Annotated in this window: 198 protein-coding genes and 4 pseudogenes (2 of these 202 running past the window's edge); 103 read left to right on the top strand and 99 right to left on the bottom strand. The window is 68.2% G+C overall.

Translation table 11 applies throughout. The features are described 5' to 3' along the window. The 5 genes in view from QFZ47_RS15010 to QFZ47_RS14990 are tightly spaced (at most 60 nt apart) and all read right to left on the bottom strand, a layout consistent with a single transcriptional unit that may run on beyond the window. Positions 1-1,426: the 5' portion of a spermidine synthase gene (locus tag QFZ47_RS15010; protein WP_307656385.1), read on the bottom strand. 620 nt of this gene lie to the left of the window's left edge; 1,426 of the gene's 2,046 nt are visible here — the first part of the coding sequence; the start codon lies at positions 1,424-1,426; the stop codon falls past the left edge of the window. Positions 1,427-1,430: 4 nt separating this feature from the next. Continuing rightward, the gene (locus QFZ47_RS15005) at positions 1,431-1,883 is read right to left on the bottom strand and encodes a DUF2214 family protein (protein WP_307656384.1); all 453 of its coding nucleotides are present in this window, start codon (positions 1,881-1,883) and stop codon (positions 1,431-1,433) included. A 60-nt stretch (positions 1,884-1,943) separates the two neighbouring features. Then, entirely contained in the window at positions 1,944-2,915 is a 972-nt protein-coding gene (locus QFZ47_RS15000; RefSeq protein ID WP_307656383.1) for a LysR family transcriptional regulator, read from the bottom strand. Positions 2,916-2,951: 36 nt separating this feature from the next. Next, on the bottom strand, positions 2,952-4,142 hold the full coding sequence (locus tag QFZ47_RS14995; protein ID WP_307656382.1) for a CaiB/BaiF CoA transferase family protein: 1,191 nt from the start codon (positions 4,140-4,142) through the stop codon (positions 2,952-2,954). Continuing rightward, positions 4,135-5,073, bottom strand: a complete 939-nt coding sequence (locus QFZ47_RS14990; protein WP_307656381.1) for a hydroxymethylglutaryl-CoA lyase — start codon at positions 5,071-5,073, stop codon at positions 4,135-4,137. Before QFZ47_RS14990 ends, QFZ47_RS14995 begins: the two co-directional genes overlap by 8 nt. A 117-nt stretch (positions 5,074-5,190) precedes the next feature. Here QFZ47_RS14990 and QFZ47_RS14985 point away from each other — a divergent pair, with 117 nt between their 5' ends. The 4 genes and pseudogenes from QFZ47_RS14985 (at position 5,191) to QFZ47_RS14970 (ending at position 10,321) form a co-directional block, all read left to right on the top strand. Then, complete coding sequence (locus tag QFZ47_RS14985; RefSeq protein WP_307656380.1) at positions 5,191-5,931, top strand: IclR family transcriptional regulator; 741 nt, start codon at positions 5,191-5,193, stop codon at positions 5,929-5,931. Positions 5,932-6,042: 111 nt separating this feature from the next. Continuing rightward, positions 6,043-6,720 (top strand): haloacid dehalogenase type II, encoded by a 678-nt coding sequence (locus QFZ47_RS14980; RefSeq protein WP_307656379.1) that lies wholly within the window; start codon positions 6,043-6,045, stop codon positions 6,718-6,720. A 55-nt stretch (positions 6,721-6,775) separates the two neighbouring features. Continuing rightward, positions 6,776-8,974, top strand: a complete 2,199-nt coding sequence (locus QFZ47_RS14975; RefSeq protein ID WP_307656378.1) for a malate synthase G — start codon at positions 6,776-6,778, stop codon at positions 8,972-8,974. Between the two features lie 106 nt (positions 8,975-9,080). After that, positions 9,081-10,321: pseudogene (locus QFZ47_RS14970) on the top strand (MFS transporter). A 157-nt stretch (positions 10,322-10,478) separates the two neighbouring features. Here the strand turns inward: QFZ47_RS14970 and QFZ47_RS14965 are convergent. Further along, the gene (locus QFZ47_RS14965; RefSeq protein WP_307656377.1) at positions 10,479-11,405 is read right to left on the bottom strand and encodes a LysR substrate-binding domain-containing protein; all 927 of its coding nucleotides are present in this window, start codon (positions 11,403-11,405) and stop codon (positions 10,479-10,481) included. A gap of 82 nt (positions 11,406-11,487) precedes the next feature. Here QFZ47_RS14965 and QFZ47_RS14960 point away from each other — a divergent pair, with 82 nt between their 5' ends. The 6 genes from QFZ47_RS14960 to QFZ47_RS14935 all read left to right on the top strand — a co-directional run bounded on the left by QFZ47_RS14960 (position 11,488) and on the right by QFZ47_RS14935 (position 16,632). Further along, positions 11,488-11,808 carry a DUF2917 domain-containing protein gene (locus tag QFZ47_RS14960; protein WP_307656376.1) on the top strand — a complete coding sequence of 107 codons (321 nt, stop codon included), beginning with the start codon at positions 11,488-11,490 and terminating at the stop codon, positions 11,806-11,808. A gap of 129 nt (positions 11,809-11,937) precedes the next feature. Further along, positions 11,938-13,116 (top strand): acetyl-CoA C-acetyltransferase, encoded by a 1,179-nt coding sequence (locus QFZ47_RS14955; protein ID WP_307656375.1) that lies wholly within the window; start codon positions 11,938-11,940, stop codon positions 13,114-13,116. Further along, entirely contained in the window at positions 13,116-13,922 is an 807-nt protein-coding gene (locus tag QFZ47_RS14950) for an enoyl-CoA hydratase-related protein (RefSeq protein ID WP_307656374.1), read from the top strand. The genes QFZ47_RS14955 and QFZ47_RS14950 overlap by 1 nt, the downstream gene beginning before the upstream one ends. A 4-nt stretch (positions 13,923-13,926) precedes the next feature. Continuing rightward, entirely contained in the window at positions 13,927-15,090 is a 1,164-nt protein-coding gene (locus QFZ47_RS14945; protein WP_307656373.1) for an acyl-CoA dehydrogenase family protein, read from the top strand. A 46-nt stretch (positions 15,091-15,136) separates the two neighbouring features. Continuing rightward, positions 15,137-16,393: a 6-phosphofructokinase gene (locus QFZ47_RS14940; protein WP_307656372.1), complete on the top strand. Its 1,257-nt coding sequence runs from the start codon at positions 15,137-15,139 to the stop codon at positions 16,391-16,393. Beyond that, positions 16,393-16,632 (top strand): cysteine-rich CWC family protein, encoded by a 240-nt coding sequence (locus tag QFZ47_RS14935; RefSeq protein WP_307656371.1) that lies wholly within the window; start codon positions 16,393-16,395, stop codon positions 16,630-16,632. Before QFZ47_RS14940 ends, QFZ47_RS14935 begins: the two co-directional genes overlap by 1 nt. Here QFZ47_RS14935 and QFZ47_RS14930 read toward each other — a convergent pair. Further along, a complete protein-coding gene (locus QFZ47_RS14930; RefSeq protein ID WP_307656370.1) occupies positions 16,623-18,020 on the bottom strand; it encodes a zinc-binding metallopeptidase family protein in 1,398 nt (465 codons plus the stop codon). The two genes, QFZ47_RS14935 and QFZ47_RS14930, sit on opposite strands and share 10 nt — an antisense overlap. Positions 18,021-18,152: 132 nt before the next feature. Between QFZ47_RS14930 and QFZ47_RS14925 the strand changes: the two genes are divergently transcribed. The 3 genes from QFZ47_RS14925 to QFZ47_RS14915 all read left to right on the top strand — a co-directional run bounded on the left by QFZ47_RS14925 (position 18,153) and on the right by QFZ47_RS14915 (position 21,667). Continuing rightward, positions 18,153-19,631 (top strand): DHA2 family efflux MFS transporter permease subunit, encoded by a 1,479-nt coding sequence (locus QFZ47_RS14925; protein WP_307656369.1) that lies wholly within the window; start codon positions 18,153-18,155, stop codon positions 19,629-19,631. Between the two features lie 78 nt (positions 19,632-19,709). Beyond that, complete coding sequence (locus QFZ47_RS14920) at positions 19,710-20,849, top strand: ABC transporter substrate-binding protein (RefSeq protein ID WP_307656368.1); 1,140 nt, start codon at positions 19,710-19,712, stop codon at positions 20,847-20,849. A 50-nt stretch (positions 20,850-20,899) separates the two neighbouring features. Continuing rightward, positions 20,900-21,667: a class II glutamine amidotransferase gene (locus QFZ47_RS14915; RefSeq protein WP_307656367.1), complete on the top strand. Its 768-nt coding sequence runs from the start codon at positions 20,900-20,902 to the stop codon at positions 21,665-21,667. 13 nt (positions 21,668-21,680) lie between these two features. On the opposite strand, the gene gshB is transcribed toward QFZ47_RS14915, so the two are convergent. Together gshB and QFZ47_RS14905 are read right to left on the bottom strand one after the other, a co-directional pair. Continuing rightward, entirely contained in the window at positions 21,681-22,634 is a 954-nt protein-coding gene (gshB, locus tag QFZ47_RS14910; protein ID WP_307656366.1) for a glutathione synthase, read from the bottom strand. After that, positions 22,631-22,822: a hypothetical protein gene (locus QFZ47_RS14905; protein ID WP_307656365.1), complete on the bottom strand. Its 192-nt coding sequence runs from the start codon at positions 22,820-22,822 to the stop codon at positions 22,631-22,633. The genes gshB and QFZ47_RS14905 overlap by 4 nt, the downstream gene beginning before the upstream one ends. Positions 22,823-22,951: 129 nt before the next feature. Here QFZ47_RS14905 and QFZ47_RS14900 point away from each other — a divergent pair, with 129 nt between their 5' ends. Together QFZ47_RS14900 and QFZ47_RS14895 are read left to right on the top strand one after the other, a co-directional pair. Next, positions 22,952-23,392, top strand: a complete 441-nt coding sequence (locus QFZ47_RS14900; protein ID WP_307656364.1) for a nuclear transport factor 2 family protein — start codon at positions 22,952-22,954, stop codon at positions 23,390-23,392. Positions 23,393-23,402: 10 nt separating this feature from the next. Continuing rightward, positions 23,403-24,326, top strand: coding sequence for a polysaccharide deacetylase family protein (locus QFZ47_RS14895; RefSeq protein WP_307656363.1), 924 nt, complete (start codon positions 23,403-23,405; stop codon positions 24,324-24,326). A 77-nt stretch (positions 24,327-24,403) separates the two neighbouring features. Here QFZ47_RS14895 and QFZ47_RS14890 read toward each other — a convergent pair whose 3' ends face one another. The 6 genes from QFZ47_RS14890 to leuS all read right to left on the bottom strand — a co-directional run bounded on the left by QFZ47_RS14890 (position 24,404) and on the right by leuS (position 33,508). After that, entirely contained in the window at positions 24,404-26,275 is a 1,872-nt protein-coding gene (locus QFZ47_RS14890) for a potassium transporter Kup (protein ID WP_307656362.1), read from the bottom strand. Between the two features lie 175 nt (positions 26,276-26,450). After that, positions 26,451-27,764, bottom strand: coding sequence for a glutamate--cysteine ligase (gene gshA, locus QFZ47_RS14885; RefSeq protein WP_307656361.1), 1,314 nt, complete (start codon positions 27,762-27,764; stop codon positions 26,451-26,453). Positions 27,765-27,884: 120 nt separating this feature from the next. Further along, positions 27,885-29,177, bottom strand: coding sequence for a glutamate-5-semialdehyde dehydrogenase (locus QFZ47_RS14880; RefSeq protein ID WP_307656360.1), 1,293 nt, complete (start codon positions 29,175-29,177; stop codon positions 27,885-27,887). Between the two features lie 50 nt (positions 29,178-29,227). Next, positions 29,228-30,310: a DNA polymerase III subunit delta gene (gene holA, locus QFZ47_RS14875; protein WP_307656359.1), complete on the bottom strand. Its 1,083-nt coding sequence runs from the start codon at positions 30,308-30,310 to the stop codon at positions 29,228-29,230. Between the two features lie 30 nt (positions 30,311-30,340). Further along, entirely contained in the window at positions 30,341-30,862 is a 522-nt protein-coding gene (locus QFZ47_RS14870; protein WP_307656358.1) for an LPS-assembly lipoprotein LptE, read from the bottom strand. 15 nt (positions 30,863-30,877) lie between these two features. After that, positions 30,878-33,508 (bottom strand): leucine--tRNA ligase, encoded by a 2,631-nt coding sequence (gene leuS, locus QFZ47_RS14865; RefSeq protein ID WP_307656357.1) that lies wholly within the window; start codon positions 33,506-33,508, stop codon positions 30,878-30,880. A gap of 159 nt (positions 33,509-33,667) precedes the next feature. On the opposite strand from leuS, the gene QFZ47_RS14860 reads away from it, so the two are divergent. Together QFZ47_RS14860 and QFZ47_RS14855 are read left to right on the top strand one after the other, a co-directional pair. Beyond that, the gene (locus tag QFZ47_RS14860; RefSeq protein WP_307656356.1) at positions 33,668-34,645 is read left to right on the top strand and encodes a Bug family tripartite tricarboxylate transporter substrate binding protein; all 978 of its coding nucleotides are present in this window, start codon (positions 33,668-33,670) and stop codon (positions 34,643-34,645) included. Continuing rightward, the gene (locus QFZ47_RS14855) at positions 34,638-35,717 is read left to right on the top strand and encodes an NAD/NADP octopine/nopaline dehydrogenase family protein (protein ID WP_307656354.1); all 1,080 of its coding nucleotides are present in this window, start codon (positions 34,638-34,640) and stop codon (positions 35,715-35,717) included. The genes QFZ47_RS14860 and QFZ47_RS14855 overlap by 8 nt, the downstream gene beginning before the upstream one ends. On the opposite strand, the gene QFZ47_RS14850 is transcribed toward QFZ47_RS14855, so the two are convergent. Together QFZ47_RS14850 and QFZ47_RS14845 are read right to left on the bottom strand one after the other, a co-directional pair. After that, the gene (locus QFZ47_RS14850; RefSeq protein ID WP_307656353.1) at positions 35,712-36,899 is read right to left on the bottom strand and encodes a CMD domain-containing protein; all 1,188 of its coding nucleotides are present in this window, start codon (positions 36,897-36,899) and stop codon (positions 35,712-35,714) included. The genes QFZ47_RS14855 and QFZ47_RS14850 overlap by 6 nt on opposite strands. 25 nt (positions 36,900-36,924) lie before the next feature. Then, a complete protein-coding gene (locus QFZ47_RS14845; RefSeq protein WP_307658945.1) occupies positions 36,925-38,400 on the bottom strand; it encodes a flavin-containing monooxygenase in 1,476 nt (491 codons plus the stop codon). Between the two features lie 141 nt (positions 38,401-38,541). On the opposite strand from QFZ47_RS14845, the gene QFZ47_RS14840 reads away from it, so the two are divergent. The 6 genes from QFZ47_RS14840 (at position 38,542) to QFZ47_RS14815 (ending at position 50,564) form a co-directional block, all read left to right on the top strand. Continuing rightward, entirely contained in the window at positions 38,542-40,212 is a 1,671-nt protein-coding gene (locus QFZ47_RS14840) for an alpha-amylase family glycosyl hydrolase (RefSeq protein WP_307656352.1), read from the top strand. Positions 40,213-40,217: 5 nt separating this feature from the next. After that, positions 40,218-42,389 (top strand): 1,4-alpha-glucan branching protein GlgB, encoded by a 2,172-nt coding sequence (glgB, locus tag QFZ47_RS14835; protein WP_307658944.1) that lies wholly within the window; start codon positions 40,218-40,220, stop codon positions 42,387-42,389. A 640-nt stretch (positions 42,390-43,029) separates the two neighbouring features. Continuing rightward, entirely contained in the window at positions 43,030-45,114 is a 2,085-nt protein-coding gene (glgX, locus tag QFZ47_RS14830) for a glycogen debranching protein GlgX (RefSeq protein WP_307656351.1), read from the top strand. 105 nt (positions 45,115-45,219) lie between these two features. After that, positions 45,220-46,536 (top strand): glucose-1-phosphate adenylyltransferase, encoded by a 1,317-nt coding sequence (gene glgC / locus QFZ47_RS14825; RefSeq protein ID WP_307656350.1) that lies wholly within the window; start codon positions 45,220-45,222, stop codon positions 46,534-46,536. A 16-nt stretch (positions 46,537-46,552) separates the two neighbouring features. Then, the gene (gene glgA, locus QFZ47_RS14820; protein ID WP_307656349.1) at positions 46,553-48,037 is read left to right on the top strand and encodes a glycogen synthase GlgA; all 1,485 of its coding nucleotides are present in this window, start codon (positions 46,553-46,555) and stop codon (positions 48,035-48,037) included. 43 nt (positions 48,038-48,080) lie between these two features. Continuing rightward, complete coding sequence (locus QFZ47_RS14815; protein WP_307656348.1) at positions 48,081-50,564, top strand: glycogen/starch/alpha-glucan phosphorylase; 2,484 nt, start codon at positions 48,081-48,083, stop codon at positions 50,562-50,564. 18 nt (positions 50,565-50,582) lie between these two features. Here the strand turns inward: QFZ47_RS14815 and QFZ47_RS14810 are convergent, their stop codons facing one another. Beyond that, entirely contained in the window at positions 50,583-51,026 is a 444-nt protein-coding gene (locus tag QFZ47_RS14810; protein WP_307656347.1) for an Lrp/AsnC family transcriptional regulator, read from the bottom strand. A gap of 131 nt (positions 51,027-51,157) precedes the next feature. Here QFZ47_RS14810 and QFZ47_RS14805 point away from each other — a divergent pair, with 131 nt between their 5' ends. Further along, positions 51,158-52,060 carry a DMT family transporter gene (locus QFZ47_RS14805; RefSeq protein WP_307656346.1) on the top strand — a complete coding sequence of 301 codons (903 nt, stop codon included), beginning with the start codon at positions 51,158-51,160 and terminating at the stop codon, positions 52,058-52,060. Positions 52,061-52,091: 31 nt separating this feature from the next. On the opposite strand, the gene QFZ47_RS14800 is transcribed toward QFZ47_RS14805, so the two are convergent. From QFZ47_RS14800 to QFZ47_RS14785, 4 genes are all read right to left on the bottom strand, one after another. Next, positions 52,092-52,571, bottom strand: coding sequence for an ExbD/TolR family protein (locus QFZ47_RS14800; RefSeq protein WP_307656345.1), 480 nt, complete (start codon positions 52,569-52,571; stop codon positions 52,092-52,094). A gap of 20 nt (positions 52,572-52,591) precedes the next feature. Then, on the bottom strand, positions 52,592-53,299 hold the full coding sequence (locus QFZ47_RS14795) for a MotA/TolQ/ExbB proton channel family protein (RefSeq protein ID WP_307656344.1): 708 nt from the start codon (positions 53,297-53,299) through the stop codon (positions 52,592-52,594). A 7-nt stretch (positions 53,300-53,306) separates the two neighbouring features. Next, complete coding sequence (dapB, locus tag QFZ47_RS14790) at positions 53,307-54,107, bottom strand: 4-hydroxy-tetrahydrodipicolinate reductase (protein WP_370880636.1); 801 nt, start codon at positions 54,105-54,107, stop codon at positions 53,307-53,309. Between the two features lie 151 nt (positions 54,108-54,258). Continuing rightward, the gene (locus QFZ47_RS14785) at positions 54,259-54,822 is read right to left on the bottom strand and encodes an outer membrane protein assembly factor BamE (RefSeq protein WP_307656343.1); all 564 of its coding nucleotides are present in this window, start codon (positions 54,820-54,822) and stop codon (positions 54,259-54,261) included. Between the two features lie 88 nt (positions 54,823-54,910). Between QFZ47_RS14785 and fur the strand changes: the two genes are divergently transcribed. Continuing rightward, positions 54,911-55,330: a ferric iron uptake transcriptional regulator gene (gene fur / locus QFZ47_RS14780; RefSeq protein WP_028259096.1), complete on the top strand. Its 420-nt coding sequence runs from the start codon at positions 54,911-54,913 to the stop codon at positions 55,328-55,330. Positions 55,331-55,449: 119 nt separating this feature from the next. On the opposite strand, the gene hprK is transcribed toward fur, so the two are convergent. The 4 genes from hprK to QFZ47_RS14760 form a co-directional block, all read right to left on the bottom strand. Further along, complete coding sequence (hprK, locus tag QFZ47_RS14775) at positions 55,450-56,409, bottom strand: HPr(Ser) kinase/phosphatase (protein WP_307656342.1); 960 nt, start codon at positions 56,407-56,409, stop codon at positions 55,450-55,452. A 94-nt stretch (positions 56,410-56,503) separates the two neighbouring features. Beyond that, on the bottom strand, positions 56,504-56,971 hold the full coding sequence (locus QFZ47_RS14770) for a PTS sugar transporter subunit IIA (RefSeq protein WP_012745567.1): 468 nt from the start codon (positions 56,969-56,971) through the stop codon (positions 56,504-56,506). A 183-nt stretch (positions 56,972-57,154) separates the two neighbouring features. After that, positions 57,155-57,484: a ribosome hibernation-promoting factor, HPF/YfiA family gene (gene hpf, locus QFZ47_RS14765; protein ID WP_012745566.1), complete on the bottom strand. Its 330-nt coding sequence runs from the start codon at positions 57,482-57,484 to the stop codon at positions 57,155-57,157. Positions 57,485-57,798: 314 nt separating this feature from the next. Further along, complete coding sequence (locus QFZ47_RS14760; protein ID WP_307656341.1) at positions 57,799-59,934, bottom strand: ATP-dependent helicase; 2,136 nt, start codon at positions 59,932-59,934, stop codon at positions 57,799-57,801. A gap of 212 nt (positions 59,935-60,146) precedes the next feature. On the opposite strand from QFZ47_RS14760, the gene corA reads away from it, so the two are divergent. Continuing rightward, positions 60,147-61,133, top strand: a complete 987-nt coding sequence (gene corA / locus QFZ47_RS14755; RefSeq protein ID WP_012745564.1) for a magnesium/cobalt transporter CorA — start codon at positions 60,147-60,149, stop codon at positions 61,131-61,133. Here corA and QFZ47_RS14750 read toward each other — a convergent pair. The 10 genes from QFZ47_RS14750 to QFZ47_RS14705 all read right to left on the bottom strand — a co-directional run bounded on the left by QFZ47_RS14750 (position 61,126) and on the right by QFZ47_RS14705 (position 72,337). Continuing rightward, entirely contained in the window at positions 61,126-61,911 is a 786-nt protein-coding gene (locus QFZ47_RS14750; protein ID WP_307656340.1) for a 5'-methylthioadenosine/adenosylhomocysteine nucleosidase, read from the bottom strand. The two genes, corA and QFZ47_RS14750, sit on opposite strands and share 8 nt — an antisense overlap. A gap of 3 nt (positions 61,912-61,914) precedes the next feature. Beyond that, entirely contained in the window at positions 61,915-63,552 is a 1,638-nt protein-coding gene (locus QFZ47_RS14745) for an ABC transporter substrate-binding protein (RefSeq protein ID WP_307656339.1), read from the bottom strand. Between the two features lie 30 nt (positions 63,553-63,582). Then, positions 63,583-64,641, bottom strand: coding sequence for a peptide ABC transporter ATP-binding protein (locus QFZ47_RS14740; RefSeq protein ID WP_307656338.1), 1,059 nt, complete (start codon positions 64,639-64,641; stop codon positions 63,583-63,585). Beyond that, positions 64,638-65,675 (bottom strand): ABC transporter ATP-binding protein, encoded by a 1,038-nt coding sequence (locus QFZ47_RS14735; protein ID WP_307656337.1) that lies wholly within the window; start codon positions 65,673-65,675, stop codon positions 64,638-64,640. The genes QFZ47_RS14740 and QFZ47_RS14735 overlap by 4 nt, the downstream gene beginning before the upstream one ends. Beyond that, entirely contained in the window at positions 65,672-66,577 is a 906-nt protein-coding gene (locus tag QFZ47_RS14730) for an ABC transporter permease subunit (RefSeq protein ID WP_307656336.1), read from the bottom strand. The genes QFZ47_RS14735 and QFZ47_RS14730 overlap by 4 nt, the downstream gene beginning before the upstream one ends. Positions 66,578-66,579: 2 nt before the next feature. Then, the gene (locus QFZ47_RS14725) at positions 66,580-67,584 is read right to left on the bottom strand and encodes an ABC transporter permease subunit (RefSeq protein WP_307656335.1); all 1,005 of its coding nucleotides are present in this window, start codon (positions 67,582-67,584) and stop codon (positions 66,580-66,582) included. A 50-nt stretch (positions 67,585-67,634) separates the two neighbouring features. Further along, the gene (locus QFZ47_RS14720; protein ID WP_307656334.1) at positions 67,635-69,314 is read right to left on the bottom strand and encodes a long-chain-fatty-acid--CoA ligase; all 1,680 of its coding nucleotides are present in this window, start codon (positions 69,312-69,314) and stop codon (positions 67,635-67,637) included. Positions 69,315-69,411: 97 nt separating this feature from the next. Then, positions 69,412-70,839, bottom strand: coding sequence for an NAD(P)(+) transhydrogenase (Re/Si-specific) subunit beta (locus tag QFZ47_RS14715; protein ID WP_307656333.1), 1,428 nt, complete (start codon positions 70,837-70,839; stop codon positions 69,412-69,414). Then, complete coding sequence (locus QFZ47_RS14710) at positions 70,836-71,168, bottom strand: NAD(P) transhydrogenase subunit alpha part 2 (RefSeq protein ID WP_307656332.1); 333 nt, start codon at positions 71,166-71,168, stop codon at positions 70,836-70,838. Before QFZ47_RS14710 ends, QFZ47_RS14715 begins: the two co-directional genes overlap by 4 nt. A 38-nt stretch (positions 71,169-71,206) precedes the next feature. Then, a complete protein-coding gene (locus QFZ47_RS14705; protein ID WP_307656331.1) occupies positions 71,207-72,337 on the bottom strand; it encodes a Re/Si-specific NAD(P)(+) transhydrogenase subunit alpha in 1,131 nt (376 codons plus the stop codon). Between the two features lie 415 nt (positions 72,338-72,752). On the opposite strand from QFZ47_RS14705, the gene QFZ47_RS14700 reads away from it, so the two are divergent. The 3 genes from QFZ47_RS14700 to QFZ47_RS14690 all read left to right on the top strand — a co-directional run bounded on the left by QFZ47_RS14700 (position 72,753) and on the right by QFZ47_RS14690 (position 74,482). Then, positions 72,753-73,466: a response regulator transcription factor gene (locus QFZ47_RS14700; RefSeq protein WP_307658942.1), complete on the top strand. Its 714-nt coding sequence runs from the start codon at positions 72,753-72,755 to the stop codon at positions 73,464-73,466. 88 nt (positions 73,467-73,554) lie between these two features. Beyond that, positions 73,555-73,989, top strand: a complete 435-nt coding sequence (locus QFZ47_RS14695) for a DUF4019 domain-containing protein (protein ID WP_307656330.1) — start codon at positions 73,555-73,557, stop codon at positions 73,987-73,989. Between the two features lie 13 nt (positions 73,990-74,002). Continuing rightward, complete coding sequence (locus tag QFZ47_RS14690) at positions 74,003-74,482, top strand: NUDIX hydrolase (protein WP_307656329.1); 480 nt, start codon at positions 74,003-74,005, stop codon at positions 74,480-74,482. 31 nt (positions 74,483-74,513) lie between these two features. Here the strand turns inward: QFZ47_RS14690 and mnmA are convergent, their stop codons facing one another. From mnmA to QFZ47_RS14665, 5 genes are all read right to left on the bottom strand, one after another. Beyond that, positions 74,514-75,617, bottom strand: a complete 1,104-nt coding sequence (mnmA, locus tag QFZ47_RS14685; RefSeq protein ID WP_307656328.1) for a tRNA 2-thiouridine(34) synthase MnmA — start codon at positions 75,615-75,617, stop codon at positions 74,514-74,516. A 49-nt stretch (positions 75,618-75,666) separates the two neighbouring features. Continuing rightward, the gene (locus QFZ47_RS14680) at positions 75,667-76,653 is read right to left on the bottom strand and encodes an LLM class flavin-dependent oxidoreductase (protein ID WP_307656327.1); all 987 of its coding nucleotides are present in this window, start codon (positions 76,651-76,653) and stop codon (positions 75,667-75,669) included. Between the two features lie 81 nt (positions 76,654-76,734). Further along, positions 76,735-77,334, bottom strand: a complete 600-nt coding sequence (locus tag QFZ47_RS14675) for a DUF6891 domain-containing protein (RefSeq protein ID WP_307656326.1) — start codon at positions 77,332-77,334, stop codon at positions 76,735-76,737. A 360-nt stretch (positions 77,335-77,694) separates the two neighbouring features. Continuing rightward, positions 77,695-78,075 (bottom strand): helicase SNF2, encoded by a 381-nt coding sequence (locus tag QFZ47_RS14670; RefSeq protein ID WP_307656325.1) that lies wholly within the window; start codon positions 78,073-78,075, stop codon positions 77,695-77,697. 62 nt (positions 78,076-78,137) lie between these two features. Beyond that, positions 78,138-78,425, bottom strand: coding sequence for a hypothetical protein (locus QFZ47_RS14665; protein ID WP_307656324.1), 288 nt, complete (start codon positions 78,423-78,425; stop codon positions 78,138-78,140). Between QFZ47_RS14665 and QFZ47_RS14660 the strand changes: the two genes are divergently transcribed. Beyond that, the gene (locus tag QFZ47_RS14660; protein WP_307656323.1) at positions 78,424-79,137 is read left to right on the top strand and encodes a YebC/PmpR family DNA-binding transcriptional regulator; all 714 of its coding nucleotides are present in this window, start codon (positions 78,424-78,426) and stop codon (positions 79,135-79,137) included. The genes QFZ47_RS14665 and QFZ47_RS14660 overlap by 2 nt on opposite strands. Positions 79,138-79,177: 40 nt before the next feature. Next, on the top strand, positions 79,178-79,606 hold the full coding sequence (locus QFZ47_RS14655; RefSeq protein WP_370880578.1) for a GFA family protein: 429 nt from the start codon (positions 79,178-79,180) through the stop codon (positions 79,604-79,606). 12 nt (positions 79,607-79,618) lie between these two features. Here QFZ47_RS14655 and QFZ47_RS14650 read toward each other — a convergent pair whose 3' ends face one another. Both QFZ47_RS14650 and ssb read right to left on the bottom strand, forming a co-directional pair. Next, positions 79,619-81,505, bottom strand: coding sequence for a sensor histidine kinase (locus QFZ47_RS14650; protein WP_307658941.1), 1,887 nt, complete (start codon positions 81,503-81,505; stop codon positions 79,619-79,621). A 232-nt stretch (positions 81,506-81,737) separates the two neighbouring features. Beyond that, positions 81,738-82,313 (bottom strand): single-stranded DNA-binding protein, encoded by a 576-nt coding sequence (gene ssb, locus QFZ47_RS14645; protein WP_307656321.1) that lies wholly within the window; start codon positions 82,311-82,313, stop codon positions 81,738-81,740. 159 nt (positions 82,314-82,472) lie between these two features. On the opposite strand from ssb, the gene uvrA reads away from it, so the two are divergent. Next, a complete protein-coding gene (uvrA, locus tag QFZ47_RS14640; RefSeq protein WP_307656320.1) occupies positions 82,473-85,616 on the top strand; it encodes an excinuclease ABC subunit UvrA in 3,144 nt (1,047 codons plus the stop codon). A 50-nt stretch (positions 85,617-85,666) separates the two neighbouring features. Next, a complete protein-coding gene (locus QFZ47_RS14635) occupies positions 85,667-86,557 on the top strand; it encodes a DMT family transporter (RefSeq protein ID WP_307656319.1) in 891 nt (296 codons plus the stop codon). Positions 86,558-86,564: 7 nt separating this feature from the next. Here QFZ47_RS14635 and QFZ47_RS14630 read toward each other — a convergent pair whose 3' ends face one another. The 3 genes from QFZ47_RS14630 to QFZ47_RS14620 are packed head-to-tail and all read right to left on the bottom strand — an operon-like array spanning position 86,565 to position 90,573. Next, entirely contained in the window at positions 86,565-87,302 is a 738-nt protein-coding gene (locus QFZ47_RS14630; protein ID WP_307656318.1) for a GntR family transcriptional regulator, read from the bottom strand. Positions 87,303-87,325: 23 nt separating this feature from the next. After that, positions 87,326-89,089 (bottom strand): glycerol-3-phosphate dehydrogenase/oxidase, encoded by a 1,764-nt coding sequence (locus QFZ47_RS14625; protein ID WP_307656317.1) that lies wholly within the window; start codon positions 89,087-89,089, stop codon positions 87,326-87,328. Beyond that, positions 89,086-90,573, bottom strand: a complete 1,488-nt coding sequence (locus tag QFZ47_RS14620) for an FGGY family carbohydrate kinase (protein WP_307656316.1) — start codon at positions 90,571-90,573, stop codon at positions 89,086-89,088. Before QFZ47_RS14620 ends, QFZ47_RS14625 begins: the two co-directional genes overlap by 4 nt. Before the next feature lie 177 nt (positions 90,574-90,750). Here QFZ47_RS14620 and QFZ47_RS14615 point away from each other — a divergent pair, with 177 nt between their 5' ends. The 12 genes from QFZ47_RS14615 to QFZ47_RS14560 all read left to right on the top strand — a co-directional run bounded on the left by QFZ47_RS14615 (position 90,751) and on the right by QFZ47_RS14560 (position 106,520). Continuing rightward, positions 90,751-91,791 (top strand): substrate-binding domain-containing protein, encoded by a 1,041-nt coding sequence (locus tag QFZ47_RS14615; protein WP_307656315.1) that lies wholly within the window; start codon positions 90,751-90,753, stop codon positions 91,789-91,791. After that, on the top strand, positions 91,788-93,317 hold the full coding sequence (locus tag QFZ47_RS14610) for a sugar ABC transporter ATP-binding protein (protein ID WP_307656314.1): 1,530 nt from the start codon (positions 91,788-91,790) through the stop codon (positions 93,315-93,317). The genes QFZ47_RS14615 and QFZ47_RS14610 overlap by 4 nt, the downstream gene beginning before the upstream one ends. Then, positions 93,314-94,330, top strand: coding sequence for an ABC transporter permease (locus QFZ47_RS14605; RefSeq protein ID WP_307656313.1), 1,017 nt, complete (start codon positions 93,314-93,316; stop codon positions 94,328-94,330). Before QFZ47_RS14610 ends, QFZ47_RS14605 begins: the two co-directional genes overlap by 4 nt. Beyond that, positions 94,327-95,319: an aldo/keto reductase gene (locus tag QFZ47_RS14600; protein WP_307656312.1), complete on the top strand. Its 993-nt coding sequence runs from the start codon at positions 94,327-94,329 to the stop codon at positions 95,317-95,319. Before QFZ47_RS14605 ends, QFZ47_RS14600 begins: the two co-directional genes overlap by 4 nt. 43 nt (positions 95,320-95,362) lie before the next feature. Next, entirely contained in the window at positions 95,363-96,214 is an 852-nt protein-coding gene (locus QFZ47_RS14595; protein WP_307656311.1) for a class I fructose-bisphosphate aldolase, read from the top strand. A 153-nt stretch (positions 96,215-96,367) separates the two neighbouring features. Continuing rightward, positions 96,368-101,077, top strand: coding sequence for an RICIN domain-containing protein (locus QFZ47_RS14590; protein WP_307656310.1), 4,710 nt, complete (start codon positions 96,368-96,370; stop codon positions 101,075-101,077). Between the two features lie 435 nt (positions 101,078-101,512). Further along, positions 101,513-101,752, top strand: coding sequence for a F0F1 ATP synthase subunit C (gene atpE, locus QFZ47_RS14585; protein WP_012745530.1), 240 nt, complete (start codon positions 101,513-101,515; stop codon positions 101,750-101,752). A 194-nt stretch (positions 101,753-101,946) separates the two neighbouring features. Then, positions 101,947-103,152 carry an ABC transporter substrate-binding protein gene (locus QFZ47_RS14580; RefSeq protein ID WP_021005138.1) on the top strand — a complete coding sequence of 402 codons (1,206 nt, stop codon included), beginning with the start codon at positions 101,947-101,949 and terminating at the stop codon, positions 103,150-103,152. Beyond that, complete coding sequence (locus QFZ47_RS14575; protein ID WP_307658940.1) at positions 103,149-104,069, top strand: branched-chain amino acid ABC transporter permease; 921 nt, start codon at positions 103,149-103,151, stop codon at positions 104,067-104,069. The genes QFZ47_RS14580 and QFZ47_RS14575 overlap by 4 nt, the downstream gene beginning before the upstream one ends. Next, positions 104,066-105,046, top strand: a complete 981-nt coding sequence (locus QFZ47_RS14570) for a branched-chain amino acid ABC transporter permease (protein WP_307656309.1) — start codon at positions 104,066-104,068, stop codon at positions 105,044-105,046. The genes QFZ47_RS14575 and QFZ47_RS14570 overlap by 4 nt, the downstream gene beginning before the upstream one ends. Further along, entirely contained in the window at positions 105,043-105,798 is a 756-nt protein-coding gene (locus tag QFZ47_RS14565; protein WP_307656308.1) for an ABC transporter ATP-binding protein, read from the top strand. Before QFZ47_RS14570 ends, QFZ47_RS14565 begins: the two co-directional genes overlap by 4 nt. Continuing rightward, positions 105,795-106,520, top strand: coding sequence for an ABC transporter ATP-binding protein (locus QFZ47_RS14560; RefSeq protein WP_307656307.1), 726 nt, complete (start codon positions 105,795-105,797; stop codon positions 106,518-106,520). Before QFZ47_RS14565 ends, QFZ47_RS14560 begins: the two co-directional genes overlap by 4 nt. Positions 106,521-106,534: 14 nt before the next feature. Here QFZ47_RS14560 and QFZ47_RS14555 read toward each other — a convergent pair whose 3' ends face one another. Together QFZ47_RS14555 and QFZ47_RS14550 are read right to left on the bottom strand one after the other, a co-directional pair. Next, positions 106,535-107,146, bottom strand: coding sequence for a class I SAM-dependent methyltransferase (locus QFZ47_RS14555; protein WP_307656306.1), 612 nt, complete (start codon positions 107,144-107,146; stop codon positions 106,535-106,537). 88 nt (positions 107,147-107,234) lie between these two features. Continuing rightward, positions 107,235-108,449, bottom strand: coding sequence for a multidrug effflux MFS transporter (locus QFZ47_RS14550; RefSeq protein ID WP_370880635.1), 1,215 nt, complete (start codon positions 108,447-108,449; stop codon positions 107,235-107,237). A 76-nt stretch (positions 108,450-108,525) separates the two neighbouring features. On the opposite strand from QFZ47_RS14550, the gene QFZ47_RS14545 reads away from it, so the two are divergent. Beyond that, a complete protein-coding gene (locus tag QFZ47_RS14545) occupies positions 108,526-109,476 on the top strand; it encodes an AraC family transcriptional regulator (protein ID WP_307656304.1) in 951 nt (316 codons plus the stop codon). Here QFZ47_RS14545 and QFZ47_RS14540 read toward each other — a convergent pair. The 12 genes from QFZ47_RS14540 to gtdA form a co-directional block, all read right to left on the bottom strand. Further along, a complete protein-coding gene (locus QFZ47_RS14540; protein ID WP_307656303.1) occupies positions 109,473-109,868 on the bottom strand; it encodes a hypothetical protein in 396 nt (131 codons plus the stop codon). The two genes, QFZ47_RS14545 and QFZ47_RS14540, sit on opposite strands and share 4 nt — an antisense overlap. Continuing rightward, a complete protein-coding gene (locus QFZ47_RS14535) occupies positions 109,865-110,326 on the bottom strand; it encodes a FecR family protein (protein ID WP_307656302.1) in 462 nt (153 codons plus the stop codon). The genes QFZ47_RS14540 and QFZ47_RS14535 overlap by 4 nt, the downstream gene beginning before the upstream one ends. A 10-nt stretch (positions 110,327-110,336) precedes the next feature. Beyond that, entirely contained in the window at positions 110,337-113,897 is a 3,561-nt protein-coding gene (locus QFZ47_RS14530; RefSeq protein ID WP_307656301.1) for a two-partner secretion domain-containing protein, read from the bottom strand. Positions 113,898-113,920: 23 nt separating this feature from the next. Next, positions 113,921-115,579, bottom strand: coding sequence for a ShlB/FhaC/HecB family hemolysin secretion/activation protein (locus tag QFZ47_RS14525; protein ID WP_307656300.1), 1,659 nt, complete (start codon positions 115,577-115,579; stop codon positions 113,921-113,923). A gap of 170 nt (positions 115,580-115,749) precedes the next feature. Beyond that, the gene (locus QFZ47_RS14520) at positions 115,750-116,409 is read right to left on the bottom strand and encodes an SDR family oxidoreductase (RefSeq protein WP_370880577.1); all 660 of its coding nucleotides are present in this window, start codon (positions 116,407-116,409) and stop codon (positions 115,750-115,752) included. Positions 116,410-116,812: 403 nt separating this feature from the next. After that, a complete protein-coding gene (locus tag QFZ47_RS14515) occupies positions 116,813-117,691 on the bottom strand; it encodes an acyl-CoA thioesterase (RefSeq protein ID WP_307656299.1) in 879 nt (292 codons plus the stop codon). 91 nt (positions 117,692-117,782) lie between these two features. After that, positions 117,783-119,144 (bottom strand): FAD-dependent oxidoreductase, encoded by a 1,362-nt coding sequence (locus QFZ47_RS14510; protein WP_307656298.1) that lies wholly within the window; start codon positions 119,142-119,144, stop codon positions 117,783-117,785. Further along, a complete protein-coding gene (locus tag QFZ47_RS14505; RefSeq protein ID WP_307656297.1) occupies positions 119,144-120,121 on the bottom strand; it encodes a Bug family tripartite tricarboxylate transporter substrate binding protein in 978 nt (325 codons plus the stop codon). The genes QFZ47_RS14510 and QFZ47_RS14505 overlap by 1 nt, the downstream gene beginning before the upstream one ends. A gap of 41 nt (positions 120,122-120,162) precedes the next feature. Next, positions 120,163-121,152 (bottom strand): Bug family tripartite tricarboxylate transporter substrate binding protein, encoded by a 990-nt coding sequence (locus tag QFZ47_RS14500; protein WP_307656296.1) that lies wholly within the window; start codon positions 121,150-121,152, stop codon positions 120,163-120,165. A gap of 58 nt (positions 121,153-121,210) precedes the next feature. Next, entirely contained in the window at positions 121,211-122,440 is a 1,230-nt protein-coding gene (locus tag QFZ47_RS14495; protein ID WP_307656295.1) for a 3-hydroxybenzoate 6-monooxygenase, read from the bottom strand. Positions 122,441-122,465: 25 nt separating this feature from the next. Further along, positions 122,466-123,170 carry a fumarylacetoacetate hydrolase family protein gene (locus tag QFZ47_RS14490; RefSeq protein WP_307656294.1) on the bottom strand — a complete coding sequence of 235 codons (705 nt, stop codon included), beginning with the start codon at positions 123,168-123,170 and terminating at the stop codon, positions 122,466-122,468. A 74-nt stretch (positions 123,171-123,244) separates the two neighbouring features. Next, complete coding sequence (gene gtdA / locus QFZ47_RS14485) at positions 123,245-124,330, bottom strand: gentisate 1,2-dioxygenase (RefSeq protein WP_307656293.1); 1,086 nt, start codon at positions 124,328-124,330, stop codon at positions 123,245-123,247. 143 nt (positions 124,331-124,473) lie between these two features. Between gtdA and QFZ47_RS14480 the strand changes: the two genes are divergently transcribed. The 6 genes from QFZ47_RS14480 (at position 124,474) to QFZ47_RS14455 (ending at position 128,696) form a co-directional block, all read left to right on the top strand. Next, positions 124,474-125,373: a LysR family transcriptional regulator gene (locus QFZ47_RS14480; RefSeq protein ID WP_307656292.1), complete on the top strand. Its 900-nt coding sequence runs from the start codon at positions 124,474-124,476 to the stop codon at positions 125,371-125,373. A 93-nt stretch (positions 125,374-125,466) separates the two neighbouring features. Beyond that, positions 125,467-125,910 (top strand): acyl-CoA thioesterase, encoded by a 444-nt coding sequence (locus QFZ47_RS14475; RefSeq protein ID WP_307656291.1) that lies wholly within the window; start codon positions 125,467-125,469, stop codon positions 125,908-125,910. Positions 125,911-126,194: 284 nt separating this feature from the next. Beyond that, on the top strand, positions 126,195-126,698 hold the full coding sequence (locus QFZ47_RS14470; protein ID WP_307656290.1) for a phasin family protein: 504 nt from the start codon (positions 126,195-126,197) through the stop codon (positions 126,696-126,698). A 128-nt stretch (positions 126,699-126,826) separates the two neighbouring features. Continuing rightward, positions 126,827-127,537 (top strand): TetR/AcrR family transcriptional regulator, encoded by a 711-nt coding sequence (locus QFZ47_RS14465; RefSeq protein ID WP_307656289.1) that lies wholly within the window; start codon positions 126,827-126,829, stop codon positions 127,535-127,537. A 3-nt stretch (positions 127,538-127,540) separates the two neighbouring features. Continuing rightward, on the top strand, positions 127,541-128,377 hold the full coding sequence (locus tag QFZ47_RS14460; RefSeq protein WP_307656288.1) for a tetratricopeptide repeat protein: 837 nt from the start codon (positions 127,541-127,543) through the stop codon (positions 128,375-128,377). Positions 128,378-128,438: 61 nt separating this feature from the next. Next, positions 128,439-128,696, top strand: a complete 258-nt coding sequence (locus tag QFZ47_RS14455; protein ID WP_307656287.1) for an acyl-CoA-binding protein — start codon at positions 128,439-128,441, stop codon at positions 128,694-128,696. A 9-nt stretch (positions 128,697-128,705) separates the two neighbouring features. On the opposite strand, the gene QFZ47_RS14450 is transcribed toward QFZ47_RS14455, so the two are convergent. Then, positions 128,706-129,944 (bottom strand): CaiB/BaiF CoA transferase family protein, encoded by a 1,239-nt coding sequence (locus QFZ47_RS14450; RefSeq protein ID WP_307656286.1) that lies wholly within the window; start codon positions 129,942-129,944, stop codon positions 128,706-128,708. 275 nt (positions 129,945-130,219) lie between these two features. On the opposite strand from QFZ47_RS14450, the gene QFZ47_RS14445 reads away from it, so the two are divergent. The 7 genes and pseudogenes from QFZ47_RS14445 (at position 130,220) to QFZ47_RS14415 (ending at position 138,841) form a co-directional block, all read left to right on the top strand. Beyond that, the gene (locus tag QFZ47_RS14445) at positions 130,220-131,113 is read left to right on the top strand and encodes a helix-turn-helix domain-containing protein (RefSeq protein WP_307656285.1); all 894 of its coding nucleotides are present in this window, start codon (positions 130,220-130,222) and stop codon (positions 131,111-131,113) included. Positions 131,114-131,226: 113 nt separating this feature from the next. Next, positions 131,227-132,148, top strand: a pseudogene (locus QFZ47_RS14440) (ABC transporter substrate-binding protein). Between the two features lie 12 nt (positions 132,149-132,160). Continuing rightward, positions 132,161-133,678: a sugar ABC transporter ATP-binding protein gene (locus QFZ47_RS14435; protein WP_307656284.1), complete on the top strand. Its 1,518-nt coding sequence runs from the start codon at positions 132,161-132,163 to the stop codon at positions 133,676-133,678. A gap of 323 nt (positions 133,679-134,001) precedes the next feature. After that, on the top strand, positions 134,002-134,982 hold the full coding sequence (locus QFZ47_RS14430) for an ABC transporter permease (protein ID WP_307656283.1): 981 nt from the start codon (positions 134,002-134,004) through the stop codon (positions 134,980-134,982). 151 nt (positions 134,983-135,133) lie between these two features. Continuing rightward, a complete protein-coding gene (locus QFZ47_RS14425; RefSeq protein ID WP_307656282.1) occupies positions 135,134-136,270 on the top strand; it encodes an alcohol dehydrogenase catalytic domain-containing protein in 1,137 nt (378 codons plus the stop codon). Then, the gene (locus QFZ47_RS14420) at positions 136,267-137,793 is read left to right on the top strand and encodes an FGGY-family carbohydrate kinase (protein WP_307656281.1); all 1,527 of its coding nucleotides are present in this window, start codon (positions 136,267-136,269) and stop codon (positions 137,791-137,793) included. The genes QFZ47_RS14425 and QFZ47_RS14420 overlap by 4 nt, the downstream gene beginning before the upstream one ends. A 310-nt stretch (positions 137,794-138,103) precedes the next feature. Next, positions 138,104-138,841, top strand: a complete 738-nt coding sequence (locus tag QFZ47_RS14415; protein ID WP_307656280.1) for an SDR family oxidoreductase — start codon at positions 138,104-138,106, stop codon at positions 138,839-138,841. A gap of 15 nt (positions 138,842-138,856) precedes the next feature. Here QFZ47_RS14415 and QFZ47_RS14410 read toward each other — a convergent pair whose 3' ends face one another. Genes QFZ47_RS14410 through QFZ47_RS14400 form a run of 3 tightly spaced genes read right to left on the bottom strand, consistent with a single transcriptional unit; the run spans position 138,857 to position 142,381 of the window. Next, the gene (locus QFZ47_RS14410; protein ID WP_307656279.1) at positions 138,857-139,174 is read right to left on the bottom strand and encodes a polyhydroxyalkanoic acid system family protein; all 318 of its coding nucleotides are present in this window, start codon (positions 139,172-139,174) and stop codon (positions 138,857-138,859) included. Next, positions 139,167-140,297 carry an aminopeptidase gene (locus QFZ47_RS14405; RefSeq protein WP_307656278.1) on the bottom strand — a complete coding sequence of 377 codons (1,131 nt, stop codon included), beginning with the start codon at positions 140,295-140,297 and terminating at the stop codon, positions 139,167-139,169. Before QFZ47_RS14405 ends, QFZ47_RS14410 begins: the two co-directional genes overlap by 8 nt. Further along, positions 140,294-142,381 carry a molybdopterin-containing oxidoreductase family protein gene (locus QFZ47_RS14400; protein ID WP_307656277.1) on the bottom strand — a complete coding sequence of 696 codons (2,088 nt, stop codon included), beginning with the start codon at positions 142,379-142,381 and terminating at the stop codon, positions 140,294-140,296. Before QFZ47_RS14400 ends, QFZ47_RS14405 begins: the two co-directional genes overlap by 4 nt. Before the next feature lie 56 nt (positions 142,382-142,437). On the opposite strand from QFZ47_RS14400, the gene QFZ47_RS14395 reads away from it, so the two are divergent. Next, positions 142,438-143,562, top strand: a complete 1,125-nt coding sequence (locus QFZ47_RS14395) for an ABC transporter substrate-binding protein (RefSeq protein WP_307656276.1) — start codon at positions 142,438-142,440, stop codon at positions 143,560-143,562. Between the two features lie 28 nt (positions 143,563-143,590). Here the strand turns inward: QFZ47_RS14395 and QFZ47_RS14390 are convergent, their stop codons facing one another. From QFZ47_RS14390 to QFZ47_RS14380, 3 genes are read right to left on the bottom strand one after another with little or no spacing between them, the layout of a single operon-like run. After that, the gene (locus QFZ47_RS14390; RefSeq protein WP_307656275.1) at positions 143,591-144,685 is read right to left on the bottom strand and encodes a M14 family metallopeptidase; all 1,095 of its coding nucleotides are present in this window, start codon (positions 144,683-144,685) and stop codon (positions 143,591-143,593) included. Further along, positions 144,682-145,884, bottom strand: coding sequence for a M20 aminoacylase family protein (locus QFZ47_RS14385; protein ID WP_307656274.1), 1,203 nt, complete (start codon positions 145,882-145,884; stop codon positions 144,682-144,684). The genes QFZ47_RS14390 and QFZ47_RS14385 overlap by 4 nt, the downstream gene beginning before the upstream one ends. A gap of 55 nt (positions 145,885-145,939) precedes the next feature. Next, positions 145,940-147,136: a glycerophosphodiester phosphodiesterase gene (locus QFZ47_RS14380; protein WP_307656273.1), complete on the bottom strand. Its 1,197-nt coding sequence runs from the start codon at positions 147,134-147,136 to the stop codon at positions 145,940-145,942. Positions 147,137-147,236: 100 nt separating this feature from the next. Between QFZ47_RS14380 and argE the strand changes: the two genes are divergently transcribed. From argE to QFZ47_RS14345, 7 genes are all read left to right on the top strand, one after another. Next, complete coding sequence (gene argE, locus QFZ47_RS14375) at positions 147,237-148,403, top strand: acetylornithine deacetylase (protein ID WP_307656272.1); 1,167 nt, start codon at positions 147,237-147,239, stop codon at positions 148,401-148,403. A 163-nt stretch (positions 148,404-148,566) separates the two neighbouring features. Then, positions 148,567-149,820, top strand: a complete 1,254-nt coding sequence (locus tag QFZ47_RS14370) for a DUF445 domain-containing protein (RefSeq protein ID WP_307656271.1) — start codon at positions 148,567-148,569, stop codon at positions 149,818-149,820. A 100-nt stretch (positions 149,821-149,920) separates the two neighbouring features. Next, entirely contained in the window at positions 149,921-151,579 is a 1,659-nt protein-coding gene (locus QFZ47_RS14365) for a Vgb family protein (RefSeq protein ID WP_307656270.1), read from the top strand. 130 nt (positions 151,580-151,709) lie between these two features. Then, positions 151,710-152,486: an MHYT domain-containing protein gene (locus QFZ47_RS14360; RefSeq protein ID WP_307656269.1), complete on the top strand. Its 777-nt coding sequence runs from the start codon at positions 151,710-151,712 to the stop codon at positions 152,484-152,486. 138 nt (positions 152,487-152,624) lie between these two features. Beyond that, positions 152,625-153,539 (top strand): SDR family oxidoreductase, encoded by a 915-nt coding sequence (locus QFZ47_RS14355; RefSeq protein ID WP_307656268.1) that lies wholly within the window; start codon positions 152,625-152,627, stop codon positions 153,537-153,539. Between the two features lie 14 nt (positions 153,540-153,553). Continuing rightward, positions 153,554-154,732, top strand: a complete 1,179-nt coding sequence (locus tag QFZ47_RS14350) for an acyl-CoA dehydrogenase family protein (RefSeq protein ID WP_307656267.1) — start codon at positions 153,554-153,556, stop codon at positions 154,730-154,732. A 120-nt stretch (positions 154,733-154,852) separates the two neighbouring features. Next, on the top strand, positions 154,853-155,605 hold the full coding sequence (locus QFZ47_RS14345) for a slipin family protein (RefSeq protein ID WP_307656266.1): 753 nt from the start codon (positions 154,853-154,855) through the stop codon (positions 155,603-155,605). A 23-nt stretch (positions 155,606-155,628) separates the two neighbouring features. On the opposite strand, the gene QFZ47_RS14340 is transcribed toward QFZ47_RS14345, so the two are convergent. Next, positions 155,629-156,900, bottom strand: a complete 1,272-nt coding sequence (locus tag QFZ47_RS14340; protein WP_307656265.1) for a DEAD/DEAH box helicase — start codon at positions 156,898-156,900, stop codon at positions 155,629-155,631. Between the two features lie 59 nt (positions 156,901-156,959). Here QFZ47_RS14340 and QFZ47_RS14335 point away from each other — a divergent pair, with 59 nt between their 5' ends. From QFZ47_RS14335 to QFZ47_RS14315, 5 genes are all read left to right on the top strand, one after another. Then, a complete protein-coding gene (locus tag QFZ47_RS14335; protein WP_307656264.1) occupies positions 156,960-157,334 on the top strand; it encodes a translation initiation factor Sui1 in 375 nt (124 codons plus the stop codon). A 6-nt stretch (positions 157,335-157,340) separates the two neighbouring features. Further along, positions 157,341-157,574: a DUF3820 family protein gene (locus QFZ47_RS14330; protein WP_021005079.1), complete on the top strand. Its 234-nt coding sequence runs from the start codon at positions 157,341-157,343 to the stop codon at positions 157,572-157,574. 180 nt (positions 157,575-157,754) lie between these two features. Next, positions 157,755-158,186 (top strand): RNA-binding regulator, encoded by a 432-nt coding sequence (gene rbp / locus QFZ47_RS14325; RefSeq protein ID WP_307656263.1) that lies wholly within the window; start codon positions 157,755-157,757, stop codon positions 158,184-158,186. Positions 158,187-158,383: 197 nt separating this feature from the next. After that, positions 158,384-158,872 carry a tripartite tricarboxylate transporter TctB family protein gene (locus tag QFZ47_RS14320; protein ID WP_307656262.1) on the top strand — a complete coding sequence of 163 codons (489 nt, stop codon included), beginning with the start codon at positions 158,384-158,386 and terminating at the stop codon, positions 158,870-158,872. Positions 158,873-158,884: 12 nt separating this feature from the next. Further along, the gene (locus QFZ47_RS14315) at positions 158,885-160,396 is read left to right on the top strand and encodes a tripartite tricarboxylate transporter permease (RefSeq protein ID WP_215245878.1); all 1,512 of its coding nucleotides are present in this window, start codon (positions 158,885-158,887) and stop codon (positions 160,394-160,396) included. Between the two features lie 219 nt (positions 160,397-160,615). Here the strand turns inward: QFZ47_RS14315 and chrA are convergent, their stop codons facing one another. Together chrA and QFZ47_RS14305 are read right to left on the bottom strand one after the other, a co-directional pair. Continuing rightward, positions 160,616-161,959: a chromate efflux transporter gene (chrA, locus tag QFZ47_RS14310; protein ID WP_307656261.1), complete on the bottom strand. Its 1,344-nt coding sequence runs from the start codon at positions 161,957-161,959 to the stop codon at positions 160,616-160,618. Between the two features lie 25 nt (positions 161,960-161,984). Then, positions 161,985-162,742: pseudogene (locus QFZ47_RS14305) on the bottom strand (TSUP family transporter). 407 nt (positions 162,743-163,149) lie between these two features. Here QFZ47_RS14305 and QFZ47_RS14300 point away from each other — a divergent pair. Beyond that, positions 163,150-163,452, top strand: coding sequence for a hypothetical protein (locus tag QFZ47_RS14300; RefSeq protein WP_307656260.1), 303 nt, complete (start codon positions 163,150-163,152; stop codon positions 163,450-163,452). A gap of 9 nt (positions 163,453-163,461) precedes the next feature. Here QFZ47_RS14300 and QFZ47_RS14295 read toward each other — a convergent pair whose 3' ends face one another. The 5 genes from QFZ47_RS14295 to QFZ47_RS14275 form a co-directional block, all read right to left on the bottom strand. After that, a complete protein-coding gene (locus tag QFZ47_RS14295) occupies positions 163,462-165,135 on the bottom strand; it encodes a thiamine pyrophosphate-binding protein (RefSeq protein ID WP_307656259.1) in 1,674 nt (557 codons plus the stop codon). 157 nt (positions 165,136-165,292) lie between these two features. Then, a complete protein-coding gene (locus tag QFZ47_RS14290; protein ID WP_307656258.1) occupies positions 165,293-166,534 on the bottom strand; it encodes a pyridoxal phosphate-dependent aminotransferase in 1,242 nt (413 codons plus the stop codon). Beyond that, entirely contained in the window at positions 166,531-167,433 is a 903-nt protein-coding gene (locus QFZ47_RS14285) for an amino acid ABC transporter substrate-binding protein (RefSeq protein ID WP_307656257.1), read from the bottom strand. The genes QFZ47_RS14290 and QFZ47_RS14285 overlap by 4 nt, the downstream gene beginning before the upstream one ends. Before the next feature lie 98 nt (positions 167,434-167,531). Next, on the bottom strand, positions 167,532-169,070 hold the full coding sequence (gene amaB, locus QFZ47_RS14280) for an L-piperidine-6-carboxylate dehydrogenase (RefSeq protein ID WP_307656256.1): 1,539 nt from the start codon (positions 169,068-169,070) through the stop codon (positions 167,532-167,534). A gap of 169 nt (positions 169,071-169,239) precedes the next feature. Continuing rightward, on the bottom strand, positions 169,240-170,100 hold the full coding sequence (locus QFZ47_RS14275) for an IclR family transcriptional regulator (RefSeq protein ID WP_307656255.1): 861 nt from the start codon (positions 170,098-170,100) through the stop codon (positions 169,240-169,242). Positions 170,101-170,306: 206 nt separating this feature from the next. On the opposite strand from QFZ47_RS14275, the gene QFZ47_RS14270 reads away from it, so the two are divergent. The 7 genes from QFZ47_RS14270 to QFZ47_RS14240 are packed head-to-tail and all read left to right on the top strand — an operon-like array spanning position 170,307 to position 176,980. Next, positions 170,307-171,377 carry an ABC transporter ATP-binding protein gene (locus QFZ47_RS14270; RefSeq protein ID WP_307656254.1) on the top strand — a complete coding sequence of 357 codons (1,071 nt, stop codon included), beginning with the start codon at positions 170,307-170,309 and terminating at the stop codon, positions 171,375-171,377. Continuing rightward, complete coding sequence (locus QFZ47_RS14265; RefSeq protein ID WP_307656253.1) at positions 171,374-172,234, top strand: ABC transporter permease; 861 nt, start codon at positions 171,374-171,376, stop codon at positions 172,232-172,234. The genes QFZ47_RS14270 and QFZ47_RS14265 overlap by 4 nt, the downstream gene beginning before the upstream one ends. A gap of 4 nt (positions 172,235-172,238) precedes the next feature. Next, positions 172,239-173,033 carry an ABC transporter permease gene (locus QFZ47_RS14260; RefSeq protein WP_307656252.1) on the top strand — a complete coding sequence of 265 codons (795 nt, stop codon included), beginning with the start codon at positions 172,239-172,241 and terminating at the stop codon, positions 173,031-173,033. A gap of 7 nt (positions 173,034-173,040) precedes the next feature. After that, the gene (locus tag QFZ47_RS14255) at positions 173,041-173,355 is read left to right on the top strand and encodes a (2Fe-2S)-binding protein (protein WP_307656251.1); all 315 of its coding nucleotides are present in this window, start codon (positions 173,041-173,043) and stop codon (positions 173,353-173,355) included. Further along, positions 173,352-174,767, top strand: coding sequence for an FAD/NAD(P)-dependent oxidoreductase (locus QFZ47_RS14250; protein WP_307656250.1), 1,416 nt, complete (start codon positions 173,352-173,354; stop codon positions 174,765-174,767). The genes QFZ47_RS14255 and QFZ47_RS14250 overlap by 4 nt, the downstream gene beginning before the upstream one ends. Next, positions 174,764-175,894 (top strand): NAD(P)/FAD-dependent oxidoreductase, encoded by a 1,131-nt coding sequence (locus QFZ47_RS14245; RefSeq protein ID WP_307656249.1) that lies wholly within the window; start codon positions 174,764-174,766, stop codon positions 175,892-175,894. Before QFZ47_RS14250 ends, QFZ47_RS14245 begins: the two co-directional genes overlap by 4 nt. A gap of 12 nt (positions 175,895-175,906) precedes the next feature. After that, a complete protein-coding gene (locus QFZ47_RS14240) occupies positions 175,907-176,980 on the top strand; it encodes an ABC transporter substrate-binding protein (RefSeq protein ID WP_307656248.1) in 1,074 nt (357 codons plus the stop codon). A 321-nt stretch (positions 176,981-177,301) separates the two neighbouring features. Here QFZ47_RS14240 and QFZ47_RS14235 read toward each other — a convergent pair whose 3' ends face one another. Further along, entirely contained in the window at positions 177,302-178,930 is a 1,629-nt protein-coding gene (locus QFZ47_RS14235) for a GMC family oxidoreductase (protein WP_307656247.1), read from the bottom strand. A 141-nt stretch (positions 178,931-179,071) separates the two neighbouring features. Between QFZ47_RS14235 and QFZ47_RS14230 the strand changes: the two genes are divergently transcribed. The 7 genes from QFZ47_RS14230 to QFZ47_RS14200 all read left to right on the top strand — a co-directional run bounded on the left by QFZ47_RS14230 (position 179,072) and on the right by QFZ47_RS14200 (position 184,610). Further along, a complete protein-coding gene (locus tag QFZ47_RS14230) occupies positions 179,072-179,977 on the top strand; it encodes a LysR family transcriptional regulator (protein ID WP_307656246.1) in 906 nt (301 codons plus the stop codon). Positions 179,978-180,125: 148 nt separating this feature from the next. Then, entirely contained in the window at positions 180,126-181,292 is a 1,167-nt protein-coding gene (locus QFZ47_RS14225; protein ID WP_307656245.1) for an MlaE family ABC transporter permease, read from the top strand. A 22-nt stretch (positions 181,293-181,314) separates the two neighbouring features. Further along, positions 181,315-182,130, top strand: coding sequence for an ABC transporter ATP-binding protein (locus QFZ47_RS14220; protein ID WP_307656244.1), 816 nt, complete (start codon positions 181,315-181,317; stop codon positions 182,128-182,130). 14 nt (positions 182,131-182,144) lie between these two features. Continuing rightward, positions 182,145-183,116 carry an MlaD family protein gene (locus tag QFZ47_RS14215; protein WP_307656243.1) on the top strand — a complete coding sequence of 324 codons (972 nt, stop codon included), beginning with the start codon at positions 182,145-182,147 and terminating at the stop codon, positions 183,114-183,116. Positions 183,117-183,130: 14 nt separating this feature from the next. Further along, positions 183,131-183,799, top strand: a complete 669-nt coding sequence (locus QFZ47_RS14210; RefSeq protein WP_307656242.1) for an ABC-type transport auxiliary lipoprotein family protein — start codon at positions 183,131-183,133, stop codon at positions 183,797-183,799. A gap of 54 nt (positions 183,800-183,853) precedes the next feature. After that, a complete protein-coding gene (locus tag QFZ47_RS14205) occupies positions 183,854-184,075 on the top strand; it encodes a hypothetical protein (protein WP_021005054.1) in 222 nt (73 codons plus the stop codon). Between the two features lie 22 nt (positions 184,076-184,097). Then, on the top strand, positions 184,098-184,610 hold the full coding sequence (locus QFZ47_RS14200; RefSeq protein ID WP_307656241.1) for a GFA family protein: 513 nt from the start codon (positions 184,098-184,100) through the stop codon (positions 184,608-184,610). On the opposite strand, the gene QFZ47_RS14195 is transcribed toward QFZ47_RS14200, so the two are convergent. Together QFZ47_RS14195 and QFZ47_RS14190 are read right to left on the bottom strand one after the other, a co-directional pair. Then, entirely contained in the window at positions 184,607-185,353 is a 747-nt protein-coding gene (locus tag QFZ47_RS14195; RefSeq protein ID WP_307656240.1) for an SIR2 family NAD-dependent protein deacylase, read from the bottom strand. The two genes, QFZ47_RS14200 and QFZ47_RS14195, sit on opposite strands and share 4 nt — an antisense overlap. Then, positions 185,350-186,213, bottom strand: a complete 864-nt coding sequence (locus QFZ47_RS14190) for an IclR family transcriptional regulator (RefSeq protein WP_307656239.1) — start codon at positions 186,211-186,213, stop codon at positions 185,350-185,352. Before QFZ47_RS14190 ends, QFZ47_RS14195 begins: the two co-directional genes overlap by 4 nt. A gap of 145 nt (positions 186,214-186,358) precedes the next feature. Here QFZ47_RS14190 and QFZ47_RS14185 point away from each other — a divergent pair, with 145 nt between their 5' ends. The 5 genes from QFZ47_RS14185 to fahA all read left to right on the top strand — a co-directional run bounded on the left by QFZ47_RS14185 (position 186,359) and on the right by fahA (position 191,970). Next, complete coding sequence (locus QFZ47_RS14185; RefSeq protein ID WP_307656238.1) at positions 186,359-187,318, top strand: MBL fold metallo-hydrolase; 960 nt, start codon at positions 186,359-186,361, stop codon at positions 187,316-187,318. 136 nt (positions 187,319-187,454) lie between these two features. Next, complete coding sequence (locus QFZ47_RS14180) at positions 187,455-189,092, top strand: FAD-dependent oxidoreductase (RefSeq protein WP_307656237.1); 1,638 nt, start codon at positions 187,455-187,457, stop codon at positions 189,090-189,092. Positions 189,093-189,100: 8 nt separating this feature from the next. Next, positions 189,101-189,295 (top strand): DUF2783 domain-containing protein, encoded by a 195-nt coding sequence (locus QFZ47_RS14175; protein ID WP_307656236.1) that lies wholly within the window; start codon positions 189,101-189,103, stop codon positions 189,293-189,295. Between the two features lie 43 nt (positions 189,296-189,338). Continuing rightward, positions 189,339-190,664 (top strand): homogentisate 1,2-dioxygenase, encoded by a 1,326-nt coding sequence (gene hmgA, locus QFZ47_RS14170; protein ID WP_307656235.1) that lies wholly within the window; start codon positions 189,339-189,341, stop codon positions 190,662-190,664. 28 nt (positions 190,665-190,692) lie between these two features. Further along, on the top strand, positions 190,693-191,970 hold the full coding sequence (fahA, locus tag QFZ47_RS14165) for a fumarylacetoacetase (RefSeq protein WP_307656234.1): 1,278 nt from the start codon (positions 190,693-190,695) through the stop codon (positions 191,968-191,970). 127 nt (positions 191,971-192,097) lie between these two features. Here fahA and mrdA read toward each other — a convergent pair whose 3' ends face one another. The 4 genes from mrdA to QFZ47_RS14145 all read right to left on the bottom strand — a co-directional run bounded on the left by mrdA (position 192,098) and on the right by QFZ47_RS14145 (position 196,763). Then, on the bottom strand, positions 192,098-194,065 hold the full coding sequence (gene mrdA / locus QFZ47_RS14160) for a penicillin-binding protein 2 (RefSeq protein ID WP_307656233.1): 1,968 nt from the start codon (positions 194,063-194,065) through the stop codon (positions 192,098-192,100). A gap of 70 nt (positions 194,066-194,135) precedes the next feature. Further along, complete coding sequence (gene mreD, locus QFZ47_RS14155) at positions 194,136-194,657, bottom strand: rod shape-determining protein MreD (RefSeq protein WP_307656232.1); 522 nt, start codon at positions 194,655-194,657, stop codon at positions 194,136-194,138. After that, positions 194,654-195,634, bottom strand: coding sequence for a rod shape-determining protein MreC (gene mreC, locus QFZ47_RS14150; protein ID WP_307656231.1), 981 nt, complete (start codon positions 195,632-195,634; stop codon positions 194,654-194,656). Before mreC ends, mreD begins: the two co-directional genes overlap by 4 nt. Before the next feature lie 85 nt (positions 195,635-195,719). Next, positions 195,720-196,763, bottom strand: coding sequence for a rod shape-determining protein (locus QFZ47_RS14145; RefSeq protein ID WP_007833435.1), 1,044 nt, complete (start codon positions 196,761-196,763; stop codon positions 195,720-195,722). Between the two features lie 214 nt (positions 196,764-196,977). On the opposite strand from QFZ47_RS14145, the gene gatC reads away from it, so the two are divergent. From gatC to gatB, 3 genes are read left to right on the top strand one after another with little or no spacing between them, the layout of a single operon-like run. Further along, positions 196,978-197,277 (top strand): Asp-tRNA(Asn)/Glu-tRNA(Gln) amidotransferase subunit GatC, encoded by a 300-nt coding sequence (gene gatC, locus QFZ47_RS14140; RefSeq protein WP_307656230.1) that lies wholly within the window; start codon positions 196,978-196,980, stop codon positions 197,275-197,277. Continuing rightward, a complete protein-coding gene (gene gatA / locus QFZ47_RS14135; RefSeq protein ID WP_307658939.1) occupies positions 197,277-198,767 on the top strand; it encodes an Asp-tRNA(Asn)/Glu-tRNA(Gln) amidotransferase subunit GatA in 1,491 nt (496 codons plus the stop codon). The genes gatC and gatA overlap by 1 nt, the downstream gene beginning before the upstream one ends. A 1-nt stretch (position 198,768) precedes the next feature. After that, the gene (gatB, locus tag QFZ47_RS14130) at positions 198,769-200,259 is read left to right on the top strand and encodes an Asp-tRNA(Asn)/Glu-tRNA(Gln) amidotransferase subunit GatB (RefSeq protein ID WP_307656229.1); all 1,491 of its coding nucleotides are present in this window, start codon (positions 198,769-198,771) and stop codon (positions 200,257-200,259) included. 64 nt (positions 200,260-200,323) lie between these two features. Here the strand turns inward: gatB and QFZ47_RS14125 are convergent, their stop codons facing one another. Next, entirely contained in the window at positions 200,324-201,034 is a 711-nt protein-coding gene (locus tag QFZ47_RS14125) for a DUF4124 domain-containing protein (RefSeq protein WP_307656228.1), read from the bottom strand. Between the two features lie 9 nt (positions 201,035-201,043). Next, a complete protein-coding gene (gene pyrE / locus QFZ47_RS14120) occupies positions 201,044-201,727 on the bottom strand; it encodes an orotate phosphoribosyltransferase (protein ID WP_307656227.1) in 684 nt (227 codons plus the stop codon). 13 nt (positions 201,728-201,740) lie between these two features. Between pyrE and QFZ47_RS14115 the strand changes: the two genes are divergently transcribed. Continuing rightward, on the top strand, positions 201,741-202,544 hold the full coding sequence (locus QFZ47_RS14115; protein WP_307656226.1) for an exodeoxyribonuclease III: 804 nt from the start codon (positions 201,741-201,743) through the stop codon (positions 202,542-202,544). A gap of 13 nt (positions 202,545-202,557) precedes the next feature. On the opposite strand, the gene QFZ47_RS14110 is transcribed toward QFZ47_RS14115, so the two are convergent. From QFZ47_RS14110 to QFZ47_RS14045, 14 genes are all read right to left on the bottom strand, one after another. Next, a complete protein-coding gene (locus QFZ47_RS14110) occupies positions 202,558-203,328 on the bottom strand; it encodes a GntR family transcriptional regulator (protein ID WP_307656225.1) in 771 nt (256 codons plus the stop codon). After that, positions 203,325-203,996 (bottom strand): cysteine hydrolase family protein, encoded by a 672-nt coding sequence (locus tag QFZ47_RS14105; protein ID WP_307656224.1) that lies wholly within the window; start codon positions 203,994-203,996, stop codon positions 203,325-203,327. The genes QFZ47_RS14110 and QFZ47_RS14105 overlap by 4 nt, the downstream gene beginning before the upstream one ends. Before the next feature lie 331 nt (positions 203,997-204,327). Continuing rightward, positions 204,328-205,935 carry an ABC transporter ATP-binding protein gene (locus QFZ47_RS14100; protein WP_307656223.1) on the bottom strand — a complete coding sequence of 536 codons (1,608 nt, stop codon included), beginning with the start codon at positions 205,933-205,935 and terminating at the stop codon, positions 204,328-204,330. 312 nt (positions 205,936-206,247) lie between these two features. Then, complete coding sequence (biuH, locus tag QFZ47_RS14095; RefSeq protein ID WP_307656222.1) at positions 206,248-206,949, bottom strand: biuret amidohydrolase; 702 nt, start codon at positions 206,947-206,949, stop codon at positions 206,248-206,250. Continuing rightward, positions 206,946-207,947: a formamidase gene (locus tag QFZ47_RS14090; protein WP_307656221.1), complete on the bottom strand. Its 1,002-nt coding sequence runs from the start codon at positions 207,945-207,947 to the stop codon at positions 206,946-206,948. The genes biuH and QFZ47_RS14090 overlap by 4 nt, the downstream gene beginning before the upstream one ends. 5 nt (positions 207,948-207,952) lie before the next feature. Then, on the bottom strand, positions 207,953-208,876 hold the full coding sequence (locus tag QFZ47_RS14085; RefSeq protein WP_307656220.1) for an ABC transporter permease: 924 nt from the start codon (positions 208,874-208,876) through the stop codon (positions 207,953-207,955). After that, positions 208,873-209,934 (bottom strand): ABC transporter permease, encoded by a 1,062-nt coding sequence (locus tag QFZ47_RS14080; protein ID WP_307656219.1) that lies wholly within the window; start codon positions 209,932-209,934, stop codon positions 208,873-208,875. The genes QFZ47_RS14085 and QFZ47_RS14080 overlap by 4 nt, the downstream gene beginning before the upstream one ends. An 11-nt stretch (positions 209,935-209,945) precedes the next feature. Continuing rightward, positions 209,946-211,064 carry a BMP family ABC transporter substrate-binding protein gene (locus tag QFZ47_RS14075; protein WP_307656218.1) on the bottom strand — a complete coding sequence of 373 codons (1,119 nt, stop codon included), beginning with the start codon at positions 211,062-211,064 and terminating at the stop codon, positions 209,946-209,948. A gap of 48 nt (positions 211,065-211,112) precedes the next feature. Continuing rightward, the gene (gene hpxZ / locus QFZ47_RS14070; RefSeq protein ID WP_307656217.1) at positions 211,113-211,493 is read right to left on the bottom strand and encodes an oxalurate catabolism protein HpxZ; all 381 of its coding nucleotides are present in this window, start codon (positions 211,491-211,493) and stop codon (positions 211,113-211,115) included. Further along, positions 211,490-212,323, bottom strand: coding sequence for an ABC transporter ATP-binding protein (locus QFZ47_RS14065; protein WP_307656216.1), 834 nt, complete (start codon positions 212,321-212,323; stop codon positions 211,490-211,492). The genes hpxZ and QFZ47_RS14065 overlap by 4 nt, the downstream gene beginning before the upstream one ends. Beyond that, a complete protein-coding gene (locus tag QFZ47_RS14060) occupies positions 212,320-213,150 on the bottom strand; it encodes an ABC transporter permease (RefSeq protein ID WP_307656215.1) in 831 nt (276 codons plus the stop codon). The genes QFZ47_RS14065 and QFZ47_RS14060 overlap by 4 nt, the downstream gene beginning before the upstream one ends. Positions 213,151-213,152: 2 nt before the next feature. Next, the gene (locus QFZ47_RS14055) at positions 213,153-214,163 is read right to left on the bottom strand and encodes an ABC transporter substrate-binding protein (protein ID WP_307656214.1); all 1,011 of its coding nucleotides are present in this window, start codon (positions 214,161-214,163) and stop codon (positions 213,153-213,155) included. 17 nt (positions 214,164-214,180) lie between these two features. Continuing rightward, entirely contained in the window at positions 214,181-215,887 is a 1,707-nt protein-coding gene (gene atzF, locus QFZ47_RS14050; RefSeq protein ID WP_307656213.1) for an allophanate hydrolase, read from the bottom strand. Positions 215,888-216,097: 210 nt separating this feature from the next. Next, entirely contained in the window at positions 216,098-216,964 is an 867-nt protein-coding gene (locus tag QFZ47_RS14045) for a M48 family metallopeptidase (protein WP_307656212.1), read from the bottom strand. 77 nt (positions 216,965-217,041) lie between these two features. On the opposite strand from QFZ47_RS14045, the gene QFZ47_RS14040 reads away from it, so the two are divergent. From QFZ47_RS14040 to QFZ47_RS14010, 7 genes and pseudogenes are all read left to right on the top strand, one after another. Then, positions 217,042-218,409, top strand: coding sequence for an AmpG family muropeptide MFS transporter (locus QFZ47_RS14040; protein WP_307656211.1), 1,368 nt, complete (start codon positions 217,042-217,044; stop codon positions 218,407-218,409). Positions 218,410-218,537: 128 nt separating this feature from the next. After that, a complete protein-coding gene (locus QFZ47_RS14035) occupies positions 218,538-219,731 on the top strand; it encodes a beta-ketoacyl-[acyl-carrier-protein] synthase family protein (protein ID WP_307656210.1) in 1,194 nt (397 codons plus the stop codon). A gap of 112 nt (positions 219,732-219,843) precedes the next feature. Then, positions 219,844-220,689, top strand: coding sequence for a beta-ketoacyl synthase chain length factor (locus QFZ47_RS14030; protein ID WP_307656209.1), 846 nt, complete (start codon positions 219,844-219,846; stop codon positions 220,687-220,689). Between the two features lie 6 nt (positions 220,690-220,695). Further along, positions 220,696-222,402, top strand: coding sequence for an NAD(P)/FAD-dependent oxidoreductase (locus tag QFZ47_RS14025; RefSeq protein WP_307656208.1), 1,707 nt, complete (start codon positions 220,696-220,698; stop codon positions 222,400-222,402). Then, positions 222,399-223,121, top strand: coding sequence for a response regulator (locus tag QFZ47_RS14020; protein WP_124958357.1), 723 nt, complete (start codon positions 222,399-222,401; stop codon positions 223,119-223,121). The genes QFZ47_RS14025 and QFZ47_RS14020 overlap by 4 nt, the downstream gene beginning before the upstream one ends. Before the next feature lie 3 nt (positions 223,122-223,124). Further along, entirely contained in the window at positions 223,125-224,321 is a 1,197-nt protein-coding gene (locus QFZ47_RS14015; protein WP_307656207.1) for an ATP-binding protein, read from the top strand. 54 nt (positions 224,322-224,375) lie between these two features. After that, a pseudogene (locus tag QFZ47_RS14010) lies at positions 224,376-225,320 on the top strand (O-antigen ligase family protein); the annotation flags it as partial. Between the two features lie 328 nt (positions 225,321-225,648). Here QFZ47_RS14010 and QFZ47_RS14005 read toward each other — a convergent pair. Further along, positions 225,649-225,666: the end of an ABZJ_00895 family protein gene (locus QFZ47_RS14005; protein WP_307656206.1), read on the bottom strand. 459 nt of this gene lie beyond the right edge of the window; only the last 18 of its 477 coding nucleotides appear in the window; its start codon lies off the right edge, out of view — the gene reads right to left on this strand; the stop codon is at positions 225,649-225,651.

Here is a 225,666-nt window from a genome sequence, read left to right as displayed (position 1 = left end):
AGGTGGCGCCGTAGTAGGTGGTGGGCTCGCGCCGGCGGGAAGGGTCCAGGAACTGCTCGCCGTGCTTGATGGAGCCGTGCGACAGCACCCGCACGCTGTCTGAGAGATGGAGGCGCCGCACGTCGAAGGTGATCAGCGCGCCGTGGAAATTGCGCACCAGGTGGCGCGCGTCCGACCTGTCGCTGGCGATCTGCGCCATCAGGAAGTACGCGCAGCCGGCCGCCAGGGCCGCGCCGGAGGCCCGCAGCCAGTTCCGCTGGCGCAGAACGGCGGCCGCCGCGAGCGCCGTCAGCACCAGGCCGATGCCCAGCTCGTAGTACGCCGGCAGCACATGCGGCGCCACCAGCCCGACCATGGCGCCGCCCGTGGCGCCACCGAGCGAGAGCATCAGGTAGAAGCGCGTGAGATAGCGCGGCGCCGGCCGCAGCCTGGCGGTTTCTCCGTGCAGGAACATGCACAGCACGAACAGCCCGCCGACGTAGATCGGCAGCCCCGTGCGCACATCCGAGCCGATGTGGTGCTGCAGGCCGAAGGCGCACAGCAGCAGCATGCCCGCCGCCAGCGGCAGGAAAACGCCGCGCCGGTACCAGCGGTCGCTCTCGAAGCACAGCACAAAAGTGAACAGGTACAGCGACAGCGGCACGATCCAGAGAAACGGAACCGCGGCGACGTTCTGGGTGATGTGGTTGGTCACGGCCAGCAACAGCCACGACGCCAGCGCCGGCAGCACGAGCCAGAGCAGGCCGTCAGTCCAGCGCGGTGGCTTCTCGCTGCCGGCGGCCACGCCCTGCTGGCTCGGCGCGGCCGGCAACGGCACGGCCTCGGCCCAGCGGTACGCCACCAGCAGCGTCGTGCCGGCGCACAGCGCCACGAACATGCCGTAGCCCCACGACCATCCCTGCGCCTGCTGCTGCAGCGAACTGCGCGGCTCGATCAGCACGGGATAGCTCAGCAGCGACAGCAGCGATGCGAGGTTGGAGAGCGAGAAGTACCGGTAGACCTTGGCGCTCCACGGCGTGCGCGCCACCCACGATTGCACCAGCGGGCCGGTGGTCGAAAGAAGAAAGTACGGGAGACCGATGGTCCCGAGCAGCAGCCCCAAAATCAGCCATGCCGGGTCTTCGCTGCCGGAAGGCTTCCAGCGCGCGGCCACCACGAGCGGAAGGAACGCCAAGCTTGCGAGCAGCAGCCCCACGTGCAGCGCGGCCTGCGCCCGCGCGCGAAGGCGGCGCGTCACCCAGTCGGAATACGCATAGCCCGCCAGCAGCACGGCCTGGAAGAACACCATGCAGGTCGACCACACGGCGGCCGAGCCGCCGAACCAGGGCAGGATCTGCTTGGCGATCAGCGGCTGGACCAGGAACAGCAGGAACGCGCTGCTGAAGATGGTGCCGGCAAACAGAAGCTGGATGCCGGTGCGTCCCATGCGCCTACTTGCCGAAGCCGCGCGCGAGGAACACGGCGACCAGCGGAATCAATGCGATCAGGTGGGCCTGCACCATCACCAGCTTGCGTGTCTTGCGGACGTCGGTTTCGGCCGGCAGCGTGCCGTTGGCGCGCAGCGCCTTGCGCCAGCGGAAGTAAGTGAGCGTGGGAAAGATCGAGAGCACGCCGACGATGATGAACAAGCCGAGCTTCACATGCAACAGCGGGTTGGTCCAATACCACGCCGTGCCCTTCACGCCCCACACCGTGCGCGCGATGCCGGTGGCCAGCACCGCGACGGCCGCCATGCCGTAGACCATGTCGACCTTGGCGAGCCGCTCCACCACGGCGGCATTGAGCCACTGCACACGGCACAGCGCGGCTTCGCTCGAGATGAAGACGACCATCGTGAGGATGGCCAGCAGATGCAGGTAGGCGAGGATGGCTTCGAGGGTCATCGGGGGCTTTCTTCTCAATGGTTTGCAAATGCTTGCAGATTGTGCCGCCGCTCGGGCGCTTTACCCCTTCCCGCCCCAGAATTCGGGCCGCCCGTACTGCGCCTTGAGGAAATCGAGCCACAGCCGCACCCGCAGCGGCAGGTGCTTGGTGCCCGCGAAGACCGCGTAGATGCCGTTGGGCGGCGCGGCGAATTCGTCGAGCAGCGGCACCAGCAGGCCGGCATCGATCTCGGCCTCCACTTCCCAGGTGCTGCGCCACGCGATGCCATGGCCGGCCAGGCACCAGTCGTGCAGCACCTGGCCGTCGGAACAATCGAGCGGGCCCTCGGGGCGCAGGTAGATCAGCTCCTCGCCGCCGTCCTCGCCGGCAGCCGTCAAGGTGCGCTCCTGGCCCTGCCCCTGGGCGGTGCGCGGAACACGGAACGCCCAGCCGCGCGTCTGCGAGGCATCGCTCGACAGCGTGAGGCAGGCAAAGCGCGACAGCTCGACCGGATGGCGCGGCATGCCATGGCGGCGCACGAACTCCGGCGTGGCGACGCAGCGTCGGCGGTTGTCGGCCAGCCGCACGCTCACCAAAGACGAGTCGGGCATGTCGCCCACGCGCACCGCGCAATCGAAGCTCTCGCCGCGCACATCGACCACCCGGTCGCTCAGGTTCAGCGAGATCGTGACCTCGGGATGCAGCGCATGGAAGCGCGGCACCAGCGGCGCCACGTGGCGGCGGCCGAAGCCGGCCGGCGCGGTGACGCGCAGGTGGCCGCTGGCCTTGACGCCGCCCGCGCTCACGCTCGCTTCGGCATTGGCGAATTCGGTCAGCAGGCGCTGGCAGTCCTCGAGAAAGGCGCTGCCTTCGTGCGTGAGCGTGATGCGCCGCGTGGTGCGCACCAGCAGCTTGACGCCCAGCCTCGCTTCGAGCGCATCGAGCCGCCGCCCCATGATGGCGGGTGCGACACCCTCGGCCTTGGCCGCGGCTGTGAGACCGCCGCGGGTCGCCACCGAGACGAAGGATTCGAGTTGCTTCAGGCGGTCCATGGCGCCCGAACTATATATCCCGGGTTTCGCCCGGGTTCAGCGGCCGACGCCGGCCTGGCGCGACTCGAAGGCGGCGATCTCTTCTTCGCTGTAGCCCACTTCCCTCAGCAGCTCGCCGGTGTGCTCGCCGATGCGTGGCGGCTGCAGCCGGATGCCGGGCCTTGCGCCGTCGAGCGTGAAGGGCATCAGCGGCACCTTGGCCATGTGGCCGTCGTTCATGCGAACCGGCGCAAGGCCGCCGGTGGCGTTGAGGTGCGGATCGTCGAACAGCGCCTGCGGCTTGGTGATGGGCGCGAAGGGCAGCTCGTTCTGCTCGAACACCGCGCTGAGTTCGGCAGCGCTGTAGCCGGCCAGGTGCGAGCGCAGGATCGGCATCATCCAGTCGCGCGCGAGCACGCGGTCGTTGTTGGTCGCGAGACGCGGATCGGCCAGCATTTCTTCCAGGCCGAAGGCCTTGCAGAAGATGGCCCACTGCTTGTCGCTCACGGCGGCAAGGAAGATCTGCTCGCCGTCCTTCACGGTGAACACGTCGTACACGGCCCAGGCCGAGATGCGGCTGGGCATCGGGTCGGCCGCCTTGCCGGTGGCGGCGAACTGCATCATGTGCTGCGCGACCAGGAACACGTTGTTCTCGAACAGCGCGGACTGCACCTCGCAGCCCTTGCCGGTGAGCTCGCGCTGGCGCAGCGCGGCCATTGCGCCGATGGCGCCGAACATGCCGCCCATGATGTCGTTCACGCTGGTGCCCGCGCGCAGCGGGTCGCCGGCGCGGCCGGTCATGTAGGCCAGGCCGCCCATCATCTGCACCACTTCGTCGAGCGCGGTGCGATGGTCGTAGGGGCCGGGCAGAAAGCCCTTGTGGCTCACGTAGATGAGGCGCGGGTTGAGCGGCTTCAGGCTGTCGTAGTCGAGCCCCAGCTTCTTCATGGTGCCGGGCTTGAAGTTCTCGCTCACGATGTCGGCCGTGGCGACCAGGCGCAGCGCGGCTTCCACGCCTTCGGGCGTCTTGAGGTCGAGCGCGATGCTCTTCTTGTTGCGGTTGAAGGTCGGAAAGAACCCCGAGCCCGAGCCGAGCAGGCGGCGCGTGCTGTCGCCCTCGATGGGCTCGACCTTGATGACCTCGGCGCCGAGGTCGGCCAGCAGCAGGCCGCAGGTCGGGCCCATCACCATGTGGGTGAATTCGACGACGCGGACGCCCGCGTACGGCAGGGGTTGGGATTCAGGCATGTGCGGTGGTTTCCTGTTGGACGAAGCCCTTGGGCAGGCCGGCCTCGGGCGTCATGCCGTAGACCGGTTCGCCGGGCAGGCCGGCCATGAGCGGCGCGCGCGCCGCGATGAGTTTTTGAATGTCGATGCCGGTGCGAACGCCCATGGCCTCGAACATGAAGACGAGGTCTTCGGTGACCGCATTGCCCGAGGCACCGGGCGCATAGGGGCAGCCGCCAAGGCCGCCGAGCGAGGCGTCGAAGGTGCGCACGCCCTCGTCCCAGGCGGCCAGGCAGTTCGCAATGCCGAGGCCGCGCGTGTTGTGCATGTGGGCGGCGCCGGCATGCTCGCCAAGTTCGGCGCGCAGGCGCCGAAAGAGCCGGCGCACCTGCGCGGGATTGGCGTAGCCGACGGTGTCCGACAGGCCCGCTTCTTCGGCGCCGGCCTCGATGCACTGCGCCGCGAGGCGGATCACGTCGTCTTCCGGCACCAGGCCCTGCAGCGTGCAGCCGAAGGCGGTGGAGATGCCGGCCTCGAGCCTCACGTGCGGCGCGATCGCGCGACGCAGCTCGGAGATGGCGCGCACCTCCTCGACCATTTCGGTCGGCGTCTTGCGCACATTGGCGAGCGAGTGCGCCACGCTGGCCGAAACCGGCATCGTGAGCTTGTGCACGCCCGCTTCGAGTGCCGCCTGTGCGCCCTTGCGGTTGGGCACCAGCGCCATCACGACGAGGCCCGGCAGCGTGATGGCATGGCGCACCACCTCGGCGGCATCGGCCATCTGCGGCAGCAGCCTGGCGGGCACGAAGGACGCGACCTCGATCTCGCGCACGCCGGCCGCGTGGAGCGCGTCGATCCAGCGCAGCTTGTAGTCCGTGGGCATGGTGGCCTTGACCGATTGCAGGCCGTCGCGCGGGCCGACCTCGCTGATGAGGACGTCGGGGGGTGTCATCGGTTTCGTCTCCTTGAAGCGGTCGTGGCATCGATCGCTTGACAATTCTATCTTGCAGAACTAAATTCCGTTAAACAGAATTAAACCGCCGAACGACTTTCACTGTCAAGTCCGCCCATGCCCCGCAAAGCCCAGACCGAATCGGTTTCAGACCTCAATGCCGCGCCCGGCGGCGCCGCCGCGGTCGACCGCGCGCTGAGCCTGCTCTCGGCCTTCCGGCCCGGCGACGAGGCACTGTCGCTCGCGCAGTTTGCCGAGCGCACGCAGCTGTACAAGAGCACCGTGCTGCGGCTTCTGGCCTCGCTCGAACATGCGCGGCTGATCCGCCGGCAAGACGACGGGCGCTATGCACTGGGCGCGGAGATCGCGCGGCTGCACGGCCTCTATGCGGCGTCGCTGTCGCTCGACCGCATCGTGCTGCCGGTGCTGCGCGCGCTCGCCGCAACGACGGGCGAGAGTGCGGCGTATCACGTGCGGCAGGACCAAGGCGACAGCTGGGTGCGGCTGTGCCAGTTCCGCGTCGATTCGTCGCATGTGGTGCGCGACCACGTGCGCGCGGGCGACCTGCTGCCCAACGACCGCGGTGCGGGCGCGCGCGTGCTGATCGCCTTCGGCCCCGAAGCCGGGCGCCCGCGCGGCGCCAAGGAGCGCAAGCTGTACGACACCATCCGCGCCCAGGGCTACTGCGCACTGGTGGGCGACCGCACGGCCGAGCTGGCCGGCATTTCGGCGCCGGTGTTCCATGCCGACGGCAGCCTGGCCGCGGCGGTCACGCTGACGATGCCGGCGCACCGCTACGACGCGCGCCACATCGAGCCGGTGCGCGCGGCGGCCCGGGAGCTCAGCGGAACTCGCTGACAAAAAGGAGAAGAAAACGCAAGCCCTCCCGCGATTACCTTCATTTTTGTCACTGATAAATCCCGATCCTGGTTATTACTGATCAGCAAAGTATCGAATAAAGTCCAAGCCATGGATCAACCCGGCGCAGTGCTCTTCGATGCCTACGGCACGCTGTTCGACGTCTACAGCGTCGGGCAGACGGCCGAGCGGCTGTTCGCGGGCCACGGGCAGGCGCTGGCCGCGGGCTGGCGCGACAAGCAGATCGAATACACGCGCCTCGTCACCACCAGCAACCACGGCGCGCACTACCGCCCCTTCGGCGAACTCACGCGCGCCGCACTGCGCTACACCTGCAAGCGGCTGGGCCTCGGCCTCACGGAAGCCGCCGAGCAGCAGCTGATGGACCAGTACCGCACGCTCACGGCCTTTCCCGAATGCCGCGAAGTGCTGCAGGCACTCAAGGCACGCGGCGTGGCCACCGGCATCCTCTCGAACGGCGACCCCGGCATGCTCGACGCCGCCGTGCGCAGCGCCGGGCTCGACGGCCTGCTCGACCATGTGCTGAGCGTCGACGGCATCCGCAAGTACAAGACGCATCCCGATGCGTACCAGCTCGGCGTGACCGCCACCGGCCTGCCGCCCGAGCGCATCGCCTTCGTCAGCTGCAATGCCTGGGACGCGCTCGGCGCCACCTGGTTCGGCTTTCGCACGCTCTGGGTCAACCGCTACCAGCTCCCGTTCGAAGAACTCGGCACGCAGCCCGAACGCATCGGCAGCAGCCTGCGCGACGTGCTCGGGTTCTTCTGACAGACACCGCTCCTCATTTCATTCAGCATTGCACCGTTCTCAAGGAGAGAAAAACATGACCGCCCGCACCACCACCCACGGCCTCCAGGTTGCGACCGAGCTTCACCGTTTCATCGAAGACAAGGTCCTGCCTGCCAGCGGCGTGGCCAGCGAGGTTTTCTGGAAGGGCTTCGACGCCATCGTCCACGACCTCGCGCCGAAGAACATCGCGCTGCTGGCCGAACGCGACCGCCTGCAGATTGAGCTCGACGCCTGGCACAAGAAGAACCCCGGCCCCATCACCGCAGGTGATCCGTCGAATCCTTCCGATATGACCGCCTACCGCGCCTTCCTCGAGAAGATCGGCTACCTGCTGCCGCAGCCCAAGGGCGTGAAGGCCACCACCGCGAACGTCGATGCCGAGCTCGCGCTGCAGGCCGGGCCGCAGCTGGTGGTGCCCATCCTCAACGCCCGCTATGCGCTCAACGCGGCCAATGCGCGCTGGGGTTCGCTGTACGACGCGCTCTACGGCACCGACGCCATTCCCGAAACCGATGGCGCTGAAAAGGGCAAGGGCTACAACCCCGTGCGCGGCGCCAAGGTGATCGAATACGCGCGCAGCGTGCTCGACCAGGCCGTGCCACTCGACAACGGTTCGCACAAGATGGCGACCGGCTACAGCGTGAAGGACGGGCAGCTGCACATCGCACTGCAAAGCAGCAGCACCACCTTGCGGGATCCCGCCGCCTTCGTCGGCTACCAGGGCGATGCGGCCGCGCCGTCGTCGGTGCTGCTCAAGCACAACGGCATCCACCTCGACATCCGCATCGACCGCAGCACGCCCATCGGCAAGGGCGACGCGGCCGGCGTGAGCGACCTGGTGCTCGAAGCCGCGCTCTCGACCATCCTCGACCTCGAAGACTCGGTGGCCGTGGTCGATGCGGCCGACAAGGTCATCGCGTACTCGAACTGGCTCGGCATCGTGCAGGGCACGCTCACCGAGGAAGTCGCCAAGGGCGGCAAGACCTTCACGCGCGGCCTGAACCCCGACCGCGAGTACAGCGGCGCCAACGGCCAGCCCCTGAAGCTGCACGGCCGCTCGCTGATGTTCCTGCGCAACGTGGGCCACCTGATGACCAACCCGGCCGTGCTGTACGCGGGCGGCAAGGAAATCCCCGAGGGCATCCTCGACGCCGTGGTCACTACCACCATCGCGATGATCGACTTGAAGCGCAAGGGCAACTCGCGCACCGGCAGCATCTACATCGTCAAGCCCAAGATGCACGGCCCGGCCGAAGTGGCCTTTGCCAGCGAGCTGTTCGGCCGCGTCGAGCAGCTGCTCGGCCTCCCGGCCAACACCGTGAAGCTCGGCATCATGGACGAGGAGCGCCGCACCAGCGTGAACCTCAAGGCCTGCATCGCCGAGGCCGCCGCTCGCGTGGCCTTCATCAACACCGGTTTTCTCGACCGCACCGGCGACGAGATGCACTCCGCCATGCGGGGCGGCCCGATGATCCGCAAGGGCGACATGAAGTCGAGCGCGTGGATCGGCGCCTACGAGAAGAACAACGTGCTGGTCGGCCTCTCGTGCGGCCTGCGCGGCAAGGCACAGATCGGCAAGGGCATGTGGGCCATGCCCGACCTGATGGCCGCGATGCTCGAGCAGAAGATCGCGCACCCCAAGGCCGGCGCCAACACCGCCTGGGTGCCCTCGCCCACCGCCGCCACGCTGCACGCGCTGCACTACCACCAGGTGAGCGTCACGGCCGTGCAGCAGGAGCTCGAGAAGATCGACGCGGACGCGGAACGCGACAACATCCTGAACGCGCTGCTGCAGGTGCCCATCGCGCCTGCCGCCAACTGGACCGAGGCAGAGAAGCAGCAGGAGATCGACAACAACGTGCAGGGCATCCTCGGCTACGTGGTGCGCTGGATCGACCAGGGCGTGGGCTGCTCCAAGGTGCCCGACATCCACAACGTGGGCCTGATGGAAGACCGCGCCACGCTGCGCATCTCGAGCCAGCACATCGCCAACTGGCTGCTGCACGGCGTGGTGAGCAAGGCGCAGGTTGACGAGACCTTCGAGCGCATGGCCAAGGTGGTCGACGAGCAGAACGCCGGCGACCCGGTGTACCAGCCGATGGCCGGCCACTTCGACACCTCGGCCGCGTACAAGGCGGCGCAGGACCTGGTGTTCAAGGGCATCGAGCAGCCGAGCGGCTACACCGAGCCGCTACTGCATGCATGGCGGTTGAAGGTGAAGGGCGAAGCCTGATCGCGCCTGCGCATCGGCTTGAGAACGACGGCGCCCGAGGCGCCGTTTTTCTTTTGCATGCCGTTAGGATCCGTGCTGCCTCCGTCTCCAGCGCTGCGCCTCTTCCATGACCCTCTCCCCTGCTTCGACACGTTCGGCCACATCGATGCTGATCGTGCTGGCCTCCGCTTTCGCGCTGAGCCAGGCCTTTCGCACGGTCGGCGCAATGATGGCCACGCCCCTCGCACAACATTTCGGCCTCACGGCCCAGGCGCTGGGTCTGTGGGCCGGCACCTTCCATTTCATGTTCGGCGCGACGCAGCTCGCGATGGGTGTGTCGATCGACATCTACGGCGTGCGGCGCACGGTGCTCACGGCCTTTCCGCTTGCCATTGCGGGCGCGGTGCTGTGCGCAGCGGCGCCCAGCTTCCATGCGCTGCTGCTCGGGCAGGCCATGATCGGCGTCGGCTGCGCGCCGGCCTTTCTCGCCTGCACCGTGTTCATTGCACGGCACTTCGAGGCCGCGCGCTTCACTGCCATGTCGGGCCTCGTGATGAGCATGGCGGGACTCGGCATCCTGTTTACCGGCACGCCGCTCGCGCTGCTGATCGAAGCCGCGAGCTGGCGCGCGGGCTACGCCTGCCTCGCGGGCTTCGCGGTGCTGTCGTGGGGCTTCGTGTTCTGGCGCGTGCACGAACCGCCGCGCGCCGCGTCGCACGAACGCCAGACGCTCGCCAAGGCCGTGCGCGAACTGCTGCCGCTCTTTGCCATGCGGCACACGCTGGGCCTGCTGTGCTTTGCCTGCGTGTCGTATGCCGCGTTCATCACCCTGCGCGGCCTTTGGCTCGGCCCCGTGCTGCACGACCGGCATGGGCTGTCGCTGGTGAGCAGCGGCAATGTGGCGCTGGTGATGACCATCGCCGGCATGATCAGCCCCGCCATGTTCGGCCGCCTCGACCCGGGCGCGGCGCGCGGCGCGGCCGCTGGCTCATGGGCTGCGCGTTCGCGGCCGCGGTGATGTTCGCGTTCATGGCGCTCACGCATTCGCTCGCCCTCGACATCGGCCTGCCGATCCTCTACGGCCTGCTCTCGGGCTACTCGGTGCTGCAGTATTCGTACACGCGCGCCGCCTATCCGGCGGCCATGACGGGGCGCGCGCTGTCGCTGCTCAACATGGCGATGTTCCTCGGCGTGTCGCTGATGCAGTGGACCACGGGTGTGGCCGCCTCGTGGGCCACGTCGAACGGCGTGGAGCCGTTCCGCGCGGTGTTCCTCACGATCACGGGCATGCTGGCGGTGGGCACCCTGGCGTTCCTGTTGCTGCCGCGTGCACACGAAGGCACGAGCCTCGCATCCGCGCGGCCCTGACCATGTCCTCGCGCATCGTCAGCCCTCCCGTCCCAGACTACGCGCGGCCTTCTGCCATGCGAACTTCTGCGCACGCCGCTCCGCGCGGTGCGTGCGCAGATGGCGCCCCGCCTTCTGGTTCGTTCCTTGCCGCTCACCGGCGTGCGCGGCGGGCCTGTCAGGTCCGCTGCGCCGCCTCGGCTTCGTCGCGCAGCCATTGCGCGAATTCCAGCGCGTCGCGGTTACCCGCGGCGCGCCGCGAGGTCTCGATGAAGTAGCCGCGATGCGATGCCGCGCCCTCGCCGAGCGGCGCGACCAGCCGGCCGTCCCGCACCAGCTCGCGCAGCAGCGGCAGCCGGCCGATCACCACGCCCTGCCCCGCCACCGCGGCGGCCACCGCATCGGCGTACTGGGTGAAGCGCAGCGTGCTCTTCATGCGCAGGTCGTCGAGCCCCATCACCTTGAGCCAGGGTTCCCAGTCGGCGGTGGGAGCTTCGCTGTGGTCCGGGTATTCCACTGTCAGCAGCGTGAGGTTCGCGAAGTCCGAGGGCGCGCGCAGCGAGGCGGCAAGCTGCGGCGAACACAGCGGGATCACCGACTCTTCGAACAGCGCCGGGCCAACGCCGCGGCCGATCGGCGCAAAGCGCACCGCCAGGTCGAGGCGGCTGCTCTCCAGGTCGAGCACGTCGAGGGTGGCCGACACGCGCACGTCGACCTGCGGATGGGTGACGGTGAAGCGCGCCAGTTTCGGAATGAGCCACAGCGACGCGAAGCCCGGCGTGGTGGTGATCGCCACCTGGCGCGGCGCGGAACTTGCGCGCACCCGCGCGGTGGCGTCGCGCAGGCGCTCGAGGCTGTCGGTCACGGCCCGCTGCATCACCCCGCCCGCCTCGGTGAGCGCCAGTGCGCGGTGGCGGCGCTCGAACAGCAGCACGCCCAGGCCGGCTTCGAGTTGCTGGATCTGCCGGCTCACGGCCGACTGGGTCAGGTGCAGTTCGGCGGCCGCCAGCGTGAAGCTCAGCCGGCGCGCCGCCGCCTCGAAGCTGCGCAGCAGCTCGAGCGGGGGAAGCGGGTCCGTGGGGGCCTTCGCATTCTCTGGATGCATGCAACGAGTTCCAAATGACCGCGTGTAAGGGGGAGATCAACTCACTATATTCATTCGTATCACGAATGCAATGGAGCTTGCCATGAGCACCCCGAACCCTTCTTCCTGCTTTCACGTCAGCCTGCCGGTCCGTTCCATCTTTGCCGTGCCCGATGGCGCGGGCGTGGGCATCGAATGCCGCAGCGGCTCGGTCTGGGTGACGCTCGACCGCGACCCGCGCGACATCGTGCTCGCGCCGGGCGAGCGTTTCGAAGGCAGCGAGCACCGGCGCGTGCTGGTCTCGGCGCTGGAAGCGTCGTGCATCACGGTGTCGGATGCGCAGCCCGCGGCCATGCCGCTGCCCGCGCCGGCGCGCCGCCGGTCGCCTTGGCGACTGCTGCCGCCCGGGTTGTCCCCGGCTTGACCTGAGCGCGCCGGGCATCGAACCTCGATGCATGGACCTCCCAAGCAACGAACGCCGCCGCCGTGACGGGCGGCTTTTTTGCGTCGGGTGCCCGGTTCACGCTGTTTTCTTTTCAAGAGGGACATGACCATGGCAGAGGCATACATCGTGGCCGCCGCACGCACGGCCGGCGGACGGCGCGGCGGCAAGCTCGCAGGCTGGCATCCGGCCGACCTGGCGGCGCAGGTGATCGACGCATTGGTGGCAAGGAGCGGCATCGACCCAGCCGCGGTGGAGGACGTGATCCTCGGCTGCGTGAGCCAGGTGGGCGAGCAGGCCACCAACGTCGCGCGCAATGCCGTGCTGGCGTCGAAGCTGCCCGAGTCGGTGCCGGGCACTTCGGTCGACCGGCAGTGCGGCTCGTCGCAGCAGGCGCTGCATTTCGCAGCGCAGGCCGTGATGTCGGGCGCCATGGACGCGGTGATTGCGGGCGGCGTCGAAAGCATGACGCGCGTGCCGATGTTCACGCCCAATGCGCTGCCGGCCAAGGCAGGCCTGGGCGGCTACATGAGCCCGGCCATGAAGAGGCGCTACCCGGGCGTGGAGTTCAGCCAGTTCGCGGGCGCCGAGATGATCGCGAAGAACTACGGCATCGACAAGGACGCGCTGGACCGCTATGCGCTCGAAAGCCACCGGCGCGCCATGGCCGCGAGCCGCACGGGCGCGTTCGACGACGAGATCGTGCCCATCGAGATCCTGCAGGCCGACGGCAGCGGCACGGGCGAGCTGCACACGGTGGACGAAGGCATCCGCTTCGATGCCACGCTCGAAGGCATCGCGGGCGTCAAGCTGATTGCCGAGGGCGGACGCTGCACCGCGGCCACCGCGAGCCAGATCTGCGATGGCGCGAGCGGCGTGCTGGTGGTGAACGAACGCGGCCTCAAGGCCCTGGGCGTGAAGCCGCTCGCGCGCATCCACCACATGAGCGTGATGGGGCACGACCCGGTCATCATGCTGGAGGCGCCGCTGCCCGCCACGCTGCGTGCGTTGAAGAAAGCCGGCATGCGCATCCAGGACATCGACCTCTATGAAGTGAACGAAGCCTTCGCACCCGTGCCCATCGCGTGGCTGGAGGCGCTGGACGCCGACCCCGCGCGGCTCAACGTGAACGGCGGCGCGATTGCGCTCGGCCATCCGCTGGGCGCCTCGGGCACCAAGCTCATGGCCACGCTGGTCCACGCACTCGGCCGGCGCGGCAAGCGCTACGGCCTGCAGACGATGTGCGAAGGCGGAGGCATGGCCAACGTCACCATCGTGGAAAGGCTCTGATGGCTTCGCAGCAGCCTTGCGTGCTCTACGAGCTGGCCGACGGCATCGCCACGCTCACGCTGAACCTGCCGGCCAAGCTCAACCCGATTGCGCGCGAACTGCAGATCGAACTGCGCGACATGCTGGAGCGCATCCGGGACGACCGCGCGGTGCGCGCCGTGATCCTGACCGGCGCCGGCAAGGCCTTTTGCGTGGGCGCGGACCTCAGCGCCATGGCACCCGGCGAAGAAGGCAAGTCGCTCGGCGACCAGACGGCCGAATGGATGCAGTCGCTCAGCAACCCGCTGATCGAGACGCTGCGTACGCTGCCCGTGCCGGTGGTTGCCGCGGTCAACGGGGCCGCGGCCGGAGCCGGCGTGGGCCTGGCGCTGGCGGCCGACGTGACGATTGCGGCGCGCAGCGCGTATTTCTACCTGCCCTTTCTGCCCAAGCTCGGCATCGTGCCGGATCTGGGCTGCACCTGGGCCATTCCGCGCCGCGCCGGCAAGGCGCGCGCCATGGGCATGGCGCTGCTCGACGAGCGCCTGAGTGCCGCTCGCGCGGTGCAGTGGGGCCTGATCTGGGCCTGCGCCGATGACGAGCAGCTGCTCGACGAAGCACGCGCGATTGCGCAGCGGCTCGCCCGCCTGCCGGCGCATGCGGTGGTCGAGGCACGCGAAGCCTTCGAGGCCGCCGAGCGCCACACGCTGGCCGAACAGCTGCACTACGAAAGCGAGCGCCAGCGCGAACTGATCGACCGCCCCACGTTCCGCGAAGGCGTGAGCGCCTTCCTGCAGAAACGCCCTCCAACCTTCCCCGGGCGCTGAGGCCATGATCGAACGCACGCTTTTCAGCGCCGACCACGAGGCCTTCCGCGACAGCTTCCGCCGCTTCATGGACAAGGAGATCGCGCCCTTCCACGAGGCCTGGGAAGACCAGGGCTACGTGGACCGCGCCGTGTGGACCAAGGCCGGCGAAAACAGCTTTCTCTGCATGGCGCTGCCCGAGGCCTACGGCGGCGCGGGCGCCGACCTGCTCTATTCGGTGATCCAGTTCGAGGAGCTCTGGGCACGCGGTTTCACGGGCATCGGCTTCGGTCTGCACAGCGAGATCGTCGCGCCCTACATCCTGCGCTACGGCACCGAGGCGCAGAAGCAGCGCTACCTGCCCAAGCTCGCGAGCGGCGAGATGGTCGGCGCCATCGCGATGAGCGAGCCCGGCGCGGGCAGCGACCTGCAGGCGGTCAAGACCAGTGCGCTGCAGCAGACCGACGGCAGCTACCTGCTCAACGGCAGCAAGACCTTCATCACCAACGGCTGGCATGCCGACCTGGTGATCGTGGTGACCAAGACCGATCCGGCCGCGGGCGCCAAAGGCACCAGCCTGTTCCTGATCGAACGGGGCATGCCGGGCTTCGAGAAGGGCAAGCGGCTCAAGAAGCTGGGGCTGAAGGCGCAGGACACCTCCGAACTGTTCTTCAACGACGTGCGGCTGCCGGCCGATGCATTGCTCGGCGATGCCGCGCAGCTGAACCGCGGCTTCGCCTGCCTGATGGAGCAGCTGCCGTGGGAGCGGCTGCAGATCGCGATCAGCGCGGTGGCCGCATCGCAGGCCGCCATCGACCAGACCGTGGCCTACGTGAAGGAACGCAAGGTGTTCGGCCAGCCCGTTTCCCCCTACCAGAACACGCGCTACCAGCTCGCCGAGCTGCAGACCGAGGTTCAGGTGGCGCAGGTGTTCGTCGACAAGTGCATCGAGCTGCTGATGGCCGAAAAGCTCGATACCGCCACGGCCAGCATGGCCAAGTACTGGACCACCGACCTGCAGTGCAAGGTGATGGATGCCTGCGTGCAGCTGCACGGCGGCTACGGCTACATGTGGGAATACCCCATCACGCGCGCGTATGCCGACGCGCGGGTGCAGCGCATCTATGGCGGCACGAACGAGATCATGAAGGAAGTGATCACGCGCGCGATGGGCCTCGGCGGGCGCTGAAACAGGGCCACTGGCGCCCGACTTGAGCCTGCGGGAGAATGGCCGCATGCCCATCCTCAACGCCTTCTACGCCCAGTCGGGCGGCGTCACCTCGGTCATCAATGCGTCGGCCTGCGGCGTGATCGAGACGGCACGAAAACACCCGGACCGCATCGGCAAGCTCTACGCCGGGCGCAACGGCATCATCGGCGCGCTGACCGAGGAACTCATCGACACCGGCGCCGAGCCGGCCGAGGCCATTGCGGCGCTGCGCAGCACGCCCTCGGGCGCCTTCGGCTCGTGCCGCTACAAGCTCAAGTCGCTCGAGAAGAACCGGCGCGAGTATGAGCGCCTCATCGAGGTGTTCAAGGCGCACGGCATCGGCTATTTCTTCTACAACGGCGGCGGCGATTCGGCCGACACCTGCTTCAAGGTGAGCCAGCTGTCGCAGTCGCTCGGCTATCCGCTGCAGGCGATCCACGTGCCCAAGACCATCGACAACGACCTGCCGCTGACCGACTGCTGCCCCGGCTTCGGCTCGGTGGCCAAGTACGTGGCGGTGTCCACATTGGAGGCTTCGTTCGACGTGCGCTCGATGGCGGCCACCTCCACCAAGGTGTTCGTGCTCGAGGTGATGGGGCGCCATGCGGGCTGGATCGCGGCGGCCGGCGGGCTGGTGGCCGACCACGGCATTCCGGTGGTGGTGCTGTTCCCCGAGATCGAGTTCGACAAGGCGCGTTTTCTCGCGCGCGTCGACGAGCTGGTGAAGCAGCACGGCTACTGCTCGGTGGTAGTGTCCGAGGGCTGCCACTATCCCGACGGCAGCTTCCTGGCCGAGCAGGGCACGCGCGACGCGTTCGGCCATGCGCAGCTCGGCGGCGCGGCGCCCGTGGTGGCGCAGATGGTCAAGGATGCGCTGGGCCACAAGTTCCACTGGGCCGTGGCCGACTACCTGCAGCGCGCGGCCCGGCACATTGCCTCGGCCACCGATGTGAAGCAGGCCTACGAGCTGGGGCAGCGCGCGGTCGAGCTTGCGCTCGAAGGCCGCAACGCGGTGATGCCGACCATCGAGCGCAGCTCCGATGCGCCCTACATCTACACCATCGGCAGTGCGCCGCTCGATGCGGTGGCAAACGTCGAAAAGCCCATGCCGCGCGACTTCATCTCGGACGACGGCTGGGGCATCACCGACAAGTGCAGGCGCTACCTGCTGCCGCTGATCGAGGGCGAGGACTATCCGGCCTATCGCAACGGCCTGCCGGTGTACGCCACGTTGCGGAACGTGGCCGTGCCGAAGAAGCTGCCGGCCTTCGAGCTCGCCTGATGACCACGGCAGCCATCCTCGACGCGATCGACGCCACACGCTGCCCGCTGTGCGGCGAAGGGAACCGCTGCGCGATGGAAACCGCGCGCGAAACCGGCCAGCCGCAGCCGCCCTGCTGGTGCATGGCGGCCGACTTCGGCAAGGCGCCGTTCGCGGCCCTGCCCCAGGCATCGCGCGGCAAGGCCTGCATGTGCGCCCGCTGCGCCGCGGGAACGCCTGCCGCGCCTCGTCAGGACTGAATCGCGCTCTGCTGCTGGCTTTGGGCCTGCTGCATCTGCGTTGGCGCCGTGACGGAAGCCGGCGCAGGTGCGCAAGCCCTGGAAACCGGCGGCAGCGGCACGCCGGGCGACGCCGCCGCCGATACCGTGCTGTCGCGCTGCTGCGTGATCACGCAATGGATGAACTGCAGCTTGCCGACGGCCACGCGCGGCAGCACGAAGGGGTAGTAGTCGGGCTGCCCCATGCTGCGCGACAGCTCGTTGAGCACGTTGGTGAGCAGCACCCAGCCGTTGAGAAAGTCCAGGAACTTGGCGGCGCCGGGGTGCCCGGGCTGCCACAGGTCTTCCGTGGTGAACAGGTCGCTCGCGAGCTCGACGTTGGTGGCGTCCACCCCAAAGCTCATGGCCGTGTCGGCGGTGTCGGCCATGTGCAGGTAGTGGGCCCAGGTTTCGGCCCAGTCTTCCCAGGGATGCATGCTTGCGTAGCTGCTCACGAAGCGGTTGGCCCAGTCGGGCGGCGGGCCCTGTTCGTAGTGCCGCTGCAGCGCCGCGGCGTAGTCGGCGCGCTCGTCGCCGAAGAGCGCACGGAACTCGTCGATCCACGGCGTGGGCTGCACCAGCAGGTCCCAGTAATAGTGGCCGACCTCGTGGCGGAAATGCCCGAGCAGCGTTCGGTAGGGCTCGCGCATTTCGGCCCGGATGCGCTCGCGCACTGCATCCTCGGCCTCTTCGGCGTTGAGGGTGATCACGCCCTGTTCATGCCCGGTCATCACATGCGGGCCGCCCGGCATGTTGCCGAGAAAGTCGAAAGCCAGCCCGTGCACCGGATCGGCATGGCGGCTGACCACCGGCAGCCCGAGCGCGAGCAGCTGCGAGATGAGCCGGCGCTTCGCATGCTCGAGCTTGCGCCAGAGTTCGCCATTGCTCTCCACCGACAGATCAGGAATGGTGCGGGTGACGCTGCAGGCCAGGCAATAGCCGGGCGCGAGGCCGTCGGTGTTGAACGACGGGTCGTCGCCCTCGCGCGGGGCCGGCACCATCCAGTTGCAGCTGGCGGCAGTCATGAGGTTGGCGCAGCGGCGGTAGGTCCGGCCGTCGGGGTTGCCGAACACGGTGAAGAGCTGTTCGGGCTCGGCGCCGCCTTCGGCCTCTTCCAGCGCCTGTGGGGCCTTGTCTTCCGTCTTTTCGGCCTTGTCGGGCTCGACGGGTGCCAGCGGCACGACGCCCAGGCGCTCGATCACATAGCCCAGCGGCGTGCGGCAGGCCAGGCACTGGCTGTTGCGCAGGAACACCGGCCGGCCGCACTGGCAGCGGTAGGCGCGGCTGACCGTCGGCGCCGCGAGTTCGGAGGCAAGGTGGGAGGGCGCGCCCGGCTCGGGAGCGCCGGCTGGGTCGGGTGGCGTATTCATTTCGTTGTTCTGGAAAGGCAGCGCGGCACAGCGGTGCATTGTGGGACGCGCAGGCGCCGGCCCCGCCGAGCAAAGCCCGATATGCTTGTAGGACGACGGGCCCGCATCGAAAAAAAGCCGGGGCCACCGCCCATGACCACCACTCCCACGCCAGAAACCGCCTCGCCGGCCCCGCCCTCCATCGGCACCCTGCGCGAACGCTACGGCCCGCGCTACCGCTGGTACCTGCTGCTTTCGGTGATGGTGGGCGTGATGGCATCGATCATGTCCTCGACCATCGTCAACGTCGCGATCCCGGGCATGAGCCACCATTTCTCGCTGGGCCAGGAGCGCGCACAGTGGGTGAGCTCGGGCTTCATGGTGGCCATGACGGTCTCGATGCTGACCACGCCGTGGTTGCTGTCGCGCTACGGCTACCGGCGCACCTACGTGGGCACCATGGTGCTGCTGCTCGCGGGCGGCATTGCGGGCGGGCTGGCCAACAACTTCTCGCTGGTGCTGCTGGCGCGCGTGGCCGAAGGGCTGGCGGCGGGGGTGGTGCAGCCGATTCCGGCCATCATCATCCTGCGCGCCTTCGAGCCGCACGAGCAGGGGCGGGCCAGCGGCATCTTCGGCATGGGCGTGGTGCTGGCGCCGGCCATCGGCCCGAGCATCGGCGGCGTGCTGGTCGACCTGTTCGGCTGGCGCTCGATCTTCTTCATGGTGGTGCCGTTCTGCCTGGCCTCGCTCTGGCTGGCCTACAGGTTCGTGCCCACCACGGCGCCCGGCGGCGTGGCGGCCACGCGCGGCAGCGGGCTCGACTGGCGCGGCCTCGCACTGGGCACCGTGGGCACGCTCAGCCTGCTGAACGGGCTGGTCGAGCTGCGCGGCGATTCGCCGGTGCAGGCCGGCCTGCTGCTGGCGGCCGCGCTGCTGGCCTTTGCCGCCTTCGTGTGGTGGCAGCGCCGCTATGCGGCGGGCGGCGGCGAACCGCTGATGAACCTGGGATTGTTCCAGTACCGCCAGTTCGCCATGGGCAGCGTGGTCGCCTTCATCTACGGCACGGCGCTGTTCGGCTCCACTTACCTGCTGCCGGTGTACATGCAGGTCGGGCTGCAGTTGTCTGCATCGCACGTGGGCACCATCCTGCTGCCCGCCGGCATCGTGCTGGCCCTGACCATTGCGGGCGTGGGCCGGCTGGCCGACCGGCAGCCGACGTGGATGCTGGTGAGCATCGGGCTGGTGCTGCTGGCGGCTTCCTTTGCGCTGATGGTGGTGCTCCGGCTCGACAGCGCGCTCTGGCTGCTGGTGGCGTTCGCGATCATCGGGCGCATCGGACTCGGCTTCATCCTGCCCTCGCTCAACCTCGGATCGATGCGGCCGCTGGCCAAGCCGCTGATTCCGCAGGGCGCCAGCGCCATCAACTTCCTGCGCATGCTGGGCGGCGCGGCCGGCGTGAGCCTGTGCGCCATCATGCTCGAGTGGCGCCTGGCGGCGCACGGCGATTCGCTGGCCAATGCCGCGAGCAGCCCGGCGCGGCTGGCGGCCTTCGACGAAGTGTTCCTGATGCTGGCCGGGCTGTGCGCGCTGGCCATCTGCGCGGCCTGGCAGCTTCGGCAGCCAGCAAAATAAGGGTAAGCACTTAGTAATACTTTAGCACCCATCGTTTCTAATTGTTAGCATTTGTTAGCTAATGATGGGATGGGTTTCATGCAACGCAGAAGTTTTGTCGCCGGAACGGCGGTTTTCGCAGCGGGCCTGGCCCATCTCTCCTCCGCGCAAGCCGCCGAGGCCGGGGTGAGCGACAGCGAGATCGTGCTCGGCAGCTCGGCCGTGCTGAGCGGCCCGCTCGGCTCGCAGATCAAGGTCGTGCACAACGGCGCCGGCCTGGCCTTCGATGCCATCAATGAACAGGGCGGCGTGGGCGGCCGCAAGATCAAGCTGGTGGCGCTGGACGACGAGCTCAAGCCCGAGAAGGCGCTCGAGAACTACGGCAAGCTGCTGAGCGACCACCGCGTGTTCGCATTCTTCGGCTGCGTGGGCTCGGGCACCACGTCCGCTGCGGCCAAGCTGCTGCAGCAAAGCGGCGCGCCCAGCGTCGGCGGCTACGGCGTGGGCGACAGCGCGCGCGAACGCGTGGCGGGCTCGGCCTACTTCGTGCGCGCCAGCAATGCGCGCGAGGCGCAGGCGCTGGTCGAGCACCTGGCCACCATCGGCGTGAACAAGATCGCGATCGCCCACCTGGACAACCCCGGCGGCGTCGAGGCGGTGAAGCTGATCGAGGCGGCCATGGCCACCCGCAAGCTGGCGCCGAGCGCGGTGGTCGCGGTGAAGGGGGACGGCTCGACCTCCGCCGCCGCCGGCAAGACACTCGCCGACAGCCAGCCCCAGGCCGTTCTGATGTACCTGGCCGGCACCGTGACCGGCGAGGTGATCAAGGCCATGTACGCCGCCGGCAGCAAGCCGATGTTCTATGGCATGTCGGTGGTCTCGGGCGAAGTCACGGCCAGGGTGGTTCCGCTGCAGGCGGGCGGGCTGGCCATCTCGCAGGTCACGCCCTACCCCTGGGGCGAGGTGGAAGTCGTCACGCGCGACTATCGCCGGCTGGCCGATCGCGCGCAGGTGCCGGTGGGCTACGGCAGCTTCGAGGGCTACCTGAACGCGCTGGTGATGATCGAGGCGATCAAGCGCACCGGGCGCGACCTGACGCGCGCGCGCCTGCACGCGACGCTGCGCGCACTCAAGCTGCGCCTGGCCGGCATGGACATCGATTTCTCGACCGGCAGCACCACCGGCTCGCAGTTCATCGAAATGGTGCGCGTGACGCCCGAAGGCCGCTTCGTGCGCTGAACGGGCGGCCAGGTTCGCCGGGCGGTTGGCGCACGCGCTCTAATAGCGCCATGTGCCAACTGCTTGGAATGAACTGCAACACGCCCACGGACGTGGCCTTCAGCTTTACCGGCTTCGCGCAGCGCGGCGGCCGCACCGACCATCATGCCGACGGCTGGGGCATTGCGTTCTTCGAGGACCGCGGGCTGCGCCACTTCGTGGACCACATGCCCGCGAGCGAATCGCCGGTGGCCGAGCTGATCCGGCGCTACCCGATCCAGAGCCGCAACGTCATTGCCCACATCCGCAAGGCGACCCAGGGCGCCGTCAACCTGCAGAACTGCCACCCCTTCGTGCGCGAGCTCTGGGGCCGCTACTGGGTGTTCGCCCACAACGGCGACCTGAAAGACTTTCGGCCGCGCCTGCACGGCAACTTCCACCCGGTGGGCAGCACCGACAGCGAGCACGCCTTCTGCTGGATCATGCAGGAGCTGGCCAAGTCGCATGCGGGCGTGCCGAGCATCGAGGAGCTCACGCTCACGCTGCGCGAACTGGCGCCGCAGCTCGCGGGCCACGGCACCTTCAACTTCATGCTGTCGAACGGGCAGGCGCTCTGGGCCCATGCCTCGACCCACCTCTGGTACGTGGAGCGGCGCCATCCCTTCGTGACCGCGCAGCTGTCGGACGAAGACCTGGAGATCGACTTCGCTCAGCACACCACGCCGAACGACCGCGTGGCGGTGGTCGTGACCGCGCCGCTCACCACCAACGAAAGCTGGACGGCTTTCGCGCCTGGCGAATTGCGCGTGTTCGTGGACGGCGAGCTGGCGGCGTTCTGAAGCTGGCCCCGCCTCAGGCGCCGGCCAGGTGCGCTTCCAGCGCGTCGATGAACATCGCCGGCACGTCGAAGCCGGTCTGTTCGGTGATCTCCTGGAAGCAGGTCGGGCTGGTCACGTTGATCTCGGTCACGGAGTCGCCGATCACGTCGAGCCCGATCAGGAGCAGGCCGCGCGGCGCGAGGGCGCGGCCAATGGCCTCGGCGATCTCGCGGTTGCGCGCGGTGAGCGGCTGCGCCACGCCCTTGCCGCCGGCCGCAAGGTTGCCGCGCACTTCGGAGCCCTGCGGAATGCGCGCCAGCACGAACGGCGCCGGCTCGCCCGCGATGATCAGAATGCGCTTGTCGCCCTGCACGATGTCAGGCACGAAGCGCTGCACCATGATGGTCTCGGCGCCGTTCTTGTTGAGCGTCTCGACGATGGAGCCGAGGTTCAGCGCATCCTGCCTCACGCGGAAGATGCCCATGCCGCCCATGCCGTCGAGCGGCTTGAGGATGATGTCGCCGTGCTCGGCATGGAAGTCGCGCACGGCCTGCGCGCTGCGCGTGACCAGCGTGGGCGTGGTGAACTGCGGAAACTCCATGATCGCGAGCTTCTCGGGATGGTCGCGCAGCGCGCGCGGCTTGTTCACCACGCGCGCGCCTTCGCGCTCGGCCTGCTCGAGCAGGTGGGTGGCGTAGATGTACTCGGCGTCGAAGGGCGGGTCCTTGCGCATGAGCACCGCGTCGAATTCCTTCAGCGCCTTCGATTCGCGGATGTCCTCGCGGTACCAGGCCTTGCTGTCTCCGGTGAGCGTGATCTGCTGCACGTTGGCCGTGACCAGGCCGCCCGACACCCACTGCAGGTCTTCCGGCAGGCAGGCCGCGATGCGGTGGCCGCGGCGCTGGGCCTCGCGCATCATCGAGAAGGTGGTGTCCTTGTAGATCTTGAAGTGATCGAGCGGGTCGGCGACGAAGAGGATGTTTTTCATCTGGGAGTCTTTCCGGCGCCGGGTGTGGCCGCCATGTTGCTGCTGTCTGGCGCGATGTTGCCGGAAGCGGCGATGTCCTTGCCGGCGGAGGCCTTTGTGCGCCCGGCCTGCTGCACCGCAGGTGCGAGCGCACCCGCCGCCACGCCCCCGAAGGCAGAGCGGCTCAGAAGATCCTTGAAGAAGCGCATCCCGGCAATTGTGCCGGGGACGCGCGGCTGCGAAGGTCATCGCGTTGGCGATCGGCACGAGAATTGCGGCAGCACCGTCGTGCTTCCCGCCACGCACCGCATGGCCTGCATGCTGGAGAGAGAGAACCCATGAATACGCTTGCTTCGTCCGACGCGCCCGCATTGCCGAACCCTTCCACGCCCGCCGAAGTGGTCGACGAATTCCTTCGCCTGGTGATGATCCCCGACCCGCAATCGGCGTCGCGCTTCACCGCGCCCGACATCCGCATCCGCTTCACCGGCAACCGCGCAATGCAGGCGCCCGGCGACACCTCGGCCTTCAATGCGAAGCGCTATGCCTGGGTGAAGAAGAAGATCGAGCGCACCGAGGTCGTTGCCGGCGGCACGCCCGATGAAACCGTGGTCTACAGCCTTGGCACGCTGTACGGCGCATGGCCCGACGGCACGGCCTTCGAGGGCAACCGCTATGTCGACCGCTACGTGGTGCGCCGCGGGCTCATCGCGCAGATGGACGTGTGGAACGACAGCGCCGAATGGCTGCTGGTGCGCGCCGGGCTCGCGGTGCTGTGAGGCAGGGCCCATGACGCAACGCTGGCCCGGACGGCTTCCCACCCACGGCCGCTTCGACTACAGCCCCATCACGCGGCGGCCCGACTACGCGTGGCCGAACGGCGCACGGCTGGCCGTGTACCTCGGCTTCAACATCGAGCATTTCGCATTCGGCGACGGCCTGGGCGCAGGCATCGCCCCGGCCTCGCCGCAGCCCGACGTGCTGAACCACGGCTGGCGCGAATACGGCAACCGGGTGGGTGCCTGGCGCTGCCTCGAACTGTTCGATGCGCTGGCGCTGCCGGCCGGCGCGCTCATCAATACAGCGCTCTACGACCATTGCCCGGAACTGGTGCAAGCCTGCGTGGCGCGCGGCGACGAGCTGATCGGCCACGGCCACAGCAATGCGGAGCGCCAGGGCGCATGGGACGAAGCGCAGGAGCGCGAATTGCTGTCGCGCTGCCGCGAGCGCATGCAGCGGGAAAGCGGCCGGGCGCCCGCCGGATGGTTGTCGCCGTGGATCTCGGAAAGCGCGGTCACGCCCGACCTGCTGGCCGAGACCGGCTATGGCTACACGCTCAACTGGTGCCACGACGACCAGCCGGTGCGCATGCGCACGCGCGGCGGCGGCTCGATCTGGTCGGTGCCGTATCCGCAGGAGCTCAACGACATTCCGATGATCGTGGGCCGCCTGATGGACGCCAGGGACTTCAGCGCGATGGTGGTCGACAACTTCGACGAGATGCTCGACCAGTCGCGCGCGCAGCCGCTGGTGATGGGCCTCGCGCTGCATCCCTACATTGTTGGGCAGCCTTATCGGCTGCGCCACCTGCGCACCGCGCTGGCGCACCTGGCGCGGGCCCGCGACCGTGGCGAGATCTGGTTCACCACGCCAGGCGCGATCGCCTCGCACATGCAGCGACTCGCCGCCGATCGCCCTGCGGACTTCGCATGAGCAGCGCCGCGGGAACCCTCAGAAGGCGTGAAGGAACCGTCGAGATCGGAGCGCGCAGCAGGTTCATTCACGTCTTCTCAGATCTCGATCTTGGAGCCCAGCTCCACCACCGCGTTGTTCGGCAGCCCCAGGAACGCCGCAGCCCCGCTCGCGTTGTGGTGCATCTGCGCGAACAGCTTCTCGCGCCATGGCGCCATGCCGCTGCCCAGCGTGGGAATGACGACGTCGCGCGAGAGGAAGTAGCTCGTCGTCATGGGCTCGAGCTGGCAGCCGCGCAGGCGCGCGTTGTCGAGCGCGCGCGGCAGATCGATGTCGTTCTTGAAGCCGTAGTGCACGATGACCTGCCAGCAATGGTGGCCGAGCGCCTCGATCTCGATGCGCTTGTCCATCGGTATCCAGGGCACTTCGTGGTTGCGCACCGTCACGAACAGGTTCTGCTCGTGCAGCACCTTGTTGTGCTTCAGGTTGTGCAGCAGCGCGTTGGGCACCACGCCGGGTTCGGCGGTGAGGAACACCGCAGTGCCGTCCACGCGCGCGGGCGGGCTTTCGAACACCGAATCGAGAAAGGCCTTGAGCTCGATCGCGTCGGCGCGCTGCACCTCGCCCATCAGGCGGCGGCCTTCCTTCCAGGTGATCATCAGGGTGAACACGGCGCCGCCGATCACCAGCGGGAACCAGCCGCCCTCGAAAAGCTTGAGCAGGTTCGAAGCGAAGAACAGGAAGTCGACCACGAAGAAGACCGCGGTCGACGCAATGCACAGCACCAGCGGCAACTTCCAGGCGTAGCGGATCACGAAGAAGGTCAGCACCGTGGTGATGAGCATGTCGGTGGTCACCGCGATGCCGTAGGCCGCGGCCAGGCTGCTCGACGAACGGAACATGACCACCGCCAGCACGATGGCCACGAACAGCCCCCAGTTGACCAGCGGAATGTAGATCTGCCCCGCCGCACGCACGCTCGTGTGCTCGATGTTCAGGCGCGGCAGGTAGCCCAGCTGGATGACCTGGCGCGTGACGCTGAAGGCGCCGGTGATGAGCGCCTGCGATGCGATGACCGTGGCCGCCGTGGCCAGCAGCACCAGCGGAACCAGCGCCCATTCGGGCGCCATCATGAAGAAGGGGTTCTTCACGGCCTCGGGGTTCTCGAGCAGCAGCGCGCCCTGGCCGAAATAGTTGAGCGTGAGCGCCGGCATGACAACCGTGAACCAGGCCACGCGGATCGGCCGCTTGCCGAAGTGGCCCAGGTCGGCGTAGAGCGCCTCGGCGCCCGTCACGCACAGCACCGTGGCACCCAGCAGGATGAAGCTGGTGCCCGGGTTCTCCCACATGAACTTCAGCGCGAACCAGGGGTTCAGCGACTTGAGGATTTCGGGGTGGTGAACGATCTGCGACACGCCGAGCACCGCAATCGCCAGGAACCACGCCAGCGTGATGGGTCCGAAGAACTTGCCGATGCCCGCCGTGCCGCGCTTTTGCACCACGAAGAGGCCGAACAGCACCACCAGCGTGACCGGCAGCACATAGTGCTTGAAGTGGGGCGACACCACTTCGAGGCCTTCGACCGCGGACAGCACCGAAATGGCCGGCGTGATGACGCCGTCGCCATAGAAGAGCGAAGTGCCGAAGATGCCCACCAGCAGCAGCACATGGCGCAACCTGGGCTTGTCGGCCACCGCACGCGAAGCCAGCGCCAGCATGGCGACCAGGCCGCCCTCGCCTTCGTTGTCGGCCCGCAGCACCAGCACCACGTACTTGATCGACACGATGACGGTGAGCGTCCAGAAGAACATCGAAAGGATGCCGTAGACGTTGTCGACAGTGAACGGCAGGTGGCCGTGGCCGAACACTTCCTTGACTGCATACAGCACGCTGGTGCCGATGTCGCCATAGACGACACCGATGGTGCCGATGATCAAAGCGGCGGCGGAAGAGGATTTGGGAGGTGACACGAAGTCGATGGGAAAAAGGGAGGATTGCCAGCGCGTAACCAGACGTCACGCGCACCAGAATGCAGCCGCGTTGGAATTTCCAGACGCCGCGCGCATCCCTCCGCCCTTTTGTTTCCTTTGCTGTGGGGCCGCTATTTTGCCGCCGACCGCCGCGTCTGCAAGCCGCCCCGGAAAATCATTCGTAGATTTCGGCGTCCGGATCGGTGGCTTCCATTTCGTAGCTCGCGGCCACCATGGCCAGGCGTCCCACCACGCCATACATGTAGAAGCGGTTGGGGGCGCTCGCGCCGGGCTTGGCGCCGGGCTGCGGCAAATGCGCGCTTTCAGAGAAGGCCAGCGGCACAAAGCTCGCACCCGGAAGCTTGAGGTTCTCGTCGGGGTTGCGCTCGGCATGCACGCGGTAGAAGCCGCCCACCACGTAGCGGTCCATCATGTAGACCACCGGCTCGGCCACGCCGTTGTGCACGCGCTCGTTGGTCAGCACGCCTTCCTGCACGATCACCTCGCCGGGCTCGCGCAGTTGTTCCCTGGCGGCCGCGCCCGCCTTGCCTGCCGGGGCACTGCGCGGCTTGCCGACCAGGCCCTCGACTTCCTTCGCATCGCGCACGGTGATCACGCCGGGGCCGTCGCCGCCGACATGGCCCTTGACGACGACGAAGGGCTTTTCGTTGATGCCGTATTCCTTGTACTTGCGGCGCACCTTGGTCAGCACCGCGTCCACATGGCTGGTCAGCACGTCGATGCCGCGGCCTTCGGCAAAGTCGACGCCGTCGGCGCGCGCATAGATCGGATTGATGAGCCACGGGTCGATGCCCAGCAGCTTGCCAAAGCGCTTGGAGAGTTCTTCGTAGCTGTGCAGGTGATTGCTCTTGCGCCGCACCGACCAGCCCGCGTGCAGCGGCGGCAGCAGGTATTGCTCGTGCAGGTCTTCCAGGATGCCCGGCGTGCCGGCCGACAGCTCGTTGTTGAGCAGGATGGTGCAGGGATCGAAGTTCTTGAGCCCGAGGCGGCGCTTGCTGCGCACCACCGGCTCCAGGCACACGGTTTCGCCGTTGGGCAGCTCGATCTTCTTGGGCGACTTGATGGCCGGGTCGATCGACCCCACGCGCACGTTGAGTCCCGCCATGTGGAAGATGCGCACCAGCTGGGCGACGTTGGCAAGATAGAAGGTGTTCTTCGAGTGGTTCTCGGGAATGACGAGCAGGTTGCGCGCTTCCGGACAGATCTTCTCGATGGCGGCCTGCGCGGCCTGCACCGCCAGCGGCAGCATCTCCTTGGTGAGATTGTTCCAGCCGCCGGGAAAGAGATTGGTGTCGACCGGCGCCAGCTTGAAGCCCGCATTGCGGATGTCGACCGCGCTGTAGAACGGCGGCGTGTGCTCCATCCATTCGAGCCGGAACCAGCGCTCGATGGCGGGCGTGGAGTCGAGTACGCGCTGTTCCAGTTCGTTGATCGGGCCGGTCAGGGCGGTGACGAGATGCGGAACCATGCGGCGGCCTTATTGGATTTGTACTTGAAGGTAGAGCGGAATTGTAGGATTTGGGGGTGGCCGCCCCAATGACAAGACTACGTAGAGCGGACTTGGTTCAGTCCGCCCCCTTCCGGCGCGTCAGCTGCGCACTTCGCCCTGCCCCAGCACCACGTACTTGAGCGAGGTCAGCCCTTCGATGCCGACCGGCCCGCGCGCATGGAACTTGTCAGTGCTGATGCCGATTTCCGCCCCCAGGCCAAACTCGAAACCGTCCGCGAAGCGGGTGCTCGCATTGACCATGACGCTGGCCGAATCGACCTCGCGCAGGAAACGCTGCGCATGCACATGGTCGCGCGTGACGATGGCGTCGGTGTGGTGGCTCGAATAGCGGTTGATGTGCGCAATGGCCTCGTCGACCCCTTCGACCACCTTGATGCTGATCACGGCGGCAAGGTATTCCTCGGACCAGTCGGACTCGACCGCATCGACGACCCTTGCGCCGGAACCGAGGGTTTCATCCGCGCGCAGGATCCGGGCCGCCGCCGGGTCGCAGCGCATTTCCACGCCCTTGGCCGCGAAGATCGCGGCGATGCGGGGCAGGAAGTCTTCCGCCACCGCGGCCGACACCAGCAGGCCTTCGGCCGCATTGCAGGGGCTGTATTTCTGCGTCTTGGCGTTGTCGACGATGCGCAGCGCCATTTCGAACTCGGCCGTGTCGTCCACATAGACGTGGCAGTTGCCGTCCAGGTGCTTGATGACCGGCACCTTGGCATCGCGGCTGATGCGCTCGATCAGGCCCTTGCCGCCGCGCGGGATGATCACGTCCACGAACTCGGGCATCGCGATGAGCTGGCCCACGGCTTCGCGGTCGGTGGTCTGCACCAGCTGCACCGCATCGACCGGCAGGCCGGCCTCGGCCAGCGCGCCGGACACCAGCAGCGCCAGCGCCTTGTTCGACTCGATCGCCTCCGAGCCGCCGCGCAGGATCGCGGCGTTGCCGCTCTTGATGGCCAGGCTCGCGGCCTCGATGGTCACGTTGGGGCGGCTCTCGTAGATCATGCCGAAGACGCCGATCGGCACGCGCATCTGGCCCACGCGGATGCCGCTGGGCTGCTGCTTCATGCCGATGATCTCGCCGATCACGTCGGCCATGCCGGCGAGTTGCTCGCAGCCCAGGGCCACGGTCTCGATGACCTTGGGCGTGAGCTTGAGGCGGTCGACCATCGGCGCCGAAAGCCCGGCGGCCGTGGCGCGCGCCAGATCCTTCTGGTTGGCCTCGGCCAAGCCAGGGCCGGCTTCGCGCAGGCGCTTGGCCAGCGCCTTCAATGCTCTGTTTTTGGTAGCTGCATCCGCACGGGCCATGAGGAATGCGGCGGTTTTTGCCTGCAGGCCGAGGGTCTGCATGTGCTCGCTGACGTTGAACGCGTTCATGCCGGCATTTTCCTGCATTTGGATCAACCCCGGGCTTTGCGCCCTCACCCCTACCCTCTCCCGGAGGGAGAGGGAGCAAGCGCAGCGCTGCTGCAGGCGCGGCACAGCATCAGCGCCAGGCGCTGCAGGGCCTGCCAACTGCTGGCGGGCCAGTCGGGCTGCTTCAGGCCCTTGCAGATGCCGTCCACCACATGGGCCGCGCGCAGCAGCCGGGCCAGCATGCGGTCGTCGAGCCGGGGCAGCACGCGTTCGAAGGCGCGCTCGCGCGGGCCCCAGATGCGGTTCTCGCGCAGCGCCATGGGCAGCGGCCGGCCCGCGGCCATGGCGTCCTTCACGCGCTTGAGGGCGCGAATGTCCTCGGCGATCGTGTAGTGCACCAGCACCTCGGCCTCGCCCTCGGCCTGCAGGCCGTCGAGCATGCGCGCCACGCGCTGCGGGTTGCCGGCCAGCACGGCCTCGGAGAGCTTGAAGACGTCGTAGCGCGCCACGTTGTTGACGGCGCCTTCGACCTGCTCCCAGCTCAGCTCGCCCGCCGGATGCAGCAGGGCGAGCTTCTGGATTTCCTGATGCGCGGCGAGCAGGTTGCCTTCGACGCGGTCGGCAAAGAACTGCAGCGTGCGCTGGCCTTCGTCGCCGGGCATCACGCGCTGGCCCTGGAGCCCGAGGCGCTGCGCAATCCACTGCGGCAGCGCGGCGCGTTCGATCGGATCGACCTGCAGGCTCACGCCGTTGTTCTCGAGCGCCGAGAACCAGGCGCCGGTGCGCGTGGCCTTGTCCAGCCGCGGCAGCATCACCAGCGTGAGCGTGCTGTCGTTGCCGGGCGCGCCCTCGGCCAGCTGCTGCAGCGCCGTGCTGCCGTCCTTGCCGGGCTTGCCCGAGGGAATGCGGATCTCGACGATCTGCTTGTCGGCAAACAGCGAGAGCGAGCCGCCCGCCGCAAGCACCGCGCTCCAGTCGAAGTGCGCGCCGGCCGCGGTGTACGAGCTGCGCTCCGTATAGCCTTGCAGGCGCGCCGCGGCGCGGATGGCGTCCGCCGCCTCCTGCGCGAGCAGCGGCTCGTCGCCGTGGATCGTGTAGAGAGGCTTCAGCCCCTTCTGCAGATGGGAGCCCAGTTGGGCGCTGGCAAGTTGCATGGATGGAAAGCGGCCGGCGTGGGCTCGAGCCTAGAGTTCCTTGACGGCCGCGAGGCGGCGCATCAGCTGCTGCGCGATGTCGGCCTGCATGTCGCGGTAGAGCAGCTCGGCCTCGCCTTCCTTGGCGAGCGCGTTGGTTTCGTTGAAGCTCAGGTCGCGCGTCTGCGACACCTCGGTGGGCGCCAGCAGCATCTTGCCGCCCGGCGTGCGCAGGCTGAAGCGAACGCGCAGCTGCAGCTGCAGCTCGCGCAGCAGGCCCGCCGAATTGGTCGAGATCACGATGCGGTCGCGGTTCTCGCCGAGGATCTCGAGGATCGCGTCGGCGGTCTGGGCCTGCTCGGGCGGCACCAGCGTGACCGTGCCGGCGGCCCGCATTTCGCGCCGCAGCCGGTTGATCAGTTCCGAATTGCCCGACACCGACAGCGTCTTGAACGCGAACACCGGCGCCTTGCGCAGTTCGAATCCGCAGCCGGCCAGGCCCAGGCTGGCGCCCGCCGCGGCAAGACCCAGGAGAAAGCCGCGGCGCGGCAGCGGGGCGTTGCGATTGTTCATGCTTCTGTCGTTCGTTCAGATGACCACGTTGACCAGCCGGCCGGGAACCACGATGACGCGCTTGGCCGGCGCGCCTTCGGCGAACTTGACGAAGTCGTCGCAGGAAAGCGCGAGCGCTTCGATCTCGGCCTTGGAGGCGCCGGCCGGCACGCGCAGCGCGCCGCGCAGCTTGCCGTTGACCTGGAGCATGAGCTCGATCTCGTCCTGCTCGAGCGCGCCTACATCGACCACCGGCCAGGGCGCGTCGAGCAGATCGCCCAGCTCCTTGTCGTAGCCGAGCTGCTGCCAGAGCTGGTGCGTGATGTGCGGCGTGGCCGGATACAGGCAGCGCAGCAGGATGCCGAAGCCTTCGCGCAGCGCGGCCGTGTCGCCGGCGCTGCCGTCAGGCTTGAAGCCTTCGAGCGCATTGAGCAGCTTCATTGCGCCCGACACCACCGTGTTGTATTGCATGCGCTGGTAGTCGTAGTCGACCTGGCGCAGCACGGTATGCACCTCGCGGCGCAGCGCCTGCGCGGCCTTGCCGAAGGCCTGCCCGGCGATCGCCGCCGGCTGCACGTCGGCCTGCGCGACGCCGAAATTCCAGACCCGGCGCAGGAAGCGGTAGCTGCCTTCGACGGCCGCGTCGTTCCACTCGAGCGTGGCTTCGGGCGGCGCGGTGAACATGGTGTAGAGGCGCGCGGTGTCGGCGCCGTACTTCTCGATCAGGTCCTGCGGGTCGACGCCGTTGCGTTCGCTCTTGCCCATCTTGCCGACGCCGCCGTATTCGACCTTGGTGCCGTCCGCGGTGGTGCCGCCGACGATGCGGCCCTGCGCGTCGAGCGTGGGCGTGACCTCCAGCGGCGGGTGGTAGTTCTTGCCGCCCCGCTCGTCGCGGTGGTAGTAGATGTGGTTGAGCACCATGCCCTGCGTGAGCAGCTTGCTGAAGGGCTCGTCGACCTTCACCAGACCCAGGTCGCGCATGACCTTGGTCCAGAAGCGCGCGTACAGCAGGTGAAGAATCGCATGCTCGATGCCGCCGATGTACTGGTCCATCGGCATCCAGTAGTCGGCGCCCTCGGCCACCATGGCCTGGTCGTTCTTCGGATCGCAGTAGCGCATGAAGTACCACGAGCTGTCGACGAAGGTGTCCATGGTGTCGGTCTCGCGCCGCGCGGGCTTGCCGCAGACCGGGCAGACGACGCCGGCATGGAAGCCTTCGTGCTTGGCGAGCGGATTGCCGGAACCGTCGGGCACGCAATCGGTCGGCAGCACCACGGGCAGGTCCTTCTCGGGGACCGGCATCGCGCCGTGCTCGTCGCAATGGATGATCGGGATCGGCGTGCCCCAGTAGCGCTGGCGGCTCACGCCCCAGTCGCGCAGGCGCCAGGTGGTCTGCAGCTCGCCCAAGCCTTTCTGGCCGAGCGCATGCGCCACGGCGGCCACGGCCTCCTTGTAGGTCATGCCGCTGAAGTTGTCGGAGTTGATGGTCACGCCGCGCTGCTTGTCGGCGTACCAGTCCTGCCACTTGTGATAGTCGAAGTGCGGCTCGTCGTCGACCAGCACCACCTGGATGATCTCGATGCCGTACTTGTTGGCGAAGGCGAAGTCGCGCTCGTCGTGCGCGGGCACGCCCATCACGGCGCCGTCGCCGTAGTTGATGAGCACGTAGTTGCCGACCCACACCGGCACCTGCTCGTCGGTGATCGGGTGCGTCACGGTCAGGCCCGTGGGCACGCCCTTCTTCTCCTGCGTGGCGAGCTCGGCCTCGGTGGTGCCGCCGGCCTTGCATTCCTCGATGAAGGCCGCGACCTTGGGGTCGAGCGTGGCGGCGTGCGCGGCCAGCGGATGCTCGGGCGCCACGGCGCAGAAGGTGACGCCCATGATGGTGTCGGCGCGCGTGGTGAACACATACATGCGGCCGTCCTGGATCAGCTGGCCGCTCGCGTCGTGGATGTCGTGCGTGAAGGCGAAGCGCACGCCCTCGCTCTTGCCGATCCAGTTCTCCTGCATCAGCTTGACGCGCTCGGGCCAACCGGGCAGCTTGTGCTGGGTGTGCTCGAGCAGTTCTTCGGCGTAGTCGCTGATCTTCAGGTAGTAGCCCGGGATCTCGCGGCGTTCGACCGTGGCGCCGGTGCGCCAGCCCTTGCCATCGATCACCTGCTCGTTGGCCAGCACGGTCTGGTCGACCGGGTCCCAGTTGACGACCTGGGTCTTGCGGTAGGCAATGCCCTTTTCGAGCATCTTCAGGAACAGCCACTGGTTCCACTTGTAGTAGCTGGGATCGCAGGTGGCGATCTCGCGGCTCCAGTCGATCGCCAGGCCCATGGCCTGAAGCTGGCCGCGCATGTAGTCGATGTTCTCGTAGGTCCACTTGGCGGGCGGCACGCCGTTCTTGAGCGCCGCGTTCTCGGCCGGCAGGCCGAAGGCGTCCCAGCCCATGGGCATCAGCACGTTGTAGCCGCTCATGCGCAGGTACCGCGTGAGCATGTCGTTGATGGTGTAGTTGCGCACATGGCCCATGTGCAGCTTGCCGCTGGGGTACGGCAGCATCGAGCAGGCGTAATACTTCTTGCGGCTCGCGTCCTCGGTGACGCGGTAGGCATCGGCGGCGCTCCATTGCGCCTGGGCAGCGGACTCGACGTCGCTGGGTTTGTAGCTGGGGTTCATGGCGGTTCGGCAAGACCCGGCACGGGACGGCCGGGGAACGCGGATTATCGCGTCCGGGCGGGCGCCCGGCCGGCAGACTCTAGACTTGAGGCACGTAACCTGCGTGTTGTGCAGGTAACGCCCGCCCTTCGGCAGGTTTTTCGCACCGCCTGGAATGCCATGAAATTGCTCCTGAAACACCTGGCCCTGAGCCTCGCGGCGGCCGCCAGCCTCGCCGCTGTGCCGCTCCATGCGCAGCCGAACGGCGACAAGCCGCTGCGCATCGTCGTGCCCTTCGCCCCCGGCGGGGCGCAGGACGTGATCGCCCGCTACCTGGGCGCCAAGCTCGCCGACAAGCTCGGCGGCACCGTGATCATCGACAACAAGGCGGGCGCGGGCGGCATCGTGGCGGCCGACGCGGTGGCCAAGGCGACCGACGGCGCCACCGTGCTGCTGGCCACCGGCGGCGCCATCACCATCGCGCCCCACCTGCAGCCCAAGCTGCCCTACGACCCCGTGACTGACCTCGCGCCCGTGGCCCTGGTCGGCGACACGCCGATGACGGTGGCCGTGCGCACCGAAAGCCCCTACAAGACACTGGCCGACGTGCTGCGCGACGCCAAGGCGAAGCCGGGGCAGGTGACCTATGCGTCCACCGGCAACGGCACCGTGTCGCACCTCACGGGTGCGCTGCTGGCGCAGGCGAGCGGCGTGAACCTGCTGCATGTGCCCTACCGCGGCGCGGCGCCGGCGCTGACCGACCTGCTGGGCGGGCAGGTGGCGTTGATCGCCACCAGCGCGGCCTCCATCGAGCCGATGGTCGCGAGCGGCAAGGCGCGCGTGCTCGGCACCTTTTCGCGCGCGGCCCTGCCCAGCCTCGGCACGCCGCCGACGGTCGCGGAGGCGGCGGCCCTCGCGGGCATGGACGTGCCGGTGTGGGTCGGCGTGATGGCACCCGCGCGCATGCCGGCAGCCAGCATCGAAAAGCTCTCCGCGGCGCTGGTCGAGGTGTGCAACCTGCCTGAAACGAAACAGCGTTTTGCCCAGCTCGGCGCGGTGAACACCTGCGGCGGCGGCGCGGCGCTGGGCAAGGTGATTGCCGAGGACAGCCAGCGCTGGGCAAAAGTGATCAAGCAGGGCGGGATCAAGGTTGATTGAGGCCACGAGAGGGCGCTATCGCGTCGGCATCGCGGGCACCGGCGCGATCGCGCTGGCCAGCGCGGCATGGCTGCGGCAGGCGGGCCACGGCGTCATGCTCTGGTCGCCGGGCGGCCAGGGTGCCGAGGCCCTGCGCACGCAGCCGCTCGAAGCCGTCGGCGAGCAGCCCTGCCGCGTGACGGTCGAAGTGGCCGGCGATGCAGAGCAGCTTTGCCTGGCGTCGGACGTGCTGCTGATCGCCCTGCCGGTCAACGGCCACAAGCGCGTGATGGATGCGCTGCTGCCTTTCCTGCGCGACGGGCAGACCGTGATCGTCAGCTCGATGGCCTCGCTGTCTTCGCTCCATCTCCACGAAAGCGCGCGGCGCGCGGGCCGGCAGATCACCGTGGCGAGTTTCGGCACGACGGTGCTGACCGCGCGCCGGGAATCCGCCACGCAGGTCCAGGTGATGACGCGGCGCAAGGCGGTCGGCGTGTCGGCCCTGCCGAATGCCGGCGTCGACAAGGCCGTCGAACTGTGCACCGCGCTGTTCGGCGGCGGCTTCTTCGCGCAGGACAACACGCTCGCCAGTGCGCTCGCGAACGTCAACCCGCAGTCCCATGGCCCGCTGGCGGTCTTCAACTGGACCCGCATCGAGCGCGCGGAAAACTGGCCGCAGTACCACTGCATGACGCCTGGCGTGGCCCGCGCGATCGAGGCGCTGGATCGGGAGCGGCGGGCCGTGGCCAGAGCCTTCGGCATCGAGCTCGGCCCCATCGAGGAACATTTCGCGCGCTCCTTCGGCACCGCGTCGGCCCGGCTCGAGGACATCGCGGCCGAGCTGCATGCGAAGCGCGGCGGGCCGCCCGGGCCGGTTCGCACCGACACCCGCTACCTGAGCGAAGACATGCCCTATGGACTGGTCTTCGTCGAGGCGCTCGGCGCCATCGCCGGCGTGGCGACACCCGCGACGCGCACCATCGTGGACGCCGCCTCGCTGGTGAGCGGCATCGACTACCGGCAGCAGAACGACCTGCTGGCGCCGCTCGGCCTGGACCGCGAAACCGTGGCGGGGCTGCTCGCCCGCCTATGAGGCGGCGGCCATCGCAGCCGGAAAGACCGGCTCGCCGAGGTTGAGCATCAGCCGGTTGGCCCAGGCGAAAAGCGCCACGGCGTGGACCAGGTCGAGGATCTCGAGCTCGCTCAGTCCCACCGCCTTGAGCGTTCGCACATCGTCGGCCGACGGCTTGCCGGGCTCGGCGCCGAGCCGGATCGAGAACTCGACGATCGCCTTCTCGCGCGGCGTGGTGCCCGCGGAAGCCGGCTCCTCGAACACCTGCGAGATCACGTCGTTGCGCTTGGCCAGCTGCTCGAAGCGCTGCGCATGCACCGAGGCGCAGTACACGCAGCCATTGACGCGCGATTCCACCGTGGCGCCCAGCTCGCGCTCCGCGCGCGGCATGCCGCCCGGCGCGAACATGATCGCGTTGAAGGCGATGGAGCGCTGCAGCAGCATCTCGGGCTGATGCGCGAGCACCAGGAAATACGGCGAAGTGCGGGCCTGCGGACTCATCTCGTCGAGCGCGGCCAGCTGGGCCGGCGTGGCCGTGGCGACATCGACCGGGTCGAGCCAGGGCTTCCAGCCCAGCACTTCGTTGGTGAAGCCCTTGATGCGGATCGGTGCGTTCGTTGAAGGAACCTCGTGCTTCGCACCGGGAAGCGGGCTTGCCTGGCCCGGCCCGGCCCGGCGCTCTGCCACGAGCTCCTCGGCAGCCAGCGCCTGCAGGCCAGCGACCACGCGAACCTGGTAGGAGAGAAAGGCGATCAACTGGCCCAGCGCGACGATGGCCGGCGTCGAAAGGCCCGCGTCCGCAAGCGATTGCACCGCGGCCTTGTCGCCCTCGATGGGACGCTCGATCAGGCTCGCGGTGAATGCCAGCACCGTGCGCAGGCGCGCATCGGCCACCGGACTGCCGCTTCCCACGGCTGCGATCAGCTCGCGGTCCGCGCCCTCGGCCAGCAAGCGCTCGCGGTAGTGCGCGGCGAGCGTCGCGGCCTTCGAGACGCTGCACGCGTGCAGCGCGACCAGCAGGCGCTCGGCCACCGTGAGGCCCGCGACCGAGGGCGAGAACATCGCGTCGTAGCTGCCCTGCGTGGCCGCCACGACCTTGTCGCGCTGCTGGCGCAGCAGGCGGGTGGCGTGGCCGGGCACCAGGGGCACCGTGGCGTCGATCACGTCGACGGCAAAGGAGGAATCGGAAAGAGTAGTGGTCATGCGTTTCGATGAAGAGGTCTGCAATTCAGCGGCGTTCGGCCGGCGGCGGCGCGGGCACCCATTCGTCGCCGAACAGTTCGGGCTCGCTGTAGGCCTCGAGGTTGGCAAAGTGCTGCTCGAAGTCCTCGCGGTAGAACAGGCTGGCCATGCCGCTCGCGAGTCGCCTGGCGCCATCGCTGATTGCGGGAATATCGCCCGACACGGTGCCGTGCGACAAGGCCGCCGGGTAGCAGAAGCAATGGATGCGGTCCAGGCCCGGGCATGCGCCCGCCGCGCGCTCGCGGAATTCGAACACCGGCCCGAGATCGGGCGAATCGGCCAGCTCCTGGTCTTCGTCGCCGGGGGCGGGCACGAAGCGCTCCTTCCAGGTGCGCACGTGCGATGCAATGGTGTCGAACTCGGGGCGGCAGCGCCAGTCGATCTTGAAACCGGTGGAAACAATGAGGAAGTCGAACACGAAATCGCTCTTGGGCGTGGCCACGCGCATCGACGCACCCTGCGGCTCGACCGAGCGCACCGGGCAGCCGAAGTTGAAGAACGCGTTCGGGTAGCGCGAGACGCGCAGCGTGCTGCCATGCGGCGGCGGCACGTTGGCCACATTGATGTAGTGGCGCACGCGCCACTTGAACGCGTCGGGCAGGTCGTAGTGGCCCTGCGTCAGGCCCGGCACGCCGGCACCCTTGCCCTTGTTGACGCGCGGCAGGTCGGGCCGGCGGATCAGCAGCTCGACGCTGTGCGCGCCGGCTTCCAACGCGGTGGCCGCGCTGTCCATGGCCGACGAGCCCGCGCCGACCACGCCCACGCGCAGTCCGGCCAGCCTGCCGTAGTCCATCTCGTCGGACGAGTGGGCCCACTGCGAGCGCGGCAGGGCGTTGACGAAAGCGGGAACGGCGGGGCCGCCGAGCCCGTCGCGCCCCGTCGCAAGCACGACGCGGCGTGCCAGCACGCGCTGCGCGCCGCCCGGCGTGCGCAGCTGCAGCCGCACCGCCGCCGCATCGGGCAGCGGCTGGATGCCGGTGACGGCCGTGTCGTTGCGCACGTCCAGGTTCATCACGCGGCGGTACCAGCGCAGGTAGTCCATCCACTGCAGGCGCGGGATCTTGTCCATCGCGCCCCAGGCTTCGGCGCCGAACTGGGCCTCGAACCAGGCGCGGAAGGTCAGCGCAGGAAGCCCCAGCGCGGGACCGGTCAGTTCCTTGGGCGAGCGCAGCGTTTCCATGCGCGCCGTGGTGGCCCACGGCCCTTCGCAGCCCGCGGGCGACCGGTCGAACACCACCGCCCGGATGCCCTGCTGCGCCAGGGCCGCGGCGGCCGCGAGCCCGGCCTGCCCGGCGCCGATGATGGCCACGTCGAGTACGGGCTCGGCGCCATGCGCGCGAACGGGCATCCATGCGCGCGCGGGCCAGCCGAGGCATTCGAGATCCTTGGCGAGCCGCTGCTCGAGCGCGGCAAGGCCTTCCGGGCGGGGGAGTGGGGCGAAGGAAGCGGAGGCTGTTGTCATCTTGCAGAACGGAACGGGAAGCGGGTTCACACGGAACCTCCTCCCAGTGTAGAAAGCTTTTCAAACGCGGCCGGGCAGGCCCATGCACGGACCGGGCCCGGATCTCGCATGCCACAATGATTTTCAGACCACAGGGGCAGCATGCGCAGCAACGACAGCAGCAACAGCGAATGGTGGCGCGGCGCGGTGATCTACCAGATCTACCCGCGCAGCTTCATGGACAGCAACGGCGACGGCATCGGCGACCTGCCCGGCATCACGTCGCGGCTGGAGCACGTGGCAAGCCTTGGGGTCGATGCGATCTGGGTGTCGCCCTTCTTCCGCTCGCCCATGAAAGACTTCGGCTACGACGTGGCCGACTACCGCGCCGTCGATCCGATCTTCGGCACGCTGGCCGATTTCGACGAGATGCTGGCGCGCGCCCATGCGCTGGGCCTGAAGATCATCATCGACCAGGTGCTCTCGCACACCTCCGACCAGCACGCCTGGTTCGCCGAAAGCCGCGCGAGCCGCGACAACCCCAAGGCCGACTGGTACGTGTGGGCCGACCCGCGGCCCGACGGCACGCCGCCCACCAACTGGCTCTCGGTGTTCGGCGGGCCGGCCTGGCAGTGGGATTCGCGCCGCCGCCAGTACTACCTGCACAGCTTCCTCAAGGAGCAGCCCGACCTGAACTTCCATTGCGCCGAGGTGCAGGAGGCGCTGCTCGGCGAAGTGCGCTTCTGGTGCGAGCGCGGCGTGGACGGCTTCCGCTTCGATGCCTGCAACCACCAGTTCCACGACGCGCTGCTGCGCGACAACCCGCCGGCCAGCGCCGCCTCGCTGGACGAGGTGAGCACCGTGCGGGCCGACAACCCCTATGCCATGCAGCAGCACCTCTACGACAAGAGCCAGATGGAGAACCTGCGCTTCCTGGAAAGCCTGCGCGGGCTGCTCGACGACTACGGCGCGGTCGCGCTCGGCGAAGTCGGCGACGAGAACGCGCCGCCCGTCATGGCGCAATACACCGAACTGGGCAAGCGCCTGCACCTGGCCTACAGCTTCAGCCTGCTGACGGCCGAGCACAGCGCCAGGCATCTGCGCCACCAGGTCGAGACGCTCGACCAGGCGCTCGCGCCGACCGGCGGCTGGGGCTGCTGGGCCGTCTCCAACCATGACGTGCCGCGCGTAGCCACGCGCTGGAGCGGCGGCGGCGCCGAAGACACGCGGCGCGACCGACTCTGGCTCGCGCTGCTGCTCGCGCTGCGCGGCAGCGCCAGCATCTACCAGGGCGAGGAGCTCGGCCTGCCCGAGGCCGAAGTGCCGTTCGAGCTGCTGCAGGATCCCTACGGCCGCGCCTTCTGGCCCGAATTCAAGGGCCGCGACGGCTGCCGCACGCCCATGCCCTGGAAGGCCGACGAGCTGCACGCCGGCTTCACCACCGGCGGGCCCTGGCTGCCGGTCCACGGGCGCCACCTGCCGCTGGCGGTCGACCGCCAGTCCACCGATCCCGATTCGATGCTCGCTTTCAGCCGCGCACTGCTGCGCTGGCGCCGCACCCAGCCGCTGCTGCGCACCGGCAGCATCGCCTTCTTCGATGCGCCGGAGCCGGTGCTGTGGTTCGAGCGGCGCGAGGGGAACCGATCGCTGCAGGCCGTCTTCAATCTGGGAAGCGAGCCTGTGTCCGTCGCACTGCGCGAGCCACTCGAACCGCTCGCGGGGCAGCCGCTTTCATCGTCGTCGTCCCTGCAGGCTGCCGGCGAACGGCGCATGCTGGCGCTGGCGCCCTATGGCGTCTTTTTCGGCCGGCCCGCTGACGAAGAACAGATGTGAAGAACATGCCTCCCCTGTCGCTGCCCGAACGCGAAGTCCATGCGCTGATGCGCGCCGAGCACGGCGATCCGTTCGCGGTGCTCGGCCCGCACGAAACGCGCGACGGCCTGTTGGTGCGCGCGCTGCTGCCGGGAGCGCAGAGCGTGGCCGTGGTGCACACGCGCACGGGCTGGCCGCTGGCCGTGCTGTCGCGCCAGGAGGGCTCGGACCTCTTCGCCGGCCTGGTGCCCGCGGCTGAGGCGCTGCTGGGCTATTCGTTCCAGGTCGATTGGGGCACGCACAGTTCGCGGCTCGAGGACCCGTACCGCTTTGCGTTCGTGCTCGGCGCCACCGACGTGTGGCTGCTGGCCGAAGGCACGCACCTGCGGCCCTGGGAGCGGCTGGGCGCGCACCTGCGCGAGGTCGATGGCGTGAAGGGCGTGGCCTTCGCGGTCTGGGCGCCCAACGCGCGGCGCGTGTCGGTGGTCGGCGACTTCAACAACTGGGACGGCCGGCGCCACATGATGCGGCTGCGCCGCGAATGCGGCGTGTGGGAGATCTTCGCGCCGCAGGTGGCCACGGGCGACAGCTACGAGTTCGAAATTCTCTCGGCCCAGGGCGAGCTGCTGCGCAAGGCCGACCCCTTCGCTTTTTCCTCGCGCCTGCGGCCCGAGACCGCCTGCGTGGTCGCGCCGCTGCCCGCGCCGGTGGCGATGCCGCCCGACCGCGCCGCCGCCAACGGCCGCCATGCGCCGATGAGCATCTACGAAGTGCACCTGGGCTCCTGGCGCCGCAAGAACGGCCATGAATGGCTGGACTACCGCGAGCTGGCCGACACGCTGGTGCCGTACGCGCGCGACATGGGCTTCACGCACATCGAGCTGCTGCCGGTCAGCGAGCATCCGTTCGACGGCTCGTGGGGCTACCAGCCCATCGGCCTGTATGCGCCCACCTCGCGTTTCGGCACGCCCGGCGATTTCCGCCATCTCGTCGAAGCCGCGCATGTCGCGGGGCTGGGCGTGATCCTCGACTGGGTGCCTGCGCACTTTCCCACCGATGCGCACGGCCTGGGCCGCTTCGACGGCACCGCGCTCTACGAATACGCCGACCCGCGCGAAGGCTTCCACAACGACTGGAAGACGCTCATCTTCAACTACGGCCGCACGGAGGTGCGCAACTACCTGGTCGGCAATGCGCTGTACTGGCTCGAGCGCTACGGCGTGGACGGCCTGCGCGTCGATGCGGTGGCCTCCATGCTCTACCGCGACTACAGCCGCAAGCCCGGCGAGTGGGTGCCCAACGCCCATGGCGGGCGCGAGAACCTCGAGGCCATCGCCTTCCTGCGGCGCATGAACCAGGTGGTGGGCGTCGAGCGCCCGGGCGCCGTCACGCTGGCCGAGGAGTCGACGAGTTTTCCGGGCGTGACGCGGCCGCCCGAGGATGGCGGCCTCGGCTTCCACTACAAATGGAACATGGGCTGGATGAACGACACGCTCGCCTATGCGGGCACCGACCCGGTCCACCGCAAGCACCATCACCAGCAGATCACCTTCGGCCTGATGTATGCGCACAGCGAGAACTTCGTGCTGCCGCTCTCGCACGACGAGGTGGTGCACGGCAAGGGCTCGATGTTCGGTCGCATGCCCGGCGACGAGTGGCAGAAGTTCGCGGGGCTGCGCAACCTGTACGGCTATCTCTGGGCCTATCCGGGCAAGAAGCTGCTGTTCATGGGCAATGAATTCGCCCAGGTGGCGGAATGGAACGCCGACCGCAGCCTCGACTGGCACCTGCTCGAGCAGTCGCCGCACCAGGGCGTGCGGCGGCTGGTGCGCGACCTGAACAATGTGTACCGGCACTTTCCCGCGCTGTACGAGCTCGACACCGAAAGGGAGGGCTTCGAGTGGCTGGTGCATGACGACTGGGAACAGTCGGTGTTCGCCTTCGTGCGCCGGGCCCGCGACGGCTCCTTCGTGGTGGCGGTGTGCAACTTCACGCCGCTGCCGCGCCACGGCTATCGGCTTGGCGTGCCTGCGGCGGGCGCGTACCGAGAGGCCATCAACACCGATGGCGCGGTGTATGGCGGCAGCGGTGTCGGCAATGGCGTGGTTCAGAGCGCGCCGGTGGCCTGGCATGGCAAGGCCGACTCGATCTCGATCAGCGTGCCGCCGTTGGCTACTGTGATGTGGGTGCTGGTTTGAGTTCCTTGGCTTTGGGTTGGGTTCCGAGGCCGGGTCTCGCCCCGGCGGGCGACCTACTTTTCTTTGCTTCGCCAAAGAAAAGTAGGCAAAAGAAAGGCGACCCTACTGTCTGCGTCCCTCCGCTTCGCTGCGGGCAACCTGCGGTGCTCGATTCCGGCGGGGGTCCGCAGAACTCGCTTCGCTCAAACAGCTGCGGCCCTGATCCCGCCTCCATCTGCGCTCCTCGGCGCATACAGAAGGGGTGGGAGCCGACAGGCCATCGCTTCGCTCGGCCGGGGCCAACCCCAACAGCCAATACCAAATACCAACAGCCCAATACCAACCACCGCAGGCGCTGCGCGCCTGCGATGGCTTGGTGGCCGAGCGAAGCAAAGGCCCGTGTGGTTTGCCCTCCCCTCTGGCTGCGCCGAGGAGCGGAGGGTTTCGCGGATCAGGGCTCGCAGCTGTTTGAGCGAAGCGAGTTCTGCGAGACCCCGCGAAACCCGAGCACCGCAGGTTGCCCCGTAGCGCAGCGAAGGGGTCGCAGACAGTGGGGTCGCCTTTCTTTTGCCTACGTTTCTTTGGCGAAGCAAAGAAAAGTAGGTCGCCCGCCGGGGCGAGACCCGGCCCCGGAAAACAACCCCTCAAAGAGGCCAGCACCATGCTGAGCCCAGGCAACCCCTCCCCCTTGGGCGCAACGCTGTCGCCAACCGGCGTGAACTTCGCCCTCGCCGCACCAAACGCCGAATCGGTCGATCTCTGCCTCTTCGACAGCACCGGCCAGCACGAACAACAGCGCCTGCAGCTGCCCGCCTTCACCGACGGCATCTGGCACGGCCTGCTGCCAAGCGGTCGCGCCGGGTTGGTCTACGGCTACCGTGTTCACGGTCAATGGGCGCCGCACCAGGGGCATCGCTTCAACCCCGCGAAGCTGCTGCTCGACCCGTACGCACGCGAGATCGTCAGCACCTACGACGGCAGCGACCTGTTCCTAGGGCACGACCCCGCCAATCCGGAGCAGCGCAACACGCGCGACAACGGCGCCGTGGCGCTCAAGGCGCGCGTCGCGCCGGCCGGCAGCAGCTCGGCCGCACCACCAGGCCATGCCCGCATCCCGGCCGGCGAACGCGTACTCTACGAACTGCATGTGCGCGGACAGACAAGGCTGCATCCCGCCGTGCCCGCCGCATTGCGCGGCACCTTCGCGGGCCTGGCCGAACCCGCTGTGCTCGACCATCTGCAGGCCCTCGGGGTCACCACGCTGAGCCTGATGCCGGTGCAGCACCGTGCCGACGAACAGCGGCTGCTCGCCATGGGCTTGAGCAACTACTGGGGCTACAACACCATCGGCTGGTTCGCGCCCGAGGCGCGCTACTGGAGCGGCCGCGCCGGCACCACGCCGGCCAGCGAGTTCCGCGCCATGGCCGACGCGGTGCATGCGCGCGGCATGGAACTGGTGATCGACGTGGTCTACAACCACAGCGCCGAAACCGACGAGTTCGGCCCCACGCTCTCGCTGCGCGGCATCGACAACGCGCTGTATTACCACCTGCGCCCCGATGACCGTGCGCTCTACGCCAACTGGACCGGCTGCGGCAATTGCCTCGACCTGGCCGAGCCGCGTGTACTGCAGCTGGTCATGGACAGCCTGCGCCACTGGGCCTGCGAGTTCGGCGTCGACGGCTTCCGCTTCGATCTCGCGCCGGTGCTGGGCCGCGGCGCCGATGGCAATTTCGACCCGCGCGCGCCGTTCTTCGCGGCCATCGCACAAGATCCCGTGCTGTCGCGCACGCTGCTGATCGCCGAGCCCTGGGACGTCGGGACGGGCGGCTACCGCCTGGGCGAATTCCCGCCGGGCTGGCTCGAATGGAACGACCGCTACCGCGACACGCAGCGCGGCTTCTGGCTGCGGCAGGGGCGCGACGGCGCCGCCGGTCTGGGCGATTTCGCGCACCGCTTCACCGCCTCGAGCGCACAGTTCGCCCACCACGGCCGCGCGCCCACCGCCAGCGTCAACTTCATCACGGCGCACGACGGCTTCACGCTGCGCGACCTGCTCTGCTACGAGGAGCGGCACAACCTGGCCAACGGCGAGCACAACCGCGACGGCCATGCGCACAACCTGAGCAACAACTGCGGCGTCGAGGGCCCGACCAACGACCCCGCCGTGCAGGCTGAGCGCGGCCGCCTGCAGCGCGCGCTGCTCGCCACGCTGCTGCTGTCGCAGGGCACGCCCATGCTGCTGGCCGGCGACGAGCTCGGCCACAGCCAGCAAGGCAACAACAACGCCTACTGCCAGGACAACGAAACCACCTGGCTCGCCTGGATCGGCGCCCACGATCCCGGCAGCGAAGCGGCGCGCCTGAGCGCCTTCGTCGCCCGGCTCGTCGCGCTGCGCCGCGAAGCGCCCGCGCTGCGCAGCACGCGCTGGTGGCCGGCGCTGCCGGCAGAGGGCGCGCCGGGCATCCGCTGGCTGCGGCCCGACGGCCAGCCGATGCAGGAGGCCGACTGGCACGGCGGCACGGCGCTTGCCATCCTTTTCGAAGCGGCGGCAGCGGATGCGGCCGCGTGGCTGGTGCTGGTGAATGCGGGGCCGGCGGCCGTTTCATTCGCGCTGCCGGCGGGTTCGTGGCAGTGGCGGCTCGCGACCGACGATCCGGCGCCCGATGCCGGCGCCGCGCTGCAGCAGCCCCATGCCGGCACAGCAGAGGTACCTCATTCGAGCATCCGGATTGCAAGAAGGTAGAAGCCAGCCGCGCCGCACGGTGCTAGGCTGGCTGCGCAAACCCTGACAACGAGACGAGACGAGACGACACAAGACGACAAACCGACGAACGAACGGAGACACAGGATGAACAACAACAGCATCAGCAGCAGCAGCAGTACGCCGCAGGCGCCCCTGCAGGCGCATCAACTGGTCCGCCGCACCATCGCCCTGGTGCTGGCCGGTGGCCGAGGCTCCCGCCTCAAGCAGCTGACCGACCGGCGCGCCAAGCCGGCCGTGTACTTCGGCGGCAAGTTCCGCATCATCGACTTCGCGCTGTCGAACTGCCTGAACTCCGGCATCCGGCGCATGGCGGTGGTCACGCAGTACAAGTCGCATTCGCTCATGCGCCACCTGCAGCGCGGCTGGAGCTTCCTGCGCGCCGAGCTCAACGAGATGGTCGACGTGCTGCCCGCACAGCAGCGCGTGGGCGACGAGCACTGGTACCGCGGCACGGCCGACGCGGTGTTCCAGAACCTCGACATCATCCAGACCCGTTCCACCAAGCACGACTACGTGGTGGTGCTGGCCGGCGACCACATCTACAAGATGGACTACTCGATCATGGTCAAGGACCATGCCGAACGCGGCCTGGGCTGCACGGTCGGCTGCATCGAGGTGCCGCGCATGGAAGCCACCGCCTTCGGCGTCATGCATGTGGACGACGGGCGCCAGATCACGGCCTTTCTCGAGAAGCCGGCCGACCCGCCCGCCATGCCGGGCCACCCCGACGTGGCGCTGGCGAGCATGGGCATCTACGTGTTCGATTCCGAGTACCTCTACCAGCTGCTCGAGGAAGACAACGCCAACCCCGATTCGAGCCACGACTTCGGCAAGGACATCATCCCGCGCGCCGTGGCGCAGGGCCGTGCGCTGGCCCATCCGTTCAGCATGTCGTGCGTCACGCGCGCTTCGCGCGGGCCCGACGCCAAGGCCTACTGGCGCGACGTGGGCACGATTGATGCATTCTGGGCAGCCAACCTCGACCTGGCCTCCATCACGCCCGAACTCGATATTTATGACACAGACTGGCCCATCTGGACCTACCAGCGGCAGCTGCCGCCGGCCAAGTTCGTGCTCGATCGCGAGGGCCGGCACGGCATGACGGTCAACACCATCGTCTCGGGCGGCTGCATCGTCTCGGGCTCCAAGGTCAGCAGCTCGGTGCTGTTCTCGGGCGTGCGCATCCATTCGTTCTGCGACATCAACGAGGCCGTGCTGCTGCCCGATGTCGAAGTCGGCCGCGGCTGCAAGCTCAACCGCGTGGTGATCGACCGTGGCTGCGTCATTCCGGACGAGATGGTGATCGGCGAAGATGCCGAGGCCGATGCCGCGCGCTTCGAGCGCACGCAGGCCGGCGTGGTGCTGGTCACCCGCGAAATGCTCAAGCGCCTGGCTGCCTGAGGCGCAACGCTCCCCGATGCGAATCCTCCAGGTCAGCGCCGAACTCTTCCCTCTGCTCAAGACCGGTGGCCTCGCCGACGTGGCCGGCGCGCTGCCGCTCGCCCTCATGGCCGCCGAACAGGACGCACGGGTGCTGCTGCCTGGCTTCCCGGCCATCCTGGCCGGCGTGCACGACCTGGCGCCGGTGGCCGAATTCACGGCGCCGTGGGGCCGGGAGCGCTTCGCGCTGCGCGCCGGCCACATCGACATCGACGGTGCGCCGCCGATTCCCGCCTACGTGATCGATGCACCGGCGCTCTACGACCGGCCCGGCAATCCCTACGAAGACAGCACGCGCCAGCCCTATGGCGACAACCACCGGCGCTTCGCGCTGCTGGGCTGGGCCGCGGCCCAGCTCGCGCAGGGGCTCGATCCGGCCTGGCAGCCCGAGGTCGTGCATGCGCACGACTGGCATGCGGGGCTCGCGCCGGCCTACCTGCACTTCGCGCGGCGGGCCGGCGCGCCCCGCGTGGGCAGCGTGTTCACGGTGCACAACCTGGCCTACCAGGGCATCTCGGCACCATGGAACTTTGCCGACCTCGGCCTGCCGGCGCCGGCGTTCCACATGAACGGCCTCGAATACCACGGGCAGGTGTCGTTCATGAAGGGCGGCCTCTACTTCGCGGACCGCCTGACCACCGTGAGCCCGACCTACGCCCGCGAGATCCAGACGCCCGAGCAGGGCTTCGGCCTGGACGGCCTGCTGCGGCTGCGCGGCGACGCGCTCACGGGCATCCTCAACGCGGTCGACCACCAGGTCTGGAACCCCGCCACCGACACCGCGCTGGTGCAGGGCTACCACACGCCCGAAGGCCGCCACATGGCAGGCAAGGCGCGCTGCAAGGCGGTGCTGCAGCACCAGCTCGGACTGGCCGAACGCGCCGACGCGCCGCTCTTCATCCTGGTCAGCCGGCTCACCGAGCAGAAGGGCCTGCACCTCGTGCTCGGCGGCCTCGACACCCTGCTGGCCGAAGGCGGGCAGCTCGCGCTGCTGGGCAGCGGCGAGGACCGGCTCGAGGAAGCCTTCCGCCAGCGCGCGGCGGCCGCGCCCCGCTCGGTCAGCGTCACCATCGGCTACAACGAAACGCTGGCGCACCAGCTCTTCGGCGGCGGCGACGTGACGCTGGTGCCCTCGCTCTTCGAGCCCTGCGGCCTCACGCAGATGTACGGCCTGAAGTACGGCAGCCTGCCGCTGGTGCGCCGCGTCGGCGGGCTGGCCGACACGGTGGTCGACAGCACGCTTGAAGACATGGCCAGCGGCGAAGCCACGGGCTTCGTGTTCGACCGCTTCGACGCCGCCGACTACGATCGCGCGCTGCGCCGCGCCTTCGCGCTCTACCAGCGCGCACCCGACTGGCGCCGCGTGCGCGGCAACGCCATGCGGCGCCCGGCCGACTGGGCCAGCGCGGCCGACCAGTACATCGCGGTCTACCGGCAGGCGCTCGAGTCCGCCGGCACCTGAAAGCGCCGCGGCACACAACCCCCACCACTCTTCACCGAAGCCCATGACCATCAAAGACTTCGCCTACGACCATCCCGACCGCGACGTGGCCGCGTTCAAGCGCGCAGTCGCCAACAAGCTGATCTATGCGGTCGGCAAGGACCCTGTCGCAGCCAGCCAGGACGACTGGCTGCACGCCACCGCGCTGGCCGTGCGCGACCAGCTGGTCGAGCGCTGGATGGCGACCACGCGCGCCAACTATGCGCAGGACCTCAAGCGCGTCTACTACCTCTCGATGGAGTTCCTGATCGGGCGCACCTTCACCAACGCGCTGCTGGCGGTCGATCTCTACGACACGGTGCGGGAAGCCCTGGCCGACTTCGGCGTGGACATGGCGGCGCTCGCCGAGCGCGAGCCCGATGCGGCGCTCGGCAACGGCGGCCTCGGCCGGCTCGCGGCCTGTTTTCTCGACTCGATGGCCACGCTCGGCGTGCCGGGCATGGGCTACGGCATCCGCTACGAATACGGCATGTTCCGCCAGCGCATCGTCGACGGCCAGCAGATCGAGACGCCCGACTACTGGCTCACGCGCGGCAACCCCTGGGAGTTCCAGCGGCCCGAGGTGAACTACCGCGTGCGCTTCGGCGGCCACGTGCAGAAGCGCGAGGGAAAGAACGCGCCCTACGGCGCGGCCGACTGGGTCGACACGCACGACGTGCTCGCCGTGGCCTACGACACCATCATTCCGGGCTACGGCACGCAGGCCACCAACACGCTGCGCCTGTGGTCGGCGCGCGCCACCGAGGAGATCGACCTCTTGGCCTTCAACCGCGGCAACTACATGGCGGCGGTGGAGAGCAAGAACCACTCCGAGAACGTCTCGCGCGTGCTCTACCCCGACGACTCCACGCCCTCGGGCCGCGAGCTTCGGCTGCACCAGGAATATTTCTTCTGCAGCGCGAGCGTGCAGGACCTGCTGCGGCGGTACCTCCGCAACCACAAGAGCTTCGACCAGCTGGCCGACAAGGTCAGCATCCACCTGAACGACACGCACCCGGTACTCGCGGTGCCCGAGCTCATGCGCCTGCTGCTCGACGAACATGGCCTGCCATGGGACGTGGCCTGGGCCCACACGCAGAAGGTGTTCAGCTACACCAACCACACGCTGATGCACGAGGCGCTGGAAACCTGGCCGGTCGAGATGCTCGGGCGCATCCTGCCGCGGCACCTGCAGATCATCTACGACATGAACGCGAAGTTCCTCGCCGCCGTGACGCAGAAGGCCGGCAACGACGTCGGGCTGCTGCGCCGGCTCTCGCTGGTCGACGAGGCGGGCGAGCGCCGCGTGCGCATGGCCTACGTGGCGGTGCTCGCGAGCCATTCGATCAACGGCGTGTCGGGCCTGCATTCGGAACTCATGAAGCAATCGATCTTCGCGGACTTCGCGAAGATCTTTCCCGAGCGCTTCAACAACAAGACCAACGGCGTCACGCCGCGGCGCTGGCTCGCGCAGGCCAACCCGGCGCTCGCGGCGCTGCTCGACCAGCGCCTGGGCAGCGGCTGGCGGCGCGACCTCTCGCAGCTCGAGGCGCTGCGGCCGATGGCGGCCCAGTCCGCCTTCGCGCGCGCCTTTCGCCATGCCAAGCGCGAGAACAAGCTGCGCCTGGCCAACTGGGTCGAGCAGCATATGGGCCTGGTGCTCGACACCGACGCGATGTTCGACGTGCAGGTCAAGCGCATCCACGAATACAAGCGGCAGCTGCTCAACGTGCTGCATGTGGTGTCGCGCTACCACCGCATCCTCGATGCGCAGGCCGCGGGCACTCCGATCGACATCGTGCCGCGCGTGGTGGTGTTCGCCGGCAAGGCCGCATCGGCCTACCAGATGGCCAAGCTCGTGATCCGGCTGATCAACGACGTGGCGAGCACCATCAATGCCGATGCGCGCGTGGGCAAGCTGCTGAAGGTGGTGTTCCTGCCGAACTACAGCGTGAGCCTGGCCGAGATCATCATGCCGGCGGCCGACTTGTCGGAGCAGATCTCGACCGCGGGCACCGAGGCCTCGGGCACCGGCAACATGAAGTTCGCGCTCAACGGCGCGCTCACCATCGGCACGCTCGACGGCGCCAACGTGGAGATGCGCGACAACGTGGGCGCCGAGAACATCTTCATCTTCGGCAACACCACGCCGCAGGTGGCCGACATCCGCGCGCACGGCTATCAGCCGCGCGACATCTACGAGGAGAACGCCGAGCTCAAGCGCGTGCTCGATGCCATCCGCGACGGCGCGTTCTCGCCCGGCGAGCCCTCGCGCTACCAGGGCATCTACGACGCGCTGGTGAACTGGGGCGACCACTACCTGCTGCTGGCCGACTACGCGAGCTACGTCGCAAAGCAGGCCGAGGTCGATGCGCTGTACCGCGACCCCGACGCCTGGACGCACATGGCCATCCTGAACGTGGCGGGCATGGGCGCGTTCTCTTCGGACCGCACCATTGCGCAGTACGCGCACGAGATCTGGCACACCAAGCCGGTGGTGCTGGGCTGAGCCTGCCGCGGTGCGGCGCTAGCCGATGCGCAACGGCGGCGCGCGCCGGCGTATCGGCTGCATCTTGACGATGGCCGTGTGCGTCTCGGCCTTGTCGACGATGCGGTCCAGCACCTGGTCGAGCTGCTCGATGGAGCGCACGAACAGGCGCGCGATGTAGCAGTCTTCGCCCGTGACCTTGTCGCACTCGCCGAATTCGGGCGTGTTCTCGATCAGCTTCTGCACCGCCTGCAACTGTCCGGGCAGCGGACGGATGCGCACGATCGCCTGCAGCTGGTAGCCCAGCGCCTTCGGATCGATCTCGACCGTGTAGCCGCGGATCACGCGGCGCTCTTCGAGCCGCCGAAGCCGCTCCGAAACGCTCGGTGAAGACATGCCGACGCGCGCGGCCAGGTCTTTCAGCGAGATGCGCGCGTCCTGCAGCATCACCTCGAGAATCTTTTGTTCGACCTCGTCCAGCATTTCAGATCCTTTGGACACATCGGGCCCTTGCCTTGTTTTCTTAGCCTCGAATGGATTTTTCCCTTCGGAAAATCATAGGCCCGGTGCCGCTTCGATGGCAACCTGAGCCTTGCTTCACAAGAATTCCGATCATGCAAAGACAGACGCGGGGCGCACTCGAAATGGGTGCGGCCATGGTGATCTCGGGAACCATCGGCTGGTTCGTCATCCGCTCCGGCCAGCCGCTGGCCGACCTGCTGTTCTGGCGCTGCGCCTTCGGCGCCCTCACGCTGCTCGCGGTGTGCGCCGCGCTCGGGCTGCTTCGCAGGCGGGTGCTGACGCTGCGCGTGGTCGCGCTGGCCGCCTTGGGCGGTGCCGCGCTGGTGCTCAACTGGCTGCTGATCTTCGCGTCGTTCTCGCATGCGTCGATCTCCATCGCCACGGCGGTCTACAACACCCAGCCATTCATGCTGGTGGGCCTTGGCGCCCTGTTCTTCTCGGAGCGGCTGACCGCGCCCAAGCTGGCCTGGCTGGGCATCGCGTTCGCGGGCGTGCTGCTGATTGCCGAGGCCAAGCCGGGCGGCAGCGGCCATGGCGCCTCGTATGGGCTGGGCATCCTGATGGCGCTGGGGGCCGCGTTCTTCTACGCCATTGCAGCCATCGTCGCAAAGCAGCTCGACGGCACGCCGCCCCACCTGATCGCACTGGTCCAGGTCTGCGTGGGCAGCGTGCTGCTGGCGCCGTTCGCCAACCTGGCGGAGCTTCCAAAGAATGCCGGGGTGTGGGGCACGCACCTGGCCATGGGCGTGGTCTACACGGGGCTGGTCTTCACGCTGCTCTACGGCGCGATCCAGAAGCTCCCGACGCACATGGCGGGCGCGCTGTCCTTCATCTATCCGGTGGTGGCGATCGGCGTGGACTACCTGGCTTTCGGCCAGCGGCTGCATCCCGCGCAGCTCCTGGGCGCTGCCGCGATCCTGCTGGCGGCCGCGGGCATGACGCTGGGCTGGGCGCTGCCGGGCCTGAAGAAACGCGCGCCATCGGCGCCCGATTGAGCCGGTCGGACCCGGTCGTCCGGGCCTGGCGTCAGCGCGGGGCCGGCGGCGGCTGGCCTTCTGCGGGCGCCTCGGTCACGAAGCCGATGCGGCTCAGGCTCGCCTTGTTCGCGATGCCCATCAGCGCCACCAGCTTGCCGTAGGGCACGGCCTGGTCGGCGCGCAGCTGTACTTCGGTGTCCTTGCTGTCGGCGGCGGCCTTCTGCAGCCGGGCGGCCAGTTCCTCATCCGTCACCGCCTGGTCGTTGAAGAAGGTTCTGCCCGAGGCATCGACGGACACGCTCACGAACTTGGGCGTGTCGTTGGGCTGGCCGGCGTCGGTCTGCGGCAGGTCGAGCTTGATCGAGCTCGCCATCAGCGGCGCGGTGATGATGAAGATCACCAGCAGCACCAGCATCACGTCGACCAGCGGCGTGACGTTGATGTCGGACAGCGGCCGCTGCCCGCCGGCCCCCGTCGCGCGCCCGCCGCCGGCGGCGCTGCTGCCCAGGGAGGTGCGACCGAAGGCCATGGTTCGTGTGCTCCGTCCGGCTAGGCCGACACCGGCATGGGCCGCGCGGGCGGCGGCGCGGCGGGTGGCGGCGGGCTGCCGAAGCTGCCGAGCAGGTCGTGCGCAAAGCCCTCGAGCTCGGCTTCGATGCGGCCGATGACGCGGCCGAACACGTTGTAGGCCAGCACGGCCGGAATCGCCACGGCCAGGCCGAAGGCCGTCATCACCAGCGCCTCGCCCACCGGGCCGGCCACCTTGTCGATGGTGAAGCCGCCGGTCTGGCCGGCAATGCCCGACAACGCACCGTAGATGCCCCACACGGTGCCCAGCAGGCCCACGAAGGGCGCCGTGGCGCCGACCGTGGCCAACAGAATCTGACCGGACTGCAGGCGCCGCAGCGCACCATGCAGCGCCCCGCGCAGCGCCCGCGTGAGCCGCTGGTTGCGGTCGCCGGTGGTGGCGCCGAGCGTTGCATTGCCTGTATCTGCTGCCGCCGCATTCCTGATGGCGCTCACCGCCGGCCCCACCAGCGTGGCGCGGTCGAAGGCCTGGAGCCGCTGCTGCGCATCGGCGAGCGTGGCCGATTGCCAGAATGCCGCGATGCTGCGCAGCACGTCGCGCGTGCCGCCGCGCAGCAGCCAGGCTTTCCAGAGAATCACCACCCAGCTCGAGATCGACATGGCCAGCAGCAGCGCCGCCACCGAACGGCTGACGCCGTCGCCATGGGTGAGCAATTCGAGAACGCTCATCGTTCTTTCAGCGCAGATCCAGCACGTCGAACATGTCGAACAGGCCCGCCTTCTGGCCGGCCAGGAAGCGCACGGCGCGCAGCGCGCCCTGCGCGTAGGTGACACGGCTGGCCGACTTGTGGGTGATCTCGATGCGCTCGCCGGTGCCCGCGAACAGCACGGTGTGGTCGCCCACGATGTCGCCGCCGCGGATGGCGGCAAAGCCGATGGTCGACGGATCGCGTTCGCCGGTAATGCCTTCGCGGCCGTAGACGGCGCATTCCTTCAGGTCGCGGCCCAGCGCCTCGGCAATGACCTCGCCCATCTTGAGCGCGGTGCCCGAGGGCGCATCGACCTTGTGGCGGTGGTGCGCCTCGATGATCTCGATGTCGTAGCCCGTCGAGAGCGCCTTGGCCGCCATTTCGAGCAGCTTGAAGGTGACGTTGACGCCCACGCTCATGTTGGGCGAGACCATGATCGCGATGTCCTTCGCGATCTCGGCGATCTCGGCCTTCTGCGCGTCGCTGAAGCCGGTGGTGCCGATCACGGCCTGCACGCCGAGTTCGCGGCAGATGGCAAGGTGCGCGAGCGTGCCTTCGGGCCGGGTGAAGTCGATGAGCACCTGCGCGTCCTGGAGGCCGGTGCGCAGGTCGGACACGATCGGCACGCCGCTCGTGAAACCGAGGAACGCGGCCGCATCGGCGCCGATGGCCTGGCTGCCCGCCATGTCGAGCGCGCCGGCCAGGCGGCAATCGGGCGCCTCGCGCACCGCTTCGACCAGCATGCGGCCCATGCGGCCCGAGGCGCCCGCGACCGCGATGCGCCGCAGCGCGGGCGTGGAGGACTCGGAAGGAGACGAAGAAGAAGAAGTGGAAATGGATTCAGTCACGCGGATTCAGCCTTCGAAATTGGCATGGAGACCGGCACGCGTCCGCCTGGCCGGCGGGTGCGCCCGCCCTCGCCCTCTGCTTGGCGCGTGCTCAGCGCGCGGCTTCGAGCGGGGGATACGCGGCAGGAAGCGGCGGCAGGCTGGTTGCCGTGGTGGTGGCATCGGCCTTTTTGCTGCCGTCTTCCTTGGGGGCGAATTTCTTGAGCTCTTCTTCCGACGCTTCGAGCGGCGGCACCTTGCCGCTCTTCTTGCGGGTGTCGAGCGTGGCGACGAATTCTTCCTCGCTGGGCATCGGGTCGCCCTCGAAACGCTCGAGCAGCTCGCCGTTGAAGAAGACGGTCAGGCGGCGTTCCTGGGGATCGACGCCCTGGCGCTTGATCGTGAAGACGTAGTCCCAGCGATCCTTGTGGAAGACGTCGGTCAGCAGCGACGTGCCGAGGATTTCACGCACTTGCTGGCGCGACATGCCGGGCTTGAGCGCCTCGACCTGTTCCTTCGACACGAAGTTGCCCTGGACCACTTCGACCTTGTAGGGCGTGATGGCCGTCAGCGCACCACGCGTGCGATCGCTGAAGCCGCTGCAGGCGCCGAGGCAGAACGTCGCGGCGACGGCCGCAGCCAGCAGCCAGGGACGGCGTTGGAGAATGGCAGGCATGGGAAGAAAAAGGGGGTAGCGATATGATCAGCCATTGTAGCGGCTGGCCCTTTTGGGCCCGTCCGCAGCCCAGGGCGCAGGAACCATCATGGCCAACATCGACGAACTCAAGAATACCGGCCTCAAGGCCACTCTGCCACGCCTGAAGATCCTCGAGATCTTCCAGACCGGCAGCCAGCGCCACATGACGGCCGAAGACGTCTTTCGCGTGCTCCTGAACGAGCACTCCGACATCGGCCTGGCCACCGTCTACCGCGTGCTGACGCAGTTCGAGCAGGCCGGCATCCTCGAGCGCAGCCATTTCGAAAGCGGCAAGGCGGTCTACGAGCTCAACGAGGGCACGCACCACGACCACCTGATCTGCACCTCGTGCGGCAAGGTCGAGGAGTTCTACGACGCCGAGATCGAGCGCCGCCAGCAGATGATTTCCAAGGACAAGGGCTGGATCCTGCAGGACCACGCGATGTCGCTCTACGGCCTGTGCGGCGACTGCGTCAGCAAGAGGTAAATGGCCCCCCGGCTTTTCACTTCGCTTCGCTGCGTGTAACTCCACCCCCCGAGGGGGAGGCGCGGCCCGCCTTGGGGCGGCCCGGCGGCGGCCGCATGTCCCGCAGCGCCGCGCGCCCTTCATTCGCCGTCGCGGCCGCTTTCCATCGCCTTGTGGTGGCGCGCCACGAAATCGGCATAGGTGTCGATGCCGCGCAGCTGCAGGATCGAGTTGCGCACGGCGGCCTCCACCAGCACGGCGATGTTGCGTCCGGCCACCACCTGGATGATGACCTTGCGCACCGGAATGCCCAGCACGTCCTGCGTGAGCGGCGCCGAGGGCATGCGCTCGTAGTCGCGCTCGAAGCTGTCGCGCCGCACCAGGTGCACGATGAGCTTGAGCCGCATCTTCCGCCGCACCGCCGTCTCGCCGAAGATCGCGCGGATGTCCAAGAGGCCGATGCCGCGCACCTCCAGCAGGTTGAGCAGCAGGTCGGGGCAGCGGCCCTCGATGGTGTTCTGGTTGATGCGGAAAAGGTCGACTGCATCGTCGGCCACCAGGCCGTTGCCGCGCGAAATCAGTTCCAGCCCGAGCTCGCTCTTGCCGAGCCCGGATTCGCCGGTGATCATGACCCCCATGCCCAGGATGTCCATGAACACCCCGTGCATCGAGGTGCGTTCCGCGAAATGCTTGGACAGGTAGGCGCGCAGCAGGTCGATCACGAAGGCCGACGACTCGCGGGTGGCGAACAGCGGCAGCTGTGCGCGCTCGCAGATCGATAGCAGCTCGTCCGGCGCGGCCTGGCCGTCGGCCAGCACCAGCATAGGCGGCTCCAGCGTGACGATGCGGGCAATGCGCCGGGCGCAGTCTTCCTGGCTGCCGCGCGTCAGGTAGGCCACTTCGCGCGCGCCCAGGATCTGAACGCGGTACGGATGGATGTAATTGAGGTAACCGACCAGATCGGCCGCCGACTGGGCGCGGCTGATGACTTCAGGGTCGAACTGGCGCTCTGACGCCCCGAGCCCGGCGAGCCATTCCCAGCGGAGCGACCCGCGGAATTCCTCGAACATGGCATCGGCACTGATGACGGTCGGCTTCATGCGTAGGGAGATGGCGCTGCGCGCCTAGTTGGAGGCCGGCCAGAATACCGCGGAACCGGCCCTGCGGGACCGCAGGAGCCTGCGGGCAGGCACTTCAGGCGACTTGCGTCGATTGCCAGCCGGCAATGAGTCCGTGCAGTTCGGCCGCGTCGGTGCTCGACTTGATCTGCTCGCGCAGGTTGGCGTCACTCAGCAGTTCGGCGATCTCGGAGAGGATTTCGAGGTGCTTCTGCGTGGCCGCCTCGGGCACCAGCAGGAAGATCAGGAGCCCGACGGGCTGCTCGTCGGGCGCGTCGAAACCGATCGGGTTTGCCAGCTGGAAGACCGCGGCCATGGGGGCCTTGAGGCCCTTGATGCGACCGTGCGGAATGGCCACCCCGTGCCCGAGCCCGGTGGAGCCGAGGCGTTCGCGCGCAAACAGGCTGTCGGTGATCAGGGCGCGGCCGAGGCCATGAAGGCTCTCGAACAGCAAGCCGGCTTCTTCGAAAGCACGTTTCTTGCTGGTAGCGTCAACGCTCACAAGCACTTGAGCGGGCGGCAGGATGGACGCGAGGCGATTCATGGTGGGGCAAGGGCGGGGGCGATTATGCACCTGCTTGGTAAAAACCCCCACTCCCGTTACTTACTTTTTGGCTACATGTTGCCCGGAGGCCTCGCACCCGTGTCAGCGCCGGTAACAGGAACAGGCAGCAAAAAGCCGCCCGGAGGCGGCTTGTCGGCAGGGGCCGCAGCCCGTGCCCGTGGCCTACATCACGCGCTTGGGCGCGGCGTGATGGTGGTCTTGCAGGCGGTCCTTGTGGCGCACCACCTGGCGGTCGAGCTTGTCGACCAGTTCATCGACCGCAGCATAGAGATCAGCGTGGCTCGACTCCGCGAACATGTCGTTACCCTTGACGTGAATGTTGCACTCCGCCCTTTGGCGGCGTTCCTTTTCCTTCTGCTTTTCCACCGTGAGGAGCACCTTCACATCGACCACCTGGTCGAAGTGCCGTGTGATCCGGTCCAGCTTGCTCGTGACGTAGGTACGCAAGGCAGGTGTGACGTCGAGGTGATGACCGCTGATCGTCAAATTCATGAATGACCTCCTGAGAATTGACGGTTGGGGAAAATGGCCCCGCTTCGGGATGAGGCGTGGCCGGCGAAACAGGTGGGGTTGGGGGGAGAAGAGGGAAAGAAGAGAAAAGAAGGGACGGTCGATTCACTATGCCCAAGCTGTCATGGTATTGCAATAGCTGACTTCTCCGGGTGGCGGCCGCCTGCGGGCGATGCTCCCCTGCGCTAGTGATTCCATAGCTGCCCGCGCATGCTGGCCCGCCGATGCAGCACTTTGGCAGCAAGTGTTTCAGTGCGTGACCACCGGTGACCCTGCCAGGCGAAGGGCCTGCCGGTTCAGCTCCAGGCGGCGCGCATGCGGTTGCGCAAATCGATCACCGCGGCCGGCGGCGGCACTGCGGGCGGGCGCTCGGGCGGCGGCGGCCAGGTCTGCTGCTCGAAGCCCGCGAGATCGCGTTCGGAAATGAAGCGCGTGCGGTTGGCATACAGGTGCCGGTCGCCGCGCACGGCCTGCTGCGTCACGTAGAAGCGCTGCGGCACCAGAAGATGCAGGTGGTCGCGCGCCCGCGTCATTGCCACGTAGAGCAGCCGCCGCTCCTCTTCGAGTTCATGCGCACCCTGCGCCACGTCGGCCGGCAGGCAGCCGTCGACCACGTTGAGCACATGCACCGAATTCCACTCCTGCCCCTTGGCCGAGTGGATGGTGGACAGGATCAGGTAGTCCTCGTCGAGCGAGGGCGGACCCGGCCTGTCGCTGGTGGCGTCGGGCGGATCGAGCGTGAGTTCGGTCAGGAAGCGCTCGCGCGAGCCGTAGCCCGAGGCCAGCCGCGCCAGCTGCTCGACGTCGCCGCGCCGCACGCCGGAGGGGTCGTCGTAGAGCCGGTCGAGGTGCGGCAGATACCAGCGCACCGCCAGCTCCACATCGGCCGGCCACGGCGGCGAGGGCGCGCACAGCGCGGCATAGGCCTCGGCAAACACCGCCCATTCCGCGCGGGCGGCGGGTGGCGGCACGAACTCGCGCACCGCGGCCACCGGATCGGCGGCCTGGTCCATCGCATCGAGCAGCCGCGCGCCGGTGGCGGGCCCGATGCCCGGGATGAGCTGCGTGACGCGAAAACCCGCGATGCGGCCGCGCGGGTTCTCGGCGAAGCGCAGCACCGCGAGCAGGTCCTTCACATGCGAGGCCTCGAGAAACTTGAGGCCGCCATACTTCACGAACGGAATGTTGCGGCGCGCCAGTTCCAGTTCGAGCGGCGCACTGTGCGTGGAGGCGCGAAACAGCACCGCCTGCGACTTGAGCGCCAGGCCGCCCTCACGGTGCGCCAGCACCTTGTCGGCCACCCAGACGGCCTGCTGCGCCTCGTCGGGCACCAGCACCAGTTGCGGCCGGCCCGCCGACGGCTTGTCGGTCCAGAGCGTCTTGGCATGCCGCTCGGCGGCCTGCGCGATGACGCGGTTCGAGACATCGAGAATCGGCTGGGTCGAGCGGTAGTTGCGCTCCAGCGTGACCACGCGCGCAGCCTGCGAGAACTGCGACGGAAAGTCGAGGATGTTACGTACCGTTGCGCCGCGAAACGAGTAGATCGACTGCGCATCGTCGCCCACCACCGTCACGCCGCGGCCATCGGGCTTGAGCGCGAGCAGGATCGAGGCCTGCAGCAGGTTGGTGTCCTGATATTCGTCGACCAGTACATGGTCGAAGCGCGCGCCGACCAGCGCCGCCAGCGCGGGCTCGGCCACCATGCCGGCCCAGTAGAGCAGCAGGTCGTCGTAGTCGAGCACGTTCTGCTGCTGCTTGGCCTCCACGTAGGCGCCGAACAGGCGCTTGAGTTCGGCTTCCCACTCGGCGCACCACGGAAAGGCCTCGGCCAGCACATCGGCCAGCGGCGCGCGCGTGTTGACACAGCGCGAATAGATCGAAAGGCAGGTGCCCTTGCGCGGAAAGCGGTTCACGCTCGACGACAGCCCGAGCTCGTGGCGCACCAGGCCCATCAGGTCCTCGGCGTCGCCGCGGTCGTGGATCGTGAAGTGGTCGTTCAGGCCGATGTGCGCGGCGTATTCGCGCAGCAGGCGCGCGCCGATGCCATGGAAAGTGCCGGCCCACGGCAGCGCGGGCGGCTTGTCGGACTTGAGCCCGAGCACGCGCGCCAGCACCTGGCCCGCCCGGCGCTCCATTTCCTGCGCCGCGCGGCGCGAGAAGGTCAAAAGCAGCAGGCGCTGCGGATCGACGCCGCCGGCAATGAGGTGCGCCACCCGGTGCGCCAGCGTGCTGGTCTTGCCCGAGCCCGCGCCGGCGATCACCAGCAGCGGCCGCTCGTCGCGCCCGGTCAGCGTGCCGACGCCGTGCTCGACGGCGGCGCGCTGCTCGTCGTTGAGCCCCGAGAGCGCCGCGGCCAGGCGCTCGGCCTGGGTGGTGCCGGTGGTGCCAGTGGTGCCGACGGTGGAAAAAACGGGGAGCGCAGCGGTCTGCATGGCCGCGACTTTACTGTATGTCCATCCAGATCGGCGGCCTTGCCGCCACACGGCCGATGACATAATCGCCCCTCGCTGCAACTGGAGACCGCATCATGGAAACCGCACCGTCTCGGCAGCTTTCAACTCCCGCGTTCTGACGTCTCGGGCCCGGGGATTGAAAGCACACCTCCCTCGCCCCATCGCCTCAGCCATTTCACGGGAGTGAGCCCATGCTCAATATCTTTACGCTCGCCAACGGCCGCCTTGTCCAGGAAGAGATCGAGGCGCTCGAGGAGCTTTCCAAGTTCCAGCCGATCTGGGTCGACCTCGAATCGCCCACGCTCGAGGAAAAGCGCTGGATCAAGCAGTACTACGGGCTCTCGATTCCCGAAGACGCGATGGACGAGGACATCGAGGAGTCGGCCCGCTTCTACGAGGAAGACAACGGCGAACTGCACATCCGCTCCGACTTCTTGATCGACGACGACGAAGACCCGCGGTCGGTGCGCGTGGCCTTCATCCTGAACCAGCACAACACCGAGCTTCGCAGCCGCGGCGTGCTGTTCTCGATCCACGACGAAGACGTGCCGGTGTTCCGGCTGCTGCGCATGCGTGCGCGCCGCGCGCCCGGGCTCATCGAGGATGCGAAGGAAGTGCTGCTCAAGCTGTTCGACGCCGACGCCGAATACTCGGCCGACACGCTCGAGAACATTTATGACGAACTCGAGATCGCGGGCAAGAAGGTGCTCGAAGGCAACGTCAGCGACGAACTGGCCGGCGAGGTGCTGGGCGCCATCGCGCGCCAGGAAGACTTGAACGGCCGCATCCGCCGCAACGTGATGGACACGCGCCGCGCGGTGAGCTTCATGATGCGCAGCCGCATGCTCAATGCCGAGCAGTTCGAGGAGGCGCGGCAGATCCTGCGCGACATCGAATCGCTGGACAACCACACGGCCTTCCTGTTCGACAAGATCAACTTCCTGATGGATGCGACCGTCGGTTTCATCAACATCAACCAGAACAAGACCATCAAGATCTTCTCGGTGGCCAGCGTGGCGCTGCTGCCGCCCACGCTGATCGCGAGCATCTACGGCATGAACTTCAAGCTCATGCCCGAACTCGACTGGTCGCTGGGCTATCCGTATGCGCTGGCGCTGATGGCTGCGAGCGCGCTGGTGCCGATGTGGTACTTCCGCCGGCGCGGCTGGCTCAAGTAGCGGCGAGCGTTTCGGAGGAAGGCGGCAGCGTGGCCAGCCACGCGCTCGCCAGCGCAAGGCTGTAGCGGCTCGCCACCTCGGCGACGAAGCGCGCGAAGTCGCCATGCGCCGCATCGTCCGCGCGGTCCGAGATCGTCCGCATCGCCGCAAACGGCACGCCGTAGTCGTGGCACACCTGCGCCACTGCCGCGCCTTCCATTTCGACCGCGAGCGCATCGGGCAGGCTGCGCCGCAACGCAGCGCTCTCGGCGGCCGTGGACACGAAGCGATCGCCGCTCACCAGCAAGCCCCGGTGCACCTTCGGCGACCGGAGGCCGAACTCATCGACGGCCTTTTGCCCTACCAAAGCCACCGGGTCGCGCAACGCTTCTTCGGCAACGGCCGCCAACGCATCGCTGACTGCGGTGTCGGCCGCGAAGCGCGAAAGGCCCATCAGCGGCACCTCGTACTTCGGGAAGATCGGCGAGGCATCGAGGTCGTGCTGCAGCAGCTGCGTTGCGACCACCACGTCGCCGACGTTCACGCCCGCCGCGAGCCCGCCGGCAACGCCCGTGAACACGATCGCCCGCACGCCGAAGCGCTCGAGCAGCACCGTGGCCGTCACCGCCGCCGCGACCTTGCCGATGCGCGACAGCACGGCCACCACCGGCTGGCCGTGCAGGTGGCCGACCCAGAAGTCGCGCCCCGCGGTGCGCACGCGCTGCTCGTCCGGCATCTGCGCGAGGAGCGCGCTCAACTCCTCGTGCATGGCAGCGACGATGGCAACGGGCGCGTTCATCGGCTACTTGATATCCACGCCATAGAAAGTGTGGCGGCCGAAGGGACTCAATTTGAAGTCGACGACCTCCTTGCGCACCGGCTTCAGCTGCACCGCATGGGCGATGGTGAACCACGGCGCCTGTTCCTTGAAGATGAGCTGCGCCTTCTTGTAGAGCGCGTCGCGGTCGGCCTGTTTGGTCGCGCTCTTGGCCTTCAGCACCAGGTCTTCGTAGGGCTGGTAGCAGAACTTGGAGATGTTGCTGCCGCTGGCCGACTTGGCCGAGGAACAGCCCAGCAGCGTGTAGAGGAAGTTGTCCGGATCGCCGTTGTCGCCGGTCCAGCCCAGCATGCCCATCTGGTGCTCGCCGGCCTGCAGGCGCTTGCGGTACTCGCCCCACTCGAAGCTCTTGATCTCGGCCTTGACGTTGATCTTGGCAAGGTCGGCCTGCATCAGCTCGGCGATGCGCTTGGCGTTCGGGTTGTAGGGCCGCTGCACCGGCATGGCCCACAGGTCGGTAGCGAACCCATCGGGGAAGCCGGCCTGCGCCAACAGCTTCTTCGCGGCTTCGGGGTCGTAGGGATCGTCCTTGACCGCATCGTTGTAGGACCACATGGTGGGCGGGATCGGGTTCTTCGCGGCCACTCCCGTCGACAGGTACACGCCGTCGATGATCGCCTTCTTGTTGATCGCCATGTTGATGGCCTTGCGCACGCGCACATCGTCGAAGGGCTTCTTGGTGGTGTTGTACGAGAGGTAGCCGACGTTGAGGCCGGGCTGCTCGAGCACCTGCACGTTCGGGTCCTTCCGGATCGCGTCGAGGTCGGCCGGGTTCGGGTACGGCATGACGTGGCATTCGCCCTTCTGCAGCTTGGCCCAGCGCACCGAGGCGTCGGGCGTGATCGCGAACACCAGGTCGTCGATCTTCGCCTTGCCGCCCCAGTACTGCGGGAAGGCCTTGAAGCGGATGACCGCGTCCTTCTGGTACTGCACGAGGTAGAACGGACCGGTGCCGATCGGATCCTGGTCGACCTTCTCGGGCGTGCCGGCCTTCAGCATCGCGATGGCGTATTCCTTCGACTGGATGCCTGCGTACTGCATCGCGAGGTTGGCAAGGAACGGCGCCTCGGCCTGGTTGAGCACGATCTTCACCGTGTATTCGTCGACGCGGTCCACCGACTTCAGCAGCTTGGGCATGCCCATGTCGTTGAAGTAGGAGTGGTTCTGGCTCGTGACCTTGAAGAAGGGATCGCTCTCCTTCCACTGCCGCTCGAGCATGAAGATGAAGTCGTCGGCGTTGAAGTCGCGCGTGGGCTTGAAGCTCTTGCTGGTGCTGTGCCACTTCACGCCCTTGCGCAGGTGGAAGGTGTACTGGGTGCCGTCGGCCGAGATGTCCCATTTTTCCGCCAGGCCGGGGACGACCTTGGTGCCGCCGCGCTCGAACTCGACAATGGTGTTGTAGACCTGCGTGGTCACGTCGAACGAAGTGCCGGTGGTGTTCACGCCCGGATAGAAGTTCTCTGGGCTGCCCTCCGAGCAATAGACCAGCGTCTTGGCGGACACGGTGCCCGAGGCCAATGCGAGCACGGCGAGTGCCGCCGGCGCGAGCAGCACGGCAAGCCTGGACGAGCGGCGCGAAACGGATGACTGAGTGGTCTTCATGGCAACTCCTTGGGACACGGTTGAAGTGAACTAGGTGTTCGCCGCCAGGGGCGCGACGAACGGCGGGGACAAGGGCAGATCGGCGCTGACCGGCGGCGTGCCATCGAGAAACTTCTCGGCGTAGTGGCAGGCCACCAGCCGCTCGTCGAGCGCGCGCAGCAGGGGCCGCTCCTCGCGGCAGCGCTGCGTCGCGTGCGGGCAGCGCGTGTTGAAGACGCAGCCCGAAGGCGGATCGAGCGGCGACGGCAGCTCGCCCTTGAGCACGATGCGCTGGCTGCTGAGCCCGGGCGTGGACGCCAGCAGCGCCTGCGTGTAGGGATGCAGCGGCCGCGCGAAGATGCGCGCCTTGGGGCCCTGCTCCACCGCATGGCCGAGGTACATCACGAGCACGTCGTGCGCGATGTGCCGCACCACGCCCAGGTCGTGCGAAATGAAGAGATAGGCCAAGCCCAGTTCGGCCTGCAGATCGGCCAGCAGGTTCAGCACCTGCGCCTGGATCGACACGTCGAGCGCCGACACCGGCTCGTCGGCCACCAGCAGGCGCGGCTCGAGCATGAGCGCACGCGCAATGGCGATGCGCTGGCGCTGGCCGCCCGAGAACATGTGCGGATAGCGGTTCGCATGCTCGGGGCGCAGGCCCACGCGCGCCAGCATCTCGCGCGCCTTGGCGGCCCGCTCGGGCTTGCCGAGGGTGGTGTTGATGGCGAGCGGATCCTCGAGCACCGCACTGATCCTCTTGCGCGGATTGAGCGAACCATAGGGGTTCTGGAACACCAGCTGCACGGCCTGGCGCAGCTCGCGCCGGCGCTCGGACGGCGGATCCACCGCATCGTGGCCGACCAGCGTGAGCTGCCCTGCCGTCGGCTTCTCGATCAGCGCAACCATGCGCGCGAGCGTGGACTTGCCGCAACCCGATTCGCCGACCACCGCGAGCGTTCGGCCGCGCTCGATGCGAAACGAGATGTCGCCCACCGCGCGCAACTGCGCAGGCGCGCGGAACATGCCGCGCCGCACGGCATAGGTGCGCTGCAGGTTGCGCGCCTCCACGACGACGTCGCCGATGACATCGCCGCCGACATCGCCGTTCATGGCAGCGCCTCCACGGCCTGCTGCCGCGGCCGGTCGGCCTCGATGGCCGCCATGCGCCCGGGCTCGCCGAGCGGGAAATGGCAGCGCACCTCGGCGCCCGGCTGCGACGCCACCGCGCGCAGCGCCGGCTGCACGTTGCAGGCTTTGGTCGTGACATAGCTGCAGCGCGGCGCGAACAGGCAGCCCGCCGGCCGGTCGTGCACGCCCGGCACCACGCCCGCGATGGTGGCAAGCCGCCCTTCGGGTGCCGCACGTTCGGGCAGCGCGGCCAGCAGGGCCTCGGTATAGGGATGCTGCGGATTCGCAAAGAGCCGGTCGACGCGTTGCTGCTCCATCACCTGGCCGGCATACATCACGGCAATGCGCTGCGCCATTTCGCTGACCACGCCCATGTTGTGCGTGATGAGCACCAGCGCCATGCCGCGCTCTTTCTGCAGTTCGCGCAGCAGGTCGAGGATCTGCGCCTGGATCGTCACGTCGAGCGCGGTGGTCGGCTCGTCGGCGATCAGGAGGCGCGGATTGCAGGCAATGGCCATCGCGATCATCACGCGCTGGTTCATGCCGCCCGAGAGCTGGTGCGGATAGCTGCCCAGGCGCGACGACGCAGCGGGTATGCCGACCTGTTCGAGCAGTTCGGTCGCGCGCTTCTTCGCCGTGCGCCGGTCCAGATGCAGGTGCAGCCGCAGCGTTTCCATCAGCTGGAAGCCGATGGTGAAGCAGGGGTTGAGGCTGGTGGTGGGCTCCTGGAAGATCATGGCCACCTCCTTGCCGACCAGCGCGCGGCGGGCCTTGTCGGAGATGCCGAGCAGTTCCTTGCCCGCAAAGCGCATGTGCTCGGCGCGCACGCGGCCCGGAAAGCCCACGAGGCCCATCAGCGCCATCATCGTCACGCTCTTGCCCGAGCCCGATTCGCCGACGATGCCGAGCACCTCGCCCTCCTCGAGCGTGAGGCTCACGCCATCGACGGCGTGCAGCACGCCGCCCTGCGTCGGAAATTCGACGTGCAGGTCCCTGATGTCCAGAAGCATGTTCATCGCTTGAGCTTCGGGTCGAGCGCATCGCGCAGCCCGTCGCCGAGCAGATTGAAAGCCAGCACCGCCGCAAGGATCGCGAGCCCCGGAAAGGTGACGACCCACCAGGCGCGCAGCACGAACTCGCGCGCATCGGCCAGCATCGTTCCCCACTCGGGCGACGGCGGCTGGGCGCCAAGGCCGAGAAAGCCGAGCGCGGCCGCGTCGAGGATGGCGGTCGAGATGCCGAGCGAGGCCTGCACGATGAGCGGCGCCGCGCAGTTGGGCAGCACCTCGCTGAACATCAGGCGCAGCGTGCCGGCGCCGCTCACGCGTGCCGCGGTCACGTAGTCGCGCGACACTTCGGCGATGACGGCCGCGCGGGTGATGCGCACATAGTGCGGCAGCACCACGATCGCCACTGCGAGCATGGCGTTGACCAGCCCCGGCCCGAGGATCGCGACAATCACGATGGCGAGCAGCAGGCTCGGCAAGGTCAGCACGATGTCCATCAGCCGCATGATCGCGATCTCGAGCACGCCGCGGAAGAATCCCGCAACCAGGCCGAGCACGACGCCCGCCACCACCGACAGCGCCACCACGGCCACGCCGATCGACAGCGACAACCGCGCACCGAACATGAGGCGCGAAAGAATGTCGCGCCCGATGGCATCGGTGCCCAGCAGGTAGCTGGCGGAGCCACCCTGCTGCCACGCCGGCGGCAGCAGGAAGACGGCGCTGTTGGTTTCGTTCGGCGCATGCGGCGCGATCCACGGCGCGAACAGCGCCACGAGCAGCAGCACCGCGATGGTGGCAAGCCCGATGACGGCGCCGCGGTTGGCCGAGAAGGCGGTCCAGAACTCGCGCCACGGGCCGGGCGGCGCCTTGCTCGCCTCGAGCGGGGAAACGATGTCGGTCGAGGCCATGTTCAGCGCCGGATCCTGGGGTTGATGACGCCATAGGTCAGGTCGACCAGCAGGTTGACCACCATCACGATGCCGCCCAGCAGCAGCATGCCGCCCTGCAGCACCGGATAGTCGCGCCGGCCGATGGCCTCGATGAGCCACTTGCCGACACCGGGCCACGAGAAGATGGTCTCGGTGAGAATCGCGCCCGTGAAGAGCACGCCCACCTGCAGCCCGATCACCGTGACCACCGGAATCAGCGCATTGCGCAGCGCGTGCAGCCCCACCACGCGAAAACGCGAGAGCCCCTTGGCGCGCGCGGTGCGGATGTAGTCTTCGCCCAGCACCTCGAGCATGGCCGAGCGCGTCATGCGCGCGATGACCGCGAGCGGCACGGTGCCGAGCACGATGGCCGGCAGAATCAGGTGATGCAGCGCCGACCAGAAGGCGCCGGTGTCGCCGGCGCGCAGCGCGTCGATCAGCAGAAAGCCTGTTTCGGGTTCGATGAAGTACTGCACCGCAATGCGGCCCGACACGGGCGTCCAGCCCAGCTGCACCGAGAAGAACAGGATCAGCAGCAGCCCCCACCAGAAGATGGGCATCGAATAGCCGGTCAGCGAGGTGGCCATCACGCCATGGTCGAAGATGGAATTGCGCCGCACCGCCGCCAGGATGCCCGCCGGAAGCCCCAGCAGCAGCGCAAAGGCAATCGCGCACACGGCAAGCTCGACCGTGGCAGGGAACAGCGCGAGAAACTCGTTCGCGACCGACTCCTGCGTGATGATCGACTTGCCGAGATCGCCATGCAGCACGCGGCCGATGTAGATGCCGTACTGCACGATCACCGGCTTGTCGAAGCCGTAGGCCGTGCGCAGCTGGGCGTGGCGCGCGGGGTCGATCCCGCGCTCGCCGGCCATGGTTTCGATCGGGTCGCCCGGCACCAGCCGGATGAGGAAGAACGCAAGCAGCGTCATGCCGATGAAGGTCGGCACCAGCAAGCTCACGCGCGTGAGGAGGAAGCGAAGCATCGATCCGCAATATGCAAGATCGATGCCGCGGCCCTACCCGGGCCGAACCCTTACTTCTTTAGGTCGCGCAGCTCGCGCCGCAGGATCTTTCCGACCGGCGTTTTCGGAAGATCGGTACGAAACTCCACGGTTCGCGGCTGCTTGTAACCCGTAAGGTTTGCTCTGCAGTATTCGCGCACCTGCGCTTCGGTCAGCGATTCGTCCTTCTTGACGATCACGAGCTTGACGGCTTCGCCGGTCTTGTCGTCCGCCACGCCGACCGCCGCGCATTCGAGCACGCCCGGAATCTGCGCCACCACGTCCTCGACCTCGTTCGGATAGACGTTGAAGCCCGAGACCAGGATCATGTCCTTCTTGCGGTCGACCACCTTGAAGTAGCCGCGCTCGTCGACCACGCCGATGTCGCCGCTCTTGAAGTAGCCGTCGGGCGTCATGACCTTGGCGGTTTCGTCGGGCCGCTGCCAGTAGCCGGCCATCACCTGCGGTCCCTTGATCGCGATTTCGCCGGGCTGGCCCCGCGACACTTCGCGGCCCTCGTCGTCGAGCAGCCTGAGCCAGGTGCTCGGCAGCGGCAGGCCGATGGTGCCGGTGTAGGCCTTGCTGTTGATCGGGTTGCAGGTGGCCGAGGGCGAGGTTTCCGAGAGGCCATAGCCCTCGCAGATCGGGCAGCCGGTCTTCTCGAGCCAGAGCTTCGCGACCGCCGCCTGCACGGCCATGCCGCCGCCCACCGAGACCTTGAGGTTCTTCCAGTTGACGGTGTTGAAGTCCGGGTGGTTCGCGAGGCCGTTGAACAGCGTGTTGACTGCGGGAAAGCTGTGGAACGTGTGCTTGGACAGTTCCTTCAGCACGCCCGCGAGGTCGCGCGGATTCGGAATCAGGATCAGCTTGCCGCCCGTGCGCATGTTCAGCATCATGCCCACGGTGAAGGCAAAGATGTGATACAGCGGCAGCGCGCACACGCTCGTGGGCTGCTCGCCGGCCGGCACCTGTGCCATCGCGGGTTCGTTCCAGGCTTCGGACTGCAGCACGTTCGCAATGACGTTGCGGTGCAGCAGCACGGCCCCCTTCGAAACGCCGGTGGTGCCGCCGGTGTACTGCAGCACGGCCACGTCGTCGGGACCGATGGCCGGCGCCTGCAGCGTGCGGCCCGCGCCTTGGTCGAGCGCGTCGTTGAAGCGCACCGCGCCCGACAGGCTGAAGTGCGGCACCAGCTTCTTCACGTTGCGCACCACGTAGTTGACCAGCGCGCCCTTGAGGAAGCCGAGCCGGTCGCCCATGGCGGCGAGCACGATGTGCTTGATGGGCGTGGCCGCGATGCATTTCTGCAGCGTGGTGCCGAAGTTCTCCATGATGACGATGGCCTTCGCGCCCGAGTCCTTGAGCTGGTGCTCGAGTTCGCGCGGCGTGTACAGCGGATTCACGTTCACCAGGATCAACCCGGCGCGCAGGATGGCCGCGACCGCGATCGGATACTGCGGGCAGTTGGGCATCATGACCGCGACGCGGTCGCCCTTGGCCAGCCCCAGCCCCTGCAGGTAGGCGCCGAAGGCCTTGCTCAGCTTGTCGGTCTCCGCATAGCTGACGTCCTTGCCCATGAAGCTGTAGGCCGTGCGGTCGGCGTACTTTGCAAAGCTCTCCTCCATGAGGCCGACCAGCGAGGAATACTGCGAAGCGTCGATATCGGCGGGCACGCCTTGCGGATAGCTGCTGAGCCAGGGGCGGTCGGTCATGGGTGTGTCTCCTCGGAATCGCGTGTTTTTGAAACGAAAGCGGCGCACGAAATGGCGCCGCGATGATCGTGCCCGCAATGCGGGCTGGACCTTCGGCCTATTCGATGGCCTTGCCCATATCTTCCACTACTTTCTTCGCATCCCCAAAGACCATCATGGTCTTGTCCATGTAGAAGAGTTCGTTGTCCAGGCCGGCGTAGCCCGCCGCCATGGAGCGCTTGTTCACGATCACCGTCTTGGCCTTGTAGGCTTCGAGAATCGGCATGCCGTAGATCGGGCTGCCCTTGGTGAGCGCCGCCGGGTTCACCACGTCGTTGGCCCCCAGGATGATCGCCACGTCGGCCTGGCCGAACTCGCCGTTGATGTCTTCCATCTCGAACACCTGGTCGTAAGGCACCTCGGCCTCGGCCAAGAGCACGTTCATGTGGCCCGGCATGCGGCCGGCCACCGGGTGGATCGCGTACTTGACGGTGATGCCCTTTTGCGTGAGCTTCTCCGCGAGTTCCTTCACCGCATGCTGGGCACGCGCCACGGCCAGGCCGTAGCCCGGCACGATCACCACCGTCTCGGCATTGCCCAGCACGAAGGCCGCATCGTCGGCGCTGCCGCTCTTGACCGGGCGCTGCTCCTTGGCGGCGCCGGCCGCGCTGACCGCCTCGCCGCCGAAGCCGCCCAGGATCACGTTGAAGAACGAGCGGTTCATGGCCTTGCACATGATGTAGCTCAGGATCGCGCCCGACGAGCCCACCAGCGAACCGGCCACGATCAGCATCGCGTTGTTCAGGCTGAAGCCGATGCCCGCGGCCGCCCAGCCCGAGTAGCTGTTGAGCATCGACACCACCACCGGCATGTCGGCGCCGCCGATCGGGATGATGATGAGCACCCCCATCACGAAGGCCAGCGCCAGCATCGCGAAGAAGGCCGGCCAGCTTTCGGTGGCCATGAACACCAGCCCCAGCCCGATCATGGCCAGGCCGAGCACGAGGTTCAGCATGTGCTGGCCCGCGAACTGCACCGGCGCGCCCTGGAACAGCCGGAACTTGTAGGTGCCCGAGAGCTTGCCGAAGGCGATGACCGAGCCGCTGAAGGTGATGGCGCCGATGGCCGCCCCCAGGAACAGCTCGAGCCGGTTGCCGGCGGGAATGGCCGCGCCCTTGGCGATGCCTTCGAGCATGGCCGCGGGTTCGACCACGGCCGCGACCGCAATGAACACCGCCGCCAGGCCGATCATGCTGTGGAAGAAGGCCACCAGCTCGGGCATCTTGGTCATCTCGACCGTCTTGGCGCGGTAGGCGCCGTAGCCGCCGCCGACCACCAGCCCCAGCAGCACCCAGGCCAGACCCATCAGGTGGCCGCCGGCCAGGTTGTAGATCAGCGCCCCGGTGGTGACCACCGCAATGGCCATGCCGGCCATGCCGAAGAGGTTGCCGCGGATCGAGGTGGTGGGATGGGAGAGGCCCTTCAGGGCCTGGATGAAGCAGACGCTCGCAACGAGGTACAGCAGCGTGACGACGTTCATGCTCATTGGGCGGCTCCCGATTCAGCCTTGGGTGGGGCAGTCTTCTTCTCTTTCTTCTTGAACATCTCGAGCATGCGCCGCGTGACCAGGAAGCCGCCGAAGATGTTCACCGCCGCAAGTGCCACCGCGAGCACGCCCATGGTCTTGCCCAGCGTGGTCTCGGTGAGCGCGGCCGCCAGCATGGCGCCCACGATCACGATGGCCGAGATGGCGTTGGTCACGGCCATCAGCGGCGTGTGCAGCGCGGGCGTGACGGTCCACACCACGTGGTAGCCCACGTAGATGGCCAGCACGAAGATGATGAGGTTGATGACGGTATGGGAAACGGGATCCATGATTTCTTCTCCTCGCGTGAGTGCCGTGGGATGGCGGCTTATTTCTTCGTGACCTGGCCGTCGTGCGCGACGCGGCAGGCGGCGACGATGTCGTCCTCGAGGTCGATCTTCAGGCCGCCCTCCTTGGTGACGATGAGCTTGAGGAAGTCGAGCACGTTGCGCGCATAGAGCGCCGATGCGTCGGCCGCCACCAGCGCCGGAAGATTGGTTTCGCCGACGATGGTCACGCCGTGCTTGACCACCGTCTGGTCGGCTTCGGACAGCGGGCAGTTGCCGCCGACGCCCTCGGGGCCCTTGCCGGCGGCGATGTCGACGATCACGGAGCCGGGCTTCATGGCCTTGACCATGTCCTCGGTGATGAGCGTAGGCGCCGCGCGGCCCGGGATGAGCGCGGTGCTGATGACGATGTCGGCCAGCGCCACGCGCTTGGCCACTTCGACCTGCTGGCGCGCGAGCCAGCTCGCGGGCATGGGCTTGGCATAGCCGCCGACGCCGACCGCAGCTTCCTTTTCTTCGTCGGTGTCGTAGGACACCTCGATGAACTTGCCGCCGAGCGATTCGATCTGCTCCTTGACACTCGGGCGCACGTCGGAGGCTTCGATCACGGCCCCCAGGCGCTTGGCAGTGGCAATGGCCTGCAGGCCCGCCACGCCCACGCCCAGGATGACCACGCGCGCCGCCTTCACGGTGCCGGCGGCGGTCATCAGCATCGGGAAGAAGCGCTGGTACTTGTCGGCCGCGATCATCACGGCCTTGTAGCCCGCGATATTGGCCTGCGAGGAAAGCACGTCCATGCTCTGGGCGCGGGTGGTGCGCGGTGCGGCTTCGAGCGCGAAGGCCGTGAGGCCGGCCGTGGCCAGGCGCTGCAGGCCCACGGCATCGAAGGGGTTGAGCATGCCGATGACCACGGTGCCGGGCTTCATGAGCGCGGTTTCGGCGTCGCTGGGCGTGCGCACCTTGAGCACCATGTCGGCCGCGAACGCGGCGTTCATGTTGACGATCTCGGCACCGGCGGCTTCGTAGGCGGCATCGGTGACGCTGGCTGCGATGCCCGCCCCCGACTGCACGCGTATCGCGTGGCCCGAAGCGACCAGTTTCTTCACCGTCTCGGGCGTTGCGGCCACACGGGTTTCGCCAGCCGTCGTCTCGGCAGGCACGCCTATCAGCATAGAGATCTCCTCAGGGCAAGGGCAATACGGGAATGCGGGCAGAGCTTACAGCAAGATTACGGCGCCGCCGTCGCCTAAATCCACCGCCTGTTCACCTCTTGATGACCGTAGTCATTGCATGTGTAGCTATATAAATGGTAGCGAAGCCATCGCATCGGACCGGCGCACCCGGGCATTGGTTGTTTCCCGGCACCGGATCTCCGCAGGCTGGGTGCCCCGGCCGCCACGCACCTGCGCCCGCCACCCTCTTGCGGCCAATAAGCACGTATTTGTTTGCAATTGCTCTCAACTGCTAGAAAGATACGTTCATTTCGTGCATTAGTTGCGCGAAGGCTTTTTCCCGAAGACGCAGATAGATACACTTCTTTCACTCAAAAGCCCGCAGAGGCAAATTCGGCAGGAAGAAGGGGATGGAATGCGTATTGCGATACTCGATCACGAAGCCGATCAGCTTCAGCTGATCACCCAAGCGATGTCGGGGCTCGGCCACGAATGTCACTCGTACACAGAAGGGCACGCCTTGCTCCAGGCGCTGCGCCGGCAAACCTTCGATCTTCTGATCCTCGACTGGCACCCGCCGGACATCCGCGGCATCGAGCTCGTGAAGACCGCCCGCAACGAGCTCCGAAGCCGTGCGCCCATTCTTTTCGTGACCACGACGCGCGACGAGACCGACGTGGTCGAAGGGCTCAATGCGGGTGCCGACGACTTCATGGTCGCGCCGGTTCGCGCCACCGAACTCGAAGCCCGCGTCGGCGCGCTGCTGCGCCGGTCCTATCCCGCGCAGCACGAGGCGGAACTGGTTTTCGGCCCCTATCACTTCTACCCGCGCGCGCGGGTCCTCAAGGTGAATGGCGCACAGGTCGAGTTGAAGAACCGCGAATACGCGCTCGCGCTGTTCCTGTTCCAGAACCTCGGCCGGCTGCTGTCGCGCGAGCATCTGCATGAGGCGGTGTGGGGCGCTGGCGCGGCGGCCCTGTCGCGGTCGCTGGACACCCACGTCTCCCGCCTGCGGACCAAGCTCGGCCTGGGACCCGCGAGCGGCTTCCTGCTGCTGGCCATCTACGGCCTGGGCTACCGGCTGGAGACGGTCGAGCCGAACACACTGCCGGAAAGCCTCACGCGCTGAGGAGCTTTCAATCCGCGGGGAATCTCCGCCGCGATACGGGCTCCAAACGGCTTTGGGTCTCCTGGGGGCCTCACAAGGAGCGAAGTCGATGAAAGTTCTCACGAGGCTGCTGCTGGCCGCCGTACTGTGCCGGGGCGTCTTCGGCACGGCCGCCGCGCAGGATGTGGAAGCCAGCGACATGGTGCAGGGCGGCATGCGGGCCGTCCAGATGATCGACCAGGGCAAGACCGAGGAACTCTGGGACGGTGCCACGTCCGCAACCCGCAAGCGCATCGCGCGCACCGACTTTGCCGCCAAGGTTTCCAGGAGCCGTTCGCCGCTGGGCGCGCCCTTGCAGCGGACCTGGGTGGCGCTCAACCGCCAGGCCGTGGCCGACCCTGATTCCGAAACGGCCGGCCAGTATGTCAGCATCGAGTACGAGACCCGTTTCAGCAACAAGCCGGATGGCACCCTGCGCGAACTCGTGAGCTTTCATCTCGATCGCGACCGCATCTGGCGCTTCAGCGGCTACGTGCTGCGCTAAAGTGCCCGAGACAATGACCAACCCGCGCTGGAAACCCAATGTCACCGTGGCCGCGGTGATCGAGCAGGACGGCCGCTTCCTGCTGGTCGAGGAGCACACGGCCCAGGGGCTGCGGCTCAACACCCCGGCGGGACACCTCGACCCCGGCGAATCGCCCGTCGAAGGCTGCGCCCGCGAAGCCCTCGAGGAAACCGCCCACGCCTTCACGCCCACCGCGCTGATCGGCATCTACATGGCGCGCTCGAGCCATCGCACGGGCAGCAAGGAAGACGTGATCTACCTGCGCTTTGCCTTTGCCGGCACACTCGGCGCGAAGGAAGCAGGCCGAGCCCTCGACGAAGGCATCGTGCGCACGGTCTGGATGAGCGCCGACGAAATCCGCGCCAGCGTGCCGCGGCACCGCAGCCCGCTGCTGCTGCAGTGCGTCGAAGACCACCTGGCCGGCAAGCGGTATCCGCTCGAGCTGATCCACGTGCACGAATCGCTGCGCTGACGGCTGGCTCTGGTGGGCCGGCCTCAGGCGCTCAGACGATGACCCCGCCGCCAAGGCAGCGCTCGCCGTCGTAGAGCACGGCCGATTGCCCCGGCGTGACGGCCCATTGCGGCTCGCCGAAGCGCAGGCTGAAGCTCGCCGCGTCGCCGCTTTCTTCCAGTTCGCAGGCGGCGTCGCCTTGGCGGTAGCGCGCCTTCGATCCATAGCGGCCGGGCGCGGGCGCCTCGCCCGAAACCCAGCTCGCATCGCCGGCCGCCAGCGCCGGGGACAGCAGCCAGGGATGGTCGTGGCCCTGCACCACCCAGAGCGTGTTCTTCTCGATGTCCTTGCGTGCCACGAACCACGGCGAATGGTCGCCCGAGCCGCGCTGCGCGCCCTTCTCCTTGACGCCGCCGATGCCCAGCCCCTGCCGCTGGCCCAGCGTGTAGAAGCTCAGGCCCTGGTGCTCGCCGAGCTTGCGGCCGCGGTCGTCCTTGATGGGGCCCGGTTCCTTCGAGATGTAGCGGTTGAGGAACTCGCGGAACGGCCGCTCGCCGATGAAGCAGATGCCGGTGGAATCCTTCTTCTTCGCGTTGGGCAGGCCGATCTCTTCCGCGATGCGGCGCACCTCGGTCTTGTGCAGTTCGCCCACGGGAAACAGCGTCTTCGACAACTGCGCCTGATTCAGCCGGTGCAGGAAATAGCTCTGGTCCTTGGAAGGGTCGAGCCCCTTGAGCAGTTCGTGCCGGCCCGTGGCCTCGTTCAGCCGCACGCGTGCGTAGTGGCCGGTGGCGATCTTCCCGGCGCCCAGGCGCATCGCATGGTCGAGGAAGGCCTTGAACTTGATCTCGGCGTTGCACAGCACGTCGGGGTTGGGCGTGCGGCCGGCCTTGTATTCGCGCAGGAACTCGGCGAACACGCGGTCCTTGTAGTCGGCCGCGAAGTTGACGTGCTCGATCTCGATGCCCAGCACGTCGGCCACGCTGGCGGCGTCGATGAAGTCGATGTTCGACGAACAGTATTCGCTGTCGTCGTCGTCTTCCCAGTTCTTCATGAAGATGCCGACCACCTCGTGCCCCTGCTGCTTGAGCAGGTGCGCCGTGACCGCGGAATCGACCCCGCCGCTCAGTCCCACCACGATCCGTTGCTTTGCCATAAGCCCGCCATTGTCCCAGCCCCGCGCCCGGGCGGCCGGCGTGGGGGAATCAGCCCTGGCTGCGCAAGCCGGCCAGCAGTTCGTAGGAGCGCAGCCGCGCCGCGTGGTCGAACACCTGCGAGGTGATCATCAGCTCGTCGGCGCCCGTGCGCTCGATGAAGGCCTGCACGCCTTCGCGCACGCGGGCGGGCGAGCCCACGGCCGAGCACGACAGCACCGAGTCGAGCAGCGCGTTCTCGGCCGGGCCGACCTTCTGCCGATAGCCCTCGACCGGCGGCGGCAGGCGCCCCGGCCGGCCGCTGCGCAGGTTCACGAAGGCCTGCTGCCATGACGTGGCGCGGAATTCGGCCTCTTCGTCGGTGTCGGCCACGAACACGTTGAAGCCCAGCATCACATGGGGCTTCTGCAGCTGCGCCGACGGCTTGAAGGTCTCGCGGTAGATCTGGATCGCCTGCATCAGCTGCTGCGGCGCGAAGTGCGAGGCAAAGGCGTAGGGCAAGCCCAGGTGCGCGGCCAGCTGGGCGCCGAAGGTGCTCGAGCCGAGAATCCACACCGGCACCTCGAGCCCCGCGCCCGGCACCGCGCGCACGGGCTGCTGCGGTGCCTTGGACATGAAGTCCATGAGCTCGACCACGTCCTGCGGAAACTGGTCGGCATCGGATTCGAGGTTGCGGCGCAGCGCGCGCGCGGTGCGCTGGTCGGAGCCGGGCGCGCGGCCGAGGCCCAGGTCGATGCGCCCCGGATAGAGCGACTCCAACGTGCCGAACTGCTCGGCGATCACCAGCGGCGAATGGTTGGGCAGCATCACGCCGCCCGCGCCGATGCGGATCGTCGACGTGCCGGCGCCCACGTAGGCGAGCAGCACCGCGGTGGCCGCGCTCGCGATGCCCGGCATGCCGTGGTGCTCGGCCAGCCAGTAGCGCTGGTAGCCCAGCCTCTCCCCGTGCTGCGCGAGCGACAGCGAGTTGCGGAACGACTGCGCGGCGTCGCTGCCTTCGGTGATGGGGGAGAGGTCGAGGATCGAGAACGGAATCATGGGCCGGATGATGGCGCGATCCGGCGATCCCTGCTCGTGCAAGCCATTGCGCGCTCTGCTAGGGCTGCTGACGCGAGGCGGCTACGGGCTTCGCTTGCGCCACTGGCCCAGGTCGGCCTCGATGCGCTCGTTGATGTTGCCGCTCCACTGGGCGCCGAAGCCGGCCGCGCGCAGCAGCTCGACGATGCGCCGGCCGACCGCAATGGTGTTGGCCTCGCGCTGCTCGATCTCGGGAATCATGCCGCCGCTGAACGCCAGGTAGAGGCGGCCGGTGCGCACGGCGGTGTCGAGGTCCTGCGCGTGATAGAAGCAGCAGCCGCGGATGCCCGAGGCGAGCCGGCCCGCGGCGCGCCACTGCTCGCGCACATCGTCGTGGCCGTCGGCCAGCGAGTTGCCGGCGCGGTGCAGCGCAATGATCTTCTCGCTGCGCAGCTGGGCGAAGACTGCTTCGAGCCGGTCGTATTCGGTCTGCGCGGGCCACGAAGCCTCGGCGGCACGCTTGGCGGCGCAGGCGCGCGCCGCCTCGGCCTTGACCCAGGCGCGGTCTTCGGGCGTGAGCTCGTCGGGGTCGAGGTACTCGTCGGTGATCATCCATCCGATATCGCCGTCGGGATGGAAGCCGCACCACGCCAGGCCGTGGATGCGTGCGCGCGTGTCTTCGGGGTCGAGCGTGAGGGCCATGGGTGCGCGGTTCAACCTGCCGGGCGCGCGAAGGCATCGGCTTCGAACCGGCCGGCAGCGTCTTTCAGAACCAGGGTGCAGCTCACGTTACGGGTATTTTGCGGACGGGAAGGCCATCGAACCCGCGGTCGGCCAGCCCTGCCGCGGCGGACACCATCGTACCGGGCCGCAGCCAAAGCCCGGTGTCCGCCCGCGAAGGCGGCCACCGATTTGTAAGGCGAAAGCATTTGCGCGCGTGGCAAATCAACCACGCCGAGCCCGGCCGACCGCCGCCGCGCGTGCGGCCAATGGCAAAAAGCCGGCCCATGCTTTCGCATGGCCGGCTTTGGCGGTTGGCGCTCGCCGAGCGCCCGGGACCGATTACAGCGGCAGTGCGTCGCCGCGGGCAGCAGCGCGGGCTGCGGCACGCACCGTGGCGCGGTCCACCGTGCCGGCAACGATCGGGGCGACGCCCGACGAAGCACCTTCGGCGTACGGATCGGCGCTGCGGGCCGCGACAGCGGCTTCTGCACGAACCGTATCGCGGCTGGCGGACGAAACGAACACCTGGGCCGGGCCCGCATTGGCGCCGGTGGCATACGGGTTGGCGCTGTGCGCGGCAACCACGGCCTGGCTGGCGACATCGGCGCGGCTGGCGGCCGAGGTCAGCTGATGCACGCCTTCATAGGTTTCGGCGTGGGCGGCACCGGCAACGGCCATGAGGGCAACAGCAACGGCGGAGAGGATCTTCGAGGCGGTCATTTGATTTCCTTCAATTCAGTTCAGTTTTGACTTTGGATGATTTCGAACCGGTCTTGGGTGGGTCACCGTCCCGTCGGGGGGCGGCCACCTCGCTCGGGGCCCTGTTCACCCAGATCGGCTTGGGGGCCGGTCTGTGAGATGAATTGTGCGCCGTCTTCTAAGTAAAAACCCTTATCAAAAGGAACCACGGCGTTCACGGAAAGGAAACAATCGCCTCGAAAGCAGGGGCGTTCGATGGCCTTCGCGACTTGGAAAAAACGGCTGTCCGCGTGCGCTGCGGCTAAAGTGGTCGCCCCCAGCCGGTCGCGCAGCGCTTCGGCCGCACACAGCACAAAAGGAACATCCGCCATGGGCGCACAGTGGAAAGCAAAGCACAAGGACCTGGCCGCCAATGCCAAGGGCCGCCTGTTCGGGAAACTGGCCAAGGAAATCATGATCGCCGCGCGCAGCGGCGCCGATCCGGCCTCGAATGCGCGCCTGCGGCTGGTGGTGGAGCAGGCCCGCAAGGTCTCGATGCCCAAGGACACGCTGGACCGCGCCATCAAGAAGGGCGCGGGGCTCACCGGCGAGGCGATGCACTTCGAGCATGTGATCTACGAAGGCTTTGCGCCGCACCAGGTGCCCGTGATGGTCGAATGCCTGACCGACAACGTGAACCGCACCGCGCCTGAAATGCGCGTGCTATTCCGCAAGGGCCAGCTCGGCACCTCGGGCTCGGTGTCGTGGGATTTCGACCATGTGGGCATGATCGAAGCCGAACCTTCGCGTGCCGATGCCGATGCCGAAGTGGCCGCCATCGAAGCTGGCGCGCAAGACTTCGAGCCGGCCGGCGAAGGCGGCGCCACGGTGTTCCTGACCGACCCCACCGACCTCGACCTGGTGAGCCGCGCGCTGCCGGCCCAGGGCTTCACGGTGCTGTCGGCCAAGCTGGGCTACAAGCCGAAGAACCCGGTCGATCCGGCCAGCCTCAGCGCGGAACACCTCGAGGAAGTCGAAGTATTCCTGGCCGCCATCGATGCGAACGACGACGTGCAGAACGTGTACGTGGGCCTGGCGGGCTGAGCCGCCCGCAGCGGCTGCTCTGTTTTTGATGGAGGGTTCCATGCCCAGTCTGGAGAAGGCCGCCACCCGTACGCTCGCCGGCCAGTGCCTCTGCGGGGCGGTCCGCTACACCGTGGCCGACGAGTTTGCCTATGCGCTGAACTGCCACTGCGCCGATTGCAGGCGCGCGACCGGCTCGGCCTTCAAGCCTTTCGCCGGCATCGAGCGGCACAAGCTGGCCATTGCAGAAGGCAAGGACGAACTCCTGGTCTTCGGCGAGGAAAACGCCGGCGACATGCACTGCCGCCGGTGCGGTTCGCTCCTCTACTCGGTGGTGCGCGACGGCCTGTTCGTGCATGTGACCCTGGGCACGCTGGCCGACGATCCATCCATTCGCCCGCGCGCGCACATCTTCGTGGGCTCGAAGGCCCCCTGGTTCACGATCACCGATAACCTGCCCCAATACGCGGGCCACGCCGACGCCGGCTGAATCCCGGCCTTGCTACGCCGCCCGCCCGCCGCGCTCGAGCGGCAGCCAGAGCGTGAACAGCGTGCCCCCGGGCCCCGAGCGCCACGAGACCTCGCCGCCGACGGCCTGCGCCCGGCGCTGCTGGTTCTGCATGCCGCGCCCGCCGGCGCCGGCCAAGGCCTTCTCGATGTCGAAGCCCTGGCCGTTGTCCTCGATGCTCACCCGCACGCCGGACGCTCGCGCTTCAGTGCCCACCCGGATCTCGGTGGCGCGCGTATGGCGCAGGATGTTGGCGATGCTCTCCTGCACGATGCGCAGGATGTGCAGCGCGCTGGTCGGGTCCAGCCAGTCCAGCGCCGGCAGCTCCTGCACCTGCCATCGCAGTGCCACGCCCGAGCTCTCGAGCCGCGGACCGAGCCGGTAGCGCAACGTGGCGAGCAGCAGCAGCAGGTCGTCCTCGAGCGGCTCCATCGAGTCGATGGTGAGCTTGAGGTCGTCCAGGCAGCTCTTGAGCATCTGCGAAACCTTGTCCTCGCTCATGCTGCCGCCCTCCACGGAGCGGATGGCGCTGATCAGCGAAGAGCCCAGGCCGTCGTGCATGTCCTGCATCAGGCGCTGGCGCTCGTCGCTGATGGTTTGCTTCTTCTCGACCTCGCGCAGCCGCCGGTGGCTGAGCTCGAGTTCGGCTTCGCGCGCCGCAAGGCGTTGGGCCAGGCTGGCGTTGACCCGCTCCACCTCGGCAATGGCATTGACGTAGCGCCGGTACATCAGCACCCCGAAGACGCTGAACGTGACCGCGTTGGTGTAGGCGCCCAGGTACCAGCCCTCGGGGCTCACGAAGTTGTTCTGCAGCAGCCAGTCGGACACGCCCAGCAGCACGCACACGCCGATGCCCACGGCCACCAGCCGCCCCTCGCTGGAGCGGCGCCAGGCGCTGACGCCGCCCACCAGCGCAACGGCGACCCCCATGAGTGCCGCGCCGAGGTAGATCAGCGGCGTGACCTGCGGCGTGTTCCTCAGGATCGCCGGGCCCGGCAGCGTCAGCACGCCGATCAGCACCGTCCACACCACCACCGCGCCGGTCAGCCACTTGAGCGGACGGCCGTGCAGCTGGCGCAGCGCGAAGTGCACCACCGCCACCAGCCAGAACAGGGAGTTGACCGTGAGCCAGGCGAACCAGTCGTTGGCGATCGGAACGCCCACGGAGAAATGCAGGCTGCGCAGGAAGGAGGCGGTCGCCAGGTTGAAGAAGAGCAGGTAGCCGGTCTCGTGGCTGCGCCTGAACCACACGAACAGCGCGAACACGCCCACGGCCATGAAGGCCGCGCTGAGCATGGCCGGCAGCTCCTGCTGGAGCCACTGCCGCATGCGATGGCGGCCTTCCAGCGCTTCGACAGGGCCCAGCCACATCGATGAAACCGCCACCTGCGCGCTTCGCGTGTGTTCCATCCGCACGAGGATCTCGTTCAATGGCGCGTCGTCGGGCATTTTGCCCAGCAACACCCACAGCGGCGTGCGGGTGCTGTTCCACAGCGGGCCCTGCACCTGCGCGCGGTGGACCAGCCGCCCATTGGCATACACCGCAATGGCGCCGTCCGTCTTGATGCGCGCGCCATACAGCGCGAGCGGCGCCGAAGTGGCGGGCAGGCCGCGCGGGGAAAGCCGCAGCCAGGTGATGCGGGTTGCGCCCGTCGATGCGCTGCCATCGGCCTGGCGCAGCAAGGCGATGGGCAGGGCCAGGGGCAGCTCGACCGGCTGCCAGGCGGCCGGCAGGGCCTTGCCGTCCACGGCAAGAGGCAATGCGCGGAAGCCGGGTGCGTCTTGCACCTGCCAATCGGCATGCGTCAGGTGCAGGGCCGCGGTTTCCTGTCCCGCGCCGGTCGTGCTGAAAAACGCGACCATGGCAACCAGCAGCGCCATGGAGACCACGAGCACCCCGTTCGCCCAGAACGAGGCAAGACGGTATCTGGAGAAGTGTTCGCGCAGCCGCGCGTGCAGCAGCCGGCGCGCAAATTCGAGGCTCATGCGAGGCTCATCTGCGTGCAGCCTGCCCGGTCTGGCTCAGGAAAAAACAGCCGGAAGCAGCTGCGTTCCCGGCAAGCCGCGCGGCTGAAGCAGCGATGGAACAGCTTCAGCCACGGTGCGATTCAACTCAGAACGGAATGTCGTCGTCCATGTCGTCGAAGCCCGACGACGACTTGGCCGGAGCCTGGCGCGGTGCCGCGGCTGGAGCACGCGGTGCTGCCGCGGCCGGTGCGCGGGGAGCGTACCCACCGCCACCGCCACCACCAGCGCCTTGCGAGTAGCCGCCGCCACCGCCGCCCTGCGCGCCCTGCGCGCCCTGCGAATAGCCGCCGTCGTCCTCGGGACCGCCCGACGGGCCGCCCTGGCCCTGGCGGCTGCCCAGCATCTGCATCTGGTCGGCGCGGATTTCGGTGGTGTATTTCTCGATGCCGTCCTTGTCGGTCCACTTGCGCGTGCGCAGGCTGCCTTCGACGTAGACCTGCGAGCCCTTGCGCAGGTATTGGCCCGCAATTTCGGCCAGGCGGCCGTTGAAGACGATGCGGTGCCACTCGGTGGCTTCGCGCATTTCGCCGCTTTGCTTGTCTTTCCAGCGATCGGTGGTGGCCACGGTAACGTTCGCAACCTGGTCGCCGCTCGGGAAGGTACGCATTTCGGGGTCGCGCCCCAGATTGCCGACGACTATGACTTTATTGACCGATGCCATGTGCACTGCCCCTGATAAGTAGATGAAGGAGGAGGAAGAGAACCCTAGATTGTGCCCGATGCCGGCCGCCCGGGCGCCGCCGCCGGGCACCTCCGAAGCACCGCCTCCGTCAAACCGCTGCAACCCGCCCGCTCGCCATGACATGCCGCTCGGACTATCATGTCCGGTTGCCCTCGGACGATCGCCCCCTTGAATTCCAAAGCCACTGAAGACTTCGCCGCCGACGAGGAAAGCGCACGCGACGCGAAACGCGAACGCGACACCTACCTCGGCGCGGTGCTTGCGCAGCAGCGCATCAGCATCCGCGGTGCGCGCACCCACAACCTGAAGAACGTCGATCTCGACATTCCGCGCAACAAGCTGGTGGTGATCACCGGCCTGTCGGGCTCGGGCAAGTCGAGCCTCGCCTTCGACACGCTGTATGCCGAAGGGCAGCGGCGCTACGTGGAAAGCCTGTCGGCCTATGCGCGGCAGTTCCTGCAGCTCATGGACAAGCCCGACGTGGACGTGATCGAGGGCCTGTCGCCCGCGATCAGCATCGAGCAGAAGGCCACCAGCCACAACCCGCGCTCCACCGTGGGCACGGTGACCGAGATCCACGACTACCTGCGCCTCTTGTACGCGCGCGCCGGCACGCCCTACTGCCCCGATCACCATCTGCCGCTGCAGGCGCAGACGGTGTCGCAGATGGTCGACGCCACGCTCGCGATCGCCGACGAGCCGCGGCTGATGATCCTGGCGCCGGTGGCGCGCGAGAAAAAAGGCGAATTCCTGGAACTCTTCGCCGAAATGCAGGCGGCCGGCTACGTGCGCTTCCGCGTCGACGGGCAAACCTACGAATACAACGACCTGCCCAAGCTCAAGAAGACCGAGAAGCACGACATCGACGTGGTGATCGACCGACTGCGCGCGCGCCCCGACATGCAGCAGCGCCTGGCCGAGAGCTTCGAGGCCGCGCTGCGGCTGGCCGAAGGCCGGGCGATCGCGCTGGAGCTGGGCACAAGGCCGGAAGGCAGCGCCGATGGCGCTGCGGGCGCGCCCGACAAGGAGCACCTGTTCAACGCCAAGTTCGCCTGCCCGATCTGCCACTACTCGCTGTCGGAGCTGGAGCCGCGCCTGTTCTCGTTCAACTCGCCCGTGGGCGCCTGCCCGAGCTGCGACGGCCTCGGCCATCGCGAGGTGTTCGACCCGGCGCGCGTGGTCGCATTCCCCTCGCTCTCGCTCGCAAGCGGCGCCATCAAGGGCTGGGACCGCCGCAACGGCTACTACTTCAGCATGATCGAGAGCGTTGCGAAGCACTACAAGTTCGACGTCGACGCGCCCTTCGAATCATTGCCCGCCTCGGTGCAGCAGGTGCTGCTGCACGGCTCGGCGGCCGAAGAGATCAAGTTCAACTACACCATGGAGTCGGGCAACTTCGCGGGCAAGAAGCTCACGAAGAAGCATCCCTTCGAAGGGATCATTCCGAACATGACGCGGCGCTACCGCGAAACCGATTCGGTGCTGGTGCGCGAAGACCTCGCGCGCTTTCGCAACCTGCAGCCCTGCCCCGACTGCGGCGGCTCGCGGCTGCGGCCCGAGGCGCGCAACGTGTTCCTGGTCGATGAGTCCGCGCGCCCCGCAGACGGCGGCGAGCCGCCGCGCATGGCGATCTTCGAACTCAGCCACCTCACCTTGCGCGATTCGCTCGCCTGGTTCCAGACGCTCAAGCTGCGCGGCGCCAAGGCCGACATCGCCGACAAGGTGGTGCGCGAGATCGGCCTGCGGCTGAAGTTCCTGAACGACGTGGGCCTCAACTACCTGAGCCTGGACCGCAGCGCCGAGACGCTTTCGGGCGGCGAGGCGCAGCGCATCCGGCTGGCCTCGCAGATCGGCTCGGGCCTGACGGGCGTGATGTACGTGCTCGACGAGCCCAGCATCGGCCTGCACCAGCGCGACAACGACCGGCTGATCGGCACGCTCAAGCATCTGCGCGACATCGGCAACAGCGTGATCGTGGTCGAGCACGACGAGGACATGATCCACGCCGCCGACCACGTGATCGACATGGGGCCCGGCGCGGGCATCCACGGCGGGCGCGTGATGGCGCAGGGCACCTATGCCCAGGTGGCGGCCAACCCCGATTCGCTGACCGGCCAGTACCTTTCCGGCACGAAGAAGATCGAAGTGCCCAGGCGCCGCACCGCCTGGCTGCCGGTCGTGCAGAAGCCCGCCTTCAATGAGGGCAAGAAGGCCTCGCGCTTTCCGGCGAGCCCCGCGGCTGAACGGCGCGCCGCGCGCGAAGCGGCGCACCTGGCCTCGCAGACCGACCTGCAGGAAATCCGCGTGGTCGGCGCCACCGGCAACAACCTGCAGAACGTGAGCGTGGCCTTCCCGGTCGGCCTGCTCACCTGCGTGACGGGCGTCTCGGGCTCGGGCAAGTCGACGCTGGTGAACGACACGCTCTACACCGCCGTGGCGCGCACGCTCTACCGCGCGCACGAGGAACCCGCCGCGCATGAATCGGTCGAGGGCATCGAGTATTTCGACAAGGTCATCAACGTCGACCAGAGCCCGATCGGCCGCACGCCGCGCAGCAACCCGGCCACCTACACGGGCCTGTTCACGCCGATCCGCGAGCTGATGGCCGAGACCAACACCGCGCGTGAACGCGGCTACGGCCCGGGCCGCTTCAGTTTCAACGTGGCGGGCGGGCGCTGCGAGGCCTGCCAGGGCGACGGCGTGGTGAAGGTCGAGATGCACTTCCTGCCCGACGTGTACGTGCCCTGCGAGGTGTGCCACGGCCAGCGCTACAACCGCGAGACGCTCGAGGTTCTGTACAAGGGCAGGAACATCGCGCAGATCCTCGATATGACGGTGGAGACCGCGCACGAGTTTTTGAAGGCCGTGCCCACCATCGAGCGCAAGCTGCGCACGCTGCTCGACGTGGGCCTCTCCTATATCAAGCTCGGCCAGTCGGCCACCACGCTCTCGGGCGGCGAGGCGCAGCGCGTGAAGCTCGCGCTGGAGCTCAGCAAGCGCGACACCGGCCGCACGCTCTACATCCTCGACGAGCCGACCACCGGCCTGCACTTCGCCGACATCGAGCTGCTGCTGAAGGTGCTGCACCAGCTGCGCGACGCGGGCAACACCATCGTCGTGATCGAGCACAACCTCGACGTCATCAAGACGGCCGACTGGCTGATCGACATGGGCCCCGAAGGTGGCGCCGGCGGCGGCACGGTGGTGGGCGAAGGCACGCCCGAGGACATCGCGGCGAACGAGGCGAGCCACACGGGGCGCTATCTCAAGCGGCTGCTGTAGCGGCGCCTGCTTCCTGCACGAATGCGCGCGCCGCGCCACAATCGCGGCCCATGCCTTCCTTCACATCGCGCCAGTTCGTCCTGCTCGTTCTCCTGACCCTTGCATGGGGGTTCAACTGGCCGGTGATGAAGCTCGGCGTGGCGGACTATCCGCCGCTGGGCTTCCGCGCGATCTCGATCTGGCTCGGCCTGCCCGTGCTGGCGCTCGCGCTGGTGTGGATGAAGGTGCCGTTCCGCGTGCCGCGCCGCGCCTGGCCCGAACTCGTTTGGCTGGGCGCCACCAACATGTTCATCTGGCACGCCTGCATCATCCTGGCAGTGAAAGCGCTCTCTGGCGGGCGCGCCGCGATCCTGGGCTACACGATGCCGGTGTTCTCCGCGGTGATCGGCGCGCTGCTGTTCTCGGCCGTGCTCACGCGGCGCTCATGGCTCGGCGTGGGGGCTTGCGCCGTCGGCGTGGGGCTCTTGCTGTGGCACGAGCTCACCGATCTCGCGGGGCGTCCCGGCTACGTGGCGCTGGCGCTGGTGGCGGCCGCGACATGGGCGCTGGGCACGCAGTTGCTGCGCCACACGCGCATCGGGCTTCCGACGCTCACGCTCTCGTTCTGGATGACGGCGATGACCGCGGTGGTGATCAGCGTGCTTTCGCTGATCTTCGAACGCGATCAACTGCGGTGGCCCGGCCCCGTGACATGGGGCTCGATCGCCTACAACGCGGTGCTGATCTTCGGCTTCGCGCATGCGGCGTGGTTCTATCTCGCGCGCGGCCTGCCGCCGGTGGCCTCGACCCTGAGCGTGATGTTCATTCCGGTGCTGGGCGTGTTCAGCGGCGCGGTGTGGCTCGGCGAAGTGGTGCACTGGCAGGACTGGGTGGCCGTGGCGCTGATGATGGTGGCGATTGCCTCCGTGCTGTGGCCAGTTCGCAGCGCCGCCAAGGCCTGAAGAAAAATCAGGTGGTCGTCTGCACGTGCAGGCGGCTCGTCTTGCAGCGGTGCAGCGCGCGGTAGTGCTCCAGCGGCCGGCCGTTGGCGCCGTAGGCAATCGACTCGATGCGCAGCAGCGGCTCGGGCTGCGGCAGGTCGAGCAGCCTGCAGGTTTCGGCATCGGGCAGCACCGCGTCGATCCAGCGCTCGGCGCGCACCAGGCGCAGGCCGTACTGCCGGCGCAGCACGTCGTAGAGCGACCGGTCCTCCAGCCGCGCGCGGTGCAGGCCCGGCGCCAGGTCGGCCGGCACCGCCGTTTCGACCAGCAGGCGCAGTTCGCCGTCCACGCTGCGCAGGCGCTTGAGGGCGACCACCTGCGTGTCGTCCGCCAGGCCCAGCGATGCGGCTTCTTGCGCCGTTGGTGCGCGCAGTTCCTGCGCGAGGATCTGCGTGCGCACCGAGCGGCCCTTGCGTTCCATCTCGTCGGAGAAGCCCAGCACGGTGGAAACAAAATCTTCGTCGCGTTCGCGCGCCGACACGAAGGCACCGCGGCCCTTGATCTTGTAGATGAGGTTGTTGCGCACCAGGTCGGCCAAGGCCTCGCGCACCACGATGCGCGAGATGCCGAACTGGTCGCCGAGCTCCGCCTCGGAAGGCAGCTTGGCGCCGATGGGCAGTGCGCCCTGCAGTATCTGCAGCCGGATGGCGTCGCGGAACTGCGCCCACAGCGGGGATTCGGAATTGCGGTCGAGCGCGGTCGGCATGTCGTTGGGACTACTGTTCACTTTTAGGCTTGGCCGAGGACTGAGCTGGCCATCAATGATGCATCGAAAGAAGGCGGCTCGCCGGCAGCCACCGCGTGCAGGCGCACGTTGTGCCGCTCGCGCAGCGCGGTGGCGCAGGCGCACAGTTCGTTGTGGGCGTGGGTGGCATCCCAGCCCAGCGCCTCGGCCGCCACGCCCGCGATCTCGGCGAGCGCCGCATCGGTGACGAGGCCGCGAATGGCCAGCAGCGTGCGGCGAATCACGAGGTCATCGAGATGCAGCACGCCGGTTTCGAGGCACAGGTAGGAGAGCTCGGCCGCCGAGTAGTCCGGCGCATGCTGCAGCGGCACGTCGCCCGAGGCCGCCAGGCGCTGAGCGAGCGGCAATGCCTTCGAGCCATAGCGGCCGAGCAGGGTCAGCGCGCGCGCGCGGCCAATGCCTGAGGCCGCCATCATCCTTTCGACGAAGCGATCGGCCGCCGGCGCATCGGCCGGCAGTTCCGCGCCGCCGCCGATCGGCAGCAGCTCGGTCGATGCGCTGCGCGCGCGGCCGAGCAGCCGAAGCACTTCGTTGGTGGCTTCTTCGGCCAGCGCGCGGAAGGTGGTCCACTTGCCGCCCACGAGGCCGACGATGGCGATGCCGCGCGTCGCATTCGGTGGATCGACCACCACCGAATGGTCGCGCGAGATCTGGCCCGGCTTGTCGGCCTCCGAACGCGCGAGCGGCCGCACGCCGACATAGGTGTAGACCACGTCGCCGCGCCCGAAGGCCATGTTCGGGAAGACCTCGCGCAGCACGTCGATCAGGTAATCGACCTCGGCCGGCTCGGTGACGATCTGGTCCGGGTCTTCGACCGGGATGTCGGTGGAGCCCACCAGCACGCGGTCCAGGAACGGGTAGACGATGCACACGCGCCCGTCGGCCGCCTCGAAGTAGGCCATGCGGCCGTCGAGGGCGTCGCGCAGCGCGGGATGGTCGAGCACGAGGTGCGAGCCCTTGGTGCCCATCACGCGCGGGCCGGGGCCGCCGAGCACGGCCGCGCTGCGGTCGAGCCAGGCACCGGTGGCATTCACTACCGTGTCGGCCGTCACGCGCACGAGTGCGCCGGTGATCTCGTCGCGCAAGGTGAGGATGTTGCCCGCGCAGGCCATCACGCGGCAGTAGTTGGCGGCCGCGGAGCGCGGCTGGTCGCGGCAGGCATCGGCGATCAGTTCGAGGATGAGCCATTCGGGGTGGCTGATCCACGCATCGAAGAACGTGGCGGTCCAGCGGATGGCCGTGCGGAACAGGCCGCGGTCGGCCGGCGGCACGCGGCTGATGCGGTGTCCCGGCATCACGCGCTGGCGGCGTCCCAGCAGGTCGTAGAGCCGCAGGCCCAGCGCCACGGCCAAGAGGCCGCGCGTGCGCTGCGGCGGCGTGCGGCCGAAGAATTTGAGCACGCTGCTCATCAGCCCACCGAAGAAGCTGGCGAGCGGCACCACCGTCTTGAGCGGCCGCACCAGGTGCGGCGCATTGCGCAGCAGCAGGTTGCGCTCGCGCGTGGCCTCGGCCACCAGCGAGAAGCTGCCGTTCTCCAGGTAGCGCAGGCCGCCGTGGATCATGCGCGAGGGCGCGCTGCTGGCGCCGGCGCCGAAGTCGCCCTTGTCGACGATCAGGCAATCGACGCGCTGCAACGAAAGGTCGCGGAACACGCCCACGCCGTTGATGCCGGCACCGACGATCACGGTGGAGAAATGGCGGCCCGCGAGCGAGGCCGGGCGCACGAAGGGGAGTTGCCAGGCGCTCATTTCACGCTTCCCGCAACGTGGGTGAATACAGGTGACATGCTCTCGATCAGTTCGTTGAAAGCGGCGTTGAAATCCGCATGGGCACTTGCGTCCCTTGCGTCGGGCTCGATGAGCTCGCAGGGCGCGAGCAGTTCGCTGTCCTGCGCTGCGTCCTCGAGGCCCTGCGACATGGCGGCGTAGATTGCGGCGCCGCGTGCGCCGGTCTCGTCGTCGGGCGAGCGTTCGACCGGATGCCCGAGAAAGCCCGCGAGCAGCCGCACGAGGCGCGCATCGCCCGCGCCGCCGCCGAGCACCGTCGTCTGGCTCACCGCGAGGCCGGCCACGGCCAGACGCGCCGTGTGCCGCGCATGCAGCGCCGCCACGGCATCGACCACGGCGCGCGCCATGTCGGCGCGCGTGTGGTGGCTCTTGAGGCCCACGAAGCCGGCCGTCACGCCGCCGCCGCCATTGACGAAGGGCAGGAAGCGCAGGCCGTTGGCGCCCAGCGGCACCGCCATGGCCAGGTCGACCACCGCGCGCGCATCGGGCAGCGCGAGCGCGCCGGCCAGCCAGGCGATGTTGGCCATCGAGGACGGGCTGTTCTCCATGTAGAGCCGCGCATTGCCGCGGCCGAAGTTCACGATGGCGGCCACGGCGGGCGTGGGCGCCATCACCGGGCCGATGACCGCGTTCACGCACCAGGTGCCGAGCACCGACACTGCGCGGCCGCGGCCTTCCGCTCGGATCGCGGTCATCGAGGCGAGCAGGTCGATCGCGCCCATTGCCACCGGAATGCCCGCGGGCAGGCCGCACAGCGCGGCCTCGGCGGGCCGCAGCTGTCCGATCACGCTGCCGCTCGGCACGATGGGACCGAAGGCGCGCGCACCGAGGTCCGCAATGCCCGAGACCTCGAAGGCCCCCTGCGACCAGCTGCCGGTGGCCAGCGACACCAGGCCGGCCGTGCTCGCATCGCTGGCATCGGTGGCGATCTCGCCGGTCAGCAAGAAGCCGAGGTAGTCCTTGGCGAACAGCAGGCGGTGCAGTTCGCCGCGCTGCACGGCGTCCGCGCCCAGCAGTTCGGCCGCGATCACCGTGGGCTGCCCGGGCCAGGGGCTGCAGCCCACGTCCTCGAACAATTGCGCGCCGTGGCTCGCCGCGAGGGCGTGCGCACGGGCATCGGCGCGCTGGTCGGTGGAAGCGACGGCGCGTCCGCCGACGAGCTGGTGATTGGCATCGAGCGCGTAGAGGCCGGCGCCGTGGCCGGTGCAGGCCAGGGCGCGAACCTCGGCCGCGCGCGGGCCGAGCTGGCGTGCGACGTCTTGCAGCACGCGGGTCAGCGCGGCGCGGATGGCGGATGCGGCCACCTCGCATCCCCCACCCGGCAGCCGGACGTGCGGCAGGGGCATGCGGGACAAGGCGACGGTGCGGCCGCTGCCGGCTTCGAGGGCCAGCGCTTTCAGGCTGCTCGAGCCCATGTCGACGCCGATCAATATGTTGGACTTCATGTCATAACAGCTTCGGCGAGTTGAAAGCAGCTTGCCAGTAGCGTTTCCCCTAGTTATCGCGGCGAACGGCCCGCGATTACATTCTACCTGTCATAACAACTGTCGTGACAACGAGGTCCGAAGATCTGCCCGCAAGGCAGGTCGCAAGCTCTGCCAGTCAACGCGAGGAGACACAAGATGAGGCGAAATTTCCTGAAGTCCGCTGCGGCCGCCGGTATCGGCCTGGCCGGCACCAGCGCATTTGCGCAGTCCACCCCCACGGCCGCCGCCACCGGATTGCGCGGCAACGCGGGCGACGTCTACGTGATGAACGTGATGGTGTCGGGCGTCGAATACTGGTTTCCGGTCTACGAAATGATGAAGCAGCTCGGCCGCACGCTGGGCGTGCGCACGCGCTACACCGGCACGCCGGAGTACGACGTGAACAAGCAGCTGGCCTCGTTCGAGCAGGAGCTGGCGCGCAAGCCCGCGGGCATCCTGCTGCACCCGATGAACCCCGACCCGTTCATCGAACCGATCAACCGGGCAGCGGCGATGGGCATTCCGGTCGTCACCTTCGCGGCGGACTCGCCCAACTCCAAGCGCGCCTCCTTCGTCACCTCGGACAACGACCGCGAAGGCACGCAGGCGGCCGACGCGATTGCCGCGGCGCTGGGCGGCAAGGGCGAATACGCGGTACTCGAGAACCCCGGCCAGGACAACCACGACCGCCGCATCGCGGCCTTCGTCAACCGCATGAAGACCAAGCATGCGGGCATGAAGCTGGTCGGCCGCGCCGCCAGCAACCAGGACCCGAGCAAGGCCTACCAGGCGGTGCTGAGCCTGGCGCAGGCCAACCCGAACCTGGGCGCACTGTTCATGCCCGAGGCCAACTCGGCCCTGGGCGCCGCGCAGGCCAAGATCGAGTCGAAGAAGAACATCCGCGTGATGTGCTGCGACGTGAACGCCAAGATCCTCGACATGATCAAGGCTGGCGACGTGTTCGGCGCCATCAACCCGAACCAGGGCATGCAGGGCTACATGGGCATGATGATGCTGTTCCTGGCCAAGAACCCTTCGCTCATCGATCCGATGAACGACGCCAAGCGCAACGGCACCAATCCCATGTCGGTGCCGTTCCTGGACAACGGCCTGTCGGTGGTCAGCAAGGCCAACGCGGACGACTTCTACTGGGACAAGTACCTCGCGCGCCGCGGCACCAAGGGAATCGGCGAGTGAGCACTGTGGGTTCTTCTGCACTGCTCGAACTGCGCGGCATCAGCAAGCGCTTCGGCGCTTCGCGCGCGCTCTCGGGCGTGGACTTCTCGCTGCAGGCGGGCGAGATCCACGCCCTGTGCGGCGAGAACGGCGCGGGCAAGTCGACCTTGATGAACATCATCGACGGCATCCACCGGCCCGACGAAGGCGACATCCTGCTGAACGGCCAGAAGGTGGCGATCGACGGCCCGGCGCACGCCATGCGCCTGGGCATCGGCCTGGTGCACCAGGAGATCGCGCTGTGCGCCGACGCCACCGTGGCCGAGAACATCTTCATGCCCGAGATCAACGCCGGCAGGCAGGCGTGGATGAACTACGCCAGCCTAAATGCGCGCGCGGCCCAGGTGCTGGCGCGGCTCGGGCAGGACATCGCTCCCTCCACGCCCGTGCGCGAGCTGAGCATCTCGAGCCAGCAGCTGGTGGAGATTGCCAAGGCGCTCACGCTGGACTGCAAGGTGCTGATCCTCGACGAGCCCACGGCCGCGCTCACCGACAACGAGTCGGCCGCGCTCTTTCGCGTGCTGCACGACCTGAAGGCGCAAGGCATCGGCATCATCTACATCAGCCACCGCATGGCGGAGATCTTCGCGCACTGCTCGCGCGTCACCGTGCTGCGCGACGGGCGCAACGTGCATAGCGGCCCGCTGGCGGGCCTGAGCGCGGACGAGCTGGTCCGCCGCATGGTGGGGCGCGACCTCGGCAACTACTACCCGCCCAAGCAAGGCCGTGCCGCCGAGCCGTCCGGGCCGGTGCTCGAGGCGGTGGACATCGCCGACGGCGAGCGCGTGCACGGCATCTCGTTTGCGCTGAAGCGCGGCGAGATCCTCGGCATTGCCGGGCTCATGGGTGCGGGCCGCAGCGAACTGGCCGAGACCCTCTGCGGCCTGCGCACCGCCACACGCGGCACGCTGCGCCTGCACGGCAAGGCGCTCGCGATCCGCCAGTACAGCGACGCGCTGCGCGAAGGCATCGCCTACCTCAGCGAAGACCGCAAGGCGGCCGGCGTGTACCTCGACCTGCCGATCGCGCAGAACATCTCGTCGATGGCGCTGCGGCGCGTGAGCTCCGGCTGGGGCCTGCTGCAGCGCTCGGCCGAGCACCGCCTGGCCCGGGAGCTGGGCGCCAGGCTCAAGCTCAAGTCGGACGGCGTGGCGATCGAGGTGTCGAGCCTGTCGGGCGGCAACCAGCAGAAGGTGGCGATTGCCAAGCTGCTGGCCACCAACCCCCAGGTGCTGCTGATGGACGAGCCCACGCGCGGCGTCGACGTGGGCGCCAAGTCGGAGATCCACCACATCCTGCGCGAGCTCGCGAACCAGGGCGTGGGCGTGATCGTGATCTCTTCGGAGCTGCCCGAGATCATCGGCCTGTGCGACCGCGCGCTGGTGATCCGCGACGGACGACTGGCCGGCGAATTGAATTCCAACGAAATGACGGAGGAAGCCCTGCTGCGGCTCGCCTCCGGACTCTGCGAACAGGAGATGGCATGAACTACCCGGCACAACTCGATGCGGGCCTGGCACCGCACCCATCGGGAGGCGGCCCCCTGAAGCCCGCCAACAAGCTCACGAGCATGCGCGAGACGGGCCTGCTGCTGATCATTGCGGTGCTGTGCGTCGCGATGAGCTTCGCATCGCCCTACTTCCTCACCTGGGACAACGTGCGCGCCATGCTGCTGTCCTTCTCGATCGAAGGCATCGTGGTGGTGGGCATGACCATTCTGCTGATCGTCGGCGGCATCGACCTGTCGGTGGGCTCGGTGGTGTGCTTTGCGATGGTGGTGACGGGCAAGCTGTTCCTGATGGGCGTGGACCCATGGACCGCGAGCCTGGTGGCCATCGGTGCGAGCGGGCTGGTCGGCGCGATGATCGGCGGCTGCGTTACACGCATCGGGCTGAACCATTTCATCGCCTCGCTGGCCTTCATGGTGATCGTGCGCGGGCTGTGCCTGGCGCTCACGCAGGGCACGCCGCAGTCGCTGTTCTCGCTGCCGGCCGAGTTCAAGTTCATCGGGCAGGGCACGCTGTTCGGCATTCCCGCGGTGATCCTGATCTTTCTGCTGATCGTGGTGGTGAGCGACTTCGTGCTGCGCCGCTCGACCTTGCTGCGGCGCGTGTTCTACACCGGCAGCAACGAGAAGGCCGCGCTGTACTCGGGCATTCGCGTGGGCCGCGTGAAGTTCTGGGTCACGGTGCTGTGCTCCGCATCGGCGGGCCTGGCCGGCGTGATCTACACGGCCCGCTTCGGCGCGGCCACGCCCACCTTCGGCGTGGGCATGGAGCTCAACGTGATTGCCGCCGCGGTGATCGGCGGCGCGAGCCTCAAGGGCGGATCGGGCACGGTGCTCGGTGCGGTGCTGGGCCTGGCGCTGCTCTCGGTGGTGACCAGTTCGCTGATCCTGCTCGATGTGTCGCCCTACTGGCAGGACGTGATCAAGGGCCTGATCCTGCTCGCGGCCGTGACCATCGACCACCTGCTGAACACGAGAAAGACAACGCGATGAAGACGACGATGAAGAAGACAACGCTGGGCCCATCGGGCATCGAATGCTCGGCCATCGGCCTGGGCACCTGGGCCATGGGCGGATGGATGTGGGGCGGCGGCGACAACGCGGCGGCCGAGGCCGCCATCCACGCCTCGCTGGATGCGGGCGTGAACCTGATCGACACCGCGCCGGCCTATGGCCTGGGGCGCTCCGAGAGCATCGTGGGCACCGCGCTCAAGGGCCGCCGCCACGAGGCCGTGATCGCCACCAAGTGCGGGCTGGTGTGGCACACGCAAAAGGGCACGCATTTCTTCGAGGAAGACGGCCACCCCGTGTACCGCTACCTCGGCCGCGAGTCGATCGTTCATGAATGCGAAGAGAGCCTCAAGCGCCTGCAGACCGACTACATCGACCTCTACATCACGCATTGGCAGGACAGCACGACTCCCGTGGCCGAGACCATGGACGCGCTGCTCGCGCTCAAGAAGCAGGGGAAAATCCGCGCCATCGGCGTGAGCAACGTGAGCCCCGAGACGCTCTCCGAATATCTTCGCCATGGCCCGGTCGATGCCGCGCAGGAGCGCTACAGCCTGATCGACCGCGAGATCGAAACCACGCTCGCGCCGCTTTGCAGCGAGCACCAGGTGGCGGTGCTCGGCTATTCATCGCTGGCGCTTGGCCTGCTCGCCGGTCCGATCGACCCCGAGCGCGAGTTCAAGGGCGACGACCAGCGCGCGAGCAACCCACGCTTCAGCGAGGCCAACCGCTCGAAGCTCGCGGCCTTCTTCGAAGAACTCGAGCCGCTGCGCGCGCGGCTCGGCTGCTCGTTCGGGCAATTGATGATCGCCTGGACCATTGCACGCGGCACCGTCTCGGTGGCGCTGTGCGGCGCGCGCGTGCGCCAGCAGGCGATCGAGAACGCGGGCGCTGGCGCGGTCGGGCTGGACGGCGAGACGCTGCGCCTGATCGATGCCGCGGCCAAGCGCCACCTGAGCGCGCTCGCCTGACCCTCTTCATTTCATTTCCGATCCCCACAAGGAGTTCTTTCCCATGTCGAAAGACAAGACTGCGCGGCTCAACCGCTTGCTCACCAACGGCCGCTGCCTGGACATCGCGCTGGACCACGGCGTGTGCAACGAGCCCTCGTTCCTCAACGGCCTCGAGGACATGCCCCAGGTCATGGACAAGCTCGTGGCCGCCGGGCCCGATGCGATCCAGCTCAACTACGGCCAGGCCGACCTGCTGCAGGACCGCCCGGGCCGCGACAAGCCGGCGCTCGTGATGCGCATCGACATGGGCAACCCCTACAACGCCACCGCGCACCGCGTGATGTGGGCCGTGCTGCAGAACGAGCACGATCCCGTGCTGCCCGCGGTCCAGCGCGATGCGGCCTGCGTGGTGGTCAATTTGTTCATGCTGCCGAACGAGCCTGACCTGTTCCGCCAGTGCGTGCAGAACATCGCACGCGTGCGCGCCGACTGCGACCGCTACGGCATGCCGCTGATGATCGAGCCGCTGGTGATGCGCCCGCACAGCGACCAGGGCGGCTACATGGTCGACGGCGACGCCGAAAAGATCGTCACGCTGGTGCGCCTTGCACGCGAGATGGGCGCCGACATCGTCAAGGCCGACCCGACCAGCGACCCGAAGGACTTCCACCGCGTGGTGCAGGCCGCGCGCTGCCCCGTGCTCGTGCGCGGCGGCGGGCGCGAAGACCTGCAGCAGGTGTTCGCGCGCTCGCGCGTGCTGATGGACCAGGGGGCCGTCGGCATGGTGTACGGGCGCAATGTCTACCAGCACGCCAACCCCTCGGCGGTGGTGAGTGCGCTGATGGCCATGATCCACCGCGGCGCCAGCGCCGAGGCGGCCTGGGCGCTCTACGAATCTGGCGGCGCGAAGTAAGGCAAAGAAAAAGAAGCGCCGGCGCAAGAACCAAAAAAAAGTCAGCACGGCAGGCGATGCACCCGTCGCCTGCCGGGGTGCGTCCTGCGCGCGCACTGGAGAGGGATCGAGCAATGGGTTGCCCTGCGAACTTCTAACAACCTGGAGGCGACGATGAAGATCCGGTATTTCCTGATGGCGTTCATGGCCCCGCTCGTCACATTGCTGACGCATGCGGCAATCACCGGGGTCAGCCCGATGACCACCCTCAACAACATGGCAACGGCCGTTGCCGAAGCCGTCGCCGATCCGCTCCCGCTGCAGGGGCCGGGCCTGGGCAATCTCAGCTATACATCGGCGGAACTGTTCAAGCCCGTGTCGATGATCACGAGCCCCGCGCACCCGCTCGATCCGGCGCACAGCAGTGCCTACGAATCGCGCGAGGTGCCCGCCACTTACCCGGGCCGCAAGGACTACGGCATGAACGCGGGCATCATGGTCAACGGCTACTTCCTGACCTCCTTCGCGCCGGACAGCGGCCTCGGTCCGGGCGGCTTCCTGCTGTACGACGTGTCGAACCCGCGCCAGATCCAGCTGGTCAAGAAGATCTACGAGCCCGAGGCCCGTACCAAGGAGTTCCGCGAGACGCACTCCTTCGGCACCGCCAGGATCGGCGGCAAGACGTACGTGGTGCTGCCCAGCATCAACGGGGTCGAGTTCTGGGACTTCACCGACATCAACGACATCAAGCAGGTGAAGAAGCTCGCGCTGCCCGGCGTCAACGCCGGCGACTACGAGAACGTGGCCTGGCAGCTCTGGTGGCAGGCGCCCTACCTGTACGTGGCATCGGCGGGCCGGGGCATCTTCATCGTCGATGCGCGCGATCCGGTCAACGCGGTCGTCGCGAACCGCGGCGCCGGCAAGCCCAACCCGGTGCCCACGGGCGAACTCGGCGGCTTTCGCATCGGCCCGATCTTCACGATGGGCAACCACATGGTGCTGACCGCGATGGAAAGCAACGGCGGCTTTGCCAGCCTGGACATCTCCGATCCGCTCAACCCCAAGGTGCTCGATTCCATCGTGGGCACCACGCCGTTCTACTATGCGACCTGCTTCGACGGCAGGAACCTGCATACCTCGGCGCGCAACAGCGGCGCCAGGATGTACAGCTACGACCTGAGCGACCGCTCGCGATTCGTGCCCGAGGACAACCGGCTGGTCATCGATGAGCAGCTGTACTGCGCCACGCAGGACAACTACGTGATCCAGGGCGCGCAAACGCGCATCCACAAGGTCGATGTGAGCAATCCGCTCAATCACGTGGAGGTGGGCCGCGGCAGCATCCTGCGCGAGGACGACCCGAACTTCTCGCATTCGGACAACGGCCAGGTCGCGGTCTTCGGCAACCTCGTCTTCGTGGGCAACGACCACGGTTCGGGCAGCGGCTTCGTGGTGCATGCGGTGGACCCCGACACCACCAAGCCTGAAGTGAAACAGGTCTCGCCCGCCAACGGCGCAAAGCAGCAGGCGCTGACCTCGCGCATCGGCCTGGGCATGACCGACAGCATCCGGCCCGAGAGCGTGAATGCCAACACCTTCATCGTGCGCGCGGTCGGCGGCAACACGCTGGCCGGCACCTACAGCGTGCAGTTGGGCATCATCAACTTCCACCCCGACCAGCCGCTCTCGCCGGGCACCAGCTATGAAGTGTTCCTGCCGGCCAACGGCGTGAAGGACTATGCGGGCAACGCCATCGGTGCCGACTACAAGTCGACCTTCAACACCGGCAACGCCACCGACATCAACCTGATGCACTACTGGACGCTGGCGGGCAACCTCACCGACCCCATCGGCAACAACAACGGCACGCCGGTGTCGGGCGACGCGTTCGAGAGCATCGGCCTGAACTTTGCGAACCGCACGGCCGGTGTGCCGCTGAAGAACGATTCGGTCGCCACCGTGCTCGGCGGCACCGCTTCGCTGAGCTTCTACATGAAGACCACGCAGACGGGCGCTGCGAGCTCGTGGACCGCGCCCGGGATCTTCGGGCGCGACCAGTCGAGCGGTGCGGACGACGTGTTCTGGGGCTGGCTCGACAACGGCGGGCGCATCAAGCTGTCCGTCGGCAACGACGCGGGCACCACCTCCACCGCGGTGGTGAACGACGGTGCCTGGCACCATGTGGTGCTGACGCGCGACGCGGCCTCGGGCGCGCAGGCCGTGTACGTCGACGGCATGAAGACCACGTCCGCCGGGCTCTCGGGCAACAAGGGCCTCGCCAACAAGTTCAGCCTGCTGGGCCAGATCCAGGGCAACGCCGCGCTCTTCAAGGGCGTGCTGGCGGAGGTGCGCGTCTATGGCCGCGTGCTCAACGACAGCGAGGTGGCCACGCTGCGCGGCCAGACCATCATCGGCGACCCCGGCATCGGCGGCGGCCCGAAGATCGTCAACGGCCAGCTGGTGTTCAACCCGGCCACGCTCGGCAGCAGCGGCGCGCAGTTCCGCTGGAACTTTGGCGACGGCACGCAGACAGCCTACGCAAGCCAGCCGAACTACAGCTACACCTACACGCGCCCGGGCCACTACACGGTGACGCTGACGGTGAGGGATGCGAGTGGTCGAGAGACCTTCTACACCTACAACCTCACCGTGATCGCACCGGTCACGGCACAGGCACCGACGCACACCACCAACATCGCAGGCGATGCCGGCTCGGTGTATTCGGTCAATCCCGACAGCGGCACGGTCGCCGCCATCGACGCGCAGACCCTGGCCAAGCGCTGGGAGACGCGCGTGGGCGAAGAACCCAAGACGCTGGCCGTGGGGCCTGACGGCCGCATCTGGGTCACGGTGCAGGGCGAGGACAAGCTGGTGGCGCTCAACGCCGCCGACGGCACCCTCTCGGCCACCGTGCCGCTCGCCTACGGCAGCGGACCCTACGGCGTCGCCTTCACGCCGGACCGCTCCAAGGGCCTGCTGACGCTGGAGAGCAAGTCGGTGCTGATGAGCTTCGACCCGGGCAGCGGGACCACCACCGGCGCGGTCGCACTGGACGGCAACCTGCGCGGCATCGCGGTTGCCTCCGACTCGCAGGTGGCCTACGTCACGCGCTTCAAGTCGAAGATGACGGGCGGCCAGCTGCACAAGGTGAACCTGCAGAGCATGAGCGCCATGACCACCATCGCGCTGCCGGTGGACACCGCCACGGTAGACACCGAGAGCCGTGCGCGCGGCGTGGCCAACTACCTGAGCCAGGTGGTGATCTCGCCCGACGGCACGCGCGCGGTGCTGCCTTCGAAGAAGGACAACATCGTGCGCGGCAAGTTCAGGGACGGCAACAACCTGGTGCACGACCAGACCGTGCGTTCCATCCTGTCGCAGGTCAACCTGCAGGCAGCCGCGGAAGTGTTCGGCGAGCAGATCGACTTCGACGACCGCGCGCCGGCGCGCGCCGCGTTGTTCACGCCGTCGGGCGACTACCTCTTCGTGGCACAGATGGAGGGCAACCGCGTGGCCATCGTCGACCCGTACAGCCGCGCGGTGCGCGGCGAGATCAACGCCAGCAGCGCGCCGCACGGCCTGTACCTGGACGCGGTGCGCAAGCGGCTGTTCGTCAACAACTTCCTGGCACGCTCGGTATCGGTGCATGACGTGGCGTCGGTGCTCGCATCCGAATCCGCCGCCCCGACCTTCCTGCAGAACGTGGCGACCGTGGCGCAGGAGCCGATGGCGGCCGCGGCCTTGCGCGGCAAGCAGGTGTTCTACAACGCCTCCGACCGGCGCATGAGCAAGGACAACTACATCTCCTGCGCGAGTTGCCATGCGGACGCCGGCGACGACGGCATGGTGTGGGACTTCACGCAGCGCGGCGAAGGGCTGCGGCGCACCATCGGCCTGCAGGGCCGCCGCGGCCTGGGCCACGGCAAGCTGCACTGGAGCGCCAACTTCGACGAGGTGCAGGACTTCGAGAACGACATCCGCAACGAGTTCGGCGGCACCGGCTTTCTCACCAATGCCGACTTCGCCGCCACGGCCGACCCGCTGGGCGCACCCAAGGCCGGCAAGAACGCGCAGCTCGACGACCTTGCGGCCTACCTGAGCTCGCTGAACAAGTACATGCGCAGCCCGGCGCGTGCGGCGGACGGCAGCCTGAGCGTGGAAGCGGCGCGCGGCCAGACCGTGTTCAACACCGCGCAGTGCGCCACCTGCCACACGGGCGGCACCTTCCGCGACGGCCTGCGGCACGACGTGGGCACGATCCAGCCCTCGTCGGGCAAGGGCGGCAACCAGCCGCTCGCGGGGCTGGGCTTCGACACGCCGACGCTCTCGGGCACCTGGAACACCGCAGCCTTCTTCCACAACGGGCAGGCGGCTTCGCTGCAGGCGGTGCTCGACAGCGGCCACGGCAACGCCTCCAGCCTGCCGGCCGCCGACGTGGTCGCGCTGCGCGAGTACGTGCGCTCGCAGGACACGGCCCCGGCGGTGATCACGCGGATCCGGTCGGACCTCAACCCGACGATGTGCGTGAACATCAAGGGCGGGTCGACCTCCAGCGGCACGACAGCGGTGCAGTGGCCCTGCGGCACCACGAGCAACGAGAAGTTCACGGTGACTTCCATCACCGGCGGCTATGTGCAGCTGGTGGCCGAGCACAGCGGCCTGTGCCTGGCGCAGAACGGCACCGCCACGACCAATGCGCCGGTGGTGCAGCTGGCCTGCACGGCGGGCAACACGGCGCAGTGGAGCCTGGTTGGCGGGACCCTGCGCAACCGCGCCTCGGGCTCGTGCCTCGACGTACCCAATGGCTCGACGACGCAGGACACGGCGCTGATCACGTGGACCTGCAATGGCGGAACGAACCAGAACTGGACGCAGCTGCCTTAGCGCCCATTCACGGTCTATCCAAGTCCATGCAGATGCCTGTGGGGGGGGCTGCATGGCTTGGTGCATTCGGGGCGCGTGCACAGGCCACCGGGTACTCCCCTCCGCGAATGTCCCCCGGCCTGCGGCCTCCTCCTTGATTTCGCTGCGGGGAGCACCCGATGCCCTGTGCACCTGGGCACGTCGTCGGTTCGCGGCTGATCAACCAGTGCTCTGAACACGATCCCGTCGATGGGGTGCCTTGCGCAGCGAAATAAAGGAGGAGCCCGAAGGGCGGGGGACATTCGCGGAGCAGGGCACCCCGTCGGCGGGATCGCACCCACCCTTCACAAACAGCGGCCGGCCTTTTTTCGCACCAGGCATGACCTCCCACGTCATCGACCGCACGCACCCGTTTTGAGAAAGTACCTCCATCGATCAACCACAGGAGAAAACACCATGACCGGCTTCAACATCCTTCCCCTCGCAGTCGCCCTGCTCATCGGCGTGGCCGCGCTCGGCTCGTGCCTGGGCATCGGGCTGGTCGGCCAGAAGTTTCTCGAAAGCACGGCGCGCCAGCCCGAACTGGTCGACACGCTGCAGACCAAGTTCTTCCTGGTGGCGGGTGTGACCGACGGTGCATTCATCATCGCCACGGGGATTGGCCTCTGGTTCGCAACCGCCAATCCCTTCGGCTGAATCCTGCAAAGGGTCTCTGAAAAACGGGGCCTCCGCACCATGAAGTGACACGCCGCACTGGCACCATTCGTGCTAGTACCGTTGACACCGAATTGTTTATGGTTAAAGTATTTAGCTATCAACGGTTCGACGTCTTCGGTGCTGCATGGCGCGGCGCCGGGGCGCCGTTTCATCTTTCCTCTGCCGGAGAACCCATGAGCCACCCGTCCCCGAAGTCGCCCGCGCTGCCGCGCACCCTGCTTTCGCTGCTGCTCTGCGGTGCAGCCCTTGGTGGCGCGGCATCGGCCATGGCCGCGCCCGTGAAGGTGGGCCTGGCGCTCGATATTTCGGGTCCGTTCGCGGCCTTGGGCGCCGAGGCGCGCGACGGCTTCGCGCTCGGCATCAAGCAGCTGGGCGGCAAGCTCGGCGGGCAGGACGTGGAGTTCGTGCAGGCCGACATGGCCGGCAGCCCCGACCAGGCCAAGCAGCTGGTCGACCGCATGATCCAGCGCGACAAGATCGACATCTTCAGCGGCCCGATCGGCTCCAACGTGGCGCTGGCCGTGGGCCCGACGCTGTTCAACGCCAAGGTGCCGTACCTCTCGGCCAACGCCGGCCCGAGCCAGTTCGCGGGCGCGCAGTGCAATGCGTACTTCTTCGGCACCGCCTACCAGAACGACCAGTTCCACGAGGCCGCCGGCAAGTTCGCGCAGGACCGCGGCTTCAAGAAGACCGTGCTGATCGCGCCCAACTACCCGGCCGGCAAGGACGCGCTGGGCGGCTTCAAGCGCCAGTTCAAGGGCCAGGTGGCCGACGAGCTCTACACCAAGCTCGGCCAGATCGACTACGCCGCCGAACTCGCGCAGCTGCGCGCGGCCAAGCCCGATTCCATCTACTTCTTCCTGCCCGGCGCGATGGGCATCAACTTCATCAAGCAGTTCGTGGGCGCGGGCCTGTCGAAGGACATCACGCTCGTGACCAGCGGCTTCTCGGCCGACGAGGACGTGATCGGCGCCGTGGGCGAGCCGATGCTGGGCCTGTTCAACACCTCGCACTGGGCGCACGATCTGGACAACGCCGCCAACAAGGCCTTCGTGGCCGCGTTCCGCAAGGAATACAACGGCCGCTATCCGTCGGTGTATGCGGCGCAGGCCTATGACGCGATCCTGGCGATGGACGCGGCCGTGAAGCAATCGGGCGGCAACGCCCAGAACCGCGAGGCCGTGGTGGCCGCGCTGAAGAAGGCCAACTACGCATCGACGCGCGGCAGCTTCAAGTACGCGAACAACCACTATCCGGTCGAGAACTTCTACCTGCGCGTGATCGGCAAGGACGCACAGGGCAAGGTCACGAACAAGCTGATCAACACGGTCCTGACCAACTACGGCGACTCGTACGCCGACAAGTGCCCCCTCAAGTGAGCGGCATCCTCGTTCTCGAGCAGCTGCTCAACGGCCTCGGCTACGGGTTGATGCTGTTCCTGCTGGCGGCGGGGCTCACGCTGGTGTTCGGCATCATGGACGTGCTGAACCTCGCGCATGGCTCGCTGTTCATGTCGGGTGCGTACGTGGCGGCCGAGGCGCACACGCGCACCGGTTCGTTCACGGCGGCCATCGTGATCGCGGTGGCCGTGACCGTGGTGGTGGCGCTGCTGCTCGAAGTGCTGCTGATGCGTCGCCTCTACACGCGCGACCACCTCGCGCAGGTGCTCGCCACCTTCGGCGTGATCCTGGTGGCCGACGACATCGTCAAGATGGCCTGGGGCCCGTCGCCGGTGATGGCGCCGACGCCGGCCGCGCTGTCGGGGCCGATCGAGCTGGTCGACGGCCTGCCCTACCCGTCCTACCGGCTCGTGATCCTCGCCGGCGGCCTGCTGGTGGCGCTCGCGCTCTACCTGCTGGTCAACCACACGCGCATCGGCATGCGGGTGCGCGCGGGCGCGTCCGACCGCCCGATGGCCGAGCTGATGGGCGTGCGCGTGGGCCGCATCTTCAACGGCGTGTTCCTGCTTGGCGCGGCGCTGGCCGCGCTGGCCGGCGCGCTGATGGGGCCGATCGTCGCGGTGCAGGTGGGCATGGGCGAAGCCATCCTGATCCCGGCGCTGGTGGTGCTGGTGATCGGCGGCATCGGTTCGGTGCGCGGCGCCTTCGTGGCCGCACTGCTGGTGGGCGTGGTCGACACCATCGGCCGCGCCTTCATGCCGATGCTGCTGCGCGCCACGCTGCCGCCCGCCACCGCGGCCGACCTGGGGCCGCTGTTCGCCGAAGTCGCGATGTACGCGCTGATGGTGATCGTCCTGATCTTCCGGCCTTCGGGCCTTTTCTCGGCCCGGTCATGAAGTCCTCCTCACGTCATATCGGCCTCGGGCTGCTCCTCCTGCTGCTCGCGGCCTTTCCGCTGGTCGCGCCCCTGTTCGGGCTCGAGTTCTACATCGGCTTCGTGCGGCGCGTGCTCGTGGTGACGCTGGCCGCCGCGAGCCTCAATTTCATCCTGGGCTTCGGCGGCATGGTGGCGCTCGGGCATGCGGGCTTCATCGGCATGGGTGCGTACACGGTGGTGGCGCTCAGCGATGCAGGCGTGATGTCCGCGTGGGTGATGTGGCCGCTGGCCGCGCTCGTGGCCGGCATCGTCGCCGCGCTGATCGGCACGGTGGCGCTGCGCACGCGCGGCGTCTACTTCATCATGACCACGCTGGCCTTTGCGCAGATGCTGTACTTCGTGGTGGTGTCGCTGCGCCGCTATGGCGGCGACGACGGCTACACGCTGACGGGCCGGCCCGGTTTGCTGCCGGGGCTGGACCTCGGCAACGAATCGAACTTCTACTGGGTGGTGCTGGCGATCGTGGCGCTCGCGCTCTGGTGGCTGCACCGCGCAACGCAATCGCGCTTCGGCCATGCGCTGATGGGCATCCGCGACAACGAGACGCGCATGCGGGCACTGGGCTATCCGGTGTTCAAGCTGCAGCTCGTGGCCTTTGCGATCGCCGGTGCCATCGCGGGCCTGAGCGGCGCGCTGCTCGCAGGCGGCAATGGCTTCGTGAGTCCGGCGACCATGCACTGGACGCAGTCGGCCACGCTGCTGGTGATGGTGGTGATCGGCGGACTGGGGCGCAGTTGGGGCGGGCCTGTCGGGGCCGTGGTCTGGCTGGTGCTCGAAGAGGCCTTGAAGCAGCACACGGAGCATTGGCACATGCCGCTCGGGCTGCTGTTGATTGCGGTCGCGCTGTGGGCGCCGAAGGGGCTTGCAGCCTTGTACAAGCGCCGCTTGCCCCTCATCCCGGACCTTTCCCCAGCGGGGCGAGGGAGCAAGACATGAGCCTGTTCAGAATCGAAGGCTTGGTCAAGCGCTTCGGCGGCTTGCTCGCAACCGACCATGTGAACCTCAGCGTGGAGCGCGGCGAAGTGCATGCGCTGATCGGGCCGAACGGCGCGGGCAAGACCACGCTCGTGAACCTGATCACCGGGCTGCTCCAGGCCGATGCCGGGCGCATCCTGCTCGACGAGAAGGACATCACCGGCTTCAAGGACCACCGGCGCGTGGCGGCCGGCATGTCGCGCTGCTTCCAAGTGACGCGCGTGTTCGCCAAGGAAACGGTGCACGACAACCTCATGCTCGCGGCGCAGGCCCATGCGGGCAGCAGCCTGCGCTTCATGGCGCCGCGCGCAGCGGAACGCGGCCTGGTGGAACGCGCCGTGGCGCTGGCCGACCGCGTGGGCCTCGGCAGCGAGCGCCACCGCATCGCGGGCACCTTGCCGCACGGCGCGCAGCGCGCGCTCGACGTGGCACTGGCGCTCGCGGCCGAACCCAAGTTATTGCTGCTCGACGAGCCGATGGCCGGCATGGGGCCCGATGAATCGGCACGCATGGTCGAGTTGATCGAGTCGCTGCGCGAGTCGATGGCGATCCTCTTGATCGAACACGACATGGACGCGGTGTTCCGCCTGGCCGACCGGCTCACGGTGCTGGTGCAGGGGCGCGTGCTGATGAGCGGCACGGCCGACGAAGTGCGCGGGCATCCCGATGTGCAGGCGGTGTATCTCGGCACCGAAGCGGAAGGCCACTCATGACAACGACATTGCTCGAAGCGAAGGCCATCGAGGCCGGCTACGGCGCGAGCCAGGTGCTGTTCGGCATCGACCTGCGCATCGGCGCGGGCGAAGTGCTCGCGCTGCTGGGCCGCAACGGCATGGGCAAGAGCACGCTCTTGAAGGTGCTGACCGGCACGCTGGCACCGATGCGCGGCAGCGTGCATTTCGGCGGCGATGCCGTCGGCGGCCCGCACAAGGCAATGAGGCCCGACGCCATCGCCCGGCGCGGCGTGGCCATCGTGCCCGAGGGGCGGCACGTGTTCCCGAACCTCAGCGTCGAGGAGCACCTGCACGCCTTCGCACGGCCGCGCCCGGGCAGCGCGCCGCGCTGGACCGTCGAGGCGCTGTACGGCCTGTTCCCGCGCCTCGCGGAACGCAAGGCCAACGCGGGCAACCAGCTCTCGGGCGGCGAGCAGCAGATGCTGGCGATTGCGCGCGCGCTGTCGACGCATCCGCGCCTCCTGATCCTCGACGAGGCCACCGAAGGCCTGGCCCCGGTGATCCGCGAGGAGATCTGGCACTGCATCGCCACGCTCAAGGCCGAAGGCGAAGCGATCCTGGTGGTCGACAAGTACGTGCAGCGCCTGCTGCCGCTGGCCGACCGCCACGTGATCCTCGAACGCGGGCGCGTGGTGTGGCAGGGCGACTCGGCTGCGCTCGACGCCGACCGTTCGCTCTGGACGCGCTACCTGGGCGTCTAGGTTCAGGCCCGCGTTCACTCCCGTGGACGGCACGCGAGGAAGCTGACCCACGTCACGTCCTCGCGGCCGATCCACTGCGTGTCCCATTGCATTCGCAGGCCGGCCGCAGCAAGCTCGTCGGCGAACCGGTCCTTCGCCCAGTACACGGTCTGGTAGTCGCCGTTCGTCTCGCCCTCGCCGATGCGCATACCCGCCAGGAAGACCCCGCCGGGCTCGAGCGCGTCGAACACCTTGCGCAGGACCGGTGCGACCTGCTCACGATCGACGTGGATCAGCACGGCCATCGCGAGGATCGCGCTGTAGGGCCCGCCCAATGCATCCGTCACGACGTTGAGCAGCTCGCCCTTCTTGCCGCGCTCGGCCTGCAGGTCGAGAAAGGCCTGCGCCGCATCGGTGCGCCTGACGACGCCGCCCAACGACTCGATGAAGTCCGCGTCCTGCCCCGATCCGGAACCGATCTCCAGCACGGTGCCGCCGGCGGGCACGAACTGCATCATCCGGCGCAGCGCGTCCACGATCTCGGGCGGCCGGTGGCCTGCCACGACCGCGTTGTATTCGCGGGCGGAGTCTTCGTAGGACTGGATGGTGCGATCCATGTTCTTCAACACCGAGGCGGGAATTTTCATGGGAGCCTTTCCGGCCCATCGGACATCCGGTGGGACCTGGATGGAAAGTCTAGGTCCAAGGCGCCACCCGGCTCATGGGGCAAATTGCCTAGGCGCTGACCGGTGCCGTGGCGTGCGCGGGCCGCAGCGCGCGCAAGGCCAGCACCAGCACGACGGCCGAACAGCACGCAATGCCCGCCACCATCGGCCGCGGCGTGCCGTCGGCGAACGGCGCCACCAGCGCCACCATCACCGCGCCGCCCGCGAAGTTCAGTGTGCCGAGCAGGGCCGACGCCGTGCCCGCACGCGCCGCATGCCCTTCCATCGCCACCACGAAGGCCGACGGCACGATCACGCCGTTGAGCCCATAGGCGACCACCAGAAAGCCGACCAGCACGCCAAGGCGGTCGACGCCCGCGAGCGCCGACACGAGCAGCAGCAACGCCGTGGTGATGGCGTGCGCGATGACCGCCGTGCGCAGCACGCGCCGGATGCCGAAGCGCGCCGCGAGCCAGCCGTTCATCTGCGACACCGCGATCATCGACACCGCATTGAGCGCGAACAGCACGGCATACAGGCGCGGCGACACGCCGAAGTGCGTGCTCATCACGAACGACGAGTTCGCCACGTAGATGAAGAAGCCCGAGAGCGTGAGCGAGGCCATGAAGGCCACGGCCAGGAAATGCCGGTCGCGCAGCAGCACGCCATAGCTGGCCATCGCGCCGCGCAGGCTGCTCTGCTGCCGTGCCGCCGGCGGCCGCGTCTCGGGCAGGAAGACCGCCACCATCGCCATGGCCAGCAGCGCGAGCGCGCCGATCACCCAGAACACCGCACGCCAGTTGGCCGCATCGGCCACGAAGCTGCCGACCAGCGGCGCCAGGATCGGCGACACGCTGTAGACCAGGATCAGCAGCGACATGAGCCGCGCCGCTTCGGTCCCGGTGTGCAGGTCGCGCACCACGGCGCGCGGCGTCACCATGCAGGCGCAGGCGCCGAGCCCCTGCAGGAAGCGAAAGGCGATCAGCACGCCAATGCTCGGCGCGAGCGCACATCCGATGCTCGCGGCCACGAACACCGCGAGGCCCACGTACATCGGCCGCTTGCGGCCAAAGATGTCCGACAGCGGACCGGCGATCAGCTGGCCTGCGGCGGTCGCGATGAAGAAGGCCATCAGGCTGGCCTGCACTGCATGCGGGCCGGCGCCCAGCGCATGCCCGATGGCTGGCAGCGCGGGCAGGTACATGTCGATGGCACAGGGCCCGATCGCGGTGAGCAGGCCCAGCACGATGGCGTAGCGGGAAAGTCGAGCGTTCGAGGAGGACATGCGCCAATGGTCGCGCTGCGGGCCGAATGATTGAATAATCATCCGGCCGCTTTTCTTATTCATTCGTACAGAAACCATGGATCCCTTGTCCGATGTGCTCTCGATGCTCACGGTGAGCAGCACGCTCTCGTCGCGCTTCGAGGCGCGCGGCCGCTGGGCCTTTCGCTACCCGCACTACGACTCGCACATCAAGCTGGGCGGCGTGCTGGCGGGCCGCGTGCTGCTGGACGTGGAGGGCGCGTCCGCGCCGGCCGCGCTGGAGGCCGGCGACTTCTATCTGCTGACCAACGGCCAGCCCTTCACGGCGTCCAGCAATCCACCGGGTCCGGTGCAGGATGGCCTGCAGGTCAGCCGCGACTTCCGCGGGCCGGACGGCGTCCTGCGCTACGACGGCCAGGGCGCCGAAGACGGCTCGCTGGTCACCATGGTCAGCGGCCGCTTCACCCTCGCCGGCGAAGCCGGCGAACTGCTGCTGCGCCACCTGCCGCCGCTGATCCACCTGCGCGCGAGCGACCCCGGCGCGCGGCCGCTCGTGGGGCTGCTCGATCTGCTGCGCTGGGAGACGGCCGAGATGCGGCCGGGTGCGTCGATTGCGCGCACCAACCTTGCCGCGCTCGTGCTGGTGCAGGCGCTGCGTGTGCATCTGGCAAATGCGCCGCAGCCCGAAGGCTGGCTCGGCGCGATGACCGATGCGCGCATCGGCGCCGCGCTGTCGCAGATGCATGGCGACATCGCGCAGCCGTGGACCGTCGAGCGCCTGGCGCAGGCCGCGAGCATGTCGCGCACGGCCTTCGCAGTGCGCTTCAAGGTGCTCACGGGTTCGACGCCGCTCGACTACCTGGGCGGCTGGCGCATGACGGTGGCGCGCAATGCGCTGCGGCACAGCGACGAGGCCATTGCGCGCATTGCCGAGCGCATCGGCTACCAGTCGGAGACGGCGTTCAGCGCGGCTTTCCGGCGCATGGTGGGCGAAAGCCCCGGGCGCTTTCGCACGCTGAGCCGCAGCGATCGGGCAATCAGCCCTTAGCGAACTTCGCAGTCGACGGTGTTCGACTTGGGGGCGCCGCTGGTCGTTGCCATGTTGGCGGATAACGCGCTGAAAGCGGCCGGCAGCGTGAACAGGAGGCCGGGGTTCTTCGGAACGATGATCGGCGGCTGGATGGGCGACGGCGTGTAGCCGAACTGCCCCGCGGCAAAGCTGCTGCTCCCGCCCTTGTTGCTGACATTGATCAGGCCATCGATCACCTGGACATACAAACCCGGCGGAAGAGAGAGAGTGGCAGTGGGTAGCACAGGCCGTGAAGGCAGCGCAATTTGTGCGGATGCGTGCATCGGGGCCAGGGCCGCCAGCAGTGCAAAAAGGGAGAAGAAGAAAGAGAATTTTTTCATCGGATGGTCTCCTTGCAGTGCGCGGCTCACTGCGGCACGAGGGAAACGACCATGGTGGCGCTCCCCTTCAGCACACCCGCCGGGGTGTTGATGACGGTCGCGTCGCGGCTGCGCTGGCCGAGCGCGCCCGCGATGCTGCGAAAGCCGCCTTGCGCCAGCCCCAGCTCGACCTTGTCGTCCTGCGGCTTGCCGGCGTCGTAGCTGTAGCGCGTCACCACCAGCATCGACTGCGGTTGCAAGGTCAGCTCGGCGCCGTCTGCGAACTTCAGCTGCGCATAGGCGCGGCTCTCGGTCGTGAGCGTGTCGCCCTGGTGAACCTGCGAATCCACCGCCAGCAGCCGGGTGACGCCCTGCGCGCTGCGCGCGGCCAGGATGCCCGAGAGGTTGGTCACGGTGCCGACCACCTGTGCATGGGCCGAGAGTGCCGGGGCCATGCAGCCGATGAGGCAGAGCAGGCCCGCGATGCGTCGTGTCGTCGTCGATTTCATGGGGCGCTCCTCAATTGCAGTACAGCTTCTTGGTGGGCTCGATCCTGGTCCCCGCCTTGTCCGATGACGCCAACTCCTTGGTGTTCGTCTTGTCGGTGGCCTTGTCGCTGAAAGACGGCATAGGAGCGGCAGTGGTCAGGGTCTTGATCACTTCGTTGGACGCCTGCTGCACCGGCTTGACCGGTTGCGACGCCGTGGGCGGGCCCAGTATCTGGCAGAGCACCGAATTGGGCGCGATCGTGCAGATGTCGACCGAAGGCGGCGGTGCCGGCGTCGACGCGATCGGCGTGGGCGGCGCCACGCACCCCGGCAGCGTGGGGCTCACGGCGCATGCGACCTCGGTCGGCAACCGGGCCGAGCAGCCGTCGAGCGACCTGTTCGCCACGCACTGCGCCAGCGTCGGCAAGACTGCATCGCAGCCGGGCAGTGCGGGGTTGCTGGTGCAGGCCCCCAACGAGGGCGCGACGGCGGCCGTGGCGCGCGCCACCGGACTTCCGCCGGCCGGGTAGCTGACGGTCAGCGTGGCCGTGCCGTCGGGCGAGGTCTGCGCGGGCGCGTTGACCTGGCCGAAGGTGCCGCTGTTGCCCAAGCCCCGCGCCACGACGAAGTCGGCCGTTGCACCGTTCGCGGGCAAGGCGCCGCCAAGCCCGCTCAGGTTGAGTGTGCCGGCAAGATGCGCCGACCCGTCGATGTCGAGCAGGTCGAAGCCGCTGCCGCCGACCTTGATGTTCAGCACGCCGCTGCCGGTTTGCGTGTAGTTGCCGCGCACGGTGAGCAGGCCTGCCGTCGCGGCGGTGCCGGGCGACACGATGCCGTTGTTGACCAGCGTGCCGTCGCCGCCCAGTGCGATGGTGCCGCTGCCGCTGATGCTGCCGTTGTTGTAGATGTCCGTGCCGCCGCCGCCCAGCGTGGCGCCGGCCTGCAGCACGATGGCGCCGTTGTTGGGGTTGCCGGTGCCCTGGCGCGCGTCGAGCGTGCCTTCCTCGATGCGCACCATGCCGCCCGCCATGTTGCTCAATGGCACGGCGACGAGGCCCGCACCGGTCTTCACCACCGTGCCACCGTTCGCGAGCCGCCCGTCGCCGGGCGTGAACGCGGCGCCGGCGCCGAGGTTGAGGGTGCCGAGGTTGTTCCACGTCGTCGTGCCCGCCAGCGCCACTTCGGACCCGGCCATGTTCACGACGTTGCGCGTGGTGAGCGCATTGCCCTGCCCCTGGATCACGGTCGATGCGCCCATCGACAGCACCGGGGCCGCCGCCTTGACGTCCACCGCGCCAAGCAGCGAGATGTAGTTCTGCCACGTCATGGCGCCGGCGCCGGCGCCGGAAAAATCGGCACTGGCGTCCAGGCTCACGTTGTCCAGCGTCAGCTGCGCGCCGCCCGCGACCTGCATCCTGCCGCCGAGCGTGGAACCCGCCAGGGTCAGCTGGCCGGCGTCGGCGCGGATCGTGCCGTTCGCGCCGTTCTGGATGCCCGTGAACTGCTGGTCGCTGGCGGTGGCCTTGACCAGCGTGCCGTTGTTGATGAAGGTGGCCATGACGCCGCCCGCTCCCCCGAACACGTCGGCGCGCGTGCCGGTGGTGGTGACGGTGCCGTCGTTCTCGAATTTCACGCGCTCGTCGCGCGCCACGATGGCGCCGTTGCTGCCCCTGACCTCGACGGCGGCGCTGTTTCTCCATGCACCGGCTTCGCGCAGGGTGACTTCGCCATCGACCACCACGCCCGCGCCCTGCGTCAGCAGCGTGTTGCCGCCGGTGTTGAGGCTCAGCTCGTGCAGCACCAGGCTGTTGCCGCCCTGGTCGAAGCTCAGGTTCGTGCCCAGCGTCACGGTATCGGACCACGCGACCGTGCCGGTGCCGGTGAAGCCCGAACCGGCGTTGAAGGCCTGCCCGCCCGACATCGACAGCGTGGAAGGCGCGCTCACGTTGAACACGCCGCTGTGGGTGCCGCCCTGTCCGAACGACACCGTGCCGAGGCTGTCGATGTTCACCATGCCGGCGTTGTTGAGCACGCCCGAGATCGGCGAGCCTTCGCGCTGCACCAGCAGGGTGGCGCCCGTTCCCACGTTGACGGTGCCGGCGACGATGGCCGAGGTGGGCGCAGCCAGCGTGGTGGTTCCACCCCCGATGTTGAGCGTGCCGTTGCCGGTCGCGGCACCTTCGGAAACGGTCAGCACGCCGCCGTTCAGGTTCATGTCGGCGTTGACCTGGGCCGCATGGCTGGCGCCCGAATCGTCGTTCTGGAGATTGCTGTTGAGATTGAGTCCGAGCTTGCCGCCCTTGCTGGTGATCGCCGCGTTGATGACGATGTTGTTGCTGGCGTTCAGCGTCAGTGTCGAGTCGGCGGCGCTGGTCCTGGCGATGGCCGACGAGACGGTGATGTCGCCGGCGCCGATCGTCGGGCTGCCTGTGGTGATGCTCACGTCGGTGCCCGCGTCGAGCTGCGTCGTGATGATGTCGGCGCCGATGTACGCGCCGGATTCGGTCGAGGTGATGGCGTTGCTGCCGCTGGTGCCGCCGCTACCGCCGCCGGCCACGATCTCGATGCTGAGCGGGTCGATGTGCCACTCGCCGCCGCGGCCCACCACGGGCACGTTGACCACGTCGAGCGAGCGCTGCCCCGAGGTGTCGACATAGCCTCCGCGCCCCGCGCTGCCGGTGGCCGACACCCGGCCGTCGATCACGGCCGCGCCGTCGGCGTACAGGACGACGTTGCCGCCGGTCGTGCCGTTGGCGCTGATGTCCGACGCGGCCGTCGTCTTCAGGTCGCCGGATGCGCGCAGGAACACGCGGCCCCCCTCGCGCACCACGCTGTCGGCGTTGATGCTGCCGCTGTTGGTCACGAGGCCCGCCGCCAGGCCGATGCGTCCGGCCTCGGCCGCGATGCGCCCGAGGTTCTTCGCTTCGCCCGGCGTGCCGGTGATGGCCACGGAGACGCCCGGCGTTCCGGTGTCGACCAGCTGCACGGTCTGCCCCGCCGCCAGCAGCACTTCGCCGTGGGGTGCATTGAGCGTGCCGCTGTTGACCACGCTGGGGCCGACCAGGTAGATGCTGCCGCCGCTCGCGGCGTTGATGGTGCCGGCGTTGCGGACTTCACCCGCCGTGGCCGTGCCGCGGAACATGAGCCGGCCCGCGAGGAAGTCGCTGTCGCTGACGTTGAGCGTGCTCGCGATGAAGCTGCCGACGTCGATGCGTGCGCCGGGCCCGACCATGATGCCGGCCGGATTGATGAGCCAGAGTGCACCGTTGGCCTTGATCTGCCCGTAGATCAGCGACGGGTCGCCGCCGACGGTGCGCGCCAGCAGCGCCGACGTGCTGCCCGGCTGGCGGATGTCGACCAGCGCGTTCGCGCCGACATTGAAGGTCGCGAAATTGACCAACGCCTGCGGCGTGCCCTGCAGGATGTTCAGCGTGGTGCCGTTCTGCAGGAACGAGACATTGCCGGAGGTGACGCTCCAGCCCGTGGGCAGCGCGCCCGGCAGCGGCTGGGCCCACAGCGGGAGCGGCGTCGCTGCGGCGGCGCACAGCGAGGCGGCCAGCGGCAGGAGTCGGCGTCTGAAGTTCGGGCGCATGGTGTGTTTGCCTTGTGTGGGGTTCAGAACGCCAGCATCGCGCTCAGATGGGCGCGCCAGTCGCCGCGCTTCTCGGTCAGCGAGGGGCCCGCGTCGTTGACGCGGGCGATGTCCAGCCGCAGGCTGAAGTCGCGACCCCAGCCGTAACGCGCGCCCACGCCCACGCTCGACACGTGGACCCGGCCCGGCACCGCGGTGCCGGCCGTGCGGCTGTTGCTGCCCTGCCCCGCGTCGAAGAAGACCAGGGCGCGCAGCTGGCCGGGCACGCCGGCCAGGGCGCCCAGCTCGGGTGAATAGAGTTCGGCGTTGACGACCACGCCGCTGTCGGCCACGACGGCGCGCTCCAGGAAGCCGCGCACCAGCGTCTGGCCCGTCAGGCCGAACTGCTCGCTCGCCACCAGTGGCGTGTTGGTGTACTGCGCGCTGCCCGCCAGCCGCGCCTGCCAGCCGCCGGGCAGGCCCTTGGCATACGAGGCGCTGCCGCGCAGCACGGCGAAGCCGTCCCGCGTGCGGCGGTTGCCGGGCGTGAGGTAGGAGTAGCGGTCGGTGCGGCCATCGAGGTTGGTGTAGCGCGTGCCGGTGGCCAGGTTGCGCGACACGCCGGCACTGTAGCCCAGCACTTCGTCGACGCTGTCGCGCTGGCCGATGTAGCTCAGGCTCAGCGGCATGGTGACGTAGGGCACGCACGCGGCGATGGGCGGTGTCGGCGGCGCGATGCTCACCTGCTCGCCGCCGAGGTCGCAGCGCGAGTCGATACGGCGGCGGTCGAGGCCGAGCACGAGCTTCGCGCTGCTTTCGCCGCTGCGGCCGAGAAAATGGTTCCAGCGCACGCCGTAGACGTCGCCCTTGCCGGTGAAGCCCAGCACGCCGCCGAGCGTGGGCGAGCTGGCCGGCGAGTTGACGCTCGACTTGCCGTAGATGAAGTCCAGGCTGTCGCCGAAGCCGTAGAGCGGGATGCGGTAGCCCAGCGAATACAGGCGCAGCCGCATGCCCGAGGGGCTGTCGGGCGAGGTGGTGTACGCCAGCGTGCCCACCTGGTCGCGGTTGAACAGGTTGGCGTGCTGCAGCGCGACGCCGGTGCGCCAGCGGCCGCTGGCCGCGGTGCCGGTGTTGTCGAGCGTGGTGATGAGGCGCAGCGGATCGTGGTCGACCACCGCCACCTTGGCGTCGATGGTGCCGGGGCTGGCGCCTTCGCCGAGCGTCACGCCGATCTGCTTGGCCGGGCTGTCGTTGGCCAGCTGCACCGACTCCGAGATGGCGCGCAGGTCGGGCACGCGGCCCGTCTGCAGGCGCGAGAGGCTGGCGCGGATGTTGTCCGAATCGAAGTGCGTGTTGCCGCTGACCGTGACCGACGAGATCACGCTCTCGGTCACGCGGAGCTTCACGGTACCGCCGGTCAGTTCCTGTTCGGGCACCGAGACCCGCACGGTCGTGTAGCCGGCGCGGGTGTAGGCCTGCTGCAGGGCGTCGACCGCGCGCTGGATGTCGCTGTAGGCCCGGCCGGGGCCCGCCATGGAAGCGACCAGCCGGTCGACTTCAGCGGCGCCGAGCAGCGTGTCGCCTTCGACCTGGAAGCGCGCGATGTCGAAATGCTCGCCCTGCGCGTTGGCTGCAAAGCCCGCCATCGCCAGCGCAGCAGCCACGCCGCATCGCACCCACTTGCTCGTCAGTCTTTGTCTCATTCGTTCACCCAGGGAACACCGGTGGCTGAACAAATAAGGCACGATGGCGATCGTGTTCAGAATGCTACATATAGTAATTCAACATAGATAAAAGTGTAAAAATGTTTTACATCCCGGATTTATGGGCTTGACATGCTTCAAAGAGTTGCCTCTTGGCAGCATCCGAGGCATCAGACGGAACGCGTGATGCCGCCGTCCACGCGCAGGTTCTGCCCGGTGATGTAGCCCGCACCCTCGGACGCGAGAAAGCCGATCACGGCCGCGATCTCGCTGCTCTTGCCGTAGCGCCCCATCGGAATGCGCCCGCGGAATTCGGCCTTCTCGGGCAGGCTGTCGATGAAGCCGGGCAGCACGTTGTTCATGCGCACGTTGTCCGCCGCGTACTTGTCGGCGAACAGCTTGGTGAACGCCGCAAGGCCGGCGCGGAACACGCCCGAGGTCGGGAACACGGGGTCGGGCTCGAAAGCGGCGAAGGTCGAGATGTTGATGATCGTGCCGCCGCCCTGCTTCACCATCAGCGGTGCCACGAGCCGCGCGGGGCGCACCGCGCTCAGCAGGTAGACGTCCATGCCGCGGTGCCAGTCCTCGTCGCTGATGTCGAGGATCGGCGCGCGGGGGCCATGGCCCGCGCTGTTGACCAGCACGTCGACGCGGCCCCATTCATTGACCACCCGATCGACGAGCCGTTGGAGGTCGTCGTTCGATTGGTTGGAGCCGGTCACGCCGATGCCGCCAAGCTCGGCGGCCAGCGCCTCGCCCTTGCCCGACGAGGAAAGAATGGCCACGCGAAAGCCGTCGTCCGCGAGCTTGCGCGCCGCGGCCGCGCCCATGCCGCTGCCGGCCGCCGGCGGTGACGATGGCTACTTTTTTCTGTGCTTCAGAAGACATGCAAATTCCTTGGTTCATTTCGTGCAGGACCTGCATTTAGCCAAGAATTCAGGGCGCTTGTATTCAGGGCGCGTGCACAGGCCACCGGGTACTCCCCTCCGCGAATGTCCCCCGGCCTGCGGCCTCCTCCTTGATTTCGCTGCGGGGAGCACCCGATGCCCTGTGCACCTGGGCACGCTCTGGGTGCACAGCTGATCAACGACCGCTCTGTCCAACGCTCCCGTCGATGGGGTGCCTTGCGCAGCGAAATAAAGGAGGAGCCGAAGGCGGGGGACATTCGCGGAGCAAGGCACCCCGTCGGCGGGAGCGCGCCCCGAACAGCGCCATGCCCCATAAAAAGTGTCCTCAACGCCTCACGCGCAGCATCCCCTCTTGCGCCGTCGACGCCACCAGCCGCCCGTCGCGCGTGAACAGGCTGCCGCGGCACAGGCCGCGCGCGCCGCTCGCGCTTGGCGAATCGAGCACGTAGAGCAGCCAGTCGTCCATGCGAAAATCGCGGTGGAACCACATCGCGTGGTCGAGGCTCGCGGGGCGCACCTGGCCGCTCATGAAGCTCAGGCCGTGCGGCAGCATCGCGGCGCGCAGCAGGCCGTGGTCGGAGGCGTAGGCGAGCAGCGCGCGGTGCACCACCGGGTCGTCGGGCAGCGGCGCGATGGCGCGCATCCAGATCGCGCTTTCGGACGGACGCACCGCGGGCGTCAGCAGGTCGTCGGCCTCGACGCGGCGGTATTCGATGCCGTGCGGCTCCAGGCCCTTGATGCGCCAGCGCTCGGGCAGGCGCTCGCCGAGCGCGATGCGCTGGTCGAGTTCGCTCGCGAGCCCCTCGGGGCCTTCGGCCGCGGGCATGGCGAACTGATGCTCGACGCCGTCGTCCACCGTCTGGAACGAGGCCGACATCTCGAAGATGATGCGCTCCTGCTGGCGCGCCACCACGTGCCGCGTGGTGAAGCTGCGGCCGTCGCGCACGCGGTCCACGCTGTATTCGATGGGCGCATGCTCGCCCGGCAGCAGGAAGTAGGCGTGCATCGAATGCACCGGCCGCTCGGCGCCCACCGTGAGGCTCGCGGCCGCGAGCGACTGGCCGAGCACCTGGCCGCCGAACACGGCGGGCGTGCCGATGTCTTCGCTCTGGGCCAGGAACCGGTCGCCTCCGAGCGGCTCGAGCTGCATGAGCGCGACGAGTTCGTCGACAAGGCGGGCGGCGGTGGCGGGATCGGTGGTCATCGGGGGCGTTCAATGCGAAAGAAGCAACCCTCAACCATAGCAAAGGCCGCGCCCGCGGGCTGTCGCGGGGCGGTCAGTCCGCGCCAGCGACTCAGCGATCGAGATCGGCGCCGTCGGCGGCCAGCTTCTTCTGAAGCGCCGGCACGTCCACATCCGCGAACCTGGCGCTTCCATCCAGCGACGCCGCGGCAGTACCCGCCGCCTGCCCCATCACAAAGCAGCCGCCGCTCGCGCGCGCAGCCGACTGGCCTTCGTGCGTCATGGCGGCGCAGCGGCCGGCCACCAGCAGGTTGTCGACCGTGCGCGGCACCAGCATGCGCCAGGGCAGCTGGTTGTAGGTGCGGCTCTCGTCGCGCGGAAAGGCCCATTCGATGCGGCCGTCGGCATGCATTTCCATCGGCCAGGCGTTGATGCCGATGCTGTCGCCGAAGCTGGCCGACGACAGGATGTCCTCGCCCGTGAGCGCGTAGAGGCCCTCGATGCGGCGCGTCTCGCGGATGCCGACCTGGGGCGCAATCTCGACGATGGCCGAGCGCGCGAAGCCCGGCACCTCGGCCTTCATGAACTTGAAGTACTCGGCAATCTGGCGCCGGCCTTCGAGTTCGCCTTCGGTGAGTTCGCGCGCATCGACGCCGTTCATCGCGCGGCCGGCCGCATTGCGGATCTGCGTGACGTTGGCGCGCCATTCGCGCGGATCGATGTTGGGCCGCAGGATCGCGCCTTCGCGCGGGAACTGGTAGGCGCCCGGCTTCTTCTGCTGCACCTGCGCCATCAGCTCGTTGATGGCCTTGAACTCGCCGACGGCCGCGAGCGCAGGTTGCGCATCGACCTGGCCGACGCGGAACATCGTGGTCGGAAACAGGCCGCTGCCATGGCCGTCGCCCACTTCGAAAGGCACGCCCGCAAAGGCCGCCACGTCGGCATCGCCGCTGGCATCGACGAAGGCGTTGGCGCGAATCGCCTGCCGCCCCGACTTGGTTTCGACCACCAGCGCCGCGATGCGGTCGCCCTCGCGCACCACCGCGCCCGCCCAGGCGTGGAACAGCAGGTTGACGCCGGCGTCGAGCAGCAGCTGGTCGGCCGCGATCTTGTAGGCCGAGGTGTCGTAGGAGCGCACGCGGATGCGGCCCTGCATGCCGTCCTGCGGCGTGTTGAGGCCGCCCAGCGCGTCGATGCGCGCCAGCAGGTCGTCGGCCACGCCGCGCACCAGCAGCGTCATTTCGCCGTGGCGCTTGCCGTAGAGGCCCGCGAAGTTGGTCACGCCGCCCGCGGTGCCCATGCCGCCGAGGAAGCCGTAGCGCTCCACCAGCAGCGTGCTGGCGCCGTGGCGCGCCGCGCTCACGGCGGCGGCAATGCCGGCGGGGCCGCCGCCGACCACCACCACGTCGTATTCGCCAAACACCGGCAGCTCGCGCGCCGGCTCGGTCAGGGTGTTCTTCTGGTCTGTGGTCATCACTGGATCTTGATGCCGCGGGCCGAGATGATGCGGGTCATGATCGCGGCCTCTTCCTTGACGCGCAGGCGCATGCCGTCCGGCGAGGTGCCCACCGCCTGCCAGCCCTGCTCGAACAGCTTCCGGCGCACTTCGGGCTGCTTCATGATGGTTTCGATCTCGCGGCTGATGCGCGCCTGCGCGGTCTTCGAGAGATTGGCGGGGCCGAGCAGCGCCACCCACACTTCGAGCGAGAAGTCGCGCACGCCGGCTTCGGCCAGCGGCGGGAGCTCCGGCACCAGCGCGCTGCGCCCGCCCGTGAGGCCGATGGCCTTGAGCTTGCCGGCGCGAATCTGCGGCATCGCCACGCCCGGCGGGATGAGGCCCATCTGCACCTGGTCGCCGAGCATCGCGGTCACGACCTGCGGGTTGCCCTGGTAGGGCACGTGCTCGGGGTTGAAGCCGGCCACGCGGCTCTTGAGCAGTTCCATGCCCAGGTGCCCGACCGAGCCCACGCCCACCGAGCCGTAGTTCCACTTGTCGCCGCCCTTGCGCGCCGCATCGAAGAAGGCGGTGCCCGAAGGCAGGTTGTTCTGCGCCACCAGCACCAGCGGGGCGGTGGCAATCAGCGAGAGGTAGGTGAAATCTTTCGCGGGGTCGTAGGGCAGCCGCGGGTACAGCATCTTCGACGAGGTGAGATTGCCGTTGATGACGATGCCCAGCGTGTGATCGTCGGTGGCCTTGGCCACCATGTCGGCCGCGATGTTGCCCGAGGCGCCGGGCTTGTTGTCCACCACCACCGGCTGGCCGAGCGCCTTGGCCAGCGGCTCGGCGATGGTGCGGGCGGCGATGTCGGGCGTGGAACCGCCCGGAAAACCCACGAGCAGGCGGATCGGCTTGGTCGGCCAGGCAGTGTTCTGTGCGCTGGCCGCCAGCGGCAGCGCGGCGGCGGCGGCCAGGCCGCAGGCGATCAGGAGGGCTCTCTTGGTGGCGTGCATTGGAAAGGTGAGCGAATTGTGAAAAAACGTAATGATGACACCTAGTCGAGGCTGATGTTGCCGCGCCGGACCAGTTCGCCATACACCTTGGACTTGGCTTCGGCATTGCGCTCGATTTCTTCAGGCGACCAGGCCAGCGGCTCGAAGGCGAAGGTGTCGAAGCGCGCGCGGATCTCGGGGTCGGCAATGACCTTGGCCACGTCGGCGTTGATCTTTGCCTTGACGGCCGCCGGCACGCCCTTGGGCGCGAGCAGCGAGACAAAGGAGTTCACCTCGAGCGAGGCCGGCCCGCCCGCCTCGGCCATGGTCGGCACCTCGGGCATCTGCGGAATGCGCCGGGGTGCGGCAATGGCCAGGTAGCGCAGCTTGCCGGCCTTGTAGATGCCCTGGCTCGACGGAATGCTGGCAAAGCTCCACGGCACTTCGCCGGTGCCCACGTTCGAGAACAGCTGCGACACCTCGCGGTATGGCGCATGCCGCATGCGGATGCCGGTGAGCGCTTCGAGCTGCTGCGCGCCCAGGTGGCCCGGGCTGCCCACGCCCCACGAGCCGTAGACGATGGCCTCGGGATTCGCCTTGGCTTCGGCGATCAGGTCCGTCATGTTCTTCCACTTCGACTCGCTCGAAACGGCCACGAAGAAGGGCGTGCGAAACAGCGAGGCCACGGGGTCGAAGTGCTGCAGCGTCACGAAGTTGCGCGACTTGTACAGGTGCGGCAGCGCCGCGATGTGCTCGCTGTCGAGCTGCAGCAGGGTGTAGCCGTCGGGCGCCGCGCGCCGCGCCTGGTCGATGGCGATGAAGCCGCCGCCGCCCGGCCGGTTGTCGATCAGCACCCGCTGGTTCCAGAGGCGCGAGAGCTTGTCGGAGATCAGCCGCAGCACCGCGTCGGGCCCGCTGCCGGCGGCGAAGGGCGTGACCAGCGTCACCGACTTGTTCGGATAGTCGCTGGCCTGCGCCAGCGCGCCGGTGGCGGCGGCGAGCGACGCCAGGGCCAGGATGCCCGTGAGCAATGCGCGTGGTGAAAAGGTCATGACTGTTGTCTCCTGGGCCTGTGGCCTCGAATAGTGATGATGAAGGAAGCCCGTTCGATCAGTGCGGCGAAAGCGCGTCGTCCAGGCAATGCTCGGGCCGCCAGGCATAGAGCCACTCGACCGCATCGTAGAAGCGTTCGGGCGTGCGGCCCACCCAGAGGCTGTTGCGCACCAGCCGCTCCACGCCCCTGGCGTGATAGAGCCGGCCCATCTCGCGCACCGACAGCACCACGCGGGCGGTGCGCGGAATGCGCGCGGCCTCGTAGCGCTTGAAGGCGGCCGGCATGTCGAAGTCGCAGGCCTGCACCGCGGCACCCAGCGTGACCGCGTCCTCCAGCGCCATGCAGGCGCCCTGCGCGAGGTACTGCATCATCGGATGCGCGGCGTCGCCGAGCAGCGTGGCCGGGCCGTCGCTCCAGCGCGCCACCGGATCGCGGTCGGCCGTGCTCCAGCGCCGCCACGAGCCTGGCCGGTCGAGCAGCTGGCGCGGGCGCGCATGCACGCCCTCGAAGTAGGAAAGCACTTCTTCCTTGCTGCCCTCGGAAACGCCCCACTCTTCCTGCCCGCGGCTGTGGAAGGTGACGACCAGGTTGTATTGCTCGCCATGGCGCAGCGGATAGTGCACCAGGTGGCAGTCGGGGCCGGCCCAGACCACGGGCGCGTTCCAGCGCAGGTCGGCCGGCATGTCGGCCACCGGCACCACCGCGCGGTACACCACGTGGCCCGAGACGCGCGCCTCGTCGCCCACGAGCCTGGCGCGCACCACCGACTTCACGCCGTCGCAACCCACGATCGCATCGGCCTTGAAGCGCCGGCCGTCGCGCGTGATGGCGACCACGCCCTGCGCCTTGTCGGTGCCGATGTCGATGGACTCGACCTGCGCCGAGGTGTGGAAGCGGATCAGCGGATGCTGTTTCACGGCCTCGTGGATGGCGCCATGCAGGTCGGCGCGGTGGCTCACGGCATACGGGTTCCCGAAGCGTGCGCGAAAGGCTTCGCCCACGGGCACCGAGGCCACTTCGCCGCAGTCGACCGCATCCATCATCACGAGCCGGTCGGTGAAGACCGAGTTGCGGCGCACCGCCTCGCCCACGCCGAGCGCGTCGAGCGCCGCGAAGGCATTCGGCCCGAGCTGCAGGCCGGCGCCGATCTCGCCGATGGTGGCGCTCTGTTCGAGCAGGTCGATGGAAACGCCGAGCCGCGCGAGCGCCAGCGCGGCGGCCATGCCGCCGATGCCGCCGCCGACGAGCAGCACGTGAGGGGGATTCTTCGGGAGAGATGAGCTCATCGCGGGGCCTCTGCGCTGCGTTTGCTCAGTCGATGCGCACGGTGAGCGAAGGCAGCTTGTCGATGCTCACCTTGATCGTCTGGCCGGGCTTCACCGCGCCCACGCCTTCGGGCGTGCCCGTGAAGATCAGGTCGCCGGGCTGCAGCGTGAAGAGCGTCGAGAGATTGGCGATCACCTCGTTGACGGACCAGATCAGGTGCGTGATGTCGCTGTTCTGGCGCATCTGGCCATCGACCTCGAGCCTGATGGCGCCGGCATGGATCTCGCCCACGTCGGCCAGGGTGCGCAGCGGCGCAATGGGCGCCGAGAAGTCGAAGGCCTTGCCGATCTCCCACGGGCGGCCCTGCTCGCGCATCTTGATCTGCAGGTCGCGCCGCGTCATGTCCAGGCCCACGGCATAGCTGTGGATGTGGCTGGCCGCCTGCTCCACCGCAATGTCCCTGCCGGCCTTGCCGATGGCGACGACGAGCTCGGCTTCGTAGTGGTAGTTGCTCGTGAGCGGCGGATACGGAATGGCGCCGGTTGCGCCTTCGCCCACGGGCACCACCGAGGCATCGTCGTTGGGCTTGCAGAAGAAGAACGGCGGCTCGCGGTCGGGGTCGAAGCCCATCTCGCGCGCATGCGCCGCGTAGTTGCGGCCCACGCAGTAGACCCGGCGCACGGGAAACAGCTCGCTCGAACCCACGATGGGCAGGCCGACGATGGAAGGAGGCGTGAAGACGAAGGACATGTGGGCTCCTGCCGCGCGCGGCGGCACAGGGTCAAGACAAACAAAAGAAAAAAAGAAAAAGGCCGGGCCGGCTTTCAGGCGCCGTCGAGGAAGGCCTCGCGCAGGATGCCCATGGCCTGCTGCACGGGGCGGTCCGAAAAGCTGAAGAGCACCACGTCCCCGCCGGGCGCCGACAGGCGCAGCGGCGCCCACGAAGGCACGACGAAGGTGTCGCGCGGGCCGAACTCGAAGCGCTGGCCCGCGATGTCGGCCGTGCCGCGGCCTTCGACCACGCTGTAGACGGTGCCGTCGGTGGCGCGGTGCGCCTTGCCCGCGAAGCCCCCGGGCAGCAGCTGCAGCTGGGTGCCGATGGTGGGCATCGGCGCGCCGCCCGTCAGCGGGTTGATGTAGCGCAGCTTGTGGCCCAGCCAGGCATCGGGCGCTTGCTGCTTCTGCAGCAGGGCCAGCGCCTCGCGGCTGCGTGCATAGGGGTAGTTGAAGATCGGCGAGGTGGGCGAGGCGTGGTCGTGGCGCACCGGCACCATGTTGTGGCCGAAGCGCGCGAGGCTGTTGCCCTCGGGACGCGCCACATGCTGCACCTTGGCGTCGTCGTTCTCGGCAAAGCCGGCGTCGAAGAAGCGCAGCATCGGAATGTCGAGCCCGTCGAGCCAGACCACCGGCTCCACCGTGCCGCCGACGCCCTCGTTGCCGTGGTCGTGCCAGGCCCACGACGGCGTGATGATGAAGTCGCCCGGGTACATGGTGGTGCGCTCGCCGCCCACCGTGGTGTAGGCGCCCTTGCCGTCGACGATGAAGCGCAGCGCCGACTGCACGTGGCGGTGCGAGGGCGCCACCTCGCCCGGCATGATGAGCTGCAGGCCGGCGTAGATCGACTGCGTGATCGACGAGTTGCCGGGCAGCGCCGGGTTCTCGAGCACGAGCACGCGGCGCACCGCTTCCTCGGCGGTGATGAGCGCGGCCGATTCCATCAGCAGCGGGCGGATCTCGTCGTAGCGCCAGAGCGCCGGCACGCAGGGCGTGGCCGGCTCGCGCGGCACCAGCGCATGCAGCGACTCCCACAGCGGCGTGAGGTGGAGCGGCCGGATGCGCTCGTAATAGTCGCGGCGCTCCGCGGCATTGGCGGGCGCCGGGGCGGCGGGCTTCGGGGCGGTGGGGTTCATGGGCAGCGGTTCCGGCCGTCGTGCGGCGGTTGTCTCCGGGAAGCGGCCATCTTCCGCCGGTACTACTATTGGCGCAATGGGGTCATGGCGATAGGCTCGATCTTGTTTCTTGATAGTGGTGGCTGCTGCATAGGAGATGTTTCATGGCCCAGCTCGATCTCGAATGGCTGCTGGTGTTCGACGAGGTCTACAAGACGGCCAACGTGTCGAGCGCCGCCGAGCGGCTGGGCCTTTCGCAGTCGGCGGCCAGCACCGCGCTGGCGCGGCTGCGCACGCACTTCGGCGACAAGCTGTTCGTGCGCACCTCGCGCGGCATGGAGCCCACGCCCTATGGGCGGCAGATCCAGCCGCTGGTGCAGGACATCCTCGACCGGCTCAACCGGGCCAAGGGCGGGCGTGCGAGCTTCGATCCCGCCACCGCGGCGCGCAGCTTCCGCATCTGCATGACCGACATCAGCGAGGTGGTGCTGCTGCCCGGCCTGCTCGACCATCTGCGGCGCACCGCGCCCGGCGTGCGCATCGAGACCGAGATCATCTCTACCGGGAGCGGGCGCCGGCTCGAGGACGGCGCGGTGGACCTGGCGGTGGGCTTCATGCCGCAGCTGGACGCGGGCTTCTACCAGCAGACGCTCTTCATGCAGAACTTCGTCTGCCTGGCCGCGCGCAACCATCCGCGCATCGGCGAGCGGCTCACGCGCAAGCGCTTCGAGACCGAGGCGCATGCGGTGGTGGCTTCGTCCGGCACCGGCCATGCCATCGTCGACAAGACCATCGCGCGGCTGGGGCTCCGGCGCAATGTGGTCGCCAGCCTGTCGAGCTTCCTGAGCGTGGCGCGCATCGTGGCGCACACGGAGCTGATCGTGATCGTGCCCGCCATCCTCGGCAAGGTGCTGGCCACGCAGGAGCCGGTGAAGCTGCTGGAGCCGCCGTTCGAGCTGCCCGCCTATGCCGTCAAGCAGCACTGGCACGAGCGCTTCCATGCGGATGCCGGCAACGCCTGGCTCCGGCGCACGCTGGCGGAACTGTTCGGAGGCGGCGGCTGAACGTGCGTGCCACGCCGACCGGCGGCGCGCGCCGCGGTGGGCGCTCGCTCGCATAATCGGAACCCCACCCACGGCCCACAAAAAAGGCGGCGCATGTCCTCCATCACCCTTCGATTCCTGGCCGAGCCCAGCACCGTCAACTTCGGCGGAAAGGTCCACGGCGGCACCGTCATGAAATGGATCGACGAGGCCGGCTACGCCTGCGCCACCAGCTGGGCCAAGCGCTATTGCGTGACGGCCTTCATCGGCAGCATCCGCTTTCACCACCCAATCATGATCGGCGACCTGGTCGAGGTCGAGGCCCGGCTGGCCTACACCGGCACCACCAGCATGAACATCTCGGTCGAGGTGCGAAGCGGCGACATGAAGGGCGGCAGCATGGACAAGACCACCGAATGCCTGGTCGTCTTCGTCTCGGTCGATTCGCACGGCCGTCCGCTGCCGGTGCAGCCCTTCGTGCCCGGCACGCCCGGCGAAATGGCGCTTGCGGAACGCGCCAAGGCCCACCTGGACGCCAGCCGCGCCGCCGGAAAATAGGCTCGCCCCCAGGCTTCGCGCACTTCGTGTCGCTTCTCCCACCCCCTACCGGGGGCAACACCAGCGGCCCGGCAAAGCCGGTTCCGCGGTAGCACTTGGCTCACCCCCAGTCTTCGCGCACTTCGTGTCGCTACGCCAACCCCCTACCGGGGGCAACACCAGCGGCCCGGCAAAGCCGGTTCCGCGGTGTTTCACGAAGGACCCGGTTGTAGATACAAAGCTCTAAAAAGGAGCGGGCCGAGCGGCTAGAGTCGCTCGTTGGTTTTCACAGGAACATTCGCATCATGGCTACCCAGGACGACGATCACGGCAACAAGGGCTCCGACCGCATCAAGGACTCGGCCCAGCAGATCTGGCTGGCGGGGCTTGGCGCCTTCGCCAAGATGCAGCAGGAAGGCAGCAAGGCTTTCGAGGCGCTGGTGAAGGACGGCGCCGGCATGCAGAAGAAGACCCAGGCAGCCGCCGAAGAAACCCTCGCGCAGGCGCAGACGCGCATGGCCGGCTTCGCGAGCGAATTCGGCACCAAGGCCGCGGGCCAATGGGGCAAGCTCGAGAACATCTTCGAAGAACGCGTGGCGCGCGCGCTCGAAAAGCTGGGCATCCCCTCGGCCGCCGAGCACGCCGAGCTGCAGGCCCGCGTGGCGGCGCTCGAGGCCGAACTGCAGCACCGCGCGGGCAAGCCCGCCGCGGCGCGCAGCGCGAGCCGCAAGACGGCAGGCCGCAGCGCCGCACCCGCCACCGCCGCCAAGAAGGCCGCGCGGCGCAGCAGCAGCACCAAGCCGGGCTGAGCCCCTTACCAGGCTCCATTTTTGCGGCGGTGCACAACGCGCGCCGCCGCAAAACATTGCGCTGGCGCATTCATGGTGCAGTGCACATACGCTAGAGTGTCCCCAAGAGACAAAAAACGGGGACTGACATGGCCAAGAAGGCGCCACGCCGCACAGCGCAACGCATCCTCGAAGCCGCACTCGAGCTGTTCAACCGCTTCGGCGAGCCGAACGTCTCCACCACGCTGGTGGCGGGCGAGCTCAACATCAGCCCCGGCAATCTCTACTACCACTACCCTGCCAAGGAAGAGCTGATCAACAAGCTCTACGAAGGCTACGAGGCCGAACTCAACGAGCTGCTGCATGCCAGCGAAGGCGTGCACGATGTGGAAGACGCCTGGTTCTTCATGCACAGCCTGTTCGAGCTGATCTGGCGCTACCGCTTTCTGTACCGCGACCTGAACGACCTGCTGAGCAAGAACCGGCATCTCGAAACGCAGTTCCAGCTCGTGCTCAAGAACAAGGCCCGCGCGATCCGCATGCTGATCGCGGGGCTGAGCCGGGCCGGGCACCTGGACATCGGCGCCCACGAGGTCGACACGCTCGCCCAGAGCATGGTGGTGGTGCTGACCTACTGGCTCAGCTACGAATACGTGCGCAATCCGCGCGAGGCGCTCGAACCCGCCCACGCCCAGGGGGCGCTGATGCGCGGCGGCCAGCACACGCTGCACCTGCTTGCGCCCTATCTCGGACACGAGCAGCGGCGGCATTTGCTGACACTCAGCAATGCCTACAGCGGCGATGATTCCGCAAGCACGCCGCCTCCGGGCGCGACAGTCGATTTGGCAGCCCAGGCCTAGACCATGCCCCATCCAGATTTCAAGCCGCTCTCGCTGATGTCCGCCCGTCCGGTTGCCGCGACCGCCGAATCCTGGATGCCGCTGCCCTACGCTGACGTGCCGCGCTACGACGCGCAAAGCCTGCTGCCGAACTGGCCCCGGCTGCATGCCGGCCACGCCTTGCCGCCTCCGCCCCCCGAACATCCGCTGGCCCACGGCTGGGCGCTGTACCACAGCGGCGAGTTCGAGCACGCCGCCTCGCTCGGCCTCGCGCACGGCGCGGAAGGCTTGTTGCTGGCCAACCAGGCCACCGCCGTCTACGCCAACTACCTCGAACCGCGCGAATCGGTCCGGCTCTCGATGTTCCGCCAGGTCATCGAGCGGGCCGCCGCGCAAGCCACCGCCGAGCCCGACAACTGCCATGCGCTCTACTGGCAGGCCTATGCGCTGGGGCGCTACAGCCAGGGCATCAGCGTGGCGCGCGCGCTGGCGCAGGGCCTTGGCAGCAAGCTCAAGGGCGCGCTCGAACGCGTGATCGAACTGCAGCCGCACCATGCCGATGCGCACATCGCGCTGGCCGCCTTCCACGCCGAGGTGATCGACAAGGTCGGTGCGCTGGTCGGCCGCATGACCTACGGCGTGCGCGCCGAAATGTCGGTCGAGCTGTTCGAGCGCGGCCTCGAACTGCATCCCCATTCGCCCAGCGCGCTGATGGAATACGGCCGCGCACTGCTCATGCTGCATGGCGACGCACGCATGGGCGAGGCCACGCAGCTGTACGAAAAAGCCGCGGCGCTGCAGCCGGCGGATGCGAAGGAACGGCTGGACGTGGAACTGGCGCGGGCGGGACTGGCGGACTGAGCCCGGCCGGTACCGTGCACTTTAAGATGCGTGCTCTTCGCTTTTCAAATTCTCGCCAGCAATGTCCGACCTCAACGCCTTATTCGAAGCCGCCCAGGCCAACTCCAAGCTGCTGGCGGAACGCCCCGACAACCCGACGCTGCTCAAGATCTACGGCCTCTTCAAGCAGGCCACCGAGGGCGACAACACGGCCAAGAAACCCAGCTTCAGCGACATCGTCGCGCGCGCCAAGTGGGACGCCTGGACCGCGCAAAAGGGCCTGAGTGCCGACGAAGCGAAGCAGAAGTACGTCGACCTGATCGAGTCGCTTCGGGGCTGACCGCGGCCCTCAGCCGACGATCCCGCGCTCGTGCAGCGCGGCGATCTGCTCCGCGCTCAGGCCGATCTCCTTCAGCACGGCGTCGGTGTCCGCGCCCAGCGCGGGCGCGTTGAACCGGTGGCCGGCCGGCGTGAGCGAAAGCTTGGGCACGAAGCCCGGCACCGCGAGCGCGCTGCCGTCGGGCATCTGCACCTGCTGCAGCATGCCGCGCGCGGCGTAGTGCGGGTCGGCCGCGATGTCGGCGATGGTGTAGATGCGGCCGGCCGGCACGTGTGCGGCGGCCAGTGCGGCGAGCACTTCGTCCACCGTGCGCTCTGCGGCCCAGTCGCCGATGGCGGCGTCGAGCATTTCCACCTGCGCCACCCGGCCCGTGTTGCCGGCCAGTGACGGATCGGCCGCCAGATCGGGCCGGCCGATGCATTCCATCAGCCGGCGGAAGATGCTGTCGCCGTTGCCCGCGACGATGGCGTAGCCGCCGTCGGCGCAGCGGTAGGCGTTGGTCGGCGCAATGCCGGGCAGCGCGCTGCCGGCCGCCTCGCGCACCGCGCCGAACGCGCTGTATTCGGGCAGCAGGCTCTCCATGCAATTGAAGACGGCCTCGTAGAGCGCCACGTCGACCACCTGGCCCCTGCCCTTCGGATACTCGGCGCTGACGGTGGCATGGCGGTGCTGCATCGCCATCAGCACGCCGATCACGCCGTGCAATGAAGCCAGCGTGTCGCCGATGGACACGCCCACGCGCACCGGCACGCGGCCGGGCTCGCCCGTGAGGTGGCGCAGCCCGCCCATGGCCTCGGCCACGACACCGAAGCCCGGCCGGTCGCGGTAGGGGCCGGTCTGTCCGTAGCCGCTGATGCGCAGCATCACGAGCGCGGGGTTGGCGGCCAGCAGTTCGTCCGGGCCGAGGCCCCAGCCCTCCATCGCGCCGGGGCGGAAGTTCTCGACCAGCACGTCGGCCTCGGCGGCCAGTTGCCGCACGAGGGCCTGTGCCTCTGGCTGGCGCAGGTCGAGCGCGAGCGAACGCTTGTTGCGCGACTGCACCTGCCACCACACCGAGGTGCCGTCCTTCAGAAGCCGCCAGCTGCGCAGCGGATCGCCCGCGCCCGGCGGCTCGATCTTGATGACCTCGGCGCCGAAGTCGGCCAGCGTGCGCGCCGCGAAGGGCCCGGCGATCAGCTGCCCGAGCTCGACGACCTTGAGGCCGGCCAGCGGGCCCGCGACCGGGGAAGAAGAAGAGGTGTTCGTCATGGCGCCAGAGTGTGCCGCGCCGCCGCCCGGCCTTCGCGGGGCGGGAAAACACCTATGAATTCTTGACGCGCCGCCCGGCGGTCTTGCGGCGGCGCAGCAATCACCGTGCGGCACGGCCTCTCTCCCGAGGAGAAAGGGCTTTGCTGCGATGCAACGCCTTGGCCGGCGGGCTTGCACAAAAGTCAAAAAAGTATCAATTTCGAGCGCCATCTCTGGTTGTTGGCGCCCGGGGCGATTCGTACAGTGCGCCCCGAGACAAGGAAAAGGAACCGTCCATGCAGCCCGATCTGGAAATCGTCGAAGTCCGCGGTGACGAATCATTCACCGCCTGGGCGCACGGCTATCCGTATCGCACGGTGCGCTGGCACTTCCATCCGGAGTACGAGATCCAGCTGATCGTCGAGACCCGGGGCGTGTATTTCGTGGGCGACCACGTCGGCCACTTCGAGCCCGGCAACCTCGTGCTGATGGGCCCCGACCTGCCGCACAACTGGATCAGCGACGTGCCCGCGGGCCAGAGCGTGGAGCGGCGCGGCATCGTGATCCAGTTTCCGGCGCAGCTGGCGACGAACATGGCGGCCGCCTTTCCCGAGTTCGAGCGCATTGCCCCGCTGCTGGCCGAATCGGGTTCGGGCCTGCTCTTCTCGGCCGAAACCGCCGTCGCCGCCAAGCCCCTGATGGAATCGCTGCTCGAAGCGCGCGGTCTGCGCCGCGTGATCCTGCTGCTCTCGCTGCTCGAACTGCTGGTGGACAGCAACGACCGCCAGCGGCTCGCGAGCCCCGCGTTCAAGCCCGACCCCAAGGCCTTCATGTCGCACGCCATCAACAACGTGCTGGCGCACATCGCGGCCAACCTCGGCGACGACCTGCGCGAGCCGATGCTGGCCGAGCTGGTGGGCCAGAGCCCGAGTGCGTTCTCGCGCGCCTTCCGCAAGCACACCGGCCAGTCGTTCGTGCGCTACGTGAACCGGCTGCGCATCAGCCGCGCCTGCGAGCTGCTCACCAGCAGCGAGAAGCCGGTGCTGGATGTCTGCATGGACGTGGGCTTCAACAACGTGTCGAACTTCAACCGGCAGTTCCTGCTGCACAAGCGCATGCCGCCGACCAAGTTCCGCAGCTTCCACCGCATGCAGGCCGCGGCCTCGCGTGCCGCCGCCAGCGTGCCGTAGCCGGCTTTTTCCGTGTTCCCGCGTCGTCATCGGCGCGGCGCTTCGGGCGCCGCGCGGGGCGCGCCTTTGCCAGCGTTTTTCCAAGACAGTCACAACCCCAGGAGACAGCCACCATGAAGAACCTTCTCAAAGCCACCGCCCTCGTCGCCGCTCTGGCTTTCGGTGCCTCCGCCGCGCAGGCGCAGGCACCGAAGCAGCCGCTGCGCATCGGCATGACCTTCCAGGAGCTCAACAACCCCTACTTCGTGACGATGAAGCAGGCGCTCGAGGAAGCCGCAGCCAGCATCGGCGCAACCGTGGTCACCACCGATGCCCGGCACGACGTGGCCAAGCAGATCGGCGACGTGGAGGACATGATCCAGAAGAAGATCGACATCCTGCTGCTGAACCCGACCGACTCCGCCGGCGTGCAGTCGGCCGTGCGCTCGGCCAAGAAGGCGGGGCTGATCGTGGTGGCGGTGGATGCCAATGCGCAGGGGCCGGTCGACTCCTTCGTCGGTTCGAAGAACACCGACGCGGGCCGCCTCGCCTGCGAATACCTCGCGAAGAGCATCGGCGAGAAAGGCGACGTGGCCATCCTCGACGGCATTCCGGTGGTGCCGATCCTGGAGCGCGTGAAGGGCTGCCGCGAAGCGCTCGCCAAGTACCCCGGCATCAAGGTGGTGAGCACGCAGAACGGCAAGCAAGAGCGCGCCACCGCGCTCACCGTCACCGAAAACATCCTGCAGGCCAACAAGGACCTGAAGGGCATCTTCAGCGTGAACGACGGCGGCTCGATGGGCGCGCTCGCCGCCATCGAGGCCAGCGGGCAAGGACGTGAAGCTCGCCAGCGTGGACGGCGCACCCGAAGCCATCAAGGCGATGCAGAAGCCGGGCTCGAAGTTCATCGCCACCACCGCGCAATACCCGCGCGACCAGATCCGCCTGGCCATCGGCATCGCGCTTGCGAAGAAGTGGGGCGCCAATGTGCCGGCCGCGGTGCCGGTGGACGTGAAGCTGATCGACGCCGAGGGCGCGAAGACCTTCAGCTGGTAACCGGCGTTGGCCATGAGCTCCTCCGCAGAAGACGAGATGCTCCGGCTGGAAGGCGTGTCCAAGCGCTTTCCGGGCGTGAAGGCGCTCTCGGGCATCGACCTCTCCATCCGCAAGGGCGAGGTGCATGCGCTGCTCGGCGAGAACGGCGCGGGCAAGTCGACGCTGATGAAGATCCTCGGCGGCATCTACCAGGCCGACGAGGGGCGCATCTTCATCGAGGGCAGCGAGCGCAGCTTCGCGGGCTACGGCGATGCGATTGCGGCGGGCATCGGCATCATCTTCCAGGAGTTCAGCCTGGTGCCGTACCTGAATGCGGTGGAAAACATCTTTCTCGGCCGCTACCTGACAAACCGCTTCGGCCTGATGGACAAGGCCGCGATGAAGCGTTCGGCGCAGGCGATCTTCGAAGAGCTGGGCGTGCAGATCGACCTTGGCGTGCCGATCTGCCGGCTCTCGGTGGCGCAGCAGCAGTTCGTGGAGATCGGCAAGGCGCTGTCGCTCGATGCGAAGCTGCTGGTGCTCGACGAACCCACCGCCACGCTCACGCCCAACGAGGCGGAGCACCTGTTCAGGATCATGCGCGAACTGCGCGCCAGGGGCGTGGCGATGATCTTCATCTCGCACCACCTGGACGAGATCTTCGAGGTGTGCGACCGCATCAGCGTGCTGCGCGACGGCGCCAACGCGGGGCATGCGGAGGTGGGCGCGACCGATGTGGATGCGCTGGTCCAGATGATGGTCGGCCGCCGCATCGAGCACAGCTTTCCGCCCAAGCCGCAGCCCGCGCCGCGCGGGCGCAAGGTGCTCGAAGTGCCCGAGATCCAGCTCGCCAAGGGCGGGCCGGTCAACAGCTTCGATCTGCATGAAGGCGAGATCCTCGGCTTTGCAGGACTGGTCGGTTCGGGCCGCACCGAGCTCGCGCTGGGCATGATGGGTGCCGACCGCGTGCACCGCAAGACGGTGCTGCGCAACGGCCGGCCCGTGCGCCTGAACGACCCGACGCAGGCTCTGAAGAACGGCATCGGCCTCTTGCCCGAGAGCCGCAAGGTCGAGGGGCTGATCACCGACTTCACGGTCCGCTTCAACATCTCGATGAACAACCTCGGCAGCCACAAGCGCGCGGGGTTCGTAAGCCAGCGCTCGGAAAAGCAATCGGCCGCCGAACTCTCGAAGCGCGTGGGTGTGAAGGCACCGGGCATCGAGACGCGCGTGGCCACGCTGTCGGGCGGCAACCAGCAGAAGGTGGTGATCGCGCGCTGGCTCGGCCACGCCAGCGAAGTGCTGATCTTCGACGAGCCCACGCGCGGCATCGACGTGGGCGCCAAGGCCGAGATCTACGGCCTGATGCGCGAGCTCACGCGGCAGGGAAAATCCATCATCATGATTTCGAGCGAGCTGCCCGAGATCGTGGGCATGTGCGACCGCGTGGCGGTGTTCTCGGGCGGGTCCATCGTGGCCACGCTCGAAGGCGAGGCCATCAATTCGGGGGACATCATGCGGCACGCTACTTCGTCGGGGGGCTTGCAATGACTGCCGCTTCAGGGCGCGCTCCCGCCGACGGGGTACCTTGCTCCGCGAATGTCCTCCGGCCTGCGGCCTCCCCCCTTGATTTCGCTGCGCAAGGCACCCCATCGACGGGAGCGTTATGCAGAGCGGTTGTTGATCGGCTGTACACCCAGAGCGTGCCCAGGTGCACAGGGCATCGGGTGCTCCCCGCAGCGAAATCAAGGAGGAGGCCGAAGGCCGGGGGACATTCGCGGAGGGGAGTACCCGGTGATCTGTGCACACGCCCTGAACAACTGCGCCCCGAACAACAGCGCCCATCTTCAAGCAATGCGCCATGGAGCCCTGAAATGAATGCAACCGCAACCCATCCCACGCCGCCCGCACCGGCAGGCGGCCTCTTCACCCAGCTGCGCCGCTCGACCGCCTTTCTTCCCTTGGTAGGGCTGGTCGCGATCTCGGTCTTCATGATCGCCGCGACCGACAACTTCCTGTCCTGGGGCAACCTGCAGAACATCGCGCTGCAGTCGTCGATCAACGCGATCATCGCGGTCGGCATGACCGCCGCCATCCTCACCGGCGGCATCGATCTTTCGGTGGGCGCGGTGGTGGCGCTGTCCGGCACGCTGGCTTCGGGAATGATGGTGCAGTTCGGACTTCCTCCGATGCTCGCTGTGCCGTTGGGGCTGGCCGTCGGCGTCGTGATCGGCCTCTTCAACGGCTACTGCGTGGCCTACCTGCGCATGCCGCCGATCATCGTGACGCTGGCCACCATGGGCATCGCGCGCGGCATTGCGCTGATCTACACCGGTGGCTACCCGATCGATGGACTGCCCGATTCTTTCGCCTTCCTCGGCGGCGGCGTGCTCGCGGGCATCAAGGTGCCGATCCTCATCATGCTGGCGACCTACCTCGTGGCGTACGTGCTGCTCAACATGGCGCCCTTCGGCCGCTACGTGTATGCGATCGGCGGCAATGAGGAGGCGACGCGGCTGTCTGGCGTGCGCGTGTCGCGCTACAAGCTGCTCGTGTATGCGCTGAGCGGCTTCACCGCCGCCGTCGCGGGCATCGTGCAGGCGGCGCGCGTAACGAGCGGGCAGCCCGGCGTGGGCGTGGGCTTCGAGCTCGATGCCATCGCGGCGGTGGTGATGGGCGGCACGTCGATTGCCGGCGGGCGCGGCGCGATCGTGGGCACGCTGGTCGGTGCGCTCTTGCTCGGCGTGCTGAACAACGGGCTCAACATGATCGGCGTGTCGCCGTATCTGCAATTGATCATCAAGGGCGGGATCGTGCTGCTCGCGATCTTCATCAGCCGCGAGGCAAAACGCTGACCCCTCTTCTGCCTTGCTCCTTCCCCTCCCGGGGGAAGGCTGGGATGGGGGCAGGCAGGGCGTGCCCAGTAGCGACGCCGCTTGCCCCCACCCCTGCCCTCCCCCGGAAGGGGAGGGAGAAATTTCCAACATGCCTCACAACAAGGAACCCATGTCTTATCAAAAGCTCCAGCCCGGCGCATCGGGCGCCATCGGCCAACTCGCCGCCATGCAGGCCGTCGTCTGCCACGGCCCCAAGGACTACCGCCTCGAAACCGTCGCAATGCCGACCATCGGCCCGAACGAGCTGCTGATCTCCATCGCGGCCTGCGGCATCTGCGCTTCCGACTGCAAGTGCCACTCGGGCGCAAAGATGTTCTGGGGCGGCGACGGCCAGCCCTCGTGGGTCAAGGCACCAGTCATCCCTGGCCACGAATTCTTCGGGTATGTCGAAGCGCTCGGCGAAGGTGCGGCCGAGCACTTCGGCGTGGAGAAAGGCGACCGCGTGATCGCCGAGCAGATCGTGCCCTGCGGCAAGTGCCGCTTCTGCACATCGGGCAAGTACTGGATGTGCGAAGTGCACAACATCTTCGGCTTCCAGCGCATCGTGGCCGACGGCGGCATGGCCGACTACATGCGGCTGCCGCCGACCTCGCGCGTGCACAAGATCCCCGATGGCATCTCGCTCGAAGACGCGGCCATCATCGAGCCGCTCTCGTGCGCGATCCACACGGTGAACCGCGGCGACATCCAGTTCGACGACGTGGTCGTCATCGCCGGCGCCGGCCCGCTGGGGCTGATGATGGTGCAGGCCGCGCGCCTGAAGACACCGAAGAAGCTGATCGTGATCGACCTCGTGCCCGAGCGCCTCGCACTCGCCAAGCAGTTCGGCGCCGACGTGACGATCAATCCCAAGATCGAGAACGCCGACGCGATCGTCAAGGGCCTGACCGAAGGCTACGGCTGCGACGTCTACATCGAGACCACGGGTGCGCCCATCGGCGTGACGCAGGGGCTGGAGATGATCCGCAAGCTCGGGCGCTTCGTCGAGTTCAGCGTGTTCGGCTCGGAGACCAGCGCCGACTGGTCGATCATCGGCGACCGCAAGGAGCTCGATGTGCGCGGCGCACACCTGGGGCCGTACTGTTACCCGATTGCGATCGACCTGCTGGCGCGCGGGCTCGTCACCTCGAAGGGCATCGTGACGCACGACTTTCCGTTGACCGAGTGGGAGCGCGCCTTCACACTGGCCAACTCGCTCGATTCCATCAAGGTGCTGCTCAAGCCGCAGCCACGCACAACATCATGAAATACGTGATCGGCGTCGACATCGGCACGCAGAGCACCAAGTGCCTGCTGGCCGGCATCGACGGCAAGGTGCATGCGCAGGCGAGCGTGGCCTACCAGCCCGACACGCCGAAGCCGCTGTGGGCGCAGCAGGACTGCGCGGTGTGGTTCGACGCGGTGTGCGAGAGCGTGCGCGCCTGCGTGGCGAAGAGCGGCGTGGCGCCTTCCGACATCGCCGCGATGTGCGTGAGCAGCCTGTACGGCGGCGCGGGCATCCCGGTCGACGAGGCGATGCAGCCGCTGCACCCCTGCCTGATCTGGATGGACCGCCGTGCCACCGCCGAAGTCGATGCGGTGAACGCCAGCGTCGACGTGGCGCGCCTGCAGGCGATCACCGGCAACGGCGTCGACAGCTACTACGGCTTCACCAAGATGCTGTGGATCCGCGAGCACCTGCCCGAGGTCTGGGCGAAGACGCGCTGGTTCCTGCCGCCGAACAGCTACGTCAACTGGCGGCTGACCGGGGAACTCGCAGTCGACCACAGCTCGGCCGGCAACATCGGCGGCGTGTACGACGCGGCGCAGCGGCAGTGGTCCGAGGAGGCGATGCAGATGCTCGGCATTCCGGCGCGCATGATGCCGCCGCGCCTGGTCGAGTCGAGCGACGTGGTGGGCGGCCTGAACGCCGAATGGGCCGCGAAGCTCGGCCTCGCCGAAGGCATGCCGCTGATGGCGGGCGGCGTCGATGCGGCCGTGGCCACCTTCTGCGCGGGCGTCACCGGCAGTGGCGACCATGTCGCGATGATCGGCACCAGCATGTGCTGGGGCTTCGTGAGCCCCACGGTGGATGCGCGCCACCGGCTCATCACGATGCCGCACGTCTACCGCGGCGCCGACCGCAGCTATGTGTTCGGCGGCGCGATCACCGCGGGTGCGGCGGTCACGTGGTTTCGCGAGACCTTCTGCCAGGCAGAGACGGCCGAGGCGGTGCGCACCGGCGAGGACGCGCATGCGTTGATCGAGCGCAAGGCCATCGCCGTGCCGCCCGGCGCCGAGGGCCTGGTCTTCCTGCCCTACCTGATGGGCGAGCGCAGCCCGATCTGGGACGCGCAGGCCAAGGGCGCCTTCATCGGCCTCTCGCTCGCGCACAGCCGCGCGCACCTGTACCGCGCAGTGCTCGAGGGCGTGAGCTTCGCGCTGCAGCACAACATCGAGGCCGGCCGCCAGAGCGGCCAACCGCTGGACGACCGGCTGATCGTGGTCGGCGGCGCGGCGCATTCGGACCTGTGGATGCAGATCGTGGCGGACGTCACGGGCTACCCGGTGTTCACCATCGAGGAAGAGGTCGAGGCGGCTCTCGGTGCAGCGATGCTCGCGGCACTCGGCGCGGGGCTGGTCGATGCGGCCACTGCCGAACGCGGCTGGGTCACGCTGGTGGAGCGTGCGCGGCCCGAGCCGGCGGCACAAGCCGTGTACCGCGAGCGCTTCGAAATCTACAAGTCGCTTTACCCGGCATTGCGCGATGCGATGCATCGGCTGAAATGAACACATTCATTCAGGGCGCGCTCCCGCCGACGGGGTACCTTGCTCCGCGAATGTCCTCCGGCCTGCGGCCTCCCCCTTTATTTCGCTGCGCAAGGCACCCCATCAGCGGGAGCGTTGGACAGAGCCGTGGTTGATCGGCTGTGCACCCGGAGCGCGCCCAGGTGCACAGGGCATCGGGTGCTCCCCGCAGCGAAATCAAGGAGGAGGCCGCAGGCCGGGGGACATTCGCGGAGGGGAGTACCCGGTGGCCTGGGCACACGCCCTGAATGCATCCGCAACGCACACCGCGCCAAAGCAACGGACAACTGACATGACCACCTCCTTCGATTTTTCAGGCCAGCGCGCACTCGTGACAGGCGCAAGCAGCGGCATCGGCCGCGCAGTTGCGGTTCGGCTCGCGCAATCAGGCGCAGAGGTGACGGCCGTGGGACGCAATGCCGCCGCGCTCGACGCACTGCACACGGAAGCCGGTTGCACGCCACTGGTGGTCGACGTGGCCAACGCAGTTGAACTGGAACGCGCACTCGCAACCCTGCCAACCTTCGACCTCGTGGTGAACTGCGCCGGCATCGCATTGCTTGAATCCGCACTCGACCTGCAGGCCGACAGCTTCGACGCCGTGATGGCCGTCAACGCGCGCGCCGCAGCACTGGTCGCCTCGCGCTGCGGCAAGGCGATGATCGCGGCCGGCGTGCGTGGCAGCATCGTCAACGTGTCGAGCCAGGCCTCGCTGGTCGCGCTCGATGCGCATCTTTGCTATTGCGCATCGAAGGCCGCGATGGATGCGGTCACGCGCTCGCTGTGCCTCGAATTCGGGCCGCACGGCATTCGCGTGAACAGCGTGAATCCCACGGTCACGCTCACGCCCATGGCCGCGCAGGCCTGGGCCGATCCGGCCAGGAGCGCGGCGGCCCTCGGGAACATTCCGCTCGGAAGATTCGCGCAGGTCGAAGAGGTGGTGGCGCCCATTCTGTTCCTGCTCTCCGATGGCGCATCGATGATCAGCGGTGCCGCGCTGCCGGTGGACGGCGGCTACACCATCGTCTGATCGATGGCCGCTCGCTCAGGCGAAGCGGGCGCCGCCGCCTTTCGATGATCTCAGCAGCGCATCGAGGTTGCGCGAGATCTTCTGCTCGATCTGGCCGCTGAAAGCGCTGAACAGAAAGCCCAGCGTCGCCTCCAGCGTCAGCGTGTCGGCCGTGACCTCGACCGTGCCGTCGATGCCCGCGCGGCTGAACTGCGCAATGTCGCAGGTCTCGCCTTCGGTGTAAGTGCACTCCAGGCCGTAATCCTGCCCGACCTGCTGGATCCATTGGCGTGCGACTTCGCGTGCGCCGGCAATGCCCAGCGCGTGGTTTCGTTCGATATGAATGTCAGGCACCGTGCTCTCCGTTGTTGTTGTGGTTCTGGCTGGAATTCGTCTGCAGGATTCCGGTGGCCGTCTGCAATGCGTGGCGCCGCTCCTCCATCGTCGGCAGCGCGGCGATGCGGCGGACCTCCTTGTAGAAGCGCGGCCAGTTGTGGCTCTGGCGCGCGAACAAGGCCTCGAAGCCCGGAACCAGATCGTCGTAGGCACCCTGGGCCGCGAAAGTCGCATTGTTGGCGCGCGCCACCCAGATGTCGTAGGCCCCCTGGCGCGGGCCCTGCCATTCTGCGCGCAGCCTCGCATAGCGTTCTCTGAAGCTGACCATCGCCGCCTTCTTCATGGCATCGACCGCGCTCCGGTCGCCGGCCTTGGCCTCCGCCGATTCATAGGCCTGGTTGAGCGCGCGGCGCGTTTCGAGGGCCAGCGCGCGAAACTGCTGGCGCTGCGCGTCGAAGCGCGCGTACTCGCTGCGCGCGGCTTCGCTGGCCTCGCGCTGCAGCCACATCGCGCCGCCGATGCGTTCCACCGCAGTGGCGTACGACTCGTTGAAGACGATGTCGCCAGGCACGTAGAGCACCTGGTGCGCGAGCTCGTGAAACACGATGCGGGCCAGCTCGCCTTCGGGGTAGCCGATGAAGGTGGAAAGCAGCGGATCGCCGCCGGCCCAGTTCATCCAGCCCAGCGTGGAATACGCCGGCACGGGGTACACGGCCGTTTCCAGGCCCTTGGCGCGCTGCGCCTCGGCTTCCGCCTTGGCCGCGGCCTCGTCGTAGTAGCCGCGGTAGCCCACGCAGCCGGCCACCGGGAAGCACCAGTTCTTGAGCGTGAGCGAGTACGGCGGCGCGGCCACCACGTTCCACACCGCCGCGGGGCGGTGCAGATCGGCGTAGGAGGTGTAGCTGGGGTTGTCGGGCAGCGCCAGTTCGGTCACGGCGAAGCGGCGGATGCGCTGCGCGAGCTCGAGCTTGGCCTTCAATGGCGCGGACACGGCGGGGTCCGCCAGCCACACGGGCACCGGCTTGGCCACCCGCAGGATGCCGAGGTGCCCGCTGGCCGACTGCCAGTAGTAGCCGAGGTCGGCGCAGCCACCGAGCAGCGGCAGTGCGGCGGCCAGGGCGAATGCGGGGGCAGCCCTCACCCCAACCCTCTCCCAGAGGGAGAGGGAGCAATACGCTCCACTTCGACCAGGCAGTCGTAGAAGGTCGGCCCGCGGCCAATGTCGGTCAGGCGCTGGCTGGTCAGCTGGTTGACGTTGGTGCCGTCCAGGCCGAGCTTGCGCCACCAGATGCCCATGCCGTGCACCACGCCGGGCCGCGCGCGGCGCGACACCTCGGCGCGGCAGCGGTGCTCGCCGCGCTTGTTGAACACGCGGACCACGGCGCCGTTCTCGATGCCGCGGGCGGCGGCGTCGGACTCGTGGATCTCGAGCAGCGGCTCGCCTTCGATGGCGCGCAGGCTCGTCACGTTGACGAAGGTCGAGTTGAGGAAATTGCGCGCCGGCGGCGAGATCATGGCCAGCGGAAACTCGGTGGAGCTGCCCGCCGCTTCGTAGTTGGGCACATGGTCGGGCAGCCCGTCCATGCCTTGCGCCTGCAGGCGTGCGCTGAAGAATTCGCAGCGGCCCGAAGGCGTCGGAAATTTGCCATCGGCAAAAGGCGCTTCGGGCAGTTCAAGGCTGGTGAAGCCCTGCGCCAGCAGCTGCTCATGGTCGATGGCGCCCGGCGCAAAGGCGCTGCGGCACAGCGCCTCGTCGTCGTCCGAGAAGCAGGGCTCGTCGAAGCCCATGCGGCGCGCGAGTTCGCGGAACACCCAGGCGTTGCTGCGCGCCTCGCCGCGCGGCGCCACCGCGGGGCGGTTCAGCAGCACGTCGGTGTGGCCGTAGCTGCAGTGGATGTCCCAGTGCTCGAGCTGGGTGGTGGCGGGCAGCAGGTAGTCGGCGTAGTCGGCGGTGTCGGTGCGGAACTGCTCCAGCACCACGGTGAAGAGGTCTTCGCGCGCGAAGCCCGCCACCACCTTGCCCGACTCGGGCGCCACCGCGACCGGGTTGCTGTTGTAGACCACGATGGCCTTCACCGGACTGGCCTCGTCGAGCAGCGCGTCGCCGATGGTGCTCATGTTGATGGTGCGCGGCTGGCGACCCGCGAGCAGGTCGGGGCGCTGCAGCGCGGCGCGGTCGGCCGGGAAGTGGCCCGAGCTGCTCAGCAGGAGCCCGCCCGCCCGGTCGCGCCAGGCGCCCACCAGCGCGGGCAGGCAGGCGATGGCGCGCGCCGCGTTGCCGCCGCCGCGCACGCGCTGCATGCCGTAGTTCAGGCGAATGGCGGCCGGCCGGGTGGTGCCGTAGGCCTGCGCGAGGGCCACGATCTGCGCCTCGGGCACGCCGCACACGGCGGCCGCGCGCGAAGGCGGCCATTGCAGTGCGCGCTCGCGCAGCTGCTCCCAGCCGAGCGTGTGGTGTTCGATGTAGTCGTGGTCGAGCCAGTCGTGCACGATGAGTTCATGCATCAGCGCCAGCGCCAGTGCGGCGTCGGTGCCGGGCAGCAAGGCGATGTGCTCGTCGCACTTGTCGGCGGTTTCGGTCTTGCGCGGATCGATGCACACCAGCCGCGCGCCGGCGCGCCGGGCGGCCTGGGCGTGGCGCCAGAAATGCAGGTTGCTGGCGATGGAGTTGCTGCCCCAGATCAGGATCAGCTTCGCCTCGGCGAAGAACTCGATCCGCATGCCCACCTTGGCGCCCAGGGTGTGGACCATGGCCTCGCCGCCGGCCATGGAGCAGATCGTGCGGTCCAGCAGCGTCGCGCCCATTTTGTGGAAAAAACGCCGATCCATCGACTCGCCCTGGACCAAACCCATGGTGCCTGCGTAACTGTAAGGCACAATTGTTTCCGGATCTGTCTGCAATGCACGGAGATGCGCGGCGATGTCGTCAAGAGCGGCGTCCCAACTCACGGGTTCGAACTGGCCGCTGCCCTTGGGACCGGACCGTTTCAGGGGCTGGACCAGCCTTTCGGGATGGTCGTTGCGCTCGATGTAGCGCGAAACCTTGGTGCACAGAACGCCAGCGGTGTGCGGATGGGCCGGATTGCCCTGCAGCTTCACGGCCACGCCGTCCCTGACGGTGGTGACCAGGGCGCAGGTGTCCGGACAGTCGTGCGGACAGGCGCCCAGGACCGTGGAAGTGTGGGTGGGGGAGACAGCAGTTGCCAAGACCGGGGTATCGACCATCCGGCAAGTCTAAAGTTTTCCAGGCAGAGGCGCGGCAAGGCGCGAAGGAGGTTCACATGATCAATCGCAGACATTTTTCCCTGGCCACCGGCGCGGCGGCGCTGGGCGGCTTTCAGTTGGCACGGGCACAGGGCGACGTGCCGCTGGTGCTGGGCCAATCGGCACCGTTCACCGGTCCGGCCGCGCAGCTCGGCATCCAGTTTCACCAGGGCGCGAAGCTGTTCCTGGACCAATACAACGCCCAGCCCGGCCGGCGCAACGTGGTCATCAAGAACCTCGACGACGGCTACGAGCCCGACCGCTGCGCCGCCAACACGCAAAAGCTGATCGACGAGGACGTGTTCGCGCTCTTCGGCTACATCGGCACGCCGACCAGCATGGCGGCGCTGCCGCTCGCGGTGAAGGAGAAGGTGCCTTTTGTCGCGCCTTTTTCCGGCGCGATATCGCTGCGCGAACCCTTCCACAGGAACGTGTTCCACCTGCGCGCCTCGTACAACGACGAAACCGCGCTGATCGTGAAGCAGCTCACGCACCTGGGCCTGAAGAAGATCGCGGTCTTCTACCAGAACGACGCCTACGGCAAGGCCGGGCTCGACGGCGTGACGCTGGCGCTCTCGCAGCAGGAACTCAAGCCGGTGGCGCTGGCCACGGTGGAGCGCAATTCGGTCGATGTGGCATCGGCCGTGAAAAGCATCACGGCGGCGCGGCCGGACGCGGTGGTCCAGGTGGGCGCCTACAAGGCCTGCGCGGCGTTCATCCGGCAGGCACGCAAGGCGGGCTACGGCGGCACGTTCTTCAATGTGTCTTTCGTGGGCACCCAGGCGCTGGCCGACGAGCTTGGCAAGGAAGGCGCGGGCGTGATGGTGACGCAGGTGGTGCCCTCGCCCTACAACCCGGCCAACGCGCTCGCACGGGAATTCACCGAGGCGGTGAAGAAGGCCGGCGCCGGCGCGAGCGCCAATTTCTCGAGCATGGAGGGCTACCTCGCGGCCAAGGTACTGACCGAGGGCCTGCGCCGCACGACGGGCAAGGCCTCGCGCGACGGCCTCATCGCGGGGCTCGAAAGCATCGACCGGCAGCAGTTCGGCGGCTTCGAGGTGTCGTTCTCGGCCAAGAACCATGTCGGCTCGAAGTTTGTCGAGCTGTCGATGATCACCGCGGACGGCAAGATCAGGACCTGACCACCGGGGCATCGCGCCCCGCTTCGCGTCAGCCGCTCAGGCCGTCCACCGCCTGGAACATCGCCTGCCGCGCCTGGCTGACGATCTGCCCGCGCCAGGCGTCGGTGTCGGTATAGAAGGCCTCGCGCATTCGCGCGCGGATGCCGTCGGCCAAGTCGGCCGGGGCCTCGGGGTGCTTGTGCAGCCAATGGTCGGCGCGCAGGGCGTTCAAGACTTCGAGCATCGGCAGCGTGCCGTATTCGAGCGCGATGCCGGTGTACTCGGCCTGCGGGCACTCCTGGTACACCGCTTCGCTCATCTGGCCGCGCAGCAGGGCCGAGGTGGAAGAACCGTCGTAGATCGACGTGACCGGCGCCGCGGGCGTGCCCCACCAGGCGTTGGCGCGCGCGTAGGCCGCCTTGTCGTCCCGGCTGGCGAGGATGCGCTCGCCAAGGCCATTGGGCCCGAGCCCCGTGTGCAGGTCGATCCAGGCCAGCCGGCGCGCGCTGCCCGCATGGCGGCGCAGCACGCCGCGGAGGGCCTTGTGGCTCCAGGTGGGTGCCTTGCCGCCGAAGAACAGGCCGTCCTCGAACTGGTACTGCCCACTGGTGATGGCCGCCTGGTAGGCAGCGGCGCCATGCTTGCCGATCCATTTTTCGATGGCGGCCTGGTTCTCGGGCGTGGGCGGCCAGGTGTCGGGCACGAGCAGCGGATGCAGCTTGGCATAGGCTTCGTTGGCCGGCAGCGGCTTCGAGAAATCGACGAAGTTGCGGTTCAGGTCGACGTTCTCCTGCGTGACGCGCCGGCCGTAAGAAAAACCGTGCGGGTTGAGCGCATGCACATAGAGCACCGCCACGCCTTGCGCCCGCGCCTTCTCGCGCCACTCGGCGTCGTGCAGCGCGAACACCTGCACGCCGCTGCCGCAATGGCCCTCCACGCCATGGCAGGCGCTGGAAACGATCAGCAAGCGCTCGGCGTTCGCGTTGCCGTCGAGCGCCACATCCATCGAGAGTTCTTCGCCGCCCTGCCCCTTGCCCGGGTGCGCGTGCGGCTCGACCGTGAGCCCCGCGCTCACGCAGGCCTGCAGGAACTTCTGGCGTGCCTGGGCGTAGCGCGGCGAAAAAGCCTCGCCGATGCCGATCAAGGCGCGGCTCCCCCCGGCTTCAGGAACTGCTCGGCCAGTTGCACCCAGCAGGTGGCGCCCAGGGGAATCAGGTCGTCGTTGAAGTCGTAGCTCGCGTTGTGCAGCGTGCACGGTCCTTCGCCGTGGTGCATATCGCGGTGTGTGCCGTCGCCATTGCCGATGAAGGCATAGGCGCCGGGCTTGGCCTGCAGCATGAAGGCGAAGTCTTCGGAGGTCATGGCGGCTTCCTGCTTCAGCACGTTCTCGGCGCCGACGATCTCGCCCATCACGCGGCGCGCGAAGTTGGCCTCGGCCTCGGTGTTGATGGTGGGCGGGTAGTAGCGCTCGAAGCGGAAGTCGCAGGTGGCGTCGTGCGCGGCGCAGATGTGCTCGGCGATCTGCCTCATGCGCGACTCGATCATGTCGAGCACTTCGATCGAGAAGGTGCGCACCGTGCCCGTGAGCTCGCAGTTGTCGGGGATCACGTTGTTGGTCTCGCCGGCATGGATGGTGGTGACCGAGATCACGGCCGAGTCGGTCGGCTTCATCTTGCGCGTGAGGATGGTCTGGAACGCCTGCACGATCTCGCAGGCGATCGGCACCGGGTCGATGCCGGTCTGCGGCAGCGCGGCATGGCCGCCCTTGCCGATCACGTTGACATAGAACTTGTTGCCCGACGCCATCACCGGCCCCGGGCTCACCGCGAACTGGCCCGCCTTCATGCCGGGCCAGTTGTGCATGCCGAACACGGCCTCCATGGGGAACTGCTCGAACAGGCCTTCCTTGATCATCTCGCGCGCGCCGCCGCCGCCCTCTTCGGCCGGCTGAAAGATCAGGTAGACGGTGCCGTCGAAGTTGCGGTTCTTCGCCAGGTGCTGCGCGGCCGCGAGCAGCATGGCCGTGTGGCCGTCGTGCCCGCAGGCGTGCATCTTGCCGTGGTGCTTGCTGGCGTGGGCGAAGGTGTTGAGCTCGGTGACGGGCAGCGCGTCCATGTCGGCGCGCAGGCCCACGGCGCGGTGGCTGGTGCCGTTCTTGACGATGCCCACCACGCCGGTGGTGCCCAGGCCGCGGTGGATGGGAATGCCCCATTCGGTGAGCTTGCCTGCCACCACGTCAGCGGTGCGGACTTCCTGGAAGCAGAGTTCGGGATGGGCGTGGAGGTCACGTCGGACAGCGGCGATGCCGGCCGCCTGCGTGACGAGCGAATCGATGAGTTTCATGGGGCAGAGTCTAGGCTTTGCAGAGTGCCCCGCAAAGACCGTGCCGGGCAAACCCTCAGCGGCCGAGGCTCTTCAAGTAGTCCGCGCGCGCCGCAAGCGCGGTGTCGGTGAAGTCGGTGAACACGCCGTCCACGCCCAGCTTGTAATAGGCCGCGTACTCGTTCCTGCCGTCCTTGCTGTAGTCGGCCGCCAGGCGGCGCGACTCGTTGCGGAAGGTGAACGGGTGCACGAAGAGGCCCGCCTTGTGCGCATCGGCAATGAGCGTGGTGGGCGCCATGGAGGTGGCGTCGGCATCGTTGATCTTGCCGTCCTTGTTGACGTCCAGCGGCTTGCCATCGGCGCCGATGCTGCCCTTCACGCTCACGATGTAGCGCTTCCACGGGCCGATGCCGTCGGCATAGGTCTTGATCTCGGCCAGGCCGGCGGGCGTGACCATGGCGTCGAAGTTGCGCTTGTCGCCGGCCTTGGTCCAGTCGTAGGGCCGGTCGCTCGGCACGGCGAAGGTCACGGCGCCGGTCTTCAGGTCGACGCTGTCGCCGTCGATCAGCTGGATGAGCCGGGTGTTCAGGCCCTTGCTCTTCATGTACTTGAGGCTGCCGGGCTCGAAGGACTGCACGTAGATGGGTGCGGTCTTGCTGTTCCAGCCGGCGGCGTTGATGGCGGCGATCATCTTGTCTTCCAGCGGCAGGCCCAGCTCGCGGAAATAAGTCGGGTTTTTCGACTCGGGGTAGATCGCGATGGTGCGGCCGGTTTCCTTCGACTTGGCCTTGGCGAAATCGATGATCTCCTGGAAGGTGGGGATCTTGAACTTGCCGTTGAATTCCTGCGGGCGCTCGGGGTCGGTCGAGATGCCGCCCAGCGTCTTGATCTCGGCCAGCGTGAAGTCGTTGCTGAACCAGCCGGTCTGGGTTTCGCCGTCGACCTTGATGGTCTTCTTGCGCGAGGCGAAGCGCGGGTGCCTGGCCACGTCGGTGCTGATGGCCAGGTTGGGATCGTGGCGGGCGATAAGCACGCCGTCCTTGGTGGAGACCAGGTCCATCTCGATCACGTCGGCGCCCAGTTCGATGGCGCGCGCATAGGCTTCGAGCGTTTCCTCCGGCAGGTAGCCCGAGGCGCCGCGGTGGGCAATGACCAGCGGCGGCTGGCCGTCGAGCGTGAGCAGCTTGTTGGACGAACCGGCGGGGCCGGTGGCGCCGCAGGCCGCCAGGCAGAGGGCGGCCATCGCAGACAGGGCAAGCGGAAGGGTGCGCATCGTCTTTTTCTCCATCCAAAAGAGGCGCAGGGTACTCGCTACGCATGACAGCCGGAGCGCCCACGGGCGTGCGGCGCCGACTTCTTGGACAATGTGTTGCATGTCCCCTACGCTTTCCCCTCAAAGCCTCGCGCTGGCCCAATCGCTGGTGCGCATGAACACCGTCAGCGAGAACAGCAACCTCCAGCTGATCGACCTGGCCCAGAGCCACCTCGCCGCGCTCGGCGTGAAGAGCCGCATCACCTACAACGCCGAACGCACCAAGGCCAACCTGTTCGCCACGCTGGGCGAGGGCAAGCCGGCTGGCGTGATCATTTCCGGGCACACCGACACGGTGCCCTGGGACGGGCAGGACTGGAGCGTCGACCCGCTCTCCGCCGTGGTGCAGAACGAGCGACTCTACGGACGCGGCTCGGCCGACATGAAGAGCTTCATCGCCGTCGCCCTGTCCAATGCCCGGCGCTTCCTCGAAAGCGATTCGCCCTTCGCGGTGCACTTCGCGTTCAGCTATGAAGAGGAGATCGGCTGCTTCGGCGTGAAGGAACTCATTGCCGACATGCGCGACGCCGGCATCAAGCCGCTCGCCTGCATCGTCGGCGAGCCGACCAGCATGGTGCCGGCCATCGCGCACAAGGGCGTGTACCGCTACAAGTGCTGCGTGCGCGGCAAGGAGGCGCATTCGTCGCTCACGCCGAAGTCGGTCAACGCCATCGAGATGGCCGCGCGCGTGATCGGCAAGGTGCGCGACATGGCCGAGGGCTTCGAGCGCAGCGAGCCGCGCTATGAGGGCTTCGACGTGCCCTTCAGCACCGCGAGCGTGGGCCAGTTCCACGGCGGCATCGCCGACAACGTGGTGCCGCGCGACGCCGAGTTCCGCTACGAATTCCGCGACCTGCCCACGGCCGATGCGAAGCGCATGCAGGCCGACGTGCTGGCCTATGCCGCGAGCATCGAGCCCGCGATGAAGAAGGTGGCGCCCGATGCGGGCTTCCGCTTCGAAACCATCTGCGAGATTCCGAGCTTCCTTGGCGCGGCGGGCGACCCCGTCACGCGGCTCGCACAGCGCCTTGCGGGCGAGGAACGCACCACACTGGTGGCCTTCGGCACCGAAGCGGGCCTGTTCAAGAACGCCGGCATCCCCACCGTGGTGTGCGGCCCCGGCAGCATCGAGCAGGCGCACCAGCCTGATGAATTCGTGAGCCTCGAGCAGCTGGCGCGCTGCGAACTGTTCATGGAGCGCCTTGCCGCCACGCCGACCATTGGCTGAAATGTTGCTCACCCCCAGTCTTCGCGCACTTCGTGTCGCTGCGCCAACCCCCTGCAGGGGGCCACACCGGCGGCCCGGCAAAGCCGGTTCCGCGGTGTGCCTGGCCTTGGCTGTGACGATTTCGTGCGTCGCGCAGCGCGTGATGGACTGATGGAAAACTGAATTGGCCAAAGATGCCGATGCGCTGCGGCGCATGAAGCGCGTCGCGCTCGGCCTGCTGTGCGCGGCGGCGCTGCTCTATGCGCTGGCCAGCGCGCTGCACGGGCAGCATCCGGCCTGGGGCTACGTGGCCGCGTTCGCCGAAGCCGCGATGGTCGGCGCCATGGCCGACTGGTTCGCGGTGGTGGCCCTGTTCCGCCATCCGCTCGGCCTGCCGATTCCGCACACCGCCATCATCCCGAGCAACAAGGACCGCATCGGCGCCAAGCTGGCCGGCTTCATCTGCAACAACTTCCTGAGCACCGCACAGGTGCTTGCCAAGCTGCGCGAGTTCGACGCGGCCGGGCGCATCGCCGACTGGCTCGCGCGGCCCGCGAGCGGCCAGAAGCTCGGCGAATGGGGCGTGGCGGCCGCGCGCTACGGGCTCTCCGCGTTCGACGACGAGCGCGTGCGCGCCTTCATGGGCCGTGCCGCCGCGGCGGGCCTCGAGAAGGTCGACCTTTCGCGGCTGATGGGGCAGGCGCTGGATGCGCTCACGGCCGGCGGGCGCCACCAGGCGCTGCTCGACGACGTGCTGCAGCAGGTGGCCGGCCTGCTCGAAGGCGAGGAGGTGCAGGCGCACATCACGGAAGCCATTGCGCGCGAGATCAAGACGCTGCGCTACGTGGGCCTGGACCAGGTGGCGGCCAAGCTCGCCACGCGCAAGATCGTGGCGGCCGTGGCGCGCACCATCGCCGAACTCGCGGCCGAGCCGGAGCACCCGATGCGCCGGCGCTTCGACCATTTCGTCGACGACTTCGTGGTGCGGCTCAAGCTCGACCCGGAGTTCCAGCAGCGCGGCGAGCAGATCCGCGCCGAGCTGATGGCGCATCCCGCGCTCGGCGACTACCTGCACGGCATCTGGAGCGAACTGCTGGCCTGGCTGCATGACGATCTCGGCCGCGGCGACTCCACGATCGGCCAGCGCATCGCATCGATGGCCGGCGCGCTGGGCACGCGGCTGCAGGCCGACGAGGCGATCCGCCGCTGGATCAACGAGCAGGTCGAAGCGGCCGCGCCGCTGGCGATCGAGCGCTACCGCGAGGACATCCGCCGCTACATCGAAGAGCGCGTCGGGGAATGGAATGCCAGCGAAATGACCGACGAGCTGGAGCGCCACATCGGGCGCGACCTGCAATTCATACGGATCAACGGCACGCTGGTGGGCGGGCTGGTGGGGCTTTCGATCCACACGGCGACGCAGCTTCTGCGCGGGTGATCCGGCGCGGACAAAAGTCTGCCTGTCCCGGGAGAGACTGCCCCACGGCCCCTGCTTCCTTCTAGACTGCTCGCGCGCATCCACAAGAAGGAGAGAAGACATGTCCTGCCGCCCGTTCATTCGCGCCGCCGCACTCATCGCCACCGTCGCCCTGCTGGGCGCCTGCGGCAGCATCGCACCGCCGCCGCCACCGCCCACCCGCCCCGCCGCGTGGTCCGAGCCCGAAGCGCTGGTCGCGCCCTCTTCGTTCGCCGGCGTCCACGGCCTGGCCATCGACCAGAAGGGCCGCCTGCTCGCGGGCTCGGTGCTCGGCAACACGCTGTGGGAGGTCAACCGCAGCACCGGCGCGGCCAAGGTCCTGATCGACGCGCCCGAAGGCCAGGCCGACGACATCGCGGTCGGCCCCAAGGGCGAACTGGCCTGGACCAACTACCTGATGGGCATGCTGCGCTACCGCGAGAGCGACAGCGCGCCAATGCGCGTGCTCGCCAAGGACCTGCCCGGCCTCAACTCGCTCGACTTCGACCGCAGCAACGGCAAGCTCTACGCCTCGCAGGTGTTCCTGGGCGATGCGCTGTGGGAAATCGACCGCGCGGGCCAGAAGCCGCCGCGGCTCATCCGGAAGGACATGGGCGGCTTCAACGGCTTCGAGGTTGGCCCCGACGGCATGCTCTACGGGCCGCTGTGGTTCAAGGGCCAGGTGGTGAAGATCGATCCGGCGAACGGCCGCATCACCGTGATTGCCGACGGCTTCAAGGTTCCCGCGGCGGCCAACCTCGACGGCAAGGGCAACCTCTGGGTGGTCGATGCGCGCAGCGGCGAACTGGTGCGGGTGGACCTGGCCACCGGCCGCAAGACCGTCGCGAAGCAGCTGCGGCCGTCCATCGACAACCTCGCCATCGCATCCGACGGCACGGTCTACGTGTCGAACATGGCCAACAACGAAGTGCAGGCCTTCAACCCCGCCACCGGCGCGCTGCGCACGCTCACCAGCGGCAAGCTCGCAACGCCGGCGGGCCTCAAGATCGAAGGCCGCACGCTGTGGGTGGCCGATGTGTTCGGCTTCCGGCAGGTGGATGTGCGCACGGGCGAAGTGCGCGACGTGTTCCGCATGCAGCGCGATCCGGAGCTCGACTATCCGTTCGCGGTCGGCCTGTCGGGCACGCGCTTCGCGCTGACCTCGTGGTTCACGGGAACGGTGCAGCTGGTCGACCGCCAGACGCTGCGCACCATCGAAACCATCCACGGGCTGAAGGCGCCGTTCGATGCCATTCCCATGGCCGACGGCAGCGTGATCTATGCCGAGATCGCCACCGGCAGCATCACCCGCGCGAGCGGTCCGAAATTCGCAGAGAAGTCAGTGCTTGCCAGCGGGCTGGGCGGCCCGGTGCAGTTGATCATCGGCCAGGACGGCGCGCTCTACGTGACCGAAGCCGCCGGCAAGCTGACCCGCATTCCGCTCGACGCCAGCGCCCCGCTGCGCGCGATTGCCGAAGGCCTGGCGCTGCCCGAAGGCGTGGCGCAGACGCCCTGGGGCAGCTTCATCGTGGCCGAGAGCGCGGCACGCCGGCTGGTGGAGATCGACCCGCTCAACGGCTCGCGCCGCACCGTGGCGGAAAACCTGCCGATCGGGCTGGCCGCGGGGCCGGGAATGCCGCCGCCTTATGTGGTCACGGGGGTCGCGGTGGGCGGCGACGGAAGCATCTACATGTCGGCCGACCGGAACAACGCCATCTATCGAATCCGCCCGAAATATTGAGGCGGCGGCAAGGCATGAAGAAGTGATTTACTTTTAAAAACAAATATTACAAACTTCTGGCGGACGTCTCGTTACACCTCACGATCCGGTCTCGGCGGCGAGTCGTTCTTTTTTCAAGGAAAAGAAAAACATGAACTCTCTCGTCGCAGGCCAACTGCTGTCACCCGAGTATTCGCTGGGGCTGGTGGCGCTCTCGTTCCTCATTTCGTTCGCGGGCTCCCTGGTGGCGCTGATCTGCGCGGGGCGCATGGTCGGCGCCGACGGCAAACCCAACCTCGCTGTGGTGGCCTGCGCCGCCGTGGCGCTGGGCGGCATCGGCATCTGGTCGATGCATTTCATCGGCATGCTGGCCTACCGCTTGCCGGTGGGCATTTCGTACAACGTGCCGCTCACGGTCGTCTCGCTGGTGGCGGCCATCCTGATCTCGGGCATTGCGCTCTACATGGCGGGCGGCCGGCGCAAGTTCAGCCGGGCCGGCTGGCTGGCCGGAAGCCTGCTCGCGGGGCTGGGCGTGTGCGTGATGCACTACATGGGCATGTTCGCGATGAACATGCGCGCGTCGATGGAATTCGACCCCGCCACCGTGGCGCTGTCCGTGGCCATTGCCATCACCGCGGCCGGCGCGGCCCTGTGGCTGGCCTTCAACCTGCGCCGGCTGATGCACCAGGTCGCCGCGGCGGCCGTGATGGGCGTCGCCGTCTGCACCATGCACTACGTGGGCATGAGCGCCGCCACCATGATCTGCATCGCGGCCGCGCCCACCGACGCGCTGGCCATCGGCGACAACTACATGGGCCTTTCGGTGTTCGGCACGGCCGGCGCGGTGCTGATCTTCATCTACTGGGTGATCACGGGCAGCAGCCTGGACGCGCCCGCCGCGCCGCAGCAGCGCACCCGCACCAGCTAATTGGCACAAGCCGGGCGCGCGCCGGCGCCCTAGAGTCGGTGCAGAGCGAAAGCGATCTGCACTGACTCTCCCATGCCCGTCATCGAATCCCGGACGCCGCACACTGCGCCTTGCCAGTCTTTTTCGAAAGCCTGACGCATGAACGCCCCCGTCCGCTATCGCTCCGTGTTCTCGCCCGGCCTGTTCGCCGGGCAGGTCATTGTCGTCACGGGCGGCGGCTCGGGCATTGGCCGCTGCACGGCGCACGAACTCGCATCGCTGGGCGCGCAGGTGGTGCTGGCCGGCCGCAAGGCCGACAAGCTGCTGCAGGTACAGGCCGAGATCGCCGATGCGGGCGGCAAAGCCAGTATCCAGGCCTTCGACATCCGGCAGGAAGAAGCCGTGCGCACTGCAGTCGCCGGCATCGTTGCAGCGCACGGCCGCATCGACGGCCTCGTCAACAACGCGGGCGGCCAGTACATCACGCCGCTCGCGGCCATCTCGGCCAAGGGCTGGGAGGCGGTGATCCACACCAACCTCACGGGCGGCTTCCTGGTCGCGCGCGAATGCTTCGTGCAAAGCATGCAGGCCAGGGGCGGCGCCATCGTCAACATCGTGGCCGACATGTGGGGCTCGATGCCCCACATGGGCCACAGCGGTGCCGCGCGCGCCGGCATGGTGAGCTTCACCGAGACCGCCGCGCTCGAATGGGCCGCGTGCGGCGTGCGCGTGAACGCCGTGGCGCCGGGCTACATCGCCTCGAGCGGCATGGACCACTACCCGCCCGAGGCCTGCGACATGCTGCGCGCCATGCGCAACACCGTGCCGGCGGGCCGCTTCGGCAACGAGGCCGAGACCTCCGCGGCCATTGCCTTCCTGCTGAGCCCCGCGGCCAGCTTCATCAGCGGCAGCGTGCTGCGCGTGGACGGCGCGCGGCCGCAGGTGCGCATGGGCTGGCCGATGGAACTGCCCGATGCGCAGGTGCGGCAGCGCACGGCCGTGCGGCCTTTCGACGGCTTTCATCTGGCGCAGACGCCGCGCGTGTTCCAGGACGGCGGCGAGGCGAACGACTGATTGGAGACAACCGCATGCAGTACACCCACGAGCACCTCGAGATCCAGAAGACGCTGCGCCGCTTCATCGACGACGAAATCAATCCGCATGTGGACGAATGGGAAGAGGCCGAGATCTTTCCCGCGCACGAAGTCTTTAGGAAGCTCGGCCAGCTGGGAATGCTGGGCCTCGACAAGCCCGAAGCCTTCGGCGGCGCCGGGCTCGATTATTCGTATGCCATGGCCATGGCCGAGGCGCTGGGCCACATCAGCTGCGGCGGCGTGCCGATGGCCATCGGCGTGCAGACCGACATGTGCACGCCCGCGCTCGCGCGCTTCGGCAGCGACGAGCTGCGCCGCGAGTTCCTCGCGCCCGCCATCGCGGGCGAGACGGTCGGCTGCATCGGCGTGAGCGAGCCCGGCGCGGGCAGCGACGTGGCGGGCTTGAAGAGCCATGCGCGCAAGGACGGCGGCGACTACCTCATCAGCGGCCAGAAGATGTGGATCACCAACAGCCTGCAGGCCGACTGGATGTGCATGCTGGTCAACACCAGCGATGGACAGAGCGCAGCGGGCTACAGCCCTCACCGCAACAAGTCGCTCGTGATGGTGCCGATGAGCCTTCCGGGCATCGAGAAGGCCAGGAAGATCCGCAAGATCGGCATGCATTCGAGCGACACCGGCCTCATCCATTTCGACAACGTGCGCGTGCCGCAGCGCTATCGCATCGGCGAGGAAGGCCAGGGCTTCGTCTACCAGATGCAGCAGTTCCAGCAAGAGCGGCTGTGGGCCGCCGCGAGCTCGCTCGAACCGATGGAGGACTGCATCGCGCAGACCATCGAATGGGCGCAGCAGCGCCAGATGTTCGGCGCCACGCTGGCCGACCAGCAGTGGGTGCAGTTCAAGCTGGCCGAACTGAAGACCGAGGTGGAAGCGCTGCGCGCCCTCGCCTACCGCGCCTGCGAGCTGCATGTGCAGGGCCAGGACGTGCTCGAACTGGCTTCGATGGCCAAGCTCAAGACCGGCCGGCTCACGCGGCAGGTGGCCGACACCTGCCTGCAGTTCTGGGGCGGCATGGGCTTCACGCTCGAGAACCGCGTCTCGCGGCTGTACCGCGACGGCCGGCTGGGCTCCATCGGCGGCGGCGCGGACGAAGTGATGCTGGGCATCCTCGCCAAGACCATGGGCATTGCCAAGCGGCCGCCGCGCGGCTGAAGCACACATGGACGCCGAACGCCGAGCCGACCGCGCGGCGCTGGCCGACACGGCGCGGAACGCCCGCACGCGCCGAAGGTCCAACAATCCAGCGCTGTTGCTGAGTCGCGGGAGACCCCCATGTTCACTTTCGGCATCGGCACCATGCTGCTCGTCCTGCTGGTGGTGCTGCTTTTTTCCGCAATCTGGATCTTCCGCGAGTACGAGCGCGGCATCGTGTTCACGCTGGGCCGGTTTACGAAAGTCGCGGGGCCCGGGCTGGTGATCGTGGTTCCCGTCATCCAGCAGGTTGTGCGGGTCGATCTGCGCACCGTGGTGCTCGAGGTGCCGACCCAGGACGTGATCTCGCGCGACAACGTCTCGGTGAAGGTCAGCGCGGTCGTCTACTTCCGCATCGTCGATGCGGAGAAGGCCATCATCGAGGTCAAGGATTTCTTCAACGCGACCAGCCAGCTGGCGCAGACCACGCTGCGCTCGGTACTGGGCAAGCACCAGCTGGACGACATGCTGGCCGAGCGTGAAAAACTCAACCTGGATGTGCGGGAGTCGCTCGACGTGCAGACGGCCTCGTGGGGCATCAAGGTTTCCAACGTGGAGATCAAGCAGATCGACCTCACCGAATCGATGGTCCGCGCCATCGCGCGGCAGGCCGAGGCGGAGCGAGAGCGGCGTGCCAAGGTGATCCATGCCGAAGGCGAGCTGCAGGCCTCCGAGAAGCTGTACCAGGCCGCGCGCGTGCTGGCGCAGGAGCCGCAGGCGATCCAGCTGCGCTATCTGGAAACGCTGACGGTGATCGGCGCCGACAAGAACACCACCATCGTCTTTCCGCTGCCGGTGGACCTGCTGGCGACTTTCCTCTCGAAGCGCGCATAACGCACCGGGGCGCGGCGCGCCGCTCAGTCGTTTTTTTCGGGTCCGCCGTGCCGTGCGGCAGCGGGCGCGGCGGCCGCGCGCAGCTTGTCCTTCTTGCTCGGCCGCTTGCCCTTGATGCCGCCGGTGCCAGAGGCATCGGCCGTCGGCACGGGCGCCTCGGTCGGCTCGAAGCCTTCGATGCGCTCGCGCGGCAGGTGGAGGCCCTGGCGCTTCTCGATCAGGCGAAAGTGCGCCTCGGTGGCCGCGCTCACGAAGCTGATCGCCAGCCCGCTTTCGCCGGCGCGGCCGGTGCGGCCGATGCGGTGGATGTAGTCGGTGGGCGAGCGCGGCAGGTCATAGTTGATCACCACGGGCAGCTGCGCAATGTCGATGCCGCGCGCGGCCAGGTCGGTGGCAATCACCACGTCCCAACGGCTTTCCTTGAACTGCGCGAGGATGCCGGTGCGCGTGCCCTGCGCGATGTCGCCATGGAAGGGCACCGCGTAGATGCCGTTCTTGTAGAGCTTCTCGGCCACGGTCTGCGCCGCATGCTGCGTGGCGACGAAGACCAGCACGCGCTCCCACGCGTTCTCTTTCAGCAGATGCCGCAGCAGCTGCGTTCGGCGGTTCGCGTCGACCTCGATCACGCGCTGCACGATGGCGGGCTCGGTGCCGGGCTCGCCCTGCACGTCGATCAGCGCGGGGTCGCGCAGCGTGCCGTCGGCCAGCGCCTGGATGGCGGGCGGAAAGGTGGCGGAAAACAGCAGGTTCTGGCGCTGCGCCGGCAGCAGCGCGAGGATGCGGCCCAGTTCCTCGGCAAAGCCGAGGTCGAACAGGCGGTCAGCCTCGTCGAGCACGAGCATGGACACGGCACCGAGCTTCAGCGCGTTGTGGTCCACCAGGTCGAGCAGGCGGCCCGGCGTGGCCACCACGATGTCGGCGCCGCCGCGCAGGCTCATCATCTGCGGGTTGATCGACACGCCGCCGAAGGCAATCGCGATCTTGAGCCGCTCGGGCAGGTGCTGCGCCAGGCTGCGCAGGGTCTCGCCGACCTGGGCCGCGAGCTCGCGCGTGGGCACGAGCACCAGCGCGCGCACGCGCCGCGGCGACTGCACAGGTTCCGCGGCGAGCCGCTGCAGCAGCGGGAGGGAAAATGCGGCGGTCTTGCCGGAACCGGTCTGCGCCGAGCCCCGCACATCGCGGCCTTGCAGAATGGCGGGAATGGCCGCAGCCTGGATGGCGGTGGGCGCGGCGTAGCCGCTTTCGGCGGCGGCCTGCACGAGCGCGGGGGCCAGGCCCAGTGAGTCGAATGGCATGTGAGCAGACAGAGGGATGAACCGGAGACAGTGAAAGAAGTGAAGATGGGATCGATCGAATGGCAACGATGAAAAGCAGCCAGGCCAGCGCCCTGGTGTACTCCACCGAGGCGGGCGGCCGCATGTGCCCCGATTGCGGCGCGCCCATGGCGCAGTGCCGCTGCAAGCAAACCAGCGCGCGCATTCCAGCCACCGACGGCATTGTGCGTGTATCGCACGAGACCGAGGGCCGCAAAGGCAAGGGCGTGACCGTGGTCAAGGGCCTGCCGCTCGATGCGGCCGCGCTCGCGGCCTTGGGCAAGCAGCTCAAGACGGCCTGCGGCTCGGGCGGCACGGTGAAGGACGGCCTCATCGAGATCCAGGGCGACCACCGCGAACTGGTGGTCGCCGCACTCTCGAAGCAGGGCCACACCGTCAAGCGGGCAGGAGGCTGAACTTCCATGAAACCCGAAGACCTGCAGCGCCTCGTCACGCTCGAAATGCCCTTTGGCAAGCACAAGGGCACGCTGATTGCCGATTTGCCGGGGAATTATCTGAATTGGTTCGCGCGCGAGGGTTTTCCCGCAGGCGAAATTGGCCGGCTGCTCCATTTGATGCATGAAATAGACCACAATGGGCTCTCCGGCCTGCTGCAACCGTTGCGAAACCGCCCGTCAGGGCGTGATGTTTCGTAATAAGCGCGGATTTCGCCCCGCTTTTTCCGGATAGGCCTGATAATTCAGCCTACGTGTCTGTGAGCTTGCTCCCGTGCACGTAATTCGGTGATCGGTCAGTTTCGCGCCACAGCGCATTTGTTTGTTGTGATTCTGGGACTCCATCGCTTTGTCTTGTTGGTTTGAATTAGGAGTCCCTCAATGGGCAAGAAACTCTACGTAGGCAACCTCGCCTACTCCGTGCGTGATAACGACCTGGAACAGGCTTTCGGCGAGTTCGGCTCGATCGTCAGCGCCAAGGTCATGATGGAACGCGACACCGGTCGCTCCAAGGGCTTCGGTTTCGTGGAAATGGGCACCGACGCTGAAGCGCTGGCAGCCGTTGAAGCCATGAACGGCCATTCGCTCCAGGGCCGCGCCCTGACCGTGAACGAAGCACGTCCGATGGAAGCTCGTCCCCCCCGTACCGGTGGTGGCGGCGGCTACGGCGGCGGCGCTGGCGGTGGTGGCGGCGGCTACGGCGGTGGTGGTGGCGGCGGCGGCTACGGTGGTGGCGGCAGCGGCGGCGGCGGTGGCCGCAGCGGTGGTGGCGGTGGCTACGGCGGCGGCGGCGGTGGTCGCGGCGGCTACTAAGCCCTCTCCCACTTACGCACTCAAGAGGGCTTCGGCCCTCTGAACAAAAAAGCTCCTTCGGGAGCTTTTTTCATTTCTGTCTGCCCTTCGCGCGACCCCTGGGAGAACCCGGTACGCATTTGTCCTTACCGTGCCGGTCAGCCAACGGTCAGCCGCAGGCGACGACCCTCACCCCTCCAATCAAGAGGGTCGAGACAATGCGTATCAAGAGTCAGGCTGACTTCTTTTCAGGAGTCATGTTCACAGCCGTGGGCGGCGCTTTCGCCATAGGCGCCACCACCTACAACATCGGCGACGGCGCCCGCATGGGCCCCGGTTATTTCCCGCTCATGCTGGGCATCCTGCTGGCCTTCCTGGGGGCATTCATCATGTTCCAGGCGCTGGTGGTCGAAACCGCCGGCGGCGACCCGATCGGCAAATGGGCCTGGAAGCCGCTGGCCTTCGTGCTCGGCGCCAACGTGGCGTTCGGCGTGCTGCTGGGCGGCCTGCCGAGCATCGGCCTGCCCGCCATGGGAATGATCGTCGCGATCTACGCGCTCACCATCATCTCGAGCATGGCCGGCTCGCATTTCAAGCTGCGCGACGTGCTGGTGCTCTCCACCATCCTGGCGGCCGGCAGCTACGTGGCCTTCATCTGGGCGCTCAAGCTCCAGATCCAGGTCTGGCCTACTTTCATTTCGGGTTGAGGAGCAAGCACCATGGACCTGATCCACAACCTTTCCATCGGTTTCGGCGTTGCCTTCACCTTCACCAACCTGCTGTATTGCCTGCTGGGCTGCATCCTGGGCACGCTGATCGGCGTGCTGCCGGGCATCGGCCCGGTCGCGACCATCGCGATGCTGCTGCCCGCCACGTATGCGCTGCCGCCCGTGTCGGCGCTGATCATGCTGGCCGGCATCTACTACGGCGCGCAGTACGGCGGCTCGACCACCGCCATCCTGGTGAACCTGCCGGGCGAATCTTCCTCGGTGGTCACCTGCATCGACGGCTACCAGATGGCAAGGCAGGGCCGCGCAGGCCCGGCGCTGGCTGCGGCGGGCCTGGGCTCGTTCTTTGCCGGCTGTGTCGGCACGCTGATCCTCGCGGCCTTCGCGCCGCCGCTCACGGAACTGGCCTTCAAGTTCGGCCCGGCCGAGTATTTCTCGCTGATGACGCTGGGCCTGATCGGCGCGGTGGTGCTGGCCTCGGGCTCGCTGCTCAAGGCGGTGGCGATGATCGTGCTGGGCCTCTTGCTCGGCATCGTGGGCACCGACGTCAATTCGGGCGTCGCGCGCTTCAGCTTCGACATTCCGGAACTGACCGACGGCATCGGCTTCGTGGTGATTGCCATGGGCGTGTTCGGCTACGGCGAAATCATCGGCAACCTCTCGCAGCCCGACGACGAGCGCGAGGTGTTCACGCACAAGGTCAAGGGCCTGTGGCCCACCAAGGATGACTTCAAGCGCATGACGCCGGCGGTGCTGCGCGGCACGGCGCTGGGCTCGGCGCTCGGCATCCTGCCCGGCGGCGGCGCGCTGCTGGCGGCCTTCGCGGCCTATGCGCTCGAGAAGAAGATCAAGATGCGTCCCGGCGAAGTGCCGTTCGGCAAGGGCAACATCCGCGGCGTGGCATCGCCCGAGTCGGCCAACAACGCCGGTGCGCAGACCTCCTTCATTCCGCTCCTGACGCTGGGCATTCCGCCCAACGCGGTGATGGCGCTGATGGTGGGCGCGATGACCATCCACAACATCCAGCCCGGCCCGCAGGTCATGACCAGCAACCCCGAGCTGTTCTGGGGCCTGATCGCCTCGATGTGGATCGGCAACGCAATGTTGATCGTGCTGAACCTGCCGCTGATCGGCATGTGGATCAAGCTCTTGACGGTGCCCTACAAGTTCCTGTTCCCGGCCATCGTGCTGTTCTGCGCCATTGGCGTGTACTCGACCAACAACAACACCTTCGACGTGTGGATGGTGGCGATCTTCGGCTTCATCGGCTATCTGTTCCTGAAGCTGCGCACCGAGCCGGCTCCGCTGCTGCTGGGCTTCATCCTCGGGCCGATGATGGAAGAGAACCTGCGGCGCGCGCTGCTGCTGTCGCGTGGCGCCTGGAGCGTGTTCATTACGCGGCCGCTGTCGGCCGGCCTGCTGGTGGCCGCGGCGCTGCTGCTGGGCATCGTGCTGCTGCCGTCGATCAAGGCAAAACGCGAAGAAGCCTTCGTTGAGGAATAACCCGGAACCTGAGACGGGACATTCCAGGAACACCGAGGAACCGGCTTTGCCGGGCCTCCGGTGTTGCCCCCGGTAGGGGGTTGGCGTAGCGACACGAAGTGCGTGAAGACTGGGGGCGAGCCAAGTGCCACCGAGGAACCGGCTTTGCCGGGCCTCCGGTGTTGCCCCCGGTAGGGGGTTGGCGTAGCGACACGAAGTGCGCGAAGACTGGGGGCGAGCCTAATGCAGTAGCTGCCAGGCCATGCCGGTGAGCGCGGAGGCGAGCACCACGGGGATCACGCCGGCCTTGAAGCGGAAGAGCGCAATGGCCGCGAGGACGCCGATGAGGGCGGAGGGGATCTCGAAGGGGCCGGACAGGCCTGCGGGCCAGAGCACGTGGTAGGCGAAGAAGACCGCGAGGTTGACGATCACGCCGACCACGGCCGCGGTGATGGCGGTGAGCGGCGCGGTGAACTTCAGGTTGCCGTGGGTCGACTCGATGAAGGGGCCGCCCAGCAGGATGAACAGGAACGACGGCAGGAAGGTGAAGAAGGTCACCACCGTTGCCGCCGCGGCGCCCGCCGCGAACAGCGCCTGCGGGCCGAACAGCGCCTGGCCCCAGCCGCCGACGAAGCCCACGAACGACACCACCATGATCAGCGGACCCGGCGTGGTTTCCCCGAGCGCCAGCCCGTCGATCATCTGCGTGGCGCTGAGCCAGTGGTAGTGGTCGACCGCGCCCTGGAACACATAGGGCAGCACCGCGTAGGCGCCGCCGAAGGTCAGCAGCGCCGCCTTGGTGAAGAACCAGGCCATCTGCGTGAGTGCGCCGTTCCAGCCGTACAGCGCTGTGAGCGCGCCGAGGGCGCCGAGCCACAGCAGGAAAAAAACCGCCAGCACGCGCGCGAAACGGCCCCAGCCGAAAAGCGCGTGCTGCGGCGTCGGCGTGTGGTCGTCGATCAGCGCCGGCCCGGCCGAAGCCGCGGCGCTGCCGTGCCCGCCACCCGCTGCGAAGTACGCCGGCGCGAACCGGCTGCCGAAGTAGCCGATGGCCCCGGCGGCCAGCACGATCAGCGGAAACGGCAGGCGCAGCGCGAAGATCGCCACGAAGGCCGCCACGGCAATCGCCCAGAGCCATGCGTTCTTGAGCACCCGCGAGCCGATGCGCCAGGCGGCGAACAGCACGATGGCCGTCACCGCGGGCTTCACGCCGTAGAGCAGGCCCGCCACGGCCGGCACGTGGCCGTAGGCCATGTAGGCCCACGACAGCGCAATCAGAATGAAGAGCGACGGCAGCACGAAGAGCACACCCGCCGCAATGCCGCCCCAGGTGCGGTGCATGAGCCAGCCGATGTAGGTGGCCAGCTGCTGGGCTTCCGGGCCCGGCAGCAGCATGCAGTAGTTGAGCGCATGCAGGAAGCGCTTCTCCGAGATCCAGCGCCGACGCTCGACCAGTTCCTGGTGCATCAGCGCGATCTGTCCGGCCGGCCCGCCGAAGCTGATGAAGCCGAGCTTGAGCCAGTAGCCGAAGGCCTGCCAGAAGCTGACGGGGGCGGGAGGTTCGAGAGGCTCTGGTGGCGGCATGCAGGAGGACTTTCGGGTTTTTTTGCTATTTCAGGAATGCGTCATGGGCAGTCTTCAGGATCAGCGCGCTCACCACGACGATGAACACCACCCGCACGAAACCAGCCCCGTGTTTCAGCGCAACACGCGTGCCCAGCAGGCTGCCGGCCACGTTGGCCACCGCCATCACCAGACCATAGTGCCACCAGACGTGCCCCTTGAGCGCGAGCAGCAGCAGGGCCGCGGCATTGGTGAGCGTGTTGATGATCTTGGCCGAGGCCGAGGCGTTCAGGAAGTCATAGCCCATCCAGCGCACGAACAGGAAGACCAGGAAGCTGCCCGCGCCGGGGCCGAAGAAGCCGTCGTAGAACCCGACCGAGAGCCCGATGGCGCAGGCCGCCAGCGTTTCGGCCCGGCCGCCGAAGCGCGGTACGTGATGGCGCCCCAGGTCCTTGCGCGCGATCGTGTAGAGCAGCACGCCCAGCAGCACGACGGGCAGCGCGCGGCGCAGGAAGTCGCCCGGGAACACGGTCACGCCCCAGGCGCCCAGCATCGAGCCCATGAAGCCGAGCAGCGCGGCCGGCCACAGGGCGCCCCAGCGCATCCGGACGCGCTGGCTGAACTGGGCCGCCGCCGCGGCCGTGCCCCAAATGGACGCGCTCTTGTGGTGCCCAGCAAGGTGGCCGGCGGCGCGCCCGGAAAGACGGCAAAGAGCGCCGGCACGAGGATCAGCCCTCCGCCGCCCACGATCGAATCGACAAAGCCCGCGAGCAGCGAGGCGCCCGTGACCACCAGCATTTCCATAGCGGGATTGTCGCACCCGGATTGCTATCAAAAAAGGAGCTGCAACCAGAGATGAGACGGGTGCGAGAGTCCTCTTTAGCCAGAAGAAAATGGCTCGCTGGGCGCGCTGCGGCGGACAAAAAAAAGCGCCGACCAGCGACGCCTTTTGAAGTTCAGCACGGCTTCTCGATCGGAAGCCTTGAAGAATTTTTGTTGTTGACCGAATTTGTCTCCTCGGACCCTCGGCAGTACGAGCTGGGCCCGTTCGCGAGTGGGCAGACTTTAGGCGGTGCACCTCCCGAGTGCATTGGGAATAACCCGCTTTGCCTTGGCTCCGGGGGCCTGTTCGCAAACCAAAGTGTTTCGGACCGTTAACGGCATGGCATGACTTGTGCACGCAGGTGCTTGATCCATCCATGGAGACCGTCATGTCCATGTCCGAAAGCGAACGCATTGCGCTTGCCGCGCGCCTTCACGTGGCGCTGCGGAGAAAGCACGGGCGCGTGACCGACACCGAATGGATGGCCACCAATGCGGAGTACGCCGCGGAGATCGTGCGCATGACGCGCGCGCACGCCGTCGAAACCAAGGATGAGGATCTGTACCTGCTCGCCACCCGCCTTGAGCAGGCCATGGAGCCGCTGGCGCGCGCCGCGCGGCTCAAGGCCGCGGGCCGCTCCGATGGCAGCGCGCGCACCTCGCCGCCCAAATACGCGCCCGGGTTGCCCTGAGCCCCGCCGCTAGCTGGCCGCCAGTGCCGCCTTGCGGATGCTCTGCAGCGTGCTCGCGGGCGTGATGGCTTCCGGATCGAGCAGGCAATGCAGGATCGCGGGCTTGCCGCTCGCGCGGGCGCGCGCCAGCGCGGGGCCGAACTCCTCGGTGCTGGCCACGCGCTCGCCATGGCCGCCGAACACCTCGGCATAGCCGCGGAAGTCGGGGTTCTTCAGCTGCGTGGCGCTGACGCGGCCCGGGTAGTGCTTTTCCTGGTGCATGCGGATGGTGCCGTACATCGCGTTGTCCAGCAGCACCACGATGATCGGCAGCCCGTACTGCACGGCGGTGGCGAACTCCTGACCGTGCATCATGAAGTCGCCGTCGCCCGCGAACACCACCACCTCGCGCTGCGGCCAGAGGCGCTTGGCGCCTACGCCGGCCGGCAGGCCGTAGCCCATCGATCCGCTGGTGGGCGCAAGCTGGCTCGCGAACGCGCGGAATGGCCAGAACCGGTGCACCCAGGTCGCGAAGTTGCCCGCGCCGTTGCAGAAGATGGTGTCGGCCGGCAGCACGTCGCGCAGATGCTGCATGACCTCGCCCATCTGCAGCGGGCCGGGAATGCGGATCGGGGCCGGATCGCTCCAGCGGAGGAACTCTTCGCGCGCGGTTTTTGTCTCGGCCTGCCAGGCGGGTGGCGACTCCGGGCGCAGCGCGGACACGGCTTCGGCGAAAGCCTGCGGCGTGGCGTGGATGCCTTGCGACGGGCGATAGAGCTTGCCAAGCTCGTCGGCATCGGCATGCACATGCACCAGCGCCTGCCTCGGCTGCGGGATGGCGAGCAACTCATAGCCCTGCGACGGCACTTCCGACAGGCGGCCGCCCACCAGCAGCACGAGGTCGGCGTTGCGGATGCGCTCGAGCATGCGCGGATTCGCGCCCAGGCCCAGGTCGCCCGCGTAGCAGGGATGCTCGGCCGACAGCAGCATCTGGCGGCGGAACGAGCAGTACACCGGCAGCGAGAACGCCTCGGCGAAAGCCGCGAACTGCTGCGTGGCCGCCTCGGACCAGCGGCTGCCGCCCAGGATGACGACAGGCCGCTGGGCCTGCGACAGGCGCTGCTGCAACTCGGCGATCTGCGCCGCGCCCGGGTGGGTTTCGACCACCGCATAGGACTGCGCATCGGCCACCGTTGCGGCTTCGGTCAGCATGTCTTCGGGCAGCGCGATCACCACCGGACCGGGCCGGCCCGAGGTGGCGACGTGGAAGGCGCGCGAGACCAGCTCGGGCACGCGCGCCGGATCGTCGATCTGCACCACCCACTTGGCCATGGTGCCGAACACCGCGCCGTAGTCCAGTTCCTGGAAGGCCTCGCGGCCCAGCGCCTCGCGCGCGACCTGGCCCACGAACAGCAAGAGCGGCGTCGAATCCTGGTGCGCGATGTGCACGCCGGCCGCCGCGTTGGTGGCGCCCGGCCCGCGCGTGACGAAGCAGACGCCGGGCCGGCCCGTGAGCTTGCCCTGCGCCTCGGCCATCATCGTGGCGCCGCCTTCCTGGCGGCACACGGTCACCTCGATGGATGCATCGTGCAGCGCATCGAGCACGGCCAGAAAGCTTTCGCCGGGCACGCAGAAGAGCTGCTTGACGCCGTGGGTGATGAGCTGGTCGACCAGGATCTGGCCGCCGGTGCGGGGAGAGGTCATGCTGAATCCAATGCAATGAAGGTGTTGGTATTTGCTCCTTCCCCTTCCGGGGGAAGGCGGGGATGGGGGCAAGCGGCGCTGGAAAGGCCGACGGCAATTGAGATGCCGCTTGCCCCCACCCCTGCCCTCCCCCGGAAGGGGAGGGAGAAATGCGAGGTCATTCGAGAGCTTCGCATGCCGCGGCAATGCGCGCACACGCCTCCTCGAGCTGCGCCATCGACGTGGCATACGAAATGCGGAAATACGGCGCCAGCCCGAACACGCTGCCCGGCACCACCGCCACTTCGTAGTCCTGCAGCAGGTAGCTGCAGAAATCGCTGTCGGTCCGCAGCAGCGCACCGCCGCGGGTGCGCCGCCCGAGCACGCCCGCGCAACTCGCAAAAGTATAGAAAGCGCCTTCGGGCACGCGGCAATGCAGGCCCGGCGCGCGGTTCAGTGCGGCCACCACGAAATCACGGCGTTGCTGGAAGGAAGCGCGCCGCTCGGCCACGATGTCTTGCGGCCCCGTGAGCGCCTCGATCGCGGCGGCCTGGCTCACCGACGACGGGCATGAGGTCGACTGGCTCTGCACCACTGCCATGGCCGCGATCAGCGCGCGCGGCCCGGCCCCGTAGCCCACGCGCCAGCCGGTCATCGCATAGGCCTTGGACACGCCGTTCACGGTGAGCGTGCGTTCGCGCAGCCGCGGCTCCACGGCCGCCGGCGTGGCGAAGGCGAGGCCGTCGTAGAGGATGTGTTCGTAGATGTCGTCGGCCAGCACCCACACCGCGGGATGGCGCAGCAGCACCTCGCACAGCGGCGCGAGCTGTACCGCACTGTAGGCCGCGCCGCTCGGGTTGGAAGGCGAATTCAGGAACAGCCAGCGCGTGCGCGACGTGACGGCTGCCTCCAGCTGCGCGGCATCCAGCCGAAAGCCCTGCGCCTCGCTGCAGGGCACGCTCACCGGCACGCCGCCGCAGATCTGCACGATGTCGGCGTAGGAGGTCCAGTACGGCGCAGGCAGGATCACCTCGTCCCCCGGGTTCAGGCTGGCCATCAGCGCGTTGAAGATCACCTGCTTGGCGCCCGCGCCCACGCTGATCTCGCCCGGTGCAAAGTCGAGTGCGTTGTCGCGCCTGAACTTGAACTGCACCGCGGCCTTCATGGCCGGGCTGCCGTCGAGCACGGTGTAGCGCGTGTCGCCGCGCTCCATCGCGCGGGCCGCGGCGGCGCGGATGTGCTCGGGCGTGTCGAAGTCCGGCTCGCCCGCGCCCAGCACGATCACCGGCCGGCCGGCGCGCTTGAGCGCGTTGGCATGGTCGGTGATGCGCAGGATTTCCGACACGCCGATGGCGCGCACGCGCTGCGCGGGCTCGAACGCGGAGGTCGAAGGCGTGGGATCGAGAACGGCGGATGTCACTTCGCGTAGGCCTCCAGCGGCTTGTCGTTGGGTTCGGCGATGAGCTGCTTCAGCGCCGCGCTCATCGGCAGGTTCAGGCTGGTGTTCTTCGGCGGAATCGGCGCGACGAACCATTTGGCGTAGATCTTCTCGAGCTCGCCGCTCTTCATGAGGCGGCGCAGCGCGTCGTCCACCGCGGTCTTGAAGGCCGCGTCGTCCTTGCGGAACAGCAGCGCAATGGGTTCGGAGCCCAGCGCATCGCCGACGATGCGGTAGGCCGACGGGTTCTTCGCGTTCGCGATGATTCCCGCGAGCAGGTTGTCGTCGAGCACGAAGGCATCGGCGCGGCCCGACTCCATCAGCAGGAAGCTCTCGAGGTGGTCCTTGCCGAGCATCGTGGTGATGGTGGTGTTCTGCGCGCGCTCGCGCTTGCGCAGCAGCTGCACGGCGGTGGTGCCGGTGGAAGCCGACACGATGCGGCCCGCCAGCTGGTCGAGCGAGCTGATGCCCGAATCGACACGCGTCGCCATGCGCACCTCGCTCACATAGGTGGTGAGCGCGAACGCCACCTGCTGCTGGCGCGCGGTGTTGTTGGTGGTGGGGCCGCAGCCGATGTCGAGCGTGCCGTTCTGCACCAGCGCAATGGTGTTCTGCGCGGTCACGGCCATGTATTCGAGCTTGGCCGAGGGCGCGATGTCCTTCAGCACGCGCTCGCACAGCTCGACGTGGTAGCCCACGTATTTCTCGTTCGCGCCCAGCATGTAGGCCATGGGCGGCGAGGCTTCGCGCACGCCGAGCACCGCCTTGCCGCTGCTCCTGATCTTGTCGAGCGTGCCGCCGGCCGGGGCCTGCTGCGCGGCGGCGCCGAAAGCGAGCGCGAGCAGCGCTGCGGCGGCGAGGGTCTTCAGTTGCATCTTCATGTTCGCTGTCTCCTGGTTGTTTTTCTTGGGGACGCACGGCCGCCGCCCTGCCCGCTGCAGCGAAATGCCGCGCGGCAAGAACACAAGGCCGGAGCCGATCAGTCGTTGATCTCGAAGGTCACGCCCTGGGCGAGCGGCAGCGCGGTCGAGTAGTTGATGGTGTTGGTCGCGCGCCGCATGTACGCCTTCCAGCTGTCGGAGCCGGCTTCGCGGCCGCCGCCGGTTTCCTTCTCGCCGCCGAAGGCGCCGCCGATTTCGGCGCCGCTCGGGCCGATGTTGACGTTGGCAATGCCGCAGTCCGAACCGGCGCTCGACAGGAAGCGCTCGGCCTCGCGCACGTTGAGCGTGAAGATCGACGACGACAGGCCCGCGCCCACGGCGTTGTGCCATTCGATGGCATCGTCGAGCGAGGTGTAGCGCACCACATAGAGAATGGGCGCGAAGGTCTCGCGCAACACCGGGCCGTCGTGCGACTTCAGCTCGACCAATGCGGGGCGCACGTAGAAGGCGTCTTGGGTACCGATGCCCTCCACGCGCTGGCCGCCATGTACCGTGGCGCCGATCTCGCGGCTTTCGCCCAAGGCCTTCTGCATGCCGTCGAACGCGGCGCGGTCGATCAGCGGACCGACCAGCGTGCCGGCCTCGCGCGGATCGCCGACCTGCACGTTGGCATACACCTTGGCGAGCTTGGGCACCAGCGCGTCATACACGCTGTCGTGCACGAACAGCCGGCGCAGCGTGGTGCAGCGCTGGCCGGCCGTGCCCATGGCCGAGAACGCGATGGCGCGCAGCGTGAGGTCGAGGTCGGCCGAAGGCGTGACGATGGCCGCGTTGTTGCCGCCGAGCTCGAGAATGGCGCGTGCGAAGCGCGCGGCCAGCTTCGGCCCCACCTGCCGGCCCATCGCGGTCGAGCCGGTGGCCGAGAGAATCGGCACCCGGTGGTCGTCGACCAGCACCTCGCCGATGTCGCGCTGGCCCAGCAGCAGGCCGAGCAGGCCTTCGGGCGCATCGCCGAAACGCGCGATGGCGCGCTGCGCAATGGCATGCACGGCCAGCGCGGTGAGCGGTGTTTTTTCGGACGGCTTCCACACCACCGAATCGCCGCACACCAGCGCCAGCGCCGCATTCCACGACCACACGGCCACCGGAAAGTTAAAGGCCGAGATCACGCCGCACACGCCCAGCGGATGCCAGGTTTCCATCATGCGGTGCTCGGCGCGCTCGGTGGCGAGCGTGAGGCCGTAGAGCTGGCGCGAGAGGCCGACCGCGAAGTCGCAGATGTCGATCATTTCCTGCACTTCGCCCGCGCCTTCCGACGGAATCTTGCCGGCCTCGAGCGTGACGAGGCGGCCCAGGTCGGCCTTGGCCGCGCGCAGCTCTTCGCCCAGCAGGCGCACCAGTTCGCCGCGGCGCGGCGCGGGCACGCTGCGCCAGGCCTTGAAGGCCTCGTGCGCGTGGCCGATGGCGGCGGCCGCTTCGGCGGCGGTGGTCTGCGGCACCTGCGCGATCACCTCGCCGGTGACCGGCGAGCGCACCGTCAGTTCGCCGCCGGTGCTGGCGGAATTCGGAACGCCGAGGCGCTGCAGCAGCTGCGCGACTTCGGCGGCGACGGGAAGGGGGGCTTGGGCTTCTGGCATGGAGGCTCCGGCGTGGAGAAAGGAGAACAAGAAGAAGGGCAGCGGGGACGCGGCAACGGCTCAATATCTGCGAATAGTGCCTGCTTGCATAGCGAAAAAACCGAAGGACTTGGTGCGTTTCAGGAATGAACTCCTTCGCCCTTCATTCGCACAGCGCACGAACACTGCCTCAGTTCGAGGGCCCCGGCGCCTCGGACAGGCTGATGCGCTGCCCTGCGGGCGAACCCGCCAGGCTCTGCGCCGGCCGCCTCAGCGTTGCGTCGAAGGGGTTGATCCTCGGCCCGATGGCCGCCGCCTCGCGCTTGAGCAGTTCCACCACCGTGGGCATGCGGTCGGCATTGAGCCGGTCGGCGATGGTGCCCACGCTCAGCGCGGCCACCGCGCGGCCCTCGCGGTCGAGGATGGGCACGGCCACGCCGGCCATGCCTTCGAGCAGGCCGGTGTTGCGCCCGGCATAGCCGGCCTGGCGCACGCGCTCGATCTCGGTGCGCAGGTACACCTCGTCGTACACGCCGTACTCGCGCACGCGCGAGAGGTTGAAGCGGATCACTTCCTCGCGCTCCGCCTCGGGCAGGAAGGCCAGGATCGCGAGCGCGCCCTGCCCCACGCCCAGCGCGATGCGCCCGCCGATGTCGCCGGTGAACGAGCGGATCGGAAACGGCCCTTCGCTGCGATCGAGGCAGATCGCGTCGAAGCCGCTGCGCGCCAGCAGAAAGATGCTGTCGCCCAGGCTCGCGCACAGGCGCAGCAGCACCGGGCGGCAAATGGAGCGCAGGTCGCCGGGGTTGCCGGCGCTGGCCGCGAGCGCGAAGAAATCGATGCCGAGGCGGTACAGCTTGCTGCGCTCGTCCTGTTCGACCATGCCCTCGGCCATGAGCGACTGCAGCAGCCGGTGCGTGGTCGCCTGCGTGAGGCCCACGGAACGTGCGATCTGCGTCACGCGGCCGCCCTCGGCCTGCACCGCGCCGAGCGCGCGGATCACCGAAAAGACACGCGGCACGCCGCCGCTGGCCGCCGAGGGAGTTTCCATACCTTGCTCCTGTGGAATTCCTGGGATCGATTTTCTCGATGATATTCCATTGAATGGAATAAATTTGAAAAAGATTCTGATTAATGGAATACCCGAGGCGATCTGGCGTGATCGTTGCAATAGAGTGAATTGAAAGTTCTCTCTTTGTCCACGGCATGCACCAAGGTGCTGCACCCCATCTTCCAATCCCGCAGAAAGGCCCTTCCATGTCGTTCCTGAGGCTCACCGACCTGACCAAGTTCTATGGCGCCACGCGCGCCGTGTCGGCCATGAACCTCACGGTGGAGAAGGGCGAGTTCGTCTCGCTGCTCGGCCCCTCGGGCTGCGGCAAGACCACGACGCTGCAGATGATTGCGGGCTTCGAGGCGGTGTCGAGCGGGCGCATCGAACTCGCGGGCAAGGACATCACGCATGCCAAGGCCAACACGCGCGGGCTGGGCATCGTGTTCCAGACCTACGCGCTGTTTCCGCACATGACGGTGGCCGACAACGTGAGCTTCGGCCTCGAGATGCGCAAGATGCCGAAGTCCGAACGCGCCGGGCGCGTCAAGCAGGCGCTGGCGCTGGTGCATCTGGAAGCGCACGCTACGCGCTACCCGCGCGAACTCTCCGGCGGCCAGCGCCAGCGCGTGGCGCTGGCCCGCGCACTCGTGATCGAGCCGCCGGTGCTGCTGCTGGACGAACCGCTCTCCAACCTCGACGCCAAGCTGCGCGAGGAAATGCAGTTCGAGCTGCGCCAGATCCAGCGCAAGGTCGGCACCACCACGGTGATGGTCACGCACGACCAGAGCGAGGCCATGTCGATCAGCGACCGCGTGGTGGTGATGGAAGGCGGCTGCGCCACGCAGATCGACCATCCGCACCGCGTGTACGAGCATCCGAGCACGCGCTTCATTTCCACCTTCGTGGGCAAGGCCAACCTGCTGAATGGCCGCGTCACGGCCAGCGGCGCGCGCAGCTGCCATGTGGCGGTGGGCGCGCTCGCGGTCGAGGTGGACGACACCGGCTACAAGTCGGGCGACCCGGTGCTGATGAGCGTGCGCCCCGAAAAGCTGCAGCTGGTGGAGGCCGGCCGCGGCCGCCTCGACGGCCAGGTGCTGGAGCGCTTCTTCCTGGGCAGCCAATGGCTCTATCGCCTGGGCACGCCCGCCGGCGACCTGATGGTGCTGAGCCCCAACGACGGCCGCGACGCGCTCGACGAAGGCCACGCGGCCGGCATCGACTGGCCCGCGCATTGCACGCGGCTGCTGCCGGCCGACGCGGCGGTGGCGGCATGAGCGGAATGAGGAACAAGGCCACGCCGTGGTGGCTGTCGGGGCCCGCGCTGCTGCTGTTCGCGGCCCTGCTGGTGGTGCCGCTCGCGCTCACCGCGGTGCTGTCGTTCAACGTGTACGACCCAGCCACCGGACCGAAGGCCGGCGAGTTCACGCTCGCGCACTACGCGCAGGTGTTCAGCGACTCCTACTACCACGGCATCTTCTGGCGCACCTTCTGGATCTCGGGCCTCGTCACGCTGATCTGCGTGCTGGTCGGCGCGCCCGAGGCCTATGTGCTGAGCCGCATGCGCAACCCGTGGCGCTCGGTGCTGCTCCTGGTGGTGCTGGCGCCGCTGCTCGTGTCGGTGGTGGTGCGCGCCTTCGGCTGGAGCATGCTGCTCGGGCCCGAGGGCGCGGTGAACGGACTGCTGCGGCTGGCGGGCATCGGGCCGGTGAAGATGCTCTACACCGAGACCGCGGTGATCGTCGCACTGGTCCATGTGATGCTGCCCTTCATGGTGATTCCGGTCTGGACCTCGCTGCAGAAGCTCGATGCGGGCGTGGAGAACGCGGCACTCTCGCTCAGGGCCTCGCACTTCACCACGCTGCGCCGCATCGTGCTGCCGCAGGTGATGCCGGGCATTCTCTCGGGCAGCCTGATCGTGTTCGGCCTGGCTGCGAGCTCGTTCGCGATTCCGGGATTGCTGGGCGGGCGTCGATTGAAGATGGTCGCGACGGTCGTGTATGACGAGTACCTGCACGAACTCAACTGGCCGCTCGGCGCAGCCGTTGCGTTGGTTCTGCTGGCGGCCAATCTCATCGTGATGCTGAGCTACAACCGCCTGGTCGAAGGCCGCTACAAAAAGGCATTGGGGTGAAGCCATGACCAAGAACGGCCCCCTCGCTCTCGCGTTCAACGCGCTCGTCATCACCTTCATGCTGGCGCCGCTCGTGGTGGTGTGCATCGTCGCGTTCACGCCCGAGAACACGCTCACGATTCCCACCACGCACTTCTCGCTGCGCTGGTTCAGGGCGGTGTTCGCGCATCCAGACTTCATGCAGTCTTTCTGGAACAGCCTGTGGCTCGCGCTGGCCTCGGCCACCATCGCCACGCTGCTCGCGGTGCCGGCGGGCATGGCGATCACGCGCTACGCGTTTCCGGGGCGCGATTTCCTCAACGGCCTGTTCCTCTCGCCGCTGATCATTCCGCACCTGGTGCTGGGCGTGGCTTTGCTGCGCCTGTTCGCGCTGGTGGGCGGCACGGGCAGCTTCGGCTGGCTGGTGATGGCGCACGCGCTGATCGTCACGCCCTACACGCTGCGCCTCGTGGTGGCCGCGCTGGTGGGCTTCGACCGCAGCGCCGAGCAGGCCGCGCTCTCGCTGGGCGCGAGCCAGGCCACGGTGTTCCGGCGCATCACGCTGCCGATGATCCTGCCGGGCGTCACGGGCGGCTGGCTGCTGTCCTTCATCAACAGCTTCGACGAAGTGACGATGTCGATCTTCGTCACCTCGCCCAGCACGGTGACGCTGCCGGTGCGCATGTACATGTATGCCACCGAGTCGATCGATCCGCTGATGGCGGCGGTGTCGGCGCTGATGGTGGCGGTGACGGCCATCGCGATGGTGGTGCTCGACCGCGTCTACGGGCTGGACCGCGTGCTGGTGGGGCGCAGATAGGCAAGCCATGACGACGACAACGACAACTTCACCCGCCCTGCTGCACCGCGTGGCCGAGACCACCGGCCGCGAGGCCGTGCCCTTCACCCTGGACGGCGCAGCCGCGAGCGCACTGGCCGGCGACACGGTGCTGACGGCCGTGCTCACGCAATGCGGCCAGCTGCGCCGCAACGAATTCAGCGGCCAGCCGCGCGCGGGCTTCTGCATGATGGGCGCCTGCCAGGACTGCTGGATTTCCACCGGCGAAGGCGAGCGGCTGCGCGCCTGCTCGACCTTCATCGCGCCCGGCATGGCGCTGGTCACCGGGAGGAACGGCGCATGACGGCGGCGGCAGGCGAAATCCGCCCCGTGATCGTCGGCGCCGGCCCCGCCGGTGTGCGCGCGGCACAGGCGCTGGTGGCGCATGGCCTGCAGCCGGTGGTGATCGACGAAGCCTCGCGCGCCGGCGGGCAGATCTACCGGCGGCCTCCCGCGAGCCTTTCCCAGCGCAGCACGCAAACGCTGTATGGCCTCGAGGCGCGTCGCGCCGTCGCGTTGCACATTGCCTTCGACGCCCTGCGCGAACGCATCGACTACCGCCCCGACAGCCTGGTGTGGAGCGCTCAGGGCGGCCGGCTCGACGTGCTGCACGGCCCCACGCGCGGCACCGACAGCGTCCCCTACGGCCAGTTGATCGTTGCCACCGGCGCCACCGACCGCGTGCTGCCGGTGCCGGGCTGGACCTTGCCCGGCGTCTACACGCTGGGCGGCGCGCAGGTGGCGCTCAAGTTCCAGGGCTGCGCCATCGGGCGGCGCGTGGTGTTCATGGGCACCGGCCCGCTGCTGTACCTGGTGGCCTACCAGTACGCGAAGGCCGGCGTGGACGTGGCCGCGGTGCTCGACACCGCGCGCCTCGCCAACCAGATCGCCGCCGCGCCCGCGATGCTGGCGCAGCCCGCGGTGTTCGCAAAGGGCGTGTACTACGTGGGCTGGCTGCGCGCGCACGGCGTGGCGCTGCACAGTGGCGTGCGTCCGCTGCGCGTGCTCGGCGACGAGGCGCAGGGCCGCGTCACCGGCGTGGCATGGCAAGACGGCAACGAAGAACGCACGCTGGCCTGCGATGCCGTCGGCTTCGGCTACGCGCTGCGTTCCGAAACCCAGCTGGCCGACCTGCTCGGCTGCCGCTTCGAATTCGCGCCGCTGCACCGCGCGCATTTGCCGGTGCGCGACGCCGCCGGCCGCTCCAGCGTGAAGGGCGTGTACCTCGCGGGCGATGGCGCCGGCATCATGGGCGCCGATGCGGCCGAATGGGCCGGCGAACGCGCCGCGCTCGCGCTGCTGGCCGACCAGGGCGTGGCGGTCGACACCGCGCGCACCGCAGCGCTCGAACGCAGGCTCCACAAGCTCGGCGGCTTCCGCGAAGGGCTGGAACGCGCCTTCCCGCTGCCGCCCGACTGGGCCGCGCATGCGCCCGACGAGCTGGTGGTCTGCCGCTGCGAGAACGTCACGGCAGGCACGCTGCGTCAGACCGTCTCGGTCAACGGCGCCGACGAAATGAACCGCCTGAAGGCGCTCTCGCGCGTGGGCATGGGCCGCTGCCAGGGCCGCATGTGCGGCGTGGCTGCGGCCGAGATCCTGGCGCACGCCACGGGACTGCCGCTGCAGCAGGTGGGACGGCTGCGCGGGCAGGCACCCATCAAGCCGATTCCGATTCATCTCGCCGCAACGCCGTCGCTCGAAGGGGCCGGCGAATGACCGGACGCAAGACATTGCACACCGACGTCGCCATCGTGGGCGGCGGCATCGTCGGCGCGTCCGCCGCGCTGGCCTTGCGGCAGATGGGCATCGGCGTCGTGCTGCTGGAGCGCGACCTGTGCGGCTCGCGTTCGAGCGGCGTGAACTACGGCGGCGTGCGGCGCCAGGGCCGGCCGCTGAGCCAACTTCCGCTGGCGCAGCGCGCGCACCGCATCTGGGAGCGCCTGCGCGAAACCATCGGCACCGACGGCGAGTACCTGCGCTCGGGCCACTTCAAGATCGCGCGCAGCGAGGCCGACATGGCATCTCTGGAACGCTACCGCGCGCAAAGCCGCGACTTCGACCTGGGGCTCGAGCTGATCTCCGATGCCCGCCTGCGCGAACGCTGCCCGTGGCTCGGCGCGCGCGCCGTCGGCGGCTCGCTGTGCGCGGAAGACGGGCAGGCCAACCCGCGGCTGGTGTCGCCGGCCTTCGCACTCGCGGCGCAGCGCGCCGGCGCGCTGATCTTCGAGCGCCACAAGGTCGACGAGGTGGCGCACGATGGCCGGGCGTTCATGCTGCGCTCGGGCAATGCGCTCGAAGTGCATGCGCCGGCGCTGCTCAACTGCGCAGGCGCCTGGGCCGGGCCGATTGCCACGGAGTTCGGCGAAGAGGTGCCGCTGCAATCAGGCCATCCCGCGATGGCAGTGACAGAGCCGCTGCCCTTCTTCATGAACTGGAGCCTCGGCGTGGAGGGCGGCGGCATCTACTGCCGCCAGGTGGCGCGCGGCAACCTCGTGCTGGGCGGGGGCGGGAAGGGTGTGGCGCTCGATGCCGACCGCGCCCGCTCCGACCGCGACGCCATCGCCTCGCTCTCCGCACAGGCCATCGAGCTGCTGCCCACGCTGCGCCATGCGCATTTCATTCGCACCTGGAGCGGCACCGAAGGCTACCTGCCCGACCGCCAGCCGGTGCTCGGCCCCAGCCGCACCACGCCCGGCCTGTTCCATGGCTTCGGCTTTTCGGGCGCGGGCTTCCAGATCGGCCCCGCTGCCGGCGAAGTGCTGGCCGAACTCGTGCGCGACGGCCGCAGCAGCACGCCGATCGAGAGCTTCTCGATCGAACGCTTCACCCCCACCCCACCCTGAAAGGAAAACACCATGTCCCGTTTCCAGAAGACTTCCTTCTTCTCTCTTCGCCGGACCATGCTCGGTGCGGCGGCGGTGGCCGCGCTCGCGGCCGGCGGCGCAGCCAGTGCGCAAACCAAGACGCTCTACATCGGCATGAACGGCGGCACCATGGAGAAGGCGTACACGCAGTACGTGTTCCCGGCCTTCGAGAAGCTCTACGGCGCCAAGGTGGTGGTGGTGCCGGGCACCTCGTCCGATATCCTCGCGAAGGCGCAGGCCAACAAGGACCGCCCGCAGATGCACGTGATGTTCCTCGATGACGGCATCATGGTGCGCGCCATCGGCATGGGCCTGTGCCAGAAGCAGCGGCCCAATCCCTCGCTCGCCGAGATCTATCCGGCCGCGCGCTTCAAGGACGACATGGCCAGCGGCGTGAGCCTGGGCATGACAGGCCTGGCCTACAACGCGAAGATGTTCAAGGAAAAGGGCTGGGCGGCACCCACCTCGTGGATGGACCTGGCCGATCCCAAGTACAAGGGCAAGGTGGTGTTCCAGTCGATGTCGTCATCATCCTTCGGGCTGCACGGCTTCTTGATGTTCAACCGCATCCAGGGCGGCAACGACAAGAACGTGGAGCCCGGCTTCAAGGCCTGGCCCAACACCGTGGGCCCCAACGTGCTCGAGTACATCCCGAGCTCGGCCAAGCTGTCGGAGATGGTGCAGACCGGCGAGGCCGCGATCTTCCCGCTCACGCCCACGGCCGTGGCCGCGCTCAAGACCAAGGGCATTCCGGTGGAATACGCGCCGCCCAAGGAAGGCGCGGTGGTGCTGATGGTGGGCCAGTGCGTGATCGCCAACAACAGCGAGCCCGAGCTGTCGCAGAAGCTCGCCGAATTCTTGCTGAGCCCGCTGGCTCAGGCCAACGTGCTGCAGTACGGCGCGCAGATTCCCACCAACCCCAAGGCGCCGGCGGTGGGTGATGGTGTGCAGCAGGTCGCCGACATCAACAAGTGGATGAAGACGGCGGTCACCATTGACTGGGACAGCATCAACGCGAACCGGCCGGCCTGGAACGCGCGCTGGAACAAGACTATCGAGAAGTGACTAGCGCGCGAGTGTTAGGACCGTGACGTTCGGGGCGCGCTCCCGCCGACGGGGTACCTTGCTCCGCGAATGTCCTCCGGCCTGCGGCCTCCCCCTTGATTTCGCTGCGCAAGGCACCCCATCGACGGAAGCGTCATGCGCAACGGTCGTTGATCAGCGGTGTACCAGCAGCGTGCCCCAGTGCACAGGGCATCGGGTGCTCCCCGCAGCGAAATAAAGGAGGAGCCGAAGGCGGGGGACATTCGCGGAGGGGAGTACCCGGTGGCCTGTGCACGCGCCCCGAACAAGAACGCGCTGACCAAAAGCGCTCGAACGAACGCCTCAGCGATTCGCTTCCAGAATCCACCCCGCAGCCTTCTCGGCCATCATCAATGTCGGGCTGTTGGTGTTGCCGCTGGTGATGATCGGCATCGCGCCCGCATCGACCACGCGCAGCCCCTGCACGCCGCGCACGCGCAGCTTCGAGTCGAGCACCGCCATCGGGTCGCCGTCGGCGCCCATCTTGGTGGTGCCGACCGGATGGAAGATGGTGGTCGCGATGTCGCCGGCCAGGCGCGCCAGGTCTTCGTCGCTCTGGTATTGCACGCCGGGCTTCCATTCCTCGGGCCGGTACTTCGCGAGCGCGGGCTGCGAGGCGATGCGGCGCGTCACGCGCAGCGAATCGGCCGCCACCTTGCGGTCTTCGTCGGTGCTCAGGTAATTGGGCGCAATGGCCGGCGCATCCTGGAAGCGCGGGCTCTTGATGCGCACGGTGCCGCGGCTCGTGGGATTGAGGTTGCACACGCTCGCGGTAAAGGCCGGAAAGCTGTGCAGCGGATCGCCGAAGGCATCGAGCGACAGCGGCTGCACATGGTATTCGAGGTTCGGCCACTCATGTTCGGGCGAGCTGCGCGTGAAGGCGCCGAGCTGCGAAGGCGCCATGCTCATAGGCCCGCTGCGCTTCATCAGGTATTCGAGGCCGATCTTCGCCTTGCCGTACATCGAGGAGGCCAGCACGTTGAGCGTGGGCGCGCCGTTGATCTTGTAGACCGCGCGGATCTGCAGGTGGTCCTGCAGGTTGGCGCCGACGCCGGGCGCGTCGAGCACCACCTCGATGCCGTGCTGGCGCAGCAGCTCGGCCGGGCCGATGCCCGAGAGCTGCAGGATCTGCGGCGAGCCGATGCTGCCGGCGCACAGCACCACCTCGCGCGTGGCATGGGCGGTGACCATCTCGTGGCCGTCCCACACCCGCACGCCGGTGCAGCGCCGGCTGCCGTCGGGCTGGGTTTCGACGATCAGCTGGGTGACATGCGCGTTGACCCACATCTCGAAGTTGGGCCGGCCATAGCAGACCGGCCGCAGGAACGCCTTGGCGGTGTTCCAGCGCCAGCCGTTCTTCTGGTTGACCTGGAAGTAGCCGACGCCTTCGTTGCTGCCGCGGTTGAAGTCGGTGCTGTGCGGCACGCCGGCCTGCACCGCGGCCTCGGCAAAGGCGTCGAGGATGTCCCAGCGCAAGCGCTGCTTTTCCACGCGCCATTCGCCGCCGGCGCCGTGCAGTTCGTCGGCGCCGAGGTAATAGTCTTCGTGCTTCTTGAAATCGGGCAGCACGTTCTGCCAGCGCCAGGCGTCGTCGCCGGTGAGTTGCGCCCACTGGTCGTAGTCGCGCGACTGGCCGCGCATGTAGATCATGCCGTTGATGCTGGAGCAGCCGCCCAGCGTCTTGCCGCGCGGATAGCGCAGCACGCGGCCGTTGAGGCCCGCGTCGGGCTCGGTGCTGTAGAGCCAGTCGGTGCGCGGATTGCCGATGCAGTAGAGATAACCCACCGGAATGTGGATCCAGTGGTAGTCGTCCTTGCGGCCGGCCTCGATCAGCAGCGTGCGCTGCTGCGATTTGCGGGTCAGCCGGTTGCACATCAGCGCGCCGGCCGTGCCGCCGCCGATCACGATGTATTCGAATGTGGTGTCGCTCATGGCGTCTGGCTTGTCTCCGGAAGGGTCCGCGGTATTTCTTGTGCTCATGGGCCCGGTGAAAGGCTTCGGCGGGCAGTTTCCCCCAAGCCATGTGCAAAAAGCCAATGATTTCGGCGCAGTTGGCATATAAATCGTTCTTATATGGCTACCGCCGCCTTGGACCTCCAGATTCTGCGTGCCTTCGTTCTCGCGGCGCGCGAGGGCAATGTGTCGCGCGCGGCCGAGCGGCTGCACCTGACGCAGCCGGCGGTGAGCCTGCAGCTCAAGCGCCTGGCAGAGGAAACCGGGCTGCAGCTCTTCACGCGCACGCCGCACGGGCTGGCGCTCACGGCCGACGGCGCCGCGCTGCTGCCGCAGGCCGAGCGCGTGCTCGCGGCCGTGGGCGACCTGCAGCAGGCCGCGCGCAACCTGCAGGGCACGGTGCGCGGGGCGCTGCGCATCGGCACCATCCTCGACCCGGAGTTCACGCGGCTCGGCATGTTCCTGCGCGAGCTGGTGGAGTCGGCCCCGCAGATCGAGACTGAGCTGCGCCACGGCATGAGCGGCACGGTGCTGGCCCAGGTGCTTCGCGGCGAGCTCGACGTGGGTTTTCACCTCGATGCGGACGAGGGCGATACCGCCGCGCCGGCGCCGCTCGCGGCGCGCACGCTCACGCGCTTCACCTACCGCGTGGTCGCGCCCGCGGGCTGGGGCCCGCAGGTGCTGGGCCGCGACTGGAAGGCGCTGGCGGCGCTGCCCTGGCTGGCCACGCCGCCGGAATCGGCGCACCACCGGCTGCTGGAAAAGGTGTTCGGGCCGCTCGGGCTGTCGCCGCGCCGCGTGGCGCTGGTGGACCAGGAGGCTTCGATGCTCGACCTGCTGAAGTCGGGCGTGGGCCTGAGCCTCTTGCGCGACTCGATCGCCATCCGCGAGAGCCAGTCGCACGGCCTCGTGATGGCCGACCGCGTGCAGCTGGACTGCGCGCTGCGCTTCGTCTCGCTGGCGGCGCGGCGCAACGAGCCCGTGATCGCAAGCGCATGGAACGCGCTCGCACGGGCCTGGAATTGAGCGCAAAGGAGCCGCCAATGATCGGAAAAACGGCGTTCCGCCCTACGCGAAGCGGCGGTGCGGCGCACCGGAAAAGCCGACTCATCCGGTTACGATGCGCCCTTCCAGACCGCCCCTTTCTTCTTACTTCGCCCGCCATCGCCGCATCATGCCCATAGCAACTCCGACTGCCGACGCACCCGCCGCCGGCAGCGTGTTGCCGCGCCTCGACGAGCGCGAGCAGGACGGCCGCCGCTGGACCGTGGCCAGCGGCCGCTGGACCACGCTGGCGATGTCGTCGCGCAGCGCGTGGCAGGCGCTGGCCAGGGACCTGGCGGGCGCGCCGCCGGCCGACGACCGCGCCTGGGACCTGCGCCCGATCGAACAGCTCGACCACATTGGCGCGCAGCTGCTCTGGGACCACTGGCGCCACGACTGGCCAGCTACGCTCGAGATGTCGCCGCAGCACAAGGCGGTGCTCGACCAGGTGGCGCAGTTCACCGTGGGAACGCCCGAGGAGCCGCCGCCCACGCTGGCCGAGCGGCTGCGGCATTTCTCGCACACCGGCGCGCGCGCGCTGGAGGTGGTGCGCGACTTCGTGGGCCTGATCGGCCAGCTCGCGCTCGACGCGGGCACGCTGCTGCGCGCGCCGCACCGTGCGCCCTGGCGCGATTTTTCGGGGCACCTCTACCAGTTCGGCGCCACGGCGCTGCACATCACGGCGCTGGTCGGCCTTCTGATCGGCGTGGTGCTGGCCTACCTGATCTCGCAGCAGCTGCGCCAGTACGGCGCCGAGGCCTTCGTGGTCAACATCCTCGGGCTGTCGCTGATCCGCGAGCTCGGGCCGGTACTGGCGGCAGTGCTGATCGCGGGCCGCTCGGGCTCGGCCATCACGGCGCAGATCGGCGTGATGCGCGTGACCGAAGAACTCGACGCCATGCGCGTGATGGGCATTCCGCACGGCTTCAGGCTGGTGATGCCGCGCGTGATGGCGCTGGCCATCGCGATGCCGCTGATCAGCCTCTGGACCTCGATGGCGGCGCTCGCGGGCGGCATGCTCGCGGCCGACGCCGCGCTCGACATTTCGCCGGCCTACTTTCTCTCGGCGCTGCCGCGCGCGGTGCCGATCTCGAATCTGTGGCTCGCGCTCGCGAAGTCGGCGGTGTTCGGCATTCTGATTGCGCTGATCGGCTGCTACTTCGGCATGAAGGTCAAGCCCAACACCGAGAGCCTGGGCCGCGGCACCACCTCGTCGGTGGTGACCTCGATCACCGCGGTGATCCTGGTCGACGCGCTGTTCGCGGTGCTCTTCAAGGGCGTGGGGTTCCGGGCATGAGCGCAGCGCCAAGGGTGCACCAATGAGCGATTCGAACGTCGTTGATATCCGCAAGCTCTGGACGGTGTTCAAGAGCGCCGACGGCGAGGTCGTGGTGCACCGCGACCTCGACCTGCGCATCGAGCGCGGCGAGGTGCTGTCGCTGGTGGGCGGCTCGGGCACCGGCAAGACGGTGCTGCTGCGCCAGATCCTCGGGCTCGAAAAGCCGACGAAGGGCACGGTCGAGGTGCTGGGCCGGGCGCCCGGAGAACTCAGCGCCAAGGGCGCGGCCAACGTGGGCATGCTGTTCCAGCACGGCGCGCTGTTCTCGGCCTTCAGCGTGCTCGAGAACATTGCCTTTCCGCTGCGCGAACTCAAGCTACTGCCCGACGAGCTGGTCCGCAACGCGGCGCTGGTCAAGCTGCAGATGGTGGGCCTGGAACCGCGGCATGCCAACATGAGCCCGGCGGACCTGTCGGGCGGCATGATCAAGCGCGTGGCGCTGGCGCGCGCACTCATCATGGACCCGCCGCTGCTGCTGCTCGACGAACCCACCGCCGGCCTCGACCCCGAGGCCTCCGACAGTTTCTGCGACCTGCTGCGCGGCCTGCACCGCGAACTGGGCCTGACGGTGGTGATGGTCACGCACGACCTGGACACCCTGTTCGACCTGAGTACCCGCATCGCGGTGCTGGCCGACCACAAGGTCATCGTCAGCGGCTCGGCGCGAGAAGTGATCGCGTATCCGCATCCGTTCATCCACGAATATTTCTTGGGCGGGCGCGGCCAGCGCGCCCTGGAGGCCCTGCATGACAAACCCGCCGATGCCCCGCCGCCGCCCGCCGGCGCGGTCCACTGAAAGGTAGCCACACCATGGAAAACAAAGCCCATGCCCTTGCCGCCGGTGCCTTCGTGCTCGGCCTCATCGCCGTGCTCGTGGGGCTGGTGGTCTGGTTCACGCGCGACAGCACCGTGCGCAACATCTACGAACTCTCCACCCGCGACGCGGTCAGCGGGCTGCAGCCGCAGGCCATGGTGCGCTACCGGGGCATCGCGGTCGGCAAGGTGAGCTCGATCGACTTCGATCCCAAGGCCAAGGGCAACGTGCGCGTGCGCATCACGGTCGACCAGCGCGTGCCGCTCACCACGTCGAGCTTTGCCACGCTGAGCTACCAGGGCGTGACCGGCCTGGCCTTCATCGCGCTGGACGACAAGGGCGAATCGAACGTCGCGCTCGTGCCCAATGACGACGACCCGCCGCGCATTCCGCTCAAGCCCTCGATGCTCGCGCAGCTGCAGGACCGCGGCGAAGCCATCATCAACCAGGTCGACGAGGCGACGAAGCGCGCCAACCAGCTGCTGGGCGACGACAACCAGAAGCGCGCGGCCGATGCGCTGGAGAACATCGCGGCAGCCTCGGCCAGCGCCAACACGCTGCTCAAGCAGCTCGACAACACGGTGAAGACCGGCCTGAACCCGGCGCTCGCCGCGCTTCCGAACACGCTGTCCTCGGTGAAGACGGCGGCCGGCGACGTCTCGCGCGTGGCCAACAACTTCAACACCACCGTGGGCCGGCTCAACGCACCCGACGGCCCGATCGAGCGGCTGAGCAACGGCACCAAGGCGCTGGCGCAGTCGGTCGATACGTTCAACGCCGCCACGCTGCCGCGCGTGAACCGCGTGGCCGACGACACCTCGCGCGCGGTGCGCCGGCTCGGCCGCGCGGCCGACAGCATCAACGACAACCCGCAGTCGCTGCTGTTCGGCAACGGCGGCACCGCCGCAGGCCCTGGCGAGCCCGGTTTCTCCGCGCCGCCGTCCACCACGTCCCTGGCACGCCCCTGAAGGTGATGATGACCATGAAGACCGCCACTCCCTCCCGCCCGAGCCTTGCCGCCTGCATCGGCATCGGCCTGGCGCTGCTGCTGGCCGGCTGCGGCGCGCTGCCCGACAAGCCCGCACGCGCCACGCTGTACGACTTCGGTCCCGGGCTTGCCGCATCGGCCAGCGCCGCCAACCCGCCCGCCGCCGCATTGCCCACGCTCGCGCTGGCCGAGATCGAGAGCAATACGCGGCTCGACGGCACGCAGATCCTCTACCGGCTCGGCTATGCCGATGCCAACGAGTTGCGTCCCTACGGCCAATCGCGCTGGAGCCTGCCGCCGGCCCAGCTGCTGCGCCAGCGGCTGCGCGACGCGCTGGCCGAGCGGCGCACCGTGCTCGGCCCGGAAGAAAGCGCGACCATCGCACGCGCCGAGGGCAAGGTGCCCGACACGCTGCGCATCTCGCTCGACGAGTTCAGCCACTACTTCGAATCGGCCGGCAGCAGCACCGGCCTGGTCCGCATGCGCGCCACGCTGATCCGCGGCACCACGGGCGGCGACCGCGTGCTGGGCCAGCGCAGCTTCACCGTGCGCCGGCCGGCCCCGAGCGCCGATGCGCCCGGCGGCGTCAAGGCACTGGCCGCGGCCACCGATGCGGCCGTGGCCGAGATCGTGCAGTGGGTGGACCAGCTGCCGCGGCAGTAGGCTCTCGACTTCGGCCCGAGCCGCCTTTTGATCATCAACGGAGGAGAACTCACCATGAACGCAACACGCATCATCGGCATCCTGCTCGTCGTCGCAGGCATCGCGGGCCTCGGCCTGGGCGGCTTCAGCTTCACGAAGGAAACGCACCAGGCCAAGCTGGGGCCGCTGGAGTTCTCGGTGAAAGAGAAGCAGCAGGTCAACTTCCCGGCCTGGGCCAGCGTGGCCGCCATCGTGGTGGGCGGGGCGCTGGTGCTGCTGGGGGGCAAGAAGGGCTGAGCGGCCCTTTCAGGAAAGCACCATGGCCGCCGCTGTTGACGGCAATGACTTCGTGCCCCTCGACGGGGGCTGCACTTGCGGCGCCGTGCGCTACCGCATGACGGCTGCGCCGCTGTTCGTGCACTGCTGCCATTGCCGCTGGTGCCAACGCGAAACGGGCTCGTCCTTCGCGCTCAACGCCTTGATCGAACCCGCGCACATGCAACTGCTGCAAGGCACCGTCGATGTGGTGCTGACGCCTTCGGCCAGCGGACGCGGCCAGAAGTACGTTCGCTGCCCCCATTGCCGTGTCGCGCTCTGGAGCCACTACGCCGGTGCGGGCGATGCCGTGTGCTTCGTGCGCGTGGGCACACTCGATACGCCCGACCGACTGCCGCCGGACCTGCACATTTTCACGATGTCGAAGCAGCCCTGGGTGGTGCTGCCGCCCGAAACGCCAGCGGTGGCCGAATACTATGAGCGCGAGGCGTACTGGCCTGCCGCAAGCCTCGCGCGTTGGCATACGCTGCGCGAGGCCAGGGCTTCCGAAAGCTAGCCGCCGATTCCCGCCACCAATTGCGGCAGCAGCACCTCCGCCGCGCCGCGCAGGACCACCGAGGCCGCCGCGTCCAGGTGCGGCAGCGGCTCCATGTTGAGCGTGACCAGTTGGCTGCCGCGGGCCATCGCCAGCTGCGGCAGTTCGGCCGCCGGATAGACCACGGCCGTGCTGCCGATCACCATGAACACGTCCGATTCCTGCGCGGCCACCTGGGCATCGTGCAGCACGCCGTGGTTCAGCATCTCGCCGAACATCACGACATCGGGCCGGGCGCGCGAGGCGCAGCGCATGCAGCGGTGAAAGGGCCAGGGCCCGCGGCGGTTGCCGCAGTGGTCGCAGCGCCACCGGCGCAGCGAGCCATGCAGTTCGAGCACGTCCAGCCCGCCCGCGATCGAAAGCAGGCCGTCGACGTTCTGCGTGATGAGGCGCGTGGCCGGGCGCAGCCGCTGCAGCAGCGCGAGCGCCGTGTGCCCGGGGTTCGGCTGCGCGGCCTCGACGGTGGAAAGCCGCCGGGCCCAGAAGCGGGTGAAGCCCTTGGGGTCGCGCTGCAGGTCTTCGGCATGGGAGAACTGCAGTGCGTTCTGGTTCATCCAGAGGCCGTCGGCGTCGCGGTAGGTCGGAATGCCCGAGGCCCTGGACAGCCCCGCGCCGGACAGCACGGCGATGCGCCGGGCGGCGCCCAGCAGGGCGATGGCGGATTCGACAGAGGAGGCGGAGGAAGAAGCGGTGCCCAGGCTCATGGATCCAGGGGTGCGGAAGCCTTTTTTCCGGCAGAGGTTGCGCCCAGCCGCGCAGAGACCTTGCCCGCGCAGGCCTTGAGCGCGCGTGCGATCTGGCCGTCCCAGGCGGTGTCGAAGATGGCAGCCGGGCCGATGGCCGTGACCGACAGCACGATGGCGCCCGTGTGGTCAAACACCGGCGCCGCCATGGCGCTCACGCCCTCGATCACCTCGCCCTCCGAGCGGCTGATGCCGTGCACGCGCACTTCCTGCAGCTGGCGCTCGAATTCGCTCCACGAAGGCAGCGGCGGCTGCGGTGGCATGCCGGCCGCGGGCGGCTCTTCGCCGGCCTTGCGCTGCTTCTGCCGCTGGCGCTCGGCGTCGAGCAGTTGCCGCACCGTCCCGGCCTCCAGATAGGCGGCAAAGATGCGGCCCGAGGCGGTGTTGGTGAGCGAGAACACCGTGCCGTGCCGCATGTTCACGTGCACCGGCGACGGCGATTCGGCCGTGCGCACGATGGTGGCGCCGCGCGCGCCCCAGACCGCGAGCGCCACCGTGTGGCCGATGCGCTGCGCGACCTCGGCAATGAGCGGCGTCGCAATGTGCACCGGATCGGCCTGCTGCAGGCTGATGAGCCCCAGTTGCAAGGCCAGCGGGCCGAGCAGATAGTGGCCGCTGGCGCGGTCCTGCTCGATCAGGCCCAGCCGCCCGAAGCTCACCATGTAGGGATGGGCCTTGGCGGCCGTCATGTCGGCTTCGCGCGCCAGGTCTTTCAGCGCCATCGGCCGGCCGTGGTGCACCAGCGCGCGCAGCAGCTGGCCACCCACTTCGATGCTCTGGATGCCGCGCTGGGCGGCGCGGTCGGGGTCATTGGCTGCCATGGCCCGCCTTGGCGTCTGATTGTTCGTTCATGAAGAAGGGATTAGACATGAACTGATCTCGGGCTTACACTTCAGCAATTCGTTAACCGCAAATCAATTTGCTTTAGACGAATCAAAATTTCGATCCACCCGACGGAGACACACGATGAGCCAAGCCAAGAAGTTCGCCAGCCAGGCCGACATGGAAGAGAAGAAGATCACCTTCAGCCAGATCTCGGAGCATGCCTGGGCCTACACCGCCGAGGGCGACCCCAACACCGGCATCGTCATCGGCGACGACTGCGTGCTGGTGGCCGACACCCAGGCCACGCCCGCCATGGCGGCCGACGTGGTGCGCCGCATCCGCGAAGTGACCGACAAGCCCATCAAGTACGTGGTGCTCACGCACTACCACGCGGTGCGCGTGCTGGGCGCGGCCGGCTACGGAGCCGAGCACATCCTGGCCAGCCAGGACACGCGCGACCTGATTGTGGAGCGCGGCGAGCAGGACAAGGCCAGCGAGATCGGCCGCTTTCCGCGCCTGTTCCAGAACGTCGAGACCGTGCCGCCGGGCCTGACCTGGCCGACCATGACCTTCACCGGAAAGATGACGCTGTGGCTCGGCAAGCTCGAGGTGCAACTGATCCAGTTGGGCCGCGGCCACACCAAGGGCGACACGGTCGTCTGGCTGCCGCAGGAGCGCACGCTGCTGTCGGGCGACCTGGTGGAGTTCGGCGCCACGCCCTATGCGGGCGATGCCTATTTCAAGGACTGGCCGCAGACGCTGGACAACATCGCCGCGCTCAAGCCCGCCGCGCTGGTGCCGGGCCGCGGCGCCGCGCTCACCACGCCGGCCGAGGTGGCCGAAGGCCTGGCCGGCACGCGCGACTTCATCTCCGACGTGTACGCCAGCGTGCAGGAAGGCGTGAAGGCCGGGCGCGACCTGAACACCGTCTACAAGGACACCTACGCGAAGCTGAGCCCCAAGTACAGCCAGTGGGTGATCTTCGACCACTGCATGCCCTTCGACGTGAGCCGCGCGTATGACGAAGCCTCGGGCCATGCCGATCCGCGCGTGTGGACGGCCGAGCGGGACGTGGAGATGTGGAAGGCGCTCGAAGGCTGACCGGCCTTGCTCCCTCCCCTTTCGGGGGAGGGTTGGGGTGGGGGCAGGCAGAGCGCCAGTCTCGCGCGCCGCCAGCCCCCATCCCAGCCTTCCCCCAGAGGGGGGAAGGAGCAATACAAAGACACGGAGACAAAACGTGATCGACTATCAAAGCCTGCGCTTCGACTACAGGCGCCACGCCGACCAGGACGCGGCCACGCCCGCCCGTCACCCGGTCGTGATCGTCGGCGCCGGCCCGGTCGGCCTCACGCTGGCCATCGACCTCGCACTGCGCGAGATTCCGGTGGTGCTGCTCGACAACGACAACACGCTCTCCAGCGGCTCGCGCGCGATCTGCTTTGCCAAGCGCACGCTCGAGATCTTCGACCGCCTCGGCTGCGGCGACCGCATGGTCGACAAGGGCGTGTCGTGGCACGTGGGCAAGGTGTTCTTCCACGACGAGCAGGTCTATCGCTTCGACCTGCTGCCCGAGCCCGGCCACGAGCGCCCGGCCTTCATCAACCTGCAGCAGTATTACGTCGAGGGCTATCTCGTCGAGCGCGCCGCCGCGCTGCCGCTGATCGACCTGCGCTGGAACCACAAGGTGACGGGCATCAAGCCGCGCGACGACGGCGCGGTGCTGACTATCGAAACGCCCGAGGGCGGCTACCGGCTGGCCGCCGATCACGTCGGCGCCTGCGACGGCTCGCGCTCCAACCTGCGGCAGCTGATGGGCCTCGAAGCCAAGGGCCGCGTGTTCCGCGACCGCTTCCTGATCGCCGACATCACGATGGATGCGGACCTGCCTGTGGAGCGCCGCTTCTGGTTCGACCCGCCGTTCCACCCTGGCCAGAGCGTACTGCTGCACAAGCAGGCCGACGGCATGTGGCGCGTCGACTTCCAGCTCGGCTGGGACGCCGACCCGGTGGAGGAGCGCAAGAGCGAGAACATCACGCCGCGCGTGCGTGCGCTGCTCGACAGCATCGGCCTGGAAAGCGTGCAGTTCCGGATCGGCTGGGCCAGCGTCTACACCTTCGCCTGCCAGCGCATGGAGCGCTTCCGCCATGGCCGCGTGCTGTTCGCGGGCGACTCGGCGCATGGCGTGTCGCCGTTCGGCGCGCGCGGTGCCAACTCGGGCGTGCAGGACGCCGACAACCTCGCGTGGAAGCTCGCAGCCGTGCTCAAGGGCGAGGCGCCCGATGCGCTGCTCGACAGCTATGCGAGCGAGCGCGAATACGCCGCCGACGAGAACATCCGCCACTCCACGCGCGCCACCGACTTCATCACGCCCAAGAGCGAGGTGAGCCGGCTGTTCCGCGACGCGGTGCTGGAGCTGACGAAGCGCCACGCCTTCGCGCGCACCCTTGTCAACAGCGGGCGGCTCTCGGTGCCGGCGGTGCTGCGCGATTCGCCGCTCAACACGCCCGATGCCGATGTGTTCGCGGGTGCGATGGTGCCCGGCGCCGCGGCGGCCGATGCGCCCATCGTGCGCGCCGACGGCAGCACCGGCTGGCTGCTGCGCGAATGCCATGTGGCGCGGTTCACCGCGCTGGTGTTCGGCAGGGGCGAAACGGCCGAACGCAGCCTGGGCGAGCTGAGGGCCAGCGACCTGCCGCTGCACGTGGTGCGCCTCGAGAACGGCGCAACGGGCAGCGAACTCGCCATGCAGCGCTACGACGCGCAACCCGGCACCGTCTACCTGCTGCGGCCCGACCAGCACGTTTGCGCGCGCTGGCGCCAGCCCAGGGCGGCGGACATCCGCGCGGCAGTCGACCGCGCACTGGCCAAGGCTTGAGGACCACCATGCAGCAACAACTGATCACCGCCCCCAACCTCGAGGCGCCCGACGACTTCTACGAAGCGCTGATCGAAGCGCACCAGGGGCTTTCCACCGAGGAGAGCCACGCCTTCAATGCGCGCCTCGTGCTGGTGCTGGCCAACCACATCGGCTCGCTGGCCGTGCTGCGCGAGGCCTTCGAGGCCGCGCGCAGCAGCTGAACACCGGCCAGCTTCATCGCCCCGATTTTCGAAAGAGAACACCATGACAAACCCGAGCGCCAATACCGAGCCCGTGCGCGAACGGCACTACCTGAGCGGCTTCGGCAACGAATACGCCTCCGAAGCCGTTGCGGGCGCCCTGCCGCAGGGCCGCAACAACCCGCAGCGCGCGCCCTTCGACCTCTACACCGAGCTGCTCTCGGGCACCGCCTTCACCGCGCCGCGCCACGAGAACCGCCGCATCTGGCTGTACCGCCGGCAGCCCTCGGTGGTGCCGGGCCGCTACCTGCCCTATGCGCAGGCGCACTGGACCACCGGCGCCGACCGCGAGATCGCGCTGCCGCCCGAGCCGCTGCGCTGGCACCCGCTGCCGCTCGACGGCGGCGCGGCCGAAGTGGACTTCATCGACGGCATGCACACCATCGCGGCCAACGGCGATGCCGAATCGCAGGTCGGCATCGGTTCGCTCATGTACCTTGCGGGCCGCTCGATGGAGCGCCGCGCCTTCGTCAACGCGGACGGCGAAATGCTCATCGTGCCGCAGAAGGGCCGCCTCGTGATCACCACCGAGCTCGGCGTGCTCGACGTGAAGCCCGGCGAAATCGCGCTGCTGCCGCGCGGCATGGCCTTCAAGGTGGCCTTGCCCGATGGGCTCTCGCGCGGCTATGTCTGCGAGAACTACGGCGCGCATTTCCGCCTGCCCGAACTCGGCCCGATCGGCTCGAACGGCCTGGCCAACGCGCGCGACTTCCAGGCGCCCGTGGCGGCGTTCGAGACCGAAGAAGGCGCCTACGAGCTCGTCAAGAAATTCGGCGGCCGCTTCTGGAAGGCGCCCGCCAAGCAGTCGCCCTTCAACGTGGTCGCCTGGCACGGCAACCTGGCGCCGGTGAAGTACGACACGGCCAACTTCATGGTGATCGGCTCCATCAGCTTCGACCATCCCGATCCGTCGATCTTCACCGTGCTGACCTCGCCCAGCGACACGCCCGGCACCGCGAACTGCGACTTCGTGATCTTCCCGCCGCGCTGGATGGTGATGGAAAACACCTTCCGCCCGCCATGGTTCCACCGCAACCTCATGAGCGAATTCATGGGCCTGGTACTCGGCGAGTACGACGCCAAGCCGGGCGGCTTCAAGCCCGGCGGCGCGAGCCTGCACAACTGCATGGTGCCGCACGGCCCCGACGAGGAAGCCTTCGACAAGGCCACGCACGCCGACCTCAAGCCGCACAAGCTCGACAACACGCTGGCCTTCATGTTCGAGAGCCGCTACCGCTTCATTCCGACGAACTTCGCGCTCCAGAGCCCCGCGCTCGACACCGACTACGCGGATTGCTGGGCCGGTCTCCAGGACCAGTTCAAGCCCTGACCGCCGACTCAAATACAGAAAGACATCCATGACCCCCTCACTCAACGCCACCCATGACCCGAAGCTGCGCAGCTGGGTCGCCTCGGCCAACGAAGCCGGCTGCGACTTCCCGATCCAGAACCTGCCCTTCGGCCGCTTTCGCGCGGCGGGCAGCAGCAGCGATGCTTTCCGCATCGGCGTGGCCATCGGCGACCAGGTGCTGGACCTGAAGGCGGCCGGCCTGGTCGACAACGACGACATGAATGCACTGATGAGCGCGAGCGCGAAGGAGCGGCAGGCCCTGCGCGCGGCCATCTCCGCGGGCCTCGCCGAAGGCAGCGGCCAGCAGGCCGCGTGGTCCGGCAAGGCCCTGCTGCCGCAGGCCAAGGCTGAAATGACCGTGCCCTGCCGCATCGGCGACTACACCGACTTCTACACCGGCATCCACCACGCCACCACCATCGGCAAGCTGTTCCGCCCCGACCAGCCGCTGATGCCCAACTACAAGTGGGTGCCGATCGGCTATCACGGCCGCGCCTCGTCGATCGGCGTGAGCGGGCAGGTCTTCAAGCGGCCGCAGGGCCAGACCAAGGCGCCCGATGCGGCGGAGCCCAGCTTCGGCCCGTCGAAGCGGCTCGACTACGAGCTGGAGCTGGGCTTCTTCATCGGCCGCGGCAATGCGCTCGGCGAGCCGATTGCCATCGGCGAGGCCGAAGAGCACCTGTTCGGCGTGACGCTGCTCAACGACTGGTCGGCGCGCGATATCCAGGCCTGGGAATACCAGCCGCTCGGCCCCTTCCTCTCGAAGAATTTCGCAAGCACGCTGTCGCCGTGGATCGTGACGATGGAAGCCCTGGCGCCGTTCCGCGCCCGGTTCGAACGGCCCGCGGGAGACCCGCAGCCGCTCGCGTACCTCGACGCACCTTCGAACCGCGAAGGCGGCGCGCTCGACATCACGCTCGAGGTGCTGCTGCAGACCGCGAAGATGCGCGCCGAAGGCGTGGCGCCAGCGCGCCTCACGCGCGGCAACACCACCGAGGCCGCCTACTGGACCGCCGCGCAACTGGTCGCGCACCACACGGTGAACGGCTGCAACCTGCAGCCCGGCGACCTGCTGGGCTCGGGCACGCTCTCGGGCCCCCGGCCCGACGAGGCCGGCTCGCTGATCGAACTCACGCAGGGCGGCAAGCAGCCGATCACGCTGCCCAATGGCGAAAAGCGCACCTTCCTCGAGGACGGCGACACGCTGGTGATTCGCGGCTACTGCGAGCGCGCGGGCGCGGTGCGCATCGGCCTGGGCGAGGTCAGCGGAACAGTTACCGCTTAGGGTTTTGTTCCCTCTCCCTCCGGGAGAGGGCCAGGGTGAGGGCAGCGGCCATCGTACGGGTGCCGCGCCTCATCGGCGGTACAGCGCCCTCACCCCCACCCTCTCCCGGAGGGAGAGGGAGCAAGATTCAGGGTGCGGTCGCGGCTGCGGCCGGCGCCGGCCATGCCACTTCGCTGGCCACGCGCGGCTTGCCGATCGGCGCGGTGGCCTTGCCGACCTTGATGGCGGCCATGTCGGCTTCGCTCGGATACTGGTCCGCGAGCCAGTAGTCGAACACGCGGCGTGCAATGGGCGCCGCGGCGCCCGCGCCCCAGCCGGCGTTCTCGACGACCACCGCCAGGGCGATCTTCGGATCGTTGACCGGGGCGAAGGCCATGAACAGCGCATGGTCGCGCTGGTGTTCTTCGAGCGCGCGCGCGTTGTACTTGGTGTTCTGCGCCTGCGTCACGGCCTGCGCGGTGCCGGTCTTGCCCGCCGCCTGGTAGGGCGCGCCCGCGAACACGCCGCGCGCGGTGCCGCTGGTGACCACGCTGGTCAGGCCCTCGCGAACCACCGCCACATTGGCTGCGGTGTAGCCCAGGTTCTCCGCCGGCAGCTTGGGCAGCGGCACCACCTGCCCGCTCACCGTGTTGCGCGTGGCCAGCACGAGGTGCGGCTTGTGCTTCAGGCCGCCGTCGGCCACGATGGACGTGGCCTGCGCGAGCTGCAGCATGGTGAAGGCGTTGTAGCCCTGCCCGATGCCCAGCGAAATGGTCTCGCCCGCATACCACTTCTTCTGCTCGGGCCGCTTGTAGGCGTTGCGCTTCCACTCGGTGCTCGGCAGCACGCCGCGCACCTCGCCGCCCAGATCGATGCCGGTGATCTGCCCGAAGCCCATCGGCTTCATGAAGTCGTGGATCAGGTCCACACCCATTTCGTTGGCCAGCGAGTAGTAGTAGATGTTGCTCGACAGCTGGATCGAGCGGCGCATGTCGACGCCGCCGATGTTGCCCTCGGGGCTGCCGAAGCGGTGGCCGCCGAAGTTGAAGTAGCCGGGGTCGTTCACCACCACGTTCGGGCCGCGCTTGCCGGTCTGCAGCGCCGCCAGCGCCATGAAGGGCTTGTAGGTGGAGCCGGGCGGATAGGTGCCGCGCAGCGCGCGGTTCAGGAGCGGCTTGTCGAGCGATTCGGTCAGCGCCTGCCAGCTCTCGGTGTCGATGCCTTCGACGAACAGGTTGGGGTCGAAGGTGGGCTTGCTCACGAAGGCCAGCACTTCGCCGGTCCTGGGATCGATGGCCACCAGCGCGCCGCGGCGGTCGCCGAACATGTCTTCCACCAGCTTCTGTAGCTTGATGTCGAGCGACAGCATCACGGTGTTGCCGGGCGTGGCCGGGTGGCTGGCGAGCCGGCGCACCGCGCGGCCGCCGGCCGAGGTTTCCATCTGCTCGACGCCGGTCTGGCCATGCAGCGTCTTCTCGTAGCTCTGCTCGATGCCCAGTTTGCCGATGTAGTCGGTGCCCTTGTAGTTGGCCTGGTCTTCCTCGGCCCAGTCTTCCATCGCGGTCTTCTCGCGCTGGTTGATGCGGCCGATGTAGCCGAGCACGTGCGAGGCCAGCTCGGCGTGCGGGTAGTTGCGGAACAGCCGGGCCTTGATCTCCACGCCCGGGAAGCGGTAGCGCTGCGCGGCGAAGCGCGCGACTTCCTCATCGCTCAGGCGGGTGCGGATGGGAATGGAATCGAAGCTGCGCGAATCTTCCCGCAAGCGCTTGAAGCGGCGGCGGTCGCGCGGCGAGACCTCGAGCACCTGAGTGAGGCTCTCGATGGTCTCTTCGACGTCGCCCACCTTCGAGGGCGTGATCTCCAGCGTGTAGGCCGAATAGTTCGAGGCCAGCACGATGCCGTTGCGGTCGAGGATCAGGCCGCGGTTGGGCACCACGGGCACGATGGCCGTGCGGTTGCTCTCGGCTTGCTCGGCCAGGTCTTCATGCCGCACCACCTGCAGGTAGAACAGGCGGGCGCCGAGCAGGCTGAACGCGAAGAGCACCACGAGGCCGATCACCACCACGCGGCGCTTGAAGCGCGCGAGATCGGCAGCGACGTTGCGGATTTCGGTCATGGCGTGCGAGCTTAGGCGCGGGCCATTGCCATGGCAACTGCTGGGGTCGAGGAGCCGGGGCGCGCCATGGCTACAGCGGCCGGTTCTCGTCAGGGTCCGGCGTGCGCAGCTGGGGCGCGAGCAGCAAGGCGGTGGCCAGCGGCCACAGCGCGGCCTCGATGGCCGGCGAGATCAGCACGCTCCAGCCCGGGAACACGCCGCCGCCGACCATCCGCGTGACCACCTCGATGAGCTGCGACAGCGCGAACAGCGGCAGCACCTGCAGCGCCTGCGAGGCCACCGGATACCACAGCAGGCGCCGGTGGATGGTGATCGCGAAGAAGCCCAGCGTGGTGTAGGACAGCGCATGCTGGCCCAGCATGGAGGCCTGGTGCACATCCATGCACAGCCCGAAGACGAAGGCCGCGCCGATGCCCACGCGCATCGGCTGGTGCACGCCCCAGAACACGATGGCCAGCGCAAGCAGGTCGGGCATCCAGGCGGTGCGGCCGATCGGGATCATGTTGATGAGCAGCGCCGCCACCAGGCTCGCCCACATGAACAGCGGGCTCACGGGCAGCAGGAGCTGCTGTTGTCCGGGACGCTTGATCATCGGGCGCGCTCCGCGGCTTTCTTGTCGGCCTTGTCGGCGGCCTTGTCCGTCTTGGCGGCCGGCTTGGCCTCGGGCTTCTTGCGCACGGCGGCGGCCGGCGCCGCGGGCGGCGGCGCCGAGGGCGCCCCCGTGGGTGCGAGCACCAGCACGTAGCGCGCAGCCGTCACATGGGCCAGCGGCACGCAGTAGATGCGCGCAAAGGCCGAATCGGCGCGGCGCTCGATGCGCTCGATCTTCGCCACCGGCAGGCCGGGCGGATAGACGCCGTCGACGCCGCTGGTGGACAGCAGGTCGCCCTCCTGCAGGTCGGCATTGGCGGCCATGAAGCGCAGTTCGAGGCCGCCGCCATGCGCCGACGCGTCGCCGAAGGCCACGCTGCGCACGCCGGTGCGGGTGTTCTGCACGGGAATGGAAAGATCGCGGTCGATCACCAGCGTGACCTCGCTCGTGAAAGGCTGCACCTGCGTCACCTGGCCGAGCACGCCGTGCGCGTCGATCACGGGCGACCCGGGCGCCACGCCCTGCGTGAGCCCCTGGTCGATGACGATCTTGCGCGTGTAGGGGTCGGCCGCGTCGTACAGCACCTCGGCCGCTCGGCCCGGGGCCTGGGTGGTCTGGCGCAGCTCGAGCAGCGCGCGCAGCCGCGCGTTGTCCTGCGCGAGCGTGTCGGCCTGGCTCGCGCGCTCGGCCTGCAGCATGAGCGCCTTGCGCGCCTCGTCCTCGTTGCGCTGGGCCGCCTGCAGGTCTTCGAAATAGCGGCTGCCGCCAACCACCATCTGCACCGGCTTGAGCGCCAGCCATTGCACCGGGTAGAGCACCGCGCCGACGGCCGCGCGCAGCGGCTGCACGAGATGGAAGCGCGCGTCGGCCACCATCAGGAACAGTGCGAGCGCGCCGAAGAAGATCAGCTTGCTGAGCGCCGACTGCCCCTGGTTGAACAGGGGCGGGGCTGTGCGATCGAGCGTGCCCAAGGGCATGGTTCAGGCCTGGCTGTGTGCAACGTCAGATGGCAAAAAAGCCGGCCTGCGCGAGCAGAGGCCGGCCGATGATGGCTTTCGCCTTTTACTCGCTCGTGAAGATGCTGCCCAGACGGTCCATGCGTTCCAGCGCGATGCCGCAGCCGCGCACCACGCAGGTCAGCGGGTCTTCGGCCACCAGCACCGGCAGGCCGGTTTCCTCGGCCAGCAGGCGGTCCAGGTCGCGCAGCAGCGCGCCGCCGCCGGTCAGCATCATGCCGCGCTCGGCGATGTCGGCGCCCAGCTCGGGCGGCGTCTGTTCCAGCGCGTTCTTCACGGCCGAGACGATGTTGTTGAGCGGATCGGTCAGGGCTTCCAGCACTTCGTTGCTGCTGATGGTGAAGCTGCGCGGCACGCCTTCGGAGAGGTTGCGGCCCTTGACTTCCATCTCCTTGACCTCGGAGCCCGGGAAGGCCGAGCCGATGTTCTTCTTGATGACTTCGGCCGTCGGCTCGCCGATCAGCATGCCGTAGTTGCGGCGGATGTAGTTGATGATGGCTTCGTCGAAGCGGTCGCCGCCCACCCGCACGGAGCCCTTGTAGACCATGCCGCCCAGGCTGATGACGCCCACTTCGGTGGTGCCGCCGCCAATGTCGACCACCATCGAGCCCGAGGCCTCGCTGACCGGCAGGCCGGCGCCGATGGCCGCGGCCATGGGTTCTTCGATGAGATAGACGGAGGTGGCGCCCGCCGCCTCGGCCGCGTCCTTGATGGCTCGGCGCTCGACCTGGGTCGAGCCGCAGGGCACGCAGATGATGATGCGCGGGCTCGGCGTGAGCAGCGTGCGCGGGTGCACCATCTTGATGAACTGCTTGATCATCTGCTCGGTGATCACGAAGTCGGCAATGACGCCGTCCTTCATCGGGCGGATGGCCTCGATGTTGCCGGGCACCTTGCCCAGCATGGCCTTGGCTTCCCGGCCCACGGCCTGGATCACCTTCTTGCCGTGGGGGCCGCCCTCGTGGCGGATGGCGACAACCGAGGGCTCGTCCAGCACGATGCCCTTGTTGCGGGCGAATATCAGTGTGTTGGCGGTGCCGAGGTCGATCGCAAGGTCGGTGGAAAAATACCGACGGAAAGCTCCAAACATGTGCGGAATCCTCTGGAGCACGCCTGCGCATCGGCAGGTCGTCGCTCTATTTTTTGGGTCGTTCGACGGGGTGAGTTGATCGTTTTTGGCGCAAAAGCCGGCGCGTTCGCGGGGGTTGCGGCAAAGGCGGGATAATACCCGAATCCCCTCTGATTCCTGTGTTAGCACCCTCTCCGGCGTGCGATTACTTCCGGTTTTTCGGCCGGTCCGACCCATGTCACTTTCCGCTTCCGATATTGCACGCATTGCCTCTTTGGCACGGCTGCAGCTTGCTTCCGACGAAAGCGAGCGCATGCTCAGCCAGATCAACGGCTTTTTTGACCTGGTCGAACGCATGCGTTCGGCCGACACCGCCGGGGTGGAGCCGCTGGCCCATCCGGTGGCGGCCGTCGAAGACATCACGCTGCGCCTGCGCGACGATGTGGCAAGCGAACCCGACAACCGCGAAGCCAACCAGAAGAGCGCCCCGGCCGTCGAAGCCGGCCTGTTTCTCGTGCCGAAAGTGATCGAATGATGAGCAGCGGTGAATTGCACCAGATGGGCGTGGCCGCTCTCGCCCGTGCCCTGGCCGAGCGCAAGGTTTCGGCCGTCGAGGCCTCCCAGGCCTTTCTCGGCCGCATGAAGGCCCATGAATCGCTCGGCACCTTCGTCGACGTAAACGAGGAAGTGACGCTGGGCCAGGCCCGCGCCGCCGACGCACTGATCGCCAAGGGCAACGCCCCCGCGCTCGCCGGCGTGCCCATTGCGCACAAGGACATCTTCGTCACCACCGATTTCGCCACCACCGCCGGCTCGAAGATGCTCGCGGGCTACCGCTCGCCGTTCGACGCCACCGTGGTGCGCCGCCTGGCCGAGGCCGGCGCGGTCACGCTCGGCAAGCTCAGCTGCGACGAATTCGCGATGGGCTCGGCCAACGAGAACGTCGCCGTGCCCGCCGTCGGCCACGACAAGGCCGTGCCGGTGCAGAACCCGTGGAACCGCGAACGCATTCCGGGCGGCTCCTCGGGCGCCAGCGCCGCGGCCGTGGCGGCCCGCCTCGCGCCCGCGGCCACCGGCACCGACACCGGCGGCTCGATCCGCCAGCCGGCGTCGTTCTGCGGCATCACCGGCATCAAGCCGACCTATGGCCGCGCCTCGCGCTACGGCATGGTGGCCTTCGCATCGAGCCTCGACCAGGCCGGCCCCATGGCCCGCTCGGCCGAAGACTGCGCGCTGCTGCTGTCGGCCTTCTGCGGCCCCGACCTGGACCGCGACTCGACCTCGATCGACATGCCCGCCGAGAACTTCGGCCGCTCGCTCGACGACTCGCTCGAGGGCCTGCGCATCGGCGTGCCGAAAGAATTCTTCGGCGAAGGCGTGGCGCCCGGCGTGCGCGCAGCCATCGATGCGGCGCTTGCGCAATACGAGAGGCTCGGCGCCCGGCGCGTCGAAGTCACGCTGCCGCTCACCGAACTGTCGATTCCGGTCTACTACATCCTGGCCGCGGCCGAAGCCTCGAGCAACCTGAGCCGCTTCGACGGCGTGAAGTTCGGCCACCGCGCGAAGCAGTACAAGGACCTGGCCGACATGTACGAGCGCACGCGCGCCGAGGGCTTCGGCGACGAGGTCAAGCGCCGCATCATGATCGGCACCTATGTGCTCTCGCACGGCTACTACGACGCCTACTACCTGCAGGCACAGAAGGTGCGCCGCATGATCGCCGACGACTTCCAGCAGGCCTTCAGGCAGTGCGATGTGATCGCCGGCCCCGCCGCGCCCACCACCGCCTGGAAGATCGGCGAGCACGGCGGCGACCCGGTGGCCGACTACCTGGCCGACATCTTCACGCTGCCGGCCTCGCTGGCCGGCCTGCCGGGCATGAGCGTGCCCGCGGGCTTCGACGCCGGCATGCCCGTGGGCCTGCAGTTGATCGCCAATTATTTCGGTGAAGCAAAGCTGCTGAACGCAGCCCATCGCTTCCAGCAAGCCACCGACTGGCACACGCGCACGCCGGAGGGCTTCTGAAATGAGCGAACCCGTGAACACTTTCGAAGCACAGCAACAGGGCCGCCCGACCGGCCCGCTGGTGCGCGGCTATGAAGTCATCATCGGCTTCGAGACGCACGCGCAACTCTCGACCGCGAGCAAGATCTTCAGCCGCGCCTCCACCGCCTTCGGCGCCGAGCCCAACACCCAGGCCTGCGCGGTCGACCTCGCGCTGCCCGGCACGCTGCCCGTGATGAACAAGGGCGCCGTCGAACGCGCCATCAAGCTGGGCCTTGCGCTCGGCTCGCACATTGCGCCGCGCAGCGTGTTCGCGCGCAAGAACTATTTCTATCCCGACCTGCCCAAGGGCTACCAGATCAGCCAGTACGAGATCCCGGTCGTGCAGGGCGGCGCGGTCTCGTTCTTCCTCGGCGAAGAAAAGAAGACCGTGCGCCTGGTGCGCGCCCACCTCGAGGAAGACGCTGGCAAGTCGCTGCACGAGAACTTCGTCGGCCAGAGCGGCATCGACCTGAACCGCGCCGGCACGCCGCTCTTGGAGATCGTGACCGAGCCCGACATGCGCTCCACCGCCGAGGCCGTGGCCTATGCGCGCGAGCTGCACAAGATCGTCACCTGGATCGGCATCTGCGACGGCAACATGCAGGAAGGGAGCTTTCGCTGCGATGCCAACGTGTCGGTGCGCAAGCCCGGCGAAAAGCTCGGCACGCGGCGCGAGATCAAGAACCTGAACAGCTTCAAGTTCATGCAGCAGGCCATCGACTACGAGATCAACTCGCAGATCAACGAGCTGGAAGACGGCCGCAAGATCGAACAGGCCACCGTGCTGTTCGACCCCGACACCGGCGAGACGCGCACCATGCGCACCAAGGAAGACGCGGCCGACTACCGCTACTTCCCCGACCCCGACCTGCCGCCGCTCGCCATTGAGCCCGAGTGGATCGAGCGCGTGCGCGCCGCCATGCCCGAGCTGCCGCGCGCCATGGCCGAGCGCTATGTGCGCGACCACGGCATGTCCGAATACGATGCGGCGCAGCTCACGCAGAGCCCGGCGCTCGCGCGCTATTTCGACGATGCGGTGAAGGCCGGCGCCACGCCCAAGCTCGCGAGCAACTGGATCACCGGCGAAATGGCGCGCCGCCTCAACGCGCAGGAAATCGGCATCGACGCCGCGCCGGTCGCGGCGCAGCAGCTGGCGCAGCTGGTCGGGCGCATTGCCGACGGCACGCTGCCTCACAACGCCGCGCGCCAGGTGTTCGACGCGCTCTGGACCGGCGAAGGCAGCGATGTCGACGCGATCATCGAAGCCAAGGACCTGAAGCCGATGAACGACACCGGCGCGCTCGACAAGATCCTGGACGAGGTGATCGCGAAGAACGCGAAGAACGTCGAGGAATACCGCGGCGGCAAGGAAAAGGCCCTCAACGGCCTCGTGGGCCAGGTGATGAAGGCCAGCGGCGGCAAGGCGAACCCCGCGCAGGTCACCGAACTGCTCAAGGCAAAACTGGGCTGACCTCCGGGCGGGCAACACCAGCGGCCCGGCTAAGCCGGTTCCGCGGTGTTCCCGAAAGGGCCGTTCAGCGCTTGACGACGCCGCCGTTCTCGGGGGACCAGATCTGCTTCAGGCGCCCGCGCTCCTCGTCGAAGCGCGCGTTGACGCGCTTCTTCTCATCTTCCTGCTCGCCGATGAAGCGGTTCTGCACCGCCACGCTCTGCGCGTTGTCCTCGAGCTTGCGGCGCACGGCGCCGGGCGCCTTGCTCGTGTCGTGCTTGTAGAACTCGAGCTCCTCATCGATCTTCTGGCGGTCTTCGGCGAGTTCGGCCAGGCGCTTCTTCGCGGCCTGGATCACCGCGTCGATCTGCACCAGCGCCTCGGCGCGCTCGCGGTCATGCACCGTGGCATTGGGATAGCGCACCAGCAACGCCCGCTCGCGGCGGCGCTCGTCGGTCAGCCGCGCGGCCTGCAATGCGGCCTCGCGGGCGCGGTCTTCGCGCTCGGCCAGTTCGCGGGCCGTGTACGTGGGCTCGATCCTGCGGCGCGTGGTGCCGCTCGGGCTCAGCTCGCGCTGTTCGCGGTCGCTGCATTCGGCAATCGGGCGGTCGGCCGTGAACGTGCGGCCGCGCGCATCGGTGCACGAATAAATGCCGGCGGCCGGCGCCGGTGCGGGTTGCGCCGGCACCGCGCCGGTCCACAGCGCCATCAGCAGCAGCAGCGGCAGCACCCGCGGGGCTGCGAACGATCGAGCCGCCTGGCCGGGCTTGTGGCGCATGGATGTGGGATGGGGCATGGAGTGGCCTCAGCTGGCGCCGTAGCGCGCGCGGTAGGCGAGCACCCGCTCATGGTGCGCCCCCAGGTCTGCGGCGGCATGGCCCGAGAGATAGTTCAGCAGGTCGTCGAGCGTGGCAATGGCCACCACCTCCAGGCCCAGGTTGTTGCGCACGTACTGCACCGCGCTGTGGGCCACATCGACGCCGTTTTCGGTGGCTTTTTCCTGCCGGTCGAGCGCAATGGCCACGGCGTGCGGTGTGGCGCCCGCGGCTTCGATGGCGGCAATGGATTCGCGCACCGCAGTGCCGGCCGACATCACGTCGTCGACGATCAGCACGCGCCCCTCGAGCGGCGCACCCACCAGGTTGCCGCCTTCGCCGTGCGCCTTGGCTTCCTTGCGGTTGTAGGCAAAGGGATAGTTGCGGCCGCGCCGGGCCAGTTCGGCCGCCACCGTGGCACCCAGCGGAATGCCCTTGTAGGCGGGGCCGAAGATCATGTCGAACTCGACGCCGCTCTCGATCAGCCGGTCTGCATAGAATCCGGCGAGCCGCGCGATCTTGGCGCCGTCGTCGAACAGGCCCGAATTGAAGAAGTAGGGGCTCAGGCGGCCAGCCTTGGTCTTGAACTCGCCGAAGCGCAGCACGCCGGCGTCGAGCGCGAACTGGACAAAGTCCTGCGCCACCGCGCTGCTTTTCTCACCATCTACAGCCATCGGGAAATTCCTTGTGTTCAAACTGACCAGCCTCAATCTCAATGGCCTGCGTTCGGCCGCCACGAAGGGGGTGGCGGACTGGGTGGCCGAACTTGCGCCGGATTGTATTTGCATGCAGGAAATCCGGGTGCAGGCGAGCGACATCGAAGGCCGGTTCGAGGAAATGGCCGGCCTTAAGGGCCATTTCCATTTCGCCGAGAAAAAAGGCTACGCCGGCACCGCGATCTACACGAAGCACGCGCCAAGCGCCGTGGTCGTGGGCTGGGGCGACGCCGAATTCGACGCCGAGGGCCGGTATCTCGAACTGCGCTTCGACACGCCTGAACGCAAGCTCTCGATCATCAGCTGCTACTTCCCGAGCGGCAGTTCGGGCGAGGAGCGGCAGCAAGCCAAGTTCCGTTTCCTGAAGGGATTTTTCCCGCACCTCATCGCGCTCAAGAAGGAGCGCGAATTCATCCTCTGTGGCGACATCAACATCGCCCACAAGGAAATCGACCTCAAGAACTGGCGCGGCAACCAGAAGAACAGCGGCTTCCTGCCCGAGGAGCGCGCCTGGATGACCCGGCTGCTCGACGCCGGCACCGACGGTGCGGGCCTGGCGGACGTCTACCGCATGCTCAAGCCCGACACCACGGCCGAGGCCTACACCTGGTGGAGCAACCGCGGCCAGGCCTATGCCAACAACGTGGGATGGCGGCTCGACTACCACCTGGCCACACCGGCCCTGGGTGCGCTCGCGCGCAGCGAGCAGATCTACAAAACCGTGAAGTTCAGCGATCACGCGCCGATCACGGTGGATTACGACTTCACGCTGTAGCCAAAGCCGCCGCTCAGCGCGGCGCGGCCTTGCCCGCATGCCGCGCCAGGTGCACCTGGTGCAGCGTGATCTTGCGCACCTCGGCCTGGCTGGTCTCGATGTGCGCGCGCAGCAGCATCGCGGCCTGGTCGCCGCGGTTGGCGCGCACGGCCTTGAGAATCTTGCCGTGCTCCTCGTAGGTGGCGTCGATGCGCGGCTGCTGCGTGAAGTCGAGCCGGCGGATGATGCGGATGCGCTCGGTCACGTCGCTGTGCACGCGCGCCATCTCGGCGTTGCCCGCGGCCGCCACGAGCGCGCAGTGAAAGGCCTCGTCCCACTGCGCCACCTGCGCGGTGTCGCTGCTGCGCTGCGCCGCGGGCACGAGCCAGATGTCGGCCAGCGTGTCGAGCAGGCTGCGGTCGACGCGGCGGCCGGCCTCGCAGAGGCGGTGCACGGCAGTGGTCTCGAGCACCATGCGCAGGTCATAAAGCTGCTCGAACTGGTCGAAGTCGAACGGCAGCACGCGCCAGCCGCTGCGGAACAGCACCTCGACGAAGCCCTCCTGCTGAAGGCGGAACAGCGCCTGCCGCACGGGCGTGCGCGAAACGCCGAGCCGTTCGCTGATCTCGTTTTCGGTGAAGCGGTCGCCGGGCACGAGGATGAAATCGGCCACGTCGCGCTTGAGCTGCGCGTAGACCTCGTCGGCGCGCGTGCGGAAAACGGCCTTGTCGGAAGCGGGCGTGGGCGCGGGCGAAGCGGAGCGGGAGCGAACGGTAGACACGTGCGGAATGTTAGTCGCTGTCATTGCCCCTGTTGGCGAAGCACCGCCAGCAGCGCGGCGCTCGGCGCGGTCCAGCCGACGATCGCGCCCTGTGCGCGGACCATGTCGAGCGTGGCCGCCTTGAAGGCCGGGAAGTAGCTCTCGGTGCAGTCTTCGAGCAGCAGGCTGTCGTAGCCCCGGTCGTTGGCCTCGCGCATGCTGGTCTGCACGCAGACCTCGGTGGTGACGCCGCCGAACAGCAGGTGCGTGATGCCGCGCTGCTGCAGCAGTTCGTGCAGCCCGGTGGCATAGAACGCGCCCTTGCCGGGCTTGTCGATGACGATTTCGCCTTCCACGGGCGCCAGCGCATCGATGATCTGGCTGCCCGGTTCGCCTGCGACGAGGATGCGGCCCATCGGTCCTTCGTCGCCAATGCGCAGGCTCGGGTTGCCGCGGTTGCGTTTGGCGGGCGGGCAGTCGGAGAGGTCCGCCTTGTGCGCTTCCCGGGTGTGGACCACGAGGCCGCCGGCCCGTCGCCACGCCTCCAGGGCTGCCCGGGTTGCGGGCACGATGGCTTCGAGCAAGGACACATCGTTGCCCAGCGTTTCGCCGAAGCCGCCGGGCTCGATGAAGTCGCGCTGCATGTCGATGAGGACCAGTGCTGTGTTCCTGACCTCGAATTCGTAGGGGAAGGGGGCGGCCTCTATTCGCATTCTTGTCTCGCTGTTGTTCAGGGCGGGGGTGCGGCGATGAGCGGTGTGTCCCCGGCCGGCCGACCGGGAACACACCGCCCATCGCCGCGGACGCATCGACTGCGAACACTCCACCTCGAAGCCCGGTGTGCGGTGCGGTGTGGGCGCCCCCTCTGTGCCGCCGAGGAGCGCAGCGTTTCGCGGATCAGGGCTCGCAGCTGTTTGAGCGAAGCGAGTTCTGCGAGACCCCGCGAAACGCGAGCACCGCAGGGGAGCCGCGCAGCGGCCGGCACAGTGGGGGCGACCGCGCCGCACCGCGCACCGGGCAGCCCAGCAACAGCCGGCAGGGCACTCATGCCGAGGCCTTCAGCGGCGGCGGCTCGCCATGGTGTCCCCCACCCATGTGCGCCCCGATCACATGCCTTTCGGCCCCCGCAGCCGACGTCTCGAACACGATCCGCCCTTCGCTCATCACGACGATGCGGTCCGCAAGCTCCAGCAGCTCGTCGAGGTCCTCGCTGATCAGCAGCACCGCCCCGCCCTTCTCGCGCACCTGCACGATGCGCTCGTGGATCTCGGCCACGGCCGCGAAGTCCAGGCCGAACACGGGGTTCGCCGCGATCAGCACGTTGATGTCGCCGGCCAGCTCTCGCGCCAGCACCGCACGCTGCACATTGCCGCCCGAGAGGCTGCGGATCGGCGCGCCCTCGCCCTGCGTCTTCACGCCGTATTCGGCAATCCATTCGCGCGCCCGCTGGCGCCAGAACGGAAAGTTCAGCACGCCGCCGCGCGACAGCGGCGGCCGGTCGAAATCGCGCAGCGCCATGTTCTCCGCCACGCTGAGGTCGCCCACGCAGGCATTGCGCAGCGGCTCCTCGGGCAGGCTGCGGACCTTGAGGCTGCGGTTCTCTGCGCGGCGCGCGCTGTAGGGCCGGCCCATCACGCTCACCTTGCCGGCCAGCCGCGGACGCTGCCCGACCAGGGCCTCGACCAGTTCGCGCTGCCCGTTGCCCGAAACGCCCGCCACGCCGAGGATCTCGCCGGCGCGCACCGACAGGCCCAGCCCGTGCAGCGCCAGCGTGCCGCGGTCCCCCTGCGCCTCGAGGCCTTCGACCCGCAAGGCGACGGGTGCCGCATCGGGCACCGGTGCTCTGGCGATGGGCGAGGAAGCCGGCGCAGACGCTGAAACGCCCTCGCCGCCCATCATGGCCTGCGCCAGCTGCGCCGGGCTCGTGTCCGCCACGCGGCAGTGGTGCACCGCCTTGCCGCGGCGCAGCACCGTCACGCTGTCGGCATAGGCCATCACCTCGCGAAACTTGTGCGTGATGATGAGCACGGTGCACATGCCGCTTCGCGCGAACTCGCGCACATGACCCAGCACCTCGTCGGCCTCCTGCGGCGTGAGCACCGAGGTCGGTTCGTCGAGAATCAGCAGGCGCGGCTTCAGGTAGAGCTGCTTGAGCAGTTCGAGCTTCTGTTTCTCGCCCGCCGCCAGTTCGGATGGCCGCACGTCGAGATCGAGGCTGAAGGGCGTGGTCGCAAGAAAATCCTTGAGCTCCGCGCGCTTGCCCTTCCAGTCGATCAGCGCGGGCGTCTTGCCGCCCGCGAGCAGCAGGTTCTCGGCCACCGTCATGCCCGGTGCCAGCGTGAAATGCTGGTAAACCATGCCGATGCCCAGCGCACGCGCCACGATCGGGTTGGCAATGTCCTGCTCGCGCCCGTCGATCAGGATGCTGCCCTCTTCCGCACGCTGGAAACCGGCCACGCATTTCACCAGCGTGCTCTTGCCCGCGCCGTTCTCGCCCAGCAACGCATGCACCGTGCCGGGCTCGACGCGCATCGTCACGCGGTCCATCGCGGTGAAGGCGCCGAAGCGCTTGGTCAACTCATAGGTGTCGAGCGCGAGCGCGCCGCTGCCTGCGGGGAGCGCGCCAATGGCGTGAGGCAATGCGGTGGTCATATCAGTTTTCACCGCGCGTTCGGCTGCTCTTGTCCGGGGCGCTGTTGCTGTTGTTCAGGGCGCGTGCACAGGCCACCGGGTACTCCCCTCCGCGAATGTCCCCCGGCCTGCGGCCTCCTCCTTGATTTCGCTGCGGGGAGCACCCGATGCCCTGTGCACGATGGGCGCTGCCGTTGTGTCGCTCGATCAACGACCGCTCCGAATAACGCTCCCGTCGGCGGGAGCGCGCCCTGAATGACTCACAACGGGACAAACAAAAAAAGCAGGAATTCATTCAGCTGCTCCATGCACATGGCGCGACCCGTGGCGTTCTCATAGGGCCGCCAGCAAGGCCTGCGACATTGCATGCGCGCCGAACACGCCGCCCTGCATCGTGATCATCTTGAGAGCCGCCAGATGGTTGCCGTGGTCGGTGGCGGCCGTGCAGTCCGACAGCAGCAGGCATTCGAAGCCGCGGTCATTCGCGTCGCGCATCGTGGTGTGCACGCACACGTCGGTGGTGATGCCCGCGAGCACCAGATTCTCGATGCCGCGCGTGCGCAGGATCAGCTCCAGGTCGGTGGCATAGAACGAGCCCTTGCCGGGCTTGTCGATCACCACCTCGCCGGGCAGCGGCGCGAGTTCGGGAATGATCTCCCAGCCCGGCTCGCCGCGCACCAGGATGCGCCCGCACGGCCCGTCGTCGCCGATGCCCACGCCGTTGGCGCCGATCTGGCGCGAGCGCCAGCGCTTGTTGGCGGGCAGGTCGGCCAGGTCCGGCCGGTGGCCTTCGCGCGTGTGGATGATGTGAAAGCCCAGCGGCCGCAGCGCCGCGAGCGTGCGCGCGATCGGCTGGATCGGCGCCTGCACCAGCGAGAGGTCGTAGCCCATCACGTCGACGTAGCCGCCCTTGCCGCAGAAGTCGGTCTGCATGTCGATCACGATGAACGCGGTATTGCCGGGCCGCAGGTCGCCGTTGTAGGGCCAGGCATAGGGCTCGGCGGCCACGTGGCGGGAAGGTGTCGTGTCGTTCATCGCTTGTTTCCTTCGTAGGTGCGCTCCGGCGCTGCAAAGCCGCAGGAGGTGCCGTCGGTCACCTTCACCTCGGCGCTCCAGGGCAGGCTGTAGATGCCGGCGGCCATGTCGTGCATGTAGGTGTAGGGGCAGTCCTGGGCGCCGCCCTTCACCGCCACGTAGCCGCGGTGGTAGAGCTGGTAGATGTTGTTCTCCACGCCCCAGCCGGTGCGCGCCTCGCGCACGAGGTCGGGCCGCAGCTCGGCGGTGATGATCTCGTCGGCGCGGCCGCCGCCCTCGGCCAGCACCGTGCCGTCGAAATTGCAGAACATGCCCTCGCCCATCGAGTCGAAGCTGCCGTCGCTGCCGCTGAGGCACACGCTCGCGGTGTAGGCCAGGTTGCAGAAGGCGTTGGCCTGGTTGGTGATCTTCCATGCATGGCGGATCGGCGCCGTGTAGCCCGCCGTGCGCAGGATGATGTCGGCGCCCTTGTAGGCGGCCTCGCGCGCCATCTCGGGGAACATGCCGTCGTGGCAGATGATGAGCGAGAGCCTGCTGCCGTTCGGCCCGTCGCACACCGGGATGCCGAGGTTGCCGGGCTCCCACGGCTCGACCGGCACCCACGGATGCAGCTTGCGGTAGTAGAGCCTGATGGCGCCCTGGTCGTCGATGATGAGCCCGCTGTTGTACGGATTGCCGTCGGGGTTGGCTTCCATGATCGAGAAGCAGCCCCAGATGCGGTGCGCGATGCAGGCGCTCTTGAAGGCGGCCACCTCGGGCCCGTCGAGCGTGCACATGATTTCGGGGTTCATGTCCATCGAGAGGCCGTGCAGCGCGTACTCGGGAAACACCACGAGATCCATGGTCGACTGGTTGCGGCGTGCCTTGCCCACCATCTCGCAGATGCGCTGCGTCTGCGCGGCCAGGTCGGCCGGCGTCTTCACGCTCGGCAGCTGCAGCTGCACCAGGCCGACGACGACGCCGTGGGCCGATTTGTTGAGGCCTCCGAGACCGCTCATGGGATTCAGCTCCTTGTCGATGAAAGTTCGCCCGGGGCGCCGGCGGCTGCCGTGCCGGGCCTGCAGGTCAACACCAGAATCACCAGCGTGAGCACGTAGGGCACGGTGTTGAACAGGTGATAGCCCCAGCCGATGCCGATGGATTGCAGCGCCGGTCCGATGGCGCCCGCCCCGCCGAAGAGCAGCGCCGCACCCACGCAGCGCAGCGGGCTCCAGCGCGCGAAGATCACGAGCGCCACCGCGATCAGGCCCTGGCCGCTCGAGATGCCTTCGTTCCAGCTGCCCGGATAGAACAGCGTGAGCGATGCACCGCCGAGCCCGGCGATGAAGCCGCCCGCCGTGGTGGCTGCGATGCGCAGGCCCGAGACCGAATAGCCGAGCGCGCGCGTGGCCTGCGCCGAGTCGCCGGCCATGCGCACCAGCAGGCCGGCCCGCGTGCGCGCAAAGCCCCACCAGAGCAGCACCGCCAGCGCCACGCCGATCGGCACCAGCGCATTGAGTTGCAATGCCGAGCGCACCACCGTGTTGTCGCTCCAGAAGCCCAGCGGTATCGCAGGAATCTGCGGCGCCTGCGGCTGGATCAGCGGCTTGCCAAGATAGAACGCGAGCCCCGTGCCGAGCAGCATCAGCGCGATGCCGGTCGCGACGTCGTTCACGCGATCGAGCGAGCACAGGAGGCCATGCAGCAGCGCGAGCGCCGCCCCCGCCATCGCGCCGATCAGCACGCCGAGCCACGCCGAATCGGTGAGATAGGCACCGCCGAAGGCCGCCATGGCCGAGAGCACCAGCACGCCTTCGAGCCCGAGGTTGATGCGGCCCGATTTCTCGGTGAGGCATTCGCCGAGGCTCACGAACAGGAAGGGCGCGCCCACGCGCAGCGCACCGCCGACGATGCCGGCCGCGAGCGCAATCCACTGGTCCGCGGTCATCGCACCGCCCCCGCGCCGCGCGGAACGCGCGCGCGCAGGGCGTTCCAGTCGACCATGCGCAACCCCTCGCTCGCAAGGATCAGCACGAAGGCAATGCCCTGCAGCACCAGCACCGAAGCATCGGGCAGCCCGAGCCTGCGCTGCAGCAGGCTGCCGGCCGCGCCGAAGCCGCCAAAAAGAATCGCCACCGGCACGATGGCCACCGGGTTGTGGCGCGCGATGAACGACACCAGGATGCCCGCATAGCCGTAGCCCGCGATCAGCGAGGCATTGGCATTGGTGTGCACCGCCGCCACCTCGACGGCGCCCGCGAGCCCCGCGCAGGCGCCGCCGAGCCCGCAGGCCCCGAGGATGAGCCGCGTGGCCGGCAGTCCCACGAGCTGCGCGGTGCGCGGATTGCCGCCCACCACGCGCACCGAAAAGCCCGAGGCCGTGGCGCGCAGCCACCACCCGAGCGCCAGGCAGGCGACCACGCCGATCACGAAGCCCCAGTGCACGTCCGAACCGCCGATGCCGCCGATCAGCAGCCCGTCGGCGAGCGCATGGGTCGATGGTTTGTTGAGGCTCGCCGGATCGCGCAGCGGCCCCTCGACCAGGTGCTTGAAGATGCCGATGGCGATGTAGGCCAGCAGCAGGCTGCTGATGGTTTCGTTGATGCCGCGGTACTGGCGCAGCCAGCCCGCAAGCATGATCCACAGCGCACCGGCCGCCGCGCCTGCGAGGCAGACCACCACTGTGCCCAGCATGTTGCCGGGCAGCGGCACCGCATGCGCGAGCGCGGCAGAGGCCAGGCCACCGAGCACCAGCGCGCCTTCTCCGCCGATGACGATCAGCCCCGCCCGCGCGGGCAGCGCCACGCACAGTGCGGTGAGCATCAGCGGCGCGGCGCGCTGCAGGGTGTTCTGCCACGAGAACCAGTCGCCGAACGCACCCTTGAAGAGCGTCGCCCAGACCTCCACCGGATCGACGCCGGCAAAGGCCACGAGCAGCCCGAACAGCAGCAGCGCCGCCGCGATGGCGAACGTCGGCAGGGCGAATTCCTTGAGCGCGTGACGCATGGGCTTGAAACTCAGGCCGAACCGACGACGCCTTCGACCAGGTAGTTCATCTTTTCGAGTTCCAGGTCGGTCTGCTTCAAGACCTTGCCGGCCGGCACCACGACCGCGCCCTTGTTGTCCTTGATGCCGTCCTTGAAGATGTCGAAGGTGCCCGCGATCATCTTCGCCTTGATGTCGTCGGCCTGCTTCTTCGCGGCGTCCGGCACCATCGGGCCATAGGCCGACATCTTCACGTAGCCTTCCTTCAAACCGCCGCGCAGGAAGTTGGGATGCGGCTTGCCGGTCTGCGCGGCCTCGATGGCGGTCTTGTAGGCCGTGAGCCAGTTCCATTCGGCACCGGTGAGGTACGCGTTGGGCGCGAGCTTGGCCTGGCTCGCGTGGTAGCCGCAGACCATCTTGCCGCGCTTGGCCGCGGTCTCCACCACCACCTTGGGGCCGTCGACGTGCATGGTGAAGACATCGCAGCCCTGGTCGGCCAGGCTGTTGGTGGCTTCGGCTTCCTTCACGGCCATCGACCAGTCGCCGGTGAAGATCACGCTGCAGGTGATGTTCGGCTTGACCGAGCGCGCACCCAGCGTGAAAGCGTTGATGTTGCGCAGCACCTGCGGAATCGGCTTGGCGGCGACGAAGGCGATCTTGTTGCTCTTGGTCATGTGCGCCGCGATCACGCCGTTCAGGAACTGGCACTCGTCGATGTAGCCGAAGAAGCTGCCGGCGTTCTTCGGGTGCTTGCCTTCGGTCCAGAGGCCGCCGCAGTGCGAGAAGCGAACGTCGGGGTACTTCGGCGCGACAGCCAGGATGTGCGGATCGAAATAGCCGAACGAGGTGGGGAACAGGAGCTTGGCGCCGTCCTGCGAGATCATGCCGGCCATGGTCTTCTGCACGGCGGCGGTCTCGGGCACGTTCTCTTCTTCGACCACCTTGATGCCGGGCAGCTTCTTGACCTCGGCCGCGGCCATGGCGTGCGCCTGGTTGTAGCCATAGTCGTCGCGCGCGCCGACGTAGATCACGCCGACGGTCAGCGGCTTGGCCTGTGCGCCGGCGAGCGCGCTCCAGCCTCCGAGGGTGCCGGCGGCGCCGAGCGCGGCCAGGGACTTGAGGGAATCGCGGCGATTGATTGGGCTTGTCATGGCGTTCTTTCCAGAGGTTGAAGGGAGTGCAAAAAATGTGCCCCGCGCTCAGCCCAGCAGGCTCACGTGGGCGGCAACCACGCGCCAGCCCTCGGCCGTGCGCAGCCAGGTCTGGCTCTGCCGGCCGGTCTGGCCGCTGCCTTCGCGGCGGAACTCGACGTTGGCGGTCGCGAAGTCGCGGCCGTAGGTGGTGATGACGGTGCGCAGCAGCTCGCGCGGCGGGCTCTGCACCGGCAGCGATGCGCGAAAGGCGCGGATGCCGGCATGGCCGTAGTGGTTCTCCGAGAAACCGTAGCGCAGCGTCAGCGGGCTGTTCCAGAACAGTTCGTCGAGCACTGCGGGCTGGTTGGCCATGAGCGCTTCTTCGTAGCGTGCGAACACGGCCGTCACTTCGGCGAGCACCTCGGGAATGTTGATCTCCAGCGTCATCTGCGCACCTCGCGCTGGAAGATGTCGAGGCTGAGCTTCTTGGTTGCCACGAAGCTGTCGGTGCTGAGCGTCTCGACCGTGCGTGGCCGCGCATCGCCGTAGCGCAGGATCTCGGCCACCCTGGTGGGCCGCTTGGTCAGCAGCAGCACCTCGTCGGCCAGGTACACGGCCTCTTCGAGGTCGTGCGACACCAGCAGCATGGTGGTGCCCGTCTGCATGAACACCTCCTGCAGCTTCTCGCGGATGAAGAGCGTCATCTCGAAATCGAGCGCCGAAAAGGGTTCGTCGAGAAACAGCACCTCGGGCTTGGGCGCGAGCGCACGCATGATCGATGCGGTCTGCTGCTGGCCGCCCGAGAGCTCGTACGGAAAGCGCTTCAAGTCGAACTTCACGTCGAAGGATGCGACGAGTTCTTCCATGCGCCGGTCGACCTCGGCCTTGCTGCGCCCTTCGAGCTTGAGCGGATAGGCGATGTTGTCGATGGTGCGCATCCACGGGAACATCGCCTCGCGGTAGTTCTGGAACACGTAGCCGATCTTGGTGTCCTTGCGCTGCTTCCCGTCGAACAGGATCTCGCCCGCATCGATGGGAACGAGCCCCGCGATCATGTTGATGAGCGTGGACTTGCCGCAGCCGTTGGGCCCGAATACCGAGACGATCCGGTGCTTGGGAATGTCGAGGTCGAAGTTCTCGTACAGCGGCCAGCCCGCGAAGTACTTGGTGAGCCCTCGGATGGTGATGTGCGTGCCGGCCGGGCCGGGCTTGAAGACGGGCCTGGGCACGTCGGCATACACCGGGCCGTTGACGACGATGTCTTGCGTGGCTTTCATCTTCCGCTCCAGTGCACGATGCGGCGCTCGGCGACGAGAAAGAGAATGTTGAGCGCATAGCCCAGTGCGCCCGCCGCAAGAATGGCCGCGTACATGCTCTTGACGTTGAGCACCTGCTGCGCATCGATGATGCGGTGCCCCAGGCCGGTGTCGGAGCCGATGAACATCTCGGCCACGATGACGATCACCAGCGCCATCGACACGGCCGAGCGCAGGCCCACGAAGCTGGGCTGCAGGCTTTCCCACACCAGCACGTCCTTGAAGATCTGCCAGCGCGAGGCGCCCATGACGCGCGCCGCCATCACGCGCTGCTTGCGCGCATTGATCACGCCGTAGGCGCTGTTGAACACCACGATCAGCAGCGCGCCGAAAGCCGCGATGGCCACCTTGTTGACGTCCGACACGCCGAAGATCAGCAGGAACAGCGGAATCAGCGCGGACGACGGCGTGGAGCGGAAGAAGTCGATCAGGAACTCGACGCTGCGATAAGCACGCTCGTTGCTGCCGAGCAGCACGCCCAGCGGCACGCCGACCACCGCCGCAATCGCGAAGGCCTGCAGCGTGCGCCACACCGTCATCGCAAAGTCGGTGAGCAGCGGCCCGCCCGCGAGCCCCGGGATCAGCGCCGCAATGGTGTCGGCCGGCGTGGGCAGGAGGATCGGCTTGATGAAGCCCAGGCGCACCGCCAGGTCCCACACGATGAACAGTGCCACCGGGCCGATGAAGGGCAGCAGGCGGTCGCGCAGCGGCGGTTTCGGTGCCGCCGCCGTCGCGCCGGCGGCGGGCGGTGTCCACGGCGCGGCCGTGCTCGTGCTTGCGTCGGCCATGGTCATGCCTTGTAGAGCAGGCCGTCCACCGGTACCTTCTTCTCGAAGATGCCTTTCTCGGTGAACAGGTCGTAGAACTTCTGGAAGTACGCGACGTCGCTCGGCTTGAATTCGTTGTAGAGCGTGTACGAGGCGAGCGGCACTTCGGCCGTGAGGCTGCCTTCGATGGCGGTGTAGCCCTTCATGTGCTGGCGCGCGTCGTCGGGCTTGCTGCGCACCAGCTCCACGCCGCGCGCATAGGCGGCGATGTACTTCTTCGCCACCTCGGGGTTCTTCTTGATGAACTCGCTGGTGAGGCTGGCCGCGCCGCCGTGCCAGGGCGCCATCGGATCGCCGAGGATGTACCTGGCGACCACGCCAGCCTCGATGACGCGCGTGGTGCCGTTCATGCGGCCCACGGTGCCGGTGGGCTCGAGCGTGTAGCAGGCGTCGACCTGCCCCGCGACGAGCGCGGCCACATGCTGGCCGATGGGAAGCTCGCTCACGGTGGCGCCCTTGGCGCCCGCGCGTTCGAGCATGGTCTTGCACAGGGTCACGTTCTGGATGCCGGGGCCGGACGCGATCTTCTTGCCGGCCAGCTCGGCCATGGCCTTGATCGGGCTGTCCTTGGCGACGATGAATTCGTCGAGCACGAACTTGGCGTTGCTCGGGTTGGTGCAGAAGATCTTGAAGAGCCCCGGCTGCGCGATCTCGCCGATGGCAAGGTTGGCCGAGCCCGTGCCGTTGGCGCTGCCGTCGCAGCGGCCCGCGAGCATGCCTTCCATGACCTGCTGCGCGCCCGCGAACGTGAGCGGCTCCACGTCGAGGCCCGCTTCCTTGAAGTAGCCGCGGTCGACCGCGGCAAAGAAGGGCAGGCCCGCCGCCACGGGCCAGAAGCCGATGCGGATCTTGGGCGCGGCCTGCGCGCGCACGATGGCGGGCGCGGCCAGCACGGCCAGCCCCGCGGCGCCGGCCTGCAGCAGCTGGCGGCGCGACGCGGCGGAGGCGGCGGGCGGTTTCTCAGGGATGCGCATGAGGACTCCTCGATCGGTCAGGTTGGAATGGCTCGGGAAGAAGCTGCGGCGCGGCTCGCGATGTAGGCGCGCCAGCCGCCGTGGTGGCTCACGTCTTCGGCGTCGGCGAGCGCATGGCCTTCGCAGATGAAGCCGTGCACCCAGCTGCCGTCGGCGAGCTCGACGCTGCCCAGACCCAGCGGCGGCGGGATCAGGGCCAGGAAGCTGCCGACCTGCGCGACGGGAACGGACCACACTTCGAGCGCGATGGCTGCGCCGCCGATCGCGCTGCGCTGCAGCCCCGGCTTGGGCGGCACGGTGCCCGGCAGGGCATGCAGGCGGTAGCGCGGCGCGGTGGTGGTGGCGCGCAGCAGCGTGGCGCCGCGTTCGGTGAGCTGGCCGTTGAGCGGCATGCCCGAGAGATGCGCGCCGACGACGGCGATGGGCATGGTCTGCGCTGGCGAGGCGGCCAGGCCCGGAATGGCGCGCGGCTCGGGCAGCGGCAAGCCTGTGGCGCCCTGTGGCAGTCCGGTGGCGTGGTGATAGCGCTGGCCCAGTTCGGCCAGCGCCAGATCGCTGCCGCACGGGCCGATCAGCGTGATGCCGAAGGGCAGGCCGTCGGCGCGCAGGGAGCTCGGCACCGAGATCGCGGCATAGTCGAGCAGGTTGACGAAGTTGGTGTACGCGCCGAGGTTGCGGTTGCGCACCACGGGGTCGGCGCGCATCTGTTCGCGCGTGTAGTGCGTGGGCGCGGTCGGCACCAGCAGCACGTCGATGCCGCGCCACATCGGCTCGATGCGTTGCGCGAGCGCGCGCAGACGGGTCTGCGCCTCGAACACGTCGGCGGCGTCGTAGCCGCGGCCGCTTTCGAGGATGCCGCGCACCGGCTCGATCACCTGGGAGCCGTGCGCATCGAAGAACCCGCGCACCGCCGCATAGCGCTCGGCCACGAGCGCGCTTTCATACAGCAGCGCGGCGGCCTCGGCCAGCGGCGCAAACGGAATCGCCACGGCCGTGCCGCCGAACTCCGCCAGCCGCACCTGCGCATCGCGAAAGGCGTCTTCGGCCGCGGCATCGCCGAAGAAGCTCAGCGTGTCGGGCACGCCGAAGCGGAAGGCCGATGGAAACGGATCGCTGCGCAGCGCCAGTTCGCGTGAATAGGGATCGCGCGCGTCGGGCCCGGCGGCCGCAAGAAGCACGTCGACGGCCAGGCCAACAGTGCGCGCGAAGATCGACACGCAATCCGCGCTCTGCGCGGCGGGCACCACGCCAAAGGCGCTCAGCAGGCCGCGCGAGGGCTTGAGCCCGACGATGTTGTTGAGCCCTGCGGGCACGCGGCCCGAGCCGGCGGTGTCGGTGCCGAGCGCGAAATCGACCTCGCCCGCGGCCACCACATAGGCCGACCCGGAGCTGGAGCCGCCCGAGACATAGCGCGCGTCGAAGGCATTGGGCACCTCGCCATACGGCGAGCGCGTGCCGTTCAGGCCGCAGGCGAACTGGTCGAGGTTGGTCTTTCCCAGCAGCGATGCACCGGCATCGAGCAGCTTCCGCACCACGGCCGAGTGCTCTTGCGGCCGGCGATCGAAGGCCGGGCAGGCGGCGGTGGTGGGCACGCCGGCCACGTCGATGTTGTCCTTGACGGCAAAGCGCAGGCCCGCAAGGGGGCCGGTGCCCGCACCGGGCACCGGCTGCGCGAAGCGCGCGATCCACGCCGCCGCGGCCGATCCGTTTTCTTCATGCACCATGATCAAGCATCCAAACTTGTGTACAAGTCGAGATGCAAGCAATGTGCCAAGCGAGAACAGGGCGTCTTTTCAGCGTCGTGAGGGATTTGCCCCCTCTCCCCCCGGGAGAGGGTTGGGGTGAGGGCTCCGTGCCGCCGATGAAGCGCGGCTCATTATGGAAGGCCGCGGCCCTCACCCCTGCCCTCTCCCAGAGGGAGAGGGAGCCAGGCATCAGCTCCGCTTCGCTTCCCGGTAAAGCCCTTCGACCTTCGGCAGGCTGGCCTCGAGCTTCTGGATGCGGTCCGGCCCGCTCGGGTGGGTGGAAAGAAAGCTCAGGCCGCCCTGGTTCTTCGAGGCGGTGGCCATCTTGTTCCAGAGCGTGACCGAGGCCTTCGGGTCATAGCCCGCGCGCGCCGCGAGTTCGAGCCCGACGAGATCGGCCTCGGTTTCGTCGCTGCGGCTGAATTTGAGAGTCAGCAGCTGCGTGCCGGCGCGGGCCGCCAGGTCGCCCATCTGGCCCAGCCCCAGCAGCTGCGCACCGATGGAAAGGGCCGCGCCGGTGCCCGCGCTCTTGGCCATGCGCGCGCGCGCATGCTCGCGCAGCGCATGGGCCATCTCGTGCCCCATCACCATGGCGACCTCGTCGTCACTGAGCTTGAGCTGTTCGAGGATGCCGGTGAAGAACGCGATCTTGCCGCCGGGCATGCAGAAGGCATTGATCTGCTTGCTGCCGATGAGGTTGACTTCCCATTTCCAGTCGCGCGCGCGCGAGTTCCACGGCGTGGCAAAGGGGATCAGCCGGTTCGCGATGGTGCGCAGCCGCTGCAGCTGCGCATTGCCGTCGCCCGCGAGCGCGCCCTTGGCGCGCGCCTGTTCGAGCAGCTGGCCGTACTGCTGCACGCCGGCGGCCTCGATGCGGTCGGCCGGCACCAGGTTGCGCGCCACCGAGGCATTGCCCACGTTCACCTGCGCCAGGGCCGGCCCGGCCAATGCCGCACCGGCCGCCGCGAGCAGGAAGGCCCGCCGCGGCTGCCAGGCCGAGGCGCGCGACGCCGAAGAAGCCGCGGAGGAAACGAGAAGCTCGCATCGTGTGCACATGCGCGGATCATAGGAACAATTGCCGACAAAAAGACGGGCTCGGCATGCGGCGCGCCCTCATGGACAATCCGAAGTTCATGTCTGCCCAGCCCGCCGAAACCTCCACCGCCCCCTCCCTGCCCTGGCGCGATGCGCTCAAGGTCTACCTGGAGCCCGCCACGCTGCGCATGCTGGCGCTGGGCTTTTCCGCCGGCCTGCCGCTGCTGCTGGTGCTGGGCACGCTGAGCTTTCGCCTGCGCGAGGCGGGCATCGACCGCACCACCATCGGCTACCTGAGCTGGGTGGGCCTGGCCTACGGCTTCAAGTGGGCCTGGGCACCGCTGGTCGACCGGCTGCCGCTGCCGCCGCTGACCACGCTGCTCGGGCGCCGGCGCGGCTGGCTGCTGCTGGCGCAGGGCGTGGTGATCGCCGGGCTGGTCGGCATGGCGCTCAACGACCCGCGCCAGGGCCTGGCGCCGCTGATCTGGTGCGCGCTGCTGGTCGCCTTCGGCTCGGCCACGCAGGACATCGCGCTCGACGCCTTCCGCATCGAGTCGGCCGAAACCCGCAAGCAGGCCGCGCTCGCCGCCGCCTACCAGACCGGCTATCGGCTGGCGATGATCTGGGCCGGCGCCGGCGTGCTGTGGGTGGCGGCCTGGGCCGAAGTGGCGCCGGCCGCTGGCGCCACGGGTGCGGCGGCCTACCAGAACGGCGCCTGGAAAACGGCCTACCTGGTGATGGCGGCCTCGATGGCGGTGGGCGTGCTCACGGTGCTGCTCTCGCCCGAGCCGGTGCGCCGCGTGCTGCCCAAGCCGAAGAACGCGGCCGAATGGCTGCAGGGCGTGCTGGTCGAGCCCTTTGCGGACTTCATCCGGCGCTACAAGTGGCAGGCCGCGCTGATTCTTTCGCTGATTGCCATCTACCGCATCAGCGACGTGGTGATGGGCATCATGGCCAACCCCTTCTACGTGGACATGGGCTTCACCAAGGACGAGGTGGCCACGGTCAGCAAGATCTACGGCGTGGTCATGACGCTGGTGGGCGCCTTCGTGGGCGGCGTGCTGTCGATGCGGCTGGGCGTGATGCGCGTGCTGATGCTGGGCGCGGTGCTCAGCGCCGCGAGCAACCTGCTCTTTGCCTGGCTGGCCTCGCGCGGGCACGACCTGACGGCGCTGATTGCGGTAGTGTCGGCCGACAACCTGGCCGGCGGCATTGCCTCGGCGGCCTTCATTGCCTACCTGTCGAGCCTCACGAACATCAGCTATTCGGCCACGCAGTACGCCCTGTTCAGCTCGCTGATGCTGCTGCTGCCCAAGTTCATCGCCGGCTACTCGGGCGCTTTTGTCGATGCGCACGGCTATGCCCAGTTCTTCACCGCCACCGCGCTGCTGGGCGTGCCGGTGCTGCTGCTGGTGGCGCTGGCGGCCCGCATCACCACCACCAAGGCCCCCGCCGAGCGCCCATAGGGCACGGGCCGTATAGGAAAACAGCTGACGCCGCGGGCCCCGCGCAACTGGTAGGCTGTCACTTTCCGGTTACCTCCGCTTCGCTCCCAGAGCGATCATTCACCTTCCGTCCGCCACCCAAAAGCAACGTGCCGCCCCGCATTTCTCCCCTTCAGATCAGCGCCTTCACGGCCACGTCGGCCGTCGGCGTCGGCAAGGAGCCGCTCGCCGAGGCGCTCGAGCATTCGCGCAGCGGCCTGCGCGCCAACGATTTCGGCGACGCGCCGCTGCCCACCTGGATCGGCCGGGTCGACGGGCTCGAGGACATCCGCCTGCCCGAGGCGCTGGCCTCGTGGGACTGCCGCAACAACCGGCTGGCCTGGCTGGGCCTGCATGCGGATGGTTTTCCCGAAGCCGTGGCGACTGCGCGGGCCAGGTACGGCGCCTCGCGCATCGCGCTGATCCTGGGCACCTCGACCTCCAGCATCGGCGAGACCGAGCTGGCCTACACCCAGCTCGACGCCGGCGGCCTCTTTCCCGCCAGCCAGCGCCGCCCGGCCGTGCACACGCCGCATTCGCTGGCCATGTTCGTGCAGCAGGTGCTCGGGCTCACCGGGCCGAGCGAGACCATTTCCACCGCCTGCTCGTCGAGCGCCAAGGTGTTCGCCTCGGCCGAGCGGCTGATCCGCCTCGGCCTGGCCGACGCCGCCGTGGTGGGCGGAGTCGACACGCTGTGCGGCAGCGTGCTGTTCGGCTTCAATTCGCTCGAACTGGTGTCGAGCGAGCCGTGCCGGCCCTTCGATGCCGGCCGCAAGGGCATCAGCCTCGGCGAGGCCGCCGGCTTCGCGCTGCTGGAGCGCGTGCAGGACGATGCAGCCGCGCCGCTGCGGCTCTTGGGCTACGGCGAAGCCAGCGATGCGCACCACATGTCGACGCCGCACCCCGAGGGCCTGGGCGCCGAGCGCGCGCTCGACGAGGCGCTGGCGCGCGCGGGCCTGGCGCCCGAGGCCATCGACTACATCAACATGCACGGCACCGCGAGCCAGAAGAACGACGAGGTCGAAGGCGCCCTGGTGGCGCGGCGCTTTCCGGCGCGCACCCATGCCAGCTCGACCAAGGGCTTCATGGGCCACACGCTGGGGGCGGCGGGCATCGTCGAATCGGTGATCAGCCTGCTCGCGATCGAGCGCGGCCTGATGCCGGGCACGGTGAACACGAACCAGCTCGACGCGGGCTTCGGCCCGCAGATCAGGCTCGCGCCCGCGCATGGCGAGGTGCGCTACGCGCTGACCAATTCCTTCGGCTTCGGCGGCAACAACTGCTCGCTGGTGTTCGGTAAATGATGCTCGCCCCCAGGCTCCGCGCACTTCGTGTCGCTCCTCCCTCCCCCTACCGGGGGCAACACCGGTGGCCCGGCAAAGCCGGTTCCACGGTGTTTCGCGAAGGAGACATCCAATGACAACCCGCATGAGCGCCCCCAGGCCCCCGACTCTCTACATCGAAGGCCCGGCCTTCTGGACGCCCACCCTGCCGGGCTGGGACGCCGCCCGCGCCGCCCTCCGCGGCGAAGGCGCGCTGGCCGATCCACCCGCCAGGCGCCCCTCGCCGCAGGTGCTGGCGCCGGCCGAGCGCCGCCGCGCGCCCGACACGGTGGCCCTGGCGCTCGAAGTGGCCGCCGCGTCGATGGCGGGCTCGGGCCGCAACGCTGCGGACGTGCCCTGCGTGTTCGTCTCGGCGCACGGCGATCTCTCGATCAACGACTACATGTGCAGCACGCTCGCCACCGACCCCACGGTGTTGTCGCCCACGCGCTTTCACAACTCGGTGCACAACGCGGCCGTGGGCTACTGGACCATCGGCACCGGCTGCATGGCGGCCAGCAACTCGGTCTCGGCCTACGAAAACAGCTTTGCCGCCGGCCTGCTCGAAGCGGCCGTGCAATGCGCGGCCGATCAGTCGCCGGTGCTGCTGGTGGGCTACGACACGCCCACGGTGGGCCCGCTGACCTCGGTGACCGACAGCCAGGGCCTCTTGGCCGTGGCGCTGGTGATTGCGGCCGAACGCACGGAACGCAGCGTGGCCGTGCTCGATTGGTCGGTGGAAGAGAACGGCGGCGATTGCACTGTGCCCGTACCGCTTTCCGACGCCGCGAAAACGCTGGCGCACATCAACCCGATGGCCCATGCGCTCGGCTTGTTCGAAGCGCTGGCGCGCCTGGAAGACGACCCGCCACCGCCCATCGGCCTGCCGCTGTCTTCCGCCCTGTCGCTGCGGCTTCAACTGCAGCGGGTCCGGGACTGAGGCTCCATGGCCGGCACTGCGCAACGATGTGACGCAGTGATCATGGGCGGCGGGCTCGCGGGCCTGACCCTGGCGCTGCAGCTGAAGCAGCGCTTCCAGGACCTCGACGTGCTGGTGCTGGAGCGCCGCACGCACCCGGTGCCGCACGCGGCGCACAAGGTGGGCGAGTCGTCGGTCGAGATCGGCGCGCACTACTTCGACACGGTGCTCGGCCTCGAGCCCCACATGCACAGCGCGCAGCTGCGCAAGTTCGGCTTCCGCTTCTTCTTCAGCGAAGGCCGGCGCGACATCGACCAGGTCACCGAGATCGGCGCCAGCCGCTACCTGGCGGTGCCGAGCTACCAGATCGACCGCGGCATCTTCGAAAACTACCTGGCCGAGGAAGCCGTGCGGCGCGGCGTGCGCTTCGACGATGCCGCGCTGGTGCGCCGCGTCGAGCTGGCGCCGGACGCCGAGGCACCGCACCGCCTCGAATGGACGCGCGGCGGCGAAACCCACAGCGCCCAGGCGCGCTGGCTGGTCGATGCCTGCGGCCGCGCCGGCCTGCTCAAGCGCAAGCTCGGTCTTGCCGAGGCCAACGCCCACGACGTCAACGCCGTGTGGTTCCGCATCGGCGAGCGCATTGCCATCGACGAATGGAGCGACAACGCCACATGGCGCGAGCGCTGCGATCCGCAGGCGCGCTGGCTTTCCACCAACCACCTGGTGGGCGCGGGCTACTGGGCCTGGCTGATTCCGCTGGCCTCGGGCTCGCATTCGGTGGGCATCGTGGCCGACCCGAAGCTGCACCCGCTGGACACCATCGACACCTTCGACAAGGCCATGCAGTGGTTCGCCACCTACCAGCCGAGGCTGTACGACGCGCTCGACGGCAAGCGACACCTGCTGCAGGACTTCGCGTTTCTCAAGCACTTCTCGCACGGCTGCAAACAGGTGTTCTCGGGCCAGCGCTGGGCCCTGACGGGCGAGGCCGGGCTGTTCCTCGACCCCTTCTATTCGCCGGGCAGCGACTTCATCGCAATCAGCAACACCTACATCACCGACCTGGTGGCGCACGACCGCGCGGGCCGTTCGCTCGAAGCCCGCGCGCAGCTCTACGACCAGATCTATCACTCGTTCTACGAGAGCACGCTGGCGCTCTACCAGGACCAGTACCCGCTGTTCGGCGACCCCGAGGTGCTGCCGGTGAAGGTGATCTGGGACTACACCTACTACTGGGGCGTGCTCTCGCAGATCTTCTTCCAGCAGCGGCTCACCGACCTGATGCTGCTGGGCAGCCTGAAGGAAGAGCTGCAGCACTGCCGGCGCCTGAACCTCGCGGTGCAGCAACTGCTGCGCAGCTGGTCCGCGGCCAGTGCCAAGCGCAACGCCCCGGTCATGCTCGACCAGGCCGCCATGCCCTGGTTCGCCGAGCTCAATCGGAGCCTGAAGGACGCGCGGCTGGACGATGCCGAGTTCAGGGCGCGCATCCGGGCCTCGGCCGCGCAGCTGCGCCAATTGGCCAGCGAGATCCTCGAACGGGCGCGGGCGGACCATGCGGACCTGGGCGGCTGCACCCTCCCCTCGATACTCGAGGAAAACATCGCCGCCGTGCCCGCCAGCGTGCAAGGCGGCGCCATGCTTTTTGCAGAACTTCCGGTTGACATCCGGAAGCTGCGTTTACCCAACTTTACGGGGCGTTCAAGCCCCGTTGCCCCCGGTGGACGACCATGAAGCGCATGAGCACCCCTCAACTCCTGATGATCGAAGACGACGCCCGCCTGGCGCAGATGGTGGGCGAATACCTGACGCAGTCGGGTTTCCTCTTCACGCACGCCGGCGACGGCGCCAGCGGCCTCGAACAGCTGCAGCAGCACGCGCCCGACCTGGTGATCCTCGACCTGATGCTGCCCGACACCGACGGCCTGGAGATCTGCCGCCGCATCCGCTCGCTGCCGCCTCCGGCTTCCAAGGTGTCGGTGCTGATGCTCACGGCCAAGGGCGATCCGATGGACCGCATCATCGGCCTGGAAATCGGCGCCGACGACTACCTGCCCAAGCCCTTCGAGCCGCGCGAGCTGCTCGCGCGCATCCGCGCGGTGCTGCGCCGCCGCAGCGAGAACAGCGCCGACACCGAAGCCAGCACGGTGATGCGCTTCGGCACGCTCGAGATCGACCGCAACGCGCGCACCGTGTCGGTGGGCGGCGCGCTGGCCGACCTCACCTCCTACCAGTTCGACCTGCTGGTGGCGATGGCCGAGCGCGCCGGGCGCGTGCTCACGCGCGACCAGATCATGGAGGCCGTGCGCGGCCGCGAGCTCGAGGCCTTCGACCGCTCGATCGACGTGCACATGGGCCGCATCCGCGCCGCGATCGAGGTCGACGCCAAGAACCCGAAGCGCATCCTCACGGTGCGCGGCGTGGGCTACGTGTTCGCCAAGCAGCAAGATTGATTGATGCTGCGCAGCCTCTACTCCCGCCACCTCTACGTCCGCATCTGGCTCGCGGTGGTGGGCGGCGTCGTCATCCTCACGCTGATGGCCAACTGGATCGTGCGCGAGGCAGCGGAGGCCGAGCGCGAACGGCTGGCGCCGGTGCCGCGCAACGTGGTGGTGCTCGATGCGCAGGACCGCACCATCGGCAGCGGCAAGGCGCTGCGCGTGCCGGGCCAGGGGCTGGAGTTCGACGTGACGCTCAGCGACGGCAAGGCCATCACGCTGCGCGTGGCGCCGCGCGATCGGCCCTCGGGTACCGGCGGCTTCGCGCCCTGGCGCACGCCGTTCGGGCTGGGCTGGATGATCGCGCTGGTGGGCATTGCGGTGGCGCTGGGCGTGTACCCGATCGTGCGGCGGCTCACCCAGCGGCTGGAGGCGCTGCAGCGCGGCGTGCAGCGCTGGGGCGAGGGCGATCTCTCGGTGCGCGTGACCGAAGAAGGGCAGGACGAAGTGGCTGATCTCTCCAAACGTTTCAACGCGTCGGCCGAACGCATCGAACAGCTGGTGCGTTCGCACAAGTCGCTGCTGGCCAATGCATCGCATGAGCTGCGCTCGCCGCTCACCCGCATCCGCATGGGCCTGGAGCTGATGGGCGAACGCCCGAGCCCCAAGGCACGGGAAGAAATCTCGCGCAACATCGGCGAGCTCGACCAACTCATCGACGAAATCCTGCTGGCCAGCCGGCTCGATGCGAGCGAGGCCGACATCGGCACCATCGAGGCGGTCGACCTCACGGGGCTCGCGGCCGAGGAGTGCTCGCAGGTGAATGCCGAGCTCGACCTGGTGGAAGGCACCGACAACGCCAGGCTCACCGTGCCCGGCGTCTCGCGCCTCTTGCGCCGCGCGATCCGCAACCTGCTCGAGAACGCTCGCCGCTATGGAGCGGGCGAAATTTCGGTGGAACTGGGCAGCGCCAACGGCTTTGCCACCGTGCGCGTGAACGACCGCGGACCCGGCGTGCCGGCGGCCCTGCGCGAGCGCATTTTCGAGCCCTTCTACCGGCTGCCCGGCGCCAGCGAGCGCAACGGCGGCGTGGGCCTGGGGCTCGCGCTGGTGAAGTCGATTGCCGAGCGCCACGGCGGCAGCGTGCGCTGCGAAGAGCGCCCGGGCGGCGGCGCCAGCTTTGTCATCCGGCTGCCGGCGGCCAGCCGCGGCTGACACAACAGGCCGGCCGGTCCGAAGTCAGGTTGAGGCCCGCCGGCCCCACCTAGAATGCCGGCCCTATGCAGAGATCGCACATCGTCAGGCCCGCGGCCCATGTTCTGGGGGCTGGTGGTGTTCATGCCCGTCGGCGTCACCTACCTTTCGGCCCTGCTGCTGCTCGCCACCATGGGGCTGGCCGGCGGATACCGCGAACGCTTCGCGCGGCTGCGCGCCAACCCGCTGTGGTGGCCGCTGGTGGCGTACCTGGCCTGGACCTTCATCGTGCTGGCCATCGGGCCGCACTATCCCGAGACCGGCTCGAACCTGTTCCACGGCCTGCGCATCGGCCTCACGATACTGATGGCGATGGCGCTCGCGCGCGAAGAAGCGATATGGGCGCTGCGCGGCTTCCTGCTGATCGCGGCGCTGAATGTCCTGCTGGTCGTCGCCTACTACGCCATCGGCTTCCAGATCTGGCCGCCGCTGCGCGCGGTGGTCATGGAAGTGGGCAACAAGTCGATCAGCAACGCGCTGCTGTTCAGCGTGGTGGCGTCCACGGCCGCCGTGTGGGGCATTGCGCAGATCGCCGCGCACCGGCCGCTGCGCGCCGTTCCGGCCTTCGTGCTGGTGCTCGGCCTGGGCCTGGTGGTGGCGCTGCCGCTGACCTCGCGCACCTCGGTGCTCGCGCTGATGCTGGTGATTCCGGTGGTGTGCATCCACCAGTGGCGCAGCCACCTGAAGATGCTGGTGAGCGCGCTGGTGCTGGGGGCCGTGGTGCTGGCGGCCGGGCTCTACCAGCTGCCGCAGCTGCAGCACAAGGTCGAGACCGGCGTGGAGGAAATCGAGAAGGCGCAGGCCGGCGCGATCTTCAAGGGCAGCTGGGTCATCCGCTACTACATGTACCGCGACACCGGCCTCATGATCGCCGACCGGCCGCTCACCGGCTGGGGCATCGGCGGCTGGACCGACCAATGGCACAAGCGCGGCCCGGCGCTGTTCGCCGATTCGAACATGCCGCACAACGACTTCCTGTGGGTTGGCGCGCAGGGCGGGCTGCCGGCCTTGCTGAGCCTGCTGGCCATCATGGCGGGTGCCGTCTGGCAGGCGTGGAAAACGGCCCGACATCGCGGGCCGCTACGCGCTGGCCGCCACCTTGATCGCGCTGATCGCGTCGAGCGTGAACTCGGCCATGCGCGACGCGCAGATCGGCCTGGCGCTGCTGTGGATTGCGATGGTCTACCTGCGGCTGGCGCAGGAACTGCGCGATGCGCAGCCCTGGCGCGGCCTGTGGCCGACGCGGCGCATCGCGGCGGCGCTCGAGGTCCCGCCGCAATCGCTATAACTATCTGCTGTTGCTGCG

The sequence above is a fragment of the Variovorax paradoxus genome (genome assembly GCF_030815975.1).
Lineage (GTDB): Bacteria > Pseudomonadota > Gammaproteobacteria > Burkholderiales > Burkholderiaceae_C > Variovorax > Variovorax paradoxus_N.
Note: the sequence above shows the minus strand (reverse complement) of the source record. Positions and strands in the feature narration are given on the sequence as shown.

Bases quoted from the DNA above. Each gene is read 5' to 3' on its own strand.
- QFZ47_RS15005 (WP_307656384.1), bottom strand. From the start codon at position 1,883: ATGACCCTCGAAGCCATCCTCGCCTACCTGCATCTGCTGGCCATCCTC.
- QFZ47_RS15000 (WP_307656383.1), bottom strand. From the start codon at position 2,915: ATGGACCGCCTGAAGCAACTCGAATCCTTCGTCTCGGTGGCGACCCGC.
- QFZ47_RS14995 (WP_307656382.1), bottom strand. From the start codon at position 4,142: ATGCCTGAATCCCAACCCCTGCCGTACGCGGGCGTCCGCGTCGTCGAA.
- QFZ47_RS14990 (WP_307656381.1), bottom strand. From the start codon at position 5,073: ATGACACCCCCCGACGTCCTCATCAGCGAGGTCGGCCCGCGCGACGGC.
- QFZ47_RS14985 (WP_307656380.1), top strand. From the start codon at position 5,191: ATGCCCCGCAAAGCCCAGACCGAATCGGTTTCAGACCTCAATGCCGCG.
- QFZ47_RS14980 (WP_307656379.1), top strand. From the start codon at position 6,043: ATGGATCAACCCGGCGCAGTGCTCTTCGATGCCTACGGCACGCTGTTC.
- QFZ47_RS14975 (WP_307656378.1), top strand. From the start codon at position 6,776: ATGACCGCCCGCACCACCACCCACGGCCTCCAGGTTGCGACCGAGCTT.
- QFZ47_RS14965 (WP_307656377.1), bottom strand. From the start codon at position 11,405: ATGCATCCAGAGAATGCGAAGGCCCCCACGGACCCGCTTCCCCCGCTC.
- QFZ47_RS14960 (WP_307656376.1), top strand. From the start codon at position 11,488: ATGAGCACCCCGAACCCTTCTTCCTGCTTTCACGTCAGCCTGCCGGTC.
- QFZ47_RS14955 (WP_307656375.1), top strand. From the start codon at position 11,938: ATGGCAGAGGCATACATCGTGGCCGCCGCACGCACGGCCGGCGGACGG.
- QFZ47_RS14950 (WP_307656374.1), top strand. From the start codon at position 13,116: ATGGCTTCGCAGCAGCCTTGCGTGCTCTACGAGCTGGCCGACGGCATC.
- QFZ47_RS14945 (WP_307656373.1), top strand. From the start codon at position 13,927: ATGATCGAACGCACGCTTTTCAGCGCCGACCACGAGGCCTTCCGCGAC.
- QFZ47_RS14940 (WP_307656372.1), top strand. From the start codon at position 15,137: ATGCCCATCCTCAACGCCTTCTACGCCCAGTCGGGCGGCGTCACCTCG.
- QFZ47_RS14935 (WP_307656371.1), top strand. From the start codon at position 16,393: ATGACCACGGCAGCCATCCTCGACGCGATCGACGCCACACGCTGCCCG.
- QFZ47_RS14930 (WP_307656370.1), bottom strand. From the start codon at position 18,020: ATGAATACGCCACCCGACCCAGCCGGCGCTCCCGAGCCGGGCGCGCCC.
- QFZ47_RS14925 (WP_307656369.1), top strand. From the start codon at position 18,153: ATGACCACCACTCCCACGCCAGAAACCGCCTCGCCGGCCCCGCCCTCC.
- QFZ47_RS14920 (WP_307656368.1), top strand. From the start codon at position 19,710: ATGCAACGCAGAAGTTTTGTCGCCGGAACGGCGGTTTTCGCAGCGGGC.
- QFZ47_RS14915 (WP_307656367.1), top strand. From the start codon at position 20,900: ATGTGCCAACTGCTTGGAATGAACTGCAACACGCCCACGGACGTGGCC.
- gshB (WP_307656366.1), bottom strand. From the start codon at position 22,634: ATGAAAAACATCCTCTTCGTCGCCGACCCGCTCGATCACTTCAAGATC.
- QFZ47_RS14905 (WP_307656365.1), bottom strand. From the start codon at position 22,822: ATGCGCTTCTTCAAGGATCTTCTGAGCCGCTCTGCCTTCGGGGGCGTG.
- QFZ47_RS14900 (WP_307656364.1), top strand. From the start codon at position 22,952: ATGAATACGCTTGCTTCGTCCGACGCGCCCGCATTGCCGAACCCTTCC.
- QFZ47_RS14895 (WP_307656363.1), top strand. From the start codon at position 23,403: ATGACGCAACGCTGGCCCGGACGGCTTCCCACCCACGGCCGCTTCGAC.
- gshA (WP_307656361.1), bottom strand. From the start codon at position 27,764: ATGGTTCCGCATCTCGTCACCGCCCTGACCGGCCCGATCAACGAACTG.
- QFZ47_RS14880 (WP_307656360.1), bottom strand. From the start codon at position 29,177: ATGAACGCGTTCAACGTCAGCGAGCACATGCAGACCCTCGGCCTGCAG.
- holA (WP_307656359.1), bottom strand. From the start codon at position 30,310: ATGCAACTTGCCAGCGCCCAACTGGGCTCCCATCTGCAGAAGGGGCTG.
- QFZ47_RS14870 (WP_307656358.1), bottom strand. From the start codon at position 30,862: ATGAACAATCGCAACGCCCCGCTGCCGCGCCGCGGCTTTCTCCTGGGT.
- leuS (WP_307656357.1), bottom strand. From the start codon at position 33,508: ATGAACCCCAGCTACAAACCCAGCGACGTCGAGTCCGCTGCCCAGGCG.
- QFZ47_RS14860 (WP_307656356.1), top strand. From the start codon at position 33,668: ATGAAATTGCTCCTGAAACACCTGGCCCTGAGCCTCGCGGCGGCCGCC.
- QFZ47_RS14850 (WP_307656353.1), bottom strand. From the start codon at position 36,899: ATGACCACTACTCTTTCCGATTCCTCCTTTGCCGTCGACGTGATCGAC.
- QFZ47_RS14845 (WP_307658945.1), bottom strand. From the start codon at position 38,400: ATGACAACAGCCTCCGCTTCCTTCGCCCCACTCCCCCGCCCGGAAGGC.
- QFZ47_RS14840 (WP_307656352.1), top strand. From the start codon at position 38,542: ATGCGCAGCAACGACAGCAGCAACAGCGAATGGTGGCGCGGCGCGGTG.
- glgB (WP_307658944.1), top strand. From the start codon at position 40,218: ATGCCTCCCCTGTCGCTGCCCGAACGCGAAGTCCATGCGCTGATGCGC.
- glgX (WP_307656351.1), top strand. From the start codon at position 43,030: ATGCTGAGCCCAGGCAACCCCTCCCCCTTGGGCGCAACGCTGTCGCCA.
- glgC (WP_307656350.1), top strand. From the start codon at position 45,220: ATGAACAACAACAGCATCAGCAGCAGCAGCAGTACGCCGCAGGCGCCC.
- glgA (WP_307656349.1), top strand. From the start codon at position 46,553: ATGCGAATCCTCCAGGTCAGCGCCGAACTCTTCCCTCTGCTCAAGACC.
- QFZ47_RS14815 (WP_307656348.1), top strand. From the start codon at position 48,081: ATGACCATCAAAGACTTCGCCTACGACCATCCCGACCGCGACGTGGCC.
- QFZ47_RS14810 (WP_307656347.1), bottom strand. From the start codon at position 51,026: ATGCTGGACGAGGTCGAACAAAAGATTCTCGAGGTGATGCTGCAGGAC.
- QFZ47_RS14805 (WP_307656346.1), top strand. From the start codon at position 51,158: ATGCAAAGACAGACGCGGGGCGCACTCGAAATGGGTGCGGCCATGGTG.
- QFZ47_RS14800 (WP_307656345.1), bottom strand. From the start codon at position 52,571: ATGGCCTTCGGTCGCACCTCCCTGGGCAGCAGCGCCGCCGGCGGCGGG.
- QFZ47_RS14795 (WP_307656344.1), bottom strand. From the start codon at position 53,299: ATGAGCGTTCTCGAATTGCTCACCCATGGCGACGGCGTCAGCCGTTCG.
- QFZ47_RS14785 (WP_307656343.1), bottom strand. From the start codon at position 54,822: ATGCCTGCCATTCTCCAACGCCGTCCCTGGCTGCTGGCTGCGGCCGTC.
- fur (WP_028259096.1), top strand. From the start codon at position 54,911: ATGGCCAACATCGACGAACTCAAGAATACCGGCCTCAAGGCCACTCTG.
- hprK (WP_307656342.1), bottom strand. From the start codon at position 56,409: ATGAAGCCGACCGTCATCAGTGCCGATGCCATGTTCGAGGAATTCCGC.
- QFZ47_RS14770 (WP_012745567.1), bottom strand. From the start codon at position 56,971: ATGAATCGCCTCGCGTCCATCCTGCCGCCCGCTCAAGTGCTTGTGAGC.
- hpf (WP_012745566.1), bottom strand. From the start codon at position 57,484: ATGAATTTGACGATCAGCGGTCATCACCTCGACGTCACACCTGCCTTG.
- QFZ47_RS14760 (WP_307656341.1), bottom strand. From the start codon at position 59,934: ATGCAGACCGCTGCGCTCCCCGTTTTTTCCACCGTCGGCACCACTGGC.
- corA (WP_012745564.1), top strand. From the start codon at position 60,147: ATGCTCAATATCTTTACGCTCGCCAACGGCCGCCTTGTCCAGGAAGAG.
- QFZ47_RS14750 (WP_307656340.1), bottom strand. From the start codon at position 61,911: ATGAACGCGCCCGTTGCCATCGTCGCTGCCATGCACGAGGAGTTGAGC.
- QFZ47_RS14745 (WP_307656339.1), bottom strand. From the start codon at position 63,552: ATGAAGACCACTCAGTCATCCGTTTCGCGCCGCTCGTCCAGGCTTGCC.
- QFZ47_RS14740 (WP_307656338.1), bottom strand. From the start codon at position 64,641: ATGAACGGCGATGTCGGCGGCGATGTCATCGGCGACGTCGTCGTGGAG.
- QFZ47_RS14735 (WP_307656337.1), bottom strand. From the start codon at position 65,675: ATGAACATGCTTCTGGACATCAGGGACCTGCACGTCGAATTTCCGACG.
- QFZ47_RS14730 (WP_307656336.1), bottom strand. From the start codon at position 66,577: ATGGCCTCGACCGACATCGTTTCCCCGCTCGAGGCGAGCAAGGCGCCG.
- QFZ47_RS14725 (WP_307656335.1), bottom strand. From the start codon at position 67,584: ATGCTTCGCTTCCTCCTCACGCGCGTGAGCTTGCTGGTGCCGACCTTC.
- QFZ47_RS14720 (WP_307656334.1), bottom strand. From the start codon at position 69,314: ATGACCGACCGCCCCTGGCTCAGCAGCTATCCGCAAGGCGTGCCCGCC.
- QFZ47_RS14715 (WP_307656333.1), bottom strand. From the start codon at position 70,839: ATGAGCATGAACGTCGTCACGCTGCTGTACCTCGTTGCGAGCGTCTGC.
- QFZ47_RS14710 (WP_307656332.1), bottom strand. From the start codon at position 71,168: ATGGATCCCGTTTCCCATACCGTCATCAACCTCATCATCTTCGTGCTG.
- QFZ47_RS14705 (WP_307656331.1), bottom strand. From the start codon at position 72,337: ATGCTGATAGGCGTGCCTGCCGAGACGACGGCTGGCGAAACCCGTGTG.
- QFZ47_RS14700 (WP_307658942.1), top strand. From the start codon at position 72,753: ATGCGTATTGCGATACTCGATCACGAAGCCGATCAGCTTCAGCTGATC.
- QFZ47_RS14695 (WP_307656330.1), top strand. From the start codon at position 73,555: ATGAAAGTTCTCACGAGGCTGCTGCTGGCCGCCGTACTGTGCCGGGGC.
- QFZ47_RS14690 (WP_307656329.1), top strand. From the start codon at position 74,003: ATGACCAACCCGCGCTGGAAACCCAATGTCACCGTGGCCGCGGTGATC.
- mnmA (WP_307656328.1), bottom strand. From the start codon at position 75,617: ATGGCAAAGCAACGGATCGTGGTGGGACTGAGCGGCGGGGTCGATTCC.
- QFZ47_RS14680 (WP_307656327.1), bottom strand. From the start codon at position 76,653: ATGATTCCGTTCTCGATCCTCGACCTCTCCCCCATCACCGAAGGCAGC.
- QFZ47_RS14675 (WP_307656326.1), bottom strand. From the start codon at position 77,334: ATGGCCCTCACGCTCGACCCCGAAGACACGCGCGCACGCATCCACGGC.
- QFZ47_RS14670 (WP_307656325.1), bottom strand. From the start codon at position 78,075: ATGACCGCCTCGAAGATCCTCTCCGCCGTTGCTGTTGCCCTCATGGCC.
- QFZ47_RS14660 (WP_307656323.1), top strand. From the start codon at position 78,424: ATGGGCGCACAGTGGAAAGCAAAGCACAAGGACCTGGCCGCCAATGCC.
- QFZ47_RS14665 (WP_307656324.1), bottom strand. From the start codon at position 78,425: ATGGCGGATGTTCCTTTTGTGCTGTGTGCGGCCGAAGCGCTGCGCGAC.
- QFZ47_RS14655 (WP_370880578.1), top strand. From the start codon at position 79,178: ATGCCCAGTCTGGAGAAGGCCGCCACCCGTACGCTCGCCGGCCAGTGC.
- QFZ47_RS14650 (WP_307658941.1), bottom strand. From the start codon at position 81,505: ATGGCGCTGCTGGTTGCCATGGTCGCGTTTTTCAGCACGACCGGCGCG.
- ssb (WP_307656321.1), bottom strand. From the start codon at position 82,313: ATGGCATCGGTCAATAAAGTCATAGTCGTCGGCAATCTGGGGCGCGAC.
- uvrA (WP_307656320.1), top strand. From the start codon at position 82,473: ATGTCCGGTTGCCCTCGGACGATCGCCCCCTTGAATTCCAAAGCCACT.
- QFZ47_RS14635 (WP_307656319.1), top strand. From the start codon at position 85,667: ATGCCTTCCTTCACATCGCGCCAGTTCGTCCTGCTCGTTCTCCTGACC.
- QFZ47_RS14630 (WP_307656318.1), bottom strand. From the start codon at position 87,302: ATGCCGACCGCGCTCGACCGCAATTCCGAATCCCCGCTGTGGGCGCAG.
- QFZ47_RS14625 (WP_307656317.1), bottom strand. From the start codon at position 89,089: ATGAGCGCCTGGCAACTCCCCTTCGTGCGCCCGGCCTCGCTCGCGGGC.
- QFZ47_RS14620 (WP_307656316.1), bottom strand. From the start codon at position 90,573: ATGAAGTCCAACATATTGATCGGCGTCGACATGGGCTCGAGCAGCCTG.
- QFZ47_RS14615 (WP_307656315.1), top strand. From the start codon at position 90,751: ATGAGGCGAAATTTCCTGAAGTCCGCTGCGGCCGCCGGTATCGGCCTG.
- QFZ47_RS14605 (WP_307656313.1), top strand. From the start codon at position 93,314: ATGAACTACCCGGCACAACTCGATGCGGGCCTGGCACCGCACCCATCG.
- QFZ47_RS14600 (WP_307656312.1), top strand. From the start codon at position 94,327: ATGAAGACGACGATGAAGAAGACAACGCTGGGCCCATCGGGCATCGAA.
- QFZ47_RS14595 (WP_307656311.1), top strand. From the start codon at position 95,363: ATGTCGAAAGACAAGACTGCGCGGCTCAACCGCTTGCTCACCAACGGC.
- QFZ47_RS14590 (WP_307656310.1), top strand. From the start codon at position 96,368: ATGAAGATCCGGTATTTCCTGATGGCGTTCATGGCCCCGCTCGTCACA.
- atpE (WP_012745530.1), top strand. From the start codon at position 101,513: ATGACCGGCTTCAACATCCTTCCCCTCGCAGTCGCCCTGCTCATCGGC.
- QFZ47_RS14580 (WP_021005138.1), top strand. From the start codon at position 101,947: ATGAGCCACCCGTCCCCGAAGTCGCCCGCGCTGCCGCGCACCCTGCTT.
- QFZ47_RS14570 (WP_307656309.1), top strand. From the start codon at position 104,066: ATGAAGTCCTCCTCACGTCATATCGGCCTCGGGCTGCTCCTCCTGCTG.
- QFZ47_RS14565 (WP_307656308.1), top strand. From the start codon at position 105,043: ATGAGCCTGTTCAGAATCGAAGGCTTGGTCAAGCGCTTCGGCGGCTTG.
- QFZ47_RS14560 (WP_307656307.1), top strand. From the start codon at position 105,795: ATGACAACGACATTGCTCGAAGCGAAGGCCATCGAGGCCGGCTACGGC.
- QFZ47_RS14555 (WP_307656306.1), bottom strand. From the start codon at position 107,146: ATGAAAATTCCCGCCTCGGTGTTGAAGAACATGGATCGCACCATCCAG.
- QFZ47_RS14550 (WP_370880635.1), bottom strand. From the start codon at position 108,449: ATGTCCTCCTCGAACGCTCGACTTTCCCGCTACGCCATCGTGCTGGGC.
- QFZ47_RS14545 (WP_307656304.1), top strand. From the start codon at position 108,526: ATGGATCCCTTGTCCGATGTGCTCTCGATGCTCACGGTGAGCAGCACG.
- QFZ47_RS14535 (WP_307656302.1), bottom strand. From the start codon at position 110,326: ATGAAATCGACGACGACACGACGCATCGCGGGCCTGCTCTGCCTCATC.
- QFZ47_RS14530 (WP_307656301.1), bottom strand. From the start codon at position 113,897: ATGCGCCCGAACTTCAGACGCCGACTCCTGCCGCTGGCCGCCTCGCTG.
- QFZ47_RS14525 (WP_307656300.1), bottom strand. From the start codon at position 115,579: ATGAGACAAAGACTGACGAGCAAGTGGGTGCGATGCGGCGTGGCTGCT.
- QFZ47_RS14520 (WP_370880577.1), bottom strand. From the start codon at position 116,409: ATGGGCGCGGCCGCGGCGCGCAAGCTCGCGGACGACGGCTTTCGCGTG.
- QFZ47_RS14515 (WP_307656299.1), bottom strand. From the start codon at position 117,691: ATGACCACCGATCCCGCCACCGCCGCCCGCCTTGTCGACGAACTCGTC.
- QFZ47_RS14510 (WP_307656298.1), bottom strand. From the start codon at position 119,144: ATGACCACAGACCAGAAGAACACCCTGACCGAGCCGGCGCGCGAGCTG.
- QFZ47_RS14505 (WP_307656297.1), bottom strand. From the start codon at position 120,121: ATGCACGCCACCAAGAGAGCCCTCCTGATCGCCTGCGGCCTGGCCGCC.
- QFZ47_RS14500 (WP_307656296.1), bottom strand. From the start codon at position 121,152: ATGACCTTTTCACCACGCGCATTGCTCACGGGCATCCTGGCCCTGGCG.
- QFZ47_RS14495 (WP_307656295.1), bottom strand. From the start codon at position 122,440: ATGAGCTCATCTCTCCCGAAGAATCCCCCTCACGTGCTGCTCGTCGGC.
- QFZ47_RS14490 (WP_307656294.1), bottom strand. From the start codon at position 123,170: ATGTCCTTCGTCTTCACGCCTCCTTCCATCGTCGGCCTGCCCATCGTG.
- gtdA (WP_307656293.1), bottom strand. From the start codon at position 124,330: ATGAACCCCACCGCCCCGAAGCCCGCCGCCCCGGCGCCCGCCAATGCC.
- QFZ47_RS14480 (WP_307656292.1), top strand. From the start codon at position 124,474: ATGGCCCAGCTCGATCTCGAATGGCTGCTGGTGTTCGACGAGGTCTAC.
- QFZ47_RS14475 (WP_307656291.1), top strand. From the start codon at position 125,467: ATGTCCTCCATCACCCTTCGATTCCTGGCCGAGCCCAGCACCGTCAAC.
- QFZ47_RS14470 (WP_307656290.1), top strand. From the start codon at position 126,195: ATGGCTACCCAGGACGACGATCACGGCAACAAGGGCTCCGACCGCATC.
- QFZ47_RS14465 (WP_307656289.1), top strand. From the start codon at position 126,827: ATGGCCAAGAAGGCGCCACGCCGCACAGCGCAACGCATCCTCGAAGCC.
- QFZ47_RS14460 (WP_307656288.1), top strand. From the start codon at position 127,541: ATGCCCCATCCAGATTTCAAGCCGCTCTCGCTGATGTCCGCCCGTCCG.
- QFZ47_RS14455 (WP_307656287.1), top strand. From the start codon at position 128,439: ATGTCCGACCTCAACGCCTTATTCGAAGCCGCCCAGGCCAACTCCAAG.
- QFZ47_RS14450 (WP_307656286.1), bottom strand. From the start codon at position 129,944: ATGACGAACACCTCTTCTTCTTCCCCGGTCGCGGGCCCGCTGGCCGGC.
- QFZ47_RS14445 (WP_307656285.1), top strand. From the start codon at position 130,220: ATGCAGCCCGATCTGGAAATCGTCGAAGTCCGCGGTGACGAATCATTC.
- QFZ47_RS14435 (WP_307656284.1), top strand. From the start codon at position 132,161: ATGAGCTCCTCCGCAGAAGACGAGATGCTCCGGCTGGAAGGCGTGTCC.
- QFZ47_RS14430 (WP_307656283.1), top strand. From the start codon at position 134,002: ATGAATGCAACCGCAACCCATCCCACGCCGCCCGCACCGGCAGGCGGC.
- QFZ47_RS14425 (WP_307656282.1), top strand. From the start codon at position 135,134: ATGTCTTATCAAAAGCTCCAGCCCGGCGCATCGGGCGCCATCGGCCAA.
- QFZ47_RS14420 (WP_307656281.1), top strand. From the start codon at position 136,267: ATGAAATACGTGATCGGCGTCGACATCGGCACGCAGAGCACCAAGTGC.
- QFZ47_RS14415 (WP_307656280.1), top strand. From the start codon at position 138,104: ATGACCACCTCCTTCGATTTTTCAGGCCAGCGCGCACTCGTGACAGGC.
- QFZ47_RS14400 (WP_307656277.1), bottom strand. From the start codon at position 142,381: ATGGTCGATACCCCGGTCTTGGCAACTGCTGTCTCCCCCACCCACACT.
- QFZ47_RS14395 (WP_307656276.1), top strand. From the start codon at position 142,438: ATGATCAATCGCAGACATTTTTCCCTGGCCACCGGCGCGGCGGCGCTG.
- QFZ47_RS14385 (WP_307656274.1), bottom strand. From the start codon at position 145,884: ATGAAACTCATCGATTCGCTCGTCACGCAGGCGGCCGGCATCGCCGCT.
- QFZ47_RS14380 (WP_307656273.1), bottom strand. From the start codon at position 147,136: ATGCGCACCCTTCCGCTTGCCCTGTCTGCGATGGCCGCCCTCTGCCTG.
- argE (WP_307656272.1), top strand. From the start codon at position 147,237: ATGTCCCCTACGCTTTCCCCTCAAAGCCTCGCGCTGGCCCAATCGCTG.
- QFZ47_RS14365 (WP_307656270.1), top strand. From the start codon at position 149,921: ATGTCCTGCCGCCCGTTCATTCGCGCCGCCGCACTCATCGCCACCGTC.
- QFZ47_RS14360 (WP_307656269.1), top strand. From the start codon at position 151,710: ATGAACTCTCTCGTCGCAGGCCAACTGCTGTCACCCGAGTATTCGCTG.
- QFZ47_RS14355 (WP_307656268.1), top strand. From the start codon at position 152,625: ATGAACGCCCCCGTCCGCTATCGCTCCGTGTTCTCGCCCGGCCTGTTC.
- QFZ47_RS14350 (WP_307656267.1), top strand. From the start codon at position 153,554: ATGCAGTACACCCACGAGCACCTCGAGATCCAGAAGACGCTGCGCCGC.
- QFZ47_RS14345 (WP_307656266.1), top strand. From the start codon at position 154,853: ATGTTCACTTTCGGCATCGGCACCATGCTGCTCGTCCTGCTGGTGGTG.
- QFZ47_RS14340 (WP_307656265.1), bottom strand. From the start codon at position 156,900: ATGCCATTCGACTCACTGGGCCTGGCCCCCGCGCTCGTGCAGGCCGCC.
- QFZ47_RS14335 (WP_307656264.1), top strand. From the start codon at position 156,960: ATGGCAACGATGAAAAGCAGCCAGGCCAGCGCCCTGGTGTACTCCACC.
- QFZ47_RS14330 (WP_021005079.1), top strand. From the start codon at position 157,341: ATGAAACCCGAAGACCTGCAGCGCCTCGTCACGCTCGAAATGCCCTTT.
- rbp (WP_307656263.1), top strand. From the start codon at position 157,755: ATGGGCAAGAAACTCTACGTAGGCAACCTCGCCTACTCCGTGCGTGAT.
- QFZ47_RS14320 (WP_307656262.1), top strand. From the start codon at position 158,384: ATGCGTATCAAGAGTCAGGCTGACTTCTTTTCAGGAGTCATGTTCACA.
- QFZ47_RS14315 (WP_215245878.1), top strand. From the start codon at position 158,885: ATGGACCTGATCCACAACCTTTCCATCGGTTTCGGCGTTGCCTTCACC.
- chrA (WP_307656261.1), bottom strand. From the start codon at position 161,959: ATGCCGCCACCAGAGCCTCTCGAACCTCCCGCCCCCGTCAGCTTCTGG.
- QFZ47_RS14300 (WP_307656260.1), top strand. From the start codon at position 163,150: ATGTCCATGTCCGAAAGCGAACGCATTGCGCTTGCCGCGCGCCTTCAC.
- QFZ47_RS14295 (WP_307656259.1), bottom strand. From the start codon at position 165,135: ATGACCTCTCCCCGCACCGGCGGCCAGATCCTGGTCGACCAGCTCATC.
- QFZ47_RS14285 (WP_307656257.1), bottom strand. From the start codon at position 167,433: ATGAAGATGCAACTGAAGACCCTCGCCGCCGCAGCGCTGCTCGCGCTC.
- amaB (WP_307656256.1), bottom strand. From the start codon at position 169,070: ATGCCAGAAGCCCAAGCCCCCCTTCCCGTCGCCGCCGAAGTCGCGCAG.
- QFZ47_RS14275 (WP_307656255.1), bottom strand. From the start codon at position 170,100: ATGGAAACTCCCTCGGCGGCCAGCGGCGGCGTGCCGCGTGTCTTTTCG.
- QFZ47_RS14270 (WP_307656254.1), top strand. From the start codon at position 170,307: ATGTCGTTCCTGAGGCTCACCGACCTGACCAAGTTCTATGGCGCCACG.
- QFZ47_RS14265 (WP_307656253.1), top strand. From the start codon at position 171,374: ATGAGCGGAATGAGGAACAAGGCCACGCCGTGGTGGCTGTCGGGGCCC.
- QFZ47_RS14260 (WP_307656252.1), top strand. From the start codon at position 172,239: ATGACCAAGAACGGCCCCCTCGCTCTCGCGTTCAACGCGCTCGTCATC.
- QFZ47_RS14255 (WP_307656251.1), top strand. From the start codon at position 173,041: ATGACGACGACAACGACAACTTCACCCGCCCTGCTGCACCGCGTGGCC.
- QFZ47_RS14250 (WP_307656250.1), top strand. From the start codon at position 173,352: ATGACGGCGGCGGCAGGCGAAATCCGCCCCGTGATCGTCGGCGCCGGC.
- QFZ47_RS14245 (WP_307656249.1), top strand. From the start codon at position 174,764: ATGACCGGACGCAAGACATTGCACACCGACGTCGCCATCGTGGGCGGC.
- QFZ47_RS14240 (WP_307656248.1), top strand. From the start codon at position 175,907: ATGTCCCGTTTCCAGAAGACTTCCTTCTTCTCTCTTCGCCGGACCATG.
- QFZ47_RS14235 (WP_307656247.1), bottom strand. From the start codon at position 178,930: ATGAGCGACACCACATTCGAATACATCGTGATCGGCGGCGGCACGGCC.
- QFZ47_RS14230 (WP_307656246.1), top strand. From the start codon at position 179,072: ATGGCTACCGCCGCCTTGGACCTCCAGATTCTGCGTGCCTTCGTTCTC.
- QFZ47_RS14225 (WP_307656245.1), top strand. From the start codon at position 180,126: ATGCCCATAGCAACTCCGACTGCCGACGCACCCGCCGCCGGCAGCGTG.
- QFZ47_RS14220 (WP_307656244.1), top strand. From the start codon at position 181,315: ATGAGCGATTCGAACGTCGTTGATATCCGCAAGCTCTGGACGGTGTTC.
- QFZ47_RS14215 (WP_307656243.1), top strand. From the start codon at position 182,145: ATGGAAAACAAAGCCCATGCCCTTGCCGCCGGTGCCTTCGTGCTCGGC.
- QFZ47_RS14210 (WP_307656242.1), top strand. From the start codon at position 183,131: ATGAAGACCGCCACTCCCTCCCGCCCGAGCCTTGCCGCCTGCATCGGC.
- QFZ47_RS14205 (WP_021005054.1), top strand. From the start codon at position 183,854: ATGAACGCAACACGCATCATCGGCATCCTGCTCGTCGTCGCAGGCATC.
- QFZ47_RS14200 (WP_307656241.1), top strand. From the start codon at position 184,098: ATGGCCGCCGCTGTTGACGGCAATGACTTCGTGCCCCTCGACGGGGGC.
- QFZ47_RS14195 (WP_307656240.1), bottom strand. From the start codon at position 185,353: ATGAGCCTGGGCACCGCTTCTTCCTCCGCCTCCTCTGTCGAATCCGCC.
- QFZ47_RS14190 (WP_307656239.1), bottom strand. From the start codon at position 186,213: ATGGCAGCCAATGACCCCGACCGCGCCGCCCAGCGCGGCATCCAGAGC.
- QFZ47_RS14185 (WP_307656238.1), top strand. From the start codon at position 186,359: ATGAGCCAAGCCAAGAAGTTCGCCAGCCAGGCCGACATGGAAGAGAAG.
- QFZ47_RS14175 (WP_307656236.1), top strand. From the start codon at position 189,101: ATGCAGCAACAACTGATCACCGCCCCCAACCTCGAGGCGCCCGACGAC.
- hmgA (WP_307656235.1), top strand. From the start codon at position 189,339: ATGACAAACCCGAGCGCCAATACCGAGCCCGTGCGCGAACGGCACTAC.
- fahA (WP_307656234.1), top strand. From the start codon at position 190,693: ATGACCCCCTCACTCAACGCCACCCATGACCCGAAGCTGCGCAGCTGG.
- mrdA (WP_307656233.1), bottom strand. From the start codon at position 194,065: ATGACCGAAATCCGCAACGTCGCTGCCGATCTCGCGCGCTTCAAGCGC.
- mreD (WP_307656232.1), bottom strand. From the start codon at position 194,657: ATGATCAAGCGTCCCGGACAACAGCAGCTCCTGCTGCCCGTGAGCCCG.
- mreC (WP_307656231.1), bottom strand. From the start codon at position 195,634: ATGCCCTTGGGCACGCTCGATCGCACAGCCCCGCCCCTGTTCAACCAG.
- QFZ47_RS14145 (WP_007833435.1), bottom strand. From the start codon at position 196,763: ATGTTTGGAGCTTTCCGTCGGTATTTTTCCACCGACCTTGCGATCGAC.
- gatC (WP_307656230.1), top strand. From the start codon at position 196,978: ATGTCACTTTCCGCTTCCGATATTGCACGCATTGCCTCTTTGGCACGG.
- gatA (WP_307658939.1), top strand. From the start codon at position 197,277: ATGAGCAGCGGTGAATTGCACCAGATGGGCGTGGCCGCTCTCGCCCGT.
- gatB (WP_307656229.1), top strand. From the start codon at position 198,769: ATGAGCGAACCCGTGAACACTTTCGAAGCACAGCAACAGGGCCGCCCG.
- QFZ47_RS14125 (WP_307656228.1), bottom strand. From the start codon at position 201,034: ATGCCCCATCCCACATCCATGCGCCACAAGCCCGGCCAGGCGGCTCGA.
- pyrE (WP_307656227.1), bottom strand. From the start codon at position 201,727: ATGGCTGTAGATGGTGAGAAAAGCAGCGCGGTGGCGCAGGACTTTGTC.
- QFZ47_RS14110 (WP_307656225.1), bottom strand. From the start codon at position 203,328: ATGACAGCGACTAACATTCCGCACGTGTCTACCGTTCGCTCCCGCTCC.
- QFZ47_RS14105 (WP_307656224.1), bottom strand. From the start codon at position 203,996: ATGCGAATAGAGGCCGCCCCCTTCCCCTACGAATTCGAGGTCAGGAAC.
- QFZ47_RS14100 (WP_307656223.1), bottom strand. From the start codon at position 205,935: ATGACCACCGCATTGCCTCACGCCATTGGCGCGCTCCCCGCAGGCAGC.
- biuH (WP_307656222.1), bottom strand. From the start codon at position 206,949: ATGAACGACACGACACCTTCCCGCCACGTGGCCGCCGAGCCCTATGCC.
- QFZ47_RS14090 (WP_307656221.1), bottom strand. From the start codon at position 207,947: ATGAGCGGTCTCGGAGGCCTCAACAAATCGGCCCACGGCGTCGTCGTC.
- QFZ47_RS14085 (WP_307656220.1), bottom strand. From the start codon at position 208,876: ATGACCGCGGACCAGTGGATTGCGCTCGCGGCCGGCATCGTCGGCGGT.
- QFZ47_RS14080 (WP_307656219.1), bottom strand. From the start codon at position 209,934: ATGCGTCACGCGCTCAAGGAATTCGCCCTGCCGACGTTCGCCATCGCG.
- QFZ47_RS14075 (WP_307656218.1), bottom strand. From the start codon at position 211,064: ATGACAAGCCCAATCAATCGCCGCGATTCCCTCAAGTCCCTGGCCGCG.
- hpxZ (WP_307656217.1), bottom strand. From the start codon at position 211,493: ATGACGCTGGAGATCAACATTCCCGAGGTGCTCGCCGAAGTGACGGCC.
- QFZ47_RS14065 (WP_307656216.1), bottom strand. From the start codon at position 212,323: ATGAAAGCCACGCAAGACATCGTCGTCAACGGCCCGGTGTATGCCGAC.
- QFZ47_RS14060 (WP_307656215.1), bottom strand. From the start codon at position 213,150: ATGGCCGACGCAAGCACGAGCACGGCCGCGCCGTGGACACCGCCCGCC.
- QFZ47_RS14055 (WP_307656214.1), bottom strand. From the start codon at position 214,163: ATGCGCATCCCTGAGAAACCGCCCGCCGCCTCCGCCGCGTCGCGCCGC.
- atzF (WP_307656213.1), bottom strand. From the start codon at position 215,887: ATGGTGCATGAAGAAAACGGATCGGCCGCGGCGGCGTGGATCGCGCGC.
- QFZ47_RS14045 (WP_307656212.1), bottom strand. From the start codon at position 216,964: ATGTGCACACGATGCGAGCTTCTCGTTTCCTCCGCGGCTTCTTCGGCG.
- QFZ47_RS14040 (WP_307656211.1), top strand. From the start codon at position 217,042: ATGTCTGCCCAGCCCGCCGAAACCTCCACCGCCCCCTCCCTGCCCTGG.
- QFZ47_RS14030 (WP_307656209.1), top strand. From the start codon at position 219,844: ATGACAACCCGCATGAGCGCCCCCAGGCCCCCGACTCTCTACATCGAA.
- QFZ47_RS14025 (WP_307656208.1), top strand. From the start codon at position 220,696: ATGGCCGGCACTGCGCAACGATGTGACGCAGTGATCATGGGCGGCGGG.
- QFZ47_RS14020 (WP_124958357.1), top strand. From the start codon at position 222,399: ATGAAGCGCATGAGCACCCCTCAACTCCTGATGATCGAAGACGACGCC.
- QFZ47_RS14015 (WP_307656207.1), top strand. From the start codon at position 223,125: ATGCTGCGCAGCCTCTACTCCCGCCACCTCTACGTCCGCATCTGGCTC.